Origin of the sequence: Nitrospira sp. (assembly GCA_024760525.1) — a bacterium.
GTDB lineage: Bacteria > Nitrospirota > Nitrospiria > Nitrospirales > Nitrospiraceae > Nitrospira_D.
Genome location: CP060499.1, coordinates 749420 through 980105, shown reverse-complemented (window position 1 = coordinate 980105; position 230686 = coordinate 749420). Strand labels below are relative to the sequence as shown.

Here is a 230686-nt window from a genome sequence, read left to right as displayed (position 1 = left end):
AGCGAGGAATCCCAGCGCACTCATCGCGACGAACGAGGCGATGATGAGCATGATCGGGAAACTGGCCTCCCACGCGAAATAGGCAAGAAAGCCGAACCCCCAAAACGTCATCCCGCCCGCAAATCCATCCATGCCATCCATAAAGTTATAGAGGTTCGCCATCCACATCAGCATGAGGGCGCTGACTGGAATCGCTGCCAGTCCTAGATGGATCACCAGCACTTCAGGTATGGGAATGGATGACATCGTCAGTCCGACACCGCCGATAATGATAGAAGCAGAGACTGCTTGCACACCCAGGCGGAGGCTTGCGGGGAGACCGACACAATCGTCGATGAAGGACACAATGAAGATCAGGAGCATCGAAGCCACGATCCAGACACTTCCCGAGGCCACTCCCTTTGGGAGCACGGCTTTCGTGGGTTGTGCAATGGCAAGCATGCTTGCGGCTGCAATAAGACCGATCACCACACTGGCAACGATGGCCAACCCTCCGGTTTGCGGAGTCGGCATGGAATGCAATGTTCGCTCATTTGGGTGAGCGAGTATCGAAAGAAAGGATTTCGGCGAACACAAGCTTCGCGTGATCCACCACGCCGAGAGAAAAGCCACAACCGCTGGAAACAAGACCATTATGATTTGCATGGTTTCCGTCTTATCGGGTCACACTACTCTCCGTGCTTGACTTTCTCAAGATCCGGCGCCGGTTGTCCCGCGGTAGAACGCAATCAGTTCGGGAACCGCCTCCTTGAACGAGTGCGTCGCCTTGTACCCTAATTCATGTGTGATGGCGGTGGAATTGAACCACGCACACCCGATGAGCTTTGCCAGACGTTCGGTCGTCAGGGGAGTATGCCGTCCGATGATCCCTTTGAGCAAGTCTCCACATCGCGCCCCTCCTTTGAGCACCCAGAGCGGAACCCGCCATCGCGGGGGAGCCTTCCCCAATCCGGTTCGCAGCCAGTCATACAGATCGGTCACACAATACGGCTGGGCGTCGGCGACGATGTATGCCGCTCGCCCGATACTCGGCGCTCGGAGGCACAGCAATACGGCCTGGACGAAGTTGCCGACATGCAAGAGGCTTCGGACCGCTGGGAGGCGAGGCATCGCAGGAAACCGTCCACGATCAATCGCTTGGATCATTTGAAAGAGGTTACCTTTGTTCGTCGGTCCATAGACCATGGGAAGACGGAGCGACACGGCGGTGAGACCATGTCGGGCGCCATATGCAGAGACAAGTTGTTCGGCGCGCCATTTTGACCGGCCATAGGCTGTCTGTGGATCGGGAGTCCGTGTTTCATCGATACATCCACTTGTCTCTTCGCCGAAGACTTTGACTGAACTCGCAAACACGATCCGCCGGACACCGGCCTCGACTGCCGCATCCAGGATGTGCTTCGTGCCTGTAACATTGACGGCTTCATAGTCATGTTCGAACCCGGCATCATCGAGCGCATGAACCTTGGCCGCCAGATGCACAATGGCGTCACAGCCGCCGGCTATCTCTCTGACCGGCTGAGAATCCCGGACGTCTGCCACGACGGTTTCGACTCCTGGCCACGATGAGATGGATTCCGTTGCGTCGTGAAGGAGCGCCCGAACTTGATAACCAGACCGGGACAGTTCTTTGACGACGGACGATCCGAGAAACCCTGATGCCCCTGTCACCAACACCTTGGTCATGCATACCCGTTCAATTGGTCCATCGTTGAAACGGCCTTCAACTGTTCTCGGTACAGATTCAGCATCTGCCCTGCGATTTCCGGAACCGACCATTCGGCGACGGCCAGTTCCCGGCCTCGGCGGCCCATTGCCCGGCGACTCCGGCCGTCGGCCAAGAGTTCCTCAATCGCCGCCGCCAGCGCCACAGAATCTCTCGGCGGAACCAGAAGACCATTGTCACGGTCTCTGACGATATCCCGGCAACCCGGCATATCCGTTGCCACAATCGCCCTGCCACAAGCCGCCGCTTCTAGGAGCACTTTGGGAAGCCCTTCTCCATAATAGGAGGGCAGCACAACGAGAGTGGCGGCCCCATACACCGACACCATATTCTCACGGTGTCCCCACCATTCCACCACTCCTTCCTGTACCCATCCGGCAAGCCGTCCCTGAGGAATCGCAGCAGGATTATGTTCATCACATCGCCCAACGAGGACATATCTCGCCGTGACGCCTTTGCGTTTCAAGTCGCGAGCCGCCTCAACAAACTCTCCCACTCCTTTGTCCCATAACATCCGGGCCGGAAGGAGAACGATCGGGATACCGGACGGTTCCGGTTGTACAGAATACAACTCGACGTCGATGCCGGAGCCCGCAACGATCCTCGTGCGCGAGACAGGAATCACTCCTTCTCTGACAAGCCGGTCCTGATCATCGCGGTTTTGGACCAGGACGGTTGAGCGCCCCAAATGGAGCACAGCCTTCAGCGCCGTCTTCACACACCAGCGCAGCAGCCGACTCCGGTCCTCGACAAAGGCATACCCGAGACCGGCAAATGCATTGATCACCCCGGGAACTCGAGTGACCCACGCAGCCAGGGTTCCATAGAGAATCGGCTTCATGGCAACATGGTGAACAACAGTGGGTCTGACACGGCGATACAATCGCACCAGTTCGACGATGGCGATCAACTCGCGAAACGGATTGTGGCTCCCACGGACCATTCCCAGCGGCATGAGCTGAAACCCTTGCTCTCTGATTCGCTCGCCATGATCGGTCACACGCGTCGCGACGACGACCTCATATCCTGCCTCTTGCGCGGCCCGCGCGAGATCGGCGCGATGAGACCAGAAATACCAGTCCTCAGTGATGAGATACAGCAGGCGCGGGCGGTCGCTCATGAGCACTCAGCCAAGATTGAAACATCAACACGTTCCAGAGCCAGTATTGCCAATTGCGCCGACCCGAGAGATGTTCTCGCCATTTCGCTCGAATCGGAACCGGATCCAAGTATCCCTCACGTCGGAGCCGCGACTCATCTAACAACGCTTCGGCCCAGTCCCTCAAGCTGCTTCTGAGCCACGAGTCCAACGGCAGAGCAAAGCCCATCTTGGGCCTTTCGACGAGTTGCTTGGGCACATGGCGGTACAGGACCTGCCGGAGCAGCCACTTCCCTTCACGCTCAGTTCTGATCTTCATCGAAACCGGAAGAGTCCAGGCAAACTCCACCACCCGATGGTCGAGCAGGGGCATCCGTGTTTCGAGACTGATCGCCATCGCCGCCCGATCGACCTTGGCCAGGAGATCGTCCGTGAGATAGCCCACCAAATCGTGGAACATCATTTCTTCACTGAAGTCCTGCTTTCCCAACTGCCGTGCTTGGCCGTCGGCCCATATGTGTTCCTCTTGGGCGCCGAGAACCAAGGAGGCCGGTTCTCGATCTTGCGAAACCAAGCGCCGATACAGCTCTGTTCGGCTGTCGACATCGACGATTTCAGCAAATTTTCGGATTTTGTCGCCAAGCGTCGGGATCCGCAATGATGCCGGAAGACCAGGCCGCAATATTCTGCCGTACCGGTCCCACTGGTCAGGTGACAGGACGGTCATGGCGCGAGCCATCATAGCCCGCATGGATCTCGGCAGGCGCGCGATCCGCCGCCAGATTAAACGCCCCCAGAAATACCGATTGTATCCTCCAAACAGCTCGTCACCCCCGTCCCCGGAAAGTGCCACCGTGACAGACCGCCTGGCCAACTGGGCGACAAGGTGAGTTGGAATAGCGGATGGATCGGCGAAGGGCTCGTCATACATCGACGGCAAGAGCGGAATCACTGCTAGCGCGTCGGCGGGGCCCACGTAGAGTTCGGTATGCTCGGTTCCCAAGTGTGCCGCGATGGCTTTCGCCCGAGGCGCCTCATTGTATTCGTCTTCGAGAAAGCCGATCGAAAAAGTCTTGATCGGCCGGGATGACTGCGCCTGCATCAAAGCCACCACGGTCGAGGAATCGACGCCGCCCGACAGCAAGGCGCCGAGCGGCACATCGGCCAGCATCTGTCCGCCGATTGCGCGATGTAAGAGCCGGGACAGTTCATCCGTGGCCGTCTCATCGGTCCAATCAAACCGCCGGTTCTGTTCCGCAATCGTCACCGCAGACCAATAGGGCTTGGGCTCCGACCAATGCTCCGCCGAATCCATGGCTGAGATCATCACATAGCTTCCCGGCAAGAGTTTCCTGATCCCGACATAGATCGAGTGGGGTAATGGCACATAGGCATAGCGCATAAAGCACGCCAGAGCGCCCCGATCGATCTCGCCGGTCCAGTCCGAATGGACTTCCAAAGCCTTCAGCTCCGAGGCGAACATGAACGTCCCGTTACGCCATCCATAGTAGAGCGGCTTTTCACCGATGCGGTCACGAGCCAAGATCAAGCAGCGCTCCACCCGATCCCACAGAGCTACGGCAAACATACCGACACTGGTTTGGAGAGTTTTTTCGACACCCCAGGTCTCAAAGGCCGCCAGCAGTGTTTCAGTATCCGAATGACCGCGCCACGGCACACTTCCAAGCTGTTCGCGGAGGTCCATATGATTGTAGATTTCACCGTTGAACACGATCACATATCGACCGGAAGTCGAGTGCATCGGTTGGTGACCGGCGGGAGAGAGATCCAGGATCGACAGCCGGGCATGACCCAATCCAATGCCTACAGACGGATCGCTCCACACACCTGAATCGTCAGGCCCGCGATACCGAATCGCCCTGACCATCGCGGAAACAAGACGGTTCGGTTCAGATTGTCTGCGCGTTAGAACGCCGGCTATGCCGCACATCTATGGCACTCTACCAACCGGGGGGCAGCCTTTCCTGACTGAAGAGAACAGCGTGAGGGTAGAATCCGCAGCACGAGCATGGATCCCTTTAGAGCATTCGAGAACGAAGCCAGCGCAGCCTGTTCACAAGATCGGCCGCGAGAGATTCGCCGAACATATCGCTCGCTTTTGTTCTCAGATACGCTTTCATGAATGTCCATGCTCGAATAAAAAGATGCGGCCGCAATCCGTGCTTCTGCTGTGCCAGTCGTGTCTCGACGAAAATTTGCATGCCTCGTCGCGCTTGGCTGCTCATTCCTCCCGCCCGCATGCCCACGACAAACGGTCCGTCGATGAACTGTGCGTCACCATCCTTCAACTCCCGCAGCAGCCATTCGTAGTCGCCGGAGATGCGGAACGATTCATCGAATAGCCCGTGTTCGGCAAAGAGCGAGCGATGGCACAAGAGTCCGGGATGCGGAAGAACCATACGATTCCGGAATTCATCGCGGATCTCCTGCCACGGCCTCCCGACGGTCTCGATCACTTCCCCGTGAGCTGAGACGAATCCAACCCGCCCGTATATGATGCGCTTGCGGGGGAACACCTGATCCCCCTCCCGGACTAAGCGCTCAAGGGCATCGGGCGCCCAAAGATAGTCGTCGGCACCAAGAAACGCGATCCAGTCGCCACGCGCACGGGCGAGCGCTTTGTTCCACGCACTGTACACTCCCGCGTCCGGCTCTGATATCCAGTACGAGAGCTGGTCGGCATTACGCCGGAGGATATCCACCGTTCCATCGGTGGACCCCCCGTCGATCACGATCAATTCACGCGACACATATGTTTGAGCCGCGACGCTGTCGAGACATTTGGCGATTGTCGGTGCGGCATTATAGACCGCGACGATGAGGGTAGCCCGAGGCGCTTCGGCTGTTGCGGCATTCATGGGCGCACGGCCACAGTAGGAGTGGGAATCGACTGCCCGGCTGATTCTGCAGAGACGAAGGCCTTGAACAGCTTCAGATACTCAGGGACGTTCGACAGCGGGTGCCGGACCAGGATCTTCCGTCCGGCCTGCCGCGTCAACTGGCTCATGAGGCTTTCCGTGTTTCTCGGTTGATAGAAGTGCAGCTTGCCGCTGAATCGGCCGGTCTCAAAAAAACAGGTCTCCGCTTCGGCCCCTCCCGGGACGATGACCTCACACCCGGCATAGAGCCCTTCGTATATCGTTCTTCCGACACAGGGATACGCTTCCCCACGAAGCACATAATCCACTATGGCGTAAATCTTCTCAATTTCGGGCTGCTCGCCGAGGAAGCGAATGCGCGCATCGCCCTCCGCATAACGTTTGCAGGAATCTACATAGCCCTTATCCCCGTTCCCCACAATTAACAACATGACGTTTTCGTTTGCAAATCTGCGGAACGTCTCGATGACGAATTGCGTGCCTTTGTTCTCCGAGAGCTTTCCAATGATGGCGAACACGACCTTATCCTGGTACGCTCGACCATGATTCATCCCGTATGAGTCTACCGGCGTCATGTCAAACGGATTATTGAGAACGATGCTGTTGGGCAACGACAAGTGTTGGAATGGTTGCTTCGTCGCCTCATCGATAAAAATCACTCCGCGCGCTTGGCGCAGCGCGGTGCACACCATGGGATTGGTCCCGTCATAGATCTCTCTCACATGGATGAAGAACGGATAGGCCGGATCAACCAGCCCGAAAAGAGACAGCGAATTCAGGTGAATCATATCGTACTGTTCTGTCTCGAGAAGTCTCGTCACGGCCGGACGCTGCGCCCGCCACAGCATGGCACGAGCCGCCATGCTGACAGCCGAGCGCGCTTGACGCGTATCTTTGCCTCGATAGATACGATCGAATGGCAAGAAATAGCGATAAATACGTCTAAGATGGTCTCCAAAACGTGCATGAAGGTCCGCAGCTGAGACATTGTCGACGAAACGCCGGCTGACGATGAGATCCGCTACTTCTCCGGCGAACCCTTTGACGACCGGCTGCAGACTTCGCGACGCCCCGTACAGCCCCGCATCATGAGTGACGAACAGAACCTTCATCTGTCCATGATCGGCACCTGCTGCACCGCCGTTACAGCTCGTTCAAGAGCTCTGCGATGACACGACCGGCCTCGCGATTGCCCGCAAGGCTCCACCGTCCTGCCTTTAGGGGATTGGGCACGCAAGTTCCCTCTCCGACAATGGCGCCAATGAGCGACAACGGAAGCGCGGCGTGACACCGAAAAAGAAAAGCGCAAACGAATCTCGGTTGTGATGGTCCAGACAGTGATCGACACCGGCCATCATCATGTCACACGACCCCCACTAGTCGGTCCAACACGCTATAGGACATTTTGACCTGCTCGGACCCTTGCGCGGCTATCTGCTCCATTGCACCCCTGAGGTTCCGCTGCTTATCAATAGCCATCAGAAGATCCTCATGCGTTCCTGCATATATGAGTACACCTTCTTTCTCTTGATTCAGAAAAAGTTCTTGCCCGTAGCGACTGCATACGACCGACCTAATGCCGAACTCATACGCCTCTAACACGGTGGAAGAGGAGTGTGTTACATGCACGGTCATATGCTGCAGGAGGGCATAGAGTGGTAGATCTGTCGCCATGTCAACATCCACGTTAGGGAAATGGCCGAACATTTTTCTGACTTTTTTTCTCTCTTGCAGCATCGAGGGGTGCAACCGGAACCACCATTGATAACTGTCCACGGTGCTCTCAATTGCGCGTGACAGCATTCGCGTAAATTCATCCGTCAGCAATCCCCACTGCAATGTGACGAGAATCTGCTTGTCGGCTCCCAACGCGACTACCTTTTTTCGCACCAGCTCATCGCATTCGCGTACAGACGACAGACTGTTTGACCTGCAGAGATTGAGGAACAAATTCCCCCCCACCACAGGCCGATGCGCGCCCCCGGTGCCCTCCGCCCACCTTTGAATGACAGCCACCTCGTCGTCGGTCCAGCACCAAAAGTGCGTCGGCAGAAGCTCATAGCCTTGCGCGGGAACTTTGGTCCAATTGCCGTAGGCGCGATGCATGGCCCCCTGCGTTCCATGCTGAAGATCGATCGTCGAGATGCCGTTTCGCTTACACGCCAGCAGCAGTCCATACCCCACGAGCCAATAGTACGCGACAAGGAAGCAGATTCTCGGTCGGACTTGCTCCAGCAGACGCTCGAAATAGCGGGAAAACTCGACGACCAACGAAACATGATGGCGAACGCGATCAAGCTTCGGGACAACGGCCGGGGCAACCTGTCCCAACCTCTCGAAGGCTGACTCAAATCCAGGCAGGCGTTCCACCGGTCGGCGGTTATTTCGGAAGATCGTGTGCTTTATTTGTATCCAGTCCAACTGCGGTTGGATAAACCTGGATGGAGAGAATCGCGGAACAAGAAATCGGTCAAGAGGAGTCAGCATGAGCGAAGAGATGTTGCGGGAATCCAAGTAACTTCGGATGGGGTCGCAAAACCGTTCGTAATACTTCCCTTGAAGAGCCGTAAACGCCACCCCGCTCGTGAGAAAGAGCGCCTGCGCTTTCCCGATGTCCGCATGCCCTTCCCTTCGGTCCAGCCAACTCGCAGCGGAAAACGCCCCCCAGCCCCTCAAGCAGGCAGCCCCCCTTCTCCAAACATGAGAAGCTCCGGATAGATCGGATCTCGTCGATTGATGAGTCTTAAAGAGATCCGTACCGAGCTGGATTCGGATGAGAGGCCACACGTGTATTCCATCAATCGTCCATTGTTCCACGGGCGCAGCTGCTTCGATCTCGACAATTTGATCGACGATCTCGGACGCTTTCATTTTCTACACCACCGATCGTTTACCGTCTCAAGCAACCTTCAGGGCTCCGAGCATGTCCCGTGCCGCCGTCATTCCACTCCGCATGAGATAGAGAGGATCACGCCAGACCGATTGACCGATGACCAAGACGAGCGCGCACAGAACCATCATCTTTTCCAAGGCGGCTATAAAAAGATTCTCGGAGCTCGCAACATCAACCATGAGGACAGCTGCCAGACATATAAGAGGGATGAGAGCGATCTGCAGGTAGTTCCACGTCACCGGATCATGTCGCCGCCCAATTACGGCAACGATCAAGGCTATTGCGATCTTTGCCAAGAGGGCGGCCACTGCCGCGCCTATCAGTCCGTATAGTTTGACCAGCGCGTAGTTCAGGCCGATGTTGAACGCCGCCCCACTTAACGTCGCGACCGCGATAATCTTCGTGAGGTGAACATTGAAGAAGAAAATGTTCACAAACAGATAGTAGATTCCGGATGCGACAAAACTGAACGCGATCCACGGAACAGCTGCATAGCTGTCATGAAAGGCGGGCGCCGTAAGCAACGCGACCGCTTCCTTGGCGAACAAGGATAGCGCAGAGGCCGCCAAGCTGAGACCGGCGATCATCATCAACCCTATTTTCGCGAGTTCGTCGAGTCTGTGGCGATCACCTGCTTGCAAAGATTCCATGGCCACCGGCCCATAGGCCCGATTCATGCCATCCGCCATGAATGCCATGACTCCGCCAAACGAGGCGCCGATATTGTACAGCCCTGCAGCGGCCGTGCTGACCATACCGTTGATCATAATTCGATCGAACGACGCCGTGACTTGAGACGCCACCGTATGCGGGATCAATGGGAGACAGTAGCGCAGCGCACTACGAAGATGCTCGGGTTTGAAACAGACCCGATACTCGTGTCTCAACAAGTACAAAGATAGGATGCAGTACAATGCCGCAACGAGTAACCCCGCGAGGAGCGGCCCTCTGGCATCCCATTGCATCAGCACGACAAAAGCAATCACCAACATCACCGTCAAGCCGAACTGCGCGAGGCTATGGAAGGCATACCGCTTGACCTCTTGCCGGGCTTGCAGCATTGCCATGAAGATAAGCGATACGGGTTGAAAGGCGGCTGTGGCTATCCCCAAGACGACATACGGCCAGAACGGAACGGCTCCATAAACGGGAGCCAATACCCATTCACCGACGGCTAAGAGAGCGATCGTGAATCCCGATGCCGTCATTAATGAAGTGACGAGAACGGTACCCAAGAAGTCTTTCAGCACTTCCGGGGAATCACGATACAGGAAGTAATACCGATTGACCGCCCCGTGCATCGAGAGAGAACAAAACACGACCAGAAACGTGCTGAGCGCGCCCACGACCGCGAGAACACCGTAATCCTCAGGAGTGAGAAATCGTGTGTACAGAGGCAGCAATAGAAAGGCGATTCCTCGTTGCAACAGCGTTGTCGTTGCATAGATGAAGGAACTGCCGGCGACCCGCTTTACGAGGGACATTGTGGCAAGACCGCTCGATTCAGAAAAGAACTCGCAGGCACGGTTGTGAACCGCAATGAAGAACGATTCTTAAGGCCGAGGGAGACCGATGAATCGCTGCGCTGGGATGATCTGAGTCAGGATAAATGTAACGTTCAACGCGATTGGTTGTGACGCTGAATCGGCATACATCGGTGGAAAGTGGACACTTAGTCCTGCTCATTCCTTGGAACAAGGGCGTGAAGGATCCTGAAATCCAATTCAGTATCGATATCCAACGATCTCTCTTTAGGCATGATCATTCCCACCGTTTCATCTGTGAGAAACGATTTCGACTTCTTCAGCCAGTTGACATCGGCGACATAGACTGCGCCGTTCAAGGCATAGACGGGATCGGGAACGTACGGCGTACTTGCGTCTTTACCCTTGAGAAGGGGTCTTATCCTATTCGTTCCTTCCAACGTATACATCCAACCAGGATTCTTGTCGACCTGGGCGATGCTCACGACACAAGGCGCGTCATCATAGACACATTTCTCTATGCACTGATCAATATCGTCCACAATGCGAAGCGGCGACGTCGGCTGCAACAGCACGATGACGTCAAAACCTTGCATGACATGTAAAGCGTGCAAGACAGGCTCTATGCCCTGAGCCTCATCGGTAGCCAGTTCCGGAGGACGTTTGAACGGGACCTCGCAACCCCACTCTTTCGCGACCGCAATGATCTCATCGTCTTCAGAGGATAGGATGAGGCGATCGATGTAGCGCGACTTTCGCGCCTCTTCGATCGTCCACGCGATGAGCGGTCGCCCTCCGATCCAGCGAAGGTTCTTCTTCGGCGCTCTCTTTGAGCCGGCTCGAGCGGGGATCAATCCGAGAACTGTCCTGTTACGGATCATCGATTCGTTCAGAGGCAGAACAATTGAGGGTTCGACGCGTCAGCTGGTGAAAAAACGAATCAGACTTTTCTTGGCTCGCTTTTTGACGTTTTGGAGGATTCAGCGATCGCTCGACTCAAATCATCAGGCCTGCCGACGTCTAACCACGGTTCATGCATCGGATAGGCCACGGTGCGCTTGGCCATCTCTCTTAGACGCTCAAACAGCACGGGCATATCACAGTAGGACTCCGGGCTTAATACACTCAACGCCTCCGGGTCGAGAGCATAGACGCCGGCATTAATGTGGCTACGAGCAACCGGCTTTTCTTCGAAGCCGACGATGTCGGCACCTTCCGTCTGCACGACACCGTAGGGATGCTGCCATTCATGCACTCGGACGGCCATGGTCGCAGTCGCTTCGTGGCGGATGTGAAAGTCAAGCAGCTTTCCATAGTGGATATCGGTAATCACATCTCCGTTGGTGACCACAAACGGAAGTTCGGGTCGTGGCTGCAGTAACCCCAGTGCGCCGGCCGTGCCCAAAGGCGACGATTCGCGCAGATAGCTGATTTGCACCTGCCAGCGACTGCCGTCGCCGAAATGCTCTTCGATCATGTGCCCAAGATAATGGATCGCCAGCACGAATCGGACAAAGCCTTCGGCCCTGGCCAGTTCGATAATGTGTTCAAGCATCGGCTTGTCGCCGAGCGGCAATAACGGCTTTGGGCAATGTTCGGTATGCGGCCGCAAGCGAGTACCTTCGCCTCCAGCCATGATGATCATCAGATTTGCGCGCTGGGGTGGCTCCATGAGCTCAGCCCACAAATGCAACCCTACGACGCGCCGGTTTTCATCAACGACCGGCACCTGATGAACTCTATTGGCCTGCATGAGCTGGAGCACCGTGTCACGGCTCAACTCAGGCGGCACCACTAACGGCTCACGTTGAATGATGGTATCGATCGCACTGTTGAGATCCAATCCGCGTAGGAGTCCTCGCCGGATATCACCATCGGTCAAAGTGCCTTGCAGTGTCCCATCGGGCAAGGCAACCAGGGCAATCTGAAAAGACGACTCGTTCAAAGAGCGAATGGCCTGCTGGATCGTGGCGCCTTTTGGCAGAATGGCCTTCCGCCATTCCTTACTCGCTGAAATCGACGGGCTCATGTTCGGTGCATGACCAAGGTTTGCCTCTCGACTAGAGTCGCTCTCGCAAGAGCTCGAACGCTTCCGCAGCCTGGAAACCCGCATCGGCACCACGCTGGCGACAACACTCTGCAGCCCCTATAACGACAATTCTCATGACACAACAAGATCGTGAAATTGTTTCTTGAGAATATCGTCCAACGGAATCGTCGCCAACACGTTGACAATCCGGTCTGCCGCCCCTCCATCACCATAGGGGTTCAAGACCGACTTAAGTCGGTCTTGGAAGGCGGGAGAATACATCTCGGATATGGCTGCCATAATGCTTTCCTTGATCGGCTGACAGCTAATAACACTCTCCGCCTTCAGGCGCCCTCGCTGGCGATCACCGATATCGATGGTTCCAATTCGAAAGCTGGGCGCCTCGGTTAGTCCGCTTGACGAATTACCTACGACCCCATCCACTTGACTTAACGCAGAAAGATACAGCGTTGACCCCAATGACGTGTAAGCCTTCGCATTTGGGTGTGCCTTTGAAAAGTTTTCGATCATGCTGAATAATGCTCGCCCCTCAGTATCCGCGTTAGGCATCGTAAAGAGTAATCCTGTGTCATGGTATTCCGACAACGCTGCCAGCAATTCCTCCAACTGACGCTGGGCAGTTGCCGCTTCGAGCGTAACCGGATGAAATGTGACGACCAAGTTTCTCTCACGGAACTTGAACGACAGGCGATGCTCCAGATCGGCCCTGGAGATAACGTGAAGCCTCTTGATACTATCAACGCCGAGTCCGCCTACGAGAAATACTCGGTTCGAATCTTCGCCAAGCTGTATCACTCTCCGCCGATATTCTTCCGCCGCGACGAAGTGGAGCTGCGCCATCTTGGTTATTGAATGGCGTATGGACTCATCAATAGCCCCTTCGGTGGCTTCTCCACCGTGAAGATGTGCAATAGGTACCCGCGCAACCATGGCGGCGGCCGCTGCCGCAAAAATCTCAAATCGATCGCCAAGCAATACCATGACGTCCGGCTGAAGTTGCTGGAGCGCGTCGGCAAAGCCGATCATTCCCAGTCCCATCGACTTTCCGATCCCGACCGGCGAGTCCGAACTCAGGAGCATCTCGACTTTACGATCAATCACAAACCCATCCGCTTCAATCTCCCGATAAGTCAGCCCGAATTCTGGAGCGAGATGCATCCCAGTTGCGATCACTTGCAACGTGAGATCGTGCGCCGCCCGAATACCGTCCATGACCCACCGGAGAAGGCCGTATTCCGCTCGACTTCCGGTGACAACACAAATCTTACGCATTACAACTCAATCAGTTCATCCCGCACAAAGGTACGAGGGGCTTGCCGTCCAATGACCTCATCCCACCGCATCGGCGACACTCCCGTGCCAGGCCGTTTGGCTGTCACATTGTGTTCGCTGAAGAACTCTCCAGCCTGAATCGGACGAGACGCCACCAAGGATTTTCTGGCTGTCGACAGATTCTTCTCTTCACCGGCACTAGGTCTCTTCACGCCGTCCCCGAGAGCGCTCTCGATGTTGCGGATGGCGGAAACCATCGCTCTCAATTCATCCGGAGTCAGGCTGGCACCATGATCTGGACCGGGCAACATTCGATCCAAGGTAAAGTGCTTCTCGATCACCGTCGCTCCCAGAGCCACGGCCGCAATAGGCACTTCAATCCCTTTGGAATGGTCGGAATAGCCGACGGCGACATTGAATGTGTCACGCAGTACCTGCATCGCGCGTAAATTTACGTGTGCCATTGGCGCGGGGTATTCCGTGGTGCAGTGAAGCACGGTTATCCGCGTGCGCGGAGTTCCTGCTGCCTCAAGCGCTTGCAACGCGGCACCGACTTCTTCCAACGTGGCCATTCCAGTCGACATAATCACGGGCTTCCCAATGCGACCCACATGACGCAGATAAGGAAGATTGGTAATTTCTCCGGAAGGGATCTTCACCCGATCGATTCCCAGCTGGATCAGAAAATCAATACTCTCGGTATCGAATCCGGTCGAGAGAAACCCGATACCTCGTTCACGGCACCGCGCCAGCAGAATCCGATGCATGGCCGGAGATAACTCCAGCTGTTTGAGCATCGCGTGCTGGGTCTCATGAGGGTCCGTCGTCTGTTGCTGATACTCGGCTTTGCCCGCGTGTGATGTGACAAGCCGATCGGCGGCGAACGTCTGAAACTTCACGAAGTCCGCACCGCACTCCGCAGCCAGATCGATCAGCCGACAAGCCAAGTCGAGGTTGCCGTTATGATTCACCCCCGCTTCGGCAATGATTAATGTGCGGGGCATCATGATGTGTGGTTGCCTGCGAACCTGGTCGTATCGGCCTGATGGTGCCGTACAGCGAGTCCCATGCCCATGATGCAATTTGCTCCAATGGAGATGCCTTCCTTGACGATGGTCCCGCTCCCGATAAAACTACCCGCACCAACCGTCACGTTGCCGTTCAGTATGGCCCCGGTCGAGACGTGACAGTGATCTGCCACCGTCACGTCATGTTCCACGATCGCACGGGTATTGATGATGCAGTTGTTCCCAATCCGCGCGCCGGCATTGATGATGGCCCCGTGCATGACGATAGTCCCTGGGCCGAGCACGGCATGACGAGAGACATAGGCGGTAGGCGAAGCAATCGTGGGCAGCTGCAGTCCGAGCTCAACTGCGCGTTGGTAGAGATGGATGCGAACGGCCGGAGAACGGATGTGACCCACCGCGACAATCGCATGACTACAATCTTTGGCGAGCCCAGGTAGTTCGCTGTCTGTGCCAATGACGCGATAGCCGAACTGTTCGGTATGCAGTTCCCCCGGGAGCCCCACCAATCCGACGATCTCGTACGCACCGCATCGCTCGATGACATCAATACATGCATGGGCATGTCCCCCGGCACCGATCACGATCAAGCGGGGCTTACTCATGATGGTGTTGGAATCAGCCCCGCACTGCTCGGAATGTTGAGCAGTCTCCTCGAAAGCGACTCGGCGCCGGCCAGATCCATCCGCGGACAATCTTTGAAGTGCGCCATGTCATGCATCAGGATCCAGGCCGGCCGTGTCATGAATCCCGCGTCGTTCGTGGCCCTCAAGATGCGATCCCGCTGATCTTGCTGGTCGACATCCAACAGCAGTGTTTGCAGCCAATAGTTGCTTCGACAGGCGATAGGCTCCTCCACCAACCGGACGCCGGCCATGGACCCGAACGCCTCTTGATAACGAGCAAACAACTTCCGTTTTGAAGCAAGTCTGTTCGGCAACTGTTCCAACTGGGCACAGCCCAAGGCAGCATTCAAGTTAGGCAGTCGGTAATTGTAGCCGATTTCATCGTGGCGATATTCCCAGATGTGCGGCAATTTGGCGGTGGTCGTCAGATGCTTGGCATGACGGGCAAGTTCTGGATCATCGGTTAAGAGAGCCCCGCCTCCTCCGGTCGTAATGGTTTTGTTGCCGTTGAAACTGAGGATGCCCATCTTCCCGAACGTGCCCGTGTGTCGGCCGTGGTACCAGCTACCCAACGACTCAGCCGCATCTTCGGCCACTGCGATATTAAAATCGCGCGCCAGTGCCAGAAGACTGTCCAGATCCGCCGGATGGCCGAAGGTATGCATAGGAACAAGCGCTCGAATAATACGGCCGGTCATTCGATTGACACAGTGCCCCGCTCGTTGCTCCGTGGACGTGACGAGATAGTCGCGCAGTTTTTGCGGATCAATACCCAATGTGCGGAACTCGCTATCAACGAAATGCGGCACAGCCCCGCAATAGGTCACGGCATTGGCTGTCGCGGCGAACGTAAGGGCCGGAATCAGGACCTCATCCTCGACCTTCACGCCTAAGAGCTTCAATGCCATGTGCAGCGCTGCCGTGCCATTGACGACGGCAACCGCATGCCTGGCCCCTGTAAAGCCCTCCAGATCCGATTCAAAGCGGTCGACGAACTTGCCCACTGACGAGACGAATGTCGAATCGAGACATTCTTTGAGATATTTCCACTCGTTACCGTCAAAGGTCGGTTCATGCAGAGCCACCGGGCCTGGCCCGACCACATCGCAAATCGCCTTGACGATCCGGTCAACAAGACTCATCTCGGAGCCACGGCCCTTCACAGGTTGTAAACATCAGACTTGTACCGATGCAAATGCTCGGGCCGTGCAAACCATTGAACCGTCTCGACTAGACCACGCTTGAAGCCCTCGCGACCGCCGTACCGAGGTTGCCAGTCAAACAATTCCTTGGCTTTCCTGTTATCTGCCCATAGGCGTTCCACTTCGGAATGTTCGGGACGCAGGCGCGCTTCGTCTGTGACCACTTCAATGTCGGCATGCATGGCTTCGGCAATCAATCGAGCGGTGTCTCCGATGGAAATCTCGAAGTTGCTGCCCAGATTGACGACTTCTCCCAAGCCTCGATCGGAATTCAACATCGCCATGAAACCCGCCACGGTATCCAGCACGAAATTGAAGTCGCGTGTGGGTGACACTGCGCCAAGATTCACCTGTCGGTGACCGGCAGCAATCTGTGTAATGATCGTCGGAATCACGGCCCGCGCAGATTGGCGCGGGCCATAGGTATTAAACGGGCGTGCAATGACGACCGGCAGTCCAAACGAAGCATAGAAGGAATAGGCCAGTTGGTCAGCGGCGATCTTGGTCGCCGAGTACGGCGACTGACCTTGCAATGGATGATCTTCTGTAATGGGCACAAACCGAGCCGTGCCATATACCTCGCTGGTCGACGTATGAATGATCCGCTTGACACCCAGCTCACGCGCCGCCTGCAGCACGTTCAGCGTGCCTTTCACATTGGTGTCCACGTAGGTGTCGGGAGAATGGTAGGAATAGGGAATCGCAATCAAGGCCGCGAGATGCAAAACCGCCTCGCATCCTTTCATTGCCGTACGCACACCATGCGGGTCTCGGACATCGCCCGGAAATACTTCGAATTTCCCGCTCACATCCTCGTTGCAATGATCCAGCCACCCCCAGGAGTTGAATGAATTGTAAAACACGAAGGCACGAACATCGTGACCTCCACGAACCAGAGCCTCCGTCAGGTGGGAACCAATAAAACCGTCGGCGCCGGTGATCAGCAGCTTCATGGACTCAGGGTTTCCTTCGGCCGAATGAGGGAATCCGCTTGGTCATGTTGAACTCGGATTGAGGTACAGCACCGATACGGTCATTGCGGTCACATCCTCAGCATCCCGTGGCTCCGATTACGCCGCCGCTCTCACGCTAAACCGCTCCATCCACTGCCCGAAACTGATCATTCTCCACACCAGGAAGTTGAACGATTCGCGGCCGCCGATCACGGCATCGAAATGGTCGAGTGCCGAGGCGTTGAGTACGCCCTGCGAAGCATCTACAGCACGGCGCAGCTCAAGGCGAAAGCGCTCGGGCGCATCCTTGCGGATCCACGTTTCTTCCGGTGTCACAAAACCCATTTTATCCATTCGTGTGCGGATCGGCTCAGGCAAGGTTCCCCGCATCGCTTCGCGTAAGACCTGCTTCGTTGTGGCATTCCATAACTTCATTTCGGGGGGAAGCCCTGTCAGGAACTCCACGACCCTATAATCGAGAAAGGGCAGCCTCGACTCGACACTATGAGCCATGGAATCACGATCCTCCCAATGCAGCAACATCGGTACACTGGTGGCTGTCAGCATGGCATGGGCCATCTGGTTCACTGAGGTTGTTTTGACGCCGTAGGTGAGATTGGGATCTCGGGCATCAAATGCAAGCCGTTCTCGATTGATCCAATAAGGCACCGACGATCGTTTTCCAAAGAGCCGGCGCAAAGGTTGACGCAACGGTTCGGGCAGGACTGTGTTCCCAAGGTACTTGGCGGAGCTGGCATAACTCAGCCCATGAAGATGCTTAGCCGCGCGCGCCTCTCGGAGCAATGTCCCCCATCGCCACATCACAAATAGTCCGGCAAAATGCGAGGCGAAAAACCCGTGATAACCAGCGAGCAGCTCATCTGCCCCCTGCCCATCCAACAACACGTTCACGCGTGCGTGCTTCGCGAGCTCAAAGACCTCCCATTGGGCGCAAATGCTCGTTGAACCGAACGGTTCATCCTGATGCCAGGTCATGGCATCAAGCTTTTTGAAAAGATCGTCCAGGTTCGGATAGACGTAATGAGATTTCACACCGGTGTGCCCGACAACGACATCGACATGGTTCCGCTCATCAAATCGTTTCTCCGTGGCGCAAGCCGAAAAGGTGTTCTGGTGGTATCCAGCTCCGGTGGATTGGAGGAGCAGATTCGCCACGCAGACGATCGACGACGAGTCGAGCCCGCCGGACAGACAGGATCCGACGGGGACGTCGGCGCGCAGACGAAGCCGTACCGCATCCGTAAACAGCGCAACAAACTCATCGGCGGCCATTTTCATGTCCCCTGAAAAAGGACGTGGCGTCAGTTGATACCACCTGCGAACCGGAAAAGTCTTTTGAAGATCCTCGATAGATCCGTCTACACACTCGCCTCCTCTGAGCTGGCAGACACCTTGGAACATCGTCTCTTCACTATGATCGAGCAATCCCCAGTTCAAGAAGTCATACACTGATTGCCCGTTGACTCTTGGCGACCACCCCGGCAGCACCGTAAACTGTTTAATCTCCGATGCCATGGCGACCAATCCCTCCGGCGAACGCCAAAGGTAGAGCGGTTTGACGCCGAATCGATCGCGTGCGGCAAACACCCGCCCTGCCCTTCGGTCAATGAGCACGAAGGCGAACATGCCGTTGAATCGATCGACACATTGTGCGCCCCAGGCGAGGTAGGCTTGCAGGATGACCTCCGTATCGCTCTGCGAGACAAAGACATGCCCCAGTTGCCGAAGCTCATGCCGCAGTTCGAGATGATTGTAGATTTCTCCGTTATACGTGATCCACACGCGGCCATCCGCCGTGCACATCGGCTGGTGACCGGTTACGGAGAGATCGATGATGGCAAGACGGCGATGGCCCAACGCCATAACCGCATCAATGACCGGCCTACCATTCCGCCTGGGCGCATAGGTCAGTCTTGAGTCGTACGCCTCGTCCGGAGTATCCGTTCCTCCAACCGGTGTCGATACGAAATCCCGAGCTGAAAACATCACAGCCCCTTCGCCGTCTGGGCCTCGATGGCGAACCACCGTGGTCATCTTTCGAATAAGATCGTCCAAGGGATAGGGATCAGGACAAAAGAGCGCTGCGATACCACACATGGCTACAACTCTCCAAGTACGTCAGCCACCACCTGGCCCAATTTCTCGGCATTGCGTTCAGCAGTATGGGTCTGCGCCGCCCGCTCGGAGCCGGCTTTCATCCGATCAATATCGGACGATGTCAGGTGATTGAGCGCGCGCGCGAGGGAGGCCGGTGCAAAATCTTTCGCTACGACACCACATCCGAACTCGCGCACGATTTTGGCCATCTCGGGAGATGGCCCGATCGCCACAGCAAGGCGAGCCTGGAGGAATTCAAAAAACTTATTCGGAAGTGCATGAAGATTGTTGAAGCTGGAAGGGGATAACAGGTACAGGCCAATATCGTAGGCATTGGTGAACGGCACAAGCGCTTCCATCGATACCGGCGAGAGAAATCGAACCCGCGGATTACCAGAAGCTTTCGCCTTTAGCTTTTGAATGTATTCGGGAAAGTTCGGAACCAGCATGAGGTCGAGTTCAAAGCGGTCATCCACCCATTGCATGACCTCGATCATCTTCTCGATCTGCCTCGTCGGCATCGCATAGCCATGATGTATCATGCGGATCGGCCGCGTTGGTGTCGCACGGGGAGCCAGGATATGGCTTGGAGCGGCGTTCTGAATGACGACAGGCTTGACTCCAAGCAGACGGCGATACTCTTCGGCGATGCCGTCTGCCACCGTTATGACTCGTGCCGTCTTTGGAATGTATGTCTTGCAGAGATAGTGAGCATGCCCCTGATGGAATAGACGCCACACCAATCGCTCCTCCAATTCCCGAGGAGCATATTCATGCGCGTCGAGGATGACCGGTCGAGTGCCGGCAAGTGAAAGTGCCAGAGGCAACGCCTCCACATCATTCGCAATCACCGTATCGAAGGCGACCCCTTCCAGCTTGCGATGGAGCTCTTGAACATGTTCCCTTGACCAATAGTGCGATTCATACCGGCGTGAGAGCAGTTTAATGCCTCCTACACATCTTCGCGTGAAAGTCCGAGCATTGCGCTTGCAACCAAGAAAGCGAACATCGGACATTGCAGGATCGCCGGTGCCTGCAGCAATCACCGCGTGATGTGTTCGAAGGGCTTCGATCTGCCGGCGAACACGAGGATCCTGCTTTAGATCAGTGAATGAAATGACAAGAACCGTCGCCATAGGAGAGCCACACACCGCCCAGATGAAAGACACCCATATCTCCGAACCAGCCGTTTCTCTGACTCATGTGTATGAACAAACGGAATACCCACTATACGCATCGAGCTCCGGACAAAAAACACGGTAAATACCTGGACTCAAGGGTCATCTCGGCATCCTCACTGTGACTGAGCAACGCGGCAATCTTCTGAAGGTCCGTTCCGGCACAGATCTCACGCGTGCAGGCCAGGTAGGTCTGAACAAAGTGTTGCCCCTCAGATGACGTAAGTGTGGCTTTTAGCTTCGTCTCGAACGCGATGTTGCGCGCCGTACTATCAGGCCACCCAGGGCAGAATACCGTGGCCGCATCGTCGGGTAGCAGCACTCCGTCTCGGTCTCGCTTGTCCTGCAACTTCGTCAGCATGGTCTTGAGTTCCATCTCCACCTCGGTAAGAGATCGCGTTTGATCACCGCTGACGAGATAATGATCGATGAGCCATCCCCCATGCCGATTGTGATATGGAAGCAGTCCGACTTTCCCTGACTGTTCGATCGACAGATAGATGACACATGCGTTCTGCGGGGAAAAGAGAAAGGTTCCGAACTTACCCCGCAGGCCTTCGACAAAATAGTAGTACCCGCACTGGTTCACCAATCCATCCATCGTCGGCAACCGGACATGCCGCTTCCGAAGGTGCAGCCCGCCATAGCCGCATTGGAAGCCCTCAAGCGGAGGGCCAAGATCACATTCCTGAATATATCCATCCTTCGACCATTTACGTCGGTAGGAAGGGAAGCGGGCGTCTTGAAATTCACGATCCTGAATTGCCAGGCCGCCGACCGCCTCCCACCCATCGGTCTTTGTCACATAATCCGTAAGAATCGTGGCTCCTCCGTGCGTCTCAAGACGTACAACGAGAATACGGTTCTGAAATGTCGAGGTTATTATCAGGTTTTCACCCAGCGAGGCGATTCCGTACGGCATGTTGAGATGCTCTCGCAAGGGACCATTCCCTCCAAAGCATCGTTGGGTGTCGAGGGTTTGAGGATCGAGTGAACAAACAAATCCGGTGTGGGCATCTGATCGAAACAGGCTGCCGTGATGCACCACAAGGGAGGTGGGCCACAGCATTCGGTGATCCCAGGGGTTCCACCCCTGAGACCCGATTCGTTTGCTTAGCACTCCGCTCATGAGATCAACGCGCACGATCTCCCGTCGTTCCAAGCTGGAGGCAAATACCTGATCTCCGAGGATTGCAACACCATGCGCATTCCGGAGCGCAAAACTCCAAAGCGGTTTCCAGTCGCCGTCGCCGGTTCGCCGAAAGGCCGCGATGTTGTGGCCATCATAGCTGGCCACTACAAGCACATCCCCGCCGTCCGATAGGGCCACGCCCTCGGGAGTAATGGTTTCCTTTGACGCAATAGTAGCCCGAATGGAAAATGTGCTCTCGTCACAGTCCAGGGCACCCTCGTACACCTGATTTCCAACATTGTTCGCAACGATGAATCTTTGACGGGCATCATCATAGGCAAGACCTGTAGGGAGCCATATGGACGGCCCCTTATTATCAAGGAGAGGGGCTACAAGTTTCAGAGAACCGGAACTGAGCTCGAGACAATAAAGATGTGTATAGTCGGCAACTGCGGCATATCGCCGGTTGATGGCTACTGCACTGACAAACAGAGAGGTAGCTGGAATATTCTTGCCTTCCAAAATAAGTTGTCTTGTATGTCCGTCGTATGCGAGCGGCTCTACTCGTTGTTTCCACTGCGTGGAGCCGGCTTGTTTTACGAGGAGAATACTGAAGCCGACCACACCTACCGTCATGAGCAAGACCAGACGAGAAAGAGAATTCACAAGTTTCCCCGGTGCTGGTTGAGAGGCTGGGATCTATGGGCATCGACCTGATGGGTTAACCACTGGAGAGGCGCAAGAAGAAGTCTCAGGCCCCCTCGAGAGAGGGATATCATGATAAAGGGAGGTGATCAGCGTCGGTCATTGATCGGCGACGAAGTTCTTTATCTGTAAGTCGTGTTTTTGAATGCACCCATCGATGGCACTCAAATTCCGTGTTGTCCATTCGATCGTCTTCGAAAGACCATCGAGGAGATCTATACGTACTTCAAAACCGATCTCCCGTTTGGCCTTCTCCGTACTACCGAACCGTTTGCCCGATCTATCCCAAGGTCGTTCGGACAGAAATTCGATATCGGCGCTATTACCGGTCAATTTATTTATTGATCTGGCAAGTTCCAGAATTGACGTCTCCACTCCGCTCGCCAAGTTATAGACCTCACCGGCCTTACCCGCGCCCGCGCAAGCCACCAAACCTCGCGCGATATCCTCAACATAGATGAAGTCGCGGCTCGCACGCCCATGGTTTTCCACGCGCAATGGCATCTTTTTTAACGCGCGGTAAATAAAGGCCGGAGTGACATTGCGCCACACGGTCGCCGGAGTTCCACGCCAACGCCCAGCGCCAAGAATCTCCCGTGGCCCATAGACATTCTGGAATCTCGCACGCACGGTCGGAAGCCCATGCTGATGGTGGTAATAGACAGAGTAGAACTCACCAACTACTTTTGAAATCTGGTAAGGGCTGTCCAACTCGATGGGAACCGGACCATCCTCCGTGGTGGGCTGAGCAGAACCATACGTATGAGGAGCGAGGGTGCAGCCGGACGCCGCATAGACCAGCTTCTTTACGCGGCGAAAGCTTTTCATCCTTTCATACAGTTTAAGCGTGGTAATGAGATTGTTCGCATGATCTTCGAGCGGATTGGCGATCGAACTTTGATTGCCATGATAGGTGGCGAGATGAAAAACATAGTCGAACTCATCGCTTAGGCCGGTCAGGATACTGTCATCGGCAATCGACCCTTCCCGCAAGTCCACGCGAGGATCGTCCGGCACGTTGAATCGTTCTGCCGACAAGAAATTATCGATGATTGTCACCCCTTCGCATTCATGATCAAGCAACAGGTGAATCAGATTACTCCCGACGAAGCCGGCTCCACCCACCACCAGACATCTCGTCCTTTTCAACGCATCCATTTCCTCGCCTTTCCCAATTCCAATTCGGGCACTCCCTACTTCTTCTCATCAGCAGGCTTCAAGTGTGTGAATGTCTGGCTGATGCCGAATTTCTTGTACCACTCGATGGCGGCGGTTACACCCTGCTCCAAAGGCGTGCGCACGTGCCACCCAGAAAATACGCGAAGCGTTTTAGAAGGATCCAGCAATATGGTGTACACATCATCGAGACTGCGAGGCCGCACTTCGACGTCCTGTTCCAGCGTGATTCGGAGTGCTTGAATCGTCGCATTGAAAAGATCTTTGATGGCAAGGTCGGATCCGGAAGAGACGTGGTAGGGTCCGGACTGTCCCTTCCCCGCAACCGCCATCAACACGACCTCGATGAGATCATCGATGTAAATGAAATCCCGCCGGGTATCCATGACAAAGCAGGGCTTGTTATTGGTCAGGCGGTGATAGAACGTCGGAAGAGGCCCGCTGAGATTTCGAGGTCCGTACGCATTGGCAAGCCGGAACGAGACCCAATCCAGTCCGCTCAGCATGACATACTGTTCCCCGGCCGTCTTACTGATGGCATAGCTGCTGCCCTCAGACCGAATCGGATGGTCGATCGTGATCGGCTGCTCCAACGGCTTCAGGCCGTAACACAACGCAGTCTGAAAATAGATGAGCCTTTGTACGTGATGGCGTTGTGCAGCCTGCACAATATGTGCGGTACCGACACAGTTCGTGAGCGTGTCTTCCCTCCAATTCTCCGGGTCTTTATAGGAGGCAGCCGCGTGAACGACCTGGTCTGGTCCGAACTCATCAAACGACCGATCGACGAGGGACTGATCCGCAATCGTTCCTTCCACCACTCTGAGTCGGCCATGCGGTGTGAGATTGTCCCGACGGCCGGTCGCATAATTATCGATGGCGCACACCTCGTGCCCCTGTCCTATGAGGCGATCCGCCAGATGCGATCCTATGAATCCGGCGCCTCCCGTGATCAATACTTTCATGGTGGTGTCTCCTCATTCATCAACAGACGTCTATACTCATATGCCTTATCGTGAAAAACTCGCTGCCACAATTCCAGACACAGGAAGCCCCACAACTTTCGTCCAAATTGTAATTCGCGCCCCAACCCGGCCAGAACCGTTCGGTTGCTGATCAACGGACGCTCTAAAGCCTTTTGAGACGATAGAACGTCGGTCACATAATCGCGGACCTTTCCCTTTCCCCCCACCCATTCCTGCAACGGAACCGGGAAACCCATCTTATCTGTCCGCCGAACGATCGATTCGGGTAAAACCGACCCCAGGGCGCTTCTCAGCACATGCTTCATATGCCCGTCCTTGAATTTGATATCCGCCGGAATGGTTGCAGCCATTTCTACCAGCGGGCGATCGAGGAACGGCACGCGGGATTCCAGGCCATGCGCCATACTCATACGGTCTTCCACATGGAGCAATGCCGGGAGCAGCGTTTTGAAATCGAAATGCGTCATACTGTCGAAGTAGGACTCTTTCTGAACGTTAGAACCGCGGAAAATCTTCCTGAACGTCTCGAAGGGCGAGTACGCGCCCAAGAGGTCCCATCGCACCTCGTCGGCATGCAACGCCGCGCGATTCACCAATCTAAAGTAGCGCTTGTCGAGTTCCTCGAACAATCCGTCGCGCCAGAACTGTTGTAACAAAGGCTTGTAGTTTCGGAGTGCGGTGAGATTGGGAATGATGGACTCATAGGTGACGATGAAGTTGCCGGAATGCATTGTGCCGTCAATGGCAGCTTTGATGCATTGCTCAAAATAGGCGATGAGATAGCGCGCATAGCCTCCGAAAATCTCGTCGCCTCCCTGTCCTCCAAGCACGACCTTCCGATGCTGGGCGGCGAGCCGGGACACCATGAACTGAGGGAATGATCCGGGACCGGCTACCGGAAAGTCCAAGTGATAGATGACCCGCTCAATGTTCTCGACAAAGTCTTCAGCGGTAATGTCGATCTCGTGGAGCGGAAAGGATCTGAATTGCGCCAGGTCGCGGGCATAGTTGCTCTCATCGTAGGCTTCTCGGATGGAAAATTTCCCGGAAAACCCGATCAGCTCATGGGCTTGCCGTTCAGACGCCAACGAGGCGATGATGCTTGAATCGAATCCTCCGCTGACATATGCGCCTACCGGGACGTCGCTCCGAAGATGGAGCGCCACGGAATCCTGCATCAAGAATCGAAGCTGCTCTTCGAAGTACTTCGCCGTATGGTTGAAATCGAGATGGTAATACACCTCCCAATAGCGTCGTGTTTCGATCCGGCCGTTTCGCGCGATCAACACATGCCCCGGCTGAAGCTCCTGAATTCCGCTGAAGAGTGTCTTGCCGTCTAAACAAAACTGGAATGTGAGGTAATCTTTTAACCCTTCCACATCGGTCGAGATCTCAGGCACGAACGGCAGCAACGCTTTCACCTCGGAAGCGAAATAGAGCGTGCCTCTCACCACGCAGTAGTACAACGGTTTGATCCCGAACGGGTCCCTGGCGCATAGAAGTGTGGCGTTGGCCTCGTCCCACAACGCGAATGCAAACATCCCGCGAAACTGGTTGAGACACTCCACTCCCCACTTGTGATAGGCGTGTAGAATGACTTCGGTGTCGGAGTGCGTCTTGAACAGATTCGCCCCCAACTCATCACGCAACTCGAGGTAGTTGTAAATCTCTCCGTTGTGGATGATCCAATTGCCGGCGCGATCGTTCATCGGCTGCTGACCGGAGGCGACATCGATGATGCTCAACCGGCGATGGGCGAACCCCACTGTTCCGGAGGAGTGCAACCATGTCCCCTCGCCGTCCGGACCGCGGTGTCGCTGGAGTTTACTCATCACCTCCAGCGAACGCCGAAGATTGTCGATCCGTTCAGATTCAAGGCTCAGTATGCCGGCGATACCGCACATGAGCGGATTACTCCTTGCGAGAGGTGAGGACCTCTACGATCCGTTCTGTCGCACGGCCATCGCCGTACAAACTCCGATGAGGCGCTTGGCACCTCTCCATCTTTTCGACAGCGTTCACGATGGTCGCCGTATCGCTCCCACACACAATATTCCAGCCTGCCGTGACGGTCTCTATCCATTCCGTTTCGGTTCTGAACGTCACACAGGGAATCCGCAGATAATATGCTTCCTTCTGGACTCCGCCTGAATCAGTCAGCACACAAGCGGCATGCTCTTGGAGCCGGACCATGTCCAAATACCCCAGAGGATCCAGGCACCGGACATTGTTTCCCGCCTGAACAGCGTACTCATTCAGTTTCTTTTTCGTCCGCGGATGAAGAGGCAAAATCACGGGCTTTTTCACGGTCTGAAAGGCCTGTAATATAGAACGAAGCCGGTCAGGATGGTCGGTGTTCTCAGCTCGATGTATGGTAGCCACATAGTAAGAGCGTGGAGATAGTTCGAGGCGTGTCAATATGTTCGATCGGCGCTCCGCACTCGCACGGTGGAGGAGCAATGCGTCGTACATGATGTCGCCGACTACATGAACACCGGCCTCGATACCTTCCCGACCTAAGTTGTCGCGTGATACCGTCGACGGAGCAAAGAGCCATGTCGACAGATGATCCGTCATGACACGGTTGATTTCTTCCGGCATCGTTCGATTGAAACTCCGCAGCCCTGCTTCAACATGCGCGACGGGGATATGTAACTTGGCTGCAGCCAACGCAGCGGCCAAGGTTGAATTGGTATCTCCGTACACGATCACCACGTCCGGTAGTTCCTTTTGCAACACCTCCTCGACTGCTTTCAACATCGCACCTGTTTGCACGCCATGCGAGCCGCTTCCTATACCGAGATGATAATCCGGTGCGGGAATTCCGAGGTCTTCGAAGAAGACGTCCGACATGCCGTGGTCATAGTGTTGGCCCGTATGAACCAGTATCTCATCATTCCGCTTTCGTAAGGCGATCGTCAGGGGACTGGCTTTGATGAATTGCGGCCTGGCGCCGACAATAGACAGACATTTCATAACTCAATACCCATCGTGAGCATTGCCCCCAAAGGGCGGCGTCTAACATGAACAGGAGTATCTTCCGAAACGTTCTCCAAGCAGAAGCGAAGGACTGGCTGAGATGTTTGGGGTTTGGCAGACAATGACGAGCGATGCCTAATTACCGTATCAACTCTTTTAACCGTCCCCGAACGGCAAGCCGTCCGTTATTCACTTTCTCGAGAACGCGTCCTGCATCACCAAAGAACCTGCTCGACCTAAAATGCCAAGCGGCACGTCGTGGAGTTGTTTCGGAAAGAACGCGATCGATCATCGCGGCAAAAGCGCGATAAGAATACTTATCGGACAGACAAATATCAGCGTACGCCTGGTCGACGACCTTACTCACCAGCTGGATATCTTCAAGTTTGTCCAACACCTCTTCCAGGTTTGAATAATCACGTTTCAGCGGAATATAGTGCCGATCGGCCTCAAAAACACCGTCATAGTGGCCTTCAATCAGAACCTGACAAGTCTTCGTCACGACGGCTTCAAAATGTCGAGGCCCTATCGCGAAGAACTTGTAGCTATCCCAGCCCTTGGGAAGGCTCTGACTTATTTGTTCATACGAGAGAGTGGGGTTTGATTGAAGCTTGACTTGGATCAAAGCCTTGATTTCTCCACGCCGATCGAGCACGCTCGACCCACTTTCGCATCCGATTATCGCCCGCCCGGAAGCCAAAAATTTTTCCCATCGATCACCGACGATGGTGTCCTCTGGTCGAGTCGAAATATCGCACTTCATACCTCTCTCGCTCGCCCGTTCTGCCACCCGATCAGCAATCTGGGACTTCATCTGTCCGTGATTCCCGAACCAATAGGGTAATCGACTTGCACGGTATACGATATCGACGGGTCTCTCTTTCAGAGCAGGCTGCTTCCCTTCCCATCGGCTCATTGCCTGTTCATCGATATATCCGGTAAAGGCCTTGTAGAACGAAGCCTTTCTATGCATCAGTGGATACAACCCGACGTGATACGATGGGTCAAAGTTCGAAAAGACGACCGACACGCCCCATTCATATAGCCATTCGTCTAAGACTTCGGAATGATCGTACTCATCCTGCGGCATGGCCAGCTTGAGACAATCCAGAGACGCCACCCATCGCAACTGCCACTTCCAGACATAGAACGCGGGAGCCCAGCGCATACACAAGAACGTGGTATGCAGGATCACAGCATCAAATTGTGTGCGACGCAGCCAATTTGGAGGAGGGTAAAATGCATTCCAGTAGGAAAGGTCATGGGAAACCTCGCTGCTATCCATAACATGGAGATGCGCATAGATAGCCGGTCTCATTCTCGGCAGTGGCTCCGGATGCCAATAAAGGACAAGAATCGTCTTGGGAACTAGGGACATTGGTGTGACACTTCCTCGACAAAGAACTTTTCTATGGCTTGCCGGTACGGCAAAGACTGGCAGGCCCAGTTGAACCCGGCATGAGTCGCTTTGTGGGCGTTCTCCTTAAGCGAACAGAGCAGTGTCGTATCGTTGATCAACAGCTTCACAGCTTCTTTCAAATCGCCTGGTCTTGACGGATCATACGTAAGCCCACATTTATATTGATTGAGGATCTGGGACACATATTGCGCGTCGCTGGTGGAGAGTATCGCCAGTCCTGCTTGCATGTATTGCGAGAGCTTATTGGGACAGCAGTACACATGATTGAGGTTCGGCCCTCGGTAAGAAATTACACCGACATCGGCTCGTGATGCCGCCTCAACCAGTTGATCCTCAGCCACCGCCTCTTCTATCCGGATACGTCCGTTTGAGATGAGATCGCGATGGGCTTCACACAATCGTTGAAAGTATTCGTTCGTTGGAGCCCGCAACAAGAGCACAGCTCTCTCGTCATCGATGAGGGCCCATGCACTCAGGAGTTCTTCAAAGCCTCGCTCCGGTACAATGCGGCCTTGAACCAGAATCTTGATCGGAAAGGTGATCGGTCGAGCGCTGGAGGGTTCCACACCCTTTCTCAAGGGCTCAGCATTAGGAACCGAAACAACGTGTTCGATTCCATATTGACGCTCGAGATAACGCGCGATCTGAGGGTTGACCGTGATGACGGCATCGGCTTTTCTGATCGCTCTGCCTTCGATAAATGCAATGACACGCCGTTCTAACCTTCCAGCATCCAGGAAAGCCTCCGGCCATACTTCATGGGAATCATAAATCACGGAGCAGCCCATGAGTTTTTTAAGTTTTATCCCGACCACCAAAGCGTGTATATCGTGACAAACAATGACTCGAGGCACAACCGAGACAGCTCTGGCTCTTTCAATGAGCGTTCTGTAAATGACTCGCAAGCCACACAGAATAGAAGCGGAGCCTACTATAGAGGACCACGTACGACGCAATGCACCTGCTGCACCACTCCATTTGGTGTAACCTTCCACAGATGGGCGAGTCTGCACAGAATGCCTTTGGGATGCCATTCGCCGCTCCAACATAGGTCGCACAATCTGCTCGATACGCATGAACTGCATAAGTTGACGGCATTTGGCTGAGATGAGAATAGTTTGCGTAGGGTTGCGAAGGAGTTGAAGAAGGAAACTTAGGCCTCTGCTGTCACCGAAGCGATTGCCGCGTACCTGAGGGAAAACACGTTCGATGAAGACCCGTCCGTCATACTGTCGAGAAGGCTTTGCGGCTGTAAGCCAGCTAAACCCTAATACATCAGTCCGTCCCACCTGCCGACACAAATCAATGACCCAACGGACTCTCGGATCCTCATCGGGCTCATGAGGCACCAACATCAAGATTCGTTGAGGATAGCCTTCCCCCGGACCATTCGACCAGGGAGGCGAACACTTGTGGTTCTGCTTCACACACACTCCGTTATCTTGCTCGGTGGGCAGGAGGAGGCACCGACAGAAGATCCAAATCAGAAGCTACCTTTTCCACAGGACATAGACACCGCCAATTCCCGCATGCTTGCCTTCATATAAAGGATATCCTTTGTCATCTAGGGTCAATCCGCCTAAGAACATTTTGTGTTCCTTCTCCAATCTTTCATCGCCCAAGGCCCTTCCAGCCAACTTCTGGAACAATTGGAGCTCGTGACGGGACAGATATCCACCGAGGAACTCCGTCTCAAAACCTGCTCGGCAACAGAGATCAATGAACTCATCGGGACGATATGGTCTCGAGATTGGGCACTGTTCTCCATCGGTATTCCTGGCAAACGCTTCTTCAAGAGTTAATCCTGGAAAAGCATTGTGGAGGACCATCTTGTCGTAGGCAGTATAAAGATGGAACCAGAGACTGTTGCGATTGTAGACCATTATGCGCGCCTGAGAACGAGGCCTGAGAATTCTATAAAACTCCTTAAGTATTATATCTGGCGTACTTGTATGGTGAATGACCCCGCCGCTATTGATGTAATCCACGACCTGGTCCTCTACTGGGATCCTACAGACTGCGTCAGAAATCTGAACGAGTTCCGCTCTTTCCGAAGAAATATTATGAAGCGCGACTCTATGTCCAGCAAGGCTCAACGCCTTTTCAGAGATATCCATGCCTATCACTTTCTTGGCTTTCGTATGAAGCAGAAAACCGATGAGGTCATCTCCAGGCCCGCACCCGTAATCTAAAACCACCTGTGTATCATGCTGACCATACAAGCCCATGAATTCGCGAAGTAAAGGATACTCTTCGCATCTCCACTCCAGATAGTCCACTGATTCCTGTGGAGTTCTGAACGGCCTTGAGTTAACGGTGTGCTCACCCCAATATGAGTCAACGCCGGTTTGCGTTGCTTCAATGTACCGCTTCACCGGTGTGGTAAGAAGTGGCGCACTCATTCCCTTCCCATGATGAACGCGTTCAATTAGGCGGGAGCATATGCGACGAATGGTCTTAAACATCAATAACCTTTTGCATCAACCGGAGACGCCACAGAAGGAAGCGGTGAATTGTAGAAGTGCGGTTCTACTCCTCAGCATCTCGCTCCGCTTATAGAACAGATTCGAAATACCCTTTAACCCTGCGAAACATTCGAAGCATAAGAGCAGTCAGCACTATTCCGAGAATCGAGACATACCCCAGGCCCAATAAATTAGGAGGCTGGTGATAAAGTAAAATCGAGCGGTATGCCTCCACCAAAATATAAATGGGGTTAAAGGCTGACACCGTTTGAAAAACGTGCGGCATACTCTCCACAGGATAGAAAATCGGAGACATGAAGAGCACAATCATCAATAGATTCGGCAATGCATACGTGAGATCCCTAAAAAACACGGTGATTGCAGACAAAGGAATACCGACGGATGCGACCAAAAGAAACTGGCTTACGACGACGAGCGGGAGCAACAGGACATGCCAAGACGGCGTATTACCATCGATGACCAGCAACACGCCGAGAAAACATAGACTCACGACAATCGGAAGAGTTCCGGTCAATCCCGCTGCAATCGGCAGCACTTCTGTTTTGAACGCAACGTTCTTTATAAGGCCCGTAGCCGATGTGATTGAGACAGCGGACGCCATGACCGCTTCAGTGAAACCCATCCAAGGCCCAAATCCGCTAAGAAGCCATACCGTATAGCCAAACGTTGTCTCAGCACCCGGGAACTTCACTTTAAAGACAAAACCAAACACAAATGTATAGACAGCCAGCATGAGAAGAGGCTGCAACACGCTCCAGGAACTTCCCAATATCGAACCGATATGCTTCTCTCGGAGATGATTCCTGGCGAACCCGAATATCAGTGAAAGATCGCGCGCCTCAAATCCAAGCATGATTTCGTATAGTGTTGGGTTAGTGCGCCGTGATTGTGTATGAAGAGAGCAACGCCGGTCTTCCTCCCTTAGGGGGATCCGGATCGGTGATCTCGAATACCAAGGAGCGACTGGCAAGTTTTACCTGTTCACGCAGAATCCCCACCTGCGCTCTATAGACTCCTTGAGCCAATACGGTCGGGATCTCAACTTCCTGCTCGACTTTGTCGCCCGCGAACTGCCACCCTTCGCATTCCAAACGTTCGTCAATGAGAAGTAATCCGTCAAGCCGTTCGATCAACAACTGCATGTCGAAATCTTGAATCCCACAAGGCCGGTGAACGCACCAACGCAATGAAACACTCTCACCGATACGCAAAGGTTTCGCCCAGGGTTCACCATTTCGGAAGCATTCAAGTTTGCTTATACCCCACCCTTCTTCATACGACTCTTCCCTAATGTGACGATGATATTTTGCAACGGCCTCTTTCTCTCCGATTTCTTGCACCCATTTCTTGTACGCTTGGATGACTTCGAGAGGACTTCCATCCAGACGGATACGTCCGGATTCCATCCAAATGCATCTTGTGCACATTTCGCTGATGGCATCTAGCCCATGCGACACGACAACTACGATCCGCCCTCTCGCACAGATCTCTCTAATTCGCCTAGTTGCTTTCTTCGAAAACGCGACATCGCCCACGGAAAGTGCTTCGTCGATCAACAAAATCTCGGGGTCGATGAACGCAATCATTGAAAACGCCAATCGTGCCTTCATGCCGGTCGAATAAGTGCGCACCGGTCGATCGATAAACTCCCCAAGCTCTGCGAACTCGATAATGTCTCCAATTACGAGATCGGTCTCGCTTCGGGCTTTACCTTGCAGCTCTCCATCTACATAGATATTTTCGCGCCCGCTGAGTTCCTCTCGAATGCCGACTCCTAGAGTCAGCACAGACGTGACATGTCCTTTCACTAAGACCCTGCCGGATGTAGGACTGGCGATCCCGGCGATCAAATGCAGGAGAGTCGATTTACCCGCGCCATTCTGACCGATGATACCAACCCTCTCTCCTGATCCGATGCTGAGCGATACCCCATTCACTGCCGTCTTTGCTGCCGGTGCACTTCCTTCCAACGGTATGTCACAAATAATCTTTCCAAACGTGACCAGAGAATCCACAATCCCAAGAGGGAATGCTTTCACAACATTTTGAACCTCAATGTGAGGCATATTTACTGACCATCCTCGGCTTCAACGGTACTCGAACTAGAGCAGCCTCTTTCGATCCCTTGACATTCAGTTCAAGACCATTTCCACTCGTCCATGTACGTCGATCGCAGACCACTACTCCCGTACGATCATCATTCCATTTGCGAAGAAACAAATTCAGACTGTACCGATTGGGAGTCAATGGGAATCGAGAAATTCGAAGCGCAATCGTTCGGAGACCAGGCGCATCAGTCACCGAATGGTAATTAGACAATATGAGAATCTCCCAACCGAATCCCAGTCTGAGAAATTCGATGGAAAACGCAAATTCAATGTTCGCGGATTCGAACACTTCAATGGGAATAGTCAGTTCAAGATCCTGTCCAGTCTCAGCTTGAAACGACCTTTCCATATGGCCGAATCGCGCGATATTCAGAGGAGGTGCATCCAGCCTAAGGTATTGCGCGATCACCTCATCGGAAGGTCCAGAAATCGTAATTCTCCCGCGATCAAGAACATAGGACCTCTCGCAAAGCTTGATGACGGCGGACCAATCATGTGTTACCAGGACACCGGACGCCCCACGTGTGAGGCGTTCCCGGATCCGTTTCCAGCATTTCGCTTGGAAATACTCGTCCCCGACGGACAATACTTCGTCTATGAGGTAGATCTCCTTCTCGAGAGCCGTAGCAGTCGCGAAATACAACCTCGCCGCCATCCCAGATGAATACGTACTGATGGGTCGTTCAAAGTGCTCATTCAATTCTGAAAATTCCCGTATGTCAGCCAAAAGTGCCTGAACGCTTCCTCCTTCAGCTCCAAAATACTCCAACATTCGAAGCGCGTACTCTCGACCGGTCAGAAAACGATTGCTCAATCCTCCGAGTTCAAACAGTCCGGCGATTTCCCCATTGACATAAACCACTCCCGACGTCGGCTTATATACTCTTCCTAATATTCGCAGTAACGTGCTCTTGCCGGCTCCGTTGTAGCCGAGGACACCCACAATTTTGCCTTTTGGAACCAGAAGAGATATGTCGCTGAGAGCTTCGAATTGCTTTTGAATCTTCTCTATTCCCAAAATGATCCGCCACGCATCTCCTGCATCAACAAGCTGGAAACGCTTGCAGACGTTATGACATTCAATCACGATGTCGGTGACATTTTCGATATTGGGGAAGCTGTCTCTTTGAAGATCTTGCTCGACCTTACTTAGCATTGCCTGCCTTGCTGACAAGACACATGTAAACGATGGCTTGGAACATCACAGACAGCACTGCTGCGCAGTTTGGATCGGCGATACTTCATGGGCACCACCTAATCTTCCCCCCAGGCCTCGCACCCACCGACAAACACCTGACACCCCTTGCCCCGTAGAACCAGCCTTCTTCTAGGTAAGAGTTGGAACAATCAATCGTCGAACTCCCTTGAATCCACAATTCATCGCAACATCAATGACCGACAGACCGGCACAAAATTGCTCACTGCCGACCTGAGAATAGGTCGGATGCGCGAAGCTTTGATAGATGAGCTGTATGCCCGCGACGGCGAATTTCTCATCTTCTTGATACCCTCCTGCACCACCACCGCAAAGATATGCGGTGCCGCCGACGGCTTGTACCATGGCAATCAGCAAATCCGTAGCCTCTCCTTTGACATCGAGTGTAGATCCAAGAATCAGCTTTCCAGGATCCAGGCCGATAGCCGTTCCCACAACACGCAACGCGTCCAGGTTGAACTCTCGAAGGTCATCAGTGGAATTTCCCATCAGTGTGCTGAGAAGAGGCACCACTTCATCATGAAAGGGAGCGCGTCCGTATGACAAATTGATGGTCTTCAGCAACTTCTTGCGCCATGGAATACTATTGTTAATCTTCATCTCGTGGATCAGACGTGTCCCATGATACGACCGGACAACGGGCATCGAAATCCAATCCGGCTCCCCGTTCATGAGTAACCTCACCCGGTTCATCCAGGTTCCGCCGGTCTTCGGGAACTGCACGTTGTCCAGCACAATAAACACATCCGCTCTGGCAAGTTTATTGAAATACCCAAGCCATGGGAAGAAGTTGGGCTGATGGATAGCAACGATCTTGCTACTTGCCATACTCCTCTCTTAGGAGTGCCATTAAGACAATATCCACATAGGTACCATCAACGTGTGCAGCCTTTCGAAGCATGCCTTCACGAACAAAGCCGACCTTCTCATAGGCACGGATCGCCATCGTATTCGTCGCAAACACATGGAGATGAACTCGGTGTAAGTTCAAGTCCTTGAATGCGAAATTGAGAAGCAAATGTATCGCCTCAGTCCCATTGCCGCTGTTCCTCGCCGACGCATCACCAACCCGAATTTGTAGCTCAGCGGTGCGATGTATGGGATGAATTCCGTGCAGTTGGCATGAGCCAATCAACTTATCGTTCTTTCGTACGCGAATGCCAAAAACAACCAGATCACTGCGCTGTTGGATAGACTCAAACCAAGTCTGGTGCTGTGTCTCACTTACAGGTTTGTACGGCGCATTGAGAAGCACTTCTTCGCGATGGTTGATCCATTTGAACATGATCGGCAGGTCCGCGATCCGAATAGGCGCTAAATACACCCTGTAAATCTTAGAGGTCGACATATCGTTCACACCTTGGTTAAGCCAATAGCGACAGCATGATGGATTTGACTCAGATTGGGATCAAACCAAGACAGAAACACGGAATAGTCGAAGACGGAATTTCCACGCTCAGCGAGGAAGTTCGGTCGATAGATGACGACTACCTTGTTAGGCATCGAACTCATTGCGGAACACTGGATCGCGATGAACTTTCTACCTCCTCCACAAATCGAGGTTTGATTGTTTTCTGCGCGGGACGGAGGAAAGAACCCCAACCTACCAACTTTGCGGATATTGAACCTTTTCACCTCGCATCAACTGATCGTAGATCTGTTCGTAACGGGCCGCACAGGCTTCAGCGCTATGCCATTTGAGCGCATAGAGTCGACTTGCACGACTGATCGACGAACGCTCTTCGGGATCCATGAGAAGAAGTTTTTTCAAAACCTGATAGATGGTCTGTTCGGTCGCCGAAATCAGGGGAAGCTCCCTCATATACGCGAGCACGTCGTCCTGGCTTGGCTCGTTCGGATTGATATAGCAAACCGTTGGCTTCCCCAACATCATACCTTCCTGAGCCGTCGACCCAAACCGGCCGTAGTTGAGCTGATCGACAATCACGTCACACTGGACCTGGATGAACCTCACTTCCGTGCTCTTGATTCCTGTCACAAAAACAAGTCTGACTGGAATTCCATCGGCCTTCAATCGCTCGATGGCCTCGATGACCGCTGGAGTTCCTTTAATATTTCGTCCGTTTTGAGTACGCGCCTCGTAGTTGCCGACTCCATGATAGACAAGCAGTTCTCCAGGTTGACGAATGATTTTGAACTCGTTCGGCACCGGCAAATCCGGTCTCCAGAATGCGGAGTCCAGACACATCGTGGTTGGCTCTCTGACCGTTTTGGCTCCCATCTGGTAATCCAGCGCCGGGTACCCTTCGGTAAAAAATGCGTCACAATTCCGCTCGATCTTACGACCCCATCCCAAGTTTTTTGAGTCGTTACATATGGCCGGGTCGGGTTGCCAGGGACACTTTTGGCAAACATTGCCCGCTTCTCCTGTACTGGACCACTTCATCACGGATGATTGAGCCACTCCGTCATTACACCCGGTCGTCGTGTAGGCCACCCGACGGCCTGACGTTTTCCAGTCCACGATGTCCCAGGAATCGTCGGTTTCCCATTTCCAGTTCTCGGGGAAAAAAGACATCTGGCCTGCACCGGAAAAATGCAGGAGTCGAAACCGTTTCTTGGCGTGTGCGAAAAATTCTCGAATGCTCCGTCGAAACTCTACATGATCGTCTGAGAACAGATTGATATCGTCACCGTGATAAAAGTTGGCGTGCGGACTGTTCGCCGACTCAAGACTTACCAACACGGCATCCCATCCTCTGGCTCGCAAGGCCTTTGCCAAATAGTAAAAGTGATAGTAATTTTGATGGAGAAACACCACGCTTCGCTTCTTGAACGGGGACGTAATTAGTTTTCCCACGGTGGCAACCGGAACGATTATGTGCATTCTCAACCACCGGGACTCGCACAGCACGGAGAGAACGCCACCTCGCCTTTGCGCCAAATACTGGGCCAGGCATGACTCTGCTTCCATCCTCTTGAAACGCAGGTACGGAAATCGGAGCACTCTTTTGGGAAGTGAACGGACGATGCCCCAACCCACGATAGAGGGAAGCACAACGCGAGTTTTGAACCACTGGCAGCCGCACAGTCTGCGGAGCAATCCGTCTTTTCGTTGGTCTAACCATTGCGACAGGTGTGTCTCCGTTGCTATTATTCGATCTCTGACTTTTCGAAGGGCCATTCCCTTCAGACTACCGATTGGATCAGCCACCTTGGGCTCCATCCGACTCATGACGGAATTCTTCGCGCAAGACCCCCATGCCCGGCAGGTCGATACCCTACCCGTTTGAGTCGTCTCAGTTCGGCATGATGCTGCGGGCGAATCCCGGCACTCACGCAAGCCACAATCCATTCAGAACGGAGTACCGCCGATATCATTGGGATATCGAACGTATCTCCGAATGGTAGGACCCGGGGGGCCATGACGGTGGAATCAGTTCGCTTGTGTTTTGGCGAGCAAGTCGCGCTGTTCGCGCGTGAGAATGGCGTCGACCGGAATGTGTAATTTCATTGCCAATTCGGCGAGTTTGACATGGAACGGCGAATAGGTTTCCCGCCACCAGATCGGGTGAACCAGAAATTGGATTCTGGCGTATAGTTTTTCCTGCAGTGTCCTAAGAATGTCTTTCCCACGCCAATCTTGGTTTGAGTCGGAAAAGTATGTGATGCGATCAAAAAAAAGCGACGAGTAGGTGTTAACGCGTTTATTCTTGAGACGCAAATGCTTCACGGGTCGATAGGTCGGCATGTGAAATGAGGCGGCATCGAGTCGGACACCAAACCTAACTTCAAAGCGTACCGCAGCTCTCTCCACTTCTTCGGTGATTTCTGTATCATCGTTCAACCGATTAGCATCAAAGTGCACTCCCAGCCAGTGACCTTGCCGCAAAAGCTCTTCAATGACCAAAATCGTTCCGGCACTGTCTAAATTGTAGAATGGAGAGTCGGCCTGGAAGAAATACGTCGCGCGAACGTGGTTCTCAGCCTCTATCTTACTGATCGCGAGGGTCCAATCGGGATCGTAGTCGATGTCGTGCCTCAGTAGAATGAATGGAGCGTCCGGCAACACCGACTCGTCTGCCAAAGCATCAAATCCTAAAAACCGATATCCAGACTTGATCGCCGCATGAAGATATACCTCGTACATTTTCCACGTAAAAGGCTCCAGTGCTCCTGTGACGGACGCGCTAGCCATGCAAAACTCGGGTGATTCCATCCTGAAATCCAACAAACCCCCGCAGCCCGAATGTTCGCGTCAGCTTTGAACTGTCAGCCATCCATCCGGATTCCCGTGCACCGCCGACAAAATTGAACTTGGGACGTATCTTGAGGGCTTTTCCGATAACTTGCCCCAAATCGTAGATGCTGAGGGCCTCGTCTCCGCCCACATTGAACACCTCAAAACCACTCGGCGGACTTTCTCTCTCCAGCGCAGCCTGGATGGCTGCACTCACGTCGGTCACGTATATGGGGGTTAGCCGAAGCCCTCGTCTCCCACGGATCTCAATCGGTTGCGATTGACGCACACGATCGACCAGGGAAGGAATTAACATGTGTTGTTGACCGAGCCCGTACACCGTGAAGAGCCGAAATACATCGCAGTGGAAATATTGCGCGTAGGATTCGATGATCATCTCGGCGATGAGCTTCGACCGAGCATAAAAGGTCGTCGGTTGAAGATCCGACGCTTCTGTAATGCGTCGATGGCTTCGCTTGTACACATTGGCACTCGAGGCATAAAAAAACCGCTTCGCCCCGCAGTGTCTCGCGTATTCCAGCATCACCATAAGCGCTCTGATATTCAGGTTAAAGATCGGCCATGCTTCGTCCGGAAACTTACGGTAGTGCCGAGATTGAGCCAGATACACGATGGCATCTGCTCTCGGTGGCAACTGAACACTCTGGCACGTTTCCGAAAGGTCCGCACAAAGCCACTCAACCCCTCGTTCCGCTACAGGGAATTCTTCCCGTGTAAGAGCGATCACCCGATGTCGCGCAGACAACAACTTCCGAACATGGCTGCCGATGAAGCCGGTTGCCCCCGCCAAGACGATATCCATTCAATCAGCGCTGGTCTTTAGTCTATAGAAATAACTTGTGCGATATGCATCGATCGGATGGGCTTCGGCTTGCACAATATGCACACCTACCTTCTTCGCAATCGCGCGGAATTCATCGGAGTTGAGTCGTTTAATGTGGAACACATCTTCAGCTAGTTCTGGCTTCTTTAGACGTGTATACCACTCAGGCGAACTCACCGGGGTAGGCGCTCCCGGCTTTTTTTCACCTAACCACACGTCGATTTCACCCGAGGGCTTGCATACGCGCACAGCCTCTCTCAGCGATTCCACCGGGTCGACGAAATGATCCAGAGTCGTGCTGAACAGGACGTGATCGAATACCCGGTCGCGGAATGGAAGATATTCAGCCAAGGCTTTCATAGTCAGATATCCACTCGGTTGTGTTCCTGCGAGCGGATCGACCCCTATGAAAAACACTTTCTCGTCTGCGTCAAAGTATGCCGGCCAAGGCTGAGGCCCGCACCCGACATCAAGGACCATCCCGTGATAGTTGCAAAAGTCGGCGAACCGCTTGCAATCTTCCCGTTTCCCCACTGACAAATTGTGGTCGGGGTCCGCCTGATAACTAGCGACCCCGTTATCTTGAACGGCCTGCCATGCTCTCCAGATTGGCAAAGAAATCTCGTTCTCCTGAGGAATGAAGTTCCAGACGAGCGTATCCTTGACAAATTCTGCCAGACACGACGGGCAAGCGATTCGTTGATCTTGATCGCCAATGAACAGGTCGAATTTGCATCTCGAACAGGCAAAAATCTTTCCGGCTTGACTTATTCGCACAAGAGATGTCTCCTTGCCGGGATCATCCCTGGGTCTCCCGGCCAATAGCAGTGGGTCGTTCACAGTGTAGGCACAGCGCCTTAAAGAAACTGCTCACACCAATTCTCGACATTCAGCAAGGACCAGATCAGCAATCGCCGGTTCTGCCTCCCTTCCAGATGCTCTGTCACCAAACGCTCCACCGCCTTTCGATCAAGAAATTCATAGATTCTTGCGCGTTCGCTCAACACTTTTCGCCGGACGTATTCGATACTTTCTCCCTTAAACCAGGAGGCATCTGGCGCGGAGAATCCTTGTTTGGCTCCGTCGGTGACTTCCAAAGGGATATACCGCTCCATCGCCTTCCTCAACAGCAGTTTACCGTCCTTGGTCTTACTAAAGTACCTCGCAGATTTGTCGCCAACGTCATTCTCATCCTGACGAATAACGTGCGACAAGTTGCCCAGTTTCAAATGAACGGGCAGGTTCATCGCAAATTCGACCAGATCATTATCTAAAAATGGAACGCGCGTTTCGAGTCCGTGGGCCATGCTCAACTTATCATCTAAGACGAGAAGGCCGTGCAGGAAGGTCTTCGCTTCAAAATACAGCGAATGGTTGATGTAATCTTCAGGGCGGGTCAGTGTAGGAGCATGTTTTGTGAAGACATCGCGGAAGATGTCGCGGGTCCATACATGTTGGACATCGCGGTGGATGGGAGTAAATACCTCCTTGATGTCCTTATTAGGAATTAAGCGTTGCCAGTATAAGTAATACTTATCGACATAATCTTCAAAGTCATTATTGATGACGGCTCGATAATAACGCCATGGATACCCACCGAATAACTCGTCGCCTCCTCCACCGGACAACACGACCTTCACAAACTTGCCGGCTAATTGGGCCATGTAGAAGTTAGGATAACTTTGACCGACACGCGGCTCTTCAAGATGCTGGGTAAGCTTGGGGAGGATACGTTCCATGTCGCCGGCCTTCAGCACCATTTCATAGTGCTCGGTCTTAAAGAGATAGGACATAAATTCGGCCTTTTCCCTCTCATCAAAACTCAACTCAAGGCCGGAAGCCGAATGGAGATCAAAGCCGCACGTGAAGGTTTTCAAATACGGAAGCTGCTTTGCGGCTATGGCGGTAATCGAACCCGAATCCATCCCTCCACTCAAATAGGCGCCGACGTCCACGTCGCTGACCAGTTGGCGACGGACTGCCTGGCAAAACAATCGGTCAAGTTCTTCCAGATACTCCCGCTCATCTCCCGCGCGTTCCGGCTCGACAAATTCATAGTCCCAATATCGACTCACAGGGCCGAGTCGTCGCATCCCGATTGAAAGTCGGAGCGTGCAGCCGGCCGGCAGTAACCGTATATTTGCAAACAGGGTCCGGTCGGTGAAAAAATTTTGGAAGGTGAAATACTCGAGCAGAGCTTCCTTGTCCATTTCGCACCGGTACGATGGATGGGCAAGAATCGCTTTTGCTTCCGACCCGAAGAGAAAGGCATTGTCTTGAAGCGTATAGTACAGCGGTTTGATGCCGTAGCGGTCGCGCGCGAGAAAAAGCTCCTGTCGCTGACGGTCCCAAACGGCGAATGCGAACATCCCGTTTAAACGATCAAGCGCCTTTTCTCCCCATTCAGCATACGCATGGAGGAGAACTTCTGTGTCCGTCCGAGAGCGAAACCGATGACCGCACTGCTCCAACTCGGCACGAAGCTCCCGGAAGTTATAGATTTCGCCGTTATAAGTGAGGATGTATCGGTCATCCAGTGTAGCCATTGGTTGCTGGCCAGCCGATGTCAGATCGATAATAGCCAAACGCCGGTGTCCTAAACCGATGAAGCGGTCGACAAAAAACCCTTCTCCGTCCGGCCCACGGTGCGCAATGACATCAGTCATCTTGCGCAGTGCGACTGGTGAGACCGCGTCCCCGTTCAAATTGAAGATCCCTGTGATCCCACACATGTCGGTAATGAATGCAACGGACCGTCGTGATGAGAGAATGGCAGGTGCTAAGTGAGGTAAACCGCCAAGACGTTGGTGAAACTAGAGGCGCAGATCACGGATATCCGCTAGCTTGCAGCCGCCTCCCGCCGAGCAGCGACTTCTTCTTGATGCGCTGCACGCCAGGCAATCAATTTGGCAAGGCCTTCTTGCAGCTCGATTTTCGCCTCAAAGCCGAGTTCCTCTTTGGCCCGCTTTGGACTGCCGATTCGGTTGCGAACCAGCGTCGCCTGGCTCCGCGGTGCATACCTGATTGGCTGATTGCAGTCAGTAAGTCTGATCACCATCTCAGCCAACTCTTTTAGCGAAGTCCGTTTGCCGGTACCTACATTGTAGAACCGATCAGTCGTATCAGCTTTCATCGCGCAGATATTGGCACGTCCGCAGTCGGCAACTGCAACAAAATCGAAGGCCTCACTGCCGTTGCCTAAAATGGTCGGGCCCTCTCCACGATCAATGGCGTCGAGCATCTTCATGATCACCGCAATATACGCTCCGCGATAATCTTGCCTCGGGCCATACACGTTCATATACCGAAGACCCACGACGTTCAGCGCATATCGGTGGTAAAAAGCACGCGCCATGGCCTCTCCACAGATCTTGGTTGCGCCATAGAAGTTCTGGTTGTTGAACGGATGATCTTCTGTCATCGGTTCTTCGACGGCATCGCCATACACAGACGCGGAGGACGAATAGACGAGTCGCTGAACCTTGTTTGCGACACAGGCCTCAAGAACATTGAAAGTGCCTCGCACATTTACCTCAAACGCCGATCGAGGATATTCATGGCATTGAAGCAACCACAAGGCCGCGAAGTGGAAGACGCCGTCCATGCCGTTCATCGCCGAATCTAGAATGTCAGTTTGGCAGATATCTCCACCGGCGTCGTAGATCTTCACACGGGGGTCCTTCAGTGCCTCATACAGATTCTCTTGCTTGCCTCGAACAAAGTTATCGTAAATTCTGATCTCAGCGACATCTTCATTGACCAGCTCATCAACGGCATGTGATCCGATGAGTCCTGCTCCACCGATGACCAAAACCTTTTTTCCCTTCAGATCCATCTCATGACTCCTCTGAGTGCTGAGTGCGCATGAGGCGTTCGGCACCGGCATTCCCTTCGGATTGTTGTAGGTCGCGAGGGCCTACGCTTTCCGCTCTAACAAATCAGAGAGTTCTGTCAAGTTCAGATTCGTACTCTAATTCTGATTTTTAAATTTTGATCGGACTGTAATGCCGCCGGGAGTGAAATAAAAATCCGAACCACCCATTTTTTGCTCGGCAAGAGATTCGTGCATATACATAAGGTCTGAAGGCAAATATTTCCCGTGACTTATCGCCGTGTAGACATTTTCTCTAAACGAATTAATACTCTTGTCCTTCATGGAAAAGGCCCTGATGCTTTTCTCATCAAGGGGAACTCCACGGAGTAAGTCGTTAAAACTCGTTTTGGCGATTATTCCAGCCGTTGGATCGAGCAAAATAGTATCGCGCTCATCATTGAAGAGTAATTGCGCATGATTTCCTATATAGCCACCATCAAATCCAATAGGTTGAAGACGTTGGGACTCAAGCGCATCAAGCAGATAACCAACTAGAAGAATCGTGCGGCTACAATCCAAATGAGAAGAGTTTTTTATCTCTTCGTAGGACTGCGCAGAACTTGCTCCATATTCAGCAAAGTTCGCGGCTAGCACAGTTGCCAGTATTGCTCGAAATGCTCCCTCGCTGACTGACTGAAATTCATCGCCGAGTACTTCCCGCAACTCATGAGAACACCGAGGAATCAATACATCAATCGAACCAGAATTTCGCACAGTTTCAATTGAATCCGCTGATAAGCATTTCAACGTTATCTCGATTACTGAAAGATCAATCTTGGCGGCCTTTTCTCCGTTGAAATAATGATCTGACCTGAGATAGACACCTGTCCCCAATCCGATAACCAATAGTGCGACGAGAGATGGGAATAATCTCTTAGTCCTCGACATGGCCCAATAAGTCTTTTCAAATAAATGCGCCACTGCCTTGCCACTGCCTCAGCATTTATTGCTAGCATGATGATCCCTGCAAGGGCAAACATAACTATTAGGTTTACAAATATCACACTACGCAATATCGCAGTGATCTGAAGCCGTGCCGGCGACAACGCGATGTCTGTGTCGGATATACACCCGAACGCAAACGGCTCCTCGGAAACAGCTGATTCTTCACACGGCCACCACGTCATTCACATCGATTTCCACCACCGCCGCCTGCTGAATCACTCGAACACCCAGCACGAGCCGGTGTCGCTTGTCTTTCCGAAGAAGGATGCCCTGCACTCCTTGCAAGGGACCACGAACGACTTCCACCTTCATCCCTTCATGGAGGTAGGGATGCGGATCATACGGAAGGACGCTCGTCATGAGGCGGCGTAGCGCGTCGATTTCTTGCTCCGGGATGGGCTCGGGTCGGCTTCCGCTGCCGACGATTTCGACCACACCGGCGGTCTTTTGTACCGGCATCCGTTCCCGCTGGGAGAACCGCACGAAACAGTACCCGGAAAACAGTGGAACCTCGATTTCCTTCTTCCTGTCCTTCCATTGGCTCAATCGTTTCACCGTCGGGAGCAACGGTTCGATCCCCCGCTTGTCGAGCTGGTCCCGCACCAGCTTTTCGTGACGTGACTTGGTACGCAGGGCGTACCAGCGAAAGCCGTTTGGCGTGCTGGTTTCGTTTTTTCTGTACACGCTGTCTGCGGACACAGCTTCGCCCTCTCACTTACAGCAAACAGAAAATGCTTTGACTTCTCGCGCCCTTAGACCGACGGGCCGAGCACGAGAATTTTCTCGTCAGGAACGTGTTGTTGCCCCAGCATGGCTCGGTGTCGTGCCGTCTGTTCAAGATCCGCCAACAGCACCGCGTCGAATTCCCACTCAGCCAAAACCTTCGACGACCAGACCGGATAGGATAAGAATGATTCCTGCTGACCGTCATCCACGAATCCCACCAAGGTCATATGCATTTCACGGAGCGACAGATAGGCCATCTCCGCGAGTTCGCCGGTTCCATAAATGATGACTCGTTTCACTCCGTTTCGAGCCGCGTGAGACAGTGCTTCTCGTAACCGTGCACGCATGTCCCGGTAGTGGGACAAGGAATACTCCATGTACAGGTATGTCAGCCTGGACTTTTCGGCAAACCCTTGAGGAGTTAACAAATACCGAACTCGGTGCGAAGGAATCGTGGTGATCTTAATGTACCCTTTGCGAGCCAGTCGCTTGAGGTATAGGTTGGTCAGACCAAGGGCGACCCCGAGCTTTGTCGCCAAGGATCGTTGCGTGACGGCGCCGTCTCGTTCGACTTCGGTAAGTAAAAGAAGATCCCTTTGGCCTTGAAGATTCATATAGTTAGAGAAATTCAGCCTGACGTTCAGAATATGAACACAGATACAGATAGGAGTCAAGAACAAATCTGGATACGAGAAACTCGACTCTGTGGATCAGCTTGATTATGCATGAAAGACGGTAAGGACCGAGGGAGTCCTCATGGCATGGGCAATTGCCGCCGCCACTTTGGACACGGTCATTCGATCAAGGCAATCCCAATAGGAACAGGCTTGCCCGATACATTTGTCACAGGTAGGCACATCAGGCCGCAGCACGACTCCCTTCCCAAGCGGTTTCCATCTCACCGGCAGATTATTGCGTCGGGGATCGAACAAACTAACCGTAGGGACACCCAGAGCTGCTGCCATGTGAGCCGGTCCCGTAGCTCCCGAGACGACGACGTGAGCGTTGGCGATCACCGCCATGAGTTCTCGTAGCGAGAGTTTACCCATAAGATTTATTATCCCTGACGGAAGCGCCATATCGCGAGGGGTGCCTTTCTCGAACTCCACTCGTTCTTGATCACTGCCGGTCAGCACGACACCATACCCGCTCTCCGTCAGAGCCACGGCCAGCTCATGGTAATGCTGGAAGCTCCACCGGCGCGCAGAAACACCACCTGGATGGATCACGATACGGGAGATCGGCAAGCCTGACCAACGATGCGCTCCAGCGGCCCGTTCCGCTTCGCTCAGGGTCAGCACGGGTGGACTAACGGGCTGCGGGCGGAGTCCCAATCCCGCTAACATCTCGACGTTGTACTCCGATTCATGCTTGGCAAACTCACTGCGATGTTCATAGACATGGCGATTGGCCAGCAGGCTGTACCAGCGGTATCCCGTCGCGACTCGAATCGGCACACCGGCCAACCAGGCGGCCCACATCAGGCGGCGAAACGGTTTCAAGAATACCGCCGTCTCGACTCCCTGTGAAAAGGCACGCCGCAACTCCTTCAATGGATCAGTGAAACGAATCGTTCGGACATAATCCACGTCGGGATGATGATCGAGAAGGGGAGCGACCGTAGGGCTGGCGAGAAACCCGATCGTCACGCCGGGCACCAGGCGGCGAAGCTGAGTGGCCACGGGAAGAGACAAGAGGACATCGCCTATCCCGTCCGGGCGAACGATCAAGACATTCATCGACATGGTACGCGAGCCGCTATGAGCGGCCGCACAATATCGACCACTTGGGTCGGCTTAATGACATGAAGACATTCCATTTCAGGGTCGTGTCGGCAGACACGACTGAAACAAGGGCTGCAGGGGACCGAACCGACGAGGACTTGGTGGCCGGCGCCATACGGGCCCGTCCGAATCGCACTGGTCGGTCCAAACATCGCCACCACCGGAATGCCAACCGCTGCGGCAATGTGCATCGGTCCGGAATCGTTGGTGATGATGGCGGTCGCTTTTGAGAGCAGCGCCGGAAGACACCTCAGCGGGATCTCACCGCTCAGATCGATGAACGGCTTCTTTGTCAGAGTCCTCAACCGATCCGTATATTCCCGCTCATCCGAACTTCCTATCATGACGACGGGATCAAGCTGCGCCTCGTGCAGCTGATCCACAACGGCCGCGAAAGACGTCAGCGGCCATCGCTTTGTCGGCCACCGTGCCCCCACGTTCATTGCGACCCATGGCCTGTCCACTGCGAGGCCTCTACGTCGACAGAGTTCTCGAACGGTCGCCACATCCTCCTCCGGCAACCTGAACCCAAATCGAGGTTTCTCAGGCAGTGACACCCCCAACGCCGCAACAACCGAAAGGTATCGGTCAACGGCATGGATATCGGGATTAAGAACCGGTATACGCTGAGTATAGAACCACGGGCTTCCTTCCCTTCCATTGGCAAACCCGATGCGTATGGGTGCCGCGCTCAGGCGAGCGAGGATGGCACTGCGGAGCAACCCTTGCAAATCCATGGCGATGTCAAACCGTTCCGCTCGCAGCGCCCGGCCCTCCCTGAGCCAACTTCTCACCGTCATCTCCACCGGCCACACACGGTCGACGCCTTCTGCCCGTTCGACAAGCTCAGCCCACTGACGTTTGACCAGCCACGTGATATGCGATCCGGGCCATTGCGCCTTGATCGCCGACACAACCGGAAACGTGTGGACAATATCCCCGAGAGAACTCGGCTTGATCAGAAGAATACGGGCATTATTGAATGTCGAAGAGACGCGGGCATCGAGCATGCTTAGAGATGGCACTGGACAACCTTCCGGCGGACTTAACCGTGTCGGAACCAGCAGACGGAAGAAGAATTCGTGTGATGATCCTTGCCCAATCCGGGTCTACTCATCCCTGCCCCACAGAATGGATCTGCAACTGAGGAGCATATAGCTTGTCGAGCAGCTCCTTACCACTTGTGGTCCCGGCCGTTTGGCGCTTCTCTTCCAGTGATCGGCAAAGACGCTGCCAAGCCCGCAGGTAGGGAAGCGGCGTCAAATGGCGGCGGAAGTTGCTGTGTCCTCGCACGATTCTGGAAACCCACTCATGGTTGCCCGGGATCACGGCTTCATACCGGTCTTCAAGAGGAGGTTCCGCGCGAGTGAGAAACATCGTGATGTTGCCGCCGTCGCGCGAGATCAGATGCGACACTTCATGCAACCCGTGCTTTTTGGCCAACCGGCGTAATGACACCACGTTGAAGTTATAGAGGTGGGCTTCATGGAACGTGCTCTGAGGGGCCTGGCAGGTGGCCTCCACGCTGGGAACTTCCACGACGAGTATTCCGTCGGCTTTCAGCCAGGATCTCAGTAATGCGAGGACGGATCCGGGATCTTCCGTATGTTCGAGCACGTGCCAAATGGTCACCACATCGAACGATTCAAGCGGAAACGCGGCGTCTTGCACGAAACCGACCTGAACCGTGAGGCCATATTCCCGTATCGAATAGTCGGCGTACCCTCTGTTCGGTTCAATCCCGCTCACACGATGCCCCAGTGATTGAAGCAGATACGCGAACTCCCCTCCACCGGTGCCGACGTCGAGAACGGCTTTCCGACTCGGCAGCAACCGCTCGATCTTTTCGAATCGCGACAACGCCACATTGCCCGCCCGTAAGACGTGCTTCGGCCTCGGGCTATAGGTATGCTTATAGGAGAGACGATACTCATCCTCGTAGAACTGCCTGGCATCGTGGGGACGCGGATCCGACCACACAAGGCCGCACGCTCGGCAGATGACGGTCTGCAAGGATTTCCCGCTTCGACTTCTGTTCGAAAGGATCGAGACTTCCCGACCGCCGCAGAGGTTGCATGGGATAGAAGAATGGCTGATCGGCTCGCTCATTGGCATCTTCCTCTCGCTATGGGGACCGACCGACTCTCCGGTGCGATTCTTTCAGCGCAACTGACACGCACATGGTGCGGCCCAGTATCGTGGCAAGCTCACGGATGCGCGACCCCACGCCCACCGGTCTGCGCGGACAATGTACTCGCATCAGTCATCAGCCAGGCGACAGCCTCAGCCAGTGAAGAGGCTACCCAATCCGGCGAGAGCCCCGAGGCCTTCAGGCCGTCAACTTCCCGCGGGAGAACCGCTCCGGTCGTTACCAAGATGCTTCTGACTCCAACCCGCTTTGCCAGTTCGATATCACGGGCGTGATCGCCGATCATGTACGCTCGCTCGAGATCCACTCCATGCTCCCGCACCGCCTGATCGATCATCCCATGGTTCGGCTTTCGACAGCCACAACCATCGTCAGGATGGTGAGGGCAAAAATAAATGGCGTCGAGCGATACCCCTGCCGCCTCAAGGAGTTGTACGAGCTTCATGTGAACGGCTTCAAGCTCGTGATGTGAAAAGAGTCCCCGTGCAATTCCCGATTGATTGGTCACAATGATCAATTTAGCGCCGGCATGCTTCAAACTCGCGAGGGCCTCACGCACCCCTGCAAACAACTCCAACTGATCGGGCGACCTGATATAACCGGGATCCAGGTTGAGTGTTCCATCGCGGTCGAGAAACACGGTGACACCGTCCAGGGGCGTCTGGCGTGTACTCTGTCCATCCCGACCTGTGACGCCTGTTCCTTGAAGTTGCATCAGTGCTGTTTCATAGACCCGGTCGACTGAAACGCGTGTCATGCATCGGTGATCGATCGGGCACTCCCTGAGCAAACAGGGTGCGCAATCTACCGCTTCTCGTATGACCGACCGTTCTTGCCCGTAGGGAGCAGTGGTGCGCCAATCCGTCGGCCCGAACACCGCCACAACCGGCACACCGCACGCGGAGGCGATATGCATCGGCCCCGTGTCGTTGGTAATCATCAGACGGCAGCGATTCACCACCGCCATGAGCTCACGAATGGTCGTCGAGCCGGACAAGACGACTGATCGCCCGTCGATCCGCGCCGCGATGTCCCTTCCCAGCCATTCCTCTCCTTTCGCCCCGAGAATGACGACCACGACCTGCGCACCTTCGGCTTTTCGCAATTGTTCCGCAAGCCGTCGGGCGACCTCGGCAAATCGTTCAGGCAACCAGCGCTTGGCGCTGCCGTAGGTCGATCCTGGATTGATACCGATGAGGAGATCCGACGAGTCGATCCCCTCCGAGGCGAGCCTCTTACCGATCATACGGTCTTCCTCGGCCGAAACGGGCAGTGTCGGCGGTGAGGCCTCAGCTGTCATTCCCAGTGGTCTCAGCAAGTTCAAATAATATTCGACTTGATGCGCCGGCGCACGACGATCGGGCACGGCAACCGGTTCGGTCAAGAAGAGAACCCTTCCGTCGGTTGCATAACCATATCGCCTCGGGATGCCGGCAAGCCACGCAATGAAGGCCGCCTCAAACGCGTTCTGAAACAGCACCGCTAAATCGAAGCGATACCGTCGCAACGAACCGGCGAGAGTCCACTTTCCTCCAATCCCTGCATGGGCCCCCTTGTCGTCATACACAATCACTTGGTTGAACCCCGGGTAGGCCATGAAGAGCTCTGCAATGGCGGGCTTGGCAAGCATCGCCAGGTCCGCCTGAGGAAACAGCGCTCGAAGCCCGCGGAGGGCCGGCTCGCACATCACGGCATCACCGATCCAATTCGGAGCGCGCACGAGGATTTTCCGCGGCGGTTCTTTACGCATGAGTTCCCAACGGCGGGCTCCCATCCGATGATGACCCATCGATCAACTGGAAGAGTCGCTCTTCCCCACGTACGATCTCCGTCCCAAGACGAAGCATCCACCAGGGGTCGTCGGTTGTGAGTAAGGCAGAGAGTTTTCCGCCGTCTTTTTCGGTCGTCAGGACGATATCGCTCCCGCTGGCTTGCACGGTGGCACGGATGCGCTCGATATCAGATGGGCTGTAGCCGTGATGATCTTCAAATGCCGTTTCACCCAGGATCTCAATTCCGGCGGATTCGGCTGATCGGCGAAACGAATGGCTGTTCCCGATCCCGCTCACCAACCAGGCTTTTTTCCCGTGGCCCCAATCGATCACGTGCTCTTCTCCAGAAATCATCGGCACGAAAGACTCCGGTCGAAACACAACTTCCATGACATCTTCGGGACGACATGCAACCGTTCGCAATCGGCTGCGGATCGCTTCCACATCCGCCGGAGAATCGGCTCGCGTGATCACCACTGCGCTCGCCCGATCCAATTCGTTCAACGGTTCTCGTAGCCGCCCTGCCGGGAGCAGCGCATCAAGTCCTGCAACATCGGTGGCATCCAGCAGGACCAGATCCACATCGCGATGGAGCGCCCGATGTTGAAAGCCATCGTCAAGGACGAGGCAATCGACCGTATGCTGCTCCAACACCCACCGGCCGAGCGCAACGCGATCCGCCCCCACCGCGACAACGGCCTGCGGGCAACGTTGCGCCATGAGAAAGGGCTCATCCCCCGATTCCGATGGGCCGGCCACAATTCGAGATCCATCGGACACCAGCAGATGCGGCACGGTACTCGTCCGTTTGTACCCACGGCTCAGGATGGCGACCCGCTGCCCATGGGCCAGCAACCGCTGCACGAGAAAAATAACGAGGGGAGTTTTTCCTGTCCCCCCGACGGTCAGGTTTCCTACGCTCACCACACGACAGGGTAACCGTGTGGTCTCGATCCAGCCTTGCCGATAACACCACAGCCGAAATCGAATGGCGAGGCCGTACAACCAAGCAACCCCGTAAAGCCCTTTCCGAGCCGGCTGTCCAGGATGCAAGAATGCCATATCAGCGTTTGGCCATAAGAGGTCCAGACCCTGTTGTCACACACCGGTCGGAGTACGATGGCGCCGCACGGAGACAGGTTTCAATGAACTCCAGACTCCGCATCAGCGCGCCTTGGTTGTCCAACACGGCTCGCTTCGCTGCCTGCCCCGCCCGATGCCGAGCGTCGGGTTGTCCCAGCCATTCCTCAAGGGAGGTGACCAGATCCTCCTTTCCCATAATTCGGCGCCCTCCGCCAGCCTCATGCAAGAGCGTGGCGACTTCGGCACAATGATCCGTATGCGGTCCAAACATCACCGGGGTGCCCCACACAGCCGGCTCCAACAAGTTGTGTCCACCCACGGGAACCAGGGTCCCGCCGACGAACGCCACGACGGCTTCTCGATACGCGCGAGACAACTCTCCCCGCGTATCCAAAATGACCACACGCGGGCCGGATTGCTTCTCCCGAATCTGACTCTTGCGCTGAACCGCGAATCCGGCGTCTCGAAGCATCGCTTCGACTCGGTCCGCTCGCTCGATGTGGCGGGGCGCCAACATCAAGACGGTTGAGGGATGGATCTTTGCGATATGCCCATAGGCCGAGACCAACAGTTCCTCTTCTCCAGGGTGCGTGCTGCCCGCGAGAATCAATTGTTCGTACTCATCGATTCCGAAGCTCCGGCGGAAGACCTCGTCCGAACGAACATCCGGCAGAGGCTGATCGAACTTGATATTGCCGGTGACGTGAACACGCATCGGATCGGCTCCCAATGCGATAATGCGATCGGCATCCCTATCGGATTGCATCAAGCAAAGCGTCAGCGTCCGAAGCACAGATCGATAGAAGGAACGAATCACAGGCAGGTCCTGACGGCCGAATGAGCGGGACGACAGACGCCCATTCACCAAGACAGACGGCACAGCCTGATCACGTAACGTCCACAGTAGATTCGGCCATATTTCGGTCTCGACGAACAGGTAAAGCACCGGTTGCATCCGGCGAACCATGCCGGCCACCGCCCAGGGAAAATCGAGCGGCGCATACCGATGCTCGGCGATACCCGCCAATCGTTGCTCGACTGCCTCACGTCCGGTCTCGGTCACCGTCGTCACGATATAGCGAAACTCCGGATGGCGTTCGTGGAGGGCTTTCACGAGCGGCGCGGCCGCCACCACTTCGCCGAGCGACACGGCATGCACCCAAATCAGAGGCTGAGACGCCCCGGAACCGTCAGAAGGGTGCTGCCAACCCATGCGTTGGAGAAATCCAGGCCGGCAGCGTGGTTTCGCCACAAGCACACCGATGATCACGGGTGCAGCGAGGAGGAGGAAACAATTATAGAGAAATCGCCACATGAAAAACTCGTTCACCGCCGATCGCTATGCGTCAGCCTTGGGAGTATTCGGGTTACCGGTTTCAGCGTCGCATCGGATAGCCGGCGAGCGGCGAACGACAGCTTGCTCGGCCTGATCCGTCAAGCGATTGAGGACCGTCTCGAGCTCCAAGCGAGTCGCTTCAAGTGAGGCCTCATCGGCATCGCGCGAGACCCAGAGCGGACTTCCGTAGAGAAAGAGGCCTCGGGAGAACGGATATGGGACCATGTAACGATCCCAGCTCGCAAAGAGTTTTTTTTTGAACAGGCAAAGGCCAGCGGCACAATCGGAAGACCCGTCGCCTTGGCCAAATGAATCACGCCGAGCTTGGCTACATGACGCGGCCCCTTGGGACCATCGGGCGTCACCACCACATCTCGGCCGGACCGTCCCAGCTTGATCAGGGCTTTGAGCGCACCGACCCCTCCACGCGTACTCGATCCCCGAACCGCCTCATGGCCGAATCGGGCGATGATCCGCGCGATGATTTCTCCGTCGCCATGCCGGCTGATCAATACATGAGAACCTGTCCCCCGATAGCCGATCGGGATCATCAATTGCTGAGCATGCCAGAAAGCCAGAATGATGTGTCGCCCATTCCGATACAGCGTATCGACCGCTTCATGACCATGGGTCTCGAAGCGCATCGAACGCGCAACACCGCGGATAGCCGCGGCTCCCACCGGAGGCAGAAGCGAACACTTCAACCAGCGTTCGCAAGATTTCGTAAGCTTAGACACTCGTCACATCCTGGAATTGCATGGCATGCAGCCGGCGATACACGCCTCCATGTTGCAGCAGTGTCTCATGGGAACCCATCTCAACAATAGTCCCTCGATCCAACACGACGATACGATCCGCGTTTTGAATGGTGGAAAGCCGATGTGCGATCACCAGCGTCGTCCGATTCTTCATCAAATTGGCCAAGGCCAACTGCACGATCCGTTCGGACTCGGTGTCGAGGGCCGAGGTCGCTTCATCCAGAATCATCACAGGCGGATCCCGAAGAATAGCCCTGGCGATCGCGAGACGCTGCCGCTCGCCGCCCGATAGCTTGACCCCCCGCTCTCCGATGATCGTATCGTACCCTTCCGGCGACCGCAGAATAAAGTCATGCGCATAGGCCAGCTTGGCCGCCTGCTCAACCTCGGCCTGGCCGGCGTCCGCCCGTCCGAACGCGATATTGTTTCGAATCGTATCGTCAAACAAGACGGTCTCTTGCGACACAATCCCGATATGGGCACGCAGCGATTTCAACTCATAGGAGCTCAGCGGAACACCGTCCAGGAGAATGCGCCCCGCAGTCGGTTCATAGAAGCGGGGCAGTAAGCTGACCAGTGTCGTTTTTCCGCTCCCGCTGCTGCCGACCAGCGCCACCACTTCGCCGACCCGAATCGAAAGATCGATATCGGCCAGCGCCTGGACGGTGTGGTTCTCATACCGCAATGAGACACTCTGAAAGTCGATGGAGTCCTTGATCCCGGTCAATGGCAACGTCCCGTGATCTTGGGACTGTTCCGTGTCAAGGTCCAACACCTCAAAGACGCGTTCCGCCGCCGCCAGCGCCTGTTGAATGAGATTATTGGACCCCGACAATTTTTTGATCGGGGTGTAGGCCATGAACATGGCCGCCATGAACGAGAAAAAGGCGCCGGGGGTCATCGATCCGTTGATGACCAAATAGCCTCCGTACCAAATAATGGTCGCGACGCCGATCACTCCGATGACCTCCATCTGAGAGTGGCCGATCGACCAGACTTGATTGCTCTTGAGCGTGGTCGAGAGCACTTTACGGTTCCGCTCCGCAAATCGTTCAGCTTCCGCATCTTCCCGCCCGAATGCTTTTACCATTCGGATGCCGGACAGCGTTTCTTGCAGCGTTGAAGACATATCGCCCAGTTGTTCTTGTCCACTGGTCGCCAATCGCTTCAACCGCCGGCCGACCCGAACCATGGTCAGCGCCGAGAGCGGAATCACAATCAGCGAGAGTCCGGCCAACTTCCAATTCTGATAGAGAATGACACCGATCATGGCAAGAAAGGTCAGACCGTTCTGAAAAATATCCTTCACGACACTCGAGGCGGCATTGGCCATCATCCCCACATCGTTCACGACCCGAGAGACTAAGCGCCCCGACGTATTGGCGTCGTGAAACCCGACCGACATCCGCATGAGCTGTTGAAACAGTTGCTGTCGGATGTCCGCCACGACGCGATTGCCGACATAGGCCATTAAATATCCCACACCATAACTGAATACGGCCTTGAGCGTCGCGATTCCGAAAAGGGCCAACGGCAGCACCATCAACATCTGCTCGTTCTTCTCGATAAAAATGTCGTCGAGAACAGGGCGTGCCAGCCACGCGTAGGCCCCGCTCAATACCGCCACCAGCGCGGAACAGGCGAAGGCCGCCAGAAACCGCACCCGATACGGTTTCACGTAGCGCATGAGCCGCTTGAATCGCGCTAGGCCTGACATGCTCCCAACACCACCTCTGCCGCTCGACTTGACGCGCCCGGCTCGCCCAGAGCAGCTCGCACCGTTGCCAAATCCCGTCTCATTTCATCGTACGCTGATCGATCTTCCAAGATCCGAAGGGCCTCTTCGTACAATCGTTGTCCCGTCGCCGCCGATAGGATCAATTCCGGCACGACGGTCCGACCCGCCACGAGATTCACCAGCCCGATCCACTTGACTCGAATCAAGAACCTGTGCACCAAACTCGCAGCCCAAAAGGTCAGGGCCTTGGTCCGATAGAATAACACCATGGGAATACCCACCACGGCCGCTTGCAGTGTCGCCGTACCCGAGGCGACCAGCACCAAATCCGATACAGCCATCACCTCATTGGCCTGTTCCTTCACCACGGTGATGGAAACCGTGCTCTGTGCCAAGAGAGGCTGCAATAGATTATCGTGAATGGTCGAGGCCTGTGCCAACAAAAACTCCGTTTCAGGTTCGCGCCTTGCCAATTTCTCCGCCGCCTCGATAAGGATCGGCAACAGCACCTGCACTTCATGCGCCCGGCTCCCCGGCAACAAGGCAATGACACGCCGGGCTGGGGAAAGGCCGAAAGTGGTTCGAAGCGCCTTCCGATCGTAGTGGCCGGCGACGGCGTCCAATATGGGGTGGCCCACAAACGTACACGGCACACCCGCTTCGTCGTAAATCGGCTTCTCAAAGGGAAGGATCACCAGGACGTGATCAACCCGCTGCTTGATCCAATGAATCCGCCAAGGAGCCCACGCCCAGATCTGCGGCGCAATATAATAGATCACACGCAAGCCGGCCGCCTTGGCAAAATACGCAAAGCGCAGGTTCAGTCCCGGGTGGTCGATAAATACCACGGTATCCCACCGTTTGGAGTGGAAGAGCCGCCGCATCATCAAAAACCGCCGTATGATCGCGACGAACGCCAACGGGCCGACCATGCCGATGACGTCGAATTGTCCCATCTCGTGCACCAATTGCACACCGGCCGCCTCCATCGCGCGGCCTCCGATCCCGGCCAACGACACATGGGGGTCACATGCTTTCAAGGCTCTGGCAAGGTTGGCCCCATGGAGGTCCCCGGAAGCCTCACCCGTCACGATCAGGATACGCGCCATGCTTGCTCTACAATGCCACAGATGGTAATGGCGATTCGAGACGCGCCGGCACCTCCCCTGTGCAATCGCGCCACAAGAGCATGCCTACGCATTCCGCCGCACATCCGCGCTGATTGCGGATAGCACGTGATGGGCGAGCTTCAGAGCGGCCGCTCCGTCTTCACCCGAAACGACCGGACGAGATTTCTCGCGAATCGCCCGGAGGAACGATTCAAGCTGCAATTTCAGAGGCTCATCATCGCCGGCATGAATCTCTTCAACCGTCATGATCGGTTTCCGGCCGGACTCAGTCGAGCGGCGTCCGATCGCCCCCCTGCGGGACTGGAAATCGATTGATAGGCAGCTGTCTGGCTGGAACACGCGCCATTGTCGCATCGCCTTCGGTGAGGTTCGACTGGCGGTCAAATTGGCGATACACCCGTTTCCAAACTGGATTCGCGCATTGGCCACGTCGCACGTCGAAGAAAGCACCGATATCCCGGCGGCCCGCACATCTTCTATCGGGCCCGGATTGCAGGACAGCACCAGGTCCAGATCGTGGATCATCAAATCCAGAACGACGTCGACATCGGTGCCTCGCTCACTATAGGTCCCCAGGCGATGACACTCGAACAGCACCGGCCGACGAATGAGCGGCCGCATCATCCGCATGATCGGGTTGAACCGCTCGCTGTGCCCTACCTGCAGCGTACATCCATTGTGCTCTGCCAGTTCCAGAAGCTCTTCAGCCTCCCTGGGCAGCACGGCGAGCGGCTTCTCCACCAGGACATGTTTCCCGACCTCGAGACAGGCTTTGGCAAGGGGATAGTGACTCGATGTGGGCACGGCGATGCTGACGAGATCGACCTGTCTCAAGAGATCAGGCAGGGCATCGAATACCTGTCCGCCGTATTTCTCGGCGATGACGGACGCCCGCCCGTGATGTTGATCAGTCACACCGACCAGTGTCGAGTCCGGCAACGAGGCATACAGGCGCGCATGGTGTTGCCCGAGATGGCCGACCCCGATCACACCGGCACGAAGCTTGACCATACAGCTGTTTGGTAACACCGTGGAGAGTCTTGCAATCCAACCACGGATTGCACTCGTGAGATCGATCGACCGCTCGATCGACCGTCGGATTCGTTCGAATCAGCCGTTCACTGCCGTCGTCGCGCTCGACTCCTCTTCGCGAGCGACCCCCACCACGGCGATTCCGGCTTCCTCCGCCTCGCGGAGGAGCACTTCCCGATCCAGTATCACCGACCGACCCGCTTCAACGGCAAGCACTGAGGCCTTGGCGGAGCGCATGACCTCGATGGTTCGAGGCCCGACGGCAGGTAGATCAAACCGAAGATCCTGCTGCGGCTTGCACCGCTTCACGACGACTGCCCCGTCCTTCGCCAACTCTCCTCCGCGCTTGATCGCCTCATCGGTTCCTTCCACCGCTTCGACTGCGACAACCACCCGATCCTTGACCACCACACATTGGCCGATGTCCAGACGCCCGGTTTCCTTGGCTACTTCCCAACCATAACGGATGTCGACCCATTCTTTCTTGGTCGGCTGGCGGGATGTTAAGGTCCCTTCCTGGACCAAAATCCCCTCGAGACCGAATGTCGACTCGCAAATCGTGATTCCATCTTTTTCGAGTTCTGCGGCGAGTGCCCGCAGAATATCATCGTCTTTCCAAAGCACCAATCGAGTGGCCAAGGCCAACACACGAAAATCAGGCCGCGCATTGCTATAGATGTGGGTTTTCTTGATTCCTCCCAGCATCACCACGTTTCGGACGCCGTCGGCCTTGAAGGCATTGATCAATTTGTTGAGCTGGCCGATCTTGACCCAATGAATGCGATCGACATGCTGTTCCAGTTCGGGCTCCGTTTCTCCCTCGTGAGCCACCGCATAGACTTGTAGACCCATCTTGCGGGCATTATCCGCGAATATGATTGGGAATCGGCCGTTCCCGGCGATCACCCCGATTCGACCGTCTGGTATGGGCATGGTCACAGTCATCTCAGCCGGCTTTACACCTCTTGATCGAACTCAAGATCCAGGTCGATATTGACAACTCTCGAGATACCACGTTTCGTGCCTTCCATAAACGTGAGAATACGGGCTACATCGGCCTGTCCCTTGAATTGCTTCTTGGCCAATCGAATCGCCTCGGCCATCCGATGCCCCTCCCGAAAGAGGAGATCAAACGCTTTCTTGAGCAATGCGATCCGATCATTTGAAAACCCGTGCCGCTGCAAGCCAACCGAATTGAGCCCGTACAGATGTGCCCGGTAACCGCCGGCGGCCCGCATGAAAGGAGGGACATCTTGACCAATGCCACAACACGCGCCGACCATCGCGTACTCCCCCACACGGACATACTGATGAATACCCGTCAATCCGCCGATGATCGCATGATCGCCGATGGTAATATGTCCTGCCAGGCTCGCTGCGTTGGCCATGATCACGTGATTGCCGACATGGCAATCGTGCGCCATGTGGACATAGGCCATCAGAATACTCTTCGATCCGATCGACGTCAGTCCGCCTCCTTGCACGGTTCCCCGATTGACGGTGACATATTCGCGAATGACGTTGTCATGACCGATGATGACCTTGGTCGGCTCCCCCTTGTATCCCAGATGTTGAGGCGGCCCCCCGATCGACGCGAACGGATGCACTTCATTGCGTTCCCCGATCTCTGTCCAGCCATCGACGGTTACGTGAGAGAGCAGTCGGCTGCCCTTTCCGATCGAGACGTGTTCCCCGATTACACAGAAGGGTCCTATTTCCACGTCATCATCGAGACTCGCCTTGGGATGGACGATCGCTGCTGGATGTATCTTCACACTTGCCCCCTTTACACGCATCAAACGTCAACGACCATTCGCCAACCGCCGCCTCACTGTTTCGTCGGCACTCCACGTCTGAGATCCAAGAGATTGCCGCATGACGGCGAACTATTGCTATTGCCGCGTTTCCGTTTTCTCTTCCATCACCATGGCGGTCACCACCGCTTCACACACCACCTCGTTGTCTACGAAGGCCTTCCCCTGCATTTTCCAGAACGGCGGGCGCTTCTTAACTACTTCGATCTCAAAACGAAGCTGATCGCCAGGAACCACGGGTTTCCTGAACTTGGCCTCGTCGATCCCCGTCAGATACATGACGGTTTTCCCGATCGGCCCTCCCGACTTGAAAACCAGCACGCCGCCGACTTGAGCCATCGCCTCGATGATGAGCACCCCCGGCATAACAGGGCGTCCCGGAAAATGTCCCTGAAAAAACGGCTCATTGACCGTCACGTTCTTGAACCCGACAATCCTCTTATGCGGCTCATACTCTTTGACCCGATCCACCAGCAAAAAAGGATACCGGTGCGGAAGTAATGTCTGAATTTCAGCTTGTTCGACGGATGCCATCGACGCTGCCTCCTCTCTGCAGAGATAAATCCGATGTTAAGGGTTCTGCCGATCAAACTCCTTGATGATCAACTCCGTCACATCCAACGCCGGTTGATAATAGAGCACGACGCGCAGCAATGCGTCACTGCCTTTATCAAGGATGGCCGTATAGCCCTCCTTCTGCGCCACGGCTTGAGCCGCAACCGCGATCTTTCGTGAATATTCCGCAACCATCTCGCGCTGCTTCAGTTGGACCTCGCGATTGAACTCTTGAAGACGGCGCTGATACGCTTCCACCTTCCCCCGCAGCTGCTCTTCCTTTTCTTGCCTCGCCGTCTCGGTGAGCTTGGCATTCGGATCTTGTAAGGACTGTTCCAGATCCTTGAGCTCTTGCTCATCCGAATTGATGATCTTCTGCCTGGTCATGGAATATCCCTTCACATCTTCCAACGCCAGCTTCCCAGCCTTGCTCCGTTCCATGACCATCTGTTGATCCATGACACCGACGCGGAGCGTGTCATTGGCGAAAAGCGGCCCCACCCCCTGCACCAGCGATAACACGATGCCTATCACGATCGCTCTCGCTGCACCCATCATGACCTACCTCCAGATACTAGGGAAACTCTCGGTTGAACTCTTCGATCACTTGGCTTGAAATGTCCAACCCTTCCTCATGATAGATGGTCGGACCGCCCCTGCTCTTATCGATAATAACCTGCAACCCAAGACGCTTGGCGACCTTCGCAACCACCATCTCGATCTTGTCACGAAACCCTTCCAGCACGTCCTTTTGTTTTTCCTGAACCTCCCGATTCAACTCCGCCGCCTTTTGCTGATACTCCTGCATGCGTCGGCGGAATTGCTCTTCCCGATCCCGTTTTGCCGTCGGGCTGAGGATGGAGGACTGCTTGACGAAGTCCTCTTCCAACCGCCGCAACTCTCGTTCATCCAATTCCATCAACGCCTGCCGATTTTTCGAAAAGGAGGCCAGATTGTCTTTGGCACGTTTGCCCGCATTGGTCTCGTTGAGCAAGCGCTGCGAATTGATCACACCCACCTTGCCGTCGACCTTGGCTCCGGATCCAGCGCATCCGCCGAACACCAATGTGACGGCAATGGCCGCCGACATCGATATCCATTCGATCCACTGCACCCGACCCCACCGCAGATTCCTGTTCAATCCGGCCACGCTGCAACTCCGACTAAAATAATGTCCCGATCGTAAACTCGAAAACCCCGAACCGCTCACCGGTACGGGCATCAAGATTGATTCCATAGGCAACACGCAACGGACCGAAGGGAGAGATCCAGCGCCCCTCTAAACCGGTGGCAGGTCTCAAATCGATCGACAACGACTCACCGTCGTCAAAACCTTTCCCATAGTCGAAAAAGATGACGCCGTTCAACTTTGCCTCGGAAGAAATCGTAAAAATCAGTTCGGTGTTGAAAATCAATTGCCTGACGGCGCCGAACGGTGCATGCGTCGTGGGAACCGTGGGGCCGGCCCGACCGAAAGCAAACCCTCGCATCGTGTTGATGCCGCCGACGAAGAATCGCTCGTTCAGCGGGACTTCCGTCCCTCCCATCGCTTTGACCTCTCCATACCGTGCCCGCACCGACACTCTCAGATCAAAGGGAAGAGGGGTGACCTTGATCACATCCACGTAATACTTGATGAAATTGTTGGTCCCCCCCATATAGGGAGTGCCGACATCGAACCCTCCTCCAACCCGCCAGCCTGATCGGGGATCGATATAGTAGTCTCTGGTGTCTCTGAACATGGTCGTCCGAAATCCCGTTGACGACCGGGTTTCCAACTGGCGACAGACGATGGGAACCAGATCCGGACAGATCCCTAACTGAGGGTCGCTAAACCTGATTTGCTCGGCAAAGAGGCTGACGCTCCCGGTGACATACTCCGACAGCCAGCGACCGAGCGTGATGTTCCCTCCGGTTCGTCTCTCAAAATACGAGAGGTAGTTCGTCATGCTGCTATAGCCGTCCAGCTGCAACGAGGTCAATGAATCGTTCAGGTAAGGATTGCGGAACGTGATGGAACCCAGGCTTCTTCGCTGTCCAAGCTGTCCCCGAATACGTCCAAGATAGCCATACCCTCCTAAGTTACCCTGGGTAATATCGGCGATCGCCACTAGCCGGTCCAATGTGCTGAACCCTCCGCCGAGGCTGAACATCCCGGTCGGCTTTTCCTTCACACGCACGTTCAGATCAACCTTGTCTGCTGAGATTTGCGCCGGAAGGATTTCGACCGTTTCAAAGAAATTCAGGTTGTTCAACCGTTGGAAACTTCGTTTCAGTGAGGCCGTGTCGATCACATCCTGTTCATCGACTCGAATTTCCCGGCGTATGACATTGTCCCGCGTCTTGTCGTTCCCGTAGATATTGATCTGACGTATGCGCATCATCTCGCCTTCTTTGATATTGAAGATGATGCCGACCGTCCGCTCTTCATTGTTCGGATTCACCCCGGGCATCACTTCCGCAAAGGAGTATCCCTTGCTTCCGTACATATCCGTCAACCGGGTGATCTCATCTCGGATTTTGGCTCGCTGAAAAATCTCCCCCTCCTTCATCCGCAATCCTTCGCGAAGCTCCGGCTCTTCGAAGACCGTATACCCCCGAAACCCGATTTCACCGATGGTGAACGGCTCCCCTTCGGAAATGTGATAGGTGATGATGAACCACTGCTTGTCCTCGCTCAGCTCGACCACAGGCTGGCCGACTCGGACATTGAAGTACCCCTTGTTCAACAGCACTTCCTTGAGCCGCTCCACATCGTTCGTCAGCTCGTCCCGTTTGAGCACACCGGCATCGGACACCACAGATGGGAGCTTCCACTTGGTAAAGAATCCATACCAAGGAATCCATTCCCTCGTCGACATGACCGCGAACATCTCGTTTTTGGTCGCCGCGCGGAGTCCTTCAAATACCACCGTTTTGATTCTCGCCTTCTCCCCCTCGGTGATATGGAACATCAGGCGCTTTCGATCCTCATCCAACGTCTGAATCACCGGCGTGACTTGAGCGTTGTAGTACCCATCATGCTGGTACGCTTGCCGGATATTCTCGGCGCTTTCCTTCACCAGTTGCTGGTCGAGGAATGTCTGGTTCCTGATGGTCGTCTTTTCCTTCAGCTTTTCATCGGTCAAGCTTTGATTGCCGTCGAAGACGATCTCGGTGATGAACGGCTTCTCCCGCACGACAAACGTCACGGCCATTCCCTCGGCGACCGATTCGGTTTCAACCTGCACATCCTCGAAAAAGCCCGTATCGTATAAGATCTTCACTTGGCCACGCACATTTTCCGGCGTATAAGGATCGTTGGCTTTCAATGTGAGCCGGCCGGCAATGGCCGGGATTTCGATACGCTTGGCCCCCCGGATCTCAATCGACGTCACCTTGACTTCCGGTGTCTGAGCGAGCGCGTCGAGCACCCCCCACAACACAGAGAACACCACGACAGCGACCACGAAGCATCGAGGTCTGTGGACGACATGCTGGGTCACCGATGAGGGTTCCTGTCGCGAAACGCAGAGATGGACGATACAGCCGGATTCATCTCACAAGTCCTCATCGCACGTGACCGCACACGCCTCCCGATCATTCAGCACTGTCCTGCTCCGGATCGTGGACTGAACCGCAGGAGCGCTCTGTCAGAAAATGCTCAGCCAGCTTACTCCGCGGCGAGGTCGTCCGTGCAGAAACCACCCACGCAAAACTTCCGGATTATATTGGGGTCATTCCACATTGTAAAGGAGTGACCTGCCCTCCGATTCGAATTTGCCTCGTGCCCGCGAAGGATATCTATTGCGATGTGCCATGATCGTATAGATCCCCAACCGCCAACGAGCCTGAACGCCACGCCAGGCGGTTTCGAATCATCACCATGGTCGAAGCGCGCGATTGCGGCACCACCACGCGTCATATCATCATGCGATTGTTCCGCCAGGGCACAGCGTGTCATCGAGTATCGTCCTGAACTCTTCCGACAAGTCCACGCAGGCGATGCGATGAGTTTGTCTGTTTCTTGACTTCACACAACCCATCACATAGTATCCACCCATGTCACGATTCGCAGTCAGAAAAGCGGTCATTCCCGCTGCCGGCCTTGGGACACGCTTCCTTCCCGCCACAAAGGCGTCACCCAAAGAAATGTTGCCCCTGGTCGATAAGCCGCTCATTCAATATACGGTCGAAGAAGCGGTTGCCTCAGGGATCGAAGATATCATCGTGATCACCGGCCGCGGCAAACGCGCCATCGAAGACCATTTTGACCGGTCCGTCGAGTTGGAAGAAAATTTGAAAGGCACCGGCAAGAGTCAGATCCTCCATCAAATGCGACAGATTTCGAACCTGGCCAATTTCTGCTACGTGCGGCAATCCGAGGCCCTTGGCCTCGGCCATGCCGTGTTGTGTGCGCAACACTTAATCGGCGATGAACCGTTCGCGGTCATACTCGGCGATGAGATCATCGATGCCCATGTTCCGGCGCTTGCGCAATTGGTCCACGTCTATAAGAAACGCCACGGGGCGGTGCTGGGAGTCCAGGACGTTCCGAAGGCGGACGTCAGCCGGTACGGCATTGTGACGCCCAAGCGCGTCGCCCATGGCCTGCATCGAGTCGAAGGTCTGGTTGAAAAACCGGCGCCGGTCGATGCTCCATCAACGCTGGCTGTGATCGGCCGATATATCCTTCCTCCGGAAATCTTTCCTATTTTGAGAAAAACCGCGCCCGGAAAGAACGGAGAAATTCAGTTGACCGATGCCCTCAAGGAGCTCGCGAGACGATCTCCGATGTACGCGCTTGAGGTGGAGGGACAGCGCCATGACGCCGGAGACAAACTGGGATTCTTGATCGCCACCGTCGAGTTCGCATTGAAGAATCCGGCATTAGGAGCGGAATTCCGCGACTACCTTTCGGCCAGAATGCACACCACATCGATGAATCGCCGGGGTTGATCCCATCAGTCTTGATGAGCACTCTGCCGAAAGGTTCAGCAGGCCGAACATGGTTGGGTGAACCTTCCCGCTCTATCAGAGAACAGGCGCACACATGACCGATCCAAACGAGCAAGAAATTCAGCCTCCTCAAAACATTGAGGTCCCCAATCAGCTCCCGCTGTTGCCGGTCCGCGACATCGTCGTCTTTCCGTACATGGTGCTCCCCCTCTTCGTCGGACGCGACATGTCGATCAAAGCCATCGAGGCCGCCCTTGCCGGCAACCGGATGATTTTCCTGGCGACTCAGAAAGCGCTCGACGTCGAGAACCCCGCCCCCAAAGACATCCACTCGATCGGCACCGTCGGCATCATCATGCGCATGCTGAAGTTGCCGGACGAACGCATCAAAATTTTGGTGCAGGGTATCGCTAAAGCGAAAATCACCAAATACATTCAGACCGACCCGTACTATTCGGTTCGCATCGACAAACTGGCCGATACGAAGTCGGCGGCGACCACACTCGAGGCCGAAGCCGTCATGCGGACGGTGAAAGAACAGATCGAACGAATCGTGAGTTTGGGAAAAGTCTTGATTCCCGACGTCATGGTCGTCATCGAGAACCTCGAAGAGCCCGGCCGCTTGGCCGATATGGTCGCGTCCAATCTCGGACTCAAAGTCGACGCCACCCAAGCGGTCTTGGAGATCTCCGACCCGATCCTGCGCCTTCGCCAGGTGAGCGACATTCTCGGGAAAGAGATCGAAGTCCTGTCCATGCAGCAAAAGATCCAGGCGCAGGCCAAAGGGGAGATGGACAAAACCCAGCGTGAGTACTTCCTGCGGGAGCAGCTGAAAGCCATTCAAAAAGAATTGGGCGAGCTCGACGAACGGGCGGAAGAAATCACGGAATTCCGTAAGCGGATCAAAGACGCCAAGATGCCCGACAAGGTCTTGAAGGAGACCGAAAAACAGCTCAAGCGTCTCGAAAAAATGCACCCCGACACCGCCGAATCGGCGACCGTGCGTACCTATCTGGAGTGGATGGTCGAACTGCCGTGGTCGAAGCGCTCGAAAGACAACCTTGAGCTGAAGGCCGCCGCCAAGGTGTTGAACGACGATCATTATGACCTCGAAAAGGTCAAAGAGCGAATTCTGGAGTATCTGGCCGTCCGAAAACTGAAAGAGAAGATGAAGGGTCCGATTCTCTGCTTTGTCGGCCCGCCCGGAGTCGGCAAGACCTCATTGGGAAAATCGATCGCCCGCGCATTGGGACGGGAATTCGTCCGGATCAGCTTGGGCGGTGTGCGCGATGAGGCCGAAATCCGCGGGCATCGACGCACGTACGTGGGCGCCTTACCCGGACGCATCATCCAAGGCATGAAGCAGGCGGGCACCGCGAATCCGGTGTTCATGCTCGATGAAGTGGACAAAGTCGGAATGGACTTTCGGGGCGACCCCTCTGCGGCCCTGCTGGAAGTCTTGGACCCGGAGCAGAACAGCGCGTTCACCGACCATTATCTCGGGGTTCCATTCGACCTGACCGAAGTGATGTTCATTACCACGGCGAACTTGATCGACCCGATCCTTCCCGCGCTGCGCGATCGCATGGAGGTCATCGAAATCCCGGGGTATACCGAGGAAGAAAAACTCGGCATCGCGCAGAAATACCTGATTCCCCGCCAGCTCGAGGAGCACGGGATCACCGGCAAGCATGTCCGATTGACGGAACCGGCGATCCGGCAAATTATCTCGCATTACACGCGGGAGGCCGGCGTTCGGAATCTTGAGCGCGAAATCGCCAACGTAATGCGCAAAGTCGCCAAGAAAGTCGCCGAAGGCAAAGCTCAAGGGTTCCCCATTGATCCCTCCAATCTCCATAAATATTTGGGCGTCCCGAAATATGTGCCGGAAGCGGAACTCGAAAAAGACGAAATCGGCGTGGCAACGGGCCTCGCTTGGACCGAAGCCGGTGGCGATGTCCTGTACATCGAAGCGACCGTGATGAAGGGAAAAGGTCAATTGACTCTCACCGGCCACCTGGGAGACGTCATGAAGGAGTCCGCCCAGGCGGCACTCAGTTACGTCCGTTCACGAGAAAAAACCTTGAACCTCAACCCCGGCATGTTCAGCAAACAAGACCTGCACATCCATGTGCCGGCAGGCGCCATCCCCAAGGATGGTCCCTCGGCTGGTATCACGATGGCGACCGCCATCGCCTCGGCATTTTCGGGTACTCCGGCAAGGCGAGATCTGGCCATGACCGGAGAAATCACCTTGCGCGGTCGCGTGCTCCCGATCGGAGGGCTCAAGGAAAAGATTCTGGCGGCGAAACGGGCAAAGCTCACGACCGTGATCCTTCCGCGTCGGAATAAGAAGGACCTGGAGGAAATTCCCAAACATCTCCTCAAGGGCATTCAATTGGCGTTCGTCGATACGATGGACGACGTCATGAAGATCGCCCTGCGCAGACGGGCCAAGACTCCATCGACATCTCAAAGGCCGTCGGCACCTTCGGCGCCGACCCGTATCCGTCCCATGCGTCCCGGCAAAGGTCGACGACCGCACGAACTCCCTGCCACACTGATGGCGAGCCGACCCCCAACTCGCACATAGGATCGTGTCGTGGCCCGTCGTAAGGCCAAACCAGCCCTCCAGGAATTTGCCCTGATCCGCGATCTCCAGCGCCGGTTTGCCCGGCAGACGTCAGGACTCGTCCAAGGCATCGGCGACGATGCGGCCGTGATTGCGACCTCCGCACCGGCGTGGTGGCACCTCACGACGGATTTGCTCGCTGAGGGCATCCATTTTGACTTGAAGTCCGCCGCTCCCGAGTCAGTCGGATATCGAGCCGCCATGGCCAACCTCAGCGATATTGCCGCGATGGGAGCAGTCCCTCGCTATCTGCTCGTTGCCCTTGCGATCCCGAAAACCATCACGCGGCCGCAGGTCGACGAGTTGTACGGAGGCTTGATGAAGGCCTGCCGGCTCTATGGAGTAGCCCTGGTCGGGGGAGATACGTCGGCATCCATGGCTGGACTTTTCCTCAGCATCACCCTGATCGGAACCAGCACCACACGCCGGGCACTGTTTCGTCATGGCGCAAAAGTGGGAGATCAGATTTTTGTCTCTGGCACGCTCGGAGATTCGCTCGCGGGTCTCCGGCTGTCGGCGCGCGGCACACGCTCCCGTTCCTCAGGCAAGCGGAACGCTGTCTTGTCCCGCTCCCATCGACAGTTTCTCATGCGTCGCCATTTCTATCCGACGGCCAGGGTCGCCGAAGGCCAGTGGCTCAACAGCGGCCGGCTGGCATCGGCCGCCATCGACGTGTCCGACGGCCTCTCCGGCGATCTCCGGCACATCTGCGAGGAAAGTCGTGTCGGCGCGGAGGTGGACCTCGGTAAGATACCGATCTCGCCGGCCTGCCGCGCCTATGCTCAGACCGTTGGAGTCTCGCCGGTTCAACTCGCGCTCACCGGAGGTGAAGACTACGAACTCTTGTTCACCGCTTCGCCGAAGCATCGCGAACTCATCGAGCGGGAGGCCCGCACGCGAGGCTATCGCGTGACCTGCATCGGCACGATCCGCCCGCAGCAGTTTGGAATGCAGATGACATCCGATGGCCGGATCCTGCCCATGCCGGCAACCAGCTACGAGCATTTCTACTGATGTCCGATGTGAGCCAACACCCCTCTTCTCGAAAGACTCGATCATTCCGCGCGTTGCTGCGACAAGTGCTCCATTTGCAGGAGTCCCCCCAACGCACTGCACTGGCGTTCGCGGTCGGTGTCTTCATCGCGTTCTCGCCGGCGTATGGTCTTCACACCGCCATGGCGGTGCTCTGCACCTGGCTGTTCGGTCTCAATTTGATCGCCCTGCTCGCCGGCGCCTTCGTCAACAATCCGTGGACCATCATTCCAATCATGGGTGCCACCTATTGGACCGGCGCATTGCTCTTGGGACGGACCGATGCACCGAATTTCGATTGGCATGATTTGAGTTTCAGCGGCATTTACGAGCAAGTGCTTCCGTACGCCGCTCCCTTCATCCTGGGAGGGCTCGTGCTGAGCGTGCTGGGTGCCTTGCTATCCTACCCGGCCGCGTATCTCCTCGTGGTCAAACACCGAAGAGAGCCGGACATGCCCGCGGCCAAACCGTTGCCGCCTTCGGACCAGGTGGGCTAAGATGCTCACTCGCTATGGAATCAGCAGACCGACCGAACGCTCCATATGATGGATCGGCACTCATTGCCGATCCGATCCACAAGTACGTCACGTTCACCGTTCCTTACGCCGACCCGGACCCCCACGAGCATACCGAGAAGGACCTGATCGATTCGCCCTGGGTTCAGCGGCTGCGGTACATCTACCAGCTGCAGAGTGCCCGGTGGGTCTATCCCTCGGCCGAGCATACCCGATTCGTCCACTCCTTGGGGACGATGCACGTGGCGGGGCGATTCGCCAAACATCTGTACCCGTTTCTCAAGAAAGCCGTCAAAGAGGTGCCGTCGGCCAACTATGTGGAAGAGCTCTTACGGGTGACGGCCTTGGTTCACGATATCGGGCACGGACCGTTTTGCCATTTCTTCGATGACAACTATCTCCATGCCTTCGGCCTGACGCATGAACGGTTGGGGCAGATCATCATCCGGGAACATTTGGCACCGCTGATCAAGAAAATCCGCCGGAGCCCCTCAGGCCCTTTCGCGAAGGGCGAAGAGCTGAATCCGGACCAGATCGCCCATCTGATCCTCAAAGAAAAAGGGAAAGATAATTCCCGACTCCCTCGATGGCTGAACATGCTCCAGCCCGTGATTTCCGGGAGCTATACCGGAGACAATCTGGACTACGTCTTGAGGGATTCATATATGTGCGGCGTGGCGGTGGGTCCAGTCGATCTGACACGGTTGATTCATTACACGATCGTGACCGAGAAAGGGTTCACGATTCACAAGACCGGACTCCCGGCACTCCAAATGTTCCTGAACACCAGGATGTATCTCTACTCCAACGTCTATTTCCATCGCACTACCAGAGCGATCGACATCCATTTGCGGGACATCTTCGGCCAGACCATGAAGCTGCTCTGTCCCAACAACCCGCAAAAGCACATGGCCGATTATCGCACCCTGACGGACTGGTCGCTCTTGGAGGAGGTCCGCGGCTGGAAACAGTCTCGCCACAAAGCCCGCCGACAATTGGGGGATGAGTGGGCGAGAATCCTGGACCGCGACGTCAAATGGAAGATGGCCTACAGCACGACTTTGAAAGAAAAAGGGCAGGAACGCGGAATGGCATTCCCCAGCCATCGGCACTTTGAGCAGCAGATCATCAAAGAACTGCCGGCCGGTTTGAAGCGGCTCCCATTTCGGGTGGACATGGCCCTGTTGGACCCACGCCCCGATCCCAAGGATCGCCGTGGGAACGCCTTATACGTCTATGACCCTGGGACGGGCCAGGTTTCCGCCGAGCCGCTGGAAGAATTCTTGGATCTTCTTCCCACGAGACTCGTGCAGTTTCGGATTTATTCTCCCGACCACAATCACGACGCGATCCTGTCGCAAGCGGCCGCGACCGTGCTCAACAAGACACCGACCAGCCTCGAAACAAACTACTGATCGACCGGTTATCGAGTTTCGTTGTGATGACGTGCGGAAGAACACGAGGACTGTATCTGCTAGTCTCGGCTAAGCCGGGATCCTGAACGGCAGGCCTTTCATCAGCTGGGATTTTCTTGTCGTCATCATATCTCGCTGCTCGTCCGATGGGAAATGCGGACCGTGTTTGGTCGGCGGGAACCGATTCTCAAATCGGTCGATGACCTCAAGCGCTTCCGCCTCGTCGCCCGCTTCAAGCAGCAAGTGCATGAGGCGGAGGTAGGCCGGAACGAGAAACATCAAATGCCGGACTTCTTTCGACTCGTTCGCCACAAAGCGGTATCCCACGACCGAGACATCTTGATTGATCTTTTCATAGGAGAGCGCTTCGATCATATGGACGCCCAGACGATCTGTTTCCGCGCTGATACAACGCTCCCACTGGCCGTTCACCAAGGCCCGCACTTCTTCGGCTGACAACTGAATGCCGCCTTTTTTCATGTTCTTGCGCAGGTGCTCCAACACCCCTCGTGCTTCCAACCACCCTCCGTACAGTCCGACCAGCGCTCCGAGACAGGGAGTCGGTCGTTTACACTTCCCGGCAAGAGGAGAAAAGTGTTTCTTCGCCACCTGAGAGGGCAAGAACACTCGGCCGCTCGATTTCGCGCACACCTCGCAGATATGGTCTGCAGCAGGCGTGACATAGACATACATACGAATGCCGGAGCGATCGAAGATATCGACGGCAAGAATGCGACCGGCCATGATTTGCATCTGGTAGTACTGCCACACGACGAGTAGGCAGAGGATGGCCACCAAATGAACCGTTATGTCCGGAAATACCCACCCGTCAAGCATCGGCACGCTCCTCCACTCACAGGATTAATTGATAGACAATACCAACTATCAGACGAGTCGCCTAAAGAATTCGCTGTTTGATCAATGAGTACGGAGTCGTGCCGCCTTCGGCGGTTGAAGCGCGTGCTCCTCCACCCTCCGGCCCAGTGCCCCTTTCATTCTCGACTAAAACTGGCAAACATCATGCAGCACGTGCGTGATGACCTGGTCGTCATGTCAAACGAAGGAGGCGGCGATGGCCTTGACAGGGAAACCGATGATTGCGATTGTGGCGCTTTCAATGTGGTTGGCCGTTCCATGCCATGCCCAACTCGGGGCAGGCCGGCAGGATGCAGCCAACATCCTGAAGGGGATGCCTCCCGATGTCCTGGCAAAGGTCCAATCGCTGGCACAGATCCTCCAACAAGGGGTCAAGGACGGCAAACTCACGGACAGCGAGATCAAGCAAGGAATGATGTCGGGTCATCTTGGAGAGAAGTTACGGCAGCTGAGCCCGGAAGCAGAGCAACTACTCTCTGAGATCAGCTCAGCCTCGAAGGAAGGGAAGGGACCTGGGGAGGACAGCCTTATGCCGCTGCTCGGAGGATTGGGCATCTCGCCGGAATAAGAAAAACACTGAGGGAAAATCCGAGTGCCATCGCGGGAACGGCTGGGAGTATGATGCAGCATCATGGACACTCCCTCCGCCATGAGCCGCGCAGAGAAGGTAGCGCTCATCACACCCTGGATCAACCCTGAAGAACGGGTCACCGTCCAGTTTGATGATCAGCGCGATATCAACAGTGAGGTGCTCGCCTGCACCGAGCGGCTGGTGGATGTGGCGTTGGAAACGACCGTGCCGCACCTCAAACAGAAGCTGTCCCTCCCGCTCAGCGACGTCGAAGTCTCAGAGGACCCCACCCACTACACCCGTGATCCCGACAAGCCGTTACAATTCAAACGGCTGCTGCTGATCGTCAAAGGCAAACGCCCGGCGATTGTGTTTTGAGAGATCGCGGCTGGGAGCACCCTTAAGCTGCAACTGCCAAGACAACTTTGTTGACCCGCGGTTTAAGAAGCTTTTCAGCACCCTCCTCCAGCCTATTCACACTCATTTGGACTACGCATATCCAATAGTAATACTTGAACTCGATCTTGGCTGGAATAGGTCTGAGTAGGGTGGGCTTGAGTTCAATCTGAGCACGCTCAAATCTATGGCTTGACCCGCCATCTCGATGCGCCTAGCATCAGATCAGACGTTTCTGCCACGCTGACTGTGCCTCTCAATCCTTCGCGCTGTGTTTATCCTCGCGCGACCGATTCTCCAGTCTCCGCCGCTCCAACGCCTGGTTTGATCGTACCCGTGCAATGCACTCCAGTGCATCGGACACGTGCAGTACATAATTTCCTCCGTTACAGAAAGGCGGGTTCATGTGACGGGAGGACTGACGCAGATTGTCCACATCACATGGCATAAGCAACAACTTAACCCGTACTGTGGAGGTGTGCTATGACTCCCATTGTCCAAACCAGTCCTACACAAGCAGATAAGCAGCAGGCTGCTGACAAAGATACGATTCGTCCGTTTCGCGTGAATGTGCCGGAAGCGGAACTGGATGATATGCGTCGGCGGATCAACGCCACGCGGTTGCCCGAGAAAGAAACGGTCTCCGATTTTTCGCAAGGCGTGCAACTCGCTGTCATGCAAGCAGTCGCTCGGTATTGGGGCACTGATTATGACTGGCGCAAGATCGAGAGGAAATTGAATTCCTACCCGCAGTTCATCACCGAGATCGATGGGTTGGACATCCACTTCATTCACGTCCGCTCGAGACATGAAGATGCGATTCCGCTTATCGTTACCCACGGCTGGCCCGGCTCACCGATCGAGCAGCTGAAGATCATCGATCCGCTGACCAACCCCACGGCTCACGGCAGCAGCGCGTCGGACGCCTTCCATGTGGTGATCCCGTCAATGGCCGGCTACGGGTTTTCCGGCAAGCCCACGACGCCGGGTTGGGACCCGGCTCGCATGGCGCAGGCATGGGTGAAGCTGATGAAGCGCCTCGGGTATAGCCGATTCGCGGCACAGGGCGGCGATTGGGGTGCATTCGTCACGAACTTGATGGCTGAACAGGCACCTCCGGAGTTGATCGGCATCCATCTGAACTTCGCCGGTACCGCGCCCCCTGACGTTGCCAAGGCGCTTCAGTCCGGCGGGCCACCGCCAGCGGGTCTCTCGGCTAAGGAGCAGCGGGCATACGACCAGATGGCGTTCCTTTACCAGCACGTCCCTACGCAGCTGATGATGGCCGCACATCCGCAAACCCTGTACGGGTTGGCGGACTCACCCGTCGCTCTTGCCGCCTGGATGATCGACCACGACGTGGCCAGCTACGACCATATCGCGAAACTCTTTCTCGATGGGAAGCCCTACGGCGATCTCACACGGGACGACATCCTCGACAACATCACCCTTTCCTGGTTGACGAACACGGGCGTGTCCAGCGCCCGGCTCTATCGGGAATACAAGGGCGCCTTCTTCAACGACTTCAACATCTCCGTTCCGGCAGCCGTAAGCGTTTTTCCTGAAGAGGTCTACCAAGCTCCGCGGAGCTGGACCGAGCGCGCCTTTCGCAACCTCATCCACTTCAACGAGCTTCCCAAGGGCGGCCACTTTGCAGCGTGGGAGCAGCCAGGACTCTTCGCAGAAGAGGTGCGCGCAGGTCTCAGATCGCTGCGCAAATAGCGTCAGAAGCGGATCGCTAGAGGCGCCGCCATCGGTGCGTGGCCGAACACTGGGGGGCAGACCTTATTAGCAGGTCCGTCCCCCAGTGCCTTATGAGTGAAATACCTCTGGGGGCAGGTCTTGCAATCACACATTAGGTCGCTCCGCGTGATTTAAACGGCGGCTTACAATGGTGTAGTAAATATTCAAGTGTGCGGCAAGCTCCGCCAGCCGATATCCATACTCGTTATACGTCGTGTGAATGGGTCTCGCCTGAGAAGCCCGACTCTGGGAGAACACCCGGAGCGGGGTGGACACACGTGTGTCTGTTGGCGGGGAATTTCCCGAATGACCCGATTGGGTTGATGGCGTTCAGGCCGAATATGAGATTGCATGACCTGACCCCTACCGAGTACTAGATTTCAAGTTCCGCGTTTTGGGCGGCTCCGGTTCACCACCTTGTTAGCGCTTCCCTGCGAAATGAGTGTACGACAACCCGCAAAGAATACGAAGTTGAGCCTACGGGCCCGGCATGCCGTGGCAATTCGATCGACTGATATGGCCTGGGTCCGTAGCCGCGCTGGTGAGCCCCTTCCGACCAGTGGGTAGTCGCCCGGCAGCAGGTAGACCCTGCCGTTCCATTCTGTTGCGTGACCGGTAGAGTAGACCACTGCGACATCGTGTTGCAGTGCCTGTCGACCAAAATTGTCCAGAGCGTCCAGAAGCGCGGCACGGCAAGGCGCAATACCTTGAACGACAGAAAACCCATGTGCAGCGAACATCTTAGCCAATCGTCTTTCGTCACATGCTGCGCCGGCTAGCGGCGCTAAGCCGTTATCCGAGTAGTTGGAAACCACTAGCAGTAGAGCACACCGGCTTTCCTGTCGAGAGCCGGGCGGAAGCTGAAAACTCCACAATAGTCGTTCGGGCCACCTCGTCCACTGTGGCACTTGGTGCCTCTTGCTACCGTTTATGGTCAGCGCTCGCAGCCGTGTGGGAAACTGCCGAAAGGAAACGCCTTCCGCATTTGCCAGCTGAATCAAAGCGGTCGCAAACGGATTACCACCGTGGGCGTCCTGGTCGATCGTGGTCCCGCCTGAACGAGTTGCGAAGATAATTGCTGGGTTACGACTTCGGGTCATGTTCGCCTGAACGCTAGCGTTGACGTTGGAGTTCAGCGGGTCGGTCGCACGTCATGCGAGCCGCGAGATACAAAAGACCCACGATCAAAATCCTGTGTATCGATCGTTATCGCAAGGTCCTCTTGTTCCGTCTGTTTACGCTCCAGTCAATGGCTGATCCAAAAACAATTGATTCTTGAAGCGACCTCGGTGTTTCTCTGAACCCAGCTGTGACTATTGTTTCCCACACTCCATCTGAAGTTGGACAGGCGGACACTTGACGCTTCCGTACGAGCAGAACACACAACAGTGACCAGGCTGTGGCCGCAGCCGTGATTGACATGACGGGCATTCAAAGAAGACGACGCATGCGTCAACCGGCATTTCTCGTTCCGTTCCCTTGCCGCAATTCGGGCATGTAATGACAGACCGATTCACTAATTCCATAACAGATAAGTTTCTCAGTGCGTATAGTTAAAAATGATTCGTTTTAAGCAGACTTTAGAATAGTCAAAACCCTTTGAGAAAGCGACTGCCGCTTGTTCTGAATTTACAGGGGTTTCGACGCGGGTTCCAGAATGATGCTCTAGCAGCTCCGATTCTGCGAGACCACTTCCCTCAAGACTTCTTCTCTTGTTCCCCCAAGACCTTCCCGGCACTCGGCCCGGTTTGCCGGAGCCCGATTGCCCCCATCATGCGATGCCGGCCGGCGCCGACTCTAACCTTGAGCAGGCCATTTCTTGAAGCTGCTGGGTATCCATACATTTGTAATATACGACTCATCCTATATCGCGATTCCGCACTTCACGCGCACAGGACGGGTGAATCGGCCTGCCATCCTGACTGGTTGCTCGTACTTGGCGTGATCGGCATCAGGCTGATCCAGGGCGCGTTCACAGAATTTTGTCCGGTGTATTTCCCGCTGGATAAGTCCTGTGCGCCGGAAACCGACGTCGGATTCCGAAGCGCTTGGGACCACTACACTTCGGCTCATACGACAGCCGGTCCAAGGGGAATCCCGAACTGTAGGTTGCCAATGCCCTTGTAGTCGTGCAATATCGTGCGCTACGATGTCATCGTAGGACCAGTCAGTTTAACGATACGTGGATAGGGAGGAAGTCATGAGGCAGAAGCACGTATTGACAGCCTTGGCGATCTTCGCGGTAACCGGAGCAGTCAACCATTCCGATAGCCTTGCCGAAGGTTGGCAAGGAGAGACGTTGATCCATAAGGTGGCCGATGCGTATTCCGGGATGTCTGGGCCAGGCGTCATGAGGCCCGATGCTGCAAGCTCCCCGCAGGGGTCCATGCCAAGTGATCAATCCAAGTATGGTTCACCCAGCAACGAAACCCGATACGGCACCAAGTCCTCTGACCCCTCCTCTCAGAAAGAATCGTCTGGAACCCCGACTTCGCCCTACAGTGAATCCATTTATGGAGGGGTTCCGACGACGCCGAGTGCTGATCCAGCGGTCAGAGAATTGAACCGTGACCCATCAATGAGGTAGAGGTGTGACTGCGCGAGAGTAGGGGGACTTCGCTCCGACCTGACGCCAATGCCATCAGTTTCCGAGTTTCGATAGTACCCTGGCCCCTTGCGAAATCGACCCCCGCTTTTTCGAAATGTACGGGGGTTTTCGACGCGAGTGCACGGAATGTGTTCGGTGAGAATTGCCTGCTGGATTTGGCAGAGATAGCTCCGGCGGCGATTCAACAGTTTCAATCCGCTGAGATCATTTCCCTCAAGGCTTTTTCTCTTGTTTTCCCAAGGCCTTCCCGACACTGGGCCCGGTTTCGTTGGTGTCTCCTTCATCCTTCGACGTCGGTGACTTGGATGCCTGTTCTTCTCGATGGCCGCTTATAAGTGCGGCGGCGATCAGGAGCTGAATGCCGATGAGGAGAAAGAAAAGTCCTCCCTTATGTTGCCCGGTATGCTCAGCGACCGAGAATCGCTGCGCGGCCAGCAGGAGGGAGAGCACCGAGAGGACACACAAGAAGATTCTCATGTCTCATGCCCCACACCCAAAAGGGTATGCCCACGGTGGGACGAGGTCAACCGGAAATCGTGGGGAAGAACAGAAATGAAACCGGTCGCAACTACGGAGTTGATGTACTCACACTGGGAGGAGCATCCGCGGCAGGCATTGGAACATCCGGCTGGGTCACACTCTTGAACGGGAGATCCAACAGGGCATAGGGATTCACGCGCGCACCGTTGAGCTTGACCCCCCAATGCAGATGGGGTCCCGTAGCCCGTCCGGTCGCCCCCACTTTTCCGACGGTCTGGCCGGCCTTCACGACATCACCAGGCTTCACGAGGACTTCGGACAGATGGAAATACATTGAATAAAACCCGAGCCCATGGTCAAGATAGACGCCTTTCCCGGAAAAGATATGCTCGACGGTGAGCCGCACGACACCATCATTCGTCGCCGCAACGACGGTGCCCAGCGGAGCGCCGATGTCTTCGCCATTGTGCGGATTGCGCGCCTGCCCGTTCATGATTCTGACACTTCCAAAAATCCCGGTTCGTTTCCCGCTCACCGGCTCCACAAAACCCGGCTGCCATAGTTTGCTCTGGGAATCCGTCGCCAACGCCTCCTTCACCTGCTCCTGCTCCGCTTTCCAGCGAGCCAAACTCTTGTCGTCCAAGTCCACTTTGTCTTTAGGCAGCGTGAGGTGCTCGATATGAAACTTCTCTTTCAGGACCACGACCTGGTACCGCAAGGTACGACTCTGTTCCCCGGTCCTTACCTCGACGGCCAGTTCATGATGTCCCGGCTCGTCCTGCAGATCGATCCCGAGCAATCCGACGAATCCTTTCGCTTCTTCAGGCCGAGTATCCGGGAAAAAGCTGAGGGAGCGGCCCAGGAACTGTCCCTGTACCTGGGTGACCGTATCATCGGCAGAAACCTTGATGACGAGGATTTGTCCCTGCTTTCCACGATATTGACCATCGAACCCTGAAGGAACCGGTAGGGAGCCTGAAAAGAGGTCGGTTGGAAGAGTGCCGGCGAGCAGAACGGCGGCGCCGAGCGCAACACGGCTCAGCAGGGCGCGGCAACGAGTGTTCAGCGCGCGCGTCGGCCTCATCGATAGAACCGCCCTCCGGATACTTGGGAAATCAATTCTTCGACGCGCCGATTGACTGCGCTGAAGGGGTCCATACAGAGGATCGTCTCCTCCCAATACCCGTTGAGTTTCAGGTACGTCCAATCCACGGTATAGGATCGATTCTTGGCGCGCGCGAATCGGATGAAGTCCCCGCGCACCTTGGCCCTCGTGGTTTGCGGCGGGGTGGACATCGCGCGTTGAACAGCCTCTTCCTCGACGACTCGTTCGATCAACCCACGAGACTCCATCAAGTAATACAGTCCCCGCGTCCGCTTCACATCGTGGTACTGCAAATCCAAGAGGAACACTCTGGGGTCGTCCCACCCGCAATTTTTCTTGTCCACGTAGGATTGGATCAAATGTTTCTTCGTGACCCAATCGATCTGATGCGTCAGCTGCATGGGATCGTCCTCCAACTGCTCGAGCACGGTCTCCCACTTGTCGCACACATCATCGAGAATGGGTTCGTGAGCCTGCTGGGTCAGGTATTCTCTGGCTCTCTTCAAGTAGACCCGTTGAATTTCGATCGCGGTCAATTGCCGGCCGTCATCGAGTTTGACTTTCTTTTTCAGGGTCGGATCGCGGGAAACCTCGCGGATGGCCTTGACGGAATCCTCCAGTTCCATCCCGTGTACCGTGTACCCTTCTTCGATCATCGACAGAACAAGCGCCGCCGTCCCCACCTTGAGGTAGGTCGCGTACTCGGACATGTTGGAATCCCCGACGATGATATGCAGCCTCCGATAGCGTTCCGCATCGGAATGGGGCTCATCGCGGGTGTTGATGATGCTCCTGGAGGACGTGGTCGATGACGACGTCTTTTCATGAATATGCTGGGCCCGTTGCGAGATGAAATACTGCGGCTTCCCGGATACTTTCAACACTTTTCCCGCCCCGCTGAACACCTGCCGGGTCACGAAGAACGGGATGAGCTGTTCCGTGACTTTCCAGAAGTCCACGTCGCGCCGCATCAGAAAGTTCTCATGGCATCCGTACGTGTTGCCAAGCGAATCCGTGTTGTTCTTGAAAATATAGATTTCTCCGGACAGCCCTTCCTCCCGAAGCCGCTCCTCGGCCGCGGGCAAACAGGCTTCCAGGAGCCGTTCTCCTGCCTTGTCATGAACCACGAGGTCGAGGATATTGTCACATTCGGGAGTGGAGTACTCGGGATGACAGCCGGTGTCTTGATAGAACCGCGCCCCGTTGACCAAAAACGCGTTGGACGGCCAGCTGTTCGGAATCAGTCCCTCGAAGATGTAGCCGAGGACTTTCTCCATCGGAAGATAGATACGACCGTTGGGAGAAAAAATGAGGCCGTACTCGTTTTCGAGGCCGAAGATTCTTTGTTTCATGGGACCCGGCGACGTCATGGAAGGCTTAGAAACAGATTACACGCCCGTCCGCGGATCTGCAACAAAGGGAGCCTCCTGCGAACGGCGGCGGTTAGGGAGAGAGGATGCGGCGAATGTCATTGATCGCCAACCGGCGGAACTTTCGCCCGATGCGGGTTCGATCCAGAACCGCGACTTCCAAACCTTCAGGCGGCAGCTTTTGATTCGCCGTCTGTTCAAGCGCCGTGACGCACAGCGTGAGCGCCGCGTCCAGAGATGGAGCCTGGCTCGGACTTTTTTCCTTCAGGACAGTCTGCACCGCTTCCGCCCTTCCGCCGATCACCGCAAAGTTCTTCTCATCGATGATGCTGCCGTCGAACGAAATACGGTAGATTTCATTCGGGTGGCTGTCGGTGCCGGCCTGGACCACCAGAATCTCCACCTCAAGCGGCTTCATCTCCTGACTGAAGACGGTCCCGAGACTTTGCGAGTACCCGTTCGCCAGCGAGCGGCCGGTGACATCCTCGCGGCTGTACATAAACCCTTTGAGGTCGGCGTGGCGGATTCCCGCCTTTCGAAGGTTCTCAAACTCGCTGTATTTGCCCGCTCCCGCAAACGCGATGTTGTCGTAGATTTCGGAAACTTTGTGCAGCGACGCGCTCGGATTATCCGCGGTCAAGAGGATGCCGTCGACATATTCCATCGCAATGATCGAACGACCTTTGGCAATCCCCTTCCTGGCATACTCAGCCTTGTCCTGCATCATCTGTTCAGGGGATACGTAATAGGGCATCGGCATGACTACGTCTCCCTTGAACGACGGACGGCGATCATCTCGTCGTAGACGGCTTTGAGTTGGTCGTCCGGAACATCGGTGATGCCTTGAGCGGTCACCAACTTGGCCGTCGGATAAATCCCTCGGATCAGATCCGGTCCACCCGTCCCGACATCATCATCGGCCGCATTGTAGAGCGCCAGCAACGCCAGCCTGAGCGCTTCTTGCTCGGAAAGGTTCTTCCGGAAATGCTCGCGCATGGTGTTACGGGCGTCTTTGCCTCCGGACCCGATGGCATGGTAGTCGGATTCTTCATACCTCCCACCGGTGATGTCGTACTTGAAGATACGCCCTTCGCGCCGCTTCTCGTCGTAGCCGACGTACAGCGGCATCACGACGAGCCCCTGGAACACCATCGGCAGGTTGGCCTTGACCATCTGGCCGAGCTTGTTCGCCTTTCCTTCACACGAAAGCGGCATCCCTTCCAGCTTTTCGTAATGTTCCAGTTCGGTCTGAAACAATTTGGCCATCTCGATGCACGGGCCGGCTGCGCCGGCGATGGCCATGGCCGACCATTCGTCGATCTTGAACACCTTTTCGATACGGCGGTCCGCGATCTGAAATCCTTCGGTGGCTCGCCGATCACCGGCAATCACGACTCCCTGTTGAGACTTGAGCGCCAAGACCGTCGTCGCATGCGGAACGGACATTGCCCCTGGGACTCGCATGTGCTCGGGCACCGGTGCGAGGCTTTGGCTTCCCAGCGTCAACCCCGGATAATGTTTGGAGATCAAGTCGAAAAAGCTGGAGTCGTCGTGATCGGGAAGATATGGCAGCTTCATTGTGGGCTTGGCACCGTCATCCGTCAAACCCGGAGCTTTGCAAGCAGCGCTTCTACCGAGTCGGTCGTATCGAGCAGTTCCCGCGTCAACGTCTGAGTGCCACGATGCGGGTCCATGAGAGGGACTTTCTTGATCGTCGTATCGCCCGCATCGAACAGCACGGACGTCCAACTCGCGCCGTAGAGCGACTTCGCGAACTTGCTGACACAGCGCCCACGGAAATAGGCTCTGGTTCCGGTCGGCGGATTCAACTCGGCGCGCTGAATCTCTTCGCCCTCAACGATCCGTTCGATGAGATTGCTGCGTTCCAACGTGTAAAATAACCCTTTCTCGGGACGAACATCATGGTATTGGAGATCCATCAGCTTCATTCGCGGGTCATCCCATCCGCACCCTTTACGTTCCATATAGGATTCGATCATATGACGCTTGGCCACCCAATCCAGCTCGCGAACCAGCAATCGTGGATCGCGATCGAGCTTGTTCAAGACATCCTCCCAGCGGAGCAACACATCCTGAACGGACGGATTGGGAGCCTGCGACGAGTAAAAGCTCTTGGCCGCTTGCAGGTAGGCCCGTTGAACAGCGAGCGCCGTTGTGGGCCTCCCACCGGCCAGTTTAATCGTCTCCTTCACGTCCAAGTCGCGTGAGACTTGCTTGAACACCCGAACGGGTTCATCGAGCTCCAGCTGAGGCAAGTCGGTTCCCGCTTCGAGGAGATGGAGGACGATGTCCAAGGTTCCGACCTTGAGATACGTGGACACCTCGGCCATATTGGCGTCGCCCGTAATGACATGCAGTCTCCGAAATCTTGCGGCATCGGCATGCGGCTCGTCGCGCGTATTGATGATCGGGCGTTTGACCATCGTATTGAGGTCCATGAGGCATTCGAAAAAGTCGGCGCGCTGCGAAATCTGATACTCCACCGGGTTGGTCTGGTTTTCGGCCCCGACTTTTCCGGCCCCGGCGAAAATCGGTCTCGTCACGAGGAACGGCGTCAACACCCTGGCGATCTTGTCGAACGACACGGCTCTCGATACTAAATAGTTTTCATGGTACCCGTAGCTGTTGCCTTTGCCGTCGGAATTATTCTTGTACAGCACATACTGTTCGGCCCCTCGCGCCCGGGCCATCTCCTGAAGACATTTGGCGAGGATCCGCTCTCCGACACGTTCAAAGGCCACCACCTCCCGGGCGTTTGAACACTCCGGAGTCGAGTACTCGGGATGCGCTCCGTCCACGTACAAGCGTCCGCCGTTCGCCAGCACTTTATTCAACTGCCGATTGTAGTCGGGGTTGGGCCGCTCACGTTCGCCATCGACCTCGAAACCCCGGGCGTCCAAGAGAGGGTTCTCGTTCTCGTAATCCCAAATCGCCCCGGGAGCCGGCAGTCCCGGATAGTGTCCGATCACGGCAAATGAACCGGAGACCGGATCCATCGCGGACGGATCTTTCGCCGCGATGCCGAACTCAGTTTCCGTGCCGAGCACTCGCGCGCGATTCGTCGGAATGTGTTCTTGCATAGGCTAGTTAGAGATAGTGGCCGGTACTGATGGTTTCGATCTGCCGATGTTCCGCCGGGCCACCGCTGATGGTCCGAATATGAATGATCTTTTCGCCCTTCTTCCCGGCGACTTTCGCCCAATCATCCGGATTGGTCGTATTGGGAAGATCCTCATGCTCCTTGAACTCTTCACGGATGGCGCGGACCAAGTCCTCCGAGCGCAGCCCGACGCCCTCTTGTGCGATCACGCGCTTCACGGCAAACTTTTTCGCGCGCGAGACAATCCCTTCGATGAGCGCTCCGCTGGCGAAGTCCCGGAAGTACAGCACTTCTTTTTCGCCGTTGGCGTAGGTCACTTCGATGAACTTGTTTTCTTCGCTGGCGGCGTACATGGTCTCGACCGTCAGCGACGTCAATCGCTCTACCAACGCCAGTCGATCTCCTCCATGACGCTCCAGATCTTCGGCGGCGAAGGGAAGATCCGTGGAGATGTACTTCGAGAAAATGTCCCGGGCCGCCGTAGCGTCCGGCCGGCCCACCTTGACTTTGACGTCCAGCCGGCCGGCACGAAGCACGGCGGGATCGATCAAATCCTGACGGTTGCTCGCCCCGATGACGATCACGTTGCGCAATCGCTCCACTCCGTCGATCTCAGAGAGAAACTGGGGGACGATCGTCGACTCGATGTCGGACGACACTCCCGTACCGCGGGTCCGGAAAAGCGCATCCATCTCATCAAAAAAGACGATAACCGGATGGCCGTCCTCGGCCCGCTCTTTCGCTTTCTTGAACACTTCGCGCACCTGACGCTCAGACTCCCCTACATACTTATTGAGCAGTTCAGGGCCTTTCACATGAAGAAAGTAACTTCGAATCACTTTGCCCGCCAGATGGCCCAGCTTCTTGGCGATCGAGTTGGCGACGGCCTTGGCGATCAGCGTCTTTCCGCAACCGGGTGGGCCATAGAGCAGGACGCCTTTGGGCGCACTGAGTTTGTACTCCGAAAAAATCTGTGGATGCAGGAAGGGCAGCTCAACGGCATCACGCACCTGTTCCAGTTCTTTCTGGAGACCGCCGATGTGCTCATAGTCGACATCCGGGACTTCTTCCAACACAAGCTCTTCCGCTTCAGACTTGGGCAATTTTTCGATGACATACCCGGAACGGGGATCATACAAGAGATGGTCGCCCACGCTCAGCCGCTCTGCAAGCAGGGGGTCACCGAGTTCCGCCACTTTCTCCTCATCGAAATGGAGCGTGACCAAGGCCCGTCCCCCTTCCAGCACATCTTTCAGCCGAACGACTTCCCCCTGGCTGTCGAACCCCTTGACTTCGATCACGTTCAGCGCCTCGTTGAGGACGACTTCTCGTCCCTTCCGCAATTCAGTAGGCTTGATCGACGGATGGAGGCTCACCTTCATTTTTCGCCCCGACACATACACATTGCCCGTCCCGTCCGTGTTCATGCTGGAAAAAATGGCATACGCCGACGGCGGTGCCGTCAATTTCTCCACTTCAGTCCGCAACGCTTCGATCTGAGCCTTCGCTTCCTGCAGCGTCGTGACGAGCTTTTCGTTCTGTTTATTTGCCTGCTCGAGCTGATAGCGTGATTGATAGAGCCGACGGATCTCTTCTTCCATCGACTGAATCTGAACGCGAAGCTTGTCGAGTTCACGAACGTGTTCGTCGTTCTTGTGAGTCATGTCTCCATCACCTTCGGACAGTCGCTTCGTAATCTTCTTGACAGAATCTCGGAGGGACCGGAGTCGATTTGGCTGACCCTTGCTTTCCGCCATATCGAGACGACACGAATAGCTCGTAACGATGGATGAACGCGTAAACCTAAGCCTGTGCCCGGATTCTAACACCCGACCTAGGGGTGGTCAACTCCAACGGGTGATCTCACACAACGGACATCCACCGTACGTGACAACAGCTCACGTCTCGAGAGCCTCTCTGAACTCCCGCACAGCCGCGCCGATGTCGTCACGAGTCAGCAGCGCTCCGATCACGGCGACTCCGTGCGCACCGGCTCGACGAACGTCGCGCACCCGTTCACTCGTCATCCCTCCGATGGCGAAGACGGGAATTCTCGATTGGCGGCAGACATCGGACAGACGATCCAGTCCGAGGGGAGGCCCGAATGAACGCTTCGATGGAGTATCGAAAATCGGACCAAACACCACGTAGTCGGCACCGCCATGATTCGCAGATCGAACTTCTTCGACGGAATGGGTAGAGACTCCGATCAATCGATGCGGACCGATCACCCGACGCACGGCTACGGACGGCAAACTGTCGGCGCGAAGATGAACCCCGTCCCAATCCAACGCCATCAGGAGATCGACCCGATCGTTCATGATCAAGGACACCGAGCCCGGCTTCGTCACCGCCTGAATATCCTGCGCCAATCGCAGCAGCTCATTCGTCGAGAGATCGCGCTCCCGTAGCTGGACAGCGGGCAACCCGGCGCCGACTGCCTGTCGGATAAGAGAGGGAAGGGATCGATCGCCTGCTTGAGTCCTGTCGCTCACAAGCAGGAGACGGAAATTAACGGACGGCATGTCCAAAGAAAGTACGTCCCGATCGGCACGTTAAGCCTCTGAGCGATGCGAGAACGCTGCTGGCAGACTTTCTCAGCATCCTGTTAGAGCATCCCTTCGATCGGGCTACTGGCCGTGGCATAGAGCTTCCTGGGAATGCGGCCGGCCTTGTAGGCGAGACGACCGGCATGCACGGCATACTTCATCGCTTCCGCCATGGCGATGGGATCCTGCGCGCCGGCGATCGCTGTGTTCATCAGCACCGCATCGGCGCCGTACTCCATCGCCAACGCTGCGTCCGATGCGGTTCCAACCCCGGCATCGACGATGATCGGCACCTTGACGGTTTCCATGATGATTTTCAGGTTGTAGGGGTTCCGGATGCCCAGCCCGGATCCGATGGGCGCAGCCAAGGGCATGACCGCGGGGCATCCGATATCCACGAGTTTCTTCGCGACAATCGGATCATCATTCGTGTATGGAAGCACGATGAATCCTTCTTTGATCAGAATCTTGGCTGCCTCGATCAAACCGGCCGTATCGGGGAACAGAGTCCGCTCGTCGCCGAGCACCTCCAGCTTCACCAAATCGGAGACGCCGGCCGCACGCGCCAGGCGAGAATATCGAACGGCATCCTCCACGGTGTAGCATCCGGCTGTGTTGGGCAAAATCGTATATTTCTTTGGATCGATGTAGTCGAGCAGATTTTCTTTCGATCGATCGGTGATGTTCACCCGACGAACCGCGACTGTCACGACATCAGCGCCGGACACTTCGATGGCCTTTTGTGTTTCGAGAAAGTCTTTGTATTTTCCCGTTCCGACCCATAACCGGGACTTGAACTCACGCCCCGCAATGATCAGTCGATCATTTGTCATCTTGCCCTCTCCCGGATAGATACATGGAGCATCTCATTCATCCATCGCTTCCCATGGCCCCCCCACCGATAAAACTGAGGATTTCGACCCGGTCCCCATCCTTGAGCAGGCGCTGGCCAAACGCCGCTCGATCAAGAATTTCGAGATTCAGTTCGACTGCCACCCGTTCCGTCCTGATCTCGAGGTCTTGCAACAGATCAGCAACCGATGCGCCACGACGCCAAACCTTTGCTTCACCGTTGACGTGGATCTGGATTGTATCCTGCACACCCGTCATCCTAGGGGACCGGAATTCGCCTTGTCAACAAAGTGCCCTTGCCTGAAAGGCCTGAAAAACCGCACAATAGGCCAATACGGTTCTACCCATGCAGGAGAAGAATCAGCAACTAGCCGCTCTCTTCCGATCAATGGCTGATCTCCTTTCCTCTCAACGTGCCAATCCGTTTCGAGTGCGGGCCTATCGACGAGCTGCGGATGCGCTGCTTGCCATCGAGGAAGATGTGGCACTGGTGGCTGCTCGCCAGGGGCTTGAGGAGATTGATGGGATCGGAACGGATCTGGCCAAAAAAATCGACGAGTTCCTCGAGACGGGGACCATCCGAGCCTACGAAGAGCTGAAGACGCCTCTTCCAAGAGAGGTCAAGAACTGGGCGACCCTTCCAGGGCTCTCTGAACCGCTCGTTGCCTATTTGTACTTCCGCCTCGGCATACGGACGCTTCCGGATCTCGATCAGCTCATCCGATCCCATCTGCTTCGAACTCTGCCGAGCTTTTCAGGATCGGAGGAGCAATTGCTGCAGGCCGTCCGGCAACGGATTCACCATCCTGAACCTTAGGAAGTTTTAAGTTCCTTGAAAATCTTCCAGCTCTTGAGCAGTTCCACAGCCTTCTGAAGCTGGGCATCCTGTTCAAGCGAAAGCTCTCCTCCCCCTTCGGCTGGTGCCGATTGCGGAACGGTGCCATTCTTCGGACCGGTCTCATCCGGAGACTTTCCAATCGGTGGTGTGACATCCTTGCCGACCGGAGGTTTGACCGCCTTCCCCTCCGACTCCTTGTCGGCAGATTTCCCGTCAGACGCTTTGGCGACCGATGGAGTCGGCAACTTCACCACAATATCAGGGGTAATACCGGTCGACTGGATCGACCGACCCTTCGGCGTATAGTACTTCGCCGTGGTGAGACGAAGGCCTGAACCATCTCCTAGGGCCAGAATCGTCTGCACGGATCCCTTGCCAAATGAGGTGGTTCCGACCACGACGGCCCGTCCCCAATCTTGCAATGCTCCGGCAACAATTTCCGAGGCGCTTGCCGAACCTTCGTTGACGAGGACGATCACCGGAAGATCTTCCATCTGATCTTTCGCCTTTGCGAACCACTCGTCCTTTTTCCCCTCTCGGCTCTTGGTATATACAACCAGCTTTCCGCTGGGAAGAAATTGCTCGGACACATCGACCGCGGCAGTCAACAATCCGCCCGGGTTGTTTCGTAGATCGAGAATAGTCCCCTGCACTTTCTGTTCTCGGAACTGTTTGATCGCTTTGGAGAGATCCCTTCCGGTGGCTTCTTGAAATTGAGTGAGCCGGACATATCCAAGATTGTCGATCACCTTCGATTTGACGCTTTCAATTTTTATCGTGTCCCGGACAAGGGTGAACACCATTGGATCAGGTGTGCCGTCCCGTTGTATGGTCAAGCTGACCTTGCTGCCTTTCGGCCCCCGCATCTTCTGGACGGCATCCATCAAGGTCAGATCCTTCGTCGGATCCTCATTGACTTTAATGATGAAATCGCCGGCCTTAATCCCCGCGCGATGGGCGGGCGTGCCTTCTATCGGGGCAATCACGGCCAGACGGTTATCCTTCACGCCGATCTGAATGCCGACTCCCCCGAACTCCCCTCTGGTTTCAACCTGCATCTCCTTGTACATCTCCGGAGTCATGTAGGCTGAGTGCGGATCGAGCGTCGACAGCATGCCGCGGATGGCCCCTTGAATGAGATCTTTCGGCTTCGTCTCATCGACATAATGTTTCTGAACTTGGTTCAACACCTCGGAGAACGTCTTGAGCTCTTCATACGTTTCGCTGGCGTGGCCGGTCCGCTCCCAGCCTTTCCCGATGACGACTCCACAGAGCAGAGCCAGTGCAATCATCGGTCCGACCACCCAAGACTTCCGCCGTGGCTGCTGTTCCATCATCTTTCCATCCCTTCTTTCCTGCGTTGTCAGATCACCAATTCGAAGACGCTGTCGAGACCGGCCTTATCGCTTCACCAACCAGTGGAGCGGGTCGACGGGTTCAGCCCCTTCACGCAACTCAAAGTATAATGTATTTTCTCCGATCATGCCCGTATCTCCCGTCTCTCCGATCGACTGGCCTTCGGCAACTTGTTCGCCGACTCTGGCCAGAATCTTGGAGGCATGGGCATACAGGGAGAAAAATCCGTTGGCATGATCCAAGATTATAACGAGTCCATAGCCTTTCAACCAGTCCGCATAGACGACGCTCCCGGGCATGACGGCATGAATTGAGCTTCCCTCCGTGGTTCGAATTTCAATGCCTTTACGCTGAACATACGTGTTGAACGTCGGGTGCTTCTGGCGTCCGAAGTAGGACACGACTTTCCCCTCGGCCGGCCAAGGCAGCGCGCCTCTGGTTCCACGCGGCAGCGGTGACGCTGTCGGAGGACGCATCGCCATGGCACGCCGGCGCGCCTCCAATTCATGCAGCAGGCTGTCGACGCGTGAGGCGGACCGCTCCAGTTCTTCGACGGCACGATCGTAGGAATCCTTTTCGTGTGTGATCTTCGCGAGATACACTTTTTTCTCTTTCTGAGTGACACGAATATCGGCAAGCTTCTTTTCGACGTTTTGCTTAAAGGCCACCATTCCGGCTCTGGCCTCGACACGCTGGCGTTCGGCCTGCTCCATCCGTGCCATATCGGTTCGGAACGTCTCGAGTAATTCGTAGTCCTTTTGTGAGACGGTGGTGAGATATTGCCCCCGGCGCTGAAGGTCGCCGTATGTATCCGCCGTCAGGAGCGCCTTGATATAGCCGAACCGCCCTTCCATATACTGCACACGGAGCCGTGCGAGAATGGCTTCACGCCGCGATTGGATGCCGGTCCGCATCACTGCCAGCTGTTCTGTAATCTCCTCGATTTCCCGATCCTTCTGCCGAAGTTTCTTTTTAATGTCATGGTGATCTTGTCGATGATGGACCAGGCGTTCATCGAGGGATTGGATACCTTGAAGGACCGATTCCCGTTTTTTCCCCACCTCCTCGGCCCGTTTCCGTTTCTCTTCGATCTTGTCCTTCAGCGCTTCAAGGGTCTTTCGCTCTCGCTCGATTTTTTCGGCAATCGGATCACCGGCCGCATCGACAACAGCTGCCCACCCTCCGCCAAGCACGACGCAACACACAAGACCGGAGAGAAGAATTTTCATGCGCGCCCCTCTCCAACGCGCAGGAGAGACACCACGCTTCCCGCAAAGCCCAGCCCCATCCCGGCCACAACAAGCGCCATACAGATGGAGAGCGGGAAGAAGGAGACCAGACTTTCCATCCCGCTGAAACGACCGGCCGATTGAATCTGCTGCAGAAACAGTTCGAACCCAAGCTTGAGAATTCCGAGCGAGAGCGCGCTGCCGCAGGCGCCGAGCACGGCGCCCTCGAGGAAATACGGAATGCGGATGAATGTGCGTGTCGCCCCGATGGAGCGGAGGATCTCGATCTCCTCTCGTCTGGCAAACAGTGCAAGCCTGATGGTATTCCCGATGATCGTCACGGCCGCTGCGGAGAGCAGGACCCCCACACCGATCGCCACCAGTTCGATGTAGCCGATGAGTTCGGCCAACACATTGATCCATTCTTGATTATAGTCGACCTTGGCGACCCCTTCCATCGTTTGAACTCGTTCGACCCAGCCTTTCATCGCATCGGGAGAGCGAAAATTCGGCGCCAGCGTCACCACGAACGAAGCCGGGAGAGGATTCTCGCCGAGCCCCTCGAGCAAATGAGAATCCGCGGGAAATTGCGCGCGAAATTCTCCCAGCGCTTGTTCCTTCGATACAAAGAGCACCCCCGCCACCATACGATCGGATTTGAGTGTTCGTTCCAATTCCTGCATCCCCTCGCGGGACAGCCGTTCCTCCACATAGACCATGATCTTGACATCTTCTTGAAGCCATCCGGCCGCACTCCTCAGATTCACGTAGAGCAACAGAAAAATGCCGACACAGGCTAAGGTGAAGGCCGTGGTTAAGATGGCGACGATCGTGGTGGTGCGGTTGGTCCGCATGTTGGCCCACGCTTCGCGGACGAGGTAAAACAATCGTCTCATACTCCAACCCCTACGGTCGCCCGGCGTTCCGGTATCACCACTCCTTGCGCCAGGGTGATCACCCGCCCGTTGATCTGGCGCATGACCTGTGGGTCGTGGGTGGCCACGATCACGGTGGTGCCGCGGGCACTGATCAATTTGAACAATTCTATGATTTCCCCCGTGCGCTCCGGGTCGAGGCTGCCTGTCGGTTCATCGGCGAGAAGCACCACCGGCCCATTGACGATCGCTCTGGCGATACATGCCCGCTGTCGCTCCCCTGCCGAGAGACTGTTCGGCGGCTGATCTTTCTTATGCTCGACACCCACGGCACGCAACGCCTCCGTGACTTTACGACGAATATCTTTCTCGGACGCGCCTTGGACGACCAACGGAAGCGCGACATTGTCGAACACGGATTTTTTGGGCAGCAGACGGAAGTCTTGGAAGACTGATCCGACCTTCCGCCGGAGATACGGGATCTCCGACTGTTTGAGCTTGGTGACATTTCTGCCGTGCACGAAAATCTGCCCTTCATCAGGCTGTTCCTCGCCGATCAGCATCCGCAGCAAGGTGGACTTACCGGCCCCGCTCGGCCCCATAAGAAGAACGAACTCTCCTTTTTCGACCTCGAGCGTGACATCGGACAGCGCGGCTCTCCGGTCATACCATTTCGACACATGGATCAGCTGAATGATCGCGTCCACGAAGACCCCTTTGAGCAGGGCTGGAACCGTCAGTGTTCGGCGGCGTCAAACGCGTTCTGAAGATGTTCGATCCGGCCATGGGTCGGAGGTTGCCCTTGGACCAACACGATATCAAATCGACAGGCTTTCTCGGACCAATGCCGTTGCGCCAAATACTGTGCAGCCAGTTTCGCCAGCTTCGCCCGTTTACGATGATTCACGGCCAGCAGTGCGCCGCCGAACGCCTGGGTGGTCCTGGCCTTGACTTCAACGAATACCACGACACCATGGTCTTCCGCCACGAGATCCAATTCTCCGATCGGCGTCCGCACGTTGCGGTCGAGAATGCGATAGCCTTTGGCAAGCAAGAACTGTTCGGCCCGCGCTTCGCTGGCTTGGCCGAACTGATGCCGCGGGTCCGGAGTGGCCATGCGCGAACTATTCGAACAATGGAGGGCTCGACGGTTGAGCATACTCCATCTTCGCAGCGATCATCGCTTCTTGCACCGGCGCGAATGTTCGACGATGAATGGAGCAGGGGCCATGGCGCAGGAGTCGTTCAAGATGTTCCGGGGTACCATACCCCTTATGCGAGAGAAAGCCATATTCGGGGAACATGTCATGGTACCTCGCCATGAGGCGATCCCGCGTCACTTTGGCGATGATGGAAGCAGCGGCAATCGATATGGATAGGGAGTCTCCCTTGATGATCGGCCGCGCGGGGACTCTGACTTCAGGAAGGACAACGGCATCAATGAGCAAATAATCAGGGGAAGGGACCAATTGATCGATGGCTCGACGCATCGCCAGACGAGTGGCCCCGAGGATATTGAGCTGATCGATTTCAGCGACATCCGCCGAACCGATTCCCATCCCCACGGCCTGCTCATGAATCACCGCATACAACCGCTCTCGCTCCCCTTCGGACAGTTGTTTCGAATCGTCGATCCCTGAGAGTCGACACCGGGGCCGTAAGATGACAGCGGCCGCAATCACCGGCCCGGCAAGAGGGCCACGTCCTGCTTCATCAATACCGGCAACGCGTCGATACCCACATAGTCTGGCCACCCGCTCGAATTCTTCAGTGGGTCCCATCAGACGTCCCCTCGCCGGCGAGTCACACGATCGGCCAGCCGTGATGGAACAGGTTCAAAGAAGTGATCTAGGCCGTAACGGTTTCTTCTTCAGCAGCCGCGGGCGGCTGTGCGGACGGTTTGCTCTCTCCGACAAACTCGCGCTCCTCGACCTTTGCGAACCGCCCCTTCTTGCCGCGCAAATAATACAGTTTCGCGCGTCGAACCCGTCCCTGCCGAACCACATCTACCTTGGAGACGATCGGGGAGTGCACCGGGAAAATCCGCTCGACCCCCACCCCGTACGAAATCTTTCGGACCGTGAATGTTTCCGTATTCAGGCTCCCCTTGCGGGCAATCACAGTCCCTTCATACACCTGGATCCGCTCTTTTTCGCCTTCCACAACCTTGACGTGGACCCTGACGGTATCCCCGATCTCAAAGTTCGGCGCCGATTTCTTCGTCAACGACCGCTGAATGCGCTCCAACTGATTCATGTCCTTACCCCTCCTCCCGACGTAATACCGGGGCCGTCAATAGCCCTTCGTTCATCAATTCATCCAACAACTGTCGATCTTCACTCGTAAACGTCCGATCCTTGAGCAGATCGGGACGGCGGAGATACGTGCTGCGTAACGCCTCTTTGCGGCGCCACACCCGAATGGCCTCATGATGGCCCGACAGCAACACGTCGGGCACACCGACTCCACCGACCTCTGCCGGTCTCGTGTAGTGCGGATACTCCAACAGCGAATCAGAAAACGATTCCTCCAGCACGGAACTGGGGTCACCTAACACACCGGGAACGAGCCGTGCCGCCGCATCGATCAACACGAGGGCCGGCAATTCACCTCCCGTCAACACATAATCTCCGAGCGAAACTTCCTCAGGAGCCAACGCCAGGCGTACACGCTCATCCACTCCCTCATAGTGCCCGCACAGAATGACAATTCGGCGAGACTCCCCGGCCAACTGCTGCGCATAGTCCTGTGTAAGAGGGCGGCCATGGGGAGTCGGAAACAGCAGCCGAATGTCCTCTCCGCTCGATTGCGCGTCGCTCCGGACCGCCTCAACCGCCAGAAGAATCGGCTCGGCTTTCATGACCATGCCGGCCCCACCTCCATACGGCATATCATCGACTATCTTGTGACGATCCGTCGTGAAGTCCCGCAAATTATGCACCTTCACATTGAGCAGCCCCTTGTCTTGGCCCCGCTTGAGCATACTGTGGGCCAAGACCGGTGCGAACATCCCCGGAAACAATGTCAGAACCTCAAACCGCAACATGCTATTCACCCAATCCGTCGACTAAACGAACCGTCATCCTGCGAGCCGGAAGATCGACGGCAAGGACCAATTCTTTTGCCGCCGGGATCAAGATCTCTTTGTCTCCTTGACGAACAACGAATACGGGATTTCCCGGCACTTCCAGAATGTCTTCCAGAACACCGATCAGCCGCCCCTCTTCAGTGTGGACGGCAAGACCGACCAGGTCACACTCATAGTATTGCCCATCCGGGAGCGCGGGCACGGCTCCGCGAGTCGTCCGAATGAATCCTCCGCGCCAAAGGCCCGCCCCCTCCGGCGTAGTCACACCAGCCAACCCAAGAATATATCCTGCCCCGGCCCGCCTCACATGCGTGACGCTGGTCTCCAGAATCTGTCCGTCCTTTGCCACGAGGCTGACTCTTCTCAACCCTTCAAGCCGGCCAGGCACATCGGAGAGCGATCGAACCTTCACTTCCCCTTTGACGCCGAAGGGCCGCTCGATCTGTCCCACCGTCACAGTTTCCAGTTCATTCACCATGACGACGTCAGGATGCAGCAGGCGCCTTTTTCTGAGCGGCTTTTTCAGCCTCGAACTGTTTCCACACGCCCGCCCGGCGCAACAAGGTCCGCACGGTCACCGTGGGTTGAGCGCCGTGCCGAAGCCAGGTGAGGACACGCTCCTGCTTCAGCTCCGGCAGACCGGCATCTTTCAATGGATCGAAGATTCCCAGGATCTCGAGGAAACGCCCGTCGCGCGCCTTGCGCGAATCAGCCGCTACCAACCGATACATCGGGCGTTTATGACGCCCAGTTCGAGCTAATCTCAAATGTACAGCCACAACTATCCTCCTTTACACGGTTTTGAGCTATGTGTAGAGCGCCTACCGGGAGCGCATGAGTTGGGCAAGCTGTCGTCGCCCCCCCGCACCGGTCATCGCCTTTGCCAACTTCTTCGCGGACAAGAATTGCTTGATGAGCCGATTCACGTCCTGCACGGTCGTCCCACTGCCGCGAGCGATTCGCTTCTTGCGGCTTCCATTGATGATCGTATGATCGCGGCGTTCCCGCGCGGTCATCGAATCGATCACGGCTACCACACGTCCGATTTCCCGCTCCGGCTTGTCCCCTTCGATTGCCTGCTTTAACTTTTGCCCGCCAGGGAGCATGCCCAGAATCTGCTCGAATGAGCCCAGTCGATTCATCTGTCCGAGCTGCGTGCGAAAATCCTCGAGGGTGAATGTATTGCTGGTCAGCCGCTTCTGGGCTTCCTCGGCTTGCTCCCGGGTGAAGCTCTCTTGGGCTTTTTCAATGAGCGACAGCACATCGCCCATCCCGAGAATGCGGGAGGCCATTCGGTCCGGATGAAACGGCTCAAGGGCGTCCAATTTCTCGCCGACACCCAGAAACTTGATAGGCTTGCCGGTCGTGGCACGAATGGACAAGACCGCCCCTCCGCGCGCATCACCTTCGACCTTGGTCAAAATGACGCCGGTCAACCCGATCTTCTGGTCAAATTGGCCGGCCATCATCACCGCATCCTGACCGGTCATCGCATCGGCGACCAACAGCACTTCATGAGGAGTCACGGCTGTTTTCACGGCGACCAGTTCGCCCATTAACTCGTCATCGATATGCAACCGCCCTCCGGTATCCAGAATGACGAGGTCGAAGCCCTGTTCTTGTCCTCGATCAACCCCCGCGCGGCAGATACGCACGACATCGGCCTGGGATGCCTGCGCATGATCAGCGCGATGAACCTCCACGCCGAGATCCCGACCGAGGGCGCTCAATTGCTCGCCGGCTGCAGGCCTGCGTGGATCAGCCGCAACCAACAACACTCGTTTACCTTGGTTCTTAAAGAGATGAGCCAGCTTGCCGCAGGTTGTCGTTTTCCCGGCGCCTTGCAATCCGACCATCATCACCACGGTCGGCGGATTGGAGCTCAGCGCAAGCCTAGCCCGCTCATGCCCCATCATCTCCCGCAACTCATCCCAGACAACCTTGACGACCTGATGCCCGGGAGTCAGACTCTGCAGAACCTCCTGTCCAATGGCCTTTTGACGGACACGATCAATGAACTCTTTGACAATTTTGAAGTTGACGTCTGCTTCAAGAAGCGCAAAGCGCACCTCCTTCAACGCTTCGGTAATGTTCTGCTCCGTGAGCACACCCTGCCCACGCAGCTTCTTCAGGATTTTTTCAAACTTCTCGCTCAGCGCATCAAGCATGACGCCACATCTATCACATCACCATGAGGAAGAGGCCATCGACGTCTTAGACTAGATCTCCGATCACTTTGAAAATTCTAGAAAAAGACCATCGGGCAGTGTATAGAACCAAAGGGGGCAAGTCAAGGTCCACATGAGTCGGTAGTTTTATTGACATGCCTGGAACCTTCGGATATGGTGCCTTTCAACACCAGCGAACGACGATCGGGAAATCCATAAAGGGAGAAAGAGCGGTCGCGTGAGAAAATCGCCCTGGGTTCTTCTCATTTTCGTGCTGATCGGAGGGCTGCTTGGTGGGATACTCGGGGAGATTCTCCACGTCATGGCGCCTCAAGGCACCATCCAAAGCATTTTTTCAACTCATTTCACCCCCGGTATCAGCCCTCCACTTACCATCGACCTGGTCCTGATCAAACTCGTATTAGGATTCAATATTAAAGTCAACATCCTCAGCATCCTCGGCATGTTCATCGGGATCTATCTCTATAAGCACGTCTAAGACTTCGCGTTCAACGCCTGCAATCGCAACGACCGAATCTGGTTACGTAACTCCGCAGCCCGTTCAAAGGCCAATTCTTTGGCGGCGGCTTTCATCTCTGTCTCGAGCCGCTCGATGACCTGATCCATCGATTCCGCCGCCCCATACTGCGCTACTGATTCGGCGGCGACATCCAGCCGCACATAATCCATCTCGGCGACCGCATATTCCAAGGATGGAATACTTTTGACGATACCGACAGGGGTAATGTCGTGGACGCGGTTATACTCGGCTTGGATTCCGCGGCGGCGGCCTGTTTCTTCGATGGCCTGTTGCATTGAATCCGTCACAGCATCCCCATAAAAAATCACCCGTCCGTCGAGGTTGCGCGCGGCTCGCCCCGCTGTTTGAATCAATGCACGGTACGAGCGCAAATAGCCTTCCTTATCGGCGTCCAGGATGGCCACCAGGCTCACCTCGGGAAGATCAAGACCTTCCCGCAACAAATTAATCCCCACCAGCACGTCAAATTCACCGCGGCGCAGGTCGCGCACGATCTCGGCTCGCTCAAGCGTCTTGATGTCGGAATGCAGATAGCGCACTTTGACTCCCAGGTCGTGGTAATACTCCGTCAGGTCTTCCGCCATGCGCTTCGTCAAGGTTGTCACAAGCACCCTGCCCCCTCTCGCCACTTCCGCGCGGACCTGACCAAGCAGATGGTCCACCTGTCCCTTGGCAGGCACGACTTCGATCCGCGGATCCATGAGACCGGTTGGGCGAACGATTTGTTCGATCACATCGGAGCCGGCATGCTCGAGTTCGTATGAGCCGGGGGTTGCGGACACATACACAACCTGATTGAGACAATTCTGGAACTCAGAAAACTTCAACGGGCGGTTATCGACAGCCGACGGAAGCCGAAATCCGTACTCCACTAACGTCCGTTTCCTGGAGTAATCTCCTTCGTACATTCCCCCAACTTGGGGAATGGTCGCGTGAGACTCGTCGACGATCAACAGAAAATCCTTCGGGAAATAGTCCAACAACGTGGGAGGCGCCTCACCCGGCAACCGGCCGCTGAGATGACGGGAGTAGTTTTCGATCCCGTGGCAATAGCCCATGGCGCGGATCATTTCGAGGTCGAACTTGGTGCGCTGCTCGATGCGTTGGGCTTCCACATGTCGCCCGGCTTTCTTGAAAAACGCCGTTCGTTCGTCGAGTTCGTCCTCGATGCCGGTGATGGCCCGCTCATAGCGATCGGGAGCGATGAGGTAATGGGTATTCGGATAGATGGCGATCTTGGGAAGCTTGCCCAACGATTTGCCGGTAAGCGGATCGATTTCGTGGATGGCGTCGACGACATCCCCGAAGAGTTCGATACGCACCGACTTCGCTTCCGACGAAGCAGGGAAAATTTCGATGACATCTCCGCGCGCGCGAAACGTTCCACGATGGAAGTCTACGTCGTTGCGTTCGTATTGTATCTCCACCAGCTTCGAGAGGATCTTTTCTCGCCTCGTCTCGGTGCCCTCCTCCAAATAGATCAGCATGTCATGGTACACCTCCGGCGACCCGAGTCCGTAGATACAGGACACCGAGGATACGATCAGAACATCGTTCCGCTGTAAGAGCTCGGTCGTCGCGGAATGACGCATCTGATCGATGGCATCGTTAATGGAGGCATCCTTTGCGATATACGTATCACTCTGCGGGATATAGGCTTCTGGCTGATAATAATCGTAATAGCTCACGAAATACTCAACCGCGTTATCCGGAAAGAACTGCTTGAATTCTTGATAGAGTTGACCGGCTAACGTTTTATTATGGACCAGTACCAGCGTGGGTTTTTGAACACGTTCAACGACACTCGCCATCGTAAAAGTCTTGCCGGAACCCGTCACTCCGAGCAGTACTTGGTGCTTCTTTCCCGTCTGCACCCCGGACGTCAGCCTGGCGATGGCTTCCGGCTGATCCCCGCAGGGCTTGAATGGAGCCTCTAGTCTAAAGGGTGGCATCACACCCTCCCATGGAGCCTATGAACACAAATCCCATCAGCACTTGTGCGACTCCTGGCAACACGTCTGAAAAGCAAAAAGGGCTGCCGGAAATTCCGGCAGCCCTTATCGCGGCAGAACAGACCGACGTTACCCGCGACCCCCTCCGAAACCTCCACGCCCTCCTCCACCGGAACGGGGTTCCTGAGGACGAGCTTCGTTGACCGTCAGGGTGCGACCGCCAAGCTGCGTACCATTCAAGGCAGAAATCGCTGCCTGCGCTTCGCCGTCGGACGACATTTCGACAAATCCAAACCCTCGCGACTGCCCGGTAAACTTGTCCGTAATAATCCGCGCTGAGGCGACGGACCCGTGCGCCGCAAACAAATCGCTTAATTGTTGCTCGGTCGTTGAATACGGTAGTCCACCGACATAGATCTTCGCACCCATCAGGCTCCTCCTTTGACACAATGATGTTGTCTTGGACTCGAGAAAACAACGAGGAAGGAATGGGCCGAAGACGTCAACACAGCGGCGGCTTAGCTCTGGCTTCCGATCAGTTCCCGGGCTGGCCCAAAACAACATTCGTCCAGGCCTTGTCACTCTCAGCGCCGGGCTTGCCAGGCCTTTCGCAATCCGGCAACACCATGCTACCCCAGACCGACGAGAAAAGGCAAGTTTGGGGCCAACCGAGTGGCTTCAGTACGCCGGCGGGCCGGAAAACGGCCGGTGCGAAAAAAGCGGAACCGCATGGAAACTGTCGAAAAACATCGTGGATTTCCCAAGTAGAACCAATCCGATCTCTCCCAACCCGAGTGTTTGGTCTTCAATGGACAAGACAAGTGTCCCATCCACGAATACTTCGATAAAATCCTTGCTGATGATGGTATTCCGCTGCACCCTGAGCGAGTGCCAGTCGACCGGCTTGAGGTTGACCGAAGCGTGACCGAGGAGTGTCGCACGCCCGTCGGACATACGAACAAGTTGCACATGTCGGACGACCGGGTCGATCAGCACTGCATAAAAATTCTTCGCATCGCGCGTACCAAATATCATTCCTCCGGAACCGGCTGATCCTTCCGGTGTGTGAAACCGAACGCTGAGGTCCGGATATTCGTACTGCAACCCCTCCACCACCAGCAGTTGATAGCAGAGTTGCGAACAATTTGACGCGCCGGCGAGCATGTATGGTGGAGTAGGCGCCGTCGCACGACCTTGTACGACCCATTCGGCAAGCGGCTCGTCACCGGATATGCTCTTCACGAAACCATTGGGCAACGCATTGAGTTGATCTTGATCGAACGTCCACTTTTGGAATAGTCCGCCTTTGGCTTGGCTTTTGAGGTTGGCAGCCTTTTCTTCCTGTGTTTCGCTCTGCACTCCGTAGCTCGGCACGCATTCCATGGCGAGGCCCGCACAAGCCGCAAAGAATGCGCAGAACGTGGCGCAAACTCGTCTCCTAACATGACACGCTCGAACGCTCGTCGATACCGTCCACATTACGTTGAATTTTCCGGTTTCTTGATTTGGAGAATCTCGCGCTGCAGGCGGTCGCGCTCGGCAAGAAGTTTCTTCCGTCGTTGCCATCGATCCCAGGTCCACCACCGCAGCTTTTCGCCGAACGTAAGCGCCGGCGTCGGAGCGCTGCCGCCTGGGGCTTCCTGGAACAAATACCCGTCATGACTGTCGCGTTGCTCGAAAAATCTCCGATACAAGTGATCGTACAGTCCTTTTCCTGGCTCGCCACCTGCCATACTCACTCCCTTACTACTGAAGCGGTGTTCTTCCGGCTCGATTACCAACCCATACTTTTTCTGAATAGTACCTGGCTCAATCCGGCTCTGCAACCTGGTTTCTCGGGTATGCTATGATCCGCAGCTTGAATTGCCGCCACGTCATGACCATGAAATCACGATGAGTCGGATTTGCTTGCCTATTCCTTCTCGGATGCCCTGCATTCTAGCCTGCGCTGCCGTCTCGCTGCTTCTGCCACTGAATCCATGCCTGGCTCAATCACCTGAGGCAGCCCTTCTAGCTGCCACCAATTCGCTTTCAGTGGAACGATTGATGGCGGACATTCGGACACTCAGCGGTCCCTCATTCAATGGACGGCAGAGTGGCACGAAGGATGATCACGAATCAGCGCGATGGGTGGCACAAGAGTTTCTCTCGGCTGGATTGCGGCTGCCGAACATTCGTAATGGCCCACTGATATTGCCCTTCATAGAGGATAAAAAAGGCAACTTTTTAGGGGCTATGGCCACCCTCGTACCCACCGTGACGATTGCACCGGACCCAATACTGAAGATCGGCACCACAAGCACCTTATCCGCAAAACAGGTCGGTGCCGATTACTTCCCTATTTTTGACTCTCCATCCGCGGACATCCAAGCCCAGATCGTCTTCGTCGGATACGGCATCGTCGATCCTGCTCAAGGCATCGACGACTATGCGGGTATCGACGTGAACAATTGCATCGTCTTGTTTTTGCGGGGCAAGCCGGATCATTACCAGCGTCCCGTCAGCCATGCCGACAAGGTTCGAGTCGCCCGGGATCACGGGGCGATAGGCTATCTCATGGCCACCGGACCAATCCTTCACCCCTATGAGGCTCGAAAAGGCGTCACGGGAAATCCCAGCGCGTTCTATGGACAATTGCCTCTTGATCAGGCTATTCCAGGTGCATGGATCAGCACACCCCTAGCCCAAGAGATTCTTGCGGAGTCCAACGGAGAGATTCCGGATCGTCTACGCGCTTTTCAAGAAAAACTGAACCACACCCCTGCGTCACAAGCCGTCCCGACCGGCAAATTTGCCTCGCTTCAGTGGAAGACGACGACCACGGAAGGGGCCTTGATCAATGTAGTGGGGATGATCCCTGGAACCGGAACGGACGCGGTGATTATCGGGGCTCATCGTGATCACTTCGGTCGCGCAGGAGGCGTGCTCTTTCCGGGAGCAGATGATAACGCCTCCGGAACAGCCGTGATCTTGGAGGTGGCACGGGCTCTGGCGAAAGCCGAGCTGCGTCCATCCCGAACGATCTTCTTTGTCTCGTTTAGCGGCGAAGAACGCGATCTTCTTGGCTCGCGCTTGTATACCTCACGACCACTTGTCCCGCTCAGCGCAACGAAAGCCATGATCAACATCGACCATGCCGGTATAGGAAACGGACGGCTCACCGTAGGCGTGACTGGAATTGAAAAGGATGTCCTGCTGGAAACAGGGAAGGCTGCCGGAGTTCACGACAAACTGGATCTGTACGGATTTTTCCCCGGAGGCGATCATGTGCCGTTCAAGGAAGCCGGCGTGCCGACGGTCACCGTGGTCAGCGGCGGCGTGCATCCGCATTTTCACCAACCGACGGATACCGCCGACACCATCGATCCGGAAATTCTAAGAACCGTTTCTCGCTATGTATTGGCAGTGACCTGGCGTCTTGCCTATGAACCGTGAACGCCAACAAGCCATTCTAGAATTTCCAAACAAGCAGCAGTAAGAAACAAAAGGAAGATTCAACCCTGAAGCAATTCGGGAGGGGGATCGTTTCGTTTGGTAATTAGGGAATGTCGTCGATTGTAGATTCAATCTCCGGCACCGGAGACGTTTGGCGCGGTGGACCGGGAAGAACGGTGGCGCCTCCAACCTGATTTGCGCCCTGAATGAGTCCAATAGACAGTTGCGGACCGAAGGTCATGATGGCACCACTCCAAGCCTGGCCACTTGAGGGGTTACGGAAATTATAGGTTTGAAAGTTTGCCCCCGGTTTGTAAATGAACCCCTGCGTTCCCTGGTTGTCGATATAGAGGCTGCCTCCCCCAAAGTTGAACAGCGGAGCAACCCCGCCGGCTAGCGACCGCACGCTCGATGCCCCCGAGGCGGTTTGTGCCAACGCAGATACATCCGCATAGAGAACACTTCCCGCGAGTACGCACAGGAAACCCGTCAGGACTCGGACTCGTCGCACATGATTAGCCGCCTTTTCAATCCGAGGAAGAGGAACGCTAATATTCATGACAGAGCCCCCTGAGAGTAATTATATATAGTATGCTCTCGTTCTGATCCCTGATCAAGGAGGCCCGTATGAATAGCAGATCCTCAACTCGCTCCTATCGTTTCGCGATCATGATGATCGCCGGCTTAGGAGGCATTGCATCTCCACCCGCCAGCTGGAGCTTGGATGTGACCCAACCGATCCCTGCGGAACGGCGTGAGATCGTCTCGCTGGCCGACGCAGCCGTGCACGCTCTGCAGAGTAATCTCGATATCAGTATCAGCCGCCAGAATCGGGAAAGTCGGTTGGCTGACATTATCATCGAACAATCCAAGTTCGACCCCAACCTGAGTATCAACGGCCAGTACAACCGAACCGTCAACCCGCTCAATCGACCGGTGTTTGGTGGAACCGGCGGCAGCCTCAATCAGATCACAACCTTCGATCAACGCAACACTTCCCTGACGGTCGATGCACAAACCAACCTGATTACAGGCGGCAACTTCGACGTGAACTATGCTCCGGCGCGAAGCAGCGTGAACGCAAACGTCGCAAGGGGATTCCTGTTCAATCCGTCTTGGACAGGCGGCCTGGCATTCACATTCACTCAACCGTTGCTCAGAAACGCCGGTATCGGGATCAACAAGACCTTCATCAAGGTCGCTCAAAACAACGCCGTGGTCGAACAACATGTTTTTCGAGACCAGGTCATGACCGTCATTACCACCGTGGAACAGACCTACTGGGAACTCGTGTTTGCGAACGAGAACCTGAAGGTTGCGCAAGCCGCTTTAAAGGCCGCCGAAGAGCTCTTGGCGACGAACCGCGCCAAGGCCAAGGCCGGCGTCATGTCCATCGTCGATGTGCTGCAAGCAGAAGCCGCGGTCGCGTCGAGAGTGGAACAGATCTTGGTGGCGGAGAAAGCCATTCGCGACCAGGAGGATCAACTGCGGCGACTCTTGAATCCCGGCGAGGAGGACTTGAGGGTAGACGTCCGGCTCACCCCTGCCGATCCCCCCCTCACTATGCTCGAACCCATCAGCCTTCAGGAAGCTATTGATACCGCGATCGAGCAGCGTCCTGAAATCACACAGGCGAAAAAAAACGTCGAGTCAGGCGAACTCAATAAGCAATTCGCGCGCAACCAGTTGCTCCCAACGCTGTCGTTTCAGGGCACGGTCGGACTGGCCGGCCTCGGCAGTGATTACAACGACTCCTTTACGAGAAACTTCAGCGGCGACTTCTATAACTATGGAGCGGGGTTGGTCCTCAGTTACCCGCTCGGCAACCGAGCAGCCATCAGCAGCTACAACAAACGGCAGCTGGAGGCCAAGAACGCCGAAATCACGTTGACCAGCATCCGCCAGCAAATCATCGTCGGGGTTCGCGAAGCGGTGCGCCGGGTCCAGACCGACTTTAAGCGTATCGAAACGACCCGATCGGCGCGCATCATGGCCGAAAAACAGCTGCAAGCCGAGCAGGAGCGCTTGAAAGTCGGGCTCAGCACCACCCGCTTCGTGCTCGATTTCCAACGAGATCTGGCCACTGCGCAGGGCAATGAGTTGCGCGCAATCGTCGACTACAACAAGTCGCTGTCCAATCTTGCGCGACAGAAAGCCACCACGTTGGATCGCTATCACCTCGAATTGTCGTAGCCGTGTGATGACCTCCGGACTAGGTCGGCCGGCTCACAGTTTTGCTACCAGTATGGGAGCAGCCTTGTCGCTGCTCCCCATCGGCGCCACGTTCGGATACTACGGTCTTCCTGAGTCGTTCAGAGAAGAACTCCTCGTCCAATTCATGCCGCAGTTGCTCGCCTATGCGGGACTCGGTCTCTGGGCTGCATATGCTACACAGCCCCTCATACAGCTCGGGCTGGAAAAGAAAACGGTACGGAACGGGGTCCGGTGGGGAGCCTTAACGGGACTGTTGCTCGGCGGTCTAAATACGTTCGTGATTCTGGCCGTCTATCCCCTTCTTGGTTACGACATCACGTTCTTGAAGCAGACGCCTCATGGTCGGCTTCCCATCCCCCTCATGGTGCCATGGCTGATCTGCGGCATTGCTCTGTTCGTGGAGTTGAACTTCCGCGGTTTTCTCCTGGCGCGTCTCGCGGAACTCGAATCGCACTGGTGGGCCGCCGATTCAAGACGACGTATGGCGCCTCTTGCGCTCATCGCCAGCACGCTCACGTTTGCATTTGACCCGTTCATGGTCAATACTTTTCGGTACCTTCATTGGATCGCGCTCTGGGATGGGCTCATCTGGGGAAGCATCTGGCTCAGAACGCGCAATCTCTGGATGACGATCGTGGCGCATGCGGTCGAAGTCATCATCTTGTACAGTGCGGTCAGGGCCGCCATAGGGTGACACGTGAATCATCGTGCATCGATGGTTCATTCTGAGGGACCCTCAATAAGCGGATGATGTAATGCCCCAATCACCCTTATGAACCCCTCATTCTCCAGTTATCTGGTGAACGATGTCTTTGGCGACCCAGGCGTCTACGTAGAAATTCGCTGGTCGAAGCGGGCCTTGCTCTTCGATCTCGGACATAACGATGGGCTGGGACCGACCAGATTGCTCAGGGCAGGAGAGATTTTCATCTCACATACCCACATGGATCACTTCATCGGATTTGACGCCGTTCTTCGCGTCGCGCTAGGGCGTGGCAAGACGCTCAGATTATTCGGTCCTCCCGGGTTGATTGAGAACGTGCAAGGCAAGCTGCGGGGCTATACGTGGAATCTTGTGGATGGCTATCCGCTCACGATTGAAGTTCGGGAGTTCCACGAAAGTGGGATCCATCAGGCCTCTTTCCGGGCAACCAACGGGTTCGAACAACCGGAACGAGTCCGCCACCCGGTTCCGCATGTTGGAGGTCCGCTGTTCACGGTACTGGAAGACCCAATGTTTACCGTAAAAGCCGTGGCGTTGAACCATCGCATCCCCTCGTTTGCCTACGCGATCGAGGAGCAGGTCCACGTCAACGTCAATAAACACAAACTGCACGAAGCCGGCTTGCCGGTCGGTACCTGGCTGAAAGACGTCAAGCAACATATATGGGAAGGACAACCCGACGACTTCCGATTCACCGCCACGGTATGCGACGAACATCGTCGGGAAGAGCACACATTCATACTCGGCGAATTGAAGGAACGGTTTCTCACGATCTCACGAGGGCAAAAGATTGCCTACGTGGTCGACGCGCGTTACGACGAGGAGAACGAGGCCAAGATCGTCGCCCTTGCCCGAGGCGCCGACATGTTGTATTGCGAGTCGCCGTATCTGGATAGTGACGCGGAAAAAGCTCGCGACCGGTATCATCTGACCGCGAGACAAGCCGGACTCATGGCCCGTAAGGCTCTCGTCAGAGACCTCACGGTCTTTCATTTTTCACCCCGCTATACCGGCCAGGGAGAGGTACTGGAGAGAGAAGCCATGGAGGCATTCCATGGATCGGCATAAGGAGGACTTCTCGTGAGTGATCTTATGAAGTATGCGATCTACTTTCTACTGGGCGGCTCCATCGTCAGCTTCTCCACATATCTTGGCTCGCAAGGCAAGTCGTTCTTGGCCGCCATGGTCAGCACCTTTCCCGCCATCACCGGCGTAACATTTATCCTGCTGTATGCGAGCGGCGGCGGCGCAACGACGGTTGATTACGCGAAGAACTTACTATGGTTTGTTCCACCGTGGACGGTCTATGTCCTCGCCATGATCACGGGTATCCCTCGCCTCGGCTTCTGGCCTGCGATGGCTGGATCCCTGGTCCTCTATGTCGGATGCATCGGGCTGGTGAAGGTGATCTTGAAGTGAAGAGAGCACTCTCCCGTGCAGGTCACACCGCTCTGCTGAAATGCAATCGGTTGATCTCTTCGAGCGCTGAGACCATGTGATCAAGCGCCCGAGTGACGGATTGGCTGGCGACGTGCGATGGGGCGTTGGCGCCGCCCCAGATATCAGGAGGATTCTCGGTGGCTTGCACGTTCTGGCAGAATCGATCAATCGTCCGCTTCCAGTGGATCGGCTCCGACCGCTCTTCCAGAAACTGGAGTCGGTCTTGCGAAAAGAAGCGATCGAATTGTCCGGCTCGGAGCTGCCACATCTCTTCCATCGCCTGTTGCCGTTCCAGACTGAGTTCCAGTCCGCTGGCCCGCTCATTGAGCGCGGCAAACAGCCCGCCGACGACGTGCTCGACCTGCGATTCTGCAAACACGCCCACGCAGGCCTGCATCAGGAGATATTTGTGGAATAAAAACACTTCGGCGCTGATACGGGATTCATCCGCGGTAGGATCATAGGTTCGGGCAAGTTCACGAATCGCCTCTGCCGAAGGCCCGGTTAAAGCTGAGCCGAGCAGACTCGCAATCTGGCGGCCTATGTCGAGATAGTCCACGTTCGACAGCGACGTCATCGCGTTTGCTCTACAGCCTCAGGAAGCCGCTCTTCTGCAGGAGACTCAAAATGACTGTCCAGCAAGGCCGCAGCGAGTGAAGGGCCGAGGCGTACCCTCTGGGGGTACGTTGAGGATCTGAACGATGCGAGAACGAAACTGGCGGGCATTTTCAGGCTCCTGCTACTCGATCACCACTGCCGTGCCGCTCGCACTGACCATCAACATGCTGGCATTGGCGCCGATCGTTTCATAGTCGATATCGATCCCGACGATCGCATTGGCCCCCAGATTCTTGGCCTGCTCGCGCATCTCGCCAAGCGCAATATCCTTCGCCTTACGGAGTTCCGCTTCATAGGCCGCCGATCTGCCTCCGACGATATCTCGAATCGACGCAAAAAAATCCCGAAAGATATTCGCGCCCAGGATCGCGTCCCCCGATACCAAGCCAAGATACTTCACCGCCTTTTTGCCTTCGATATTGTTGGTCGTGGAAAGAATCATGTGTCCTCCCGGTTGAGTGCTCCCATCCTCTCACTCGATGAACCAATCAACAAGCCTTTCCTCAATCCGGTTGAAGCGACAGAGTCAGGCTGTTAGCATCATGTTTTTGTCATCCTTGGACCGCGCCATGGAACAAAACCCTCTTCGCCAGAATCAGTCCGCAGACCTCACCATTGAGGGCGCCAGGCAGAACAATCTTAAAAATATCTCGCTCCGCATTCCCCATAATCAGGTCACGGCCATTACCGGTGTGTCAGGGTCCGGCAAATCCTCTCTCGCCTTCGATACGATCTTTGCCGAAGGTCAGTGGCGGTATGTCGAGTCCCTCTCGACCTACGCCAGAATGTTTCTCGACAAGGTGGCTCGTCCCGATGTGGATCGCCTCCTCAACGTCCGGCCGGCCATCGCCATCGAACAGAAGAATCAAGTGCGGACGGCCCGCTCGACGGTCGGCACGACCACCGAAATTGCCGATCTGCTCCGCCTCCTCTTCGCCAAGATCGGGAAACCGACCTGCCCGGACTGTCATCAAGAAGCCCGCTCCTTTCAGCCCGACACCGTGGTGGACGACCTGCTGGCGCGGTGGCCCGATGCCCGGGCGATGGTGCTGTTTCCCATTGCCGCTCCTTCTTCCAAGGAAGAAGGCCTGTTCATTCAGTCACTCCTAACACGCGGGTTTACCAGACTGAAAATTCAGGATGAGATCCTCGATCTGCACGAGGCGGATCAGCATCGGCTCCATGACTCTTCTTCGCTTTATGTCGTTCTCGATCGCTTGATCATCAGGGAAGACAACCGCGCTCGTCTCGTCGAAGCAGTCGAAACGGCGTTTCGCGAAGGAGAGGGCCGCTGCGCCATCGACATCATCGGCCAGGGACGGCAATCGTACAGCACGCGATTCCTCTGTCAAAACTGCGGACGCACCTTCGAGCCTCTGCGGCCGATTCTCTTCTCGTTCAATCATCCGCTTGGGGCCTGCCCGGAGTGCAAAGGATTCGGCAATGTGCTGCGGTATGACCCGGAGCTGGTCATCCCCGATCACACGAAATCGCTTGCTCAAGGGGCGGTCGAGCCCTGGAGCAAACCCAGTTCCGATTGGTGGCAGAAGAAGATGTTGCTCGCGATGAGACGGCGCGGAGTCGATATCACGGCCCCGTTCAAATCTCTTCCCAAAGACACGCAACAATTCCTCTGGGAGGGTGACAGGTCGTTCGACGGCATCAACGATTATTTTGAGTATCTGGAGGGCAAGCGCTACAAGCTCCATGTCCGTGTCTTCCTCAGCCGCTACCGCACCCCCTTCAATTGCCCCCGTTGTCATGGCAGTCGTCTCAAACCGGAAGCCTTGTACGTCAAAATTGCCGACAGTGATATCCACGAGACAACGGAGCGAACCGTCGAAAGTCTCTTAGGGTGGGTGGAATCTCTGCCGGTTCGCCAATTTGAGCAGGAGATCGCGACTGATATTCTCCGACAGCTCAAAGCAAAGCTGGGATTTCTCCAGCGCGTCGGCCTTGGATATCTAACGCTCAGCCGACAGACTAAGACGCTCTCCGGAGGGGAAGCCCAACGGGTTGCACTTGCCAACCAGCTGGGGTCTCGGCTCGTAGGCACCTTGTATGTCCTCGATGAGCCGACCATCGGTCTTCATGCGAGGGATACCGACCTGTTGGCCGGCATTCTTCATGAGCTCGCTGATACCGGCAACACAGTCGTGGTCGTCGAACATGACCGGCGCATGATCGAATCGGCCGACTATCTCGTCGAACTCGGCCCTCAGTCCGGCGAGAAGGGTGGCGAGGTCATCTGTGCCGCGTCCACGCAGGAATTCATCCGAGACCGCCGTGCGACCACCGCCCGATACTTGCGCGACGAAGAGCAGATTTTCCAGCCCAAATCTCGGCGATCTGGAAGCGGGAAGATGCTGGTGATCGCCGGTGCGACCGAACACAACCTCAAAGACCTGTTCGTTCGTATTCCCCTCGGCATGCTGCTCTGTGTGACCGGCGTCTCAGGATCGGGCAAGAGCACGTTGGTCGAAGATACTCTCTATCGTGCCGTTGCCCGCGCCTTTCGGGTGGAATCCCTTCCCATGGGCCGGTTCAAGGCCATCAAAGGCATCGAGCATCTCAAAGGGATCCGGCTGATCGACCAACAGCCGATTGGACGGACTCCCCGCTCCAACCCGGTCACCTATCTCAAAACGTTCGACGACATCCGTCAGTTGTTTGCCTCCGAACGAGCGGCGCTTCATCAAGGCTTCACACCGGGACATTTCTCATTCAATGCTGTCGGCGGCCGCTGCGAACGGTGTGAGGGCAGCGGTGTGGAAAAGCTGGAAATGTACTTCTTCGAGGATATTTATGCGCCCTGCGAGGTCTGTGACGGTAAACGCTTCAAACCGGAAATCTTGAAGATTCGCTATCGCGGCAAGACGATCTTCGATGTGCTCAACATGACGGTGGAAGACGCGATCTCTTTCTTCACTGGAACGCCGAAGCTACAGGAACGGCTTCACCTCCTGACGTCCATCGGCCTCGGCTACCTGCGCCTTGGCCAATCGGCCACGACACTGTCCGGCGGAGAAGCGCAACGATTGAAAATCGCCGCCGAGCTGAAAGACTCCTCCGCCAAGGATATCCTGTATATTATGGATGAGCCGACTACCGGCCTGCACTTCGAAGACATCAAAAAGCTCCTCGCTGTCCTCCACAAACTCGTGAATGCCGGCAACACGCTGGTGGTCGTCGAACACAACCTCGATGTCATCAAGTCTGCCGATTGGATCATCGACCTCGGTCCAGAAGGCGGCGCGGCAGGAGGACAGATCATTGCGGAAGGGCGGCCTGAGCAGGTGGCGAAGGTGGCAACGTCGCATACGGGTCGGTTTCTTTCACAAGTTTTGATTGAGCCACATTAACCATTCGCTGAAGATCTTCGTACCCTTGGCTGTGCTTTCCTCGAAGGGAGAACGGCCTATCACGGCTGCGGCGTCTTTGATTCTTCAGCCGGCTGTTCCGCGGCCAGCTTTTTCTGAATAATCTTCTTGCTCATCGTCGTGACGAGAAACGCCAAGCCGATGGCGACCGGCACGAACACCGCCGTGGCGAGGCTGGCGTTCGCCAGCCAGCCCATTTCCTGCAATCCTTTGAAGACATATCCCGCCAGCCCAGCCAAATAATAGGCAATGACGATGACGGACAGTCCTTCGACCGTGTGTTGCAGGATCACCTGGCTCTTGGTCGTCTTGTCCACGCTTTGAAGCAGTGAGAGGTTTTGAGCTTCCAGAATCAAATCGATGCGGGTGCGAATGATGGCGATGATACCTTCAAATCCGCCTCGCAGCGTGTCGATGCGGCGCAAGAGCTGCTGGTACCCTTCGGCGACCCCTGTAACGCCCCCCAGCACATAATCGGAGATCTGGCGGTAGGAGTCTATCGGTTGTTCGCCGAGTGACGCCAAGGTGGTGTGCACGATTTTGTCGTAAGGAATCGATGAGGACAACTCGAAATGCAGCTTTCCCGCCATGCGATTGGTCTTCAATAAATCCTGCGTCAGACTGTTCAGCCATCGCTGCAGCGTCTGCGAATCGGCGTGGCCGATATGGGACGTAATGATCTCTCGTTGCTTCAGATGAACCTGCTCGAACTTATAGACTTGGTCGATCGCAGCGGAGAACAACGGCTTTTGCATCAACAACAGGTGATAGTAGGTCTCGATTCGCACGATGGCATCGACGATGTCTTTGAAGCGCGGCGCCTCACCCTGGGATGGCCGCACGCTGACCCAGTATCGTTCTCGTCCCTGTTTGTCGGGAGTAAAGCTCGTCGCCACGCTGGTCTGCTCGTTGAACATTCGGCTGCCATAGATGACCTGTCCCGGCAGCAGCGCGCGCAGCTCGCTGCGCGGCGGCAGCATGTCCGTCGTCAACACAAAGTCCAGGCGGCAGACATCAGACCCGAGCGGCGACACAGGAAATGTGTAATTTGGGAACGTCAACGGCCCGAAGGTCACTTCGCCGCTGGACTTCGACGGCAGATGCCAGAATTGGTAGTTGTAGTACTCGGTGTGCGCTTGCCACACCACAATCAGTCGATCGCCATTGTCCGCTTCCTTGATGCCATAGCCGAATGTCTCCCGCATATGGGTCGTTTCGACGGGAATCTTGAAATGCCCCAGCAGCGACTGGAACTCCGATCGGCTGGCCGGACGCTGCGTCGGCGGGTCGGACATGCGAAAGGCTTTGTAATGGACATGGGCAGGCGCACGAAGCCAGTCACCAAGGGGCAACTGTGGGCGTTCATGTAATTTCCTCAATAAGGTCTCGGTTCCCGACGACGGCATATCCGACTGATCCACGTTGCTCCTCTCCCTCCTCCTACGGATGGCCAATTCGGTTTTTGCGCCGCGTGACGGTGGCGTCAGCGCTTCTCAGCCCGAACGATAGTGCAGAAAAGACGACCAATTAGCAAGGCCGAGCGCTCCAACGACGAGACAGGCACACCCTTCTCACATGCCGTTTGACTCAAGCATTCGGCGCGATACGCTGCAACGACGATAGGATAGAGAAGCGACTCAGAGGCCTCAGTTGCAGGACGGATCGAACGGCATCTCGGCATAGGGCTGGTAGGCTTCGCCCAGGGTGCTCAAGATATCCCCCCAAACACGGACCGGGTCTTTCTCAAATACCGCCTGGGGGTCGGCAGGTAAGGTGATCCATGACCCGGTCTTCATCTCGTTTTCCAGCTGGCCGGGTCCCCATCCCGAATACCCCAAGTAGGCGCGGAAGGATTCTTTGGTACCGGCTCCGGTGAGAATGCGTTCGACCATGCCGACGTCGCCGCCAAGGCAGACTCCGTCGAACACATGGTGCGCATTTTCCGGGAACTCGTCACCTTTATAGAGCAACATGACTTGATTCGTCTGGACAGGCCCACCGGCATAGAGCACGTGGCCGGCTCCCTCGATGACGGGAACCTGTGGAAGGGCTTCGGAAATGGACATGGCCGTGGGTCGATTCACAATGACGCCGAGGGCGCCTTCCGGCCCATGTTCACACAGCAGGACGACGGCCTGGCGGAAGTTTGGGTCACGCAGGCTTGGAGCGGCGATGAGAAAAATGCCTTTGCGGAGTTCTGTGGTCATGAGCGAAATCCTACCGTGCCCGCTGAACTTGCGCAAGCACTGTGCTCCTCTTGACGGATGATGAGACTCGGGGTCACATTTTATACAGCGACGTGCGGCGATCACGAAGCAGATCGTTGAATCGATTCAAGCGTTTGTTGCGAGCCTCGGCTGGATCAATATCAAGAACGGTCAGCTCTTCTTGGTCACAAGACGCTCTATGCTGAATGACTCCCTTGGGCGTGACGACTTCGCTCTGGCCGATGTAGGTCAACCGCTCTTTCCCTCCGCGCGCCTCACTGCCGATGCGATTACAGGTGACGGCAAACACTCGATTTTCAAGGCACCGGACCGGCATGGAATCCGGACAATTCGGCAAGACCAGGTTGGAAGGATGGCAAATGATTTCGGCCCCCTGCATCGCCAATGTCCGGGCGGCTTCCGGATAGTACCAATCGAAACAGATCATGATACCGATCTTCGCTGATCCGATATCCCAGACAAGAAATCCCGAGTCACCCGGAGTGAAGAACTGCGTCTCCTCGTAAAAGAGATGGGTCTTTCGGTAACAACCAAGAAACCCGGATGGTCCGACGATCACGGCGGAATTGTAACAGCGGGACCCGGACTGTTCAGGAAGTCCCGCCACAATATGCATCCGGCGCCGCTTCGCAATCTCTCCCAGCCGTCGCACCGTCGGACCGTCGGGAACCGGCTCGGCGAGCTGTTGCGTTTCCTCCTGAGACACGAACTGATAGCCAGACGCGAACAATTCCGGCAGCACGATAAGATCGGCATCAGCCTGTTCCAACTTGGCCGTCACTCTTTCGAGATTCGTGGACACATCGCCAAAGCGTGGATCGAACTGGTAGTACCCGACTCGCATGGTACGCTCCGCTCCATACAAGAACGGGCAGGGACTCCTCCCTGCCCGTTCCTTGAAACACGTGTGTTGAACTGAGGCTAGCGGCTGCCGATGTCCGCTACTTTACTTCGGCCAGATGCGTAGCTCCGCCTTCAGCATGTTCGGTACAGGCTTCCGCGTGCCCTGCCTTTCCATGCTTTACCGCCTCTGTCAGATGCTTGACCCCTTCTTCCAAATGCGGGTTTTTCATTCCTGCAGCTGTAGCGTGCTTGAGCGCTTCAGTCGCGTGTTCGACACACGCATCCGCATGTCCTTCTTTCCCATGGGACGCGGCGCCTCTCGCATGTTCGACCGCTTCACCAATGTGTTTATTCCCGGCAGGCGGTGAGCCTGCGACGGCGAGCCCACTGAACAGCGGAACCCCGACAAGCATCCCGGTCACGGCCACAACCAACGCGCTTTGACGGATCTTCATGGTCATTGCGTCCCCCTTCTGGTTAGTGTTCGCTGCTCAGCGGATTGTTTGATGGATTAAATTCACCTTACACAGCGCTCGTCGGACGTGTCAAGAAGGTTTGGCCGCCGGATCGAAACCGAGGATTTTTTGGAGCGCGTGAAGATCTTTTTCGACCGGGCACGCGTAGTCTCGACTCCACTCCCACCAGGATCCGGGATAATTGCTGATTTTCTGATACCCGACGAGTTTAAGTATGAAATAGAGCCAGCCCGCTCGAACGCCCCCGGTACAGTAACAGATCACATCTTGTCCGAAATGAATACCCTTCGCTTCCAACATCTCCTTGATCATGGACGGATCCTTGACGGTCGCGTCCTTGTTCAGGAATCCATTCCAGGCCACATGGATGGCCGACGGGATGTGCCCGGACCGCGAAATGCCCGATATTTCTTTCCCAAGATATTCTTCAAGACTGCGAGCGTCCAGAATCGCCGTCTCAGGATGCGAGCCCCTGACGACCGCCTTGAGGTCATCTTTCGCCATGATCAAGGACGCCACCGGTCGAGCAGTGAAGTTTCCGAGTACGGGAGACACACGTCCATGCTCGAACGGCCGCTTCTCGGCTGTCCACTTCACCCATCCCCCGTCCAAAATCCGTATATGTGAGTGCCCCAGATATTCCAACATCCAAAACATACGCCCTTCGTCGCCCCAGTTGTCAAACGGATTGGAGTAAATCACCACATCGCTGTCGTGATTGATCCCCAATCGACGGAGGATCAGCTCAATCCGGCCAAGATCGGGATTCAACAGCCCTTTCGGCACGGCATTGGGATCGCTGTACTCATGCCATGTCGAATGCACAGCGCCGGGGATATGCCCGCCGAATTCGTAAGCCGACTTCCCACGGACGTCGATGATGACGAGGTTAGGCCGGCCAAGCAGCCGCTGCAACGACTCAGTATCGATTAACAGGGGATGTTTCATCATGTCATACACCCGCAATGATTTTCAGTCCGCATGTCAGGCGTTCACAAGCGCCTCGACGTGTGCGTGGACCGACGCAGCCAATGCTGTCAGATTATAGCCGCCTTCGAGCGAAGAGAGAATGCGACCTTTCGCATGACGCTTGGCGATCCCCGCTACAATGTCCGTCAAATCCGCATAGCCCGCTTCAGTCAACGCCATGCTCGCCAAGGGATCATCTTTGTGCGCGTCGAATCCCGCCGAGATGATGACAAGCTCAGGTTTGAAGGCGTCTGCTGCGGGAACGAGTGACTTCTGAAAGACCGCCCGATACTCGTCGTCTCCCTCACCGGACGCCATCGGTACATTGATCGTGAATCCCTCTCCCGCTCCATTCCCTCGTTCCGTAGCCCCCCCGGTGCCGGGATAATGGGGATACTGATGCGTGCTGAAGAACAAGACGGACGGATCCTCCTCAAAGCTATGCTGCGTCCCGTTCCCGTGATGGACATCCCAGTCGACGATCATCACTCGGTTGAGCCCGTACTTCTTTTGCGCATAACGCGCCGCGATCGCGACATTGTTGAAGAGACAGAACCCCATCGCCCGCCCGGCTTCGGCATGGTGGCCGGGAGGCCGGACGGCACAGAAGACGTGGTCAACTTGATGCATCATGATGGCATCGACCGCCGCCAAGGCTCCTCCCGCCGCCAGGTAAGCGGCATTCAGCGAGCCGGGAGACATCGACGTATCGGGATCCAGCGAAACGCGCCCAGCGGCGGGAGTTGCTCGATTGAGCGCCGCAACATAGCTGGAGCTATGAACCAGAGTAATCCATTCCTCTTCAGCTCTTCGCGGCTCGATCCGAACCAAGCGAGTTGCAGTTCCGCTCTGCTCCAACTGCCGCATAATGGCACGCAACCGATTGGGAGACTCCGGATGTCCGGACCCCATGTCATGCTCAAGATAGGCCGGATGATAGACGAGACCGGTTCTTCCCATGTGATCCACTATGTCGATGGTCGTTCGTAAAGCGTATCTCGAAAAATCAGAGCACCACGCGTCACACGAGATATGAACGATGAGATTCGAGCTATACTGTCAGATTATCATGCAGAAAACGCCATAGACAATGCGCGATGCGCATGATACCGTCCGCCAGCGGTCGCGACGATAAGGAGTCACGAAATGCCCAATCCCCGGATCGAGCCGCTCAAGAAAATTCTGGTCATGGATCCCAACGATGATGTGGCCTGGTTCGGCTTGGGGAAAGCCTACATGGATGACGGCAATTTCGAAGAAGCAGCCAAATCCTTGCGTCAGTGCGTCACGGTAAAGCCGACCTATTCGGCCGCCTATCTCGCGCTCGCCCAATCACTCCAGAAGCTGGGACGCCTGGAAGAATGCCGAACCGTCTGCGCGACAGGCATCGACGTATCCACCAAAAACGGCGATGCCATGGTCACGAAGCATCTCGATGCGTTACAGCTTTCTCTCACGTCGTGAAATCCGGATGGTCGTCCGCTTCTCCCTTTCGCCTTCCAGCCTGGGCCGTCCGTCTTGCGCGCCGCCAAACACCTATTGTTGCGGCTGTCGATCGCATGCGATTTGCCATCCAGCTTGCGATGACCAATGTGACGTCCAGGACCGGCGGACCATTCGGCGCGGCCATCTTCGAAACTCGGACCGGGCGGCTCGTCGCCGTGGGCGTGAATCTCGTCGAATCGTCGAATTGCTCGCTGGCCCACGCCGAAACCGTTGCGCTGGCGAATGCCCACCGCGTCCTGGAACACTTTGATCTCAGCGCAACCGGCCTGCCGAAACTCGAGTTGATCACCAGTTGTGAGCCGTGTGCCATGTGTTATGGCGCAATCCTGTGGTCCGGTGTTCGCAAGATTGTCTGCGGCGCCAGAAGTCACGATGCCGCAGCGATCGGGTTCGACGAAGGACCGAAACCCAGGAACTGGGTGGCGGCATTTGAACAGCGCGGGGTCTCCGTGATCCGAGACGTTTGCCGCAAAGATGCCATCGCCGTCTTCCAGCGTTATCGGCAAGCCGGAGGCCGCATTTACAACGCGCGGAAGGCGCCGAGATAACTCCACATGGCGAAGGAGCTATAGCGTTTGCCTGACTGAGGCAGTCTGAGCTTCGGAGAGCGGAACTGAAGCTCTGGGGTTCCGAATCAGCATGCGGACGCGCGGCTGAGTCTGCTGGTGCTTGGCCCGTTCGATCACCTCGACATTCGTAAGCCTCAGCGCCGCGCGCGAGGGAATCGGCTCCACATCCCAGAGTGAAATCAGGACGGCGCTGAGATGTCGAAGTTTCATCAGATCAACGGTTATGGAGCCGGCCAGGGCCTTCACGTCCATTCGAATCTGCTCTCGCCGTCCTTGATGCCCACCCCGGAGGTCCGCCCTCGGAATCGAGATGCTCAAAAGTACCGGTTCGCAGTAGTCGGCAAGCTGCCTGGCCTTTTGCCTGATGCGAGCCGAGATTCGGTGGATCAACAGCACGCCACGATCTGTTTCCACACCGTCTTCTTCGCCGTTCATGACAACGCGAAGCGGAAGCCGTCGTCGTTCGGCGGAACCGACCATCGCCGTCACCTCTACAAAAAACCGTTCCGATTCATGACGACATTCAAGGTCGGCTGTTCGAGCTAGTGACTCGGGCAGAAATGCGACGTGGAGTCCGACACGAATCAACTGCGTGGCCAACTCCAACTCCGCCAAGGCGGATTCTTGTACGCCGGAATCGTGATGGGTGAGGCGATGAAGAAGTCGTCCGAGTCTAAGCCGGCTTGAGTGATCGGAACAGTTTCCATGCAGCAGATTCAAATGGTCATTGAGATGGCGAGGAAGCCCCTTTTGGAGATGACGCTCGGCGGTTATCGCAGGAATACCATGCAAGCCGTACAAGCGGGAACGCAGTTTGATCGTGCGTCGAGGCCGCCAGGATGTCATCGCGCCTTTCCCTGTCCCGTGAGCCGTCGCCCCGCGAGGGACCAACGACGGTCATGAGACCGGCTCGCTGCCTTCGTCGTCCTCCGGAGACTCACCCAAGACATCCGGCCGTTGCGCGGCAATCTCAGCGTACGCTGCATCCAACCAACGTCCAGCACAGCCCAATACTTCACGTACCAATGGTTCCGGCTGTCCCGTTCGTTTGATCGTCCACTGTGACACGTATTCGAGCAGCGCATCCCGCTCGAATGATCTGGTGGAATGTGTGGCCAGCGTCGAGAGCTCGCCTAGACCTGTGTGCAGTATATCCGCCACGGTCTCACGCGCATAGGACGTGCTGGCGGTCACATACTGAACGACACGATGGAGTTCCTGCTCGTTCATTTCTTACCGGCTCAAGAGATTTTTGCATCTCGACGATTGACTGTCAACGCCGCGGTATTTCTGTTTACGCTTGAGGATTCTCTCCAATCACGGCGCAGCTTGGTGATAAGATGTTCCGTGCCCACGATATGAGCTTCACGTAAGGAGATTGGCAATGACCGCTCGACGTCCCGTCCGTCGTAGACATTCCGGTTCCACGGTATCAGACCAGTGGGATCTCACTCACCTGGTTAAAGACCCATCGAAGGACTTGGAACGGCACTTGGCGGATCTTGATGCACAAGTCAGGCAAGTCGAGTCGGTTCGTCCCCAGCTGCAGGCGACAATGGCCGGCGATGACTTCAGAGCGATTCTGAAGCTCACCGAGTCGATCGCAGAGGGCTCAGCTCGGCTTGGCGCGTTCGCCTATCTGTGGTTCTCAGAAAACACTACATACCCGACGTCACGCTCTTTCAAGACACAAGTGGAAGAGCGACTCACCGCGCTGAATAATCGCCTGCTCTTCTTCGATCTGTGGTGGCAGGAAGTTGACGATGTCAATGCCGAGCGACTGATGGCCGATACCGGCGACCTGCGATATTACTTGCAGACGATCAGACGCTATAAGCCTCATACGCTTTCCGAACCGGAAGAGAAAATCATCAACGTAAAGAATGTCACCGGACGCAGCGCCGTCAATACATTCTATGACGTGGTGACTAACGGGCTGACTTTTACGATGAGGATCGGCGGGAAGACGCGCTCCATGAACCGCGAAGAACTCATGAGCTACGTCCGGAGCCCCAAGGCTGCTGTCCGACAGGCTGCTTACAAAGAACTTTACCGCGTATTTTCCGCGCAACGCGATCTACTCGGGGAGATGTATCGAACTCTCGTCAACGATTGGAAGTCCGAGAACGTAGGACTTCGGAAGTTCTCCTCTCCCATTGCCACTCGCAATCTCGGCAATGATATTCCGGATCACGCGGTTGATGTCCTGTTGGAGACCTGCGCGAAGAATGCCGATATCTTCCACGCGTACTTCAGGTTGAAAGCGAAGATCTGCAAGCTCAGGCCGATGAGCCGATATCACATTTATGCGCCCCATCGGGTAGAGGCGAAGAAGTATCGGTACGCCGATGCCGTCGCGATGGTACTCGAGGCCTATCGCGAGTTTTCTCCCCGCCTGGCAGATCTGGCCGAAGAGGTCTTTCGAGCGCGGCATATCGATGGACCAACACGCCCAGGTAAGCTTGGCGGTGCTTACTGCTATAGTGTGGCCCCGGGCCTGACCCCGTATGTCATGTTGAATTTCACGGGTGAAGCCCGAGACATCGCCACCATGGCGCACGAACTTGGCCATGCCGTCCATGGGATGATGGCACAAGACCATTCGGTCTACACCTTTCATTCGACACTCCCGTTGGCAGAAACCGCATCGGTGTTCGGCGAGCGCATTCTCTCAGATGCGCTGATCTCGCAAGAGCAAAACAAGTCCGTACGACAGGGCCTGCTCCTCAATCAGTTGGATGATATCTATGCCACCGTCCTACGCCAGGCCTATTTCGTTCGGTTTGAAAAGATGGCCCACCACATGGTGGCGGACGGTGCGACGGGCGATCAGCTGGCGCAGGCCTATTTAGCGGAACTGCGGCAGCAATTCGGCAAGAGCGTACAGGTGCCCGACGAGTTTCAATGGGAGTGGGTCACGATTCCCCATATTTTCGCCAGCCCGTTCTACTGCTACGCGTATAGCTTCGGCAATCTGCTCGTGTTGGCTCTTTACCGCATGTATAAAGAGCAAGGAGCGTCATTCATTCCGAAGTATCTCGACCTGCTCGCAACCGGAGGATCTCAATCGCCGCAAGACATCCTGAGCAAGGTGGGGGTTGATATGGGATCAGAGGCTTTTTGGCAGTCGGGATTCAATACCGTCCGAGATATGGTCGATCAGCTGGAACTGACCCTCTCGTAGCCTCTATCCGTCGAATCTACAAAGTGAATCCTTGATTCTGGTTACCGCCTGGGAAGGACTTGACAAATTCTCGAAGTCATGAAATACTGAGAATGCTTCTCATAATCGTTCATCTGGAGGAGAGATGTACGTTTGCTTGTGCAAAGGAATTACAGAAGCTGATGTTCGTGAAGCAGGGCGAGCAGGATTTGTGATGCCATGTCAGCTCAAATCCAAGTTTGGCCTCAAGCAAAGCGGCAGTTGTGGCCGCTGCGCGAGGAATATTCATGAATTTGTAGAGATCGCGGTCCAAGGGGCAGCGACCAGCACTGTGGACCGGTAACCATCCGTTCCCCGCACGCGCCGGTTTACGAGAAGAGATTCCGTGTCCCTTCCTCGCATCTTTCACAGGATAATTCAACGCGGCGAACCAACTCTGACGAGCTTCGTGACCTCGGCCACACGTTGGCCTAACGCTTTGGCCTCTGCAAGCTCCTTATTATCGATCCCTGGGCTGTCACCCTCGGTTGTCGCCGACGCCCCGAACGCGCCACCGCCGCTCACCACAATCATTTGATTCCCAAGCATTGCGGCAAGAATGGTCAACATGGTGACTTCCTTACCCCCTGAGATTTGCCCCCCTGTGGCGAAGGCTGCACCGACCTTGTTCTTCATCTTGAATTCAGGAAAGACACCGAACTTGAATTGCCAGTTATCGAAGAAGGTTTTCACCTCCCCTGACATGTTGGACCAATACACGGGCGAGCCGACCACTACCGCATCGGCGGCAAACAGTTCCTCCGCGGTCACCTGTCCGACACGCTTGACCACAACCTCGGTGCCCGAGACGGATCGTGCGCCGGCGACCACTGCTTCTGCCATACGTTCGGTGTTTCCCGAGAGAGAATGGTAAGTCACGAGGATTTTGATCGACGGTGAGGCTTCGTCCGCTAAAGACTTCGATACACAGCCGGCGCAAACCGTGACCAGCGTCAGCGCGACGACCAAGAGACGCCGCCACTTCCACTCACTCAGCCTAGCGGTCCGTATTTGGTGTGATGGCACAACGTCACGACCAGGATATGGGAGAAACGAGAGGCGCTAGTGCCGAAACGTTTCTTCCTCCATGTGTTCTTCAACCGACACTTCCGTCAGCGTTCCACGATACGTGCAGCGATGGCAACGAATCCGCCATTCTTCAATCCATTTCTCCTGGACGTAAGATTGGCGACATCCTGGACACACGAACACTCCCTTTTTATAGAGCACCCGCCGTTTTTCCTGCATAGTTTCCTCTCTGTCGAATCCGGCCGGAGGAGGATGGCACAACCTCCGACATGATTGCAATATTCGCGGAACCGGAGACGGGCCGGCCGCCATTTTCATCGGATGGCCTTCTTGACTGAAGAGGAGGCGATCATTACGATGCGCTCATGTGTGGCAGGGCTCCTTCGTTCCTCGCTCTTTGCGCCTTGGTGTTCACCGGGTCACTCTTCGGCACTATTCCAATCGGTCTCGCGGCCGATTCCGGGCTCGTCTCGATCCAGACTCCTTCAGGCGTCACCATTCAGGCCGAAATCGCCGACACGCCGAGAAAGCGTGCTCAGGGCCTCATGTACCGAGATCACCTCGAGAAAGACCATGGGATGTTGTTCTTTTTTAGCGAACCCCAGGCGTGGTCATTTTGGATGAAGAATACCAAGATTGCGCTCGATCTGATCTGGTTGGACGATAAAAAGCGAGTCACGCATGTCGAACGGAACGTGCCGATTTGCACCAAGACCGACGATTCATGTCCTCAATATCGTCCGAATAGCGATGATGCCGTGTACGTCCTCGAGATTGCAGGCGGTACGATTGATGGGTATAAGATCGAGAAAGGAACAAAATTACTGTTCGGCAGACCCTAAGTCTATTCCTGCGACGCACTCGCTCATGATTTTTGTCTCCAAGATCTCAGACGTCTCGCCGTAATGACACCCTCTACCCGTTCGATGGCTTTCAACACTCGATTCAGGTGATCCGTATCGGCAACCTCGACCACGAAATCCAGCTCGGCTTTGCGGTCTTCCCTGGTGATGATTTCGGCCCGGCTGATGTTCGCCTGACACTCAGCGATGGCCGACGAGACATTCGCCAGGACCCCGGTCTTATCCTCCGCAATCACGGCGATTTTTACCGCGTGTTGGCTGGGCGTGGCGGTATCCCATTCCACTTCAACCAACCGTTCTCGATCATAATCTAACGCTTCCAAGTTAGGGCAGTCGACAGAATGAATTGTCAGACCCCTTCCGCGGGTGATGTATCCCAAGATTTTGTCACCGGGAACCGGATTACAGCAGCGGGACAGTTGCATCAAAAGATCACGGCCGCCCTTCACCTGAACTCCCCGTTCTTCTCTTCCCCGGCTTGGGACTTTTGGGAGGGTCACAGGTTCCGGCTGAACAGGCGCATTCCCGGATGCAGGGGTGATCAACCTTCCGACGATTTGAGCCGTGGCGACATTGCCGAATCCAACGGCTGCGGCCAGTTCGTCAGTCGATTCATATCCTTCTTGTTTGGCGATCTCGAGCAGTGAATCGGACTTCAACACTTGTGCCGGAGCTAACCCATGACGACGGATCTCCGCTTCGAGCAAGCGCCGGCCGATTTCCAGGCTTCGCTTCTGTTCCTCCGCTTTGATCCAATGTTTGATTTTTGTTTTTGCCCGTGACGTTCGGACGAACTTGAGCCAGTCCTTGTGCGGAGTCTGATTGGACGACGTCAGGATCTCGATGGTATCACCGCTCGTCACCTCATGCTTGAGCGGAACGATCTTACCGTTGACCTTCGCACCGACACAGTGATCGCCCACTTCCGTATGAATGGCATACGCAAAATCCACCGGGGTCGCCCCCTTGGGCAGCTCTTTCACCATTCCCTTAGGCGTAAAGACGTACACGACGTCGTGGAACAGCTCGAGTTTCACCGAATCCATGAATTGGCGGTTATCCGGCAAGTCCTTTTGCCATTCGATGAATTGCCTCAGCCATCCAAATGCTTTGCTGTCTTTATCCTGCACCCGCCCCTGTTCCTTATATTTCCAATGGGCCGCGATCCCGTATTCGGCCACACGGTGCATCTCCTCAGTGCGAATCTGAAATTCCACATGCTCGCCTTTCGGTCCGACCACGGTCGTATGGAGCGACTGATAGAGATTGGACTTGGGAATCGCGATGTAATCCTTGAAACGGCCCGGCAACGGACGCCACAGCGAATGGATCACCCCGAGTACCGCATAGCAGTTCATCTTGGTATCGGTAATGATCCGTAACGCAGTGAGGTCATAGACCTCTTCAAACGAGATCGATTGCTTCTTCATCTTTTGATAGATGCCGTAGAGATGCTTGGGCCTGCCGTACACCGCCCCAGCCAGCCCGTTTTCCACCAGAGCCTTCTCGACCAGTGCTTGGACCTCTTGGATATATTGCTGGCGATCTTCGTCCCGCTTCGCGACGCTGACGCGCAAGGTTTCGTAGACATCCGGCTTGAGATGTTTGAGGCAGAGATCCTCGAGCTCGTTCTTCACCCAGCCGATTCCGATGCGGTTGGCCAATGGCGCATAGATCTCCAGCGTCTCCTGTGCAATCTCTTGGCGCTTACTTTCTTTAAGGTGTTCGAGTGTCCGCATATTGTGGAGTCGGTCGGCCAGCTTGATGATCACGACGCGGATATCATCCGCCATCGAGAGCACCATTTTGCGGAAGTTTTCGGCCTGCTTCTCTTCGGAGCTTCGAAAGGTGATCTTCCCGATCTTCGTGACTCCGTCGACGAGCTGGACGACTTCCTTGCCGAATTCCTGTTGAAGTTCATCGGCCGTGGCCACCGTATCTTCCAACGTATCGTGGAGGAGTCCAGCCACGATTGCTGTGGCGTCGGTTTTGAGGGCCGTCAACACACCGGCCACCGCCACGGGATGTTTTACGTAGGGTTCGCCGGAGCGGCGTGTTTGTCCTTCGTGGGCTTTGGCGGAGAACTGATAAGCCTTTCGCACCAAAGCGAGATCGGCGTCCGGTTGATAGCTTTGGAGGCGATCCAGCAGTTGGTCGATATCTGTGACAGTTTCGTACATCGTCTGTTACTCACACCCCGCCGCCCTTATGTCTCGAATACGCAATTGAATTCGATCATAGCCATTCCAATGGTTGAGCTCGGGCGTAAAGGCAACGTCGACGGGTGTCTTTAACGACAACCCCTGATCCTCCAGCGATTTCATCCCGAATCCTATACTATCAAACGGTAAAGACCTGTCCTGCCGGACTGTCAGCTTCAAATGCTTCTCTCCGACAACGCGTGCGTTGAGGACATCCAGACGCCTGACGGCGAAGGTCGGCTCCGGATTCCCGGCACCGAATGGATGCAGCACGCCGATTTCCCGGATCAGCTGAAGCGTGATCTCGTCCAGACGCACTTCTGAATCGACATGCAACATGGGAACGCTTTGAGTCTCCCGGATCCATGCTTCCGCGATCGCAGCAAACCGCTCCGCAAATTCCGGCAACATCGCCTCCTGAATGGTGACCCCGGCCGCACTGGGATGACCACCGAATGCCATAAGCAAATCCCGGCAACTCGCTAAGGTTTGATAGAGGTCGAATCCGGGTATGGTCCGAGCCGATCCTTTCCCGACCCCGTGTTCATTCACGGCAACCACGACCGTCGGACGGTGAAAGTGCTCCATGATGCGGGCAGCCACGATACCGACGACTCCCAGATGCCACCCTCGCGCGTACAATACGATACCGGCGGGTAACTCCCGTGATTCGACCTGTCTTAATGCATCCCGAAGAATATCGGCCTCAAGTTCCCGGCGAGCTCGATTCAATTGCTCCAAGTCTTCAGCCAACTCTTTGGCTTCCCGCTCCGACTCCGTAGTCAGGAGCTTGACGCCTTTGATGGCCTCATCCAAGCGCCCCGCGGCATTGAGTCGAGGCCCGAGTTTGAAGGCGATCGTCTCCGCCGTGCAGTCACGACTAATGCCCGCCACCTGTTTCAAGGCCCGTATGCCGCAGCGGGCACCTCGTGAAATATGGGCGAGGCCCTCGCGAACGAACAGTCGGTTTTCATCCTGGAGTGGAACGACATCGGCGATCGTCGCAAGTGCGGCCAAATCCAACAGCGACTCCAAGGACGCAGAACCCGATCCATATTTTATCTCATAGGCCTGGGCGACCTTATAGGCAAGCCCGCCGGAACAGAGCCCATGAAAGGGATACTGGGCCTCCCGGCGATGCGGATTCATCACTGCCAGAGCAGGCGGCATATCCATATCGCTTTGATGGTGATCGGTCACGATCACATCCATCCCGAGTTCATTTGCGACGGCAATCTCACGGTGCGATGTCGTCCCGCAGTCGGACGTGACCAGCAAAGTGACACCTTCCTTGGCCAATATCCTGACGGCAGCCTCATTGAGACCATAGCCCTCTCGCAAGCGGTGAGGAACGTATGCTCGAGCTTCAGCGCCAAGCCCGCGGAAGAATGAGAGGTAGATACTGGTGGCGGACATGCCGTCCACATCGTAATCACCATAAAAGCACACCCGCTCGTGCCGTCGCATTGCCTGATGAAGACGGTCAATCGCCCGCTCCATGTCGGGAATCAGGAAAGGATCATGCGTCTTGATCGGGGACATCCAAGCTGTCGCCTGGTCCACACTGGTGACACCGCGATTGAGCAACAGTGACGCAGTAGCCGAGGAGATCGACAAGGCCCGAGATATGAGGCCGCGTTGGACGGGATCTACCTGGCGAACGACCCAGAGCTTAGACTTCATCCTCGCCTCCTTACGGGCCTGGGCCGTTCCAACATTCAGACCAGGGATCACAGGGAAAGGTAAAAGACTGTAATAAGCCGCTTCTACTTTGTCAAACAGATAGGCTGCGAGGACGGGTAAGCTTCGTCGAACAAGAGGGGAGACTTCGAACCTGCGCTATTCCCCTCCTTTCTGAACGTAATTCTTCACAAATTCTTCAGCGTTTTTTTCAAGGACATCATCGATTTCGTCGACCAGTTTGTCGATGTCCTCTTTAATTTTCTTGCCGGCCTCGACGACCTTGGGATTGGCCTTTACTTCTTCCTTCCCTTGCGGCTCTCGTTTGGCTTCCTGTTTTCGCTCTTGCTTTTCCATCCGAGCACCTCCCAAGAATCCGGGATAGTCACATTCACCTTACTCCAGCACTCGCGAAGCCGTCAAGCCAAGGTAGAATCTATAAATGGCCTCTCGTGGAATACAAGCCGATTCCCTCAGGGGAGTTTGTAATTGAGAGAGGAACCCTCCCAGATCAGGTGACAGATGCTTTTCGTCACGCAAACAACGTCTCACCAAAGACGAGAGGCGCTATTATACAATCAGCGAAACAATGAGCAGAGCCACGATATTGATCACCTTGATCATCGGGTTGATGGCTGGACCTGCCGTATCCTTGTACGGATCACCGACTGTATCGCCCGTAACCGCCGCCTTGTGTGTTTCGGTGCCCTTTTTGCCCTGCTCTTCGATGAACTTCTTGGCGTTGTCCCACGCGCCACCGCCGCTTGTCATGGAAATCGCAACGAACAGACCGGTCACGATGCTGCCGACCAACACGCCGCCGAGCGCTTGTGGGCCAAGCACCACACCGACAACCACCGGCGAGACCACAGGAATCAAACCGGGAATCATCATCTTTTGAATTGCCGCCTGGGTCACGATATCCACACAGGTCCCATACTCCGGCTTACCTGTCCCCTCCATGATGCCTTTGATCGTTCTGAACTGCCGCCTTACTTCTTCCACAATCAGCCCTCCCGCTTCACCGACGGCCCTCATACACATGGCGCCGAAGATAAACGGCAACATACCGCCGAGGAACAGCCCAACCAGGACTTTTGGATTGGAAAGATCGAATGCAGCCAGCGCCGGATTGTGTGCGGCCACCTCACGCGAGTATTCGGCAAACAGCACCACTGCCGCCAATGCGGCAGACCCAATCGCATACCCTTTGGTGACCGCCTTCGTCGTATTGCCGACGGCATCCAATGGATCGGTGATGTCGCGCACTTCCTTGCCCAGGTGCGACATTTCGGCGATACCACCGGCGTTATCGGTGATCGGACCAAAGGCATCGATCGCGACAACGATCCCGGCCATCGAGAGCATGGACACCGCTGCAACGGCGACGCCATAAAGCCCTCCTGATTCCGCCCCACCGCAAATCCAGTAACTGCCGAGAATCGCCGCGGAAATCACCACCACAGGAGCCGATGTCGACTGCATGCCTACTGCCAGGCCTGCGATAATGTTGGTGGCGTGCCCGGTTTCGCTGGCTTTGGAAATATACTTTACCGGCTCATAACTCTTCGACGTGTAGTAGTCGGTAATGAACACGAGCGCCAAGGTCACAGTCAGACCAATTAGTGCCGCAAAGTAGTAGCTCATGCCGCTGACACCACCCACCCCATCCATGATTTTTGAGGTAATTGGGAAGAACGCCGCGGCCGAAATCCCGCCGGCCACAAACAACCCCTTATAGAGGGCGGTCATGATTTCACCGCCCTCGCTGACCTTTACAAAGAGAATACCGATGATGGTCGCAAAGATCGTCACGCCACCCAAGGCCAGCGGATAAAGAATCGGGGCGGTCGCTCCCTTGAACATTGTAAACGCCAGCACCATTGCTGCCACTGTCGTCACGGCATAGGTCTCAAACAGGTCTGCCGCCATTCCGGCACAATCTCCCACATTGTCACCGACGTTATCCGCGATAACAGCCGGATTCCTCGGATCATCCTCTGGAATACCCGCCTCGACCTTGCCGACCAAGTCGGCGCCGACGTCCGCTGCCTTTGTGTAGATCCCACCGCCGACACGCGCAAAGACCGAGATCAAGCTGCCGCCGAAGCCGAGACTGAGCAATGCATGGATGGCTTTCTCCTGACCGGCAATCGACTGAGCGATGGTATAGAAGGCCGTAATGGCCAGCAGGCCGAGCCCGATCAGCAAGAGACCGGTCACCGCCCCACCCCGGAAAGCAACGATCAGGGCGGCGTTCATGCCGTTATGCGCGGCTTGCGCAGTGCGCACATTGGCGCGAACCGCGATAATCATTCCGACATAGCCGGCGATGGACGAGGCTCCCGCGCCGACCAAGAAACCAATCGCGGTGAGCAAGCCGAATTTATCCGACACTGCTCCGGCAGCTGCCAGAACAACGAACAGACCCGCCGCCACGAAGCCGACAGTTTTGTACTGTCGATTCATATAGGCGCCGGCACCTTCTTGAATGGCCTTTGAGATTTCCTGCATCTTCGCGTTGCCGGCATCGAGCTTGAACACCCACATCGCCAGGTACAGTCCATAGGCAATACCGGTCACGGCCGCGATGAGTGCAAAGATTACAATCGCTGAATCACTCACTGGCAATCCTCCTGCTGGTTAAACGAACTCCATATGTCACACGGCTCTCCGTGGCTTCAACCCATCCAAAGTACATGCGCGAGTGGGGAAACCCAAGGCGGGCGGAGTCGAATCAGAAGCTAACCACCCGAAAAGCTCAGCCATTCTATAGGGTTAGCCTGAGCGGATCAAGACAAAATACTGGGCGTTTGAAATAGTGACGATGACGGTGTTCAATCGTTGCCGACACGTGAGATGAACACGCCGCCTTCCATTGATCTAGCGATTTGCCGCCGGTTGGAATGATAGGATACAAATCATCCTTCAAGCAGGACAACAGCCCAACCATGCGACAGACAATCATCCGCATAACTCTTGGTTGGTATTTCGTCGGTCTCCTCGCAGCGTGCAATAGTGCCAGTGACCCACAGAACACGAATACCGTCCCGACTGCAACCAGCCTTCAGCTCCAACTCGTCGCCAGCAGTCTGAACTCTCCTGTGTTCCTCACCGCTCCTCAGGGTGACTCCACCCGTCTGTTTGTCGTGGAACAGGGTGGTATCATTAAGGTTCTTGATCGTGTAACGGGAACCGTGCTCGCCACATATCTCTCTTTAACCGGCATCACCAGCGCAGGAGAACGAGGATTACTGGGGCTGGCCTTTGACCCAGACTACAATGCGAACGGCCGCTTCTACGTCCAGTATACGGATGCCAATGGCACGATCACGATCGCTCGGTTTTTGGTATCAGCAACGAATGCCAACCTCGCCAATCCGGTTTCGCAGGTCATCTTAGTTTCCATTCCGCATCCGACCTTTGCCAACCATAACGGAGGCATGTTGATATTCGGACCGGATGGTTGTCTATATGCAGGAGTCGGTGACGGAGGAAGCTCAGGGGATCCCGGCAACAATGCTCAGAACCTCGCAAGTCGGCTGGGGAAGATTCTCCGGATCGATCCGACCACCGGAGCTGCCTGTACGAATGGAGAAATCAATCCTTTTGTCCTCGGCGGAGGTGATCAGTTGGTCTGGAGCTATGGACTCCGTAATCCCTGGCGTTTTTCGTTTGATGGTGACGATCTGTATGTCGGAGACGTCGGCCAAGGCGCACGGGAAGAGGTTAATGTGTCACAAGGACCCAGTGCAGGACGCGGACTGAATTACGGATGGCGGCTCATGGAAGGATCGATCTGTTTTAATCCGACTGTCAACTGTAATAGCGGTGGACTCACCTTGCCGATCCTGGAATATACCCACGACAACGGAGCCTGCGCCATCACCGGCGGCTACGTGTATCGAGGCCAGGCAGTGCCGGCAATCCAAGGCACCTATTTCTATGCGGATTTCTGCGCCCGCTTTGTTCGCAGTTTTCGATTCGACAACGGGTCGGCTCTCGAACAAACAGAGTGGCCTCTGCTTACCGTACCTTCAATAACCAGCTTCGGCCAAGACAGTTCAGGAGACCTTTATATTCTGACTCAAGATGGCAATGTGTTTCGGATCGTTCCGAATTAGAATGCTGATGACTGGCTTCATGGTTGCCCGTGAGCTAGTTTACGTCCATCGTCTACTTTGCTATAGTTCGCCATAAGAAACTCTATGGAATTCGAACCAAATTACATCGTGATCGACGGCCAGACCTTCACGAAGGCGAAACTCGCATTAGACAATCATGTCTACAAGAACTGCCAGATTGATGACTGTGATCTGTATTATAGCGGCGGGCAATACGAGCTCCTCGATACGCATATCACCAATTCCCGTCTGATCCTGAACCATCCCGCCAAAGGCATTTACAATGCCTTGCAAATCTTCAAGATGAAGTCCCCTGGTTCCCGCATTCTCTTTGAATGACCGTTTTCTTCATGCCCTACACCTACGACTACACCAATGCCGCCACCGGCAGCGAGAGCGCATCCGCGCGCTACTGGCGCTTTGCCAAGATGGCGCTGACCCGCTGGACAAGGGCCAAGACCTTTACCTTTGATGGGCGATCGTACCCCTACCTCTATCACTTCTGTAACAAGACTTGGAAAAATGAGCGTGGCGTTGAAATCCCGATCTTCCGGGAAATCCTTCTTCGTCATCAGACTGCACGAATTCTCGAGGTCGGCAACGTGCTCTCGCATTACTTCCCGACCCACCACGATGTGGTCGACAAGTACGAGGTAGCTCCCGGTGTCATCAACAAGGACATTGTCGAGTTTGTGCCAACAGAGCGGTACGACCTTATCCTGAGTATCTCAACGCTGGAACACGTCGGATGGGACGAGGAGCCGCGAGAGCCGGATAAAATGCTGCGGGCCATCAAACACCTTCGGAACCGATGCCTGGCCCCCGGTGGACAGATCGTGGCCAGCTTGCCGATGGGTTACAACGAGTTTTTCGACGGGCTGCTCCGAGACGGCAAGAGCCCCTTTACCACGCAGCGCTTTCTCAAGCGGGTCTCAAAGCGGAACTACTGGGTCGAGTCGGATAGGGAGCAATGCCGCAACGTGCCGTACGGCCGGTTCGTTGCGTATGCCCTCTGTATCGGTATCATCCAAGGGGGACCGCCTCTGGCAACGGCGGAATGCACATGACGCGGCGTTCGTGGAGTGTATCCCGCGGACAAGCTTGTGAACGCTGCGCCCTCATCCGGTTCGCGCCTCATGAGAGACGGACGGCCAATGGCGATTACCTGCTGACCGGAATATTCTCCGTCCGCTTCACGATCTCGATCGGCTGGAAGGCGGGATCCTGTGCTCCATGGGATGATTCTGCTTCGACGCGCTGGAGAAATGATTCGGGGCCATTCAAAGGCGAGTAATTCAACCCGACTTCAATATCGAACGTCTTCGTGTCTTTCGGGGTCGGAAATGTGAATGTTTCCTCTTTGGTTTCTTCCGGTTTCAAAACCGTGTCTTCTGCCACTTTCGTCGCTTCAAAGTCAAAGATCGTCTTCTGTCCTCGAGCGTCCACGTACGTCCGACCATAGACACGTTTATCCGTGAACACCGTTTTGAGGTTTTTCCCTTTGACGTCCAGATTTAACACCACCGCAGCCCAGGCAGGATGGGTGGCAGGCAGGTTGTGTGGTACCAGGCTTTGGACCTTTACCATGACAGTCGTCTTGTCACCGTCGACTTTCGTCTGCACGTCTAATTTCGCAGCCTCTTGCCGAAGCTTGCCGATACGACCCGGGAAGCTATGATTGGCGATCTTGCGTTTCTTTTCCCCGTTGGCCGACTCCCCGACTTGTTGCGGCATATGGCACGTCTGACATTCTTTGCCGGACTTTATGGCCTGGCTTTGGTCCCAATTCCCCAGCAAGTCGTTGGACTTGCCCAAGTTCACCGCCGACGGCACGGACTGATGGCAGTTCAAACACAGATCGGATTTCTGGAACAGACTCAGTTCCATCGACTGGTGCGCGAGATTCTGGACGAAATCCTGGTATGGGCCATACAGTGTCTTGCCGCCGATCTCATACTTCGGTTCCGGCGGATGCTTCGCTCGATCCACGTGCTTGATCAGATGGCACTGGCTGCACGCGACGCCGTCCAAGGACGGATCACCCGCCTTCGCTTGATCGACAAAGAGTTGCGCATGATCCGGGAATTCTCGGACGTGCGGAGCATGACACCTGAAGCACAACGTTTTGTCCTTTCCACCGGCTGAGTTCAAGTACATATCGAGTGACGCACGGAATGCCGGGGAATGGATGGACTTCGACAAAGGCGAGGTTTCCCACTCTTCATACACCCGCTCGTGACACCGTTTGCACTTGTTGGAATGTGGGAAGGTCTTCTCGATCAACGACTGGCCAGCCGCATTCTGTGCCAGGGCGGATGTACCCGCGCCATCGGATAACACAGCGGCACCGATCATTACGACCAAACAGAGCCCAACTACTACCATGGTAAGCAATGGCTTCACTCTCGAACGGTCAGCGGCCACGCATCGGTACGTTGAGTCTCCGAGCGAAGCGAGCACGACGCTGGAGGACTTTTTCATCATTCTGCTAGGAGAGTGATTTGACACGATAGGTCAGAAAGCGCCGCTGCGTATATTCCTGGATGATCTTCCGCGCCTCTTCGCGTTCGGTGTCCGCTTGGAGAGTGGCGAAATACCTTTCCTGTAAGGGAGGCTCAGGCTTTGGAATAAGGGCATAGGTCAGCACGGCCTCGATTGACGAGGCGGCGGCCCCCCGGGGAAGCGTCAGTGCAAAGGGAACCTTCCTCGTGTTGCCACCCTTGATGAAGGGATCAGGGATCGGCCCGCGAAGGATCTTGTCATAGGGCAAGCCAAACTGTTTTGTCTCTTCCGCTAACGTGCTCCCTTTCGCATCTTTCACCGTGATCGTCAGAAAAAACTGCTTCAGGACCGGATCGCCATCGGGAAAACTGTGCGGGAGGCTGCCGACTTTTACAATGCCGGTGCCTTCCACCACCATGCCGGTTCTTGTCGCCTCAATGTCAATGCGAGGCATCCACTCCGCTTGCAGATTTCGGTTCTTCAACATCGTCCCGGCGACGACGACACCACGAAACCAGTGGCGTCCGATGGCTCTGGTCATTGCTCCACGCCTCGAGGTGGAGCTCCCGGTCGAGGACTCCATGTGGCAATCCTGACAAATTGTTCCCTCAAGAATTTCCCCCGGCAGATTCTTCTGCGTCACATCCTTCACTTTATCGAAATGACAAGATGCGCAAAAACTGGCTGCGCGAAACTGATCCGACTGCACGGCCTGATGGACGAGGTTCTCCTCGGGATTGGAGTACGGACCGTAGAGTGTGTTGCCCGGCTGCAGTGTGAAGGTCGGCGGCGAGTTTGAGGTCTTGTCCATTCCGTTCATCAAATGGCAGGCCGCACAACCGATCCCCTCGATCCTTGGCTTCCCGGCAATCACTTGCGCCGCAATCTTCTCGGCATGCTGAGGGAACGTGATCACGGACGGCACATGGCACGCGAGACAACGCTGCTGTTCGTCTGGCGTGGGATTCGTCTGCTTCCAAAGACCCAGGACGGCACGAAAGACCGGAGACTCCAGCGACGTGCCGTGTAGAAGAGCGGCATCCACACGGCCAAAGATTTTCAAATCCGGCGTCTGCTCCCTGGCGCCCTTCCACTCTTCATAATGACGATCGTGGCATTGTTTGCAGTCTTCCGACCGGATGAATACTTTTTCAATCTCTGCGACCCAATTCCCGGGGGCTTGCCCCTTGGCATCCTCCGCAGCCGCTTGCCGATGATACAGGCCGCCGCTCACAAGAAGGGCAAGACATATCGATACGGCTGTAATTCGCCGACGATTGCCGGCGGACATATTCAACATTCTGCTAATCCCGCTTACAGCCGACGAAATGAAAATTGACGCCCCATCCGACAGGATCGTCGGGATCGGCCGGCTCATAGGTTCCAACGGTAAAATTGCATTCTTTCATGGCTTTTTTGATGGCCCGCCCGAAGTCCGTCATGGTTCGGATCTCTTGTTTGTCGATTTCCTTGATGACGGATCGCACCTTGATCCCCGCATAGTCCGCGCGCGAGTTTCCGATCACCTCGAACACTGCAACGCCCTGTGGTTTCTGAAGCTTGAGTTCCTTTTGAATCTCTTCATCCACGGCGCCGACAATGATCCCAAACTCTTCTCCAAGCTTGACCGCTTCTTCTTCCGTCATGGCGCCGTTCTGGGTCGCGGCCCACGCGCTTTCCATACCACCCACAAGAAGACCGCCGACCAGCATCACGTTCCATACAATCCGTGCTCTCAAAATCCTGTGTGCCACCACCACCTCACAGCTCAGCTCCGTGAAGAACTCACTCGGACAAGAGAGACCGACCGAAGGCGAATCTGCTCGCTGCTCTGTTACAGGTGCGCGACAGGATCGATGCTGAGCTGAAACCACGGGGCCACGGCCTTCTGACCGTTGCGTTCCTTGTTTTCTCCGTTCCACACGGCAAATGACACGGTCTGGACACGTCCGGGAACGAGCTTGGCTTCGTTCTCTTGCTCCTCGCTGATCAGGGGACGCCGCATTACGACATGCCAGACACCGTCTTTCCACAGTGCTTGCCCCTGTACTCGCCCTTGTTTATCTTTTGTCGTCAACGTGCTGAATCCCCCGCCGATCAGATCTTCAACCGAAGAAACACGTCGCGGAATGACCTCGAATGTCCGAACGCCGCCCTCCTTTTTCTCCGGGGCCCGGGCCGCCCGCCGATCGATATCGCTTTGCCAGTCCGCTTTCCAGTGCCAGATATTGATGTAGTGGTCCAGCTGCCCCATGCAGAAAAAGGCCGGTGCATCACCGAGCGGAAGACCGATCGCGACTCCATCCCTGAACGTACCGGGAGTCAGACGATCATTCTTCGTATTGTCTTGCCATTCAAGCAGAAAGGCGATGTCGATCCCATTGTGTACGGACCTCACGGTCAATGCATGGACGGTCGGCTCCGGCCACACCGGCCTGGTAATGACCTGCCCACTGAGGGGAATCGTGGTCGGCGAGACCCTTTGCCACGCCGCATCATCAGCGGCGTTCGGAAGGTCACCTTGCATCAGCTGGGACCTGATCATCAGCCCCTCCGAACTGACGAGCGGAATCCCGAAACCGCCGAGTAGACTGGCTAGGACAACAAGGCCTGACAGAAATCCAAGAAGGTGAGAGCGGGAACCGCCGATGTATGTCATTCGCACCCGTACCGTACTCCGAGGGAGCCGAAGTCAGAATACCACAAAACCAGTGCGGGACAAACGTGACGGCGAAGGATGAGGATTATGTGATCTTCAGACGGCGGATCTTGTTTTCTCCGCGTTCGCAAATATAGAGGTGACCCTGCGAGTCCAACGCCACACCGACGGGAGAATTCACCACGGCATCGATCCCGAGTAGACCGTCGCCGTGCTTCAACATCCCAGCCGATTCCTTGGCGACAAATCGAGCGGCACCGCAGCCGCCGATATTCTTGTCTTCATACCCACTGTCCCCGTTCCCCGCCACCGTCGTCATGATACCGGTCTTCGCATCCACCCTGCGGACCCGATGGTTCATGGTATCGGAGATATAGAGATTGTCATCGCGATCGAAGATCACGGCTTCTGGAGCGTGCAGCATCGCTCTGACGGCCGGTTTGTCATCACCGTCATACCCGTACCGGCAGACACCCGCGACTGTCGAAATAATTCCCGTCTGCGAGTCGATCCTTCTGACACGATTGCTCCCCTTATCGACGATATGCACGTTGCCCTGACCGTCGACTGCAATGCCGACGACGTCGTAAAGGCGCGCGTCCATCGCGGACTTTCCATCATCCAGGTACATCGACATGTCCAGCCCATCGGAGCAGACCGGCATGAGCCAGCCCTGATCATCACTGAAATCGATTCCGATCGCATCACCGGACAAGACGACTAGATTTCTTGCCACCAACGGCTGCTCCCGTGCATCGTCTTCCGCTGTCCACGTTCCTGCAATCGTCGTCACCATTCCCGTCTTCGAGTCATACCGCCGGATTTTATGGGCTTGGGTATCAGCGATGTATAAGACATCGTCCTTATCGAACGCGATCGCAGCCGGCCAGGTTAGATTGACCTCCAGCGCAGCGCCATCTCCGTTAAAACCATGCTGACCGGTACCGACCACCGTCGTGATGATGCCCGTTTCATGATCAATCCTTCGAATCCGATTGCTTCCCGAATCGCAGATATACAAATTATTATGGGAATCAAACGCGACCGCCAACGGCAGGTAGAGCCCCGCCTCTCCACAGAGACCTTCATCGCCGCTGTAGCATGTTTCCCCGATGCCCGCGAAATTGTGAAGGGTGCCTTCCTGCAGATGAATCCGCCTGACGCGATCGGAGCCTGATTCCGCAAAGTACAGCCACTGCTCATGCTTGTCGAGGGCGACGTGATGAGGGAGGGGAATTCCGGCTTTCACCGCACGTTTGCCGTCACCCGTGCTGCGGGCTTTCCCGTTTCCGGCAAACGTCTCGATGTAGCCAGCGGCCAAGCCCAGTTCGGTATCCATACGCGTGTCGTCTGCTAGGAGCGTGGAGCCGGCTGTACCGTAGCCCCACTGGGCTGATTCAATGCGGCATTCTGGGTAGGAGCCGCGTTTATCGCGTTGGGTGCCGTCGCCTGTTGCGCCGCCGTCTGAGCGTCAGCCTCGATCTGGTCCGCCTCATGGACGGACTTCTTGAATCCCTTGATCGCTTTGCCGAGCCCTTCGCCCAATTGCGGTAATTTCCCCGCGCCGAAGATAATCAACACGATCATGAGGATGAGGATCAGCTCGGTGAACCCTAGACTCCCAAACATAGTGCCCCCCTTCCCTAAAAGTGAATCAGGACCGTGGATTGTCCTTTGTCTTCTTGGCAAACCGATCTTTCAACCGTTTTCGAGTCTCTTCCGCCTGCTCAAAGAGCTTGCATTTGTCATAGACGCTGATGAGATTGTAGTACGCGAGCGGCTCATCCGGATTGTGCTCGACCGCGCTCTCCATGACCCGGATCGCCAAATCGGTCTTCTTATGATTCAGGGCGATTTCCATCAGCTTGAAGCTTGACTCCAAATGTTTGGGGTCCAGCTCCAACGTGCGAAGATAACACTGAATCCCCATGTCGATCGTGTTGTAATCGGACACTTGGGGGTTATCCAACTCGATATAGACCCCCGCGAGATTATACCAAGCAATCGGGTCCTCCGGGGTCATCTCGACCAGACGCTCGTAATAGTTCTTCGCTTCCATGTACTTCTTGTTGTCCGCGTAGAGCCGCCCGAGGTTGAACAGCGCCAGGACGTCATGTGGGAAGACCTCCAGGGCATGCCGAAATTCCGCCTCGGCCTCATCGGTCATGTTCTTGGTCGCGTAGATCGTTCCGAGGTTCGCATAGTACATAGCCAGCGAACGATTCATCTCTGTGCGAAGGGATTCGGCCATCTCAATCGCTTTTTTGACTTCCGCCAAGGCGTCATCGAGCCGCCCTTTACTGAAGTACAATTCGCCGAGTCGGCAGCGAGCCTGAAAGTCGTCAGGTTCGCTCGCCAATAACGTTTCGATCGCAGCGATTTCTTCGTCCGGCGACATGGGCTGATCAGTGGCGGCCTCTGTCTGCGGTGATATTGGTGCAGGCGTTTCCATAGTAAGTTTTCGCTCCGGGCTTATGCTCGCCCTGTAATAAGGCCGTCTGTTGCCGGCATCACAGGACCGGCGGTCGTCGATACCGCTTCTGTTGCAGATGACTTTGCTCGATCAAGGGCAAGTAACATGACTCCGAGAACGACCATCAACGTAAGATTTGAGAACAGTAAGGCATAGCCGGCGATGAACATCAAACCAATTCCATAGCCCGCGAGCCGACCGGTCATTACCAACTTGATGACCGTGTAGGACCAACAGAGTAGTCCTCCGACATACACAACAAACGGGAGGTAGAAGGTATAGCCCATCCCGAATTGAAAGATCCAGCCGATGCCCTGTGAGGCCTGGCGAAACGCCGATGCGAACGCCGGACTATAAAGATCCAAGAGATAGTCGGCCACGATGAGCGCTGTGAAGATGATGCCCGTCGTCGACCAAAACCAAATGGCCCGGTTCCGCTGCCGTCGATTCGTTGTTCGCAGCGACAAACTTTTACTACTGCCATAGGCGACAAAAACGAGATAGCTGGCCAGCACCATCAGCGCCTCACCTGCCCGATGGGATTCGTAGACCAAGGGAGGCGCCGCCAAGGTTCCCGCCAGACTGTAGGCGGTCGAAATAATCTGATAATACAGCCACCCGGAGACACCCAAATAGTATGTGGCCGCCAGAATCCGATGTGCCGGCTCACGATGAGTGATCACATACTCCGACACGAACAACGTGAGCACCAGGAGTGTCAAGCCGTTGTAGATGACGGCGCCCAGCATTCCCGGCTGCACGACCAGAAACAGGACGGTCAAGAACAGCAAGAGTGCTACTCCCGCGATCCCCATCTTGACAAGCTTGCTTGTATCACGCCCTCCCCATCGATTGACCATCGTCAACGTGAGCGCCAAAAACAACAACACCGCGACGATATTGAGCAACCACGTGCCCACCTCAGTCAATGCGGTGAATGTGGGTGTGATCCACGGATGATCCGCCGCCATCTTGCTCAAATGCATCCCAAGCCGCGAGACCAGACGATACAGAACCAGCTCAAGGAAGGAGGTCAGGAGTACAAGTTTGACGGTATACTCGAACAGCGGACCAAAGTCCGATACTCTTCCCGTTATTCGCTCACTCAAGGTTGCCGTCTTCATGACCATCCCGCAGGAACCGTCATTATAGCTGCCGTAAAAAAATAGGGTCAACGTGCAGCCAGCGGTGCCTGTTCAGCCCCTTCTTTAGCTCTTGAGATATAGAGCAGCCCGTCCGCCATCGCATAGTTGAATGGAAGCTCGCACACGACTTCGCTGATCCTTTCATAGACATACTGATACAACCGCTCCGCTTCGTCGGGAGTCATGCCCTCTTGCACTTCGTAGAAAAATCCAAGGCTCAAATCTTCCGCCGACGGCCGCATGATTCGTCGAATGCCGTATCCACCGGGGTCGCTCATGATAGGAGCTTCCTTTTCCAAATCAAACAGGCAGGGCTGACACGAAAACCCGTATGATCCATGGAGTTTCTTATTCTCGACGACAAAGTTCATGGTTTCGAGCGCTTCTTCTTCTTTTTCCGTGGGGAATCCGACGATGATATAGCAATGCACGGCGATCCCGAGATCCACACAGTCATCGGCGACACGCCGCACCCATTCTTGCTTGATGCCCTTCTTCATGAAATCCATGATTCGCTGGTTGAAAGATTCCAATCCGAAGACGATTTTCAGGCATCCGGCATCCCGCATCGACGCCAACAGCTCGCGGGAGAGATTTTTCTCAAACCGCATCTCGCACGTCCATTTGATGTCGAGCTGCTTGTCAATCATCTGTTGGCAGAGCCGTTTCGTCGGTGCCAGCGCAAAGCATTCATCGGTGAAAAAGAAATGCCGGGCGCCATAGCGCTGCTTCAGCCATTGTAGTTCCTCGATCGTACGTCCCGGATCCTTCTGTCTGAAGTTCTGGTGGTCGAGCGTCAGCGCGCAGAACGCGCAATCCTTGTAATAACAGCCCCGCGAAAACTGGACCGGCAGCACCGGCTCCGGCGACAAATAGCGATCCAGCGGGAATCCGTCATAATTCGGCGCGGGGAGCTGATTGACGTTTTCAGAATAGAACGGTTGGTTCACCGTAATCTTCCCATTGTGCCGATAGATGAGGTTGGGAACTTTGCTGTAATCTTTCTTGCCGGCCAGCTGATTCACCAATTCCAGCAAAGCCGTTTCGCCCTCGAACACCACGATATCGTCGGTCAATTCGAAGAGACTGGGGCAGCGGCGAATGTTGTCCACGAGACGGGTGAAGATGCTGCCACCGATCGTCAGGTGAAGATCCGGATCGGCCTCCTTGATCAAGCGGCACAGAGTCAGACCGGGGATGATCTGGGAGGTGGCGGTAATCGAAACTCCGATGAGATCCGGGCGGCTCTTGATGATCGACGGAATGAATCGCTCGCGAAAGAGACTGATATAGGGATTCTGCGCTTCGTCACGAACGACCCTCATCAGATCTTTCGAAGAATAGATGGAGTAATTCCCAAATTGATTATCCACAACCGTGAGCCGGGTCGGGAAATATACCGAGGAGACGAGCTCCAACCACTTATCGATCATGAACAGGCTGGCTCGATAGGCATCAGGGTCGTAGAACCCTTCGCTGCGCAATGTCTCTTTCGCCAGCTCGATACGGTCCACGAGATACGAGAACCGGTCGAGCGAGTCGGTCACTTTCACGTAATGCTCCCGACTGCCTGCCCCTGTCTCTCCCGTCTGATTCCTTTCCAGCTCACGCTGCTTAGCAATCAAACGCTGATAGACCTCCTCCGCATAGTTTCTGGTCAAAACCATGTCCAACAGCTCGATCCCCAGGTCACGCTGTGAGACATCCGAAATCCCACCCTGGCGCAAAAATCCCGTGAGAGACGGCAGGCTGAGATACGGCTGAGAGGGATGCCACGTCGGAGGGAAAAGCAGGGAGACTTTCATGGCGTATGTTGGTCCTTTTATGCTTGAAAATCAGTAGCTTCGACAGCTCGTTCTCTTATACCCTCCGCGCTTTGTGAAATGCAATCCTACACCTCGGACGACAGATAAGTCCGGAAATGGCACTCAACAAAAAGCCTCGAACCAGCTCCCCTATTACTCGAGAAACTGATCCGAGGCCTCTGTTCAACTCTGTGACATGTCGGGCATTGGCGCGGCTCGCCAACCGCCCCACATCGCTACAGCTTCAACGTAAACCAAGTGGAAAGCGACTTCATGCCGTTTCGCTCGATATTGGCGCCGTCCCACACGGCAAAAGCAATCGGCACCGAGGCCCCGGCTTTAAACTGGATATCGTTCGCATCGCCGTTTTCCAATGTCCGTTTGACGACCACACGCCATGTCGGACCGGTATAGCCTCCGCCCTTAACGGATCCTGACGGTTCCCACACACCATTGCCGATCACATCCTGATGAGCTTGTGTCGTCAAAGTGCTGAAGCCGTTCGCGTTGAGATCTTCGACTGAACTCACGCGCAGCGTTGGGTCCGACATGATATTTCCCGACCAGATGCCGGAATTGAATGGCCCGAGGCTCCGGCCGATGCGATCTGGATAGGTGACACCACCGGCAGGCTCTTCAAAGTAATAATCCCAGAAAATGCCCGGATACTGGTCGTCCACATCCCAAATTCCCGCACTGTCCTTCCCGATGTCCTTCTGCCATTCGGCATTCCAGCGCCAGATATTGGTTGTTCCACCAGACTGCCCCATGCACTGGAACGGCGGAGCACCGGCAGTGTTCACGGGAAACATCACCGCGACCTGGTCCCGGAAATCCTGCGGGCCAATCGCTGTGTCATTCTTCGTCTGATCAACCCACTCTAAACGCAGCCCAACCTCTTTGCCGTTGGTCATGGCTTTGACGAATACCGACTTCACCGAAATATTCGGGTGCATCGGCGTCGTGATCAGCTGACCGCTCAACGGAACAATGACGCCCGGAACACTTTCCCACACGGGGTTAGCGCCGTCCATCGGGATTGGGCCCTTGACCGTCTTAGCCGGTATGGTGACCGGTTGACTGACGGCCAGTGGTACTCGCCCCAACGTCAGCATGAATCCGACGGTGAGGGCGGAGAGAAGAATGGCAAACACCAATTTCTTGTTGGTCGTCTGCGCTACTCTCATAGTGCTACTCCCTCCTCTCAATGATTGTAAACAATGCGTCCACTGAAATCGCTGCTATCGATTCGCTTATGCGGTACCCGAAGGTCCCTCTTCTTCGTTACTCTTGTCTTTTTCTTTCACGTCCATGAACGATTGCGCTCCGACTTCGTTCAGCAACATAGTCAATTCGTTCCCCTGATCTTGTGCACCACATTCATACGTCTGGCCCTCAGGAGAGCTGAACGTCGCCGGACGATAATCGGTTTCCGTATAAGGTTGAGGGGTGACGCCTAAAAACGCCGTCTCAAATTCCATCCAATCGGCGGTCATATCGGCCACCAATTTGAAGAGGCCGGAGTCCGCTTTTTTCGTCAGCATGCGGCAGAACAGCGGGACCCATCGGCCGATATGATTCTTGACAAACTTCTTCTGCGCATCGACCACAATCTGCGTCTTCTCGATCACGTCGTGGCAGCGCGAATATGACTCTTTATAGGCAAGGAAGTGCATGAACTCGAATTCAACGCTGAGGTGGTCCAGTCGCTCATGAATATCCTTGGACAATTCGACTCCGAAGGCCTTGTAAAACCCTGAAATATCCCCCATCACATGGGATTGCGCAAACACGTGGTCATTTCCAAAGAGGGTTTCGTAGGGAGGGCAATCGAGGGTAATCACATTGCTGAACACTCGGCGATGCTCCGATTGGAGATCGCTCAGCTGCCAATTGACACATTCGGAAGCGATCAGGCTCTCCACCCGCGCCAACTGCTTCTTGAGCAAGCCCAACTTTCCCTTGGCTCGTTCGCTGCTCTCGGAACCAAGGGCAGCCTCTAAGGCATCGAGGGCGGTCCGACCATCATCCACAAACTCCCCGCACCTGAGATAATCGAGAAATTCCTCATCCTCCGGATACAGGAGACTCCAGGAGATCAGCAAATAGATTTTGCTGCGGTTCAGCGCACGCTCGACAGCTGGGGAATCCTTGATGGTGGACGGGGTCGACAGTGTGGCGGTTGCAGATGCAGATACCTCTTGCATCGGCTGTTGACTAGTCATAGTGATCGTCTCCTAGCCGCCCTGTTGGCCCGACCGAAAAAGGTGACGCAACAGAGCCATGTATGTATATGAAATGAGCCGTACGAAGTCAAGGGTGAATTGGTTCGATGTTGTGAATTGGAATATCCTCCAGAATGATCTCGCCGAAAGGACGTCATTATGAATCAGTCCTTGCCAGATGCCTCGATGGCACCACACGGATTGCCACATGGTCGTTGACGGTCTTGCAGACCATCTCACACATTCCGCACCCGACACAGGCCTCCTGGACCACGGCCAGATGCAATGATTGAAAATCCATTACCAGGGCGTCTGTCGGACACTTTGATACACACGCGTGGCATCCCTGACCGGCCGTGCAGAGCCGATGTGACACCGCAGCGATTCCCATGTGAACGTGGTTGATTCCCTCGACCGGCAAGAGCGCGTCTGCTCGACAGGCTGCGATGCAGGGAAAGTCCTCGCACAGAAGGCAGGGTGACTGATCGGCGAACAGCACCGGGGTACCGTCTTGGGGATGGGCAACGATCGCGCCGGGGGGGCAGGCCATGACACAATCATTGCACTTCGTACAGCGCTCCAGGAAAAGCTGTTCTGCCACGGCGCCGGGGGGACGCAGCCAATCAATACGAACCGGCGATGGGACCGACTCCGCAGGGAGGCCATCGGACTGTTTGACAAGTTCGTGCGCGGCTCTGACAGTCGAAAAGACCGAATCCTTCAAGAAATCTCGCCGGCCGTATGATGGGTCAGCAGCCATCGGATTACCTGGTTTCGAGTTTCGTGTTGCGAGCCGCATTTGAGAGCCCGTAACCCGTAACCTGAAACCTCGATCGAAAGTTACATCACCCCGTCGGCGCGCAACTTATACACCTCAACACAGCGATCACAGGCCCCGAATTCCACGTCCCATCCTGGGTGATTCTCGCGGATAAAGTCGAGCACGTACGGCTCCAATTTCGTCTGCATATCCTCCACCCAGGAATACGTAGGAAACCGGCACAACGGGCATGGAAACCCGGGCATGAGCATGATCTTATTTTCCGTCTCCGGAACCTCGCCGCCCTCCACATCCACGGCTCGATCCATCACACGAAGTGTGTCGGCAGCCATTTCGATCAGCTCCGAGTGCGTGAAGTACGAAGTCTGCCAAAGCCCCTCGAATACCGCTTTCAATTGAGGAGGTGGAATTTTTCGGTACCAGGACCGGAATTCCTTGAATCGATCCTCCTTGCTCAGCATGGGCTCCTTGCCCGCTGCAACCAATCGACTATCCACGCTCAAACTCCAAAGGATACGATAGCGCTGCAAGATCAGCGTCTCTTCGCCGGGGTTCTGTCCGATCTTGGTATCCGGATCGTAACCGAACAGCGGATCGATCATGTCGGAGATGTGCATCAACTCGTGGCGGCAATAGCGGGTCAGCGCCGGATCGTAAAATCGGCGGGGAATCAACTTGATCCCCACACCTTTCATTCCTTTCTCCTCAAACTCTTTGGCCAGGTCTTTTTCGACCGACCCCCACTTCCGGAGAATGTCCACGCCTTCCTGATCTTCTTTCAACACACCTTTGACGAGGACGATCCCTACCTTCTGCTTCAACAGCGGATACTCGTTGAACGAATCGCGGACGATATCCGAAAACCCCCAGATGCCGAAGAGATACTGATACAACTTTTTGAACTCCGCTTCCCGGTCTTCGAGAATAAACTTCTCGTAAATCGGGTCGGCATGCTCATGGAACTCCTTGTAGTACGTAGGATCGCCCTCACGTTCCGTCTTCTCAACGAACGAGTCGATCACTTCCTGAAGTAAGGCCGGCTGGAATCTGATTTCCATGGGAGAACCCTTCAGCAGCTTGAGGGAATCACCGTCGGCTTGACTTGGCCGCGAGGCATCTCTTACGATTCAAATGACCGAGAGAATTATACTGGCCGGGCTGTTGGCCAATCAAGGACCAGGCGGCCAAGAAAAGAAGATTGCCGATGTTGGAGCCGACGATGACCTCTTCGCTTGTGAACGCTTCCTCTGAGACGGCGGCCGCATCAGTGCCTGCCGTCGATTTCGTCGAATACTGGACGACCGATTGCCGGGAAGTGAAAACGTTCCGCGGCCATTCGCATGGAGTCTGGGCCGTCGCCTTTTCACCCGATGGATCAACACTCGCCAGCGGCGGCGCCGAACGCCTCGTGCGCATGTGGGATATCGAAACCGGCCGGCTGCTGCGATCCCTTCGGGGCCACACCCACGACATTCGCGCCATCGTCTTTACCCCGGACGGGCAGCTCCTCGCCACCGGTAGTGAAGACCGTACCATCCGGTTATGGAACGGCAAGACCGGCGAGCCGACCAAGCTGCTGTTCACACGTTACGATCATAATGTCTGCAGCCTCTCACTCTCGCCGGACGGCCTCATGCTCGCGCGCGGGAGCCATAACAAAGACATCAAGATTTGGGAAGTGACCACCGGCACCGAGCTGATGACATTGCTCGGGAAGGATGAGTACGACCACCACTGGTCGGTCTGCGTGGCGTTTTCACCGGACGGCATTCATCTCGCCAGCGGAACCGATATCGGGAAGATCAAGGTGTGGGAAGTGCTCCCGAGCGGCGAGGAAAAGATTCTCCATAACGCCCATTGGCGGAGAGACGAGTTAGATTCCACCGAGACCCGCGGTTACTTTGTCGAGGACGACGGCGGATTCCAAAAGCCGATGGACTACTGGATCGGTGCCATGATCTTTACCCCGGACGCAAAACTTTTGATCACCGGCAGCCGAGACACCACCATCAAGCTGTTCGAGATGCCGAACGTGGTCGAGAAAAAATCCCTCACCGGCCACAAAGGCTGGGTCCGGAATCTCGCGGTGTCGCCGGATGGAAAAGTCTTGGTGAGCGCCAGCGACGATCAGACGATCAAGTTTTGGGATTTGGCCACCGGCCGGAATTTCCGCACCGTGAAAGGCCACAGCGGTGGAGTCCGGGGTCTGGCTTTTTCCCCCGACGGCAAACGCCTCGCCACCGGCTCATGGGACCGCACGGTGAAGCTGTGGGAAGGGGGACCGGCGGCGGCGGAATAAAGATCCCCGTCGCCGTGCTCAGTTCGGAGCGATTTCGTAGACCAGCGTCACCGACGCCTCGACCTTCAGTTCGCCTGCCGAGATCGGCACATTACCTGCGTGAGTTTCGAGAGCCATGCGTGCCACGTGAGCCGCAGGCCTGACGACATGGCCACCCTCGCTCACCGACAAGACCCGTACGAGTTTCAGTTGTAACGCCTCGCTCAGGACTGCTGCTTTTTCACGCGCCTTGGCAGCCGCCTGTTTCAATGCGCTGAGCCGTGCCGGTTGTTCGTCATGCAATCCCCAATGTAACCCCTGAAAGCTGTTTGCGCCGGCCTTCAAGACTTCCTCGATGATCGTACCGGCTTTGTCGAGGACTCGGATTTCCACCGTCACCATGTTGCTGACGATGTAGCCGACAATTTCCGGGATAGCAGGGGGCGCTGGGGCAGGACGGGTGGACGGCGGTCGATACTGTGGTGTGACCGTAAATGACGAGGTTTGAATCCGCTCCTTCTCGATCTGCAAACCCCGCAACTGGTCCATGACTTTGCTCATGACGGCGGCGTTCCGGCGTTGGGCCTCGGCAAGCGATTTACCTGGAGTCTCCAGGCCGAACGTGACGAACGCTGTATCCGGAGCAAGTGCCAGCATCCCGGTTTCACTGACCGTCAAGGATGGTATCTCCGGCTTCGGTTCATCATAATAGGCCTGCACCACAACCGGAAATCCAAGCAGTACCAGTAGCCCTATAACGACCATGCGGTACCCCCCTTCTTTTCTCGTCTGTCTACCCACAACCATCCTCTCCTCGCCCGCCGTACTTAGCCGACCATAGGAAGCTTATCCTCCACGTCATCCATGGCGCAAGAAACCTTCCAGTCGCTGGGCACTTGACGCTATTACAGACAATGCGGCATCTTCTCCTCTACAACTTTTGGGAAGGACGACCATCGTGGCAATACCATCCGTCATGCTCCCCTTGGGAACAGTTGCGCCACCGTTTTCCCTACATGATGTGGTGAAGGGACAGCTCTATTCGCTCGACACATTTGCCGAGAGGACCGCGCTCCTGATCATGTTTATCTGCAGACATTGTCCATACGTGGTGCATATCGAGCAGGAAATCGCAAGGATTGGGCGAGACTATCTGGAGACAGGCTTGGGCATTCTGGCCATCAGCAGCAACGACGCAGTCGGATATCCCGATGATGCACCGGCAAAACTCAAAGAAATGGCCCAACGGTTGAACCTTACATTTCCATTCTGCCATGACGAGACTCAAGAGGTCGCAAAAGCCTATCAAGCCGCCTGCACGCCGGACTTCTATCTCTTCAATCATGACCGAAGGTTGGTATATCGCGGCCAACTCGACGACAGCCGTCCTGGAAACAACCGACCTGTCACAGGACGCGACTTACGAAACGCGATCGAGGCAGTTCTGGCAGGCAAACCGGTCGATGGCGCGCAACGGGCCAGTATCGGCTGCAGCATCAAATGGAAGCACGGCAACGCGCCCTCATACGCCTGACCAGAAACCTCCTCAGCAATTGTCTTATAGTTGTACACTGCCCCTAGTTATCCTCCTAATAGGGGTTTCGTGAGTCTGCGATATTAACACCTCAAAATTTACTCCCCACCTTCTGTGGATAACCTTGTGAACAAGTCATCTTCCGGGGAAAAGATGGCACGATTGACGCGTTTATTTATCAAACTGCCTATTTTTTAGGCGTCTGCATCATCTCTATCGAACCACAACTAATAGTATTCAGCAGCATATTTCTGAATGCTTTCACGCATTTCCTAGCAATCTCTTCCCTCCGTCGAAGCACCACGCCTACGTAGTCGTGCTCAATAGAATCGTTCGGATCGCTATCCACAGGATCAAGATTTTTCTGGGGATTGCGGTTCTCTGCATTAGGAGCGTGGTTTCGTATCTGTCAAGGACTTGGGGCAAGAAAGAAGGCTCCACTGGCTGGAAAAAAGATCTAGGGTAACTAGAGCCAAATGGCATTCCACAAACGCGGTCGTAAGCGTTCATCAACGGAATAGCGAGTCATTGAAGCTCCTGTCTTAGCCGTTCAAGCAGCTGATTCAATCGCTCTTGATGAGGTTGATCTACGGTGATGAAACCCAAGCCGACCCCCCGTCCTCGGTTCCACCGCACCGCCGCTCGCGCGACGAGGATCGGCGTCGTGTCTCCGGGAACGTCGAGTCGGAGTGAGACCTGCATACCCGAATAAACCTGCCCGTCGACCTCAATGAGGCAGCCGCCTTTTGAAAGATTCATCACTGTGCCGACCCATTCTTCTCGACGAGGGCCTGAAAGAATACTATGAAGACAGACCGGAAACCGCTGCTGGCGACGGAGATCCATGCATGTTTCTCCTTAATGATCTTAGAGTATCCTTGTACAGGATACCCTATGGCATCCACACTCACAAGCGACTCAGCCGGCGAGAGTAGAGAAATTGGCAGGAGCCGGAAAATGGACAGACTACCAGGCGTAAGATTCCGGCGCGGGTCCACCAGGGCCAGGAAAGAGCTCATCCAGCTGTTTTAAGGCCTCGCTGTCGAGGGTAAGGCTCAATGCCCGCATAGCTCCCTCCAGCTGGTCCATCGTGCGAGGTCCGATAATCGGCGACGTCACCGCTTGTTGGTGCAACAGCCAGGCTAGTGCAACATCCGCCGGTCGTTCACCCATCCGGGCGCACAGCGCCTGATAGGCTTCAAGTTTCGGACGCACCTTGGCCACCTCTTGTTGTAAGTCCGCCTCTGCTCGACGGCCGGTATTGACGGATTCTGGAACACCGGCCAAGAGTCCACGTCCCAGCGGACTCCACGGGATTAGGCCGATACCATAGGCTTCGCAGGCGGGGATCACTTCCAGTTCGATCATACGTTGCGTCAGGTTATACAGACTCTGCTCCGACACCAACCCCAGGAAGTTGCGGCCACGCGCGGATTCCTGAGCCTGGGCCAAATGCCAACCGGCAAAGTTGCTGCTGCCCACATACACGACTTTTCCTTCCCGCACCAACTGCTCCATCGCTTGCCAGATTTCCTCCCATGGGGTGTCCCGATCGACATGATGCATCTGATACACATCGATCCAGTCAGTCTTCAACCGTCGAAGGCTGTCCTCACACGCTCGTTTGATGTGGACGGCCGACAAGCGCGACTGATTCGGCCACTCGCCCATACGGCCATACACTTTAGTGGCCAGCACGACCTTGTCTCGACGGCCACCCTGTGCAAACCAACGGCCGATGATCTGCTCTGTCCAGCCTTCGCCGAGTTTCCAGCCGTACACGTTCGCCGTATCGAAAAAGTTGATGCCGAGTTCCAAGGCCCGATCCATCAGGGCATAACTATCCGGCTCGGCTGTCTGCGGTCCAAAATTCATCGTGCCGAGACAGAGCCGACTGACTTTCACTCCTGACCGACCCAGATGCTTATATTTCAGGGCGAGCGGCCTTTCTATCTGGAAACGACCCTGGGTAAGGATCTAGAGAGAGACACTCCTCTATTGAAACAGCCATCAAGCCTAGTACCCCCGTCCCGTACTACCGCCACGCCCCATTCGGTCCAGCGGAAGCGCCTCGTAGCGTACTTTGAGGTCCGGATGCTCGTTTAGATAGTGCTTGACCGCTGCATCATCTGCAAATACTTCAGGGCTGCGTTTGCGATAGTCGTCGAGTGTCAGATCGTGTTTTGCGAGGAGAGTGGTCAGCTTGGTATTGATATCCACCCCGATCTGTCGCATTTGTTCTTGTGACGGTCGCTGCCCCTCACCATAACCCGCTCCACTCTTGAAATAGTCCGTCATCATCTCGCCGATTTCAATCCGCGCCTTGACGAACTTTTCCACCTCGGCGGGTTCAGCTGCATAGGCAACTCCCGCGCACAACACGATGCCCACTGAAACAGTGATAGCACGCTGCCATAACTTCATGGTCTAGATCCCTCCACCAAGTAGGTTACATACGCACAGCCAACCGCCACATCGTTCTTTCCTGATCATATGCCAGTTTAGACTCCGGCCCATGCGAGGAGAAAGGGGGTTAGCTGCCCTCTTCGCCGTCGCTATGAGCGGAGGGGATGCCGTAGCGTTTACACTTTTCCCAGAGAGCTTTTCTGGACAATCCCAAGATTCTCGATGCGGTCGTACGACTCCCCTCGACACGCTCCAACACGGAGACGATGTATTCTTTTTCAAAGCCTTCTCGCGCCGCGGCAAGCGAGGTCAGGGCCGTACCCTTTTTCTTTTTTCCCCCGGTCAATCCTTCGCCGCAGAAGCCACAGGATTCCTGTGGAACACCCCCCAGGTACGGGCAGGACTGAAACCCGCAGAGATCTGCTGGTTGGACCGTCGTCCGGTCGCGTCCGAGGGCCACGGCCCGTTCGACCATGTTTTCCAACTCCCGCACGTTTCCCGGGTACGAATAGCGAAGCAACAATTCACGAGCTTGTTGGGAAAACCCGCGCAGCTGTTTGTTGAGTCTCTGCGCACATGTTTCCAGAACATGCTCGGCGATCACCATAATATCTTCCTGCCGTTGCCGGAGCGGGGGAACGACGATCGGGACGACATTGAGCCGGTAAAAGAGGTCCTCACGAAATCGCCCAAGAGCCACTTCTTTGCGCAGGTCTTTTTGTGTGGCACACACGAGCCGCACATCCGATTCGATCGGCTCATTGCTCCCGACGCGTTCAAAGGTGCGCTCCTGCAGGACGCGCAAGAGTTTCACTTGCACCACCGTCGAAATTTCCCCGATTTCATCGAGAAAGAGGGTGCCCCGGTTGGCCATTTCGAACCGTCCCCGACGCTGACGCAGCGCACCCGTAAACGCCCCTTTTTCGTGGCCGAAGAGTTCCGCTTCCAGCAGCGTTTCAGGCAACGCGGCACAGCTGACTTTGATCAGCGGGTACCCGTTCCGTGCGCTGTTTTGGTGCAGCGCGTTGGCGACGAGTTCCTTGCCCGTTCCGCTTTCCCCGACGATCAAGACAGTCGAGTCGGTCTCAGCCACCAGCTTGATCTTGTCCAATACCGCGCGCATCTGACTGTTCGCCCCTAAAATGCCGTTGAAACAAAACTTGTCCTCGAGTTGGTGCTTGAGGTCCTGATTTTCCCGACGCAATGCAATCACGCCGCTGACTCGTTCGACGATCAGCAGCAATTCGTCCATCTGAAACGGTTTCGTGATGTAATCAAACGCGCCCAGTTTCATGGCACCGACGGCTGTTTCCACGGAGCCATGCGCGGTGATCACCAGCACCTCCGTCCGGGCCTCTTTGTCTTTGGCCGCTTTGAGCACCGTTAATCCATCGGCACCCGGCAACCGGAGATCAGTGATGACCAAATCAAAAGTCTTCTCCCGAATCGCTTCGATCCCTTCCGAGCCGGAAGATGCCGCCCGAACCTCACAGCCTACGGCCTCCAATGCATCGGTCATCGAGAGGCGCATCAAGGGCTCATCGTCGACCAGCAAAATGCTCAAGCCTTTCATGCCTCCTTCTCCGCCAAGGACCGCTCTCGCGACACGGGCAGGCACAACGTGAATGTCGTGCCTTTCCCGACTTCGCTCTCAACCAAGATTTTCCCACCATGACGCTCCACAATGCCAAGATTGACCGAGAGACCAAGTCCCGTCCCTTCTCCCTCACCTTTCGTCGTAAAGAAGGGATCAAAGACACGTGGGAGGACTGACGCCGGAATCCCCGATCCTGTGTCCTGCACGTCCACACGGCAAACCCCCTCGACCACGGATGTCCGGATCGTCAGAACTCCCCCATTTTTCATGGCTTGCACCGCGTTCAAGATCAAATTCATCAAGACCTGCTCAATCATGTGCCGATCGACCATCACGTTGGGCAAGCCATGACCCGGGAAGGTTTCCAATCGAATCTGGTTGGGGGCGAAGAGATGGGTGGTCAGCGCCAGCACCTGCTCAACGATGCGATTGATATCGGCAGGGCTATATTCGGGTTCGTGCTGCTGTGAGAAATCGAGCAACTGGCGAACGATCTTCTGCACACGCCGGACACCATGCTCCATAGACGCCCAGTATTCTTCTTGACGTGCCGGTGACGGAGTGCCTTTTCGGAGGTTGTAGAGACAGTTGAGAATTCCGCCGAGAGGATTGTTGATTTCATGAGCCACACCCGCCGCGAGCTTCCCGATAGAGGCCAGTTTTTCCGCATTCCGAATCTGTCGCTCCAGCTTTTTGGTCTCCGTCATGTCGCGCGCGATGCCGAGCACTCCAAGGATCTCGCCGTCGGCCCCTTGCAGAGGAGAGACGCTGACCATGACGGCACGGGCTTCGCCCAGCCGGGTGACGACCTCGACCTCATAGACCTGCTTGGCACCGATATCCAACGTATTCTTGAGCCGACGCCCCCGATGGCGCCGCGACAGGAGGGAGAGATACGGGCGGCCGATTAGATCATCTTTGCGATACCCCCAGGCATTGACCTTGCTGTTGACATAGGTGAACTGCTGATCCAGATCGAGCGTATAGATAACGTCATTGGCATTCTCGAGCAGATTCTCCAAATACTGCTTTGTGTCTTCAATTTCTCTGGTACGCTCTCTGACTTTCAGTTCGAGGTCTTCGCGGTACGACTGAAGCTGGCGCTCGAGCTTTTTCCGATCGGTAATATCTCGGAGCTGCACCATCACAAGCCCTTGTTCGGTCCCACCTACCCGAATCAAGTCCATTTCCACCGGAATCTCATGCCGATCGGCGTGGTACACAGTGATTTCCTGGGTAGCGACCTGCCGCTGTTCGGTGCTCACATCGCATAACCAGTCATTGAAAGGCAGATGATAGGCGTCCAGCACGATGTCGAGAATGTTTTTCCCGATGATCTCCGACTCGCCATAGCCCAGTACTTGCGCTTCCCGCTCATTCACGGCGACAACCGACCCCGTGGCACTCACCATAAACACTGAATCAGCCACGAAATCGAATAAAGCCTTGTACCGTGCCTGAGATACCGTCAGCTGCCGTGTACGCTCGGAAACCGCCTGTTCCAATCCGACCGTGTACCGCTGCAGCTCTTGTTCCAACCTGCGCCGTTCGGTGACGTCTCGCACGAAGGCACGGGAGTGGACCAGCCCGCCTCGCGCTTGATCGAAGAGCGCGGTCGCATGAATTTCCACATCGATCGGCCGACTATCCTTAGCCAACAAAACCGTTTCCAACGAACTCTGCCCCTGCGAGACGAGCCGCTCGAGATAATGCAACACCTGCGATTCTCGTCCGCTGGGCACTAACTCCCATAGTTTCATACCCATCATTTCGTCGTGTGTATACCCCAGTTTATCGAGCCCGGTTTTATTGACGTGAACCAGCCGACCGCCTCGATCCAGTTGACAGATCATCTCCGGCGCATGTTCGATCAGATCGCGATACTTCTCCTCCAACTGTCGGACCTCGGTCATGCGCTGCTCCAGCTGCCCGAACGAACGTTGGAGATTGTGCGCCATCTGATTGAAGGCCTGGGCAAGTCCTTCGATTTCATCGCCGGTCTTCAGCTCCAATCGCTGCTCCAAGCGCCCACTCCCGATCTGCTGCACTCCCTCCTGCAACAATCGAATCGGCCTTGCGATTCGGCGGGCAACGACGACCCCAATTCCTCCAAGCCCGATCAGCACCACTGCGCCGAGCGACAAGACCTTGGCCATCAACTCACCCAGCGGGGCAAACGTTTCCCCTGGATCCTGACGCACGACCGTGCTCCAATGTTTCCCGCCGAGACTACCGATTGCGAGCTGATCGGCAAATCGCACCGGCGCAAACCCGATGAGGGCATTCTTGCTGCCATGCGAATCATCGGCAGCCACGGCCCATCCTGGTTTCGTCGCGCTCAGCGCGTTGATGAATTCCGCGTCGACGAAGTGGGCCTCAGGCCCGAGCACAGGACAAATGACGACGCCCCCGTCTGAAGCCAACAGCATGGCATGACCCGTCGCACCGAACGACGCTTCGGCAATGGACTGAAACAATGTGTCGCGCCGAAGCAGGATGGCCACGGTTCCGATCACAGACCGGCGTTGATCATCAAAGATCGGCGCTGCGACGACGACCACGTGCGTGCCAAAGGCGGGATCAAAGGCGATTTCGCTCACGTAGGGCTGCTGGCTGCCGCCCTTCACCACCGCCTGCCACCAGGCTGTCTTGGCATAAGAGTATTCAACTTGGGGAATAGAACTGACGACCAACGCGCCTTGTCCGTCGGCAACCAAAATGCCGACATAGTCAGACTTTCGAATCTCGTGCCATCGGATCAAGTAATTGGTCACAATTCGGTTGACGAAGAGCGGAAACTCGCTTCGCTTGTCACGCTGTCCCCACCGCTGTTGCCAATCCTTGATGATCTCCGAAATACTCTGAGCATCTTTGCCCTCGTACGTCCGGTTGGCTTCCGAGACGGCGGTACGAAGGAAGGGCGTGGTCGCGAGCTGCTGGGCTTCGTTCATGCCCCGGGTGACGTGCATTTCGATCCGACGGGCGGCTTCGACAGCCACTTCCTTGAAATTCGTCCCCGTCGACTCGCGCAAGGCACGCCGTTCTTCTACATAGATCAGGGCCAGCAGGAGGGTAAGCGGCAGGAGACCGACCATCACAATCGCTGCGATGATCTTCTGCTGGAGACTGTGAGACCGGCTCCAGAGTGCCATGATTACACCACGGAGAGATAGGAGCGACACACGACGCTCTATTCCACCATTCGCTCAGCTGCGTTTCAAGAGTCGACCCGGCGTTCCTGGCCACAGGAGCAGGAGTGGGCTCGCGACGAAGACGGAAGAATACGTGCCGAAGATCACCCCCCAGAGTAGCGCAAGCGAAAAATCATGCAGGACCTCTCCGCCGGCGAGAGTCAAGGGAATGAGGACAATCACGACCGTCAAACTCGTAACGATTGTGCGGCTTAACACTTGATTGATGGCGCTGTTGATTGTCGCTTCTTCGCTCTCACGGCGGCGCAACTTCAGATTCTCTCTGATTCGGTCGAACACGACGACGGTATCGGTCAGGGAGTATCCGGCCAGGGTCAAGAGCGCCGTCACGATCAAGAGGGTAATTTCTTTGTCCAGGATGTAGAAGGCTCCGATCACAGCCAGGACGTCATGAAACGTCGCCAGCGCCGCCGCGACACCGAATCGAAGTTCGAAACGCGCCGCAATGTACAGAATAATACCCGCAAATGAGACGACGATGGCCACCAGCGCATCTTCCTGAAGCTTCTTGCCGATGGCCGGCCCGATCTCAGTCGTCGAGTCCACCACGAACTTGTTGGTCGGGAACTCCTTGCTGAAGATTCCCACCACACGTTCCGCAATTTTCTCTTCGATCGTCGTTGAAGCCTTCACTCGGATCAGCAGCTTGTTGTCCTGTCCGAATTCCTGCAACTCCGCATCGGTCAACCCGCTCGTCTCTAATGCCTTGCGGGCCTCATCGATCCGAATGGGCTGTTCGAACTTGAGCTGGACGGCTGTCCCCCCGGCAAAGTCGATCCCCAAATTGGCCGCGCCCCGCGCAATTTGAACGAGGGCAATGAGCCCGAGCACGACCATGATCCCTGAAAAGAGAAAGGAGAACTTGCGCTTGCCCATGAAGTCAATGTTGGTTTTCCCGAGAATCTCTAACATGCGCGCTCCCTTTTGATAACCTTGGGCTTCCCCATCAACGCTGATTGCCGACGGCTTCATGGTTAGATGCTCAGCGCTTCGACTTTCTGCCGCTGATACAACACATCAAAAATCACTTTTGTCCCGACCAATGCCGTGAAGAGGTTGATGGCAATACCCAAACACAACGTCACGGCAAACCCCTTGATGGGGCCGGTCCCAAATAGAAACAGAGCAACGCCGGTGATCAGCGTCGTAACGTGTGAGTCGATGATCGTCAGCAACGCTTTGTCGTACCCCGCATCGATCGCTGATCGCACTGCCTTGCCCACACGCAGTTCTTCTCGAATGCGCTCGAAAATCAAGACGTTGGAGTCGACACCCATTCCGATCGTCAGCACGATGCCGGCGATGCCCGGCAGGGTCAACGTGGCGGTCAACGCGGACAGCGCACCCATCAGACACACCAGGTTCAAGATTAGGGCAAAGTCCGCGATCAGCCCGGACAAGCGGTAGTACACGATCATGAAGACGACGACCATAGCCCCCGCGATCAGAGTCGCCCTGACGCCCTTGTCGATGGAATCCTGTCCGAGCGACGGCCCGACTGTGAGGTCTTGGACGATCTTCAGCGGCGCCGGCAACGCGCCGGCCCGCAGAACGATCGCCAAATCATTGGCTTCCTGCGTCGTAAAACTCCCGGTAATCTGAGCGCGTCCCCCCGAAATACGCTCTTGAATGACCGGCGCCGAATAGATGTTGTTATCGAGGACGACCGCCATGCGCTTTTTGACATTTTCACCTGTAATCCGTTCGAACTCCTGCCCGCCTTTGGAATCAAAGGTGATGGATACGTACGAATCGTTGAATTGGCCGATGGCGACCCGCGCATCGCTCAGCACATCGCCGGTCAGCATGACCCGCTTTTTGACCACATAGGGAACATGATATTCGAAGCCCGTGTCCTTATCGACCACTCGTTCGAACAAAATCTCGTCTCCCTCAGGCACTTTGCCAGCAAATTGCTGGAGCACCTCAGCTTCTTTATCCTTTGGAATGCGGACCGGCAGATCGAGCCGAATATCTTCATCCAACATTTTGAACTCGAGCAGCGCCGTTTCCTTGATCAAATCCTTGGCGCGTTTCGGGTCCTTGACACCGGGCAGCTGAACAACGATTTGCTTCAACCCCTGTCGCTGAACGATCGGCTCCGCAACGCCGAATTGGTCGATCCGATTTCGGATGGTTTCCAATGCTTGGTTGATAGCCGAGTCCTTGATCCGCTTGGTTTCCGCCTCACGAAGCTCCCACACGACGGTCGCGGTCGACCCTGCTGATTCCTTCTCAGCGAAAATGGGAAAGTTGTCGACGACCTTTTGAGCCGAAGCCTTTGCGTCGGCATTCTGCAGCTGAATCGTGATTTGGTCATGACCGGTTCGCTTGACCGAGGCGACCGCGATGGACTTCTCGGCGAGGAGATCCTGCAGCGCAGTGACAGAACGGTCCACGGCAATCTCCACGGCACGGTCCTCATCCACTTCCAGCACCATATGAATACCGCCCTGCAGATCCAAACCCAGCGTAATGCCCTTGTTCGGCAATACTCCCTTCAGCCAACCAGGCAACGCCTGATAGAAAGGCTGATATGACGGAAGACATGCCACGACCGACCCCACAAGCACCAGGATCAACAACCATAAGCGCCCACCTACTTTTTTCATCTCGTCCGCGACCTCTTATCCCGTTTTTGACCTACGCGTCTTTCTCTTTGTCTTTGTCTTTGTCTTTGTCTTTCTCTTTGTCTTCGTCTTCTCCGCGCACTCGCGCGATATTTTCACGCTGCATCTTGACCTTGGTATTATCGGCTATCTGCAGGGTGACCGTCTCCTTCCCGAGGTTGGTGATCGTTCCCCAGATTCCCGACGTCGTCACGACCTTATCGCCTTTCTTCAAAGCGTCCAACAATGCCTGTTGCTGCTTTTGTTTCTTCTGCTGAGGCCGGATCAGGAGAAAATAAAAAATGACAAAGATCAGGAGGAACGGGATCAGCGACAAGATCCCTCCAGCCCCTCCGCTGGCGGCCGATCCGCCTCCGCCCGTTCCTTCAGCCCACGCGATCGATTCCATCAACATCGAACGAATCCCCTTCTATGTGTGACAGCTCCTATGCCATTGGCTGTATGGTTCAAACTCGCCATTCGCCGCTTCAGTTATCATCTCTGACTGCCGATCTTGATGACGATAGAACGCCTCGCGGAATGCGGCAAATCTTCCTTCCACCAGGGCTTCCCGAATCTGGCGCATCAAATCGGAAAAATACCAAAGGTTGTGAATCGTATTGAGCCGTACCCCCAACATTTCTTTCACCACGAACAAGTGGTGGAGATAGGCTCGTGAATACCGACGGCACACCGGACACGCGCAAGCGGGATCCACCGGTCGTTCATCATCGGCGTATTGCGCTTGCTTGATGACCACCCGACCTGACGCGGTAAACAGAGAGCCAGTTCTGCCATGACGAGATGGGACGACGCAATCAAATAGATCGATACCCCGAGCCACGCCTTCGACTAAGTCCTCAGGAAGTCCGACACCCATAAGGTAACGAGGCTTCTTCTCCGGCAATTCCGGAACCGTGATATCGAGCATGGCATACATGTCGGTTTTTCCCTCTCCGACTGAGAGCCCGCCGACCGCGTAGCCCTCGAACCCCAATGTCGCCAACTCCCTCGCCGAGGCAATGCGCAAGTCGGGATCCAACCCACCTTGCACGATGCCGAACAACGCCTGATCGGTTCTTCGCCGGCTCGCCTGACAGCGCTCGGCCCAGAGCTTGGTTCGGCGCACACCTTCTTGAATCACCTCGCGGCCGGTGGGAAGCGCGACACATTGATCGAGGACCATGATGATATCGGCCCCTAACGCCTCCTCGATCTCTATCGCCTTTTCAGGCGTAATAAAATGGCGTGACCCGTCAATGTGTGACTGAAACGTGACGCCGTCGTCGGTCACTTCACAGAGCTTCGCCAAACTAAAAATCTGAAATCCTCCGCTGTCGGTGAGAATCGCTCCCGGCCAGCCGGTGAAGGCATGGAGCCCCCCCATGTCAGCAACGATCTTGTGCCCAGGCCGCAAATACAGGTGATAGGCATTATTGAGCATCAACTGGAAGCCCAATTCCTGAAGATCTTCCGATTCGAGCCCTTTGACTGGGCCCAACGAACCCACCGGCATGAAGGCGGGAGTCTGAACCTCCGCGTGATTGGTGGTCAGCAGACCGACACGGCCCTTCGAGCATGAATCCGGTTGTTCGACCTGATACTGCATTAGATTCCGTAAGATGTCATCCGCTACATATGCTCAGGCGCTGAAATACCCAGCACGTCAAGCCCATTCCTGATCACTTGCTGGACCGCCCCCATTAGGACCAATCGCGCCGCAGTTCGCTTTGGCGTGAGGGCTTCGATGGGTGCCGACTCGTCATGCTCTTGATCAGTCGCCGCAGGCAACACACGGTGTTTGTTATAAAACGTATGGAGCAGCGCCGCCAATTGCTGAAGGTAATACGTCACACGGTGCGGTTCGAAGGCGACGGCACTCGCCTGGATGACCTCAGGATAGGAGGACAGTTTTTTGATAATTCCTAATTCATCGGGATCCGTCAGAACCGAGAGGTCGGTCTCCACTGCAGATGGGCGGGCAATTCCCCGTGCGGAGGCCACACGCCAGAGGCTGCAGATTCGAGCATGGGCGTACTGGACGTAATACACCGGATTGTCGGCGGATCGCTGTTTCGCCAACTCCAGATCAAATTCAAGATGCGTTTTGGAATCCCGCATTAAGAAAAAGAACTTTGCGGCATCCGCTCCGACTTCGTCGATGACTTCCCGCATCGTAATGAATTCCCCGGTCCGCTTGGACATCTTCACTTCGGCCCCGTCCCGCAAGAGCTTCACTAACTGGACGAGCACCACTTGAAGACGCTCTTTTGGAGATCCGTACGCCTGCATCACGGCTTGCATGCGGGGAATGTAGCCATGGTGGTCGGCGCCAAAGACATCGATCAACAGATCGTAGCCGCGCCGGAGCTTATCGTGATGATAGGCGATATCGGAGGCGAGATAGGTGTACTCACCGTCCTGCTTCTTGACCACGCGGTCTTTTTCATCGCCGTACAGCGACGCCCGAAACCACCACGCCCCTTCCTGTTCGAACAAAAGCCCGCGCGCCTTCAATTCATCCAAAGCCTGCTCGATCGCCTTGGATTCCAGCAGTGAGGCCTCGCTGAACCAGGATTGAATCTCGATACCAAATGCCGTGAGGTCATCACGGATGAGTCCCAGCAGTTCCTGATACGCAAGTGCTCGGCAGCGAGCCTCAAGATCGGCCGGCGCGAGATGACTTGCTTCACGATCAAGTTGTTCCTTGATCCGGTGAGCCACGGCCGTGATGTAGGTACCATGATAGCCATCCTCAGGAAAATTGATGGCCTGTCCGGACAACTCTTGGTAACGGGCATAGACGGACGCGCCCAACAATTTCATCTGCCGTCCTGCATCGTTGACGTAGTACTCACCCACCACCTCGTACCCGATCGCCCTCAGCAATCGGATCACTGCCTGTCCGACCGCGGCCCCTCTTCCATGTCCGACATGCAATGGACCGGTCGGATTTGCGCTCACATACTCAACCAGCACACGACGATCTTTACCGATGTCTGTTCGACCATAACGGACCCCCTGTCGTTCAACCTCACGGAGGACCTCCTGCCAGAGAGCAGGTTTGACCGTGAGATTCAAGAAACCGGGACGGACGATTTCGACGCGATCGAACAACTGCTCCTGCTCGGATAAGTTTTCCACGATGATGCGGGCAATATCATGAGGGGCCTTGTGCTCGGAGGAAGCTAATGACATGGCCACCGTCGAGGCCAGATCCCCCCACTCAGGCCTCTTCGGAGCATTCAGACTTAGTGTCGGCCAAGCTGTCGTCTTCAATTGCCCTTTTTGCTTCGCCTCATTTAGGGCTCCGAGAATAGCTGTGGTCACCTTTTCCTGCACAACGCCTTGCGACACAACAGCTCTCCTAAGTCCTTACCAATGAAAGGAAATTAACGCGCCACTCTAACATATGAGGTAGGCAGAGACAAGGCGGTTTACCTGAAATTACGAGGGCTTGTGACTTCTATACCCGTGTTTCAAGTCCCAATGCAGTCAGCATCTTCCCAATCGGTACGTCAAGGCAGGGCTTCTCGTGACACCCTTGTACGGCCTCCCATGATGGACAGACACAAGGTGCCCCTCGCAAGATCGTCACATGATCGCCGATGGGTGCCCAGCGAGCAGGGTCTGTCGGACCAAATACCGCGATCGTCCGTGCACCCAGCAAAGCAGCCAGATGCGTAATGCCGGAGTCATGACCCCAATAGAGCGCAGCGTCCGCAAGGATACCTGCCAGCAGAGGGAGGTCAAGATTTCTGAGGACGGAAGGCCTCTCACTGACCAACTTCAGCAGCGCGTCAACCGCGTCATGATCGGCAGGCCCCTCTAGGACGAGTGGACACATCCCTCCTCGTTGCAACTGCTGGAGTATCAAGGCTACTTTCCCAGGATCAAGACACTTGTGCATGCTTCCACTTCCGGGGTGCATAAGCGCCAGCGGTCGATCACGCATGATTCCCATGGACTCAAGGTGGATTCTCCCTTGTTCCACGAGATCGCGGGGAATCTCGATCATCCACCCGCTAGAAACTACATCTTCGGTCTGACCGATTGCCTCAAGAAAGCGATCGCGCTGATGGCTTGCTCGCAATCTTGGCGAAAATGGTGATTGGATGTGCGCCTCCGCCACACCCCATCGCCGCACAAGGGCGGCCAGAGCCCCATCCTTGTCTTCTGTCCATGCCACGACGACATCGCATCGCTGCAGCCACGACTGTAGCTCCTCAGAGAGGTGGGCGGATCCACCAAACAACCCCGCGCATGCCCGCCCTTCTACGGACATCCAATCATCGACCAGTCGACATAGGTGAAGAAATCGACTGACGGTGGCGTCTGCGACTAGCAAGATTTCGTGCTGCGGGAACCGTATCCCAAGGTTCCGTATCGCAGGGACAGCCAACAAAACATCACCGAGCGCGCCAGGGTGAAGTATCACAATCGTGCGTTTCATGAGAACGCCAGGAAGCCTCAGAATCAGGAGCCGCTAGAGCTCTCGTGTAGCGATCGAGCCGCTTCAAGATCCGAAGGAGTATTGATATTGCGGAATGATCGCCCATCGTAATCAATTCGGCTCACCTCGGCCTCCATGACCATCCGCACGCGAAGAGCGGGATGCGCGGCGACGTGTTGAATTTTCACTTCGTGCCTACGAATCATGTCTTCAAGAATCGGCAGACAACGTCGGCTGTAGACAGCATGCGTCGGCTGAAGGCGGTCTTTCCAGAGTGCCATGACGACGTCGGCCTCTTCCTTCAAGGCGACCATATACTGCACAAGGCTAGAGCAGAGAAACGGCATATCGCAGGCGGCAACAAATATGTGCTGATCTGTAGACTGTCGAAGACCGGTATAGAGCCCGCCGAGGCTCCCACAATTCGGGACAAGATCACGCACGACCGGCACGCGTACGGACGGCACCGGGCCATCCTGGGCGATCACAACACACACCTGCTGAAAGAGGGCACACATGACACCGACGCTCCGTTCAATCAGGGTGCTATCCCCGATGAGGAGGAATCGCTTATCCTCGCCCATCCGCTTACTTTTTCCTCCGGCAAGCAAAACGCCCGTCACATCGCTGATCATGAGTCCGTCGTTGTCCTATAACAAAAGAGGGGGTAGGTTTCCCCACCCCCTCAGTCTTACTACACACTGATCTTCCTTTGGAGAAGACTACAGTGTCTTACCCTTTTTCTTGTTTGCACGACGGGTCAGGACCCATCCCTCCAACAGGACGACACCCACCGCAATAACAGCTGGATAAATGTATGTTTCCTGGGGGACCGGCGGGTTCATAAATGTGTAGAAGAAAGCGGAGACGGCCATCTTTCTCCCGGCATCTCCGTTGTGACCATCCCACGCAAAGAACACCGTCGGAATATATTGCCCGACCTCAAAAAAGGTGTCTTCGTCGTAATCTTGATCCTTCTTGTTTCCAACGGGTCGCTGGATCATCACATACCAACGACCGTTCTTCCACTCTGCTTTTAGGAGCTTCATGCTCTCTTCATAGTTGTCGCGCTCTTCAAAATCCTTATCCCAACCGGTACCTTTGAATGCACGGAGAGAACCATCTGCTTCCCATTTCACAATGTCGACGGGAAATTGGTCATTGGTACCGAACAGGTAACGGGGCTTGATCGGTGCCGGAAGCTCTTTCCACTTCACCGCCGTTTCGATCCCAATGGCGTCGTTGTAAACCGTGTAGTTGTTTTGGTGGGCTGCGATTGACCCTTCCTCGCCGGTTTTTGGGTCCTGCTCTTTCACATCGATATTTACCTGCGTTGGTGCCCAAGGTAGCTTGGCTTCAGCCACGCTCTTGGTTCGGTCATCCCACTCCAGCAGGTAGGCAATGTACTTGTCGTTGTAGAGCGACCGTACCCAGATATCGTCGATCCGATTGACAAAGTTTCTTGGCTTATGAGTGATCTGTCCACCCATTGCAACATACCGCTTCGGTGCCTTTTGCCAAGCTTCATGTTCAATATCCGCTGGAATCTCCCCCTCAACGAGATCGGATGGGATGACGAAATTGATTTTGGGCTTATCCGTTAATGGGTCAATCGGAAGCGGATTGCCCAGTGCATCCCTCTCACAGAGAGAATTGACAAAGTTCGCGATGTCCCACCGTTCATCCACCGTCGTGTTATCGGCAAATGAAGGCATCGGAGTGCCATTGACACCGGTAGAGAAGGTGCGGAAAATGTTGCTCACGTTATATGGATCTTGACGACTACCTCGGAAGTTCCAGCACTTATGCCAATTGGCCGGCTGAATCGAGAAACCCCAGTCATCCTTCAAATTAAAAGCGTTTCCATCACCACGGCCTTCCATTCCATGGCACTCAACGCACTTCTTCTCAACGATGAGTTCAGAACCGCGCTTCTTACTCTCATCGGATGCCGGTTTTGGCTTGAGATCAGCGAGTTGCAAGACCGTTTGGCTTTCCGACTGCTTATCGGTAAACTTTCGATCCTTCACTAGTTGAGTGGTGACAAAGGAGAGAACTTGAAGTCGCTGTTCTTCGGTTAAGATGCCTTCCCAGGGTGGCATCGCAGATCCCGGCAAACCATGGGTAACTGTTTCAAAGAGATCGTTTTGGCCAGCGATCGGCTTCTTTGCATCAAAAAGAGGGAGTTCGCCGCTTGCGGTATGGCGAATTTTAAACGTTCCTTGATTGAAGTTTCGTGGACGAGGCCAAAGCCGATCGGCTCCAGGCCCATCACCGGCGCCATCGACACCGTGACACCAGACGCACTTGGTGAAATAAACACGTTTCCCAGCCTCAATCATTTCTGCGGAGGGTTCAGGTGCGAGATCCCCCTTCTTGAAACCTTCGGGGAGCCCTTGTGCTGAAACAATCGAATAGCCCGCACTAGACACCAGAACGACTCCGAAGGCAACGACGGCTGTAATTCCGGCCTTCCGAGTTATGCTGTCCATCATGTTCATCCTCATCTCTCCGTATGTCTGAGTTGTCAATAACGCAATTTCGTTGTTAATCCCAGGTACGGGGATAGTAGCCGGTGTGCCAATATTCGAACAAAATCACCTTCCAGATCTCGTCTACGGTCAAATGCTGTTCCCATGGAGGCATAACCGAGGCCCATGGAAATCCTTCATTCGGCAGGCCGATTCCGCCCTTAGAAACACGCCAGAAGATAAAGGTTTCCTGGAGTTGTGCAATTGTCCCTGGGTCGGTGAAATTGGCGGGAATCGGATTGAATGCGAAGGCGTGGAGGCCACGGCCGTTGAGATTATCCCCATGACAGAAATGACAGTTTTGGAAGAATATCTCGCCGCCCTCTCGCACGTACTTCAAATACCCTGTATTCTTGTCGTCCCACGGATTGGCATTTGGCTTCATCAAACGCCCCATACCTTGTTCAACAATATTGGCGTTCGAAAATTCCTGATCGTATTTCCCTTCTGGATTCACGCGATAAGGATTTTGTGAGGTCTGCAATGTATACGTTTTACCATGGACTTTTGTGCTGGCTGGTGGTGCCGGATGAACTGTCCTCAATTCGATCGGCTCTTCTGACTTTGGCATCATGGCATTGAACGAAAATCCACCGATAAGGATCGGGAGGATTATAAGATACGCATAACGCAGGAGTTTGTTCATCCCCGTTTGTGCGTCCAACACATTCATGATGGGCTGTTTGAATTTTTTCCAGTCTTCTTCATTGGCAGAAACCCACATGAACACCGCGACGAGACTCACGGTGCCATACATAGCTCGCACACTGAAGGGGATCGGCGGATACACACGGTACTTCAGATACAGTAGAAAGAACGCCCAGAATCCGATTCCCTGCCAGAATCTGGGCATAGCCATGCCCATGGCGCTGAGCATGTAACTCAATCCTGCAAAGCCAGCCACATAACACGTCACTTCCAACAGCATCTGGATCGGCATGTACCCTTCGACCAACCGTATGGTAGTGGATGGAACGATGTCGAACGTCATCCCACCCAGAAGGAGAATTCCCGCTACTCCCAACAAGGCACCGAGTGACATCAACGCTTTCATCGGCAAACTCCCTTTACTCTCCGCATGACAGGCAATAGGAGGCAGCTATTAAATCTTCGGTGGCGGTGCTCCAGTTTTCACCTGCGATAAATAGTCGACGATTTTCTTTAAGGCACCCGCGCTCAGCTTTTGCCCAAAGACCTTAGGCATGGTGTTATCGGGAAACGGCTTCACCACAAACGCACTGGGATCCACGATGGATTCCATAATGTATTCAGTTGGCGATTTGGCAGTTCCCTTATAGGTAGGATCCTTAATCCGCTGTGCTGCGGTTGTCCCCTCTTCCAGTTTAGGACCGATGGTGCCCATTGCCCCCGGGATTCCGGGAATCGTATGACACGCCACGCACTGTGCTTTAGCAAAAATCTGGTCCACCGGTTCGGAGCCATCAGCCATCAGCGAAGTGGCACCCCCGCCTGCCTTCTCTTCCTGCTGTTTAGGACGATCTGCTTCGGGAATAAACTTTTCATATGACTTCACGATCTCTTCAAACGAAGGAGCATCAATGCCTTCTCGGAGGTACATCCAAGTGTCCACAGCCGCAAGCTCAGGTAGACTGAGCGAGATTGGCGGTTTATGAATAGCCGGCATTGGGCTTTCCTTGTCATTCGTTCCCTTCACACCATACCCCGCAACCACATAACAACTTGGGCAAGCATGCGATTCGGCAATGTATTCCTGGGCACTTTCGGCAGTCCCTGAACCAGGGAACGCTTCTTTCACCGAGTATTCTCGTTTTGATGGATTACCCTTTGAATATTTGGGGTCATCCAACCGCTCCTTCCCACGACCGGGAAGTCCTGCTAAGTTCGGTGCTCGTTCGCCGAGCATACCGGCATGGAAAGCATGACAAAGTGGGCACTGACCTTTCCCGATAGCGCCTTGCTCTTTATTTTTCCCGACTCCCCCAAAGATAATCTTTTCACCTTCATCAGCCAGCTGTTGCGGGGTCATCGAATCCCACGTTTTCTTTTCCTCTACTGGTGGGAAACCTCCTTCAACCTGCGGAAGCCAGTTCCCGTATCCGGAAAGAAACGCTGCGACGAAGAACATGAAACCACCAATCTTCAAGAGCGCGCTAAGATTGGTGAAGTAGAGCGCCATCACGAATGTTGTGACGGTAATCATCACAAGCGAGACCGGTAGCAACCGATTCTCGCCATAGAAGTTGTTGGCGTAATTCGCAATAGCCATGAACAACAGTAAGGTCCCCACAATCCCTATAAATGTTTTGAACACTGCGCGCTTCTTTGCGACAGGATCGCTGATGGACATCTGAAAATACACCATCAAACCTGCAAGGATAGCCAGAGCCATCCAACCCATTGAGAGTGCTTCAGCAATCAAGTTACCCAAGGTCTTGACCTCCTGCAGCTACAGCGGGGGAGAATCTCCCCCGCTGAGCCAACTATCAATAAGACGCCGATTAATGACTAGCAGCCGGCTGCGGGACACTGCCCGGGATACCCGCCTTTGCCTCCACCGGAACTTTCTTCGCAGTCAAGCTGCCGAGCCAAAAGACGAAGAGAATAGTGATCCAGAAAAACAATACATTAAACGAAATCATGTTAGCGGCAAATCCAACCGTATGCGTATAGGCCCAGGGCGAATTGTCACGCATGATCTCATTGACATGCCAAAACAGCCGGACTGAGGAACGAATATAGCCCATCAATCCCATCATCCAGGTAAACGCTGTCGCCAGCATAATGAGAGCGTACTGAGAGCGGGCAGAAATCTTACCCCACTCTATTGGCCCCATTTGCTTGGCGCCCCTCATCATCACGCTGTTGAGCGCGAACATGAAGAAGAGACAAGACAATGTTGTTGCCACTTGAGGGACGGATAAACCGACCCGCACGTTTGCCGGAATGTAATATCCGTAAATAGCGAGCCAGATGATGTTGACGTAGGCGCAGGCAAAGAATACACCCATGAAGATATTGCCGAACTTTGCCCACGATACCGTGGAGACCTTATTTCCTCTCATGTACCAAACAAAGCTCAGCACGGTGGTCGTAATAATAACGTTGATGCCGCCGTTCTTCGCGGACATGACGCCGTAGTTCCCCAGTACAGGATGTTGCTGGCCTCCCATGGCCTTCAATTCAGCTGGGGTCATAACCATTGTGTGGGGAGTAATAAACACCATGTAACCGCAGGCGAGCAGGAACACCAGATACTTGATGTACCGTTGGTATTTTTCAGCGCCACGCATGCGCCCCATTGCCTGCCACAGGTAGTAGTTGGTGCTCAGGAAGAGAATGCCGATCATCGTGGCCTGAATAATGAACAGCCAGGCCAGCAAGCCGCCCATCAGGGTGATCCCCATCTGTTGGCGATAGGCATATACTTCACGCATAAGCCAATAGCCGGCAAAAGGTAACGGGATCAAGAAGGCCACACCCAGCGCCATGGCAATGTAGCCCATCCAATCGTAGTGCGCGCGGTCCTCATCCGTCTTTGCCGCTAGGAACTTGTATGCGGCGTAGGCAGCGACCACTCCTCCACCAAACGCCATGTTGCCCAGAATGCGGTGGAGATTGAGCGGATTCCACAGAGCAGTGTGGATCACGTGCCAGATATTTCCGAGATATCGACCCTGCTCATCGACTCCGGCCGGTGACATCATGAAGCCGATCCAGGAATTGGCCAAGAACATGAGCAGAGTACCAATGATGTTCAGGATCACCGACATGCTCAAATGAATCCACTTGAGGAACCCTTCCTTCATCTTGTCCCAACCGTAATAGTAGATGTAGAGGGTGCCGCTCTCCGCCACGAACATCAGCGCATAGATGTGCATGACGGGACGGAATATGCCGGACAAGTAGGAGAAGAAGGCGGGGTATAAGGTCAGAAACGTAAAGATCAAAATACCGCCTAGAATAGCCGTAAGCGAGTAGGCCGTGAGACTGATTTTGATGAAATCATACGCCAGCTGGTCGTAACGCTTCGCGAGTGCCTTATCTTTAGTGACCACGCCCATGAACTCAATGATCATACAGAAGATCGGCACCGCTAGGACGAAGCTGCCATAGTAGAGATGCTGCTGATTGGCAAACCACAGCAGGACACGGCTTTCAAAGTTGTATCGCGGATAGTCTCTGGGACCATCCGTCGTCTTAGGAGCGGGAGCGCCGACTACAATACCTTCCGTCTTGTAATAGACATCCCGGCCCTTCTCGACTTTATCTCCATCCTTCTTTGCCGCATCGCCGGCAGGAGCGTCCTCACCGATAGCCGGTGAAGGCAACGCTACGACGATCGGAAGCAGAAGGAGGCCAACCATCATGCAGAGCGCCATGATCGAAAAGACGCGCTTGCCGGTTAAAAGGCCCATGGATTACCTCCTTGATACACTCTCGTTAAAATTTTCAACGCTCACCAGAAGACTTGACTACTTCCTCTATAGGCCTACTTCCGGAACAGGTACCAGTAGTCCAGCCCCTGCATGTCCATCAGATAGTGATCGACCAATGTAAAATAGCCGACCGCGATAATAAGGGAGACAATCACCGCAACTACAGGATTATTTAACGCACTCATTTCCCTTTTCTCCTCTTACTTAACCCAGTCATCCGTTGATTGAGCTGTGCGGCCAGACCCCTGGCAGCTAGACGAGATCAGCAACTCAGCAGGGACACTGGATTCCGGCAAACCAATAGAAAAACCATATTCCGACAGCACAGGTTATGTAGAAAATCATTTTGCCGATTTTTATCTTAATTTCGCTGTCAGGGGTAGCGCTTGCCATCTGTTTTACTCCCGATCAAGATAGTTTGGTGGGCGATTCAGAATTACTGCATTTTCTTGACAGGTACCAAACCCTGTGTTATCAAACTTTAGTCGCTAGTGCGCGAATCAACAGGAGAAACCGTGACGAAGAACTCAAAAGTGTTTGACATTATAGTTTTGGCCGGTATGGTTGTCAACATCATTTTGGCCGTGTTTTTGATCCTTTACTACTTTGATTTTCTCTAGGTTCATCAGCTTTTTTTCTCTCCCGCTTCTGTCGTTCCCGTCTTCGAAACTGCGCAGCGAAATCCGATCGTTTCATCCCGAAAATCCGGCATCATCTTGCTTCGGCTGGTAATCCGGATATCACCGCCGGTCGTCGTATACCCTCCCCCCCTGAGTACCCGATAGGTGCCATGCTCAGGGCTTGGAGGGTTCTGCTCCGGCGAATCCTTGTAATAGGTCTCATTGTACCAATCAGCTACCCATTCGATGACATTGCCGGCCCCATCCATGACTCCATAGGGGCTCTTATCGGCCTGAAAAGTTCCCACACGCGCAGATACCTCGTGACCGTCCTGCACACGCGCCCAATTGGCGCCCTGAGGCTGCTCTATGTTTCCCCATGGCCAGAGCCTCCCGTCCGTACCGCGCATAGCCTTTTCCCACTCGGCTTCGCTCGGAAGCCGCTTGCCTTTCCAGCGACAGTATTCCGCAGCGTCGTCCCATGAGACATAGACAGCCGGTTGGTTGACGCCACGCACTCTGCTGCCACTCTTTGCATAGCGCGAGGGTAATCCTGGCTTTCGATGGCCAGTAGCCGTCACAAATTGTTGATACTGATGGTTGGTCACTTCATACCGATCGATCGAAAAGGTGTCGAGGGAAATAGTGCGCGGGGGTTGCTCATCGAATCCGCCATCCTTCGTTCCGCGAACGAACGGCCCTGCCGGAATCGTCACCATGTCCTCCGGAATAGGCTCCTCTCCAGAAACACTTTCCTGCTCCGGTTCAACGTCGGCCACGTTTTCGGACACCGGCTTTTCATACGGCGTGAGGGTGGTGCCTCGTAAAATTGCGGTGATGGGCATAGCGGCACACACCAGCACCACGAGCAAGAAGATCAATTTGAATTTGGTTTCGAGCATACCTGTCTACGGCTCTTGAGCGGCCGCTGCCAGATCCAGATCGCTTGCGCATCGAATACCGATCGTGACATCTGTCCGCCAATGCTTAGCCGCAAATCGTTTGGACAGCCTCGCATTATGCTCGGTCTCCCGCCATGAACCTCCACGCACAACTTTAAGATCCGCATTCTCCGGCCCCTTCGGATCACGAAATGGAGATTTCTTGTAGTAGTGTTCGTCGTAAGAGTCCTCCACCCACTCCGCGACGTTGCCGGTCATGTCATAGAGACCGTAAGGACTTCGTCCCGCATCGAATGAGCCGGGTGGAGCCAGATATTTATACCCGTCTTCGCTGCCATCGACATTGGCGGCATTGGTGACAAACTTATCTCCCCATGGATATTTTCTCTTACTCTCACCACGACCGGCTTTTTCCCACTCGGCTTCGGTAGGAAGTCGCTTGCCCGCCCACTTGCAGTAGGCCGCCGCTTCGTCCCAGGAGACACTCATCGCCGCAAAGTCCGGTTTTAAGATCTTGGACTGGTCGTCGTCAAACACTTCGATTCTGGGCATCGCACGTTTGGTCATCTTCGCGAACCGCACATATTCCTCTTGTGTCACTTCCTTTCGATCCAGAAAGAACCCCTTCAGGTAGACTTGATGTTCCGGGGCCTCATCCGGATCACCATCATTGCTTCCCATGGTAAAGGGACCTTCCGGGATCTGTACCATTTCCCGACCTTCATCCCCTATTTTGGTCTTGTACATCGAGAAATCCTGAGCAGGCAGGTTACTCGCTGTCGGTCGGGCTTCTGACTTGACCGACAGAGCCAGCTGTTTCATTTGCTTGGCCTTATAGGATTCATAGGCCAGCAGGCCGATCATGAGAATGAACGATGCAAACACAAAAATGATGGACCCGACTAAGACACCCTTGTTTTCCACAGAAACCTCTTTGATCGAGAGAATACCTACCTATTAGAGCGGCAACGTCTCGACCTGTTCCGCCGCCGCCTTCTTTGCAGCACGCACATCGAGCAACATCGATATCTGGACGCCTAGAAAACCGCCCATGGCCGCACCCGCGCCAGCGCCGACCCAGATTCTCTCGGCACCAGCCATCAGCCAGGCTAACACGCCACCCAACACGGTGCCGACCAGGATACTCACAAGAAATCGGCGGCCGCCGAGAAACCCGATGACAACACCGAGACCAAGCCCAACAGAGATCGCGACAGGCATCAGCCCACCGCCCATGGTGAGCCCAATCAGCGTACCCACGGTACCCATCACGCCGAGTCCTAGTGCGATGTCAAACGCCTTGTTCCTCCCCATCCCACGAGTCCTCCTCAGACTGAGAAGACCGATCTCTACTTGGCCGGAGTCGCAATTAATGGGCCAAAATCGATTTCGACACCAGGTGCCGCGATGATGGAAATGCCCCATGCCTTCGCCGCGGGCTCATGCTGATGGATCCGCTTGAAGTCTTCGTACACATTCACCCGCTCTTCAAACCACTGCCCGATCTCCTTCGTCCCAGCCTGCACAACAATCTCGGAGCCGCTAAACATGCCGCCTTCCGTCAGCGTGCCATCCGGTTTCGACCCGCTCCATACATATTTCGTGAACACCGGGATAAAGAGGAGATCGGTATCCAACGACGCATAGACCGCAGCAAGCGGCTCGTTCCCAGTCGCCGCCTTATTGAGACGCCAGCGCCAGGTCAGAATGGGATAGGCCTTAGGATCCCAATCGATTTTCTTTTTCTTAATGCGCTGACCTGCATCCTTGGCCGATAAGAAATTGGCGCCGTTCTCGGATCGTACTTTATAGGCTTCACGACCTTTCGATTGACTTCGCTGATTTTCGTGATCCCACTGAGAAGGGAATCCATCTGCTTCCTTCGCTTGAAAATCTTCCAGCACCAGCACTTGCCCCTGAGCCCCGACGGGAACCTGCCACACAAGTATGCCCGCTAGGATGCCAAGAACTGCCGCTGCACGCATCGACGCACGGTACGCCATGAGTATCATTCCCTTTCTTATGTTTCTTGTGACGGAACCGGCGAGAGTAAGGGAGCCTGTTCCGTTCGGAATTCTTCACCCATCACCGGCTGCTGCCCGCGCTGGCACATCCAAAACAATGCGAGGACTGCCGCCCAAAATACCACCATGTTTAATGTCACCATTTTTGCGGCGAACTGGAGATCCGGCGTAAAGGCCCACGGCGAGACATCGGCCATCAGTTCACTGACGTGCCAGGACAAGCGGCCCGAGGAACGGATGTAGCCCATGAGGCCCATCACCCAACTGAACGATGCCGCCAACCCAAACAAGCCGACCATCCCACGCAACGTAATTTTCCCCCACTGAATCGGGCCATGCACTAGAGCCCGTCTGAGCATGAGACGGTTGATCACCACCCCGACGGCAATCACGGTCAACGTCGTGAAGGCTTGTGGCGCAGAGAGACCGACACGAACTTTCGCCGGCAAATAGAACCCATAGATTGATAACCACACGATATTCAACGCACCCACCACATACAGGACCGTGAGAATCGTGTTACCGGTTCTGACCCACGAGATGGTCATTGTTCGATTCGCTCGGCGGTAGTACAAAAAGCTGAGCGCGGTAACGAGAATCAGAATATTGATGGCGCCGTTCTTGGCCGACATGACTCCGTAGTTGCCGATCACGGGATGCTGAGCGCCTCCCATCGCCTTCACTTCACTCGCAGACATCAGCAAGGTATGCGGCGTCAGCCAAATAAAGAGCGCCAGCATCAGAATAGCCAACAAGACTTGGTAATACGGCTGATAGCGTTCCCCCCCTTTGATCCGCGCCATACTTTGCCAGAGATAGTAGTTGATTCCCAAGAACAGGACGCCGATCAACAGGGCCTGGACGACAAACAGCCACGTGAGCAATCCTCCCATCATCGTCACGCCCATGGTCTGGCGAAACACGAACACCGATTTCATCAGCCAGTAACCGGCGATCGGCATGGGAATGAGCGCACAGACCGTGACAAATAGAAAGACATACCCGACCCAGTCAAAATAGGCCCGCTCCTCATTGGTTTTGCTGGTGAAAAATCGATAGCAGGCATAGGCCAGCACGACCGCTCCCCCGGACATGATGTCCGCGAGGAAACGATGGACGTTCAACGGATTCCAGAGAGCAGAGTGCAACAGATGCCAGACATTTCCCAAGAACCGTCCCTGGGCATCGACGCCGGCCGGGGACATCATGAAGGCAGACCAGGCGTTTGCCATCATCAACAACGCAGTTCCCACGATGTTCGTCAGAATGCCGATCGCCGCATGAATCCACTTCATGCCGCGCTCAGCCATCCGGTTCCAACTATAGTAATAGATGATCAGCAGCAGCGCTTCCCCGACAAAGACGGCGGCGTAGAGCGGCATGAAATCCTTGAACGTGCCGCCCATATATTTCATAAAACTGGGATAGAGCATAATGAACATCGTCAGCATCAGACTGCCGATGACCGCCGTCGCCGACATGGCCAAGACGGCCACCTTCGCCAGGTCCCTCGCGAGGCCGTCGTAGCGAAGAGCCAAAGCCGGTTTTCTTGTCGTCAATCCGAGAAACTCGATCAGTGCACAGAACAAGGGAAGGGCGAGTACAAACCCGCCGAAGTAGGTATGCTGCTGCGTCACGAACCACACCACCAGACGACTGTCCAGTGAGCCGATTCGCGGATACGTCGTCTCATCAGGTGCGGGCGCTGCCGGTCCCTCGGGAGCTCCGTCGGTTCCAAAGTAGATGTCCGTCGATGATTCCGCAAAAGACACATCGGATGCGAGCCACGAGTATCCAAACATAACGAGGATACATGCGACATACAGCACAAGACTGATCACGGAACGTGTTCCTTGAAATTCTCGCTCCATAGACCTACCCCTTAGTTCCATCTTTTCCAAAGACCAATTCCCCTCCGGCACTGTCCGCCGCATTCACGGTCTTGCCGAGAATTCCCATCACGAAGGGGCAGCGCAGCATTCCGCTCGACAATTGTGGAGCCTGTTCGTCTTCAACATGACGCCGATCACCCAGATAATAGCCATACAACACCATCATCGCCGTGACCAGTGCGCCCATCACAGCCGCTGAACCTAACGTGATCGTCGATTGCCTCGCGACAAACAACAACAGTCCTATTGTCACCAGGTAATACGTGGAGGCAAACGCCATCCCAGGCCACCACCAATACTTCAGCAATTCACCGGGTGCGGTCTGACGGAGCGTGTGAAACCAGGGTATGGAAGGATAGCGCCCGGCAAAATATGCGCAGAGGGCAAGGCCACCGCCGAGGAGTGTCACACTCAGCAATTGAGTCAGAGCAGCTGCCTGCTCATCAGCGATCGCCACCCCAGCCAACGACGCCATTGCACCGACACCCAATCCTGTCAGAACCCACGGTCCCAATTGCATAGCCCGATGCTGCACCAAGACGCGGAACTCCTCTCCATCGGGGAACGTCAGAAATGGCCTCCCCATGACGGAGAGCTTGCGTACATGTCCAATTTCAAACGCGTCGCGAGCGACAGCCGTGCAGGAGATAATGATCGCCATCATCGCCGGTCCATCGGGATGTTGGAGGTAACTGTAATTCATGATCCAGAGTAAGGTCAGCACCAACAACGAGAGCTGAATGCCATAGACCGCTCCGATCCATCCGGCAAGCCAAGTGAGACGACGCGCTCCGTCTTGACGGACAATCACGGACCATGGTGCAGTCCGCCCAATCTTGTACGCGAGGAGCGAGGTGACCGCCGCCACCAGACTGCTAACCGTCAACAGCACAAGCGGATCCGTAATCGGAACGAGATGCTTAGCCAGGCGATACACCCCGAAGGCGATCAACCCGGGAACGAACATCACGATCCGCTTTTGCTTGCGCACGGCATCTTCCGTGACCGCCAGACTCAAGCTCGGGAGCACCCGCAAGGCCATTCGATGCAACATTCCCGCTCCTGCTTCACCTAACCTTTTTGAGCCCCCATCCCAAAATACTTCGCTTTGATCTCTTCCATCAGGGAGACCGTGACTCGAGATAGCCCACGATCCGCCGCTGTGCGCTCAAGTTCGATCCGAGCCATTGCGCGAACCGGCGCCGGCACCCTTTCCAAGCGCTGTGCTGCGTCAGGTTCCCACTCCACCCGCTCCCCTATGGAAGGATTCCGTACCGTTTCATCGGTGACTACTTGAAGACCGCGAGCGCGAACGCCGACGTTCACCGCGTCCCGAACGAGGGTTGCGACGTAGGGCTGCATACGCTCCAACCGATGCAAGGCTTCATCAGTCCAGATCACGCGGTCAACAAGTCCCTGCGTCTGGCCTTCCAGCACATCAACACCGACTTTCAGGCCACAGCCTCGACATTCCGATCGGACAAACCACTGGGACATCCCGCCGCTCATCCGTTCCTCGATCCCTTCGGTATGCATCCAGCGGCCACACCCGCAGGTCAACATGACACCGCACCATGAAACATGTCGAAATGTCTACGCATAGCCTAGCCGATCTTACCGGGGTACAGGATATACAGCATGGTGTAGGTGAAACTCCCCGTGACGAACAATACGCAGTAGATGACCATTGTGAACCGGCCAAGCGCTCGATGACGCCGTGCTCCATTGGGCCAAATCCGCTGAATAGTCAGTTCAATCGCGAAGACAAACGCGACTAACAGGAGAAACGCCAGGTACACCTCCAGCTTCCGCATCGAAAACCCTGCAGTCGCCACACGTGAGTAAAATAATCCGAGTACCACCACGGTGATTCCACCGAAAATAAGGCCGATCTTCCGCCAAGTCGTTTGGAGGAGCGATTCTCGGAGAGACCGGACCCCATCGACGAACTGTTGAGAACGAAAGCCCAGCACAATCATGTACACCGCCATGACCAGACCAATGATGACCAGAATGATATGGAGCGTGAGTACCGGAATGAAGACGTAATCATAAAGCGATTGAGAACCGCCGAACCCTTCTTTACCCTCGAAGGCCAACACACCCAGCTGGCGGAACAGATAGTAGGCGATGAAGAAACTGAGCATCGAGACCATTCCGCCCAACATCAACCAGTGGTGTGCATCGGCTTTTCGCTTGCGCGCTTGAAACCATCCAATGACAAAGAGGGTGGTGAATAACGTGGCCATCAACTGGCTGAGGTCCGCGCCGGTTGTTGCATGAGTCCCGAAAAACCCCGGTTCTCTTAACCAATCCATCGCTCTTCTTTTCGTCGCTCGTATCTCGCGGATCGTATCTCGAAATTGGGGTCACGCTTCACGAGATTTCAGACCTTGCACAACCGCTGTCTTTTCCAACTCCATAACGGATACAAATCCGGCTGCAGTCAACCATTGAATCGCATCGTCCGTTCGGTAACAACTGCCTCGCTGCGTGTTCACGAGTATGTGGACCGCAAAGGCAGTCGTCCAAGCCGGCCCCGCGCCGGACTCGTCCAGAAATCGATCCTTGATCACCAGGCGCCCATCCGACGCAAGGGAGGCAAAGACTTTTTCAACCAACCCTTGATTCATCTGAAAGGTTTGATAATGCAAGATATCGGACATGAGAACGATATCGTACGGGCCGCCGAGCGGATCTGCGTTGAAATCACCAGGCAGCAGCCGAATCCGCGATTCCAATCCGGCTTCCTTTACAGTTTTTTCAGTCACCCGGAGTGTCGCGGGAAGATCAAAGACCGTGGCGTTCAATTCAGGATACACCTGACAAAAGGCGATGGCGTTGGTTCCTGCGCCACCGCCCAGATCCAACATCCGCTCCGACCCTGTCAGCTTCAGTCGTCTGGCAAAATCAGGTCCACTTTGTTGGCCAATGCGATTGAGCACCGTCAACACATTGCTTCCCAGCTCCGGATCGGTCTCGAAGACATGCCGATCGACTGCCCGTCGCCCCGTTCGAATCGTCTCCTCCAGTTGTCCCCAGTTGTTCCATTCCGCATCATGCAAGAGAAGAAGATGACCGACATATTGGGACGAATGCCGAACGAGGTACGTCAGTGCCGTGGAAGAATTCCCGTACAGTTGAACGCTCTTGGTCAACAACTTCATCGCCACCAGCGCGTTCAATAGAATACCGAGCGTTGAGACATCTGCGCTGATACGTCCCGCGATCTCTTGGGCTGTCTTCGGTTTTGTGTCTATGGCGGAGAAGACGTCCAGTTTCACTGCCGTCAGCAGGATCTTGGTTTCCCAGTAGTAACCAAGCTGGAAAACTTCAGCCAGCGAGAGTTCTCGTGACACACCACTCCCTTCAGCTTCGCGCTTAAAAGAGGCATCTTACCCACTGAGGAAATAGAAAGGCAAGGCGACGAACTCGGCCGGATTGATGCCGAAAACACGAAGGGCAGCGGATTGCTCCGCTGCCCTTCCCTGGCAGATAACGTCTGACGGAATCGTCGTCTACTTGATTTCGGCCTTGAGGTTGGCGGTGCCACCATCGGTCACATCCACCTCAAACTCAACCTTCTTCGCTTTTCCGGCAAAAGGATGCCAGGCCACAATCTTGTGCTTGCCGGCCGGAACATCCTTGATCTCGAACGAACCATCGTCCTTCACAACAGCAAAATGGGGGTTCGACACGGGCAGGAAGAACGACTGCATGAACTCATGCTGGTCGCACTGTAAGCGGAGGTAGCCTTCTTTTTCTGCACCACCTCGAAACTGCACTGGCTTATCAAGCTTGTCACCCTTTTTGGCCAAACCGATATTGAATCCGGTTGCCGAGCTCGTGCCCTTTACGGTGAAGCTATGTGGGTTATGGAGCACACCCTGAACGGACTTAGGATCCTCTGGGTCCGCATCTGTGTTCTCAACTTTGAAGGGACGGGTGTTGACGACGACGCCGCTGAACGGTAAAAATTCGCAGAACGCAGCCGTCACTTCCGTGCCAGCATATCCACCCATCCATGCCGTGTCCTCAATATCCACTACCGCAACCACCGCGCCCTTCAAACCACCGTCTTTTCCCACTTCGATCTGCTTCAGAAACCGCTTGTCCCCGTCCATCAAGCTCTTATTCGGGTTCTGGGGACAGAACTTCGGATTCGGGAACTTGGAGAAGAGAAACTCCTTCTGCTCCGCCTTACCGGCATACGTCACCTTGCCGGTGATGGTTCCGCCTGCATACGAGGTGAGAGGCGCCGCAACCAATGCGACGGCTGCTACACCAAATACTATTGTTAACGCACTCTTCATGGGACTGCCTCCTTGTAGTAATAGACCAACCATCCTGATTCCTGACCTGCTCTCTTCGAGTTTTCTTCTCGGCCAGGAGAACTCTTCGTAATGACAGCTCCTACCATTAGACACGATAAACGACCCATTGGCGAGGCTGACTTAGACCGAGTATGTATATGAAATATTACCGCCCGCTGTCAATGTCAAACAAGAGGCTGCCGTTGGGCGTTCCACAGTAGCTATTTTCCTCTTGTCCTGGTACAGTCCAAGAAATTAATACCATTGATTCGAACCCTATCTATCTACGAGAATCTCCACCTTACATGAACGCACCCTCCTCCCTCTATTAGCATCCTTATGATACCCGCACAGTCTGCCATCGTGCTCAAACGAACGTATCCCCTCTATATCACAGTGCTCCTGTTCAGTCTTATTGCCGGTAGCGCGCTCATAGGCGTTCCTGCTTTCGGCCTTGTCTATGGGTACACCTGGTTAGACTGGACCATGTTCGGACTGTTGTATATCGTCACCGGACTCGGCATTACGGTCGGCTACCATCGCCTGATCTCGCACAGGAGTTTCATGTGTTCCAATTGGGTCAAGGCTGGATTACTTATCGCCGGCGGATGGGCACTGCAAAACTCTGCCCTGAAATGGGGAGCGGATCACATCCGCCACCATGCCGCGTGCGATCAGGATGCCGATCCCTACAATGCGCAGCGAGGATTTTGGCACAGCCACTGTGGATGGCTTTTCTCCGACGAGCGCTACTCGGATGAGAAATACGCAACACGGCTCCGGCAAGATCCGATCATCATGTGGCAGCATCGGTACTACGCACCAATCTTCCTTTCGGGTTTGGCGCTTCCATTCGTCGTGGGCTTTCTCTACGGCGGGTGGGTCGGCGGGATGAGCTGTTTTATGTTGGCTGGAGTCGGTCGGACATTTGCCGTCCTCAACTCGACCTTTTGCATCAATTCCGTGTGCCATCTCTGGGGGAGCCAACCCCATAGCCAGGCGGATTCGAGTCGGAATAGCTGGCTAGTTTCGTTAGTCACGTTCGGCGAGGGGTATCACAACTATCACCACACATACCAAAGCGACTACCGAAACGGTCCTCGGTGGTATAACTTCGACCCCTCGAAATGGCTGATTTATACGCTCTCCCTACTCGGACTAGCCTGGTCGCTCCGCACCGCCAATGCTGCCGAAGCGAGGGCTTCAGATCTTCCAACCCCTTCGGCATAGCCCGCAGCAACCTGCCTGGCAACGACACGCGTCTAGTTCTTAATATTTTCGCAAAGATACTGGCGGGAGATTCCACAACTCCTGGCGAACGGCTGCCCATAGTGCTTCGAGCATCTGAGTGAGGTCAGGGGCGGTCCTAGTCAGCAGCTTGATTGCGATACCCGGAATAGCCGGCGTTGAAACTCCGCCCAATACCTGTCCAGGGTTTTGGTCAAGTATGCCGGCCACCTTCCCCTCCAATCGTTTCCAGACATCCGATGATACCGCATCGTTCACGACATACAGTGAGGCGACATAATCCCATTCGTCTGCAAGCCCAACACGACCTAAGTCCGTCGCTGGATCGAGGACGTAGCGCTCCACAAGCGAACTTCCCGACGCCGTCGTGATTTGGATCTCGTTCTCCAGATCTGTAAATGCCCATCGTTCGCCTCGCGCAATTCGTCCCGACGCGATGGCATCCCACAAGAAAATGGTGGCACCCGGCGCTACCTCCGCATGAATCGTCTGCCGAAATCGTGACCCGGCAAACGGAATCGTATGTTCCGGGAACCATTCCAAGATCGCACCGTCCCCAACATGGATGTGGATATCCTGAACCGACACCTCGCCGAGTGATCGGTAGACACGATTGGCAGAAGGCGCGGAAATGACGACGTGCGCGCGAGCATCCAATCTCAGATCGATGGACAGTCGATCACCACCGACTAAACCACCCGATGGATTGACCAGGAGTGTATAGGCTGTGTTGTCCTCGCCGAGGTAGATGGGAGGAAGCAGATGCCAGGGAGCCGTACAGTGCGAACCGACAAGGGTTGTCCGGTCGTCACGTCTGGCATACTCAAGTTGAAGTTGCCCCACCCGTCCAACAAACTCTGTCCGGGGGGGGATTCTTGGCTGTGACACGAGAATTGGCGAGACGATTACACGCGCTGAGAAATGCGTTGTTCCACCCAACTCACAACACGATCGAGACCCTCGCCGGTCAGTAAGTTGGTGAATACAAACGGAAGATCGCCCCGCATACGCAGGGTGTCCCGCTCCATCACTGACAGGTCAGCGCGAACATACGGGGCCAGATCCTTCTTGTTGATGACGAGAAAATCCGACCGGGTGATGCCGGGCCCTCCCTTGCGTGGAATCTTGTCCCCTCCCGCAACATCAATCACGTAAATGACATAGTCCACCAACTCCGGGCTGAATGTTGCGGCCAGATTGTCTCCACCGCTCTCAAGAAAGATCAGTTCCACATCAGGGTGTCTCCGCAGCAAATCATTGATGGCCTCTTGGTTATGCGACGCATCCTCTCGGATGGCCGTGTGGGGACAGCCACCAGTTTCCACGCCGAGAATACGATCGATCGGCAAGGCTTCGCGTTTCGTCAGAATCTCGGCATCGATCTTGGTAAAAATGTCATTGGTCACCGCGGCTAGACTGACACGATCACGCAATTTCTGACAAAGCGCTTCAACTAATGCGGTTTTCCCCGATCCCACGGGACCGCCGACGCCGATGACCGGAATGCCTTTGGTTCTCGCCTGAGTAGGTTTCGTGTCACCGTGACGGTGCTGATGGTTTTGATCGTGCATAATGTTCTCTCTGGTGATCCTGCAGCGTTAGTAAGAGAATACGCCTTTCGGTCTATGATCGAAAGAGCCTCCATTCCAGACCACCATGTCGCATGGCATAAATGTCCTGGATCGGCGACCACGAACTCATGGGCATATCGACTGTTATCTCCCGGCTAATACGGTCAATCAGTGGCAGCCACTCTCCCAACACCCGTTGCCCTTCCCACTGTCCCATTGGGTATAGACGCATCGCGGCGGATACAAATCCGACGGCTGTCTGATATAAAAAGGCCGCAACCGTCTGTTCCTCTGCCCATTCACAGGCTCCCAGCGTTAGTCCAAAGCACACGGCCAAGTGACTGGGAGTTCGATCGGATTCTACCGCCTCAAGGTAGTCTCTGAGAATCGTTTTGCGTCGGAACTGATCGGCCGCAACTTTGATGACCTGGCGTCCCATCTGGCGGCTGGCCAGGCGCGATTCACGGCTCACCTTCGTTGAGTCCAACTCCCGATCTATCTTGATTGCCGCAGCAAGATTGCCCGTTGATCCTGCCTGGTTTGCTACTCGGGCAGCCAGGGCCTCCCGCCGGCTCATACCTCCGCGCAAAAGATCTTCGACATAACGCCCTAGTTGATCCGCGTCTTTGACAGCACCACCTTGTACCGCCGCCTCTAACCCCGACGAAAATGCATAGCCACCCGAAGGGAAAAACGTGTCGGTAAACCGCAGCCCTTCGAGTAGCGCACGCGTATTCATAAGACAGAAGAGCAGAGCGTACTGCCTAGAACAGGAAGTACCGCTGCGCCATCGGGAGTACGATTGCCGGTTCACAGGTGAGGCGGACACCGTCCGCGGTCACCACATAGGTCTCCGGATCGACTTCAACTTTCGGCAGTGCATCGTTCAATTTGAGATCGCGCTTCTTCACGTTTCGGCAATTCTTCACCGCGGCCACGCGCTTCTGCAATCCCAGCTTCTTCGGGATCTCGCGATCCATTGCGGCTTGCGACAGGAACGTGAGGCTGGTGCTCGCGAGCGCCCGCCCAAACGCGCCGAACATCGGCCGGCTGATGATCGGTTCTGGCGTGGGGATGGACGCGTTGGGATCCCCCATCTGCGCCTGCGCAATGAAGCCACTTTTCAACACCATCTCGGGTTTCACGCCAAAGAACGCCGGCTTCCAAATCACCAGGTCGGCGATCTTGCCGACTTCCACCGATCCAACCTCCTGGGCGATCCCATGCGCCAGAGCGGGATTGATCGTGTATTTGGCGACGTAGCGCTTCGCCCTGAAATTGTCATGATTGGGCGAATCCTTTTCACTCGACGGTGCGAGATGCCCCCGTTGGACCTTCATCTTATGAGCCGTCTGCCAGGTTCGTATGATCACTTCACCGAGACGTCCCATCGCCTGCGAGTCGGACGACATGATGCTGATGGCGCCCATATCATGCAGGACATCTTCTGCTCCGATTGTTTCTCTCCGGATGCGCGACTCGGCAAAGGCCACATCCTCGGGCACACGGCTGTTCAGATGGTGGCAGACAATGAGCATGTCTAGATGCTCGTCCATCGTATTCACGGTAAACGGCATCGTTGGATTGGTGGAAGCCGGCAGGACGTTCGGCTCTCCACATACCTTGATGATGTCGGGCGCATGGCCGCCACCGGCACCTTCGGTATGGAACGAGTGAATGGTCCGACCCTTGAATGCTTTGATTGTGTCTTCGACGAATCCAGCTTCGTTCAGCGTATCCGTGTGAATCGCAACCTGCACATCATAACGGTCCGCGACGCTCAAGCAGGTATCGATCGCAGCCGGTGTGGTACCCCAGTCTTCATGTAGTTTCAGGCCGATCGCCCCCGCCTCGATTTGTTCATTCAACCCATCGGCCTGTGACGCATTGCCCTTCCCCAGGAAACCCAGATTCATCGGAATCCCATCCGAGGCTTCCAGCATTCGATGGAGGTTCCAAGGTCCTGGTGTACACGTCGTCGCATTGGTGCCTGTGGCAGGACCTGTTCCGCCACCGATCATGGTCGTGATACCGGCGGAGAGCGCCTCCCAGTATTGTTGAGGGCAGATATAATGGATATGGGTCTCCACACCACCCGCCGTCACGATGCATCCCTCTCCCGATATGACTTCGGTGCCTGGACCTATTTCCATGCCATTCGTGACGTTCGGCATGAGGTCCGAGTTGCCGGATTTCCCGATCCCAGCGATACGTCCGTCTTTGATCCCAATATCGGCTTTGACAATACCCCAATAATCGAGAATCATCGCATTCGTGATGACCGTATCCAAGGCGCCACTTGCGCTCGTGGCTCGGGTTGATTGTCCCATCCCATCCCGAATGACCTTGCCGCCGCCGAACACGGCCTCATCGCCATACGAAGTAAAGTCCTTCTCGATTTCGATCAGCAACTCGGTATCGGCAAGCCGGACTCGATCACCCACGGTGGGGCCGAAGAGATCCGCATATTGTTTGCGTGGAATTTTCACCGTGCCCCTCCTTTGCCTGAGAACCCCAGCTCAGCTGCCCTTCCCACAGCCTTCGCTTTGACTTGCGGGTCATCGAGTGATCCATTGGTTAATGCATTGATTCCATGGGCCAGTCGTTTCCCCGCCAACGCCACAACGGTCACCCGTTTTTCTTCCCCCGGCTCGAACCGGACCGCCGTGCCCGCTGGAATATTCAATCGAAATCCAAACGCTTGTTCCCGGTCAAACCTCAACGCACGATTCGCTTCGAAAAAATGGCAGTGAGAACCAACCTGAATAGGGCGGTCGGCCAGATTCGCGACCATCAACTCCTTCGTCGGCCGACCCACGTTCGCCTCAATGTCTCCAGACCCGAAGTGAATTTGGCCGGGGATGACTGGCCTGGACAACTCCGCTTTGATCGCACTAGCCAAAGAAGCTTCTTTTTTCTGAGACGACTTATGCGCTTTGGGCAGAGTTCGTTTCTTCTTCTTTACCATGTGCTTCCCTCCTACACGAACATGAGATGAATGGTTGCATCTCGACAGATCTAGCGGATCGGATCATGGACGGTCACCAGTTTCGTGCCGTCAGGAAACGTTCCTTCGACCTGGAAATCGTGAATCATTTCCGGCACGCCCGGCATAACGTCCTTGCGCGAAAGAAGCGTGGTTCCATACGTCATAAGATCCGCCACTGATTTGCCGTCGCGAATACCTTCAAGAATCGCGGCAGTCAGATAGGCAATGGTTTCAGGATGATTGAGTTTGAGGCCCCGCTTCTTGCGATCCGCTGCAAGCTGACCGGCGGTGTAGATCAACAGTTTTTCCTGCTCTCTTGGGGTCAAACGCATAAGTCCTCCTCTTAGGCTGACCTGTTGCTCGATGTGTCGTTCGATCGATAATGCGATGCGTGCAGACGTCGGCTCATTTCTACGAATCTGTTCAAAAGATTTGTTGCGGGAGAACGATGTTAGTTTGGACTTTCGCCATCTGTCAACTCGTCGCTGACAACATCCTCCGTATTGCTTCGAAAAAGAACGTGCGGCTGAAGATCCGTCAATTTCTTGAGGACAAGAGCTCGTTCTCCACTGAACGAGCTGTAGAGGAGAGTAGATTGAATAAGCGTTCGGGAACCAACAGAGAGAACCGCTGCGCAGATTCATCAAACAGTCAAGTGTTGTCTCACCATGTCCGCATTCAACTCTGTGCTCTTGCCCTGCGCCTTCACCGCCCCCTTGGCCATGACGACATACTTCTCCGCAAGTCTGGCCGCGAAGTGGAGCCCCTGTTCGACCAACAGAATCGCGAAGCGTCGCGAATTCTTGAACCCTATGATGACATCCTCGATCTGGTCGACGATCGACGGCTGAATCCCTTCGGTCGGCTCGTCTAGCAACAAGAGCTTGGGGCTCGATAAAATGGCCCGCCCAATCGCGAGTTGTTGTTGCTCGCCTCCACTGAGCACACCACCGGGCCGGTGGAGGATCTGTGTCAACTTCGGAAAGAGATGATAGACCTCTTCGAAGGCTTCTTTCTCGGAGACATCACCACTGATGGATGGCCGGTTCCAGTACCCAAGAAGGAGGTTTTGATGCACCGTCAGGTGGGGAATGATTTCTCGCCCTTGCGGCACATACGCTAGTCCCTTTCTCGCTCTGATATCTGTACGATCATGCGTGATATCCGAACCATCAAATGTAATTTTCCCTGAGCGGGCGGGAAGCAAACCCGTCAACGTCTTCAATGTGGTCGTCTTTCCCATGCCGTTTCTACCCATCAGACAAACCACTTCTCCCGCCTCAATCGTAAAGGAAACGTTTCGAAGAATATGGCTCTCGCCATAGTACGCATTGATGTTCTCAAGTACCAGCGTTACACGATTCGCTTCTTGTGCCATAGCCAAATGTCTTTCTTTTCCTTACTTAATGCGCGACCTTCGCGCGACCGAGGTAGATTTCCCGGACATGATCATCAGCCTGAACTTTTTCGACCGTTCCTTCACAAATGACGGTCCCCTCCGCCAAGACGGTGACAATGCGCGCGATTTGACGGACAAAGTCCATGTCATGTTCAATCACGACGATCGCGTGTTTTTCAGAAAGGGTCATCAATAATCGACCGGTCTGTTCCGTCTCCTTATCGCTCATGCCGGCAACCGGTTCGTCGACTAACAGAAGCGAAGGATCCTGCAAGATCACCATACCGATTTCTAGCCACTGCTTCTGGCCGTGTGACAAGGATCCGGCGCGCGCATGGGCGTGCTCCGTCAATCCTATGGTCTGCAACACTTCGCTGATCTGCTCTCGTTCCGCCGGCGACGACCGCCCGACCAACGTCGGGAAGACTCCTTTGCTCGCCCGTTTCACTGAAAGATCCAAGTTCTGCCAGACCGAGAGGTTGCCATAGACCGAAGGAGCTTGGAACTTACGCCCCACTCCGAGCTTTGTGATGTCCTCCGCATTCTTGCCGACCAAATTATTGTCCTTGCCGAAAATGACCTTGCCGGACGCCGGCTTGGTCTTGCCGCAAATCACATCGAGCAATGTGGTCTTGCCGGCGCCGTTCGGACCGATCACCACGCGGAGTTCATTGTAGTGAACGCTGAAGTTACAATTGTTCAGGGCCTTGAACCCATCGTAGTCGACAATCACATTTTCGCAGTTGAGAATTAAGTCGCCGTCCGTCACGCTGCGGTACTCCCTTCAGCCTTGATCAAAGGCGAGTGCGAATTCTTTCGAGTGGTCAATTTTCGAATGATGCCGATAAGTCCGTCCGGGAACAACGTGACCACGACCACAAAAAGTCCGCCCAGAATGAACGGCCATGCTTCCGGGAAATAGTTCGTCAACACGCTGCGGCCATAGTTGACGGCCACGGCTCCCAAGATGGCGCCAACCAACGTACCGCGCCCGCCGACCGCCACCCAAATGACCACTTCAAGGGACGGCAACACTCCGATTTGTGCCGGTGTAATGATGCCGACCTGCGGCACATACAGCATCCCCGCTAATCCTGCCAGCCCAGCCGCCACGACAAATACGAAGAGCTTGTAAACCCACGGGGTATACCCAGAAAACGTAACTCGCGATTCGCTGTCTCGTATCGCGATCAGTACTTTTCCCGCCCGTGACGCGACGATCCAGCGGCAAAACAGGTAGGAGGCGGCAAGGGCCACGACTGTCAGGATATAAAGTCCGCGCTGCGTCGACGGATCAGAAAGCCGGAAGCCGAGTAATTGTTTGAAGTCGGTCAATCCGTTGGTTCCGCCAAGCCTTGTCTCATTCCGATTGAAAACCAGCCAGGCTGCAAAGGCCAACGCCTGCGTGATAATGGCAAAATAGACTCCCTTAATTCTGCTGCGAAATGCGAGAAACCCGAAGATCGTCGCGAAGATCACCGGAACAAGCATCGCCCCTAAGAAGCCCCCAATAAAACTCTTGAATGGATACCAAAAGAAGGGCAATTCCTTGACCTGGGTCCAAACCATGAAGTCCGGCAGTTCGCTTCCATACACGCTTTCCTTCCCGATCCCCAGTGCCAGATACATACCCATGCAATAGGCGCCGAACCCAAAAAACACTCCCTGGCCCAAACTGAGGACGCCGCAATAGCCCCAAATCAGATCCAATCCAAGCGCAAGGATGGCAAAGGCCAAGAACTTGCCGAATTGATTCAATCGAAAGTCAGAGAGGTGCAACCAAGAGTCTTCGGCCGGCAACACATTCAATAACGGCAGGACTACTAAGAAAATGAACCCTGCCGCATAAAAGGCCAGTGTCTCGCGGCTGTCTTGTTGTGGGACCGTTTGTTCAGGCATCAGCGCTCCGTCCTTTGGCTGCAAATAGGCCTTGAGGGCGCCACTGCAGGAATAAGATCACACCGACCAGAATAAATACCTTCCCGTAGACAGCGCCGCTGACCGGCTCGATCAGCTTGTTCAGCCCGCCGATTCCCAAAGAAGCCCAGATCGTCCCTGCGAGTTTTCCCACCCCTCCCGTTACTACAACCATGAAAGCATCGACGATATAATTTTGGCCCAGACCCGGATCGACGTTCCCGACCATGGTAAGTGCCCAACCCGCGATGCCCGCCAGTCCCGAGGCGAATGCGAAGGTATAAGAATCGACTTTCCTGGTCGGGATACCGAGGCATGAGCTCATATTGCGGTTTTGAGTGACGGCACGCACCCGTATTCCTAAGTTTGATCGGAAGAGGAGGAAGTAAATCCCCAGGACGCAGATGATTGAAAGAATGATTATAAAAATCCGATTGTAGGGAAGATATACTCCCACCATCACCTGGGCTCCGCCGCGAAGCGCACCCGGTGCAATGACCGCCGTCAGATCCCCGAAGTATACTCGGGCGGCTTGCATCAGGATCAAACTGACTCCCCATGTCGCCAAGAGGGTTTCGAGTAGGCGCCCATAGAGAAAGCGAATCACAGTGGCCTCGAGCAGCCATCCGAATGCAGCGGCCGCAAGAAAGGCAACGGGCAACGCCACAGGGAAGTACCAGTCGAACGATTCAGGAGAGAACCATGTAATAAAGGCTTGTTGCGTCACGAATGTGGCGTATGCACCGATCATCATCAGTTCGCCATGCGCCATATTGATGACACCCATCAAGCCGAAAACGACAGCCAACCCAAGAGACATGATCAGCAGAATGGAACTGAGACTGATTCCTCGAAACAGCGTTTCAATGGAGCTTGCCCACCAACTCCAAGAATCAATCTGACTGATCGCTGCCTCGGCCGCTGCTGCCAAGCTTTTCTGCTGCTCGTTCGCCTCACCCTGCGCACCAGCCTGGACTAATTCCTGTAGCGCCGACAGGCCGTTCTGGCTTCTCAGCTCTCCCAGTTTCTTAATAGCCGTCAGACGCACGGCATCATCTTGAGAGTGGAGCTGAATCAACTGCGCAGACTCCTCCATCGTATATTTGACCCACCACACTTGCTCCTTTGCAGCTGCCTGTTCAAGCCATGTCACAGCCTCCGGCCTACCCGTGCCAACCAAATCGGCAGCGGCCGACCGTCTTGTATCCGATTGTTCACTCGTCAGGTTCGCACGGTTCTTGAGCAGATCAATAACCGGCTTGATGGCCTGCCTAGTAGCCCGATCAGCCTCCGCACGAATCGCATCTAATTTGGGAATAAGGCTCGCGTCTCCCTTTTCGATCAGAAGCGCCACCGCATTGCTACGCACAGTCGCGTCTTCACTCTTTATGTCGATGAGCGCTTTCTCGATCGGATTAGCCGGCGGAGGAACCGCCGAAGTTGCCGGGACCCCGTCCTCGACTGCCAATGCCGACGATAGGTCAAACCCTAAGGGGAGAAAGGTACACAGAATGAGTACGAGTATTCTCTTCCGGATGCGGCCTAGGCTCATTACCAATAACCTCCACGACCAATGACATTCTAACCTTGCCAAGCGATACCCGCAGGAGGACGGGAATTTCCTCTCGAGAGATTCCCGTCCGTTACCTGCAGACAGTGTTCTTCGTCAGAACAGTTCAGGAAGTAAATAGACAGCTATGCATCCTGAGCTTATTTCTTCTGATAGGTACCTTGATGGTTAATCCAGTCACAGCCCTTCTCAGGATTCGTGTATTCACTCCAAGGCTCAGGCTTCACCAACCCCTTGGACCGGTGAATGACCTTCAATTGGCCATCTTTCAGGATCTCTCCGATCAGCACCGGCTTGTGCGTGTGCTGATTGCAGCAATCCATCATGATTTCGCCGCCCGGTGCCAGGAACTTCTGGTTGTACACAGCCGCGCGGACCTTGTCGACCTCGATGGCACCAGCTTTCTCGACGGCCTGTTTCCATACGTAGACGCCAAAATATGCGGCCTCAATCGGGTCGTCAGTGACTCGATTTTCTCCGTCCGGCAGATTATTCCTCTTGCAATAGGCCTTGAAATTCGCCACAAACTTCTTGTTCTGCGGCGTATCCACACTCTGATAATAATTCCACGCCGCCAAATGTCCGACCAACGCGCTGGTATCCATACCGCGCAGCTCGTCCTCGGCGACGCTGAAGGCCATAATCGGCGCATCTTCTGCACGAAGCCCCTGGTTGCCGAATTCTTTGTAGAACGGGACGTTGCTGTCGCCGTTGATCGTGCTGATGACAGCAGCACCACCGCCTGCTGCGAACTTCTTGATCTTACCGCAGATGGTCTGATAGTCCTGGTGATGGAACGGCGTGTATTCTTCCGCGATGTTGGCCGCAGGTACTCCCTTCGCCAACAACATGGCGCGCAGAATCTTGTTCGTCGTACGTGGATAGACGTAGTCGGTACCTAGGAGATAGAACTTCTTGTATGATCCTCCCTCAGGGCTCATCAAGTATTCTACCGCCGGCGCCGCCTGTTGGTTGACTGCCGCCCCAGTGTAGAATACGTTGCGAGAGCACTCTTCCCCTTCGTATTGTACAGGATAGAAGAGGAGCCCATTGTTCTTCTCAAAGACCGGAAGCACTGATTTTCGGCTGACCGACGTCCAGCAGCCGAATACCACAGACACCTTATCTTCTAAGAGCAGCTGCTTGGCTTTTTCGGCAAAGAGGTCCCAATTCGAAGCGGGATCGACAACCTTGGCCTCAACCTGCCGCCCCATGACTCCGCCTGCCTTATTAATTTCCTCGACCGCCATGAGCACGACGTCGCGCAACGACACTTCGCTAATGGCCATCGTACCGCTCAAGGAGTGCAACACACCGATCTTAATGGGTGGTCCACCGGCCGCATAGGACAACACATAGTTACCCAGGTTCCCCAGCAAAGCCGCCACGCCGACGCCTGCTGCGACACGCCCACTCTGTCCAAGAAATTCTCTTCTTGATGATCCGGCTACTTCGGTAGGGACTTCCGTCTCCTTCGCGTTTTCAGAACCCTGTGGCGCTTTCATTTCCATGTTGCATCACTCCTTTTCGTATGCTGTGAGTTGCAAACTTCCGGTTGATGCTTTCCACCTACTGAAACTATTCCAGAACGACCAGCCGCACGTCACCCTCCTTTCGCAAGAGCGTCAAGACACCACTGGGAACTATTCCACTAAGCAGGGAAAACCGAGGATGGCTATTTTCGTTTGGCGTGATTCGTTGTCTGGAAGGGGTCGTGAGTGATGTGCTGTTGCGCTCGCGCTTAATTACCATTACAACTCGCTTCCTCCGCAACGCGAGGCGATTGTATACAACCTACGTCGATGCGTCAAGACTTCTTTGTTATAGCAAAATAATTATTTTGCGTTAATTACTTGCAACTAGATTATTGTTATTAGACTTAAACCGCTGGCAGCGTCTTTATTACACACTTGTGAATCGCCTTCCCTGAGAACGAAGCGTTCTCGATTTCTGAAGAGCTTCGAATCCCTAGGCATCCCAACCATTTCAGACTTGGGATACGCAAAATCATTTCTCCTGCCGATTGAGAGACTGACGACTTTCATCGACGAGGCGTGAGCGAAGTCGAGAAGTGGGGATACGTCTGTGTTCGTCCCTAGCTCCCTCAGTTACGACATCCAATCTCTGCGCCCATGTTCTGTCCCCAACATGTCAAAATAGGCTTCCATAGCCTATCGGGGAAATCCTGAATGAACGACGGCAGCTCCCTGAGAGACACTGGAGAATCTACTGAAGGGTCTTGGTAGGGTTTGTGAATAAGGAATCTGGGTCGGAATCGCAACGAGATGTGGCCTCCCCGACCTTCCTACTCCGCGAAGTGCACAGCGCAATTAGGAACGCGGACAATCGCCGATCCCATCACGCCTTCGGCTACATCGGCTCCCGTCGAGTTCCTCGCGCACCGTGCCGCCTACGGTCAACCGTTCCACGTATCGCACCCGTACAGTCTTTTGTTTTGCCCGATGTTCCTGCTACACTACAGGCGACGTGAGTTCAAATTCACAACACAAGGTTATGGGTTCCCATCGTTTCTCTATCAGACAGACTCTGAGCCTTCTAATGCTTGGGTGCCTGAGCTTCGTAGTCGTCGGCTGCGCAGGTCCTCACCCGCCCACGCCTATTCATGAAGCTGCTCTTGGTACCGTATTCCTTGAGAATGTCTCGGCCAACTCCTTCCAGGCCGCACACCCCATCAAGCTGTCGGAGACAACGGTCGCAGACATTTTGCGTGGGGTCCACACGAAAGAAAAGACCGGTCTCTTGTTGTTGCTCGGCAAGGCGCTGAAGTCGACGAACTTGAACGATATTCGCACTTTCTCTGAGGATGATATTGCATTCCTTACTCCGCACATAGTCACCGCGCTCGCTCAAGCGACTCCCAATCAGCGGGTGGGATTCCACGTCTATTCCGCACCGGAAATTTCACAGTCTCCAAAGGTCAATCAGAATAGAGAAACCACGTCAGGCTATCTTTTCGCGGACGGCCTGTCGCTGCATTTCACGCTGACCCAGTACCGATATCGCCACGGGAAGAAACCCACCAATACTCAGAAAGAACCACGTCCGCTTCCAGATACGGATGGCCTGCGCGACCGGGAAGTCACCTTCCTGCCGGAAGCTGCCGTGCGTCCGGACGTATACGATCGGTCCAGTTGGATCGGACAATCTGAAGATCGGTCGCTCGCGATTGATTATCAACTATTGGCGAGGGTCCTCGCAGCTCCCCAACCTGCCCCTGCTGTCCAGCAGGGCCCAGCGGCAGTAGCACCAGTCACAACATCGCCCCAATCGAGTCCTGTTCAAGCCGCACCGATTGGGAAACACGACGCCGATCTGCAAGCCTTTAAGGAAGAGTTGAAAGCGCTCCAGAAAAAGGTGGACGAACAGAACGCAGAGCTCCAGCGACTCAAGAACGGCCCACCCTCAAAAAAGCCGATGCCCTAGCTCTCCCAGGGCAGACAGAAGTCAACGATCCGGCCTTCAGCCTAGCGCGGCCAATGGCCGCGCAATCGAGCTCGTTCGAGTTTCTTGTGTCGCCCGTTGACTACTGGGTTGCTTGAAGCGGATCGAATATCTCGTCCAGTATCGCAGACGCCTGGGGTTCCGCACTCACCGACTGTTCCGCATCCAGCTCAGCCGTCTCAATCGACTCGTCACCAGATGAAATGTCGCCGCCATCCATTGGAAGAAGTGACTGCTCCGCATCACCAAGTTCTTTGAACTCGCGAAGGGGCGGGAGTTGTGAAAGATCGCTCAAACCAAAATGCTCTAGAAAGAATCTTGTCGTCCCATACATGATCGGACGCCCCGGAACCTCTTTACGCCCAACGATTCGCACCAACTTTCGCTCCAGCAGGGTCCGCAACACACCGGAGGTTTCCACTCCTCGGATTTCTTCGATTTCTGACCGAACCAATGGTTGTTTGTAGGCAATGATCGCCAGTGATTCCAAGGCAGACCTCGACAGTTTCGCCGCCGTCTTGGCCTTGTCCAGCCGCTTGATCCAGGGGGCATGCTCCTGTCTTGTGACGAGGCGGTACCCTCCCGCGATTTTGGCCAGCCGCACGCCACGCCCTTCTTGTTCAAACGTTTGACCGAGATTGAGCAACGCTGATTCCACTTCAACCGTTGCCACATTTCCGAGCACCGCCGTGAGACGCGCCAAGGACAGCGGTTCCGAAGAGACGAAAAGCAGCGACTCCAAGATGGCCTGAAGCTCACCCATGCCCCGCGCGCCATCGTCCTCGAAACGCTGATCCTCAGGAGCACCGTTTGTCTCGACCACATCTATCGCGCCGGCTTCCGGCATATCCTCAACCAAATCCGCCGTCAGTGGAGTCATGCTCCCCTCCATTCTACATCGACCTCATCGAGCTCTGCCGGATCAGGCACCAGCGAGAACATCCGTGACACGAGAATCGGTCCGAATGTTTCTGCTTGAAACACGCGTGCAACTCGAAGCCGCATCAATTCAAGCAATGCCAGGAATGTGACGACAACCGTCAACCGATGACTTGGCCCTTCAAACAGCGCAGCGAACGAAACCGAATCTTTGCCTTCGAGCATTTCCAGAATGAGGTTCATTCGTTCACGAACCGTGAGGTTGTCGGGCATGATTTCAAGAAGGCGGCTGCTAGGATTCCGCTCAAGAACCTCCTTGAGGGCATCAACCAAATCAAACAGAGACACATTCTCCAACGAAAGATCTTCGTCAATTTCAACCTGATCGAATGCTGGAGTGTCCTCACGCCAAAAGATCTCGCGCCACGTTTTTTCCTGATCGTCGAGCTGACGCGCCGCCTCTTTGTAGGTCTTATACTCGAGCAATCTGCGAACGAGCTCTTCTCGTGGATCCGGCCCATCTTCCTCGTCTTCAGCCGTCTCATCCACCGGCAGCAGCATTTTGGATTTGATCTGCAACAATGTCGCCGCCATGACCAAAAAATCCCCCGCCACGTTGAGATTTAATTCTTCCATGGCTTCCAGATATTCGAGGTATTGTTGAGCAATCATCGCGACCGGGATGTCGTAGATATTGATCTCATTCTTTTTAATAAGATGGAGCAGCAGGTCGAGTGGTCCCTCGAATTTTTCGACGCGGACCTGGTAGGGAAGCTCTGTTTGCTCAGAACCTTCAGCTGGAGAATCCACGGTGTGTTTATACCAACTTATAGGGAATCGGGCAAGTCGGATTCTATATATTGGGGATCGTCACCGATTTTACTTGAGCCTTATCGCGTAGGCTACCAGCAACGCTGCCACCACGAGGAAGGTTACGGTAAGGGCATACTGCCCTGTCCTGGTCTGAGCGAGGCCACTTGACTGGTCCTGTTCAAGTCGTTTTGTTTGGGCCAAGAGAGGTGGTTGGTCGAACCGTGCCTTCACAAGATCGTCTCGTTGTCTGAACTCAGCACTTGAAAAGTCAGTCGGTCCCAGGAACTGGGCACCGGCGAACACCACCTCGCTCTCAAAAACTGCAAACCCAAAGTAGGTTTCACGGCTGAAGATCGCGTCGCCGAAGTTGATCCGACTCTTGAAACGACTTCCGGAGAATCCGGTCCCCGAACCGAATCTCGACCGCTCGAATACCGCCGGTTGCTCGAAACTCACCTCCAGAAATTCCGCCATTCCGTCAAAAAGAGCGCCGGTACAGTCCACTGAAGCCCCAAACGTGGACTGATGAAATCTGGTGCTGGGTCCAAACCTCGTTTCCCTACAACCCACTTCCCGAGCAAACTGCCCATGAACGAAAAAGGCCTCTTTCTCGAATATGGCCCCGGAAAGCTCAACCGGTCCCCGGAATACTGACCGCGAGAGATCCACACCCTGTTTGAAACGAGACCCCTGAAAGTCAACAGGCCCTTCAAACCGGAGTGTGCCTTTGGCGGAATGATGGCGTAACGCCCCCAAGACCACCGAGTCCCTTATCCTCAGCACTGCACGGACCAATCGCTGTTCGTCGTCATCAGCATGCCCCCCTTGGGTCCGTGTCTCAGGAACAGCTCTCTGGAGGTTGGATGGCGTATCTACCGCGAGGGTATCGAAGATGAGATCTCCACGGACGATCACACCAGTGAGATCGACAGGACGCCCTTTGGCTATCGCATCCATGACCGTTGCACTCGGCACAGCATGGGCTTCACGTTCAGCCGGCGAACACGTGGGCGAAAGATGAACAACTATCCCCGTCTCGGTCTCACTAGAGAGCGTCTCGACGACGCACGCTGCACCGGCTTCAGGGAGATAAGTTCCGATGACACAGACAACCATCAAGGCTACATACCAGCAACGCGCTATGCGCTTTAGCATGGGAGTCTACGGACGAAACGGGAAGAAGCGAGACTGGGCACCTGTCGGTACTTCACGGGAGAATGATGAGATGCAGCTGCTGGAATTGATCAATTCCAGCAGCTCTCAGTGGAAGCAACAAGTGAATCAGACATCACCACCCTCGCTCTTGCGATGGGTTGCATGCATCGAATAGCACGGACTCTGGATCTCGCTAGGGTAAATCGAAGAACGCCTGGTTATCAGTTGTTTCGATAATCGTCGTCCAACAAGTCCTCGGACTTATCGATAAGCTCGTCCCCTCCATCATCGGCGTCGAGATCTAATTCTTCTTGAACGTCGTCTTCCTCGATCTCGCCTTCCATTTCCAGCTCATCCTGAACCATTTCCTCATCATCGAGATCGGTGTCCTCCGGTTCCATAGGCACAGCTTGCTTGGCAGTCAGCGGCTTACGCGGAGCGGCATCTTCTTCTTGTGCCGTGGCTTTCTTAACGGGTGCGCTTGCTCGGCCGACCTTGGGCGCGGCCTTCTTGGCGGATTTTCCAGCAGCCTTCTTGATGGTCTTCTTCTTCGAGACCGGCTTGGAGGGCTTCGCCGCCGCACGTTTCTTCACCGTTGGCTTTGCCGACTTTTTCTTCGCTGACGGTGCGGCTTTCTTCTTCTGTGACGCCGTTTTCGTGACGGCTTTTTTCTTCTTGTTCGCCATTCCGATTCCTCCTCTTCGTTTCAGGGCGGCGCAACGGCCTCCATCTAGCATGAACGAACAGCCTCTTGCAACCACCCGATTTTTATTTCTCTCGATCGTCCATTGCCCCCTTGAGTAGAATCCAATCAGACAGCTATCTTGGCAATCGACGGGAGGAGTTTGAGCGGCGGTTCATCGCTTTCGAGGGCTCCGTTCGATCCCATGCTAAGATGAACCCATAGGGGAAACACGTCTGATTCCTTCACCCTGCTCGCGAATTGTTATGCGTTGACCGCGTTATATGAAGTAGTGACATCATGAATCGGTTCTTCCTCGTGACGTTTGCTCTATCGCTCGGAGTCGGGTCAAGTGGGCTTGCTCTGGACACATCCTTTCCCGTGCAGATCATGATGGAGGACGGATCGCCCTATTATGTTCCTATCAACGCAACCGTGGTCAGCGGTACACCAATTCGCTGGGATAATCCGACACCGACCCATCATACTGTGACACATAACGACTGCATGGAGGATGGGCGCCAGTGTCTGTTCGATTCAGGCGCAGTCCCACCTGGATCGTACTTTACTGTGCCGAGCTTGCCGGCCGGTCGATATGCCTATCAGTGCCGGATCCATCCCATCATGCGGGGGCAGTTGACAGTGACCGATAATCCTTCAGCCCCCTCTCAGCTTTAGCCGCATGTCGATCACCATCTTGCAGGATTGTCGATCGCTCCTGTAGTCTGCCAACGCCAGATACAGAAAACCGTTCGCCATGAAACCCGCTGCCACCGTCCACTCTCCCCAACACCTGACCGGCGAGACCCTAAGTCTCCTTGCCTGGAGGATTCCCGACCTCGTTGTGTATCAACAGGCCGACGATGAGTTCTGGGTAGCCCCGCTCGACGACCAATTGCCGTTGGTGCGATTGAACCGCGCCGGGACGGACATGCTTCGCTCTATGAACGGCCACAACACCGTGGGCAACTTGCTCGAAACCTATGGCACCCGCGTGTGCGGACCCGATGGTCAACCGGGGCAGTGGCACCTCGAACGATGGGCCACGCCAAACTACTCGCTTTGCTATTACGGGGCCGAGCCACCGGGGGGCCACACACACAAGGCAAAGTGGGATATCCTGCTACAGCAAGTCCGCGAAGGCTGGTCAGGTCAAGAAGGGTTCGAGGGGGAAGAGCACCTGGAAGAATTCCACCGCCATGAGCTCGCCCACAGTGAAGGCGACGATCGTCATTTTGACCTGATCGAGACCACCGTCTCCCACCTGTTCCGTGCACCGAGCGAAGCACTGTCTGGCCTGACCTACGGCCGACTCCTTATGCGCCAACTACGACGACTGGGGTGGTTCAATCCCAAGCCGAAAGTCCTGCTGGAAATCGGTGGTGGCCTTGGTTACGTCGCACAGGAGCTGGGCAAGGATCTGCTCCCCTTCGAAAAATTGGGGATTAAATATCTCTCGCTCGACATCACGCGACCGTTCCTCAACCTCCAAGTCACTAGGGCTCAAGCAGGCGGATGGAATGTCACCGGCACACGTGCCAACGCAGAATGTCTCCCGTTCGCCGATCATTCCATTGATCTCGTCATCGACAATGAGAACATGGCGGACATGACGCCGGTGCAATTGAGCAGACACGAATTGGCGTGCGGAGTCGGGGAGACGGCGCAACATCAAGAAGCACTGGATTGGATCAGACGCCTTCGTATCTCGATCGAGGCAAGCCTGCCTGAATCCGTGATCTTTAACCTCGGGCCGATTCGCTTCGTCGCAGAACTGTGGCGGGTACTCAAACCCGGTGGCCGGGCGTTTCTCACGGAGTTCGGCATTGACGAAGGATGGCCGGCTCCAGTGAAACTGCCTGGGCACACCGAATACGAAGTCCAATACAGTCACCTCCGGCAAGCAGTGCGCTCGCTGGGCTTCCAAGAACGATACCTTGCACTTCCCCAGTTTCTGGGACTGAAGCCGGATACAAAAGTTCTATGCACCGGCGCCACCTATACCATCCAGAGATTCTGTCAAGCCGTAAACCGGCCCTTCGACGTGCGCGCCTATACCGAAGAGGAATTACAGCGGGCGTTAGGTGATATGCTCCCCAAGCTGCAAGGCCTCCACTACCACGACCTCGCCGATCCGGCCTGGTTCGGCCTCCAGGACTTCAAGGTGCTGTTGCTTGAAAAACCCGGCGGCGCGCCGAAAGCCCAATTCACCGAAAGCAAAGGTTATCGCTGGTATTCGCAGAAATAGGATCGGTTATTTGGCAACGCCCGGCTTTGATTTCCATTCTTCGACGTAAGTCAAATCGACATGAAGTTCATCCTGACGAAGTCCGACTTTTTCAAGATTGTTCCAGCAACAGAAGGACATCGATATCGGTCGTGGCCCGTGGTTCGACCAGCGCGCTGTAGGCCCACCCCCCGGCCAGCGCATACTGAATACCGCGTCGATTGAAGTCCGTGATGAGAGCGGAGAGGGTCTGAGCTAAGAATGATTCTGGTGCCATGCCTGCTCTTTTGCGCGCCGAATCTCGCCCATCACTAGTACCATGGCATCGCTCTGCGGCTCATTTTGTTGCAGTACTGAACTACGCAGGCGTAGTCCGAGTTCGGTCAACTCAATGGCGCGGCGCAAATTGGCAGCAATCCGTTCATCATCCGGTTGACTCGAATGTCTTTGCATCACACGTGTTTCCTATCCAAGCGCTGCGTGAAGTGTTCAGGACTCCTGCCCACGGGACAACCATCGCGCTGTACAAGCGTATGTTGGATCATCGAACTGTCAATCGTCTCGCCAGATCGATCAACACCCCTTCTCTCAACCCCAAATCGCTCACTAGACACGCTTGTTGCCCCAGCGTCTCCATGATCGTTCGGATAATGATTGCCCCAGCGGCAATGACTTCTTCGCGGTTCTTCTCCAGTCCAGGCAAGCCAACTCGCTCCGCCTTTGTTCTACTGAGAAGGGTGTGCTCCAGTTCTCGAATGGTTTCGAGCTTTAGCACATAGTTGTGGATTCTCGCCGACTCATAGAATGGTAACTGCTGCGCCATCGCGGCGAGCGACGTAATGGTTCCAGCCGTCCCGACAAACGTGAGCCCCGCAGGTCGCGACATCTCGGCAACCGCAACCTCGGTTTCCCTTTGTATCCAATGACCAGCGCGTTGTATTTCTTCTGCCGTCGGCGGATCGTGATGCAGCATCCGCTCGCATAATCTGACTACCCCGATATCGATGGAGCGGACGGTTGAGGGCTGTCCGGGTCGATCCAGGATAAATTCCGTGCTGCCGCCACCGATGTCCAACGCGAGAATGTCCGTTACTCCGGTCGGCAAACCGGATCGAATGCCGAGCAACGTCCGCCGGGCCTCTTCGTCCCCCGCAATGATTTCTACCTCGAACCCTGCCTCTCGTGTGACTCGCTGAAGGAACTCGTCTCGATTCGAGGCGTCTCGGACGGCGCTCGTCGCCACGACCGAAGATCCTTCGACATGATAGCCATCAATGACATTCCGCCACTCACAGAGACAGTCGATGACCCGATCCATAGCGGCAGAGCTGAGTCGTTTGGTTTGATCGACGCCTTCCCCAAGGCGAAGGATGCGCCGGTCTGATCGAAGTTCTTTGAGAGGAGCGCCGTGAGACGAGTCAGCGATAAGAAGTCGGCAGGTCAATGTACCAATGTCGATACCAGCCAAGCGGAATGTGCGACGAGACGACGCCGTCATTGCTCGTTCCGAATCTCATCCATCTCAGCTTCCAGCTTCATTCTCGACTCCTTGAGCTCCTGCACCTCCTTCACAAGGCGTACGATCTCGGCATCATAGACAACACGTTCCGCCGTTTCGCCACGTTCCTTCATGTCGACGGCCCGCTCACCGATGTCTTTGAAGAGATCTGAGAGCTGCTGGTCAAGCTTGCGGAGTTCCAGCCTCATCCGGAGCAGTTCCGTCTCTTCCAAGGCACGACCTGCTGCGTGGACGGTTCCCAGTCGAAGAGTAGCGATTCCCGAGCGTAAGTCGTCTTTCAATCGCTGTAGAAGTCCCATAGATGCCTTAGCTGATCGAACCCAGTTCGAGCTTCTTCTCCCATTTTCGTAACATCGCCTCACGCAATTCTTCGTGCGCCTGCTCTTTCAGGCCTGGATCCGCTTTCAGTAATGAAAACGCCTCTTGCCTGGCCTGCTGCAACAAATCACCGTCTCGGACCAGATTGGCTACACGAAATTCCGGCATCCCCCATTGGCGCAATCCAAAGAACTCCCCCGGCCCTCTGATCCGCAGATCGTCCTCGGCAATCACAAAGCCATCGTTGGACCGGACGAGCGCTTCCAAACGCTCCCTTGCCGTGGACACTGACTCGTGATTGTCACCTGAATGTCGTCCCAACTGGGTCTTTCTAGGCCCCAGATTCGCCGCCATCAACAGGCAATAGGATTGATGGCTGCCCCGTCCCACCCTGCCACGTAATTGATGCAACTGCGCAAGACCAAATCGCTCGGCATGTTCGATCATCATCATGGTCGCATTGGGTACATCAACGCCGACCTCGATCACGGTTGTCGCCACCAACAACTGGATGTTGCCGGCCTTGAAGTCCGCCATCACTTTTTCCTTCTCAGCTGCCTTCATACGTCCATGCAGCAGGCCAACGCTGAATTCAGAAAATTCTCCGTTCCGCAACTGTTCGACGCCCTGAATCGCTGCCTGGAGGTCGGTCTTTTCCGATTCCTCCACAAGCGGATAGACCACATATGCCTGTCTTTTGTTGCGGAGTTCATCTCGCAAGATCTGATAGGCTCGCCGCCGGTGGCTCTCACCGAATAGAAACGTGCGCACGGGCTTTCGTCCCGGCGGCAGCACATCAATCACCGATACATCAAGATCGCCATACACCGTCATGGCCAACGTCCTCGGAATAGGAGTGGCCGTCAGCACGAGGACATCAGGGTGATAGCCCTTATCGATCAGAGTCTTCCGTTGCAGCACACCGAACTTGTGCTGCTCATCGACCACCGCCAAACCCAAGCTGTTGAATTTCACGCCCTGTTGAATGAGAGCATGGGTACCGATGGCCACCTGAATTTTACCTGTGGCCAGCTGTTCAGCTTGTACCCGCTTCACCGAAGCCTTCTCTCCCCCGCGCACGAGGATCGTTTGAAGGCCCAAGGCCTGAAGTGTTCCGGAAAGGTTTCGATAGTGCTGCTCGGCAAGAATTTCCGTCGGTGCCATGAGGGCCGCTTGATAGCCTGATCCGCAAGCCATCACGATGGCGTGTAAGGCGACCGCTGTCTTCCCAGACCCCACATCTCCTTGCACCAAACGATTCATCGGCTGCATCGAGATCATGTCTCGAAATATTTCACGAATGACACGATCCTGCGCCGTCGTGAGGCGAAAGGGCAACAGGCGCCCTAGCTTCTCTACAAGCGGGGTCCGCGGGTTGAATCGCAGTTCCTTTGGCTCATCATGCATCAATCGACGTCTCGTCGCTAACGCCATCTGGAGAAGCAGGAGTTCCTCGAACGCCAATCGCCGATGTGCTGACGTCTTCCCTCGTTCAAGCAACTGAGGGTCTGTGCCGGTCATTGGGAAATGGACGTTCTGCAGCGCTTCATGAATCGGAATCAACCGTTGACGCGCCCGAAGAGGCACCGGTAAATGGTCACGGAGCTCAAGCCCATGGTCTGCCAACAGGCTCCTCACCAACACCCGCATTTGACGAGAGGTCCATCCTTTGGTTTCATGATAAATGGGGACGATTCGTCCGACATGCAATGTCGATTCGGCATCTTCTCCAATGATCTCGTATTGGGCCACATCCAGTCGGGGCACCATCCATCCCTGACGACCGGCAATCACCCGCCCGCTCATCATCACACGAGTCCCAACCGTCAGAATATCTTCCAGATACGGTTGATTGAAAAAGACCACCTGCATTCGCCCGGACTGATCCTCGACACCGACGTCAAGCACGCTCAACCGTCTATTTCTGGTTCGTTTCGCGTCGCATTTTTCGACCGTCCCGCAAATCGACGCTACCATTCCAGGGACGAGGTTCCCGATCGGGGTCATTACTGAACGATCCTCATAGCGCCAAGGGATGGTCCATAGCGCATCCTCTACCGTCTGAATACGTAACCGTTGGAGAAGATGGGTGCGCTTGGGTCCAACACCTTTGACGAACCGAACCGCCAGGTTCCAGAGATCAGGACGCCTCACACCTGCCAGTTCAGAACCGCGGAAAGATTGTGCCGACGAATCATTGGAATGGACGGGCTGCGGCCGACCGGCCACTCGGAGTGCCTTGATGAGCAGCATAGCCGTCCGCAATCGTCGACGTTGTTCGTCGAGAGGTAACGCCGGCAGAAAATCGACGAACAGGTCTCGCAACGAAATCAGGCGAGCTTCAATGGCTTTGGGGTAGGTTTCTTGCCGAAGGGCTGAAAAGACTTGCGTGAAGATGAAAACGCCCAGATTTGAAACCGTCTTCAAATGGGCGCAATCATCCCGGCTCGCGAACTCGATTGGTCGCGCGATGCGTTCTAACAACTCCTGAAACGATGTGTGCGGACCCAATCCTGTAGGACCACCCTGCATACGGTACGGAATCGTAACATAGTGCCTTCCGGCTCTCAATGAACCGCTCAAACGGCATGTCGGGATCCACCGACGGTTTTTGCTCGAATGCTTGGTCACCTTTTCTTAGGGTGCTACACTCGTGGTCAAGCGCCCATGTACCGCCGGAACATTACACACATTCTCACGCCGCTTGGATTGGGGCTGGCCCTGCTGGTTGGGTACCACCTGTTTCTGAAGCCTGTCATGCCGCCACCAACTGTGCAACTCGCAGAAACCATGGAACCTGTCGCGCCACCTCCAGCTCCACCACAGATCCGGTCAGCTGAGAGCGCAGCGACACCGACTCGTACACTCGACCAGAGTGTGATACCGCCTACTCCGCACGAGAACCTCCTAGAGTCGATTCGTGATGAGATCGAGAAGCATAACCTGGCGCTTGCCGAGACGAGACTCAAAGAGCTTCCTCCAGCGGTCTTGTCGGACGGCAAATCCAAACCCTTCGTCGCAGTCTTGTGGAACAACCTCGGGTTGCAGCAGGAACGGCTCAATGGCACGAAGGCATCCATCAAGTTGTTTAAGAGAGCGGCCGAGATTGACGACTCCAACCCTGTAATCCTCTTGAACCTCGCCCATGCCTACTGGGAGCAGCGGGACCGCTCGCTGAGCGTTGAATTCTTAACGAAATTGATGAAGCTAGTTCCAGAAGAGCCATTCCCACATCTCGCTATGGCCGACTTGTTACAAGAACAAGATGAACTGGCTGAAGCAGGGAAACATCTAAGCCAAGCAGCCGACCGAGCACGGCAGGATCCAGCCCTTCAGTCCTATCTGGCTGCTGTCACCGCGAAGATTCGTCGCACTCAGTCGGTTGAATCCCACATGACCGTAAGAGGCAGCACTCATTTTGTGGTGAAGTTTGATGGCGAGGAGGACCAGAATACATGGGCCTCAGTTCTGGAGATACTAGAAGAAGCCTACCGAGAGATCGGACAGAAGTTTGGGCATTTCCCGTCGAAGCCGATCATAGTCGTCCTCCATGCCAAGGATACGTTTCAAGGGGCGACCGGAAGCCCGGCTTGGGCCGACGGTCTTTACGACCCCAACCTTGGACGCATTCAGGTCCCCACGCAAGGGGCAACGACAGATAGGAGGTGGCTCACCAGCGTGCTCCGTCACGAGTATGTCCATGCGCTGCTCCATGACCGTTTGGGGACGAGCAGCGGAGCGCTGCCTACGTGGTTGAACGAAGGTCTCGCCATGCAATTGGCCGGAGATGCGTGGCCCGATCTTGATCACGTTATGCAAGGAGATATCAAAGTAATTCCGTTGACCTACCTGGAAGGTTCCTGGAGCGCACTACCGGCCGGCACTTCGACAGTTGCCTACTTAGAAGCGAATTCGGCAACGCGCTACCTAATCGAGCGGTGGGGCATGGCCCGTATCCATGAACTGCTGAACGCCTTTCAAGCAAAGGCATCAGTGGCGAACGCACTCCAAAACAAACTGTTCGTGTCCTACGAACAGTTCCACCGCCAGTGGCTCGAGAGCTTCGAACAAAACCGCTCGTAGCTTCGCTCCGCCTTGATCCTGGATCGGCATAGAAGGGATTTGGGTTGTCGTTACATTAACTCTGCGGCAGACTCTTCCGGAGATTGATTGGGCCAGGGGGGAAGCAGAAGAGCCCGGTCGCTGAACGATTCATGGCTGCCTTCATCAGCATCCAAGCGGGATAATTGATCCTCCCATAGCACTTTCTTCCCGCTGGGATCATACATACGAATTCTGAAGTCAAATGTATGGGAACTGACTGTTGTGATCGCGGCCGGCTGGATCGACCGGCTTGCGATCGGTTGTACTCGAGGAATTCGAGCGCCTACCGTTGTAAATTCATCTTCCCAGACCGATAACCCGGTTACGGCATCCAATGCACGCAGGAAGAACACGGGTTGTTCGGTAACCGTTGCTACACTGTGTACCTTTGTAACAGTTGCGCGCTGTGGCATCGAAGCCGATATGACGTGTCCCGCTCCTTTCCTGTCGGGCTGAACAAGGTTGAGTCGTCCCTCCCACTGAAATGCCCCGGTATTTGCGTCGTATACCCGTAATACAAAATTGGAAAGGTCCGTCGCACCAAGTCCAATTCCACCGGCAAAAATCCGTGGCTCACTAGTCCGGCCCGTCTCCTCACTTTCCTTGACAGACAGTTCATAAACTTCATCGGATAAAATTGCGCCCGACCCTGCGTCATATATCTTCACAGCGATCACCGATGAAGAGCCGATTTGGTAACCGAACCCCGCGGCCACAATCGCCCCTTTTTCTCCCGAGCTTACTCCACCCCACGCTTGACCGATAGAAAGCGAAAGACAAAGTCCCGCGACAGCCAGCCAGGTCGGCATGTTCGAACGGCCATGACAGAAGGCGTTACATTTTCGGTCTGTCCCATGAACGAAACCAGAAATGCTTTGCAACACGACCCGCATGTGCGCCATATGCCCTCCTCCAGGAGTGAACGCATTCTGGAAGAGAGGAGAACGCCGGTAAATTCCCCGCTGTGGGAAGAATCCCCTCGAAAGAGGGGGCATCACGGAAGAATGGAATTGCTTGCTTCAGCTTTCTCGACTGGCTTGGCACTGCCAAACCATCGATACCGGTGGCGCGCGACCATGCGATAGCCCAATTCGGTCAGCGGCCTTGCGAAAGGGAGTCTTAATGCCCATCGCAGAAGTTTTCCGCCAGGGAGGTTAGGGATGAAGGGAAGAAAGGCTTCGAAGCCTCGGAACACTTCTCCTGAAGAACGGATTAAGAACGCCATGTCAGGGCGACCAGGGCGGTAGTCCTGCCCCAGAGCTTTCATGGCCTCCTCGCTTTGATACGCAAGAAATCTAACGGTGGTCCCTGCTTGATCAACTCTCACCCGCTCGAGTTTGGCTTTAGTGGACACACACAGTCGGCATTCCGCGTCATAGATGAGCAGGCAAACCTGCTCATCCAGACGACTCTCTGCCCGCTTGTCGCAATCCATACAAAACAGGCTAGCATCCCAAAACTGCCGACGACAAGGCACCCATTGCCGACGTTTTCCTCTCCGGTCTATAGTCTCTGAATGAAACGGACTGCCTTACTGACTATGTTACTAGGCTTGCTTTTTGTCGAGACGGGACTGCTCTTGAATCAGAACACCACATCCATGGCGCCAGGCTTGGCGTGGAGACTCGGCTTTTTTATCCTATTCCCACTCGCGCTCGCTGTCTTGGTTTGGCTAAGGTTCCGATGGGCCGCGATGATTTGCGTGATCTACGCAACGGTTGGACTGGCCATGGACGTCGCCACGATCATTCAGATGTTCAACACCGATTCTGACGCGGCTCCGACCATACCGGCCAATGGAGTCAGCGGGTTCCTCAATTTTCTACTGATCGTGTTCGGCGGGCGGTCGCTCTTAGACGTGGGCGAGGAGCCGATGCCTCTAAAATCCCATCCTCCCAATCCCCCGTCCCCTTCTTGAGCGGGTGCATCTTGATACCGACGAATCCGGCCTTTTTCAACCACTCCGCCGTCTCCGAGGCTGAGTAGGTGTTTCCACCTTCCGTGAACAGTAGCATTGATCCCGCAAACAGACTTGCTTCCAGTGGATACAACCCTTCGCGATCATGCAGAAACGCATCTTGGATGATGAGTCGACCACCCGGCATCAATGCAGCGAGGGCTCGGCGAAAGATGGCCTGATTATCTTCAGGCGAGTAAATATGCAGCACATTGGAGTACCAAATGACGTCGTAGGCTCCCGTTATCGGATCCCTTGAAAAATCGAGCGGGAGGTAGGAAAGCCGCCGCCCCGTCCTATGAGTGCTGGCAATTTCTTTCGCGACCTCAAGAGCGGGTTCTCGATCACACACGGTGGCACGAAGCTTGGGATTCTTCGCGAGAAATGCCATCGCATACGTGCCGGGCCCTCCGCCGAGGTCCAGCAGAGTGTTAGCACGACCCATGTAAAGTTGTGCCGCAATTGCCGGAGCAATCTCCAAAGTCCGGTGATGCATGGCCCACGTAAATTGCCGGCGGTAGTCTGGACTATCGGGAGTATCATGATCGATCGGCAACCCGCTCCGCACGGACTCCAACAGTCGCATCCAATCTGTCCAATGGGTTCGGATGAGATTCAAATATCCGCCGCGATAGGCGCGATGGTTGGCATTCAGCGCCGTCGCGCCCAGCCGGCTGTTCTTATAGATGGTTCCCTTTTTGTGTAGGACTCCGGCCGCGGCTAGATTACGACAAAGAATGCTCAGACCGCGTTCGCTGACCTTGAGTTCCTTGGCAAGATCAGGAATCGTCCATGATCGTTCGCCGACTGTCGTAAAGAGATCCAGTTCCAGCGCCGCTAACAACACCCGGGGTAAGCGATAGTCCGAAATGGCGTCGCGAAACCCGTCGAAGGTGGCAATGCGTTGCATCACGAGGCATTCCCGATTTGTCGGCAACACCATCGAAGAAGGTCTTCCAGTTTGAGACGATTCTGCAGATCGACGGGACGTGCAAATGTGACCGCGACAAACTCGTCGGTCATCTCGGTCTCCTCGACAAACCCAGATTGCAGCAGGAGTGCTCGGTACTTGGCCACCGCCGGCTGGAGAAAATACTTGGCCTGCTTAGCAACTTCGTCGGTTCCCAAATCCTCCGGCGTGCCTTCCGACATCAGGGCCATGACATCATCCATGGCCACACCATACTGGCACAGGACCGTGCCGTCCGGCCTGACCTCCAAGAGCCAACCATCCTCCCCTAGATCCATCATCAGCGGTCCGTTGGGCTCCAAATCGTAGAATCGAGGGAACAACCGGACCAGTTCAGTGCGAAGTTGCTCCCATGCTGAAGTCGGTTCACTCATGCATGCATCCCTCGACGAGGCAGCGGCTCATATTGCTCGGCCAGTCGTGCCCTGAGCGTCTTCAGGCGCTGCGTGTTTTCTTCAAGCTTCGGCAGGCGATACTTGCGATCCATTGCCACGACCTGTTCCAGCAGATCTGCGGCATCCTGCAGACGTCCCATCTCCTCATAGCATTGAGCGAGCACGTAACGAGCACCACCCGCGCGGAGTTCGTCGCGTAACCGCTCGGAGATCGATTGGCTGGTTTGACAACAGGCAATGGCATCGTCATACCGTTTTCGTATCAAGAACGTGCGGCCGATCATGCGCCACGCATCCGCGACGCCGCCCAGATTCTCCAACCGGCGCATCAGTGCCAACGACCGCTCGTAACACTGGATGGCCTCGTCAAACTGACCGGTTTCCCGAGCGACCAAACCAAGGTCGGAAAACAACACGGCTTGGGCCGCTTCATCGTGTGTCTTGGTCATGAGATCGAGGGCCTCCAGATAATAGGCCCGTGCCCGGTCCCATTCGCCGGCATCCGCCCGGAGATTCCCCAGATTTGCCAGCGTCGTTCCGATGCCTTTCTCATCACCAAGAATCTTTTGCAGCTCCAAGACCTCCTGGTAGTGCGCCTGAGCCGCATCCCGCCTTCCGCTGACCGCACAAATGTTGCCCAGGTTGCCGAGTGTGGCGACGAGGGCTCGCCGATCACCGGTGAGCCGATCACACTCCAACGCCTTGGCGTAACAGGTATAGGCCTCAGTGTAATACCCTCGCGAGAAGTGCTCGTTGCCTTGGCGATTCAGTTCCTCCGAAAGGCCGTTCCGCAAACTCATGGCGTCACCGACAGCAGTTGGTCCACCTGCTGCTTACCACCGAGCAGGATGGAGCAGCCGTCTCCAACGAGAAGGCTATCGAAGTTGTACTTCAAGAGCCGGCGAAGTCCCGCCTTGGCTTTTGCGAGGTCCGCATACTTGTCATTAGGAAGCAGACGTACGGCGCCAGGCGGTTTGCCGATCAATGCATCCCCTACGATCAGAACACCTCGTCCCCGTTCAATAAACAAAGCGGATTCTCCCAGAGACTTCTGATCCTTCAGATGAACCGCCCAGATCCCACCTGGCAAAAGTTCACCGTCTTTGTAGGTCTTTGTCGGTTTCACTTCCATCTGGGTTGCATCGGCCTCCGGCACGTACAATTGGCAATTCAACTCAGCTTGATAGACAGGAGCTTCTCGAAGGTGATCTCGGTTGGTAACAACGATGTAGTCGATCGGCTCCTCTCGTCGGACAATCTCTCTCGCTTCGACAGTCATCGGAGGGGGATCAACGAGAATCTTGTATTCACCGATTGTCAGCAACAGGCCGTTGAAATCGAGTTGCTTTTCATCTGAAAACCACGACCACTGCCAGATGCCGGGTAAGATTTGTTTCATAGCAAGTACCGGGGCTCACGACACCACGGAATTCACAGCGCGGAGATGGCATCCTTGATCGTCTTGGTGATCTTTGCCTGAATGCTCGCGTCGTTGGGCAAGTCAATAATGTCGTCTTCGGGCACAGTGATGAATTTCCGGTTCGTCCCCTTCGTCAACGAGATCAAGAACATGCTGTTGGAGGAGGTCACGGGAATCACTACTTGTACAGATCCGTCGACTCCTCGTATGATCTCCAAGAACTTTTGTTTCCCTTCCTCGATCTCATCCATCGCTTCTTTGTCTCCTCGCCGGGTCTTCTTACATTGTCCGCAAGTCGAGCATCAAAACTTATCGCACAGCGCGCATTGACCGGTCACCAGCGTTCTAAATTTGACCGAGCCTTGGCAGGCAGTCATCGAGCGCTGAGAAACATCCGCCCTCGTTACATCTTGTTTCCACCTGCCAACAGCTTTTCAACCTCTGCAACAATCACGTCTGCTGCGGCCAACTCCATATTGCCGACCCGCTGCCAACGGATGACTCCGTGCTGGTCGATCACGTACACATTTGGAATAAACCTTCCTCCACCATAGAGTTTATCCGTAATCTTGGCGGGATCCAGAAGGTAGGGATAGGTGACTTTGGCTGGGAAGCCAGACAAGAATTCGCCGACCTCCGGCTTACCGTCGCCCGACGAATTGACCCCCAGTACTGCCACGTTCTTGCCTCGCACAGACTCATGGACCTTCTGCAATGTACTCCCCTGCATCATGCAAGGATCGCAAATGTGGAACAATCCCAACACCACGACCTTACCCTTGTAGGATTCGAGCGATATGGTTTCGCCGGTCATGGCGGTGAGCGTGAAGGTCGGGGCTTTTTCTCCAACCCGGAATAATCCGGCTGCAAGAACCAGAGAAACACACAGCACCGGAAAGGTCAGCAGCCCACATGCCAGCAGTCTTCGTTTCATCGCAACCTCCCATGATCAACAGATCACGATTCTATGCTTCATGGAAAAGCTTAGTCCCTGCATAGGCCTTCAGCCCTTGAAGATTGCATCCTACCATGGCAATTTTTTTGACGGCAACCGCCTGGCGGGGATAGAACTAGTCTACGGCATCTCGCTGATTCAGCATGTCCTCGAGCTGTTCCTTCGCCTTGCCTTCAAATCGAACGAACTCGAGTCCAAATCGATCACCATGCTTCCAACGGACGACGGCCAGACCAATGATGATCGGGGGCCGAGCGCCAGGAGGATGCACATGGAGACACACATGCGCCCCGACGGGGACTTGGACATGGCTCTCAATCTCACCGCCGGCGAGCGTCAGATTCCTCACCGTCCCATGACCTGACCCTTCATCTCCTGTAAATAAGGCAGGATAATCGACCGGCACTCGGAGTCGACCTCTGGTCTCAGACTCATGCTTGTTGTCGCTGTCGGGAGGTGTCATATCATCCGTACAGAATGCTCAGCGCGCTGATTCGAACAGGCCCAGCTGAAGCTCTTCTGCGCGGGTAAACGGGATAGGATAGCGCTCTGTGAAACAGGCCGTACAGTACTGATCGGGCGTCCTCGGTGCGGATTTCAGCATCCCGTCAAGGCTGAGATACGCCAAACTGTCGGCGGTGATGTACTTGCGGATTTCTTCGATCGAATGATCGGACGCGATGAGTTCCTTTTTGGTCGGGGTGTCGATTCCGTAGAAACAAGGCGAGAGAATCGGCGGTGAGCTGATCCGCATGTGGACCTCTTTTGCTCCGGCTTGGCGGATCATCTTGACGATCTTTCGGCTCGTCGTGCCCCGAACCAACGAATCGTCGACGACGACGACTCGTTTCCCATCCAAGACTTCGGGCACTGCATTCAGCTTTACCTTGACACCGAAGTGGCGAATCGATTGTTCCGGCTCGATGAACGTCCGTCCGACGTAATGATTGCGGATCAACCCGGTCTCAAAGCGAACCCCTGCTCCTTCGGAATAGCCGAGCGCCGCCGGCACGCCGGAGTCCGGGACAGGAATGACGACATCCGCCGGTACCCACGACTCCTGAGCCAACTGCCGCCCCAACGCCTTGCGCGTGGCGTAGACGGCGTTGGCCCCGAAAATTCGGCTGTCAGGCCTGGCAAAGTAGACATACTCGAATACGCACATGGCCGGATCCTTCTTGGGAAACGGATGATGGCTGTCGAGCCCTTGATCGCTGATCACGATCAACTCGCCCGGTTCAACCTCTCGAACATACTCGGCATCGAGCAAGTCAAACGCGCAGGTCTCCGAGGCCACAATCCAGCCGCTGCGGAGGCGCCCGATACACAGAGGCCTGAGTCCGTAGGGATCACGCGCGGCGATCAGGCCGTTGTCGGTCATCAACACAACCGAGAATGCGCCACGCACCTGGCTCAGCGCATCGACGACCCGCGCGAGAAAGGAATCCGCGCGTGAGTGCGCGATGAGATGGATGATGACTTCGCTGTCCGATGTGGATTGGAAGATCGCCCCGTAGGCTTCCAGTTCGTGCCGGAGCATTTGGGCATTGATCAGGTTGCCGTTGTGAGCCAAGGCTAAATTGCCGAGCGCAAAATTTACAGTGAGCGGCTGCACATTCTTCAAATCGTGGCCACCGGTGGTGGAGTAACGATTGTGTCCGATGGCCATGTGCCCGGGTAGCTTCTCGAGCACTGATTTGTGAAAAATATCCGCGACAAGACCCATGCCTTTCTGCATGAAGAACTGTTCCCCATCTCCCGCAACAATCCCGGACGCCTCTTGCCCGCGATGCTGCAGCGCATACAACCCCAAATAGGTTAGATTGGCGGCCTCTTCGTGGCCAAAGATGCCGAAGACGGCGCATTCGTCGTGAAACTTGTCGGGGGATAGGATTGGCAGTTCTTTGTTCATGATCCTCAGCGGTCTCTTGACTAGTCTTGGATCAGTGTTTGCTCCAAGGAAAGGGCCCACCGAGCATGCAGAATCCCCACCGGCTGATCAATCACTTGTTCCGTTGAACGTTCATCGTTCATATGGACGATGAGCCGGTCACCAGTGACCGCCCCGATCACTTCCACCGGCACACCGAAGCGTCTTGCCCGATCGAGAATCGCCTGTTGATGAGCCGGCGGCGCGGAAATCACCACCCTCGATTGACTCTCGCCGAAGAGAACAGCATCTTTTCGGAGCCGGCCTCTCGTCAATCTTACCACAGCGCCTAGGGTCTGTTCTGGTGCAGAGATGCAACTTTCCGCTAATGTAACGGCTAGGCCGCCTTCTGAACAATCGTGCGCGGACTGCAAGAGTCCGTCACGGCTTAGTGAAAGTACGCAATCATGCAGTGTCTTTTCCGTATCCAGGCTTAAGTACGGCGGCGATCCCTGTTCGCGAGCATGAACGACCTTGATGTATTCAGATCCTCCCAAATCCTCTCGAGTGGCGCCCAGCAAGAGAATATCGTCGCCTTCCTGCTTGAACCACTGGGTCAGCGTTCTTTCGGAATCTTCGATAAGCCCTACCATACCCAGCATAGGTGTTGGATAGATCGATAGCCCATTGGTTTCATTGTAAAAGCTGACGTTCCCGCTCACGATGGGAATCTGGAAATGCTCACAGGCGTCTTTCATCCCTTCGATCGCCATGACAAACTGCCACATGATGTCGGGCCGCTCCGGATTGCCGAAATTGAGACAATCCGTCAACCCGATCGGTTCGGCGCCCGAACAGACCAGATTGCGCGCCGCTTCAGCCACAGCCAGACGGGCGCCTTCATAGGGATGCAACAGACAATAGCGGCTGTTGCAATCAACCGTCATCGCCACCGCTTTGTTCGTACCTTTGATCCGCACCACCGCCGCGTCGGATCCTGGACGCACCGTCGTGTTCGTTCGCACCATATGATCGTACTGTTCGTACACCCACCGCTTACTGGCGATCGTCGGCGATTCCAACAGCGCCAGCAACGCCGCATTCGCATCTTTCACATCGGGGATGGCGTCGTAATTCAGGTTCGTCAACATGTCTTGGTAAGCCGGCGGCTGATAGGGCCGGTCATAACGCGGGCCGTCGTCGGCCAAGGCCTTGGCCGGAATTTCCGCAACAACCTTTCCCTGATCCGTCACGCGCAAGATTCCATCGGCCGTCACTTTTCCAACCACCGCGACGTCCAGATCCCACTTCCGGCAAATCGCGACGCACTCGTCTTCCTTGCCGGCTTTCGCCACCATCAACATGCGTTCTTGAGACTCCGACAGCATGATTTCATACGGCGTCATGCCGGATTCGCGCCTGGGCACCACGGTGAGGTCCAGCTCGATCCCGTTGCCGGCGCGTGAAGCCATTTCGCAGGAAGAACTCGTCAGACCCGCGGCGCCCATATCTTGAATCCCGACGAGCACATCGCGCTCCATCAATTCCAAACACGCCTCCAGCAGCAATTTCTCGGTAAACGGATCGCCGACCTGCACCGTTGGACGTTTTTGGTCCGACTGATCGTCGAACGAATCCGAGGCCATTGTTGCACCGTGGATCCCATCGCGCCCGGTTTTGGAGCCGAAATAAATCACGGGATTGCCGACGCCCGCTGCCGTGCCGCGGAATATCTTGTCCTTATGAGCAAGACCCAAACAAAACACGTTGACCAACGGATTGAGCGCATAGATGTCGTTGAAGACAATCTCGCCTCCCACGGTTGGAACTCCCATGCAATTGCCGTAGCCCGCAATACCGGAGACGACCCCCTTCATGAGATGACGATTCTTCTCCGAATGCAATTCCCCGAACCGCAATGAATCGAGCAGCGCGATCGGCCGCGCCCCCATGGTAAAGATATCGCGCAGAATCCCGCCGACTCCCGTGGCTGCTCCCTGATAGGGTTCGATGAACGACGGATGGTTGTGCGACTCCATTTTAAAGACGACGCACAAACCTTCGCCGATATCGATCGCCCCGGCATTTTCGCCGGGGCCTTGCACGACACGGGGCCCGGTCGTCGGCAGCTTCTTCAAGTGCACACGCGAACTCTTGTATGAACAGTGCTCGGACCACATGACCGAGAACATGCCCAATTCCGTCAAATTGGGTTCGCGCCCGAGAATGCCGAGGATTTTTTGGTATTCCTCGCCCGTCAGATTGTGCTGCGCGATGAGATCCTTGGTGATATGCGACGTGCCGGCCTGCATCATGCCCTAAGGGTCACAGCGATAAAGACTTCCATGGGATATTCCAATCTCCCGACTGTTCAGCTCCCGGACATGCATGCCGCAGCCGCAAGCGCTGCAAGCGTAACCGGCGAGGCACTCGACCGAGTGCCTCGCCGGTCAGATGATTGAAAGGCAAAACCCGATGGTTCTACTGTACTTCCACCTTCACGGCTGATTCAGCGGCCAGCGTTTGATGATCTTTATCTGCCGCCACGACCTTGATCTCATGGTTGCCCGGGGACATTCCCTTGACCGTCCCTTTCCATCCCTTCTGGTATTCCCCATCCACAAAGCAATGCACGTGCGTCGCCTGGTTACCCTTCGTGAGTTCGTAGACCACCTCGACGTCACTCGCTACCTTGGCTCCCTGTGCCGGACTCGTTATCGTCACCTTGCTGCCGTCATCCGACGCAGCAAATGCATTGACACCCGAACCGAAGGCCAACAAACCAATTGCCGCCAATACTGCACCTACACCTCTCATCGCAACCCTCCTCATGTATGAAAGAAGATTATGGCTGATACCGACTGATTGCCTCCACACTTTACCGCGACCACTTCTCATCTTCAATCCTTCGTCGACGCTCTCGATCAAGTGTCGATCTCGTTTGACTGTTCCCACACGTTGAGCGCTTACCGCACGTGCGCTAGCTTTTCGTGCCCCAACGACGCGATGATCGACTGGAAGATCGTCCGCCCATCATCATTCCCAAGCACCGCCTCTGCGCAGCGCTCCGGATGCGGCATCATGCCCAGCACATTCCCTTCGGCATTGCGAATACCTGCAATATTGTCGAGCGAACCGTTTGGGCAAGCATCTGCTGTGACCTCTCCATCTGCCGTGCAATAACGGAAGACCACTTGGGCGTTCGCCCGAAGGCTCGCCAGTGTCACGGGATCGGTATAATAATTCCCATCCGCATGCGCGATCGGGATTTTGAGTACCTGCCCTGATTTGCACTCATTCGTAAACGGTGTCGCGGCAGTCTCCACTTTCACGTGGGTCTCGCGGCAGATGAAGTGCAACGACTTATTGCGCAACATGGCGCCGGGCAACAGCCCCGCCTCGAGGAGAATCTGGAATCCATTGCAAATCCCGAGCACCAGTCCACCGTCGACGGAAAATTGCTTCACCGCTTGCATGACGGGAGAGAACCGCGCAATCGCCCCCGTCCGGAGGTAATCGCCGTAGGAAAACCCGCCCGGCAGGATGACCGCGTTCAACCCCGCGAGTGACGTCTCCTTATGCCACACCATCGTCACATCTTGCCCTAGCACATCCCGAACCACGTACCGACAATCGTGATCGCAATTACTGCCTGGGAAGACCACCACTCCTATGTTCATCTGTCCCCCGTCATTCTCCGAGGCGAGGTGACAGAATTTGGTTTTACTGCGTGCGCGTTGCGCGAGCACGAAACCAAGTTCTGTCGCCTCGCCACATCATCCCAGCTCATACCGGTATTCTTCAATGATGGTATTGGCCAGAAGCTTCTCGCACATGGACTTGACCTCAACTTCGGCCTTTGCTGTATCCGTTTCCTGGAGTTCCAGCTCCATGTACTTTCCTACCCGAACATTCGCGGCATTCTTGAAGCCCAGCGAGTCCAACGCATGCTCAATCGCCTTGCCCTGCGGATCGAGTATCCCTTGCTTCAGCGTCACATGAATTTTGACTTTCACTCTTGACTCCTCTGATCGGCCGATTTGGTCTGTCGGTCGACATATCTCTTGATCCACAAGATGGCCGCGACGGTCAGCCCGCCGGCAAACACCAAGCCGACAAAGGCCCAACGCCAGGGCGATTCGTTCAACCGATAGGCCATCATGCCCACGATGGCCGCCCAGACCACCACCGATGCGATCAGGCCATAATTCAAATATGCCCGCAGCATCTCTCTATCCTTCCCCCCAAGAATCAGGAGGAGGCTCTGGGTCTTGCTCCGCGATACCACGCAAACTCGAGTCACCGCACTCATTGAGCCCGAGCGGTCCGCGTTAAGGACGGCTCGCGATGTTCGATGTTCCGTAAGCTTTGCTTAGGACGGAACAAGTTTCGCGTGACGAGCGACGGCGAAACTGAGTGCGTCGAGTTGAAGTGCTTGAGCGGACAAGGCTCAGAGTCTCCACTACCCGCAGACCCGTTTCAACACCTCCTGATACGCCTCTTCGATCTTCCCCATATCTTTTCGAAACCGATCCTTATCCATCGAATCACCGGTCGTCATATCCCAGAAACGGCACGTGTCCGGAGAAATTTCGTCCGCCAGGATCAGTTTGTTATGGAAGACGCCGAACTCTAGTTTGAGATCGACCAATCGCATCTGCCGTTCAGCAAAGAACGGTTTGAGGATTTTGTTCACCGCGTGGCCCAACTCGCGCAGCTCACGCAAGACTCCTGGTGTCGCCACGTTCATCAGCCGAAGGTGATCGTCATTGACCAGCGGATCGCCAAGCGCATCGTTCTTGTAATAGAACTCGACGACCGCCGGATCAATCCGATTTCCTTCTTTCAATCCGAGCCGTTTGGCCAAACTGCCCGCCACCACGTTGCGCACCACGACTTCCACAGGCACGATCCTCACCTTCTTCGTGAGCATCTCCCGATCGTTCAGTCGCTCCACAAAGTGCGTACGGACACCGTGCTGCTCCAGGAGCCGGAAAAGCCGCTCCGACACCTTGTTATTGATGACGCCTTTTTCAACGATGGTGCCGCGCTTCTGTGCATTGAAGGCCGTCGCATCGTCCTTGAAATACTGCACGACCTGATCCGGGTTGCCCGTTAAAAAGATCTTCTTCGCTTTCCCTTCGTAAAGAAGCGTCCCCGTCGCCATGATGGACCTCGATGATTCAGCTCACTGCGCCAACAGTTCAATGATCTCGTCCAACGATTTCACCGTCCCGAGCAAGGTCGGGTTTCCGAATCGGCGCGTATAGTGGAATTCCTTCACCTTCTCGAGCGACAACACCAGGCTATGAAAGTCCTCCAGCTTGGATGTTTCAAAATAGGTAATGAAGTCCAGATCGTCCAGACCGCTGGAGTGATAGAGCTTCCGCTTGACTGTCTTCAGATAGGGCAGCGTCGCCGCCGTATGTTCTTGCATCATCGCCGCCCGTTTCTCCTGATCCAGTCCCCACCATTCGGGCGATTTTCTGATCGGGATGATGATGGCATAGGGCTTCGAACCCGGCTCGCTGAGGGTTTTCAGTTCAGCCTTCATCTGATCCGGGAGTCCTGGAACATAATTCGGTTTTTTGGTGAGCCCGTGCATGATCCCGGCCGTCTTGAGATGTTTCCCGAACTGGCTGCTCCGCAGGTCGAGGAGAAACTCCTGCGTATCACGCAATTCCGTCGCGTGGATCCGGAACAACAGATCGGCCTGATCGGACAGCCCACGAAGCAGGTAGAGATCGATCGCCACTTTCTCCCGATACTGTTCGACGACGCCTTTGAATGTCGCCAGATGAGCGATGCGGGTCGAGGGGTCTTGCTTGGCCCACTCCTCGTCGAGAGCAAATACTGCAAACGTGCCATAGACTCCGGGCTCGCTGAGGAGCTTCTCGCGGTCAGCCGCAGCCTGAACGCCGGATACCAAGGGTCCCACCGTCAACCAAATGAGCATCAGTCCCGTCACGAGCGATTGAGTCATGATCTCGTTCCCTTCTTCCCTGTGCCGAATGAACGGGACTTGCCTCGCCCGAATACCCGCCGATAGATTTGATCGAGATGACGCAGATAATACTTCGGGTTGAAACAAGCTGCGATTTCTTGTTTTTTCAGGTGCTGCAAGATAAACGGATCTTTCGCTGCCAGTTCCTGCAACCCACCTCCTCCCCTCCAGGAGGCCATGGCATTGCGCTGAACGGCTTCGTACGACTCCTTTCGCTGCGCGCCTTTGTCGACCAAGGCCAACAATAGCCGCTGCGAATAAATGAGTCCTCCGGTCAGTTCCAGGTTTCGGCGCATTCGGTCCGGATAGACAATCAAATCTTTGATCAGATCGGTGATCTTGGCAAGCATGTAGTCGATCAAAATCGTGCTGTCCGGCATGATGACCCGCTCAACCGACGAATGACTGATATCACGTTCGTGCCAGAGGGCCACATTTTCCATCGCCGCCACACTGTTGGCCCGCACCAGCCGCGCCAAGCCGCACAGATTTTCCGAGACGATCGGGTTCCGTTTATGCGGCATCGCCGACGATCCCTTTTGACCTTCTGAAAAATACTCTTCGGCTTCGAGTACTTCAGTACGCTGAAGGTGGCGAATCTCGACGGCAAATTTTTCAATGCTTGCCGCAAGCAACGCGAGCGCCGTCGAATAGGACGCATGACGGTCCCGTTGGACTACCTGGTTGGAGACCGGATCCGCTTTTAAGCCGAGTTTTGCGCAGACATAGTCTTCGATATCGGGACCCTGATGCGCGAAGGTCCCCATCGCGCCGGACAGTTTGCCGACTGCGATCTCATTCCGTACCTGTCGCAGACGTTCCTGATGGCGACGGACTTCTTCATACCAGAGAGCGAGTTTAAGCCCGAAGGAGATCGGCTCGCCGTGGATACCGTGCGACCGTCCCACCATAACCTGGCTCTTATAACGCAGGGCCTGTCGTTTCAGCACGGACCGCAACTCATCGACACCCTCTAGAATCAGATCGAGCGCCTCGGTCATTTGTACGGCGAGCGAGGTGTCCACAATGTCCGACGAGGTAAGCCCCATATGGAGAAACCGATGCTCCGGTCCCACGGTGTCCATGAGGGATTCCAGAAAGGCGATCACATCATGCTTCGTGACTTTTTCGATTTCGGCGATCCGTTCGACATTGACCTTCGCTTTCTTGCGGATCTTTGCTGCAGTCCCGCGTGGAGCCTGTCCCGCCCGCTCGAATGCGGCGCAGGCCTGCAACTCGACTTCCAGCCAGATCTCGTACTTATGCTTCAGCTCCCAGATGGCTTTCATCTGGGGACGCGTGTATCGCTCAATCACCTTCCGCTCTCCTCCAAATCGCCCGAGCCGGATCTGCCCGCTTCTCAGCCAGCCGCAACTCGGTCGCCAAGGCTTTGTCGAGAATCGCGTTCACAAACTTTGAAGCCTCGTCGTCGCCGAAACTCTTCGCGAGTTCGATGGCTTCGTCCATCGTGACTTTCGCAGGCACTTCATCCAACCACAGCAACTCATACAGTCCGGCCCGCAAGATATTGCGGTCGACGATCGGCATGCGGCTCACAGTCCAATTCGTCGCATACTTGCCGATGGTGGCGTCGAGTTCCTTCTTATGTTCCACCACGCCCTTCACCAGCCGCTCCGCGAACTCTTTCGTCTCATCGGATGCCGAGTATTCACGCCAGAACTCGTCCAGGTGAATATCGGCCTTCCCGTGAATGTCGTGCTGAAACAGAATCTGCAAGGCTCGCTCGCGGGCCTGATGACGAGATCCCATACGTTAGTTCGCATGCCGCTGCGCGGCTCGCCGTGGATGAGCTGACCGCCCCATAACCGGCTCGTGTTCGATTCCCTTCAACCGTCTCATAACCACCACCATTTCGATCGCAGACGTGGCCGCATCACCACCACGGTTGAATCTACCCGGATCGGCTCGTTCCTCCGCCTGTGCAACCGTTTCCGTGGTCAACACACCGAAGATGATCGGCACATCGGTATCCAACGCCGCTTGACCGATCCCACGGCTCACCTCGGAGCTGATATACTCAAAATGGGGCGTGTCACCGCGAATCACCGCTCCCAAGCAGATCACCGCATCGAACCGGCTCGACTTGGCCAGCGTGCGGGCCGCCAGCGGAATTTCGAACGCTCCCGGCACCCTCACCACCTCAATGTTCCCGACACCCACACCGCGTTTCTTGAGCGTATCGATACACGCACCGAGCAACTTGCTGGTGACGCGCTGATTGAACTTTGCGGCGACGATGCCGAACTTCAATCCCGCCATGGAACGCCCCGTCTTCGCAGATTTCATCTTTCAACAGCCGTCTTGGCCCAGATTCCGGAGAATAGAACGTGAGATGGATAGACCGTCAGACCTTCTTGAGAATATGCCCCAGCTTCGTTTTCTTCGTCCGAAGATACCGAACATTCGCCGCGCGCGGGGGGATCTCGACAGGAACACGTTCGACGACCTTGAGACCATAGCCCTCGATCCCCACGATCTTACGCGGATTATTCGTGATCAACTTGATCTGGTGCAGACCGAGGTTCGCCAAAATTTGCGCGCCGACTCCATAGTCCCGGAGATCGGCCTTGAACCCGAGTTGCAGATTGGCTTCCACCGTATCACTCCCCTGATCCTGTAAGCCATAGGCCTTGATCTTGTTCAGCAACCCGATTCCGCGGCCTTCTTGATTCAGGTAGAGGAGCACTCCGCGGCCTTCCTTCTGAATGATCTCCATCGCGGCATGCAATTGATCACGGCAATCACAACGCAACGATCCCAATGCATCAGCCGTTAAACAACCGGAGTGTACACGCACAAGCGTCGGTGGACCACCGTCCACTCGACCTTTCACCAATGCAATATGGGTTATGCCGTCGATCTGATTCTCGAACGCCACCGCTTCGAACTCGCCAAAGGTCGTGGGCAACCGCGCGCTTGCCACTCGCTTGACGAAAGTCTCTCTCCTCATGCGGTATTCGATCAAAGCCTTGACCGTGACCATCTTGAGCTTGTGGGTCTTGGCAAACTTTGTCAGTTCAGGAACGCGGGCCATGGTGCCGTCTGCGTTCATGATCTCGCATATCACGCCGGCAGGGCGAAGGCCGGCCAACCTGGCCAGATCGACAGATCCTTCCGTTTGTCCGGCGCGACGAAGCACTCCACCGGTTTGCGCTTTGAGCGGAAAAACGTGACCGGGTCGCGCGAGATCGCTTGGTTTGGATTTCGGGTCGATCGCCACATGAATCGTCGTGGCTCGATCTGCGGCCGAGATTCCCGTCGTGATGTCCTTTCGCGCATCGATCGATACGGTAAAGGCGGTGCCGAACGCAGCGGTATTCTCGGAAGCCTGTTGTGGCAATTGCAGCTCTTCTACCCGTTCAGGCGTCAGAGCCAAACAAATCAGGCCTCGAGCGTGCGTCGCCATGAAGTTGATCACGTGCGGAGTCACTTTCTCCGCTGCAATGACGAGATCACCTTCATTTTCACGATCCTCGTCGTCCACCAAGATGACGCACCTTCCCTTCTTGATGTCCCGAATTGCGTTTTCGATACTATCGAAAGGAGTCGTCATATGTTTCTGACGGAGAGCCGTGAACTCAATCATTCTCTGTGACGCGTGGACAATTTATCATTAAACATTGAATATTTAGAAGCTAAGAAGCTGACAGCTTAACTCTGTTTCCGCCCCGACTGTCAACCAAAAAACACCGAACTTCCGCGAGTCTCGATGGAGAAGAGCCATCCGTTACCCCATCCTGTATTCCGCGCCGGAGAAGATCATGTGCCTCCTCGATATCCGCATGAGCGGGCGGGGTTTTTTCAGCATTGTTGCAGCCTAGGAATCTAGTGTAGTCTCCCCTCTTCATGTCCATCCTCGACGAGACAGATACGCAGCCGGACGAGCCTGAAGAATCGGAGCCCTCTCAGACGGAGCCGAACGAGATTCCTGCCAGCGCCGAGCTTAGCCCGGTTCCTGAACACGAAACAAGCCCCCGCGCCGATACGACCGCGGTGGTACCGGTCACGGCGTTGCAGCAGTACCTGGCCGAGGTGCGCCGATACCCCTACCTTTCCAAAGAAGAGGAGCTTCAGCTTTTTCAAGAATACCAAACGCACGGCAGCCGCGAAGCGGCCGTCAAGCTCATCATGGCCAACCTGCGTGTGTCGGTCTCGATCGCGGCCGAGTACCTGCATACCGGCGCCGATCACATGGACTTGATTCAAGAAGGCAACGTCGGTTTGATGCAAGCCATCAAGAAATTCGACCCCTCGAAAAACGTGCGCTTCTATGCCTATGCCGCTTGGTGGTCGCGGGCCTATATCCTGCGGTACTTGTTGCATACCTTTCGGCTGGTCAAGGTCGGCACGACTCAGGATCAGCGAAAGCTGTTCTATAATTTAAAAAAGGAAAAGGCAAAGCTCGAACGGGACGGCTTTGCGCCCGACACCAAATTGCTCGCCGATCGCCTGAACGTGCGCGAGCGCGACGTCATCGAGATGGATCAGCGCCTCGGCAACTGGGAACTATCGCTCGACCAGCCGATCGGAGAAAACCAGGAAAGCACGCTGCTGGATGTCTTGCCGTCCCACCAAGAACCGGCGGACGAGCAGATTGCCGATCATCAGCTGAAAACACTCTTTCGGGCCAAGCTCGCCGAGTTCATCACCACCCTCGAGGAGCGAGATGAGGACATTCTTCGAAACCGCATCCTGTCCGACTCCCCCCTCACGTTGGATGATTTGGGCGATAAATACGGTATTACGAAGGAACGGACTCGCCAATTGGAAGCGCGTATCATCAAACGCCTCCGTGACTACATGAAAAAAGACATCAAAGATTTTGACCATTTGCGGGCATGACATCTCCGGTCGATCCGCTTCCTCCCTCACGCAAAAAACCCTAGAATATCGGTTTCACAATAGGTTACGATGTAGGAAGGTTCAATTAAGCGGCGAGAATGTCAGGGCTATAAAAATCCCTCGAGTCCCCTCTTGACTTGGATGAACTAAGGCCTATCTCCATCGAGTCATAGGCTTCTAGGGTCATTAGCGAGTTCAGCCCAACTCTCAACCGTCAACACCTAACGCGTTAACTTTCATCAGGAGGAGGTTCTGTTATGGGTACAGCCGAGAAGGAAAAGAAGAATGTGGCCAAAGGATTCCAGCCCTTGGGTGAACGGGTATTCGTCACGTACACCGAGGAATTGGAACGCACCGCCGGTGGAATTTACGTGCCTGATTCAGCAAAGGAAAAGCCCCAACGGGGAGTGGTGCAGGCCGTCGGCAAGAAAGTGGAGAACGTCAAGGTCGGTGATCAAGTCCTTTTCGACAAGTATTCGGGCAGCAAGCTTCGGATTGAGGACGAAGAATGCTTGATCCTCAAGGAAGAAGACATCCTGGGGATCTTCACCAGCTAAGGTCAAGTCGCAAATAACCCAGACGAAACAATAGAACACGATAACAGGAGGAATCCAATGGCAAAGCAACTTATGTACGGCGATACAGCACGAGCCGCCATCCTGAAAGGGGTGAACCAGCTCGCAGACGCCGTGAAAGCAACTCTCGGCCCCAAGGGCCGGAATGCGATTTTGGACAAGAAATTCGGCGCGCCGACCATTACCAAGGACGGCGTCACAGTCGCAAAAGAAGTTGAGCTGAAGAACCCTTACGAAAACATGGGAGCCCAGTTGGTCCGCGAAGTAGCCAGCAAGACCAGCGACACCGCCGGCGACGGAACGACGACGGCAACTGTGTTGGCCCAAGCGATCTTCCGCGAAGGTGCGAAGAACATCACCGCCGGCGCCAATCCGATGGAGATTAAGCGAGGGATCGATAAGGCCGTCGAGGCCATCACCGCCGAGCTCAAGAAGCTCAGCAAACCCTGTCAAAACAAGACCGAGATTTCCCAAGTCGGCACCATTTCGGCCAACAACGACAAGACCATCGGCGATTTGATCGCAGAAGCCATGGAAAAGGTCGGCAAGGACGGCGTCATCACGGTGGAGGAAGCCAAGTCGATGACCACCTCCCTGGACGTCGTCGAAGGTATGCAGTTCGATCGCGGGTATATTTCCCCCTATTTCGTCACCAATGCCGAGCGGATGGAATGCTCCGTGGAAGAGCCGCTCATTTTGATCAACGAGAAGAAGATCAGCAGCATGAAGGATCTGCTCCCGCTGCTCGAGCAAGTAGCCAAAATGGGAAAACCGCTCGTCATCCTTGCTGAGGAAGTCGAAGGGGAAGCCTTGGCGACCCTCGTCGTCAACAAGCTCCGCGGAACCCTGAACGTCGCGGCTGTGAAGGCACCGGGCTTCGGCGACCGCCGCAAGGCCATGCTGGAAGATATCGCCATCCTCACAGGTGGCCAGGTGATTTCCGAAGACATCGGCATCAAGCTCGAGAACGTCAAGCTGACCGACCTTGGGCGCGCCAAACGCGTCACGATCGATAAGGATAATACGACGATCGTGGAAGGCTACGGCGATTCCAAGAAGATCGAAGGCCGGGTCAAGCAGATCAAGGCCCAGATCGATGAAACGACATCCGACTACGATCGCGAGAAGCTGCAAGAACGGCTGGCGAAGATCGTGGGCGGCGTCGCGGTCATCAATGTCGGGGCTGCGACTGAGACCGAGATGAAGGAGAAGAAGGCTCGCGTCGAGGATGCCCTCCACGCCACGAAGGCGGCGGTGGAAGAGGGAATCGTCCCCGGCGGCGGCACAGCCTACCTCCGCTGCGTTAAAGCGCTCGATGGACTCAAGGATGTTCCGATGGAGCAGAAAGTCGGACTCGACATTGTCCGGCGTGCGCTCGAAGAGCCGGTTCGGCAAATCGCCGCGAATGCCGGCGCGGAAGCTTCGGTCGTCGTCGGTAAGGTTCGGGAAGACAAGAACGTGAACGGTGGCTACAACGCCGCGACGGATGAATATGTCGACATGATCAAGGCCGGTATCATCGACCCGACCAAAGTGTCGCGGACGGCGCTCCAGAACGCCGCCAGCGTGGCGGGCTTGATGCTCACCACGGAGGTCATGATCACCGAACTCCCCGAGGAGAAGAAAGAAGCGGCCGCGCCTGGCGGACACAGTCACGGCATGGAGGGGATGTACTAAGCGTCAGACACAAAACAGCTGATACCGAACATTTTGGGCTCAGCCGCGAAAGGCCCGGCAGAATTCTGCCGGGCCTTTCGTGTTTATTGACTCGTCGACATCGAACATTCGAACGAAACCATGAGGAGTGGGTTCTGGTCACCCATCCGATAGTGGCAGCTTTCAACGTGGAGGACTTGCCAGGAGCCTGACGGTTGCGAGCCAAAAGTCATCGATGCGTTGGACGATGGTAAAATATTTCTCGAGGTCAACCGGTTTGGTGACATACGCATTGGCATGATTGTCATAGCTTTTCAACACGTCACCTTCCGCGTTCGAACTGGTCAAGATGATCACAGGAATGGTTCTGAGCGCCGGGTCCTGTTTCATTTGTGCCAACACCTCAAATCCGCTTTTCTTAGGCAGATTGAGATCCAAGAGCACGAGATCCGGCTGAGGGCTTTCAGTATACGGTTGTTCCTTTCGCAGAAACTGCAGAGCCGCCACGCCATCGTGCGCCACATGCAGGCGATTGGGAACCTTCGCTTCTGATAACGCCTCTTTCGTCAGGCGTACATCGCCGATGTTGTCCTCCACCAATAGAATTTCAATCGCGCACCCTGTTCCTTCGCTCATCATCCCTTCTTCCTGACCCTTCGTTGGAATGGGCTTCAACCGGACGCTCCTCTCCGGGTGTTGCATCGACCGGCGATCAAGCACTCTGGTGCCGCCCTGCGCGTACTCCGGTTCCGATGGAGCCGCAGCCCGCTTTTCAAGATCCATAATTTCCTCCGCAACGACGTGAACATGAACGTGAGCTCTTTCCGTTACAGAATGTCAGGTCGGCTCTCGCCTTCCTCAGATTATGCCACCGCCGCCCGTTCGGCCACCGGACCACTCAGTGTAAAAAAGAATGTGGTACCGACTCCCGGCGTCGATTCTGCCCAAATCCGGCCGCCATGACGCTCGATGATCTTCTTGACAATTGCCAGTCCCATACCGTTTCCTGGATACTCACCCCGTGTATGCAATCGCTGAAATATGACGAACACTCGTTCGCAATACTGTTGGTCGAAGCCGATCCCATTGTCTTGAACGGCAAACCGCCACTGAGCAGCGCCCTTGGCTCCTGGCGTGCTGCATGCCGAGATGCGGATGACCGGCGGCCGTTCGCCGCTAAATTTAAGCGCGTTACCGATCAGATTCTGAAATATTTGAGTAAGCTGACTCGGATCAGCCAACACGGTGGGCAGCGAGTCGCAGTGAATGACTGCGCCGACCTCCTTGATGGCAATTTGCAAATTGGCGACCGCCGTCCGAACGCTTTTCGATGCATCAATGGTAACGGGGGCCTCACCTCGCCGACCAACCCGTGAGTACGTCAGCAGGTCGTCGATCAGCGTCTTCATGCGCTTGGCCCCTTCGACGGCAAAGTCGATGAACTCATCGGCATCTTGATCGATCTTCCCTTTATACCGGCGAGCCAACAATCCGCAATAACTCGACACCATACGCAACGGCTCCTGCAAATCATGTGACGCCACATAGGCAAACTGTTCCAGCTCGTGATTGGAGCGGCTCAATTCTGCCGTCTGTTGCTCAAGCTCCTGTTCGGCGCGCTTCCGCTCTGTAATATCCACCACTGTCGCCAGGACAAACACGTCATCCTCGGTTCGAATGGGATTGAGCCCGACCTCGACCGGAAATTCGGTGTTATCCTTGCGTAGTCCGAACAAGTCCCGCCCTACGCCCATCGAGCGGACGCTGGGAGCATGACCGAAAGTCTGTCGCATCTCGGGATGGGCACTCCGGAACCGACCCGGAATCAGCTGCTCAACGGAACTCCCGATCAACTCGCTCCGCTCGTACCCAAAGAGCGCTTCGATTTGGGCGTTGATCAGGGTAATCCGCCCTTCCGAATTGACCATCAGCATGCCGCAGGGCGCGGATTCCACCACGAGCCGAAACTGTTCTTCTTTTGCTTTATCCTCGGTCACGTCCGTCAGGGTTCCGACGAAACCCATCACTGTTCCGTCCTCGCCAGGTACCGTGGACGCTTGCCCGAGTACCCAGCTCACACTTTCGTCACGATGCACAAACCGGTGTTCAGATCGGAACGGTTGGCCGGTTTCAACCGTGTGTGCCCATGCGGCGAGCACCCGATCATGATCGTCAGGATGCAGGGCGTGCCCCCATCCCGTTCGAACTTCCTCCTGTGAAGTCACGCCGATCATTTCGATCACGCGTTCGTTGGCATACTTGATGAGACCGTCCCTATCGCAGTGGAAGATGCCGACGGGAGCAACTTCCGCCAATATCCTGAATTGCGCTTGGTTTTCACGCAACTCGGTCGTCCGCACTGCAATCAGTGCTTGTAACTCTGCCGAGGTGTGGCGCAACTCATCCTCCACTCGAAGCCGTTGTGCGATCTCCAATCGCAATTCTTCATTCACCTTTTCCAATTGGGCAGGGCTCGGCCATGTGAGCGCCTGAGGCACCAGTCGTACCAGAAGAATCGCCGTGAGGATGGACAAAGCGGCCGTCGCAACTTTCGTCAGTCCCTCAACAAAGTAAGCGGGCCACCACAAGGTCCATATAGACATCAGATGCGTGGTTCCACAGGCAAAAATGAACGCGCTGAATAGGTGAAGTATCCACCCAAAGGACAAATCACTGCGCTTCTTCACAAAATACGCGAGGATGAACGGAATGGAGTAGTAGGCAAGGACGATCACACTGTCGGCGATCGCATGTAGCCAGAGCAGGCCCGACTCCCAGAGAAGGCACTGACCGTGCGGGAGAAATCCGGAAGGGATGGACCAAGACAGAAACTCGTTCATTCACCACCTCATGTTCAGGCAGCGGCGTCGACCCGTTCCGATGCGTACCCGAGTAATTCGATGAAGAAGGTCGTGCCTATCCCCGGAGTTGACTTCACCCAGATACTGCCCCCATACCGTTCGATGATTTTTTTCGTGATCGCCAGCCCCATGCCGTTTCCTTCGTATTCCTCCCGGGTGTGCAAGCGTTGAAAGATCTCGAACACCCGTTCTTGGAATTGTGGCTCGAAGCCGATCCCGTTGTCCTGTATTGAGAATACCCACCGCGACGAGTCCTGTCGCTCATCCGACTGTCTGGCCGACACATGAATCTCCGGACAGCGGCCGCCACAAAACTTCAAGGCATTGCTGATCAGATTCTGAAACACTTGAGTCAGCTGCACCGGATCGGCCATCACCCGCGGCAATTCCCCGCAATGAATCGACGCTCTTGTTTCGTTGATGGTGAGCTGTAGATTGGCCAGAGCTGCCTGCAAGCTCTCTCCGGCATCGACCAAGACTAAAGGCTTCTCTCGCCGGCCGACTCGCGAGTATGTCAGCAGATCGTCGATCAAGTCCTTCATGCGTTTGGCCCCGTCGACGGCAAACTGGATGAACTCGTCTGCGTCCTGATCGAGCTTCCCCTTATATCGACGGGCCAGAAGCCCGCAATAGCCCGACACCATCCGCAACGGCTCTTGCAAGTCGTGTGACGCCACATAGGCGAATTGTTCCAGCTCATGGTTGGAACGACTCAATTCTGCGGTCTGTCTCTCCAACTGCTGCTCGGCACGCTTCCGCTCTGTGATATCCACCACCGTCGCCAACATCTGTTTGCCCGAGCTGAGCTCGGTATGACTGAACCCCACGTCGATCGGGAACTCTGTTCCATCCTTGCGCAATCCAAACAGGTCCGTTCTCTGCCACACGCTGGCCGGATCGGTGATGTGCGCGTTCAGGTCTCCTGTGCCGAGTCGGGTAGTCCGGAATCGTTCAGGTAAGAGAGTATCGACTTGGTTTCCAATCATCTCATTGCGGCCGTATCCGAACAACACTTCAAGCTGATGGTTGACCATCGATAGCGCGCCATTGGAACCGACCATCAACATGCCGCAAGGGGCAGATTCAACAACCACGCGAAACCGAGCATTCTCTTCCATCTGCATATCGTGCTTAGCCTGCCGCACCAGCCCCTGTTCAAAGTCCAGTTTCGCGCTGTAGGCAACAATCCCGTAGGAGAAGAGCCTGACACCATGCCACCACCACCACATTGGATCCCATACGGTGGACCAGGTAAAGAAGATTTCCGACATGCCGATGGATGCGTAACAGGATGCCTGCCGCACAGGTTCCCAGTGAGACGAATGCTTCAGGTGGCGAAGAAACCAAACGGCACTCCCAAAAAACGCGATCCCGCCGCTGACGGTCAACACGGTCGTCATCCATGTCATAGCCCGCTGATCGACCATGTGTGGTACGAGCTGTGGGTTTCTGAGGAGAAGCATTCCGAGGAGAGGATATGACAATATGCAGATGATCACTGCCCATCCGACTGAAACCTTTCGATGCGCTTGACCAGGTAACCACACAAGCAACGACAGCATGCCCCCGATAAACGTCGCACAACTCCGAAACCAGACCGACAAGTCCCCTAGAGGGACGAGCGCATGCAATCCATAGAGGGCCCCCATATTCAGGAACGCTAAACCTACCCAGACCCGATGAGACTCCCTTGGATTTGCTATGTAGTTGGTAAAGGAATGCCAGGCAACGATGATCGAGAGAAAGGACCCCAACCCTTCTGCAACCGCATGTACGAAAGGGAATGCCAATTCCCAGGCCGGAACGGCTATCGAAATAAGCAAGGAGACGGCCAGGACGATTCCCAGGAAGGAGCCAATCGTCAATACCCGGCTATCGATATCCAAGAACCGAGACATGGAACCCCCACCCGTGAGGACCACCTATTGGCAAGTGGCTCGGATGAAACGGACTGTGTTGCCGTTACGATTGCAAGGCAGCCGCATGGCCGATAGGTCCGTCCTGTAGAGCCTCGCCGACTCGCTTTAACAAAATATCCTCGGTGAACGGCTTCATGAGGAACGGCTTCTCCCCGACCATGAACTGGGGCTTGACGGTCGACATCGGTAAGGTACACAGGTGCGGGTGCGCTTCGGCCATTTGGGCCGTCAATTCGTGACCGCTCAAGCCCGGCATAACCTCATCCACAATGAGCAAATCGATTTTATCCTCGTGCTGTTCGCTCATACGGAGGGCTTGGGATCCGTCACATGCGTCCAGGACGCGGTAACCGTTTGCCTCGAGCAATTCACGGATCAGCGTTCGCACAGTATCTTCATCGTCGACGACCAACACGGTTTCAGAGCCGGATCGCCGTGGCGACTCGGCAGTATGGTTGAATGTCATCACACCTTGGGCGATATGGGAAACTGGAAAGACAAGCGTGTACTCGCTCACCTCCATATCGTCTTGGGAGACGAAGCAATATCCCTGATGCTCCGTGATCGTCTTCAAGACCGCCGCCATGCCGAACCTCTCTTCGTCTTCTCCGACGGCCTCATTCTCTGGAAACACCAAACATTGCGGGGCCGCGTTCACCGGTGCGGGATACTCCGGAGAGACGGCGCGGATGATGACGGCGGTAAACGGGCCGCGGCAGATAAAGCCCATCGCCTCCGCGTCTTTCCCGTCGATATTCCATGTCCGTGTCTCGATCTGAA

At 55.3% G+C, this 230686-nt stretch carries 218 protein-coding genes (2 of these 218 cut by a window edge); 35 read left to right on the top strand and 183 right to left on the bottom strand.

Annotated features, from left to right (window positions below; genetic code table 11):
• From H8K04_04710 to bamA, 55 genes are all read right to left on the bottom strand, one after another.
• Positions 1-513 carry the beginning of a glycosyltransferase family 4 protein gene (locus tag H8K04_04710; GenBank protein UVT16861.1) on the bottom strand. 513 nt of this gene lie to the left of the window's left edge, so 513 of the gene's 1026 nt are visible here — the first part of the coding sequence; its start codon is at positions 511-513; its stop codon lies beyond the left edge, outside the window.
• Between the two features lie 177 nt (positions 514-690).
• Entirely contained in the window at positions 691-1686 is a 996-nt protein-coding gene (locus H8K04_04705) for an NAD-dependent epimerase/dehydratase family protein (protein UVT16860.1), read from the bottom strand.
• Positions 1683-2846 carry a glycosyltransferase family 4 protein gene (locus H8K04_04700; protein UVT16859.1) on the bottom strand — a complete coding sequence of 388 codons (1164 nt, stop codon included), beginning with the start codon at positions 2844-2846 and terminating at the stop codon, positions 1683-1685. The genes H8K04_04705 and H8K04_04700 overlap by 4 nt, the downstream gene beginning before the upstream one ends.
• Positions 2809-4776 (bottom strand): asparagine synthase (glutamine-hydrolyzing), encoded by a 1968-nt coding sequence (asnB, locus tag H8K04_04695; protein ID UVT16858.1) that lies wholly within the window; start codon positions 4774-4776, stop codon positions 2809-2811. Before asnB (H8K04_04695) ends, H8K04_04700 begins: the two co-directional genes overlap by 38 nt.
• Positions 4777-4864: 88 nt before the next feature.
• Positions 4865-5704 (bottom strand): glycosyltransferase, encoded by an 840-nt coding sequence (locus tag H8K04_04690; protein UVT16857.1) that lies wholly within the window; start codon positions 5702-5704, stop codon positions 4865-4867.
• Entirely contained in the window at positions 5701-6837 is a 1137-nt protein-coding gene (locus tag H8K04_04685) for a glycosyltransferase (protein UVT16856.1), read from the bottom strand. The genes H8K04_04690 and H8K04_04685 overlap by 4 nt, the downstream gene beginning before the upstream one ends.
• Positions 6838-7087: 250 nt before the next feature.
• The gene (locus tag H8K04_04680; GenBank protein UVT16855.1) at positions 7088-8596 is read right to left on the bottom strand and encodes a hypothetical protein; all 1509 of its coding nucleotides are present in this window, start codon (positions 8594-8596) and stop codon (positions 7088-7090) included.
• A gap of 27 nt (positions 8597-8623) precedes the next feature.
• Positions 8624-10102, bottom strand: a complete 1479-nt coding sequence (locus H8K04_04675; protein ID UVT16854.1) for an oligosaccharide flippase family protein — start codon at positions 10100-10102, stop codon at positions 8624-8626.
• A gap of 188 nt (positions 10103-10290) precedes the next feature.
• Complete coding sequence (locus H8K04_04670; GenBank protein ID UVT16853.1) at positions 10291-10983, bottom strand: acylneuraminate cytidylyltransferase family protein; 693 nt, start codon at positions 10981-10983, stop codon at positions 10291-10293.
• A gap of 59 nt (positions 10984-11042) precedes the next feature.
• Positions 11043-12131 carry a nucleotidyltransferase family protein gene (locus H8K04_04665; protein UVT16852.1) on the bottom strand — a complete coding sequence of 363 codons (1089 nt, stop codon included), beginning with the start codon at positions 12129-12131 and terminating at the stop codon, positions 11043-11045.
• Between the two features lie 132 nt (positions 12132-12263).
• Positions 12264-13424: a UDP-N-acetylglucosamine 2-epimerase (hydrolyzing) gene (gene neuC, locus H8K04_04660; protein ID UVT16851.1), complete on the bottom strand. Its 1161-nt coding sequence runs from the start codon at positions 13422-13424 to the stop codon at positions 12264-12266.
• Positions 13424-14428: an N-acetylneuraminate synthase gene (gene neuB / locus H8K04_04655; GenBank protein UVT17865.1), complete on the bottom strand. Its 1005-nt coding sequence runs from the start codon at positions 14426-14428 to the stop codon at positions 13424-13426. Before neuB ends, neuC begins: the two co-directional genes overlap by 1 nt.
• Positions 14428-15057, bottom strand: a complete 630-nt coding sequence (locus H8K04_04650; protein ID UVT16850.1) for an acetyltransferase — start codon at positions 15055-15057, stop codon at positions 14428-14430. The genes neuB and H8K04_04650 overlap by 1 nt, the downstream gene beginning before the upstream one ends.
• Entirely contained in the window at positions 15054-16220 is a 1167-nt protein-coding gene (locus tag H8K04_04645) for a LegC family aminotransferase (GenBank protein UVT16849.1), read from the bottom strand. Before H8K04_04645 ends, H8K04_04650 begins: the two co-directional genes overlap by 4 nt.
• Positions 16221-16237: 17 nt before the next feature.
• On the bottom strand, positions 16238-17233 hold the full coding sequence (locus H8K04_04640; GenBank protein ID UVT16848.1) for an SDR family NAD(P)-dependent oxidoreductase: 996 nt from the start codon (positions 17231-17233) through the stop codon (positions 16238-16240).
• Between the two features lie 117 nt (positions 17234-17350).
• Positions 17351-19351 (bottom strand): asparagine synthase (glutamine-hydrolyzing), encoded by a 2001-nt coding sequence (asnB, locus tag H8K04_04635; GenBank protein ID UVT16847.1) that lies wholly within the window; start codon positions 19349-19351, stop codon positions 17351-17353.
• A gap of 2 nt (positions 19352-19353) precedes the next feature.
• Positions 19354-20487 carry a capsular biosynthesis protein gene (locus H8K04_04630; protein ID UVT16846.1) on the bottom strand — a complete coding sequence of 378 codons (1134 nt, stop codon included), beginning with the start codon at positions 20485-20487 and terminating at the stop codon, positions 19354-19356.
• A 91-nt stretch (positions 20488-20578) separates the two neighbouring features.
• Complete coding sequence (locus tag H8K04_04625; protein UVT16845.1) at positions 20579-22327, bottom strand: hypothetical protein; 1749 nt, start codon at positions 22325-22327, stop codon at positions 20579-20581.
• A gap of 138 nt (positions 22328-22465) precedes the next feature.
• Positions 22466-23524 (bottom strand): NAD-dependent epimerase/dehydratase family protein, encoded by a 1059-nt coding sequence (locus H8K04_04620; GenBank protein UVT16844.1) that lies wholly within the window; start codon positions 23522-23524, stop codon positions 22466-22468.
• A 35-nt stretch (positions 23525-23559) separates the two neighbouring features.
• On the bottom strand, positions 23560-24507 hold the full coding sequence (locus H8K04_04615; protein UVT16843.1) for an NAD-dependent epimerase/dehydratase family protein: 948 nt from the start codon (positions 24505-24507) through the stop codon (positions 23560-23562).
• Positions 24504-26432 (bottom strand): asparagine synthase (glutamine-hydrolyzing), encoded by a 1929-nt coding sequence (gene asnB, locus H8K04_04610; GenBank protein ID UVT16842.1) that lies wholly within the window; start codon positions 26430-26432, stop codon positions 24504-24506. Before asnB (H8K04_04610) ends, H8K04_04615 begins: the two co-directional genes overlap by 4 nt.
• Before the next feature lie 7 nt (positions 26433-26439).
• On the bottom strand, positions 26440-27504 hold the full coding sequence (gene wecB, locus H8K04_04605; GenBank protein ID UVT16841.1) for a UDP-N-acetylglucosamine 2-epimerase (non-hydrolyzing): 1065 nt from the start codon (positions 27502-27504) through the stop codon (positions 26440-26442).
• A 142-nt stretch (positions 27505-27646) separates the two neighbouring features.
• Positions 27647-28825 carry a hypothetical protein gene (locus H8K04_04600; protein UVT16840.1) on the bottom strand — a complete coding sequence of 393 codons (1179 nt, stop codon included), beginning with the start codon at positions 28823-28825 and terminating at the stop codon, positions 27647-27649.
• A 50-nt stretch (positions 28826-28875) separates the two neighbouring features.
• The gene (locus H8K04_04595) at positions 28876-29781 is read right to left on the bottom strand and encodes a glycosyltransferase (protein ID UVT16839.1); all 906 of its coding nucleotides are present in this window, start codon (positions 29779-29781) and stop codon (positions 28876-28878) included.
• A 636-nt stretch (positions 29782-30417) separates the two neighbouring features.
• Positions 30418-31392, bottom strand: coding sequence for a class I SAM-dependent methyltransferase (locus tag H8K04_04590; GenBank protein ID UVT16838.1), 975 nt, complete (start codon positions 31390-31392; stop codon positions 30418-30420).
• An 88-nt stretch (positions 31393-31480) separates the two neighbouring features.
• A complete protein-coding gene (locus H8K04_04585) occupies positions 31481-32266 on the bottom strand; it encodes an ABC transporter permease (protein UVT16837.1) in 786 nt (261 codons plus the stop codon).
• Positions 32267-32285: 19 nt separating this feature from the next.
• Positions 32286-33479 carry an ABC transporter ATP-binding protein gene (locus tag H8K04_04580; GenBank protein UVT16836.1) on the bottom strand — a complete coding sequence of 398 codons (1194 nt, stop codon included), beginning with the start codon at positions 33477-33479 and terminating at the stop codon, positions 32286-32288.
• On the bottom strand, positions 33466-34677 hold the full coding sequence (locus H8K04_04575; GenBank protein ID UVT16835.1) for an ABC transporter ATP-binding protein: 1212 nt from the start codon (positions 34675-34677) through the stop codon (positions 33466-33468). Before H8K04_04575 ends, H8K04_04580 begins: the two co-directional genes overlap by 14 nt.
• 171 nt (positions 34678-34848) lie before the next feature.
• Entirely contained in the window at positions 34849-35565 is a 717-nt protein-coding gene (locus H8K04_04570; protein UVT16834.1) for a WbqC family protein, read from the bottom strand.
• Entirely contained in the window at positions 35555-36022 is a 468-nt protein-coding gene (locus H8K04_04565; GenBank protein ID UVT16833.1) for a GNAT family N-acetyltransferase, read from the bottom strand. The genes H8K04_04570 and H8K04_04565 overlap by 11 nt, the downstream gene beginning before the upstream one ends.
• 318 nt (positions 36023-36340) lie before the next feature.
• Entirely contained in the window at positions 36341-37585 is a 1245-nt protein-coding gene (locus H8K04_04560; protein ID UVT16832.1) for a hypothetical protein, read from the bottom strand.
• A gap of 549 nt (positions 37586-38134) precedes the next feature.
• Entirely contained in the window at positions 38135-38896 is a 762-nt protein-coding gene (locus H8K04_04555; protein UVT16831.1) for a hypothetical protein, read from the bottom strand.
• Positions 38889-39761 carry an NAD-dependent epimerase/dehydratase family protein gene (locus H8K04_04550; protein UVT16830.1) on the bottom strand — a complete coding sequence of 291 codons (873 nt, stop codon included), beginning with the start codon at positions 39759-39761 and terminating at the stop codon, positions 38889-38891. The genes H8K04_04555 and H8K04_04550 overlap by 8 nt, the downstream gene beginning before the upstream one ends.
• On the bottom strand, positions 39762-40559 hold the full coding sequence (locus H8K04_04545; GenBank protein UVT16829.1) for a class I SAM-dependent methyltransferase: 798 nt from the start codon (positions 40557-40559) through the stop codon (positions 39762-39764). It lies immediately after the preceding gene.
• A gap of 80 nt (positions 40560-40639) precedes the next feature.
• Complete coding sequence (gene asnB, locus H8K04_04540) at positions 40640-42514, bottom strand: asparagine synthase (glutamine-hydrolyzing) (GenBank protein ID UVT16828.1); 1875 nt, start codon at positions 42512-42514, stop codon at positions 40640-40642.
• Positions 42515-42621: 107 nt separating this feature from the next.
• Positions 42622-43617, bottom strand: coding sequence for a GDP-mannose 4,6-dehydratase (locus H8K04_04535; protein UVT16827.1), 996 nt, complete (start codon positions 43615-43617; stop codon positions 42622-42624).
• Between the two features lie 135 nt (positions 43618-43752).
• Positions 43753-44577, bottom strand: a complete 825-nt coding sequence (locus H8K04_04530; GenBank protein UVT16826.1) for a hypothetical protein — start codon at positions 44575-44577, stop codon at positions 43753-43755.
• Positions 44578-44763: 186 nt separating this feature from the next.
• On the bottom strand, positions 44764-45300 hold the full coding sequence (locus tag H8K04_04525) for a UpxY family transcription antiterminator (protein UVT16825.1): 537 nt from the start codon (positions 45298-45300) through the stop codon (positions 44764-44766).
• 53 nt (positions 45301-45353) lie between these two features.
• Positions 45354-45941, bottom strand: a complete 588-nt coding sequence (locus H8K04_04520) for a winged helix-turn-helix transcriptional regulator (GenBank protein ID UVT16824.1) — start codon at positions 45939-45941, stop codon at positions 45354-45356.
• Positions 45942-46046: 105 nt separating this feature from the next.
• A complete protein-coding gene (locus H8K04_04515; GenBank protein UVT16823.1) occupies positions 46047-47072 on the bottom strand; it encodes a glycosyltransferase family 9 protein in 1026 nt (341 codons plus the stop codon).
• A complete protein-coding gene (waaF, locus tag H8K04_04510) occupies positions 47063-48136 on the bottom strand; it encodes a lipopolysaccharide heptosyltransferase II (GenBank protein UVT16822.1) in 1074 nt (357 codons plus the stop codon). Before waaF (H8K04_04510) ends, H8K04_04515 begins: the two co-directional genes overlap by 10 nt.
• 88 nt (positions 48137-48224) lie before the next feature.
• Positions 48225-49226, bottom strand: a complete 1002-nt coding sequence (locus tag H8K04_04505) for a class I SAM-dependent methyltransferase (GenBank protein ID UVT16821.1) — start codon at positions 49224-49226, stop codon at positions 48225-48227.
• A gap of 92 nt (positions 49227-49318) precedes the next feature.
• On the bottom strand, positions 49319-51010 hold the full coding sequence (waaF, locus tag H8K04_04500) for a lipopolysaccharide heptosyltransferase II (GenBank protein UVT16820.1): 1692 nt from the start codon (positions 51008-51010) through the stop codon (positions 49319-49321).
• A complete protein-coding gene (gene lpxK, locus H8K04_04495) occupies positions 51003-52094 on the bottom strand; it encodes a tetraacyldisaccharide 4'-kinase (protein UVT16819.1) in 1092 nt (363 codons plus the stop codon). Before lpxK ends, waaF (H8K04_04500) begins: the two co-directional genes overlap by 8 nt.
• Before the next feature lies 1 nt (position 52095).
• Positions 52096-53430 (bottom strand): 3-deoxy-D-manno-octulosonic acid transferase, encoded by a 1335-nt coding sequence (locus H8K04_04490; protein UVT16818.1) that lies wholly within the window; start codon positions 53428-53430, stop codon positions 52096-52098.
• Positions 53431-53549: 119 nt separating this feature from the next.
• Positions 53550-54188, bottom strand: coding sequence for a lysophospholipid acyltransferase family protein (locus H8K04_04485; protein UVT16817.1), 639 nt, complete (start codon positions 54186-54188; stop codon positions 53550-53552).
• Positions 54181-55926, bottom strand: coding sequence for a lipid A export permease/ATP-binding protein MsbA (msbA, locus tag H8K04_04480; GenBank protein UVT16816.1), 1746 nt, complete (start codon positions 55924-55926; stop codon positions 54181-54183). Before msbA ends, H8K04_04485 begins: the two co-directional genes overlap by 8 nt.
• Positions 55914-57056, bottom strand: coding sequence for a lipid-A-disaccharide synthase (gene lpxB, locus H8K04_04475; GenBank protein UVT16815.1), 1143 nt, complete (start codon positions 57054-57056; stop codon positions 55914-55916). The genes msbA and lpxB overlap by 13 nt, the downstream gene beginning before the upstream one ends.
• Positions 57057-57140: 84 nt before the next feature.
• A complete protein-coding gene (locus tag H8K04_04470) occupies positions 57141-58088 on the bottom strand; it encodes a Gfo/Idh/MocA family oxidoreductase (GenBank protein ID UVT16814.1) in 948 nt (315 codons plus the stop codon).
• A gap of 99 nt (positions 58089-58187) precedes the next feature.
• The gene (lpxI, locus tag H8K04_04465) at positions 58188-59042 is read right to left on the bottom strand and encodes a UDP-2,3-diacylglucosamine diphosphatase LpxI (protein ID UVT16813.1); all 855 of its coding nucleotides are present in this window, start codon (positions 59040-59042) and stop codon (positions 58188-58190) included.
• Between the two features lie 23 nt (positions 59043-59065).
• Entirely contained in the window at positions 59066-59905 is an 840-nt protein-coding gene (lpxA, locus tag H8K04_04460; GenBank protein UVT16812.1) for an acyl-ACP--UDP-N-acetylglucosamine O-acyltransferase, read from the bottom strand.
• Positions 59906-60001: 96 nt separating this feature from the next.
• The gene (gene fabZ, locus H8K04_04455) at positions 60002-60457 is read right to left on the bottom strand and encodes a 3-hydroxyacyl-ACP dehydratase FabZ (protein ID UVT16811.1); all 456 of its coding nucleotides are present in this window, start codon (positions 60455-60457) and stop codon (positions 60002-60004) included.
• Between the two features lie 36 nt (positions 60458-60493).
• A complete protein-coding gene (locus H8K04_04450; protein UVT16810.1) occupies positions 60494-61036 on the bottom strand; it encodes an OmpH family outer membrane protein in 543 nt (180 codons plus the stop codon).
• A gap of 16 nt (positions 61037-61052) precedes the next feature.
• On the bottom strand, positions 61053-61628 hold the full coding sequence (locus H8K04_04445; protein UVT16809.1) for an OmpH family outer membrane protein: 576 nt from the start codon (positions 61626-61628) through the stop codon (positions 61053-61055).
• A 13-nt stretch (positions 61629-61641) separates the two neighbouring features.
• On the bottom strand, positions 61642-63963 hold the full coding sequence (gene bamA, locus H8K04_04440; protein UVT16808.1) for an outer membrane protein assembly factor BamA: 2322 nt from the start codon (positions 63961-63963) through the stop codon (positions 61642-61644).
• A gap of 556 nt (positions 63964-64519) precedes the next feature.
• Between bamA and galU the strand changes: the two genes are divergently transcribed.
• From galU to H8K04_04415, 5 genes are all read left to right on the top strand, one after another.
• Positions 64520-65416, top strand: coding sequence for a UTP--glucose-1-phosphate uridylyltransferase GalU (gene galU / locus H8K04_04435; protein UVT16807.1), 897 nt, complete (start codon positions 64520-64522; stop codon positions 65414-65416).
• A 94-nt stretch (positions 65417-65510) separates the two neighbouring features.
• Positions 65511-68009, top strand: a complete 2499-nt coding sequence (gene lon / locus H8K04_04430; GenBank protein ID UVT16806.1) for an endopeptidase La — start codon at positions 65511-65513, stop codon at positions 68007-68009.
• Positions 68010-68018: 9 nt separating this feature from the next.
• The gene (thiL, locus tag H8K04_04425) at positions 68019-69062 is read left to right on the top strand and encodes a thiamine-phosphate kinase (protein ID UVT16805.1); all 1044 of its coding nucleotides are present in this window, start codon (positions 68019-68021) and stop codon (positions 69060-69062) included.
• Positions 69062-69577, top strand: a complete 516-nt coding sequence (locus tag H8K04_04420) for a DUF2062 domain-containing protein (protein UVT16804.1) — start codon at positions 69062-69064, stop codon at positions 69575-69577. Before thiL ends, H8K04_04420 begins: the two co-directional genes overlap by 1 nt.
• Positions 69578-69591: 14 nt before the next feature.
• Complete coding sequence (locus tag H8K04_04415; protein ID UVT16803.1) at positions 69592-71010, top strand: HD domain-containing protein; 1419 nt, start codon at positions 69592-69594, stop codon at positions 71008-71010.
• A gap of 69 nt (positions 71011-71079) precedes the next feature.
• Here the strand turns inward: H8K04_04415 and H8K04_04410 are convergent, their stop codons facing one another.
• Entirely contained in the window at positions 71080-71847 is a 768-nt protein-coding gene (locus tag H8K04_04410; protein ID UVT16802.1) for a hypothetical protein, read from the bottom strand.
• Positions 71848-72082: 235 nt separating this feature from the next.
• Here H8K04_04410 and H8K04_04405 point away from each other — a divergent pair, with 235 nt between their 5' ends.
• The 3 genes from H8K04_04405 to H8K04_04395 all read left to right on the top strand — a co-directional run bounded on the left by H8K04_04405 (position 72083) and on the right by H8K04_04395 (position 74575).
• The gene (locus H8K04_04405) at positions 72083-72454 is read left to right on the top strand and encodes a hypothetical protein (protein UVT16801.1); all 372 of its coding nucleotides are present in this window, start codon (positions 72083-72085) and stop codon (positions 72452-72454) included.
• Positions 72455-72517: 63 nt separating this feature from the next.
• Positions 72518-72835 (top strand): hypothetical protein, encoded by a 318-nt coding sequence (locus H8K04_04400; protein ID UVT16800.1) that lies wholly within the window; start codon positions 72518-72520, stop codon positions 72833-72835.
• Between the two features lie 501 nt (positions 72836-73336).
• On the top strand, positions 73337-74575 hold the full coding sequence (locus H8K04_04395; GenBank protein UVT16799.1) for an epoxide hydrolase: 1239 nt from the start codon (positions 73337-73339) through the stop codon (positions 74573-74575).
• A gap of 401 nt (positions 74576-74976) precedes the next feature.
• On the opposite strand, the gene H8K04_04390 is transcribed toward H8K04_04395, so the two are convergent.
• The gene (locus tag H8K04_04390) at positions 74977-75696 is read right to left on the bottom strand and encodes a caspase family protein (GenBank protein ID UVT16798.1); all 720 of its coding nucleotides are present in this window, start codon (positions 75694-75696) and stop codon (positions 74977-74979) included.
• A gap of 1100 nt (positions 75697-76796) precedes the next feature.
• Between H8K04_04390 and H8K04_04385 the strand changes: the two genes are divergently transcribed.
• A complete protein-coding gene (locus tag H8K04_04385) occupies positions 76797-77183 on the top strand; it encodes a hypothetical protein (protein ID UVT16797.1) in 387 nt (128 codons plus the stop codon).
• A 234-nt stretch (positions 77184-77417) separates the two neighbouring features.
• On the opposite strand, the gene H8K04_04380 is transcribed toward H8K04_04385, so the two are convergent.
• The 10 genes from H8K04_04380 to thiS all read right to left on the bottom strand — a co-directional run bounded on the left by H8K04_04380 (position 77418) and on the right by thiS (position 86918).
• Positions 77418-77681: a hypothetical protein gene (locus H8K04_04380; GenBank protein UVT16796.1), complete on the bottom strand. Its 264-nt coding sequence runs from the start codon at positions 77679-77681 to the stop codon at positions 77418-77420.
• 91 nt (positions 77682-77772) lie between these two features.
• Positions 77773-78768: a M23 family metallopeptidase gene (locus tag H8K04_04375; GenBank protein UVT16795.1), complete on the bottom strand. Its 996-nt coding sequence runs from the start codon at positions 78766-78768 to the stop codon at positions 77773-77775.
• Positions 78765-80141, bottom strand: a complete 1377-nt coding sequence (gene pafA, locus H8K04_04370) for a Pup--protein ligase (protein UVT16794.1) — start codon at positions 80139-80141, stop codon at positions 78765-78767. The genes H8K04_04375 and pafA overlap by 4 nt, the downstream gene beginning before the upstream one ends.
• 91 nt (positions 80142-80232) lie before the next feature.
• On the bottom strand, positions 80233-80919 hold the full coding sequence (prcA, locus tag H8K04_04365) for a proteasome subunit alpha (GenBank protein UVT16793.1): 687 nt from the start codon (positions 80917-80919) through the stop codon (positions 80233-80235).
• A 2-nt stretch (positions 80920-80921) separates the two neighbouring features.
• The gene (gene prcB / locus H8K04_04360) at positions 80922-81737 is read right to left on the bottom strand and encodes a proteasome subunit beta (GenBank protein ID UVT16792.1); all 816 of its coding nucleotides are present in this window, start codon (positions 81735-81737) and stop codon (positions 80922-80924) included.
• Between the two features lie 23 nt (positions 81738-81760).
• Positions 81761-83260 (bottom strand): proteasome accessory factor PafA2, encoded by a 1500-nt coding sequence (locus H8K04_04355; protein ID UVT16791.1) that lies wholly within the window; start codon positions 83258-83260, stop codon positions 81761-81763.
• A 7-nt stretch (positions 83261-83267) separates the two neighbouring features.
• Positions 83268-85037 carry a proteasome ATPase gene (gene arc / locus H8K04_04350; protein UVT16790.1) on the bottom strand — a complete coding sequence of 590 codons (1770 nt, stop codon included), beginning with the start codon at positions 85035-85037 and terminating at the stop codon, positions 83268-83270.
• A gap of 141 nt (positions 85038-85178) precedes the next feature.
• Positions 85179-85805, bottom strand: a complete 627-nt coding sequence (thiE, locus tag H8K04_04345) for a thiamine phosphate synthase (protein ID UVT16789.1) — start codon at positions 85803-85805, stop codon at positions 85179-85181.
• Between the two features lie 83 nt (positions 85806-85888).
• Positions 85889-86662 (bottom strand): thiazole synthase, encoded by a 774-nt coding sequence (locus tag H8K04_04340; GenBank protein UVT16788.1) that lies wholly within the window; start codon positions 86660-86662, stop codon positions 85889-85891.
• Between the two features lie 37 nt (positions 86663-86699).
• The gene (thiS, locus tag H8K04_04335; GenBank protein UVT17864.1) at positions 86700-86918 is read right to left on the bottom strand and encodes a sulfur carrier protein ThiS; all 219 of its coding nucleotides are present in this window, start codon (positions 86916-86918) and stop codon (positions 86700-86702) included.
• A 109-nt stretch (positions 86919-87027) separates the two neighbouring features.
• On the opposite strand from thiS, the gene H8K04_04330 reads away from it, so the two are divergent.
• Complete coding sequence (locus H8K04_04330; protein UVT16787.1) at positions 87028-87498, top strand: histidinol-phosphatase; 471 nt, start codon at positions 87028-87030, stop codon at positions 87496-87498.
• Here the strand turns inward: H8K04_04330 and H8K04_04325 are convergent.
• From H8K04_04325 to ffh, 11 genes are all read right to left on the bottom strand, one after another.
• Positions 87495-88853, bottom strand: a complete 1359-nt coding sequence (locus H8K04_04325) for a S41 family peptidase (GenBank protein ID UVT17863.1) — start codon at positions 88851-88853, stop codon at positions 87495-87497. The genes H8K04_04330 and H8K04_04325 overlap by 4 nt on opposite strands.
• A gap of 66 nt (positions 88854-88919) precedes the next feature.
• The gene (locus tag H8K04_04320) at positions 88920-90104 is read right to left on the bottom strand and encodes a peptidoglycan DD-metalloendopeptidase family protein (protein UVT16786.1); all 1185 of its coding nucleotides are present in this window, start codon (positions 90102-90104) and stop codon (positions 88920-88922) included.
• Positions 90101-91000 carry an ABC transporter permease gene (locus H8K04_04315; GenBank protein UVT16785.1) on the bottom strand — a complete coding sequence of 300 codons (900 nt, stop codon included), beginning with the start codon at positions 90998-91000 and terminating at the stop codon, positions 90101-90103. Before H8K04_04315 ends, H8K04_04320 begins: the two co-directional genes overlap by 4 nt.
• Positions 90997-91677: a cell division ATP-binding protein FtsE gene (ftsE, locus tag H8K04_04310; GenBank protein ID UVT17862.1), complete on the bottom strand. Its 681-nt coding sequence runs from the start codon at positions 91675-91677 to the stop codon at positions 90997-90999. Before ftsE ends, H8K04_04315 begins: the two co-directional genes overlap by 4 nt.
• 38 nt (positions 91678-91715) lie before the next feature.
• On the bottom strand, positions 91716-92096 hold the full coding sequence (locus tag H8K04_04305) for a YraN family protein (protein UVT16784.1): 381 nt from the start codon (positions 92094-92096) through the stop codon (positions 91716-91718).
• 7 nt (positions 92097-92103) lie between these two features.
• Positions 92104-92760, bottom strand: a complete 657-nt coding sequence (locus H8K04_04300; protein UVT16783.1) for a ribonuclease HII — start codon at positions 92758-92760, stop codon at positions 92104-92106.
• 67 nt (positions 92761-92827) lie between these two features.
• On the bottom strand, positions 92828-93235 hold the full coding sequence (gene rplS / locus H8K04_04295; protein ID UVT16782.1) for a 50S ribosomal protein L19: 408 nt from the start codon (positions 93233-93235) through the stop codon (positions 92828-92830).
• 4 nt (positions 93236-93239) lie between these two features.
• Positions 93240-94025 (bottom strand): tRNA (guanosine(37)-N1)-methyltransferase TrmD, encoded by a 786-nt coding sequence (trmD, locus tag H8K04_04290; protein UVT16781.1) that lies wholly within the window; start codon positions 94023-94025, stop codon positions 93240-93242.
• Position 94026: 1 nt separating this feature from the next.
• The gene (rimM, locus tag H8K04_04285) at positions 94027-94545 is read right to left on the bottom strand and encodes a 16S rRNA processing protein RimM (protein ID UVT16780.1); all 519 of its coding nucleotides are present in this window, start codon (positions 94543-94545) and stop codon (positions 94027-94029) included.
• Positions 94546-94552: 7 nt separating this feature from the next.
• On the bottom strand, positions 94553-94846 hold the full coding sequence (rpsP, locus tag H8K04_04280) for a 30S ribosomal protein S16 (GenBank protein ID UVT16779.1): 294 nt from the start codon (positions 94844-94846) through the stop codon (positions 94553-94555).
• 42 nt (positions 94847-94888) lie between these two features.
• The gene (gene ffh, locus H8K04_04275; GenBank protein ID UVT16778.1) at positions 94889-96235 is read right to left on the bottom strand and encodes a signal recognition particle protein; all 1347 of its coding nucleotides are present in this window, start codon (positions 96233-96235) and stop codon (positions 94889-94891) included.
• A 238-nt stretch (positions 96236-96473) separates the two neighbouring features.
• On the opposite strand from ffh, the gene H8K04_04270 reads away from it, so the two are divergent.
• A complete protein-coding gene (locus H8K04_04270) occupies positions 96474-96734 on the top strand; it encodes a DUF4321 domain-containing protein (GenBank protein ID UVT16777.1) in 261 nt (86 codons plus the stop codon).
• Here H8K04_04270 and uvrB read toward each other — a convergent pair.
• The 4 genes from uvrB to H8K04_04250 form a co-directional block, all read right to left on the bottom strand.
• Positions 96731-98731: an excinuclease ABC subunit UvrB gene (gene uvrB, locus H8K04_04265; protein UVT16776.1), complete on the bottom strand. Its 2001-nt coding sequence runs from the start codon at positions 98729-98731 to the stop codon at positions 96731-96733. The two genes, H8K04_04270 and uvrB, sit on opposite strands and share 4 nt — an antisense overlap.
• Before the next feature lie 126 nt (positions 98732-98857).
• The gene (locus tag H8K04_04260; protein ID UVT16775.1) at positions 98858-99157 is read right to left on the bottom strand and encodes an RNA-binding protein; all 300 of its coding nucleotides are present in this window, start codon (positions 99155-99157) and stop codon (positions 98858-98860) included.
• Between the two features lie 249 nt (positions 99158-99406).
• Entirely contained in the window at positions 99407-100111 is a 705-nt protein-coding gene (locus H8K04_04255; GenBank protein ID UVT16774.1) for a hypothetical protein, read from the bottom strand.
• 95 nt (positions 100112-100206) lie between these two features.
• Positions 100207-100461, bottom strand: a complete 255-nt coding sequence (locus H8K04_04250) for a hypothetical protein (GenBank protein ID UVT16773.1) — start codon at positions 100459-100461, stop codon at positions 100207-100209.
• A 313-nt stretch (positions 100462-100774) separates the two neighbouring features.
• Between H8K04_04250 and H8K04_04245 the strand changes: the two genes are divergently transcribed.
• Positions 100775-102163, top strand: a complete 1389-nt coding sequence (locus H8K04_04245) for a M28 family peptidase (protein ID UVT16772.1) — start codon at positions 100775-100777, stop codon at positions 102161-102163.
• Positions 102164-102266: 103 nt separating this feature from the next.
• Here the strand turns inward: H8K04_04245 and H8K04_04240 are convergent, their stop codons facing one another.
• Positions 102267-102722, bottom strand: a complete 456-nt coding sequence (locus H8K04_04240; GenBank protein UVT16771.1) for a hypothetical protein — start codon at positions 102720-102722, stop codon at positions 102267-102269.
• 68 nt (positions 102723-102790) lie between these two features.
• On the opposite strand from H8K04_04240, the gene H8K04_04235 reads away from it, so the two are divergent.
• From H8K04_04235 to H8K04_04220, 4 genes are all read left to right on the top strand, one after another.
• Complete coding sequence (locus tag H8K04_04235) at positions 102791-104356, top strand: TolC family protein (GenBank protein UVT16770.1); 1566 nt, start codon at positions 102791-102793, stop codon at positions 104354-104356.
• Between the two features lie 7 nt (positions 104357-104363).
• On the top strand, positions 104364-105071 hold the full coding sequence (locus H8K04_04230; GenBank protein ID UVT16769.1) for a CPBP family intramembrane metalloprotease: 708 nt from the start codon (positions 104364-104366) through the stop codon (positions 105069-105071).
• A gap of 78 nt (positions 105072-105149) precedes the next feature.
• Entirely contained in the window at positions 105150-106169 is a 1020-nt protein-coding gene (locus H8K04_04225) for a ribonuclease Z (GenBank protein UVT16768.1), read from the top strand.
• Between the two features lie 12 nt (positions 106170-106181).
• Positions 106182-106520 carry a DUF3147 domain-containing protein gene (locus tag H8K04_04220; GenBank protein UVT16767.1) on the top strand — a complete coding sequence of 113 codons (339 nt, stop codon included), beginning with the start codon at positions 106182-106184 and terminating at the stop codon, positions 106518-106520.
• Positions 106521-106542: 22 nt separating this feature from the next.
• Here H8K04_04220 and H8K04_04215 read toward each other — a convergent pair whose 3' ends face one another.
• Together H8K04_04215 and H8K04_04210 are read right to left on the bottom strand one after the other, a co-directional pair.
• A complete protein-coding gene (locus H8K04_04215; GenBank protein UVT16766.1) occupies positions 106543-107118 on the bottom strand; it encodes a hypothetical protein in 576 nt (191 codons plus the stop codon).
• Between the two features lie 162 nt (positions 107119-107280).
• The gene (locus H8K04_04210; protein UVT16765.1) at positions 107281-107601 is read right to left on the bottom strand and encodes a heavy metal-binding domain-containing protein; all 321 of its coding nucleotides are present in this window, start codon (positions 107599-107601) and stop codon (positions 107281-107283) included.
• Between the two features lie 127 nt (positions 107602-107728).
• Here H8K04_04210 and uvrA point away from each other — a divergent pair, with 127 nt between their 5' ends.
• Positions 107729-110521 carry an excinuclease ABC subunit UvrA gene (gene uvrA, locus H8K04_04205; GenBank protein ID UVT17861.1) on the top strand — a complete coding sequence of 931 codons (2793 nt, stop codon included), beginning with the start codon at positions 107729-107731 and terminating at the stop codon, positions 110519-110521.
• 59 nt (positions 110522-110580) lie between these two features.
• Here the strand turns inward: uvrA and H8K04_04200 are convergent, their stop codons facing one another.
• The 6 genes from H8K04_04200 to H8K04_04175 all read right to left on the bottom strand — a co-directional run bounded on the left by H8K04_04200 (position 110581) and on the right by H8K04_04175 (position 116015).
• The gene (locus tag H8K04_04200; GenBank protein ID UVT16764.1) at positions 110581-111960 is read right to left on the bottom strand and encodes a DUF3422 family protein; all 1380 of its coding nucleotides are present in this window, start codon (positions 111958-111960) and stop codon (positions 110581-110583) included.
• A gap of 225 nt (positions 111961-112185) precedes the next feature.
• Positions 112186-112746, bottom strand: a complete 561-nt coding sequence (locus H8K04_04195) for a YqgE/AlgH family protein (GenBank protein UVT16763.1) — start codon at positions 112744-112746, stop codon at positions 112186-112188.
• A gap of 73 nt (positions 112747-112819) precedes the next feature.
• The gene (locus tag H8K04_04190) at positions 112820-113611 is read right to left on the bottom strand and encodes an acyltransferase (GenBank protein ID UVT16762.1); all 792 of its coding nucleotides are present in this window, start codon (positions 113609-113611) and stop codon (positions 112820-112822) included.
• Between the two features lie 97 nt (positions 113612-113708).
• On the bottom strand, positions 113709-114071 hold the full coding sequence (locus tag H8K04_04185) for a metal-binding protein SmbP (protein ID UVT16761.1): 363 nt from the start codon (positions 114069-114071) through the stop codon (positions 113709-113711).
• Positions 114072-114155: 84 nt separating this feature from the next.
• A complete protein-coding gene (locus H8K04_04180; protein UVT16760.1) occupies positions 114156-115037 on the bottom strand; it encodes a sulfurtransferase in 882 nt (293 codons plus the stop codon).
• A gap of 33 nt (positions 115038-115070) precedes the next feature.
• The gene (locus H8K04_04175) at positions 115071-116015 is read right to left on the bottom strand and encodes a histone deacetylase (GenBank protein UVT16759.1); all 945 of its coding nucleotides are present in this window, start codon (positions 116013-116015) and stop codon (positions 115071-115073) included.
• A gap of 186 nt (positions 116016-116201) precedes the next feature.
• Between H8K04_04175 and H8K04_04170 the strand changes: the two genes are divergently transcribed.
• A complete protein-coding gene (locus H8K04_04170) occupies positions 116202-116519 on the top strand; it encodes a tetratricopeptide repeat protein (protein UVT16758.1) in 318 nt (105 codons plus the stop codon).
• Between the two features lie 95 nt (positions 116520-116614).
• Positions 116615-117109, top strand: coding sequence for a nucleoside deaminase (locus H8K04_04165; GenBank protein UVT16757.1), 495 nt, complete (start codon positions 116615-116617; stop codon positions 117107-117109).
• Positions 117110-117127: 18 nt separating this feature from the next.
• Here the strand turns inward: H8K04_04165 and H8K04_04160 are convergent, their stop codons facing one another.
• Positions 117128-117976, bottom strand: coding sequence for a hypothetical protein (locus tag H8K04_04160; GenBank protein UVT16756.1), 849 nt, complete (start codon positions 117974-117976; stop codon positions 117128-117130).
• A 51-nt stretch (positions 117977-118027) separates the two neighbouring features.
• The gene (locus tag H8K04_04155; GenBank protein ID UVT16755.1) at positions 118028-118360 is read right to left on the bottom strand and encodes a hypothetical protein; all 333 of its coding nucleotides are present in this window, start codon (positions 118358-118360) and stop codon (positions 118028-118030) included.
• A gap of 154 nt (positions 118361-118514) precedes the next feature.
• On the opposite strand from H8K04_04155, the gene H8K04_04150 reads away from it, so the two are divergent.
• Both H8K04_04150 and H8K04_04145 read left to right on the top strand, forming a co-directional pair.
• Positions 118515-120314, top strand: a complete 1800-nt coding sequence (locus H8K04_04150) for a M3 family oligoendopeptidase (GenBank protein UVT16754.1) — start codon at positions 118515-118517, stop codon at positions 120312-120314.
• A gap of 124 nt (positions 120315-120438) precedes the next feature.
• Positions 120439-120636 (top strand): (2Fe-2S)-binding protein, encoded by a 198-nt coding sequence (locus H8K04_04145; protein ID UVT16753.1) that lies wholly within the window; start codon positions 120439-120441, stop codon positions 120634-120636.
• Between the two features lie 74 nt (positions 120637-120710).
• On the opposite strand, the gene H8K04_04140 is transcribed toward H8K04_04145, so the two are convergent.
• The gene (locus H8K04_04140) at positions 120711-121301 is read right to left on the bottom strand and encodes an NAD(P)H-dependent oxidoreductase (protein ID UVT16752.1); all 591 of its coding nucleotides are present in this window, start codon (positions 121299-121301) and stop codon (positions 120711-120713) included.
• A gap of 93 nt (positions 121302-121394) precedes the next feature.
• Complete coding sequence (locus H8K04_04135) at positions 121395-121580, bottom strand: hypothetical protein (GenBank protein ID UVT16751.1); 186 nt, start codon at positions 121578-121580, stop codon at positions 121395-121397.
• Positions 121581-121726: 146 nt separating this feature from the next.
• Between H8K04_04135 and H8K04_04130 the strand changes: the two genes are divergently transcribed.
• On the top strand, positions 121727-122203 hold the full coding sequence (locus tag H8K04_04130) for a DUF192 domain-containing protein (protein ID UVT16750.1): 477 nt from the start codon (positions 121727-121729) through the stop codon (positions 122201-122203).
• A 23-nt stretch (positions 122204-122226) separates the two neighbouring features.
• Here the strand turns inward: H8K04_04130 and H8K04_04125 are convergent, their stop codons facing one another.
• The 4 genes from H8K04_04125 to H8K04_04110 form a co-directional block, all read right to left on the bottom strand.
• Positions 122227-124404 carry a bifunctional (p)ppGpp synthetase/guanosine-3',5'-bis(diphosphate) 3'-pyrophosphohydrolase gene (locus tag H8K04_04125; protein UVT16749.1) on the bottom strand — a complete coding sequence of 726 codons (2178 nt, stop codon included), beginning with the start codon at positions 124402-124404 and terminating at the stop codon, positions 122227-122229.
• Positions 124405-124410: 6 nt separating this feature from the next.
• A complete protein-coding gene (gene recJ, locus H8K04_04120) occupies positions 124411-126108 on the bottom strand; it encodes a single-stranded-DNA-specific exonuclease RecJ (GenBank protein UVT16748.1) in 1698 nt (565 codons plus the stop codon).
• 156 nt (positions 126109-126264) lie between these two features.
• Positions 126265-126462 (bottom strand): ubiquitin-like protein Pup, encoded by a 198-nt coding sequence (locus tag H8K04_04115; protein ID UVT16747.1) that lies wholly within the window; start codon positions 126460-126462, stop codon positions 126265-126267.
• 213 nt (positions 126463-126675) lie between these two features.
• Entirely contained in the window at positions 126676-128730 is a 2055-nt protein-coding gene (locus H8K04_04110) for a sodium-translocating pyrophosphatase (GenBank protein ID UVT16746.1), read from the bottom strand.
• 326 nt (positions 128731-129056) lie between these two features.
• On the opposite strand from H8K04_04110, the gene H8K04_04105 reads away from it, so the two are divergent.
• From H8K04_04105 to H8K04_04095, 3 genes are all read left to right on the top strand, one after another.
• Positions 129057-130229, top strand: coding sequence for a PQQ-dependent sugar dehydrogenase (locus tag H8K04_04105; GenBank protein ID UVT16745.1), 1173 nt, complete (start codon positions 129057-129059; stop codon positions 130227-130229).
• Positions 130230-130313: 84 nt separating this feature from the next.
• Positions 130314-130568, top strand: coding sequence for a hypothetical protein (locus tag H8K04_04100; GenBank protein UVT16744.1), 255 nt, complete (start codon positions 130314-130316; stop codon positions 130566-130568).
• Positions 130565-131296 (top strand): hypothetical protein, encoded by a 732-nt coding sequence (locus tag H8K04_04095; GenBank protein UVT16743.1) that lies wholly within the window; start codon positions 130565-130567, stop codon positions 131294-131296. Before H8K04_04100 ends, H8K04_04095 begins: the two co-directional genes overlap by 4 nt.
• Positions 131297-131390: 94 nt before the next feature.
• On the opposite strand, the gene H8K04_04090 is transcribed toward H8K04_04095, so the two are convergent.
• From H8K04_04090 to H8K04_04030, 13 genes are all read right to left on the bottom strand, one after another.
• A complete protein-coding gene (locus H8K04_04090) occupies positions 131391-132614 on the bottom strand; it encodes a hypothetical protein (protein UVT16742.1) in 1224 nt (407 codons plus the stop codon).
• Positions 132615-132717: 103 nt separating this feature from the next.
• Complete coding sequence (locus H8K04_04085) at positions 132718-134031, bottom strand: hypothetical protein (protein ID UVT16741.1); 1314 nt, start codon at positions 134029-134031, stop codon at positions 132718-132720.
• A gap of 4 nt (positions 134032-134035) precedes the next feature.
• A complete protein-coding gene (locus H8K04_04080; protein ID UVT16740.1) occupies positions 134036-134485 on the bottom strand; it encodes a PDZ domain-containing protein in 450 nt (149 codons plus the stop codon).
• A gap of 80 nt (positions 134486-134565) precedes the next feature.
• Positions 134566-135276 carry a hypothetical protein gene (locus H8K04_04075; protein UVT16739.1) on the bottom strand — a complete coding sequence of 237 codons (711 nt, stop codon included), beginning with the start codon at positions 135274-135276 and terminating at the stop codon, positions 134566-134568.
• 199 nt (positions 135277-135475) lie between these two features.
• Positions 135476-136729, bottom strand: coding sequence for a hypothetical protein (locus H8K04_04070; GenBank protein UVT16738.1), 1254 nt, complete (start codon positions 136727-136729; stop codon positions 135476-135478).
• Between the two features lie 14 nt (positions 136730-136743).
• Complete coding sequence (gene tatA / locus H8K04_04065) at positions 136744-137019, bottom strand: twin-arginine translocase TatA/TatE family subunit (GenBank protein ID UVT16737.1); 276 nt, start codon at positions 137017-137019, stop codon at positions 136744-136746.
• Between the two features lie 25 nt (positions 137020-137044).
• A complete protein-coding gene (locus H8K04_04060; GenBank protein UVT16736.1) occupies positions 137045-137842 on the bottom strand; it encodes a tetratricopeptide repeat protein in 798 nt (265 codons plus the stop codon).
• A gap of 20 nt (positions 137843-137862) precedes the next feature.
• On the bottom strand, positions 137863-138987 hold the full coding sequence (locus H8K04_04055; GenBank protein ID UVT16735.1) for a hypothetical protein: 1125 nt from the start codon (positions 138985-138987) through the stop codon (positions 137863-137865).
• A 47-nt stretch (positions 138988-139034) separates the two neighbouring features.
• Positions 139035-140813 carry a radical SAM protein gene (locus tag H8K04_04050; GenBank protein ID UVT16734.1) on the bottom strand — a complete coding sequence of 593 codons (1779 nt, stop codon included), beginning with the start codon at positions 140811-140813 and terminating at the stop codon, positions 139035-139037.
• Between the two features lie 236 nt (positions 140814-141049).
• Positions 141050-141970: a nitrite oxidoreductase, gamma subunit gene (locus H8K04_04045; GenBank protein UVT17860.1), complete on the bottom strand. Its 921-nt coding sequence runs from the start codon at positions 141968-141970 to the stop codon at positions 141050-141052.
• 96 nt (positions 141971-142066) lie between these two features.
• Positions 142067-143038, bottom strand: coding sequence for a molecular chaperone TorD family protein (locus H8K04_04040; protein ID UVT16733.1), 972 nt, complete (start codon positions 143036-143038; stop codon positions 142067-142069).
• A gap of 157 nt (positions 143039-143195) precedes the next feature.
• Positions 143196-143798 (bottom strand): 4Fe-4S binding protein, encoded by a 603-nt coding sequence (locus H8K04_04035; GenBank protein UVT16732.1) that lies wholly within the window; start codon positions 143796-143798, stop codon positions 143196-143198.
• An 80-nt stretch (positions 143799-143878) separates the two neighbouring features.
• A complete protein-coding gene (locus H8K04_04030; GenBank protein ID UVT16731.1) occupies positions 143879-144877 on the bottom strand; it encodes a hypothetical protein in 999 nt (332 codons plus the stop codon).
• 161 nt (positions 144878-145038) lie between these two features.
• On the opposite strand from H8K04_04030, the gene H8K04_04025 reads away from it, so the two are divergent.
• A complete protein-coding gene (locus H8K04_04025; protein ID UVT16730.1) occupies positions 145039-146118 on the top strand; it encodes a WD40 repeat domain-containing protein in 1080 nt (359 codons plus the stop codon).
• An 18-nt stretch (positions 146119-146136) separates the two neighbouring features.
• Here the strand turns inward: H8K04_04025 and H8K04_04020 are convergent, their stop codons facing one another.
• Positions 146137-146898, bottom strand: coding sequence for an SIMPL domain-containing protein (locus H8K04_04020; GenBank protein UVT16729.1), 762 nt, complete (start codon positions 146896-146898; stop codon positions 146137-146139).
• 175 nt (positions 146899-147073) lie between these two features.
• Here H8K04_04020 and H8K04_04015 point away from each other — a divergent pair, with 175 nt between their 5' ends.
• Positions 147074-147631 carry a thioredoxin family protein gene (locus H8K04_04015; GenBank protein ID UVT17859.1) on the top strand — a complete coding sequence of 186 codons (558 nt, stop codon included), beginning with the start codon at positions 147074-147076 and terminating at the stop codon, positions 147629-147631.
• A 525-nt stretch (positions 147632-148156) separates the two neighbouring features.
• Here H8K04_04015 and H8K04_04010 read toward each other — a convergent pair.
• The 26 genes from H8K04_04010 to H8K04_03885 all read right to left on the bottom strand — a co-directional run bounded on the left by H8K04_04010 (position 148157) and on the right by H8K04_03885 (position 178608).
• A complete protein-coding gene (locus tag H8K04_04010; protein UVT16728.1) occupies positions 148157-148477 on the bottom strand; it encodes a PilZ domain-containing protein in 321 nt (106 codons plus the stop codon).
• 120 nt (positions 148478-148597) lie between these two features.
• The gene (locus H8K04_04005; GenBank protein ID UVT17858.1) at positions 148598-149566 is read right to left on the bottom strand and encodes an aldo/keto reductase; all 969 of its coding nucleotides are present in this window, start codon (positions 149564-149566) and stop codon (positions 148598-148600) included.
• 81 nt (positions 149567-149647) lie between these two features.
• A complete protein-coding gene (locus H8K04_04000; GenBank protein ID UVT16727.1) occupies positions 149648-150055 on the bottom strand; it encodes a hypothetical protein in 408 nt (135 codons plus the stop codon).
• A gap of 109 nt (positions 150056-150164) precedes the next feature.
• Entirely contained in the window at positions 150165-151610 is a 1446-nt protein-coding gene (locus tag H8K04_03995) for a sigma-54-dependent Fis family transcriptional regulator (GenBank protein ID UVT16726.1), read from the bottom strand.
• Positions 151607-154786, bottom strand: coding sequence for a PAS domain S-box protein (locus H8K04_03990; protein UVT16725.1), 3180 nt, complete (start codon positions 154784-154786; stop codon positions 151607-151609). Before H8K04_03990 ends, H8K04_03995 begins: the two co-directional genes overlap by 4 nt.
• A 54-nt stretch (positions 154787-154840) precedes the next feature.
• Positions 154841-155758, bottom strand: coding sequence for a protein translocase subunit SecF (gene secF, locus H8K04_03985; GenBank protein ID UVT17857.1), 918 nt, complete (start codon positions 155756-155758; stop codon positions 154841-154843).
• A gap of 62 nt (positions 155759-155820) precedes the next feature.
• Positions 155821-157458: a protein translocase subunit SecD gene (gene secD / locus H8K04_03980; GenBank protein ID UVT16724.1), complete on the bottom strand. Its 1638-nt coding sequence runs from the start codon at positions 157456-157458 to the stop codon at positions 155821-155823.
• A 31-nt stretch (positions 157459-157489) separates the two neighbouring features.
• Positions 157490-157864 (bottom strand): preprotein translocase subunit YajC, encoded by a 375-nt coding sequence (gene yajC, locus H8K04_03975; GenBank protein UVT17856.1) that lies wholly within the window; start codon positions 157862-157864, stop codon positions 157490-157492.
• Positions 157865-157885: 21 nt separating this feature from the next.
• Positions 157886-159064, bottom strand: a complete 1179-nt coding sequence (gene tgt, locus H8K04_03970) for a tRNA guanosine(34) transglycosylase Tgt (protein UVT16723.1) — start codon at positions 159062-159064, stop codon at positions 157886-157888.
• A gap of 23 nt (positions 159065-159087) precedes the next feature.
• Complete coding sequence (locus H8K04_03965) at positions 159088-160812, bottom strand: arginine--tRNA ligase (GenBank protein ID UVT16722.1); 1725 nt, start codon at positions 160810-160812, stop codon at positions 159088-159090.
• Between the two features lie 109 nt (positions 160813-160921).
• Positions 160922-161908, bottom strand: a complete 987-nt coding sequence (locus H8K04_03960) for a glycosyltransferase family 9 protein (GenBank protein UVT16721.1) — start codon at positions 161906-161908, stop codon at positions 160922-160924.
• A 23-nt stretch (positions 161909-161931) separates the two neighbouring features.
• A complete protein-coding gene (locus H8K04_03955; protein ID UVT16720.1) occupies positions 161932-162543 on the bottom strand; it encodes a molybdenum cofactor guanylyltransferase in 612 nt (203 codons plus the stop codon).
• Between the two features lie 87 nt (positions 162544-162630).
• Positions 162631-164403, bottom strand: a complete 1773-nt coding sequence (locus tag H8K04_03950) for a c-type cytochrome (protein ID UVT17855.1) — start codon at positions 164401-164403, stop codon at positions 162631-162633.
• A 52-nt stretch (positions 164404-164455) separates the two neighbouring features.
• Positions 164456-165493, bottom strand: coding sequence for a cytochrome c (locus tag H8K04_03945; protein ID UVT16719.1), 1038 nt, complete (start codon positions 165491-165493; stop codon positions 164456-164458).
• Between the two features lie 48 nt (positions 165494-165541).
• On the bottom strand, positions 165542-166849 hold the full coding sequence (locus tag H8K04_03940) for a c-type cytochrome (protein UVT16718.1): 1308 nt from the start codon (positions 166847-166849) through the stop codon (positions 165542-165544).
• A 70-nt stretch (positions 166850-166919) separates the two neighbouring features.
• Entirely contained in the window at positions 166920-168836 is a 1917-nt protein-coding gene (locus H8K04_03935; GenBank protein UVT16717.1) for a cytochrome ubiquinol oxidase subunit I, read from the bottom strand.
• A gap of 646 nt (positions 168837-169482) precedes the next feature.
• The gene (locus tag H8K04_03930) at positions 169483-170379 is read right to left on the bottom strand and encodes an SUMF1/EgtB/PvdO family nonheme iron enzyme (GenBank protein ID UVT16716.1); all 897 of its coding nucleotides are present in this window, start codon (positions 170377-170379) and stop codon (positions 169483-169485) included.
• A gap of 6 nt (positions 170380-170385) precedes the next feature.
• Complete coding sequence (locus tag H8K04_03925) at positions 170386-171303, bottom strand: SUMF1/EgtB/PvdO family nonheme iron enzyme (protein UVT16715.1); 918 nt, start codon at positions 171301-171303, stop codon at positions 170386-170388.
• A gap of 33 nt (positions 171304-171336) precedes the next feature.
• Positions 171337-171693, bottom strand: coding sequence for a hypothetical protein (locus tag H8K04_03920; protein UVT16714.1), 357 nt, complete (start codon positions 171691-171693; stop codon positions 171337-171339).
• Positions 171694-171728: 35 nt separating this feature from the next.
• Positions 171729-172382: a DUF3047 domain-containing protein gene (locus tag H8K04_03915; protein UVT16713.1), complete on the bottom strand. Its 654-nt coding sequence runs from the start codon at positions 172380-172382 to the stop codon at positions 171729-171731.
• A 17-nt stretch (positions 172383-172399) separates the two neighbouring features.
• Entirely contained in the window at positions 172400-174205 is a 1806-nt protein-coding gene (locus H8K04_03910; GenBank protein UVT17854.1) for a cytochrome ubiquinol oxidase subunit I, read from the bottom strand.
• A 73-nt stretch (positions 174206-174278) separates the two neighbouring features.
• Positions 174279-175349, bottom strand: coding sequence for a hypothetical protein (locus tag H8K04_03905; GenBank protein UVT16712.1), 1071 nt, complete (start codon positions 175347-175349; stop codon positions 174279-174281).
• 17 nt (positions 175350-175366) lie between these two features.
• Positions 175367-175858 (bottom strand): PCP reductase family protein, encoded by a 492-nt coding sequence (locus H8K04_03900; GenBank protein ID UVT16711.1) that lies wholly within the window; start codon positions 175856-175858, stop codon positions 175367-175369.
• A 41-nt stretch (positions 175859-175899) separates the two neighbouring features.
• Positions 175900-176613 (bottom strand): DUF420 domain-containing protein, encoded by a 714-nt coding sequence (locus tag H8K04_03895; protein ID UVT16710.1) that lies wholly within the window; start codon positions 176611-176613, stop codon positions 175900-175902.
• A 51-nt stretch (positions 176614-176664) separates the two neighbouring features.
• The gene (locus tag H8K04_03890) at positions 176665-177654 is read right to left on the bottom strand and encodes a methyltransferase (GenBank protein ID UVT16709.1); all 990 of its coding nucleotides are present in this window, start codon (positions 177652-177654) and stop codon (positions 176665-176667) included.
• A 159-nt stretch (positions 177655-177813) separates the two neighbouring features.
• Entirely contained in the window at positions 177814-178608 is a 795-nt protein-coding gene (locus H8K04_03885) for a hypothetical protein (protein UVT16708.1), read from the bottom strand.
• 339 nt (positions 178609-178947) lie between these two features.
• On the opposite strand from H8K04_03885, the gene H8K04_03880 reads away from it, so the two are divergent.
• Complete coding sequence (locus H8K04_03880; GenBank protein ID UVT16707.1) at positions 178948-179838, top strand: fatty acid desaturase; 891 nt, start codon at positions 178948-178950, stop codon at positions 179836-179838.
• Positions 179839-179877: 39 nt separating this feature from the next.
• Here H8K04_03880 and H8K04_03875 read toward each other — a convergent pair whose 3' ends face one another.
• The 11 genes from H8K04_03875 to urtA all read right to left on the bottom strand — a co-directional run bounded on the left by H8K04_03875 (position 179878) and on the right by urtA (position 190807).
• Positions 179878-180699: an urease accessory protein UreD gene (locus H8K04_03875; GenBank protein UVT16706.1), complete on the bottom strand. Its 822-nt coding sequence runs from the start codon at positions 180697-180699 to the stop codon at positions 179878-179880.
• 62 nt (positions 180700-180761) lie between these two features.
• A complete protein-coding gene (ureG, locus tag H8K04_03870; GenBank protein UVT16705.1) occupies positions 180762-181427 on the bottom strand; it encodes an urease accessory protein UreG in 666 nt (221 codons plus the stop codon).
• A gap of 52 nt (positions 181428-181479) precedes the next feature.
• Positions 181480-182166, bottom strand: a complete 687-nt coding sequence (locus tag H8K04_03865) for a hypothetical protein (GenBank protein UVT16704.1) — start codon at positions 182164-182166, stop codon at positions 181480-181482.
• Positions 182167-182191: 25 nt separating this feature from the next.
• A complete protein-coding gene (gene ureC / locus H8K04_03860) occupies positions 182192-183910 on the bottom strand; it encodes an urease subunit alpha (protein UVT17853.1) in 1719 nt (572 codons plus the stop codon).
• A gap of 2 nt (positions 183911-183912) precedes the next feature.
• The gene (locus H8K04_03855; GenBank protein UVT16703.1) at positions 183913-184395 is read right to left on the bottom strand and encodes an urease subunit beta; all 483 of its coding nucleotides are present in this window, start codon (positions 184393-184395) and stop codon (positions 183913-183915) included.
• Positions 184396-184445: 50 nt separating this feature from the next.
• On the bottom strand, positions 184446-184748 hold the full coding sequence (gene ureA / locus H8K04_03850) for an urease subunit gamma (GenBank protein UVT16702.1): 303 nt from the start codon (positions 184746-184748) through the stop codon (positions 184446-184448).
• Between the two features lie 311 nt (positions 184749-185059).
• Positions 185060-185794: an urea ABC transporter ATP-binding subunit UrtE gene (urtE, locus tag H8K04_03845; GenBank protein UVT16701.1), complete on the bottom strand. Its 735-nt coding sequence runs from the start codon at positions 185792-185794 to the stop codon at positions 185060-185062.
• A gap of 25 nt (positions 185795-185819) precedes the next feature.
• Positions 185820-186584, bottom strand: coding sequence for an urea ABC transporter ATP-binding protein UrtD (gene urtD / locus H8K04_03840; GenBank protein UVT16700.1), 765 nt, complete (start codon positions 186582-186584; stop codon positions 185820-185822).
• Complete coding sequence (gene urtC, locus H8K04_03835) at positions 186581-187714, bottom strand: urea ABC transporter permease subunit UrtC (GenBank protein UVT16699.1); 1134 nt, start codon at positions 187712-187714, stop codon at positions 186581-186583. The genes urtD and urtC overlap by 4 nt, the downstream gene beginning before the upstream one ends.
• On the bottom strand, positions 187707-189284 hold the full coding sequence (urtB, locus tag H8K04_03830; GenBank protein ID UVT16698.1) for an urea ABC transporter permease subunit UrtB: 1578 nt from the start codon (positions 189282-189284) through the stop codon (positions 187707-187709). The genes urtC and urtB overlap by 8 nt, the downstream gene beginning before the upstream one ends.
• Before the next feature lie 158 nt (positions 189285-189442).
• Complete coding sequence (gene urtA, locus H8K04_03825) at positions 189443-190807, bottom strand: urea ABC transporter substrate-binding protein (GenBank protein ID UVT17852.1); 1365 nt, start codon at positions 190805-190807, stop codon at positions 189443-189445.
• 1054 nt (positions 190808-191861) lie between these two features.
• Here urtA and H8K04_03820 point away from each other — a divergent pair.
• Entirely contained in the window at positions 191862-192746 is an 885-nt protein-coding gene (locus H8K04_03820) for a hypothetical protein (GenBank protein UVT16697.1), read from the top strand.
• 100 nt (positions 192747-192846) lie between these two features.
• Here the strand turns inward: H8K04_03820 and scpB are convergent, their stop codons facing one another.
• The 4 genes from scpB to H8K04_03800 form a co-directional block, all read right to left on the bottom strand.
• A complete protein-coding gene (gene scpB / locus H8K04_03815) occupies positions 192847-193527 on the bottom strand; it encodes an SMC-Scp complex subunit ScpB (protein ID UVT17851.1) in 681 nt (226 codons plus the stop codon).
• Positions 193528-193640: 113 nt separating this feature from the next.
• On the bottom strand, positions 193641-194453 hold the full coding sequence (locus H8K04_03810; protein UVT16696.1) for a segregation/condensation protein A: 813 nt from the start codon (positions 194451-194453) through the stop codon (positions 193641-193643).
• A gap of 69 nt (positions 194454-194522) precedes the next feature.
• The gene (locus H8K04_03805) at positions 194523-195611 is read right to left on the bottom strand and encodes a pentapeptide repeat-containing protein (protein ID UVT16695.1); all 1089 of its coding nucleotides are present in this window, start codon (positions 195609-195611) and stop codon (positions 194523-194525) included.
• 221 nt (positions 195612-195832) lie between these two features.
• Positions 195833-196297 carry a hypothetical protein gene (locus H8K04_03800; protein ID UVT16694.1) on the bottom strand — a complete coding sequence of 155 codons (465 nt, stop codon included), beginning with the start codon at positions 196295-196297 and terminating at the stop codon, positions 195833-195835.
• 296 nt (positions 196298-196593) lie between these two features.
• Between H8K04_03800 and H8K04_03795 the strand changes: the two genes are divergently transcribed.
• Together H8K04_03795 and H8K04_03790 are read left to right on the top strand one after the other, a co-directional pair.
• Positions 196594-196971 carry a hypothetical protein gene (locus H8K04_03795; GenBank protein UVT16693.1) on the top strand — a complete coding sequence of 126 codons (378 nt, stop codon included), beginning with the start codon at positions 196594-196596 and terminating at the stop codon, positions 196969-196971.
• A 79-nt stretch (positions 196972-197050) separates the two neighbouring features.
• A complete protein-coding gene (locus H8K04_03790; GenBank protein ID UVT16692.1) occupies positions 197051-198541 on the top strand; it encodes a class I SAM-dependent methyltransferase in 1491 nt (496 codons plus the stop codon).
• Between the two features lie 91 nt (positions 198542-198632).
• On the opposite strand, the gene H8K04_03785 is transcribed toward H8K04_03790, so the two are convergent.
• The 4 genes from H8K04_03785 to recG form a co-directional block, all read right to left on the bottom strand.
• Entirely contained in the window at positions 198633-198797 is a 165-nt protein-coding gene (locus H8K04_03785) for a hypothetical protein (GenBank protein ID UVT16691.1), read from the bottom strand.
• A 264-nt stretch (positions 198798-199061) separates the two neighbouring features.
• Entirely contained in the window at positions 199062-200018 is a 957-nt protein-coding gene (locus tag H8K04_03780; protein UVT16690.1) for a Ppx/GppA family phosphatase, read from the bottom strand.
• Positions 200015-200338 carry a hypothetical protein gene (locus H8K04_03775; protein ID UVT16689.1) on the bottom strand — a complete coding sequence of 108 codons (324 nt, stop codon included), beginning with the start codon at positions 200336-200338 and terminating at the stop codon, positions 200015-200017. Before H8K04_03775 ends, H8K04_03780 begins: the two co-directional genes overlap by 4 nt.
• A gap of 7 nt (positions 200339-200345) precedes the next feature.
• On the bottom strand, positions 200346-202889 hold the full coding sequence (gene recG, locus H8K04_03770) for an ATP-dependent DNA helicase RecG (protein UVT16688.1): 2544 nt from the start codon (positions 202887-202889) through the stop codon (positions 200346-200348).
• A gap of 135 nt (positions 202890-203024) precedes the next feature.
• Here recG and H8K04_03765 point away from each other — a divergent pair, with 135 nt between their 5' ends.
• On the top strand, positions 203025-204440 hold the full coding sequence (locus tag H8K04_03765; GenBank protein ID UVT16687.1) for a hypothetical protein: 1416 nt from the start codon (positions 203025-203027) through the stop codon (positions 204438-204440).
• A 50-nt stretch (positions 204441-204490) separates the two neighbouring features.
• Here the strand turns inward: H8K04_03765 and H8K04_03760 are convergent, their stop codons facing one another.
• The 21 genes from H8K04_03760 to H8K04_03660 all read right to left on the bottom strand — a co-directional run bounded on the left by H8K04_03760 (position 204491) and on the right by H8K04_03660 (position 221606).
• Positions 204491-205270: a hypothetical protein gene (locus tag H8K04_03760; protein ID UVT16686.1), complete on the bottom strand. Its 780-nt coding sequence runs from the start codon at positions 205268-205270 to the stop codon at positions 204491-204493.
• A gap of 185 nt (positions 205271-205455) precedes the next feature.
• Entirely contained in the window at positions 205456-205896 is a 441-nt protein-coding gene (locus tag H8K04_03755) for a DUF393 domain-containing protein (GenBank protein ID UVT16685.1), read from the bottom strand.
• 379 nt (positions 205897-206275) lie between these two features.
• A complete protein-coding gene (locus H8K04_03750; GenBank protein UVT16684.1) occupies positions 206276-207331 on the bottom strand; it encodes a methyltransferase in 1056 nt (351 codons plus the stop codon).
• The gene (locus tag H8K04_03745) at positions 207328-207762 is read right to left on the bottom strand and encodes a hypothetical protein (GenBank protein UVT16683.1); all 435 of its coding nucleotides are present in this window, start codon (positions 207760-207762) and stop codon (positions 207328-207330) included. Before H8K04_03745 ends, H8K04_03750 begins: the two co-directional genes overlap by 4 nt.
• A complete protein-coding gene (locus H8K04_03740) occupies positions 207759-208583 on the bottom strand; it encodes a tetratricopeptide repeat protein (protein UVT16682.1) in 825 nt (274 codons plus the stop codon). Before H8K04_03740 ends, H8K04_03745 begins: the two co-directional genes overlap by 4 nt.
• A complete protein-coding gene (locus tag H8K04_03735) occupies positions 208580-209182 on the bottom strand; it encodes a hypothetical protein (GenBank protein UVT16681.1) in 603 nt (200 codons plus the stop codon). Before H8K04_03735 ends, H8K04_03740 begins: the two co-directional genes overlap by 4 nt.
• A 32-nt stretch (positions 209183-209214) precedes the next feature.
• Entirely contained in the window at positions 209215-209454 is a 240-nt protein-coding gene (locus H8K04_03730; protein UVT16680.1) for a hypothetical protein, read from the bottom strand.
• A 152-nt stretch (positions 209455-209606) separates the two neighbouring features.
• Positions 209607-210137: a TlpA family protein disulfide reductase gene (locus H8K04_03725; protein UVT16679.1), complete on the bottom strand. Its 531-nt coding sequence runs from the start codon at positions 210135-210137 to the stop codon at positions 209607-209609.
• 136 nt (positions 210138-210273) lie between these two features.
• Positions 210274-210621 (bottom strand): PilZ domain-containing protein, encoded by a 348-nt coding sequence (locus H8K04_03720; protein UVT16678.1) that lies wholly within the window; start codon positions 210619-210621, stop codon positions 210274-210276.
• Positions 210622-210639: 18 nt separating this feature from the next.
• Positions 210640-212070: an amidophosphoribosyltransferase gene (locus tag H8K04_03715; protein UVT16677.1), complete on the bottom strand. Its 1431-nt coding sequence runs from the start codon at positions 212068-212070 to the stop codon at positions 210640-210642.
• Positions 212071-212090: 20 nt separating this feature from the next.
• Positions 212091-214340, bottom strand: coding sequence for a phosphoribosylformylglycinamidine synthase subunit PurL (gene purL / locus H8K04_03710; GenBank protein ID UVT17850.1), 2250 nt, complete (start codon positions 214338-214340; stop codon positions 212091-212093).
• A 169-nt stretch (positions 214341-214509) separates the two neighbouring features.
• Complete coding sequence (locus H8K04_03705; GenBank protein UVT16676.1) at positions 214510-214845, bottom strand: hypothetical protein; 336 nt, start codon at positions 214843-214845, stop codon at positions 214510-214512.
• 149 nt (positions 214846-214994) lie between these two features.
• On the bottom strand, positions 214995-215708 hold the full coding sequence (gene purQ / locus H8K04_03700; GenBank protein ID UVT16675.1) for a phosphoribosylformylglycinamidine synthase subunit PurQ: 714 nt from the start codon (positions 215706-215708) through the stop codon (positions 214995-214997).
• 96 nt (positions 215709-215804) lie between these two features.
• Positions 215805-216044, bottom strand: coding sequence for a phosphoribosylformylglycinamidine synthase subunit PurS (gene purS, locus H8K04_03695; GenBank protein ID UVT16674.1), 240 nt, complete (start codon positions 216042-216044; stop codon positions 215805-215807).
• The gene (locus tag H8K04_03690; protein UVT16673.1) at positions 216041-216256 is read right to left on the bottom strand and encodes a hypothetical protein; all 216 of its coding nucleotides are present in this window, start codon (positions 216254-216256) and stop codon (positions 216041-216043) included. The genes purS and H8K04_03690 overlap by 4 nt, the downstream gene beginning before the upstream one ends.
• A 234-nt stretch (positions 216257-216490) precedes the next feature.
• The gene (locus tag H8K04_03685) at positions 216491-217195 is read right to left on the bottom strand and encodes a phosphoribosylaminoimidazolesuccinocarboxamide synthase (protein UVT16672.1); all 705 of its coding nucleotides are present in this window, start codon (positions 217193-217195) and stop codon (positions 216491-216493) included.
• Positions 217196-217216: 21 nt separating this feature from the next.
• The gene (locus H8K04_03680; protein ID UVT16671.1) at positions 217217-218011 is read right to left on the bottom strand and encodes a chlorite dismutase family protein; all 795 of its coding nucleotides are present in this window, start codon (positions 218009-218011) and stop codon (positions 217217-217219) included.
• Positions 218008-219348, bottom strand: coding sequence for an adenylosuccinate lyase (locus H8K04_03675; protein ID UVT16670.1), 1341 nt, complete (start codon positions 219346-219348; stop codon positions 218008-218010). The genes H8K04_03680 and H8K04_03675 overlap by 4 nt, the downstream gene beginning before the upstream one ends.
• Positions 219341-219802, bottom strand: coding sequence for a transcription antitermination factor NusB (gene nusB / locus H8K04_03670; GenBank protein UVT16669.1), 462 nt, complete (start codon positions 219800-219802; stop codon positions 219341-219343). Before nusB ends, H8K04_03675 begins: the two co-directional genes overlap by 8 nt.
• A gap of 3 nt (positions 219803-219805) precedes the next feature.
• Positions 219806-220339: a 6,7-dimethyl-8-ribityllumazine synthase gene (locus H8K04_03665; protein UVT16668.1), complete on the bottom strand. Its 534-nt coding sequence runs from the start codon at positions 220337-220339 to the stop codon at positions 219806-219808.
• 58 nt (positions 220340-220397) lie between these two features.
• Positions 220398-221606 carry a bifunctional 3,4-dihydroxy-2-butanone-4-phosphate synthase/GTP cyclohydrolase II gene (locus H8K04_03660; protein ID UVT16667.1) on the bottom strand — a complete coding sequence of 403 codons (1209 nt, stop codon included), beginning with the start codon at positions 221604-221606 and terminating at the stop codon, positions 220398-220400.
• Between the two features lie 293 nt (positions 221607-221899).
• Between H8K04_03660 and H8K04_03655 the strand changes: the two genes are divergently transcribed.
• The 3 genes from H8K04_03655 (at position 221900) to groL (ending at position 225147) form a co-directional block, all read left to right on the top strand.
• Positions 221900-222895: an RNA polymerase factor sigma-32 gene (locus H8K04_03655; GenBank protein ID UVT16666.1), complete on the top strand. Its 996-nt coding sequence runs from the start codon at positions 221900-221902 to the stop codon at positions 222893-222895.
• A gap of 257 nt (positions 222896-223152) precedes the next feature.
• Positions 223153-223452, top strand: a complete 300-nt coding sequence (locus tag H8K04_03650) for a co-chaperone GroES (GenBank protein ID UVT16665.1) — start codon at positions 223153-223155, stop codon at positions 223450-223452.
• 57 nt (positions 223453-223509) lie between these two features.
• Positions 223510-225147, top strand: a complete 1638-nt coding sequence (gene groL, locus H8K04_03645; protein UVT16664.1) for a chaperonin GroEL — start codon at positions 223510-223512, stop codon at positions 225145-225147.
• A gap of 162 nt (positions 225148-225309) precedes the next feature.
• Here the strand turns inward: groL and H8K04_03640 are convergent, their stop codons facing one another.
• From H8K04_03640 to H8K04_03625, 4 genes are all read right to left on the bottom strand, one after another.
• The gene (locus tag H8K04_03640; GenBank protein UVT17849.1) at positions 225310-225765 is read right to left on the bottom strand and encodes a response regulator; all 456 of its coding nucleotides are present in this window, start codon (positions 225763-225765) and stop codon (positions 225310-225312) included.
• A gap of 224 nt (positions 225766-225989) precedes the next feature.
• Positions 225990-227966, bottom strand: coding sequence for a PAS domain S-box protein (locus tag H8K04_03635; GenBank protein ID UVT16663.1), 1977 nt, complete (start codon positions 227964-227966; stop codon positions 225990-225992).
• A 14-nt stretch (positions 227967-227980) separates the two neighbouring features.
• Entirely contained in the window at positions 227981-229111 is a 1131-nt protein-coding gene (locus H8K04_03630; protein ID UVT17848.1) for a PAS domain S-box protein, read from the bottom strand.
• Positions 229112-229949: 838 nt separating this feature from the next.
• A protein-coding gene (locus H8K04_03625) for a response regulator (protein UVT16662.1) crosses the window boundary here: on the bottom strand, positions 229950-230686 show its 3' portion. The gene runs 1204 nt beyond the window's last position; 737 of the gene's 1941 nt are visible here — the last part of the coding sequence; its start codon lies beyond the right edge, outside the window; its stop codon occupies positions 229950-229952.

Bases quoted from the DNA above. Each gene is read 5' to 3' on its own strand.
- H8K04_04705 (UVT16860.1), bottom strand. From the start codon at position 1,686: ATGACCAAGGTGTTGGTGACAGGGGCATCAGGGTTTCTCGGATCGTCC.
- H8K04_04700 (UVT16859.1), bottom strand. From the start codon at position 2,846: ATGAGCGACCGCCCGCGCCTGCTGTATCTCATCACTGAGGACTGGTAT.
- asnB (UVT16858.1), bottom strand. From the start codon at position 4,776: ATGTGCGGCATAGCCGGCGTTCTAACGCGCAGACAATCTGAACCGAAC.
- H8K04_04690 (UVT16857.1), bottom strand. From the start codon at position 5,704: ATGAATGCCGCAACAGCCGAAGCGCCTCGGGCTACCCTCATCGTCGCG.
- H8K04_04685 (UVT16856.1), bottom strand. From the start codon at position 6,837: ATGAAGGTTCTGTTCGTCACTCATGATGCGGGGCTGTACGGGGCGTCG.
- H8K04_04680 (UVT16855.1), bottom strand. From the start codon at position 8,596: ATGAAAGCGTCCGAGATCGTCGATCAAATTGTCGAGATCGAAGCAGCT.
- H8K04_04675 (UVT16854.1), bottom strand. From the start codon at position 10,102: ATGTCCCTCGTAAAGCGGGTCGCCGGCAGTTCCTTCATCTATGCAACG.
- H8K04_04670 (UVT16853.1), bottom strand. From the start codon at position 10,983: ATGATCCGTAACAGGACAGTTCTCGGATTGATCCCCGCTCGAGCCGGC.
- H8K04_04665 (UVT16852.1), bottom strand. From the start codon at position 12,131: ATGAGCCCGTCGATTTCAGCGAGTAAGGAATGGCGGAAGGCCATTCTG.
- neuC (UVT16851.1), bottom strand. From the start codon at position 13,424: ATGCGTAAGATTTGTGTTGTCACCGGAAGTCGAGCGGAATACGGCCTT.
- neuB (UVT17865.1), bottom strand. From the start codon at position 14,428: ATGCCCCGCACATTAATCATTGCCGAAGCGGGGGTGAATCATAACGGC.
- H8K04_04650 (UVT16850.1), bottom strand. From the start codon at position 15,057: ATGAGTAAGCCCCGCTTGATCGTGATCGGTGCCGGGGGACATGCCCAT.
- H8K04_04645 (UVT16849.1), bottom strand. From the start codon at position 16,220: ATGAGTCTTGTTGACCGGATCGTCAAGGCGATTTGCGATGTGGTCGGG.
- H8K04_04640 (UVT16848.1), bottom strand. From the start codon at position 17,233: ATGAAGCTGCTGATCACCGGCGCCGACGGTTTTATTGGTTCCCACCTG.
- asnB (UVT16847.1), bottom strand. From the start codon at position 19,351: ATGTGTGGTATCGCAGCGCTCTTTTGTCCTGATCCCTATCCCTTGGAC.
- H8K04_04630 (UVT16846.1), bottom strand. From the start codon at position 20,487: ATGGCGACGGTTCTTGTCATTTCATTCACTGATCTAAAGCAGGATCCT.
- H8K04_04620 (UVT16844.1), bottom strand. From the start codon at position 23,524: ATGGATGCGTTGAAAAGGACGAGATGTCTGGTGGTGGGTGGAGCCGGC.
- H8K04_04615 (UVT16843.1), bottom strand. From the start codon at position 24,507: ATGAAAGTATTGATCACGGGAGGCGCCGGATTCATAGGATCGCATCTG.
- asnB (UVT16842.1), bottom strand. From the start codon at position 26,432: ATGTGCGGTATCGCCGGCATACTGAGCCTTGAATCTGAACGGATCGAC.
- wecB (UVT16841.1), bottom strand. From the start codon at position 27,504: ATGAAATGTCTGTCTATTGTCGGCGCCAGGCCGCAATTCATCAAAGCC.
- H8K04_04600 (UVT16840.1), bottom strand. From the start codon at position 28,825: ATGAGACCGGCTATCTATGCGCATCTCCATGTTATGGATAGCAGCGAG.
- H8K04_04590 (UVT16838.1), bottom strand. From the start codon at position 31,392: ATGTTTAAGACCATTCGTCGCATATGCTCCCGCCTAATTGAACGCGTT.
- H8K04_04585 (UVT16837.1), bottom strand. From the start codon at position 32,266: ATGCTTGGATTTGAGGCGCGCGATCTTTCACTGATATTCGGGTTCGCC.
- H8K04_04580 (UVT16836.1), bottom strand. From the start codon at position 33,479: ATGCCTCACATTGAGGTTCAAAATGTTGTGAAAGCATTCCCTCTTGGG.
- H8K04_04575 (UVT16835.1), bottom strand. From the start codon at position 34,677: ATGCTAAGTAAGGTCGAGCAAGATCTTCAAAGAGACAGCTTCCCCAAT.
- H8K04_04570 (UVT16834.1), bottom strand. From the start codon at position 35,565: ATGGCAAGTAGCAAGATCGTTGCTATCCATCAGCCCAACTTCTTCCCA.
- H8K04_04565 (UVT16833.1), bottom strand. From the start codon at position 36,022: ATGTTCAAATGGATCAACCATCGCGAAGAAGTGCTTCTCAATGCGCCG.
- H8K04_04560 (UVT16832.1), bottom strand. From the start codon at position 37,585: ATGCACATAATCGTTCCGGTTGCCACCGTGGGAAAACTAATTACGTCC.
- H8K04_04555 (UVT16831.1), bottom strand. From the start codon at position 38,896: ATGGCTAGCGCGTCCGTCACAGGAGCACTGGAGCCTTTTACGTGGAAA.
- H8K04_04550 (UVT16830.1), bottom strand. From the start codon at position 39,761: ATGGATATCGTCTTGGCGGGGGCAACCGGCTTCATCGGCAGCCATGTT.
- asnB (UVT16828.1), bottom strand. From the start codon at position 42,514: ATGTGTGGGATCACAGGGATCTTCAATTTGAACGGGGACGCGGTCTCA.
- H8K04_04535 (UVT16827.1), bottom strand. From the start codon at position 43,617: ATGGATCTGAAGGGAAAAAAGGTTTTGGTCATCGGTGGAGCAGGACTC.
- H8K04_04520 (UVT16824.1), bottom strand. From the start codon at position 45,941: ATGAATCTTCAAGGCCAAAGGGATCTTCTTTTACTTACCGAAGTCGAA.
- H8K04_04515 (UVT16823.1), bottom strand. From the start codon at position 47,072: ATGTCGATGAATGTCTTGATCGTTCGCCCGGACGGGATAGGCGATGTC.
- H8K04_04505 (UVT16821.1), bottom strand. From the start codon at position 49,226: ATGCCAATGAGCGAGCCGATCAGCCATTCTTCTATCCCATGCAACCTC.
- waaF (UVT16820.1), bottom strand. From the start codon at position 51,010: ATGCGTAAAGAACCGCCGCGGAAAATCCTCGTGCGCGCTCCGAATTGG.
- lpxK (UVT16819.1), bottom strand. From the start codon at position 52,094: ATGGCATTCTTGCATCCTGGACAGCCGGCTCGGAAAGGGCTTTACGGG.
- H8K04_04490 (UVT16818.1), bottom strand. From the start codon at position 53,430: ATGTGGCGATTTCTCTATAATTGTTTCCTCCTCCTCGCTGCACCCGTG.
- msbA (UVT16816.1), bottom strand. From the start codon at position 55,926: ATGTCAGGCCTAGCGCGATTCAAGCGGCTCATGCGCTACGTGAAACCG.
- lpxB (UVT16815.1), bottom strand. From the start codon at position 57,056: ATGGCGCGTATCCTGATCGTGACGGGTGAGGCTTCCGGGGACCTCCAT.
- H8K04_04470 (UVT16814.1), bottom strand. From the start codon at position 58,088: ATGGTCAAGCTTCGTGCCGGTGTGATCGGGGTCGGCCATCTCGGGCAA.
- lpxI (UVT16813.1), bottom strand. From the start codon at position 59,042: ATGCCCATACCAGACGGTCGAATCGGGGTGATCGCCGGGAACGGCCGA.
- lpxA (UVT16812.1), bottom strand. From the start codon at position 59,905: ATGCGTGTAAAGGGGGCAAGTGTGAAGATACATCCAGCAGCGATCGTC.
- fabZ (UVT16811.1), bottom strand. From the start codon at position 60,457: ATGGCATCCGTCGAACAAGCTGAAATTCAGACATTACTTCCGCACCGG.
- H8K04_04450 (UVT16810.1), bottom strand. From the start codon at position 61,036: ATGATGGGTGCAGCGAGAGCGATCGTGATAGGCATCGTGTTATCGCTG.
- galU (UVT16807.1), top strand. From the start codon at position 64,520: ATGTCACGATTCGCAGTCAGAAAAGCGGTCATTCCCGCTGCCGGCCTT.
- lon (UVT16806.1), top strand. From the start codon at position 65,511: ATGACCGATCCAAACGAGCAAGAAATTCAGCCTCCTCAAAACATTGAG.
- H8K04_04420 (UVT16804.1), top strand. From the start codon at position 69,062: ATGTCCGATGTGAGCCAACACCCCTCTTCTCGAAAGACTCGATCATTC.
- H8K04_04415 (UVT16803.1), top strand. From the start codon at position 69,592: ATGGAATCAGCAGACCGACCGAACGCTCCATATGATGGATCGGCACTC.
- H8K04_04410 (UVT16802.1), bottom strand. From the start codon at position 71,847: ATGCTTGACGGGTGGGTATTTCCGGACATAACGGTTCATTTGGTGGCC.
- H8K04_04405 (UVT16801.1), top strand. From the start codon at position 72,083: ATGGCCTTGACAGGGAAACCGATGATTGCGATTGTGGCGCTTTCAATG.
- H8K04_04400 (UVT16800.1), top strand. From the start codon at position 72,518: ATGGACACTCCCTCCGCCATGAGCCGCGCAGAGAAGGTAGCGCTCATC.
- H8K04_04395 (UVT16799.1), top strand. From the start codon at position 73,337: ATGACTCCCATTGTCCAAACCAGTCCTACACAAGCAGATAAGCAGCAG.
- H8K04_04390 (UVT16798.1), bottom strand. From the start codon at position 75,696: ATGACCCGAAGTCGTAACCCAGCAATTATCTTCGCAACTCGTTCAGGC.
- H8K04_04385 (UVT16797.1), top strand. From the start codon at position 76,797: ATGAGGCAGAAGCACGTATTGACAGCCTTGGCGATCTTCGCGGTAACC.
- H8K04_04380 (UVT16796.1), bottom strand. From the start codon at position 77,681: ATGAGAATCTTCTTGTGTGTCCTCTCGGTGCTCTCCCTCCTGCTGGCC.
- H8K04_04375 (UVT16795.1), bottom strand. From the start codon at position 78,768: ATGAGGCCGACGCGCGCGCTGAACACTCGTTGCCGCGCCCTGCTGAGC.
- pafA (UVT16794.1), bottom strand. From the start codon at position 80,141: ATGAAACAAAGAATCTTCGGCCTCGAAAACGAGTACGGCCTCATTTTT.
- prcA (UVT16793.1), bottom strand. From the start codon at position 80,919: ATGCCGATGCCCTATTACGTATCCCCTGAACAGATGATGCAGGACAAG.
- prcB (UVT16792.1), bottom strand. From the start codon at position 81,737: ATGAAGCTGCCATATCTTCCCGATCACGACGACTCCAGCTTTTTCGAC.
- H8K04_04355 (UVT16791.1), bottom strand. From the start codon at position 83,260: ATGCAAGAACACATTCCGACGAATCGCGCGCGAGTGCTCGGCACGGAA.
- arc (UVT16790.1), bottom strand. From the start codon at position 85,037: ATGGCGGAAAGCAAGGGTCAGCCAAATCGACTCCGGTCCCTCCGAGAT.
- thiE (UVT16789.1), bottom strand. From the start codon at position 85,805: ATGCCGTCCGTTAATTTCCGTCTCCTGCTTGTGAGCGACAGGACTCAA.
- H8K04_04340 (UVT16788.1), bottom strand. From the start codon at position 86,662: ATGACAAATGATCGACTGATCATTGCGGGGCGTGAGTTCAAGTCCCGG.
- H8K04_04330 (UVT16787.1), top strand. From the start codon at position 87,028: ATGCAGGAGAAGAATCAGCAACTAGCCGCTCTCTTCCGATCAATGGCT.
- H8K04_04325 (UVT17863.1), bottom strand. From the start codon at position 88,853: ATGGAACAGCAGCCACGGCGGAAGTCTTGGGTGGTCGGACCGATGATT.
- H8K04_04320 (UVT16786.1), bottom strand. From the start codon at position 90,104: ATGAAAATTCTTCTCTCCGGTCTTGTGTGTTGCGTCGTGCTTGGCGGA.
- H8K04_04315 (UVT16785.1), bottom strand. From the start codon at position 91,000: ATGAGACGATTGTTTTACCTCGTCCGCGAAGCGTGGGCCAACATGCGG.
- H8K04_04305 (UVT16784.1), bottom strand. From the start codon at position 92,096: ATGGCCACTCCGGACCCGCGGCATCAGTTCGGCCAAGCCAGCGAAGCG.
- H8K04_04300 (UVT16783.1), bottom strand. From the start codon at position 92,760: ATGGGACCCACTGAAGAATTCGAGCGGGTGGCCAGACTATGTGGGTAT.
- rplS (UVT16782.1), bottom strand. From the start codon at position 93,235: ATGAATCAGTTGGAGCGCATTCAGCGGTCGTTGACGAAGAAATCGGCG.
- trmD (UVT16781.1), bottom strand. From the start codon at position 94,025: ATGTTGCGGTTTGAGGTTCTGACATTGTTTCCGGGGATGTTCGCACCG.
- rimM (UVT16780.1), bottom strand. From the start codon at position 94,545: ATGGTGAATGAACTGGAAACTGTGACGGTGGGACAGATCGAGCGGCCC.
- ffh (UVT16778.1), bottom strand. From the start codon at position 96,235: ATGCTTGATGCGCTGAGCGAGAAGTTTGAAAAAATCCTGAAGAAGCTG.
- H8K04_04260 (UVT16775.1), bottom strand. From the start codon at position 99,157: ATGGGTGCGAAGATCTATGTCGGTGGACTACCGTATTCAACGACCGAG.
- H8K04_04255 (UVT16774.1), bottom strand. From the start codon at position 100,111: ATGGAATGCGTGCCGAGCTACGGAGTGCAGAGCGAAACACAGGAAGAA.
- H8K04_04250 (UVT16773.1), bottom strand. From the start codon at position 100,461: ATGGCAGGTGGCGAGCCAGGAAAAGGACTGTACGATCACTTGTATCGG.
- H8K04_04245 (UVT16772.1), top strand. From the start codon at position 100,775: ATGGCGGACATTCGGACACTCAGCGGTCCCTCATTCAATGGACGGCAG.
- H8K04_04240 (UVT16771.1), bottom strand. From the start codon at position 102,722: ATGAATATTAGCGTTCCTCTTCCTCGGATTGAAAAGGCGGCTAATCAT.
- H8K04_04235 (UVT16770.1), top strand. From the start codon at position 102,791: ATGAATAGCAGATCCTCAACTCGCTCCTATCGTTTCGCGATCATGATG.
- H8K04_04230 (UVT16769.1), top strand. From the start codon at position 104,364: ATGACCTCCGGACTAGGTCGGCCGGCTCACAGTTTTGCTACCAGTATG.
- H8K04_04225 (UVT16768.1), top strand. From the start codon at position 105,150: ATGAACCCCTCATTCTCCAGTTATCTGGTGAACGATGTCTTTGGCGAC.
- H8K04_04215 (UVT16766.1), bottom strand. From the start codon at position 107,118: ATGACGTCGCTGTCGAACGTGGACTATCTCGACATAGGCCGCCAGATT.
- H8K04_04210 (UVT16765.1), bottom strand. From the start codon at position 107,601: ATGATTCTTTCCACGACCAACAATATCGAAGGCAAAAAGGCGGTGAAG.
- uvrA (UVT17861.1), top strand. From the start codon at position 107,729: ATGGAACAAAACCCTCTTCGCCAGAATCAGTCCGCAGACCTCACCATT.
- H8K04_04195 (UVT16763.1), bottom strand. From the start codon at position 112,746: ATGACCACAGAACTCCGCAAAGGCATTTTTCTCATCGCCGCTCCAAGC.
- H8K04_04190 (UVT16762.1), bottom strand. From the start codon at position 113,611: ATGCGAGTCGGGTACTACCAGTTCGATCCACGCTTTGGCGATGTGTCC.
- H8K04_04185 (UVT16761.1), bottom strand. From the start codon at position 114,071: ATGACCATGAAGATCCGTCAAAGCGCGTTGGTTGTGGCCGTGACCGGG.
- H8K04_04180 (UVT16760.1), bottom strand. From the start codon at position 115,037: ATGATGAAACATCCCCTGTTAATCGATACTGAGTCGTTGCAGCGGCTG.
- H8K04_04175 (UVT16759.1), bottom strand. From the start codon at position 116,015: ATGGGAAGAACCGGTCTCGTCTATCATCCGGCCTATCTTGAGCATGAC.
- H8K04_04170 (UVT16758.1), top strand. From the start codon at position 116,202: ATGCCCAATCCCCGGATCGAGCCGCTCAAGAAAATTCTGGTCATGGAT.
- H8K04_04165 (UVT16757.1), top strand. From the start codon at position 116,615: ATGCGATTTGCCATCCAGCTTGCGATGACCAATGTGACGTCCAGGACC.
- H8K04_04160 (UVT16756.1), bottom strand. From the start codon at position 117,976: ATGACATCCTGGCGGCCTCGACGCACGATCAAACTGCGTTCCCGCTTG.
- H8K04_04155 (UVT16755.1), bottom strand. From the start codon at position 118,360: ATGAACGAGCAGGAACTCCATCGTGTCGTTCAGTATGTGACCGCCAGC.
- H8K04_04150 (UVT16754.1), top strand. From the start codon at position 118,515: ATGACCGCTCGACGTCCCGTCCGTCGTAGACATTCCGGTTCCACGGTA.
- H8K04_04145 (UVT16753.1), top strand. From the start codon at position 120,439: ATGTACGTTTGCTTGTGCAAAGGAATTACAGAAGCTGATGTTCGTGAA.
- H8K04_04135 (UVT16751.1), bottom strand. From the start codon at position 121,580: ATGCAGGAAAAACGGCGGGTGCTCTATAAAAAGGGAGTGTTCGTGTGT.
- H8K04_04130 (UVT16750.1), top strand. From the start codon at position 121,727: ATGTGTGGCAGGGCTCCTTCGTTCCTCGCTCTTTGCGCCTTGGTGTTC.
- H8K04_04125 (UVT16749.1), bottom strand. From the start codon at position 124,404: ATGTACGAAACTGTCACAGATATCGACCAACTGCTGGATCGCCTCCAA.
- recJ (UVT16748.1), bottom strand. From the start codon at position 126,108: ATGAAGTCTAAGCTCTGGGTCGTTCGCCAGGTAGATCCCGTCCAACGC.
- H8K04_04115 (UVT16747.1), bottom strand. From the start codon at position 126,462: ATGGAAAAGCAAGAGCGAAAACAGGAAGCCAAACGAGAGCCGCAAGGG.
- H8K04_04105 (UVT16745.1), top strand. From the start codon at position 129,057: ATGCGACAGACAATCATCCGCATAACTCTTGGTTGGTATTTCGTCGGT.
- H8K04_04100 (UVT16744.1), top strand. From the start codon at position 130,314: ATGGAATTCGAACCAAATTACATCGTGATCGACGGCCAGACCTTCACG.
- H8K04_04095 (UVT16743.1), top strand. From the start codon at position 130,565: ATGACCGTTTTCTTCATGCCCTACACCTACGACTACACCAATGCCGCC.
- H8K04_04090 (UVT16742.1), bottom strand. From the start codon at position 132,614: ATGGTAGTAGTTGGGCTCTGTTTGGTCGTAATGATCGGTGCCGCTGTG.
- H8K04_04085 (UVT16741.1), bottom strand. From the start codon at position 134,031: ATGTTGAATATGTCCGCCGGCAATCGTCGGCGAATTACAGCCGTATCG.
- H8K04_04075 (UVT16739.1), bottom strand. From the start codon at position 135,276: ATGATCAGGTCCCAGCTGATGCAAGGTGACCTTCCGAACGCCGCTGAT.
- H8K04_04070 (UVT16738.1), bottom strand. From the start codon at position 136,729: ATGGATACCGAACTGGGCTTGGCCGCTGGCTACATCGAGACGTTTGCC.
- tatA (UVT16737.1), bottom strand. From the start codon at position 137,019: ATGTTTGGGAGTCTAGGGTTCACCGAGCTGATCCTCATCCTCATGATC.
- H8K04_04060 (UVT16736.1), bottom strand. From the start codon at position 137,842: ATGGAAACGCCTGCACCAATATCACCGCAGACAGAGGCCGCCACTGAT.
- H8K04_04055 (UVT16735.1), bottom strand. From the start codon at position 138,987: ATGAAGACGGCAACCTTGAGTGAGCGAATAACGGGAAGAGTATCGGAC.
- H8K04_04050 (UVT16734.1), bottom strand. From the start codon at position 140,813: ATGAAAGTCTCCCTGCTTTTCCCTCCGACGTGGCATCCCTCTCAGCCG.
- H8K04_04040 (UVT16733.1), bottom strand. From the start codon at position 143,038: ATGACTAGTCAACAGCCGATGCAAGAGGTATCTGCATCTGCAACCGCC.
- H8K04_04035 (UVT16732.1), bottom strand. From the start codon at position 143,798: ATGGCTGCTGACCCATCATACGGCCGGCGAGATTTCTTGAAGGATTCG.
- H8K04_04030 (UVT16731.1), bottom strand. From the start codon at position 144,877: ATGGAAATCAGATTCCAGCCGGCCTTACTTCAGGAAGTGATCGACTCG.
- H8K04_04025 (UVT16730.1), top strand. From the start codon at position 145,039: ATGACCTCTTCGCTTGTGAACGCTTCCTCTGAGACGGCGGCCGCATCA.
- H8K04_04015 (UVT17859.1), top strand. From the start codon at position 147,074: ATGCTCCCCTTGGGAACAGTTGCGCCACCGTTTTCCCTACATGATGTG.
- H8K04_04010 (UVT16728.1), bottom strand. From the start codon at position 148,477: ATGGATCTCCGTCGCCAGCAGCGGTTTCCGGTCTGTCTTCATAGTATT.
- H8K04_04000 (UVT16727.1), bottom strand. From the start codon at position 150,055: ATGAAGTTATGGCAGCGTGCTATCACTGTTTCAGTGGGCATCGTGTTG.
- H8K04_03995 (UVT16726.1), bottom strand. From the start codon at position 151,610: ATGAAAGGCTTGAGCATTTTGCTGGTCGACGATGAGCCCTTGATGCGC.
- H8K04_03990 (UVT16725.1), bottom strand. From the start codon at position 154,786: ATGGCACTCTGGAGCCGGTCTCACAGTCTCCAGCAGAAGATCATCGCA.
- secF (UVT17857.1), bottom strand. From the start codon at position 155,758: ATGTTAGAGATTCTCGGGAAAACCAACATTGACTTCATGGGCAAGCGC.
- secD (UVT16724.1), bottom strand. From the start codon at position 157,458: ATGAAAAAAGTAGGTGGGCGCTTATGGTTGTTGATCCTGGTGCTTGTG.
- yajC (UVT17856.1), bottom strand. From the start codon at position 157,864: ATGGAATCGATCGCGTGGGCTGAAGGAACGGGCGGAGGCGGATCGGCC.
- tgt (UVT16723.1), bottom strand. From the start codon at position 159,064: ATGCAGTATCAGGTCGAACAACCGGATTCATGCTCGAAGGGCCGTGTC.
- H8K04_03960 (UVT16721.1), bottom strand. From the start codon at position 161,908: ATGAAACGCACGATTGTGATACTTCACCCTGGCGCGCTCGGTGATGTT.
- H8K04_03955 (UVT16720.1), bottom strand. From the start codon at position 162,543: ATGATCAGCGATGTGACGGGCGTTTTGCTTGCCGGAGGAAAAAGTAAG.
- H8K04_03950 (UVT17855.1), bottom strand. From the start codon at position 164,403: ATGATGGACAGCATAACTCGGAAGGCCGGAATTACAGCCGTCGTTGCC.
- H8K04_03945 (UVT16719.1), bottom strand. From the start codon at position 165,493: ATGAAAGCGTTGATGTCACTCGGTGCCTTGTTGGGAGTAGCGGGAATT.
- H8K04_03935 (UVT16717.1), bottom strand. From the start codon at position 168,836: ATGGGCCTTTTAACCGGCAAGCGCGTCTTTTCGATCATGGCGCTCTGC.
- H8K04_03930 (UVT16716.1), bottom strand. From the start codon at position 170,379: ATGCTCGAAACCAAATTCAAATTGATCTTCTTGCTCGTGGTGCTGGTG.
- H8K04_03920 (UVT16714.1), bottom strand. From the start codon at position 171,693: ATGGGGAGGAACAAGGCGTTTGACATCGCACTAGGACTCGGCGTGATG.
- H8K04_03915 (UVT16713.1), bottom strand. From the start codon at position 172,382: ATGGCGTACCGTGCGTCGATGCGTGCAGCGGCAGTTCTTGGCATCCTA.
- H8K04_03910 (UVT17854.1), bottom strand. From the start codon at position 174,205: ATGTTTGGATACTCGTGGCTCGCATCCGATGTGTCTTTTGCGGAATCA.
- H8K04_03905 (UVT16712.1), bottom strand. From the start codon at position 175,349: ATGTTGCATCGAATGGCCTTGCGGGTGCTCCCGAGCTTGAGTCTGGCG.
- H8K04_03900 (UVT16711.1), bottom strand. From the start codon at position 175,858: ATGTTGACCTGCGGGTGTGGCCGCTGGATGCATACCGAAGGGATCGAG.
- H8K04_03895 (UVT16710.1), bottom strand. From the start codon at position 176,613: ATGGATTGGTTAAGAGAACCGGGGTTTTTCGGGACTCATGCAACAACC.
- H8K04_03885 (UVT16708.1), bottom strand. From the start codon at position 178,608: ATGAAGAGTGCGTTAACAATAGTATTTGGTGTAGCAGCCGTCGCATTG.
- H8K04_03880 (UVT16707.1), top strand. From the start codon at position 178,948: ATGATACCCGCACAGTCTGCCATCGTGCTCAAACGAACGTATCCCCTC.
- ureG (UVT16705.1), bottom strand. From the start codon at position 181,427: ATGCACGATCAAAACCATCAGCACCGTCACGGTGACACGAAACCTACT.
- H8K04_03865 (UVT16704.1), bottom strand. From the start codon at position 182,166: ATGAATACGCGTGCGCTACTCGAAGGGCTGCGGTTTACCGACACGTTT.
- H8K04_03855 (UVT16703.1), bottom strand. From the start codon at position 184,395: ATGGTAAAGAAGAAGAAACGAACTCTGCCCAAAGCGCATAAGTCGTCT.
- ureA (UVT16702.1), bottom strand. From the start codon at position 184,748: ATGCGTTTGACCCCAAGAGAGCAGGAAAAACTGTTGATCTACACCGCC.
- urtE (UVT16701.1), bottom strand. From the start codon at position 185,794: ATGGCACAAGAAGCGAATCGTGTAACGCTGGTACTTGAGAACATCAAT.
- urtC (UVT16699.1), bottom strand. From the start codon at position 187,714: ATGCCTGAACAAACGGTCCCACAACAAGACAGCCGCGAGACACTGGCC.
- urtB (UVT16698.1), bottom strand. From the start codon at position 189,284: ATGAGCCTAGGCCGCATCCGGAAGAGAATACTCGTACTCATTCTGTGT.
- urtA (UVT17852.1), bottom strand. From the start codon at position 190,807: ATGAAAGCGCCACAGGGTTCTGAAAACGCGAAGGAGACGGAAGTCCCT.
- H8K04_03820 (UVT16697.1), top strand. From the start codon at position 191,862: ATGCTTGGGTGCCTGAGCTTCGTAGTCGTCGGCTGCGCAGGTCCTCAC.
- scpB (UVT17851.1), bottom strand. From the start codon at position 193,527: ATGGGTGAGCTTCAGGCCATCTTGGAGTCGCTGCTTTTCGTCTCTTCG.
- H8K04_03805 (UVT16695.1), bottom strand. From the start codon at position 195,611: ATGCTAAAGCGCATAGCGCGTTGCTGGTATGTAGCCTTGATGGTTGTC.
- H8K04_03800 (UVT16694.1), bottom strand. From the start codon at position 196,297: ATGGCGAACAAGAAGAAAAAAGCCGTCACGAAAACGGCGTCACAGAAG.
- H8K04_03795 (UVT16693.1), top strand. From the start codon at position 196,594: ATGAATCGGTTCTTCCTCGTGACGTTTGCTCTATCGCTCGGAGTCGGG.
- H8K04_03790 (UVT16692.1), top strand. From the start codon at position 197,051: ATGAAACCCGCTGCCACCGTCCACTCTCCCCAACACCTGACCGGCGAG.
- H8K04_03785 (UVT16691.1), bottom strand. From the start codon at position 198,797: ATGGCACCAGAATCATTCTTAGCTCAGACCCTCTCCGCTCTCATCACG.
- H8K04_03780 (UVT16690.1), bottom strand. From the start codon at position 200,018: ATGACGGCGTCGTCTCGTCGCACATTCCGCTTGGCTGGTATCGACATT.
- H8K04_03775 (UVT16689.1), bottom strand. From the start codon at position 200,338: ATGGGACTTCTACAGCGATTGAAAGACGACTTACGCTCGGGAATCGCT.
- recG (UVT16688.1), bottom strand. From the start codon at position 202,889: ATGCAGGGTGGTCCTACAGGATTGGGTCCGCACACATCGTTTCAGGAG.
- H8K04_03765 (UVT16687.1), top strand. From the start codon at position 203,025: ATGTACCGCCGGAACATTACACACATTCTCACGCCGCTTGGATTGGGG.
- H8K04_03760 (UVT16686.1), bottom strand. From the start codon at position 205,270: ATGCCGACCTGGCTGGCTGTCGCGGGACTTTGTCTTTCGCTTTCTATC.
- H8K04_03755 (UVT16685.1), bottom strand. From the start codon at position 205,896: ATGGATTGCGACAAGCGGGCAGAGAGTCGTCTGGATGAGCAGGTTTGC.
- H8K04_03745 (UVT16683.1), bottom strand. From the start codon at position 207,762: ATGAGTGAACCGACTTCAGCATGGGAGCAACTTCGCACTGAACTGGTC.
- H8K04_03740 (UVT16682.1), bottom strand. From the start codon at position 208,583: ATGAGTTTGCGGAACGGCCTTTCGGAGGAACTGAATCGCCAAGGCAAC.
- H8K04_03735 (UVT16681.1), bottom strand. From the start codon at position 209,182: ATGAAACAAATCTTACCCGGCATCTGGCAGTGGTCGTGGTTTTCAGAT.
- H8K04_03730 (UVT16680.1), bottom strand. From the start codon at position 209,454: ATGGATGAGATCGAGGAAGGGAAACAAAAGTTCTTGGAGATCATACGA.
- H8K04_03725 (UVT16679.1), bottom strand. From the start codon at position 210,137: ATGAAACGAAGACTGCTGGCATGTGGGCTGCTGACCTTTCCGGTGCTG.
- H8K04_03720 (UVT16678.1), bottom strand. From the start codon at position 210,621: ATGACACCTCCCGACAGCGACAACAAGCATGAGTCTGAGACCAGAGGT.
- H8K04_03715 (UVT16677.1), bottom strand. From the start codon at position 212,070: ATGAACAAAGAACTGCCAATCCTATCCCCCGACAAGTTTCACGACGAA.
- purL (UVT17850.1), bottom strand. From the start codon at position 214,340: ATGCAGGCCGGCACGTCGCATATCACCAAGGATCTCATCGCGCAGCAC.
- H8K04_03705 (UVT16676.1), bottom strand. From the start codon at position 214,845: ATGAGAGGTGTAGGTGCAGTATTGGCGGCAATTGGTTTGTTGGCCTTC.
- purQ (UVT16675.1), bottom strand. From the start codon at position 215,708: ATGAACATAGGAGTGGTGGTCTTCCCAGGCAGTAATTGCGATCACGAT.
- H8K04_03690 (UVT16673.1), bottom strand. From the start codon at position 216,256: ATGCTGCGGGCATATTTGAATTATGGCCTGATCGCATCGGTGGTGGTC.
- H8K04_03685 (UVT16672.1), bottom strand. From the start codon at position 217,195: ATGGCGACGGGGACGCTTCTTTACGAAGGGAAAGCGAAGAAGATCTTT.
- H8K04_03680 (UVT16671.1), bottom strand. From the start codon at position 218,011: ATGACTCAATCGCTCGTGACGGGACTGATGCTCATTTGGTTGACGGTG.
- nusB (UVT16669.1), bottom strand. From the start codon at position 219,802: ATGGGATCTCGTCATCAGGCCCGCGAGCGAGCCTTGCAGATTCTGTTT.
- H8K04_03665 (UVT16668.1), bottom strand. From the start codon at position 220,339: ATGAAATCTGCGAAGACGGGGCGTTCCATGGCGGGATTGAAGTTCGGC.
- H8K04_03660 (UVT16667.1), bottom strand. From the start codon at position 221,606: ATGACGACTCCTTTCGATAGTATCGAAAACGCAATTCGGGACATCAAG.
- H8K04_03655 (UVT16666.1), top strand. From the start codon at position 221,900: ATGTCCATCCTCGACGAGACAGATACGCAGCCGGACGAGCCTGAAGAA.
- H8K04_03650 (UVT16665.1), top strand. From the start codon at position 223,153: ATGGGTACAGCCGAGAAGGAAAAGAAGAATGTGGCCAAAGGATTCCAG.
- groL (UVT16664.1), top strand. From the start codon at position 223,510: ATGGCAAAGCAACTTATGTACGGCGATACAGCACGAGCCGCCATCCTG.
- H8K04_03640 (UVT17849.1), bottom strand. From the start codon at position 225,765: ATGATGAGCGAAGGAACAGGGTGCGCGATTGAAATTCTATTGGTGGAG.
- H8K04_03635 (UVT16663.1), bottom strand. From the start codon at position 227,966: ATGAACGAGTTTCTGTCTTGGTCCATCCCTTCCGGATTTCTCCCGCAC.
- H8K04_03630 (UVT17848.1), bottom strand. From the start codon at position 229,111: ATGCAGATGGAAGAGAATGCTCGGTTTCGCGTGGTTGTTGAATCTGCC.